This window comes from Delftia sp. WSY_22 (assembly GCF_043104185.1).
GTDB classification, from domain to species: domain Bacteria; phylum Pseudomonadota; class Gammaproteobacteria; order Burkholderiales; family Burkholderiaceae_C; genus Comamonas; species Comamonas tsuruhatensis.
Genome location: NZ_JBICKN010000006.1, coordinates 1 through 227,645, shown reverse-complemented (window position 1 = coordinate 227,645; position 227,645 = coordinate 1). Strand labels below are relative to the sequence as shown.

The 227,645-nt window shown below is 67.3% G+C and carries 190 protein-coding genes, 1 tRNA gene and 1 riboswitch (1 of these 192 running past the window's edge); of the genes, 110 read left to right on the top strand and 81 right to left on the bottom strand.

Annotated elements, in window-relative coordinates; translation table 11 throughout:
- The 3 genes from ACF8NF_RS01665 to ACF8NF_RS01655 all read left to right on the top strand — a co-directional run.
- Positions 1-1,181: the 3' portion of an efflux RND transporter periplasmic adaptor subunit gene (locus ACF8NF_RS01665; RefSeq protein WP_016447674.1), read on the top strand. Its footprint begins 103 nt before the window's first position; only the last 1,181 of its 1,284 coding nucleotides appear in the window; the start codon falls outside the window, past its left edge; its stop codon occupies positions 1,179-1,181.
- A gap of 86 nt (positions 1,182-1,267) precedes the next feature.
- A complete protein-coding gene (locus ACF8NF_RS01660; RefSeq protein WP_016447673.1) occupies positions 1,268-4,519 on the top strand; it encodes an efflux RND transporter permease subunit in 3,252 nt (1,083 codons plus the stop codon).
- Positions 4,520-4,547: 28 nt separating this feature from the next.
- Positions 4,548-6,029, top strand: coding sequence for an efflux transporter outer membrane subunit (locus ACF8NF_RS01655; RefSeq protein WP_392449968.1), 1,482 nt, complete (start codon positions 4,548-4,550; stop codon positions 6,027-6,029).
- 7 nt (positions 6,030-6,036) lie between these two features.
- On the opposite strand, the gene ACF8NF_RS01650 is transcribed toward ACF8NF_RS01655, so the two are convergent.
- On the bottom strand, positions 6,037-7,056 hold the full coding sequence (locus ACF8NF_RS01650; protein WP_392449967.1) for a LysR family transcriptional regulator: 1,020 nt from the start codon (positions 7,054-7,056) through the stop codon (positions 6,037-6,039).
- Positions 7,057-7,172: 116 nt separating this feature from the next.
- Here ACF8NF_RS01650 and ACF8NF_RS01645 point away from each other — a divergent pair, with 116 nt between their 5' ends.
- Together ACF8NF_RS01645 and ACF8NF_RS01640 are read left to right on the top strand one after the other, a co-directional pair.
- Entirely contained in the window at positions 7,173-8,396 is a 1,224-nt protein-coding gene (locus tag ACF8NF_RS01645; protein ID WP_392449966.1) for a M20 aminoacylase family protein, read from the top strand.
- Positions 8,397-8,448: 52 nt separating this feature from the next.
- Positions 8,449-9,453, top strand: coding sequence for a Bug family tripartite tricarboxylate transporter substrate binding protein (locus ACF8NF_RS01640; RefSeq protein ID WP_392449965.1), 1,005 nt, complete (start codon positions 8,449-8,451; stop codon positions 9,451-9,453).
- 16 nt (positions 9,454-9,469) lie between these two features.
- Here ACF8NF_RS01640 and mutL read toward each other — a convergent pair whose 3' ends face one another.
- Positions 9,470-11,515 (bottom strand): DNA mismatch repair endonuclease MutL, encoded by a 2,046-nt coding sequence (gene mutL / locus ACF8NF_RS01635; RefSeq protein WP_392449964.1) that lies wholly within the window; start codon positions 11,513-11,515, stop codon positions 9,470-9,472.
- Between the two features lie 172 nt (positions 11,516-11,687).
- Positions 11,688-11,978 (bottom strand): glycine zipper 2TM domain-containing protein, encoded by a 291-nt coding sequence (locus ACF8NF_RS01630; RefSeq protein WP_016451238.1) that lies wholly within the window; start codon positions 11,976-11,978, stop codon positions 11,688-11,690.
- Positions 11,979-12,251: 273 nt separating this feature from the next.
- On the opposite strand from ACF8NF_RS01630, the gene ACF8NF_RS01625 reads away from it, so the two are divergent.
- On the top strand, positions 12,252-12,902 hold the full coding sequence (locus ACF8NF_RS01625) for a DedA family protein (protein ID WP_016447666.1): 651 nt from the start codon (positions 12,252-12,254) through the stop codon (positions 12,900-12,902).
- An 85-nt stretch (positions 12,903-12,987) separates the two neighbouring features.
- On the opposite strand, the gene ACF8NF_RS01620 is transcribed toward ACF8NF_RS01625, so the two are convergent.
- The 3 genes from ACF8NF_RS01620 to tsaE form a co-directional block, all read right to left on the bottom strand.
- Positions 12,988-13,212, bottom strand: a complete 225-nt coding sequence (locus ACF8NF_RS01620; RefSeq protein WP_016447665.1) for a glycine zipper domain-containing protein — start codon at positions 13,210-13,212, stop codon at positions 12,988-12,990.
- 211 nt (positions 13,213-13,423) lie between these two features.
- Positions 13,424-14,920, bottom strand: coding sequence for an N-acetylmuramoyl-L-alanine amidase (locus ACF8NF_RS01615; RefSeq protein ID WP_016447664.1), 1,497 nt, complete (start codon positions 14,918-14,920; stop codon positions 13,424-13,426).
- Positions 14,917-15,444 (bottom strand): tRNA (adenosine(37)-N6)-threonylcarbamoyltransferase complex ATPase subunit type 1 TsaE, encoded by a 528-nt coding sequence (gene tsaE / locus ACF8NF_RS01610; protein WP_203400529.1) that lies wholly within the window; start codon positions 15,442-15,444, stop codon positions 14,917-14,919. The genes ACF8NF_RS01615 and tsaE overlap by 4 nt, the downstream gene beginning before the upstream one ends.
- Before the next feature lie 12 nt (positions 15,445-15,456).
- Between tsaE and queG the strand changes: the two genes are divergently transcribed.
- The 3 genes from queG (at position 15,457) to ACF8NF_RS01595 (ending at position 20,912) form a co-directional block, all read left to right on the top strand.
- Positions 15,457-16,512: a tRNA epoxyqueuosine(34) reductase QueG gene (queG, locus tag ACF8NF_RS01605; protein WP_203400530.1), complete on the top strand. Its 1,056-nt coding sequence runs from the start codon at positions 15,457-15,459 to the stop codon at positions 16,510-16,512.
- 114 nt (positions 16,513-16,626) lie between these two features.
- Positions 16,627-19,662 carry a diguanylate cyclase gene (locus tag ACF8NF_RS01600; protein WP_392449962.1) on the top strand — a complete coding sequence of 1,012 codons (3,036 nt, stop codon included), beginning with the start codon at positions 16,627-16,629 and terminating at the stop codon, positions 19,660-19,662.
- A 224-nt stretch (positions 19,663-19,886) separates the two neighbouring features.
- Positions 19,887-20,912, top strand: a complete 1,026-nt coding sequence (locus ACF8NF_RS01595) for a helix-turn-helix transcriptional regulator (protein WP_016451241.1) — start codon at positions 19,887-19,889, stop codon at positions 20,910-20,912.
- Here ACF8NF_RS01595 and speB read toward each other — a convergent pair.
- Entirely contained in the window at positions 20,909-21,979 is a 1,071-nt protein-coding gene (speB, locus tag ACF8NF_RS01590; protein WP_392449961.1) for an agmatinase, read from the bottom strand. The two genes, ACF8NF_RS01595 and speB, sit on opposite strands and share 4 nt — an antisense overlap.
- A gap of 14 nt (positions 21,980-21,993) precedes the next feature.
- Positions 21,994-23,382, bottom strand: coding sequence for a sodium:solute symporter (locus tag ACF8NF_RS01585; RefSeq protein ID WP_016447657.1), 1,389 nt, complete (start codon positions 23,380-23,382; stop codon positions 21,994-21,996).
- Between the two features lie 231 nt (positions 23,383-23,613).
- Here ACF8NF_RS01585 and ACF8NF_RS01580 point away from each other — a divergent pair, with 231 nt between their 5' ends.
- Complete coding sequence (locus tag ACF8NF_RS01580) at positions 23,614-24,507, top strand: LysR family transcriptional regulator (RefSeq protein ID WP_016447656.1); 894 nt, start codon at positions 23,614-23,616, stop codon at positions 24,505-24,507.
- Between the two features lie 21 nt (positions 24,508-24,528).
- Here ACF8NF_RS01580 and ACF8NF_RS01575 read toward each other — a convergent pair whose 3' ends face one another.
- Positions 24,529-25,437 carry an AEC family transporter gene (locus ACF8NF_RS01575; RefSeq protein ID WP_047219406.1) on the bottom strand — a complete coding sequence of 303 codons (909 nt, stop codon included), beginning with the start codon at positions 25,435-25,437 and terminating at the stop codon, positions 24,529-24,531.
- Positions 25,438-25,764: 327 nt separating this feature from the next.
- Between ACF8NF_RS01575 and ACF8NF_RS01570 the strand changes: the two genes are divergently transcribed.
- The 3 genes from ACF8NF_RS01570 (at position 25,765) to ACF8NF_RS01560 (ending at position 28,918) form a co-directional block, all read left to right on the top strand.
- Positions 25,765-26,727, top strand: a complete 963-nt coding sequence (locus ACF8NF_RS01570; RefSeq protein ID WP_016447654.1) for a tripartite tricarboxylate transporter substrate binding protein BugE — start codon at positions 25,765-25,767, stop codon at positions 26,725-26,727.
- Between the two features lie 77 nt (positions 26,728-26,804).
- Entirely contained in the window at positions 26,805-27,788 is a 984-nt protein-coding gene (xerD, locus tag ACF8NF_RS01565; protein WP_392449960.1) for a site-specific tyrosine recombinase XerD, read from the top strand.
- A gap of 131 nt (positions 27,789-27,919) precedes the next feature.
- Positions 27,920-28,918, top strand: a complete 999-nt coding sequence (locus ACF8NF_RS01560; RefSeq protein WP_016447652.1) for a tripartite tricarboxylate transporter substrate binding protein — start codon at positions 27,920-27,922, stop codon at positions 28,916-28,918.
- A gap of 96 nt (positions 28,919-29,014) precedes the next feature.
- Here ACF8NF_RS01560 and ACF8NF_RS01555 read toward each other — a convergent pair whose 3' ends face one another.
- From ACF8NF_RS01555 to ACF8NF_RS01545, 3 genes are all read right to left on the bottom strand, one after another.
- A complete protein-coding gene (locus ACF8NF_RS01555; RefSeq protein WP_016447651.1) occupies positions 29,015-30,304 on the bottom strand; it encodes an EAL and HDOD domain-containing protein in 1,290 nt (429 codons plus the stop codon).
- Positions 30,305-30,362: 58 nt separating this feature from the next.
- A complete protein-coding gene (locus tag ACF8NF_RS01550; protein WP_016451246.1) occupies positions 30,363-31,640 on the bottom strand; it encodes an EAL and HDOD domain-containing protein in 1,278 nt (425 codons plus the stop codon).
- Between the two features lie 188 nt (positions 31,641-31,828).
- Complete coding sequence (locus ACF8NF_RS01545) at positions 31,829-32,635, bottom strand: ferritin-like domain-containing protein (RefSeq protein ID WP_203400535.1); 807 nt, start codon at positions 32,633-32,635, stop codon at positions 31,829-31,831.
- Between the two features lie 54 nt (positions 32,636-32,689).
- On the opposite strand from ACF8NF_RS01545, the gene ACF8NF_RS01540 reads away from it, so the two are divergent.
- Complete coding sequence (locus ACF8NF_RS01540) at positions 32,690-33,214, top strand: gamma carbonic anhydrase family protein (RefSeq protein WP_016451248.1); 525 nt, start codon at positions 32,690-32,692, stop codon at positions 33,212-33,214.
- Positions 33,215-33,249: 35 nt separating this feature from the next.
- Positions 33,250-34,242, top strand: coding sequence for an Hsp33 family molecular chaperone HslO (locus ACF8NF_RS01535; RefSeq protein WP_017404370.1), 993 nt, complete (start codon positions 33,250-33,252; stop codon positions 34,240-34,242).
- Positions 34,243-34,254: 12 nt separating this feature from the next.
- On the opposite strand, the gene ACF8NF_RS01530 is transcribed toward ACF8NF_RS01535, so the two are convergent.
- The 6 genes from ACF8NF_RS01530 to ACF8NF_RS01505 all read right to left on the bottom strand — a co-directional run bounded on the left by ACF8NF_RS01530 (position 34,255) and on the right by ACF8NF_RS01505 (position 39,578).
- Positions 34,255-34,683: a hypothetical protein gene (locus tag ACF8NF_RS01530; RefSeq protein WP_017404371.1), complete on the bottom strand. Its 429-nt coding sequence runs from the start codon at positions 34,681-34,683 to the stop codon at positions 34,255-34,257.
- A 175-nt stretch (positions 34,684-34,858) separates the two neighbouring features.
- Positions 34,859-35,137 (bottom strand): cell division protein FtsB, encoded by a 279-nt coding sequence (ftsB, locus tag ACF8NF_RS01525; RefSeq protein WP_012206908.1) that lies wholly within the window; start codon positions 35,135-35,137, stop codon positions 34,859-34,861.
- A gap of 64 nt (positions 35,138-35,201) precedes the next feature.
- Positions 35,202-36,488, bottom strand: a complete 1,287-nt coding sequence (gene eno / locus ACF8NF_RS01520; protein ID WP_392449958.1) for a phosphopyruvate hydratase — start codon at positions 36,486-36,488, stop codon at positions 35,202-35,204.
- A 238-nt stretch (positions 36,489-36,726) separates the two neighbouring features.
- Entirely contained in the window at positions 36,727-37,017 is a 291-nt protein-coding gene (locus ACF8NF_RS01515; RefSeq protein ID WP_392449957.1) for a DUF1330 domain-containing protein, read from the bottom strand.
- Positions 37,018-37,020: 3 nt separating this feature from the next.
- Positions 37,021-37,878: a 3-deoxy-8-phosphooctulonate synthase gene (kdsA, locus tag ACF8NF_RS01510; protein WP_016447643.1), complete on the bottom strand. Its 858-nt coding sequence runs from the start codon at positions 37,876-37,878 to the stop codon at positions 37,021-37,023.
- A gap of 41 nt (positions 37,879-37,919) precedes the next feature.
- Positions 37,920-39,578: a CTP synthase gene (locus ACF8NF_RS01505; protein WP_016447642.1), complete on the bottom strand. Its 1,659-nt coding sequence runs from the start codon at positions 39,576-39,578 to the stop codon at positions 37,920-37,922.
- Between the two features lie 102 nt (positions 39,579-39,680).
- Between ACF8NF_RS01505 and coaBC the strand changes: the two genes are divergently transcribed.
- From coaBC to ACF8NF_RS01485, 4 genes are all read left to right on the top strand, one after another.
- On the top strand, positions 39,681-40,904 hold the full coding sequence (coaBC, locus tag ACF8NF_RS01500; RefSeq protein ID WP_026062130.1) for a bifunctional phosphopantothenoylcysteine decarboxylase/phosphopantothenate--cysteine ligase CoaBC: 1,224 nt from the start codon (positions 39,681-39,683) through the stop codon (positions 40,902-40,904).
- A gap of 17 nt (positions 40,905-40,921) precedes the next feature.
- Positions 40,922-41,443, top strand: coding sequence for a hypothetical protein (locus tag ACF8NF_RS01495; RefSeq protein WP_016451252.1), 522 nt, complete (start codon positions 40,922-40,924; stop codon positions 41,441-41,443).
- Between the two features lie 70 nt (positions 41,444-41,513).
- Positions 41,514-41,963 (top strand): dUTP diphosphatase, encoded by a 450-nt coding sequence (gene dut, locus ACF8NF_RS01490; protein WP_017404378.1) that lies wholly within the window; start codon positions 41,514-41,516, stop codon positions 41,961-41,963.
- Between the two features lie 63 nt (positions 41,964-42,026).
- Entirely contained in the window at positions 42,027-42,851 is an 825-nt protein-coding gene (locus ACF8NF_RS01485; protein ID WP_392449956.1) for a hypothetical protein, read from the top strand.
- 25 nt (positions 42,852-42,876) lie between these two features.
- Here ACF8NF_RS01485 and ACF8NF_RS01480 read toward each other — a convergent pair whose 3' ends face one another.
- Genes ACF8NF_RS01480 through ACF8NF_RS01470 form a run of 3 tightly spaced genes read right to left on the bottom strand, consistent with a single transcriptional unit; the run spans position 42,877 to position 45,305 of the window.
- Positions 42,877-44,325 (bottom strand): sensor histidine kinase, encoded by a 1,449-nt coding sequence (locus ACF8NF_RS01480; protein WP_392449955.1) that lies wholly within the window; start codon positions 44,323-44,325, stop codon positions 42,877-42,879.
- Positions 44,322-44,993 (bottom strand): response regulator transcription factor, encoded by a 672-nt coding sequence (locus ACF8NF_RS01475; RefSeq protein ID WP_016447636.1) that lies wholly within the window; start codon positions 44,991-44,993, stop codon positions 44,322-44,324. Before ACF8NF_RS01475 ends, ACF8NF_RS01480 begins: the two co-directional genes overlap by 4 nt.
- Before the next feature lie 6 nt (positions 44,994-44,999).
- Positions 45,000-45,305, bottom strand: coding sequence for a PepSY domain-containing protein (locus ACF8NF_RS01470; RefSeq protein WP_016447635.1), 306 nt, complete (start codon positions 45,303-45,305; stop codon positions 45,000-45,002).
- A 280-nt stretch (positions 45,306-45,585) separates the two neighbouring features.
- On the opposite strand from ACF8NF_RS01470, the gene ACF8NF_RS01465 reads away from it, so the two are divergent.
- Together ACF8NF_RS01465 and ACF8NF_RS01460 are read left to right on the top strand one after the other, a co-directional pair.
- Positions 45,586-45,966 carry a PepSY domain-containing protein gene (locus ACF8NF_RS01465; protein WP_047474847.1) on the top strand — a complete coding sequence of 127 codons (381 nt, stop codon included), beginning with the start codon at positions 45,586-45,588 and terminating at the stop codon, positions 45,964-45,966.
- A 145-nt stretch (positions 45,967-46,111) separates the two neighbouring features.
- Entirely contained in the window at positions 46,112-46,687 is a 576-nt protein-coding gene (locus ACF8NF_RS01460; protein WP_043789866.1) for a glycine zipper 2TM domain-containing protein, read from the top strand.
- 67 nt (positions 46,688-46,754) lie between these two features.
- Here ACF8NF_RS01460 and ACF8NF_RS01455 read toward each other — a convergent pair whose 3' ends face one another.
- Both ACF8NF_RS01455 and ACF8NF_RS01450 read right to left on the bottom strand, forming a co-directional pair.
- Positions 46,755-47,276 carry a peptidylprolyl isomerase gene (locus tag ACF8NF_RS01455; RefSeq protein ID WP_043789867.1) on the bottom strand — a complete coding sequence of 174 codons (522 nt, stop codon included), beginning with the start codon at positions 47,274-47,276 and terminating at the stop codon, positions 46,755-46,757.
- Between the two features lie 152 nt (positions 47,277-47,428).
- Positions 47,429-48,880, bottom strand: a complete 1,452-nt coding sequence (locus tag ACF8NF_RS01450) for an aldehyde dehydrogenase (RefSeq protein ID WP_392449954.1) — start codon at positions 48,878-48,880, stop codon at positions 47,429-47,431.
- Positions 48,881-49,140: 260 nt separating this feature from the next.
- On the opposite strand from ACF8NF_RS01450, the gene ACF8NF_RS01445 reads away from it, so the two are divergent.
- The 3 genes from ACF8NF_RS01445 to ACF8NF_RS01435 all read left to right on the top strand — a co-directional run bounded on the left by ACF8NF_RS01445 (position 49,141) and on the right by ACF8NF_RS01435 (position 52,010).
- Positions 49,141-50,100: a helix-turn-helix domain-containing protein gene (locus ACF8NF_RS01445; RefSeq protein ID WP_047326671.1), complete on the top strand. Its 960-nt coding sequence runs from the start codon at positions 49,141-49,143 to the stop codon at positions 50,098-50,100.
- A gap of 103 nt (positions 50,101-50,203) precedes the next feature.
- Positions 50,204-51,334 carry a cupin domain-containing protein gene (locus tag ACF8NF_RS01440; RefSeq protein ID WP_016447629.1) on the top strand — a complete coding sequence of 377 codons (1,131 nt, stop codon included), beginning with the start codon at positions 50,204-50,206 and terminating at the stop codon, positions 51,332-51,334.
- A 385-nt stretch (positions 51,335-51,719) separates the two neighbouring features.
- Positions 51,720-52,010: a hypothetical protein gene (locus tag ACF8NF_RS01435; RefSeq protein WP_074920994.1), complete on the top strand. Its 291-nt coding sequence runs from the start codon at positions 51,720-51,722 to the stop codon at positions 52,008-52,010.
- Between the two features lie 212 nt (positions 52,011-52,222).
- Here ACF8NF_RS01435 and bamC read toward each other — a convergent pair whose 3' ends face one another.
- From bamC to ACF8NF_RS01410, 5 genes are all read right to left on the bottom strand, one after another.
- On the bottom strand, positions 52,223-53,335 hold the full coding sequence (gene bamC / locus ACF8NF_RS01430) for an outer membrane protein assembly factor BamC (RefSeq protein ID WP_016447628.1): 1,113 nt from the start codon (positions 53,333-53,335) through the stop codon (positions 52,223-52,225).
- Between the two features lie 41 nt (positions 53,336-53,376).
- Positions 53,377-54,273: a 4-hydroxy-tetrahydrodipicolinate synthase gene (dapA, locus tag ACF8NF_RS01425; protein ID WP_016447627.1), complete on the bottom strand. Its 897-nt coding sequence runs from the start codon at positions 54,271-54,273 to the stop codon at positions 53,377-53,379.
- 75 nt (positions 54,274-54,348) lie between these two features.
- On the bottom strand, positions 54,349-54,918 hold the full coding sequence (locus ACF8NF_RS01420; RefSeq protein WP_392449953.1) for a class I SAM-dependent methyltransferase: 570 nt from the start codon (positions 54,916-54,918) through the stop codon (positions 54,349-54,351).
- 67 nt (positions 54,919-54,985) lie between these two features.
- Positions 54,986-55,135 carry a hypothetical protein gene (locus ACF8NF_RS01415; protein WP_016447625.1) on the bottom strand — a complete coding sequence of 50 codons (150 nt, stop codon included), beginning with the start codon at positions 55,133-55,135 and terminating at the stop codon, positions 54,986-54,988.
- Between the two features lies 1 nt (position 55,136).
- Positions 55,137-56,363, bottom strand: a complete 1,227-nt coding sequence (locus ACF8NF_RS01410) for an MFS transporter (protein ID WP_017404391.1) — start codon at positions 56,361-56,363, stop codon at positions 55,137-55,139.
- A 170-nt stretch (positions 56,364-56,533) separates the two neighbouring features.
- Here ACF8NF_RS01410 and ACF8NF_RS01405 point away from each other — a divergent pair, with 170 nt between their 5' ends.
- The 4 genes from ACF8NF_RS01405 (at position 56,534) to ACF8NF_RS01390 (ending at position 63,728) form a co-directional block, all read left to right on the top strand.
- Entirely contained in the window at positions 56,534-58,516 is a 1,983-nt protein-coding gene (locus ACF8NF_RS01405) for a DNA topoisomerase IV subunit B (RefSeq protein ID WP_016447623.1), read from the top strand.
- Positions 58,517-58,521: 5 nt separating this feature from the next.
- Positions 58,522-59,403 carry a lytic transglycosylase domain-containing protein gene (locus tag ACF8NF_RS01400; RefSeq protein ID WP_392449952.1) on the top strand — a complete coding sequence of 294 codons (882 nt, stop codon included), beginning with the start codon at positions 58,522-58,524 and terminating at the stop codon, positions 59,401-59,403.
- Between the two features lie 39 nt (positions 59,404-59,442).
- Positions 59,443-61,830 (top strand): DNA topoisomerase IV subunit A, encoded by a 2,388-nt coding sequence (gene parC / locus ACF8NF_RS01395; RefSeq protein ID WP_016451257.1) that lies wholly within the window; start codon positions 59,443-59,445, stop codon positions 61,828-61,830.
- 128 nt (positions 61,831-61,958) lie between these two features.
- Positions 61,959-63,728 carry a methyl-accepting chemotaxis protein gene (locus ACF8NF_RS01390; RefSeq protein ID WP_061287437.1) on the top strand — a complete coding sequence of 590 codons (1,770 nt, stop codon included), beginning with the start codon at positions 61,959-61,961 and terminating at the stop codon, positions 63,726-63,728.
- A 40-nt stretch (positions 63,729-63,768) separates the two neighbouring features.
- Here ACF8NF_RS01390 and ACF8NF_RS01385 read toward each other — a convergent pair whose 3' ends face one another.
- Positions 63,769-64,227 carry a RidA family protein gene (locus ACF8NF_RS01385; protein WP_012206880.1) on the bottom strand — a complete coding sequence of 153 codons (459 nt, stop codon included), beginning with the start codon at positions 64,225-64,227 and terminating at the stop codon, positions 63,769-63,771.
- A 174-nt stretch (positions 64,228-64,401) separates the two neighbouring features.
- On the opposite strand from ACF8NF_RS01385, the gene ACF8NF_RS01380 reads away from it, so the two are divergent.
- From ACF8NF_RS01380 to ACF8NF_RS01370, 3 genes are all read left to right on the top strand, one after another.
- Positions 64,402-66,930: a DNA internalization-related competence protein ComEC/Rec2 gene (locus ACF8NF_RS01380; RefSeq protein WP_160851783.1), complete on the top strand. Its 2,529-nt coding sequence runs from the start codon at positions 64,402-64,404 to the stop codon at positions 66,928-66,930.
- A gap of 143 nt (positions 66,931-67,073) precedes the next feature.
- Positions 67,074-68,543: a circularly permuted type 2 ATP-grasp protein gene (locus ACF8NF_RS01375; RefSeq protein WP_016447617.1), complete on the top strand. Its 1,470-nt coding sequence runs from the start codon at positions 67,074-67,076 to the stop codon at positions 68,541-68,543.
- Positions 68,544-69,512, top strand: coding sequence for an alpha-E domain-containing protein (locus ACF8NF_RS01370; RefSeq protein ID WP_016447616.1), 969 nt, complete (start codon positions 68,544-68,546; stop codon positions 69,510-69,512).
- 62 nt (positions 69,513-69,574) lie between these two features.
- Here the strand turns inward: ACF8NF_RS01370 and ACF8NF_RS01365 are convergent, their stop codons facing one another.
- Positions 69,575-70,117: an ureidoglycolate lyase gene (locus ACF8NF_RS01365; RefSeq protein WP_209801600.1), complete on the bottom strand. Its 543-nt coding sequence runs from the start codon at positions 70,115-70,117 to the stop codon at positions 69,575-69,577.
- Positions 70,118-70,333: 216 nt separating this feature from the next.
- On the opposite strand from ACF8NF_RS01365, the gene ACF8NF_RS01360 reads away from it, so the two are divergent.
- From ACF8NF_RS01360 to ACF8NF_RS01350, 3 genes are all read left to right on the top strand, one after another.
- Positions 70,334-71,668, top strand: a complete 1,335-nt coding sequence (locus ACF8NF_RS01360; RefSeq protein WP_160851786.1) for an MFS transporter — start codon at positions 70,334-70,336, stop codon at positions 71,666-71,668.
- 86 nt (positions 71,669-71,754) lie between these two features.
- The gene (locus ACF8NF_RS01355; RefSeq protein WP_016447613.1) at positions 71,755-72,480 is read left to right on the top strand and encodes a FadR/GntR family transcriptional regulator; all 726 of its coding nucleotides are present in this window, start codon (positions 71,755-71,757) and stop codon (positions 72,478-72,480) included.
- 97 nt (positions 72,481-72,577) lie between these two features.
- Positions 72,578-73,876, top strand: a complete 1,299-nt coding sequence (locus tag ACF8NF_RS01350) for a sensor histidine kinase (RefSeq protein WP_070080937.1) — start codon at positions 72,578-72,580, stop codon at positions 73,874-73,876.
- Between the two features lie 94 nt (positions 73,877-73,970).
- Here the strand turns inward: ACF8NF_RS01350 and bfr are convergent, their stop codons facing one another.
- Complete coding sequence (bfr, locus tag ACF8NF_RS01345) at positions 73,971-74,447, bottom strand: bacterioferritin (RefSeq protein ID WP_016447611.1); 477 nt, start codon at positions 74,445-74,447, stop codon at positions 73,971-73,973.
- Between the two features lie 368 nt (positions 74,448-74,815).
- On the opposite strand from bfr, the gene ahpC reads away from it, so the two are divergent.
- The 5 genes from ahpC (at position 74,816) to ACF8NF_RS01320 (ending at position 81,179) form a co-directional block, all read left to right on the top strand.
- Positions 74,816-75,379, top strand: coding sequence for an alkyl hydroperoxide reductase subunit C (gene ahpC / locus ACF8NF_RS01340; RefSeq protein WP_016447610.1), 564 nt, complete (start codon positions 74,816-74,818; stop codon positions 75,377-75,379).
- 103 nt (positions 75,380-75,482) lie between these two features.
- A complete protein-coding gene (ahpF, locus tag ACF8NF_RS01335) occupies positions 75,483-77,039 on the top strand; it encodes an alkyl hydroperoxide reductase subunit F (protein WP_160851788.1) in 1,557 nt (518 codons plus the stop codon).
- A 309-nt stretch (positions 77,040-77,348) separates the two neighbouring features.
- The gene (locus tag ACF8NF_RS01330; protein WP_392449951.1) at positions 77,349-79,637 is read left to right on the top strand and encodes a TonB-dependent hemoglobin/transferrin/lactoferrin family receptor; all 2,289 of its coding nucleotides are present in this window, start codon (positions 77,349-77,351) and stop codon (positions 79,635-79,637) included.
- Between the two features lie 70 nt (positions 79,638-79,707).
- Positions 79,708-80,061, top strand: coding sequence for a hypothetical protein (locus tag ACF8NF_RS01325; protein ID WP_016447606.1), 354 nt, complete (start codon positions 79,708-79,710; stop codon positions 80,059-80,061).
- A complete protein-coding gene (locus tag ACF8NF_RS01320) occupies positions 80,058-81,179 on the top strand; it encodes a hemin-degrading factor (RefSeq protein WP_392449950.1) in 1,122 nt (373 codons plus the stop codon). Before ACF8NF_RS01325 ends, ACF8NF_RS01320 begins: the two co-directional genes overlap by 4 nt.
- 36 nt (positions 81,180-81,215) lie before the next feature.
- Here the strand turns inward: ACF8NF_RS01320 and ACF8NF_RS01315 are convergent, their stop codons facing one another.
- The gene (locus ACF8NF_RS01315; protein WP_016447604.1) at positions 81,216-81,497 is read right to left on the bottom strand and encodes a DUF2798 domain-containing protein; all 282 of its coding nucleotides are present in this window, start codon (positions 81,495-81,497) and stop codon (positions 81,216-81,218) included.
- 144 nt (positions 81,498-81,641) lie between these two features.
- On the opposite strand from ACF8NF_RS01315, the gene ACF8NF_RS01310 reads away from it, so the two are divergent.
- Complete coding sequence (locus ACF8NF_RS01310) at positions 81,642-82,586, top strand: LysR family transcriptional regulator (RefSeq protein ID WP_043791855.1); 945 nt, start codon at positions 81,642-81,644, stop codon at positions 82,584-82,586.
- Positions 82,587-82,594: 8 nt separating this feature from the next.
- Here the strand turns inward: ACF8NF_RS01310 and ACF8NF_RS01305 are convergent, their stop codons facing one another.
- Complete coding sequence (locus tag ACF8NF_RS01305) at positions 82,595-83,416, bottom strand: pyruvate, water dikinase regulatory protein (protein ID WP_016447602.1); 822 nt, start codon at positions 83,414-83,416, stop codon at positions 82,595-82,597.
- 208 nt (positions 83,417-83,624) lie between these two features.
- Between ACF8NF_RS01305 and ppsA the strand changes: the two genes are divergently transcribed.
- From ppsA to ACF8NF_RS01285, 4 genes are all read left to right on the top strand, one after another.
- On the top strand, positions 83,625-86,015 hold the full coding sequence (gene ppsA / locus ACF8NF_RS01300) for a phosphoenolpyruvate synthase (protein WP_392449949.1): 2,391 nt from the start codon (positions 83,625-83,627) through the stop codon (positions 86,013-86,015).
- Between the two features lie 17 nt (positions 86,016-86,032).
- Complete coding sequence (locus ACF8NF_RS01295; RefSeq protein WP_047326682.1) at positions 86,033-86,395, top strand: DUF4212 domain-containing protein; 363 nt, start codon at positions 86,033-86,035, stop codon at positions 86,393-86,395.
- Positions 86,388-88,478, top strand: coding sequence for a VC_2705 family sodium/solute symporter (locus ACF8NF_RS01290; RefSeq protein WP_016447599.1), 2,091 nt, complete (start codon positions 86,388-86,390; stop codon positions 88,476-88,478). The genes ACF8NF_RS01295 and ACF8NF_RS01290 overlap by 8 nt, the downstream gene beginning before the upstream one ends.
- A 191-nt stretch (positions 88,479-88,669) precedes the next feature.
- Positions 88,670-89,185 carry a hypothetical protein gene (locus ACF8NF_RS01285; protein WP_016451268.1) on the top strand — a complete coding sequence of 172 codons (516 nt, stop codon included), beginning with the start codon at positions 88,670-88,672 and terminating at the stop codon, positions 89,183-89,185.
- Positions 89,186-89,318: 133 nt separating this feature from the next.
- On the opposite strand, the gene ACF8NF_RS01280 is transcribed toward ACF8NF_RS01285, so the two are convergent.
- The 3 genes from ACF8NF_RS01280 to ACF8NF_RS01270 all read right to left on the bottom strand — a co-directional run bounded on the left by ACF8NF_RS01280 (position 89,319) and on the right by ACF8NF_RS01270 (position 91,354).
- The gene (locus ACF8NF_RS01280; protein WP_012206859.1) at positions 89,319-89,672 is read right to left on the bottom strand and encodes an FKBP-type peptidyl-prolyl cis-trans isomerase; all 354 of its coding nucleotides are present in this window, start codon (positions 89,670-89,672) and stop codon (positions 89,319-89,321) included.
- 79 nt (positions 89,673-89,751) lie between these two features.
- Entirely contained in the window at positions 89,752-90,057 is a 306-nt protein-coding gene (locus ACF8NF_RS01275; protein WP_012206858.1) for a helix-turn-helix domain-containing protein, read from the bottom strand.
- Between the two features lie 220 nt (positions 90,058-90,277).
- Positions 90,278-91,354, bottom strand: a complete 1,077-nt coding sequence (locus tag ACF8NF_RS01270) for a Bug family tripartite tricarboxylate transporter substrate binding protein (protein ID WP_392449948.1) — start codon at positions 91,352-91,354, stop codon at positions 90,278-90,280.
- 372 nt (positions 91,355-91,726) lie between these two features.
- On the opposite strand from ACF8NF_RS01270, the gene ACF8NF_RS01265 reads away from it, so the two are divergent.
- The 6 genes from ACF8NF_RS01265 (at position 91,727) to ACF8NF_RS01240 (ending at position 98,883) form a co-directional block, all read left to right on the top strand.
- A complete protein-coding gene (locus tag ACF8NF_RS01265) occupies positions 91,727-92,365 on the top strand; it encodes a PepSY-associated TM helix domain-containing protein (protein ID WP_026062185.1) in 639 nt (212 codons plus the stop codon).
- Positions 92,366-92,385: 20 nt separating this feature from the next.
- Entirely contained in the window at positions 92,386-92,913 is a 528-nt protein-coding gene (locus ACF8NF_RS01260; RefSeq protein ID WP_016447595.1) for a DUF2271 domain-containing protein, read from the top strand.
- A 186-nt stretch (positions 92,914-93,099) separates the two neighbouring features.
- Positions 93,100-93,918 carry a DUF4198 domain-containing protein gene (locus tag ACF8NF_RS01255; protein ID WP_392449947.1) on the top strand — a complete coding sequence of 273 codons (819 nt, stop codon included), beginning with the start codon at positions 93,100-93,102 and terminating at the stop codon, positions 93,916-93,918.
- A 47-nt stretch (positions 93,919-93,965) separates the two neighbouring features.
- On the top strand, positions 93,966-95,042 hold the full coding sequence (locus tag ACF8NF_RS01250; protein ID WP_046985641.1) for an FAD:protein FMN transferase: 1,077 nt from the start codon (positions 93,966-93,968) through the stop codon (positions 95,040-95,042).
- A 45-nt stretch (positions 95,043-95,087) separates the two neighbouring features.
- Positions 95,088-96,473 (top strand): sulfite reductase subunit alpha, encoded by a 1,386-nt coding sequence (locus ACF8NF_RS01245; protein ID WP_392449946.1) that lies wholly within the window; start codon positions 95,088-95,090, stop codon positions 96,471-96,473.
- A 229-nt stretch (positions 96,474-96,702) separates the two neighbouring features.
- Entirely contained in the window at positions 96,703-98,883 is a 2,181-nt protein-coding gene (locus tag ACF8NF_RS01240; RefSeq protein ID WP_016451273.1) for a TonB-dependent receptor domain-containing protein, read from the top strand.
- On the opposite strand, the gene ACF8NF_RS01235 is transcribed toward ACF8NF_RS01240, so the two are convergent.
- The 3 genes from ACF8NF_RS01235 to gabT form a co-directional block, all read right to left on the bottom strand.
- Entirely contained in the window at positions 98,871-99,848 is a 978-nt protein-coding gene (locus ACF8NF_RS01235; protein WP_392449945.1) for a ketopantoate reductase family protein, read from the bottom strand. The two genes, ACF8NF_RS01240 and ACF8NF_RS01235, sit on opposite strands and share 13 nt — an antisense overlap.
- 105 nt (positions 99,849-99,953) lie before the next feature.
- Positions 99,954-101,411, bottom strand: a complete 1,458-nt coding sequence (locus ACF8NF_RS01230) for an NAD-dependent succinate-semialdehyde dehydrogenase (protein WP_392449944.1) — start codon at positions 101,409-101,411, stop codon at positions 99,954-99,956.
- 30 nt (positions 101,412-101,441) lie between these two features.
- The gene (gabT, locus tag ACF8NF_RS01225; RefSeq protein WP_392449943.1) at positions 101,442-102,770 is read right to left on the bottom strand and encodes a 4-aminobutyrate--2-oxoglutarate transaminase; all 1,329 of its coding nucleotides are present in this window, start codon (positions 102,768-102,770) and stop codon (positions 101,442-101,444) included.
- A gap of 165 nt (positions 102,771-102,935) precedes the next feature.
- Here gabT and ACF8NF_RS01220 point away from each other — a divergent pair, with 165 nt between their 5' ends.
- Both ACF8NF_RS01220 and ACF8NF_RS01215 read left to right on the top strand, forming a co-directional pair.
- Entirely contained in the window at positions 102,936-104,444 is a 1,509-nt protein-coding gene (locus ACF8NF_RS01220) for a PLP-dependent aminotransferase family protein (protein ID WP_016447587.1), read from the top strand.
- 78 nt (positions 104,445-104,522) lie between these two features.
- Positions 104,523-105,029, top strand: coding sequence for a GNAT family N-acetyltransferase (locus ACF8NF_RS01215; RefSeq protein ID WP_016447586.1), 507 nt, complete (start codon positions 104,523-104,525; stop codon positions 105,027-105,029).
- 112 nt (positions 105,030-105,141) lie between these two features.
- Here ACF8NF_RS01215 and ACF8NF_RS01210 read toward each other — a convergent pair whose 3' ends face one another.
- From ACF8NF_RS01210 to ACF8NF_RS01190, 5 genes are all read right to left on the bottom strand, one after another.
- Positions 105,142-105,621, bottom strand: coding sequence for a CYTH domain-containing protein (locus tag ACF8NF_RS01210; RefSeq protein WP_074920971.1), 480 nt, complete (start codon positions 105,619-105,621; stop codon positions 105,142-105,144).
- A 150-nt stretch (positions 105,622-105,771) separates the two neighbouring features.
- Complete coding sequence (gene rpoD, locus ACF8NF_RS01205; protein WP_016447584.1) at positions 105,772-108,207, bottom strand: RNA polymerase sigma factor RpoD; 2,436 nt, start codon at positions 108,205-108,207, stop codon at positions 105,772-105,774.
- A 260-nt stretch (positions 108,208-108,467) separates the two neighbouring features.
- Positions 108,468-110,504, bottom strand: a complete 2,037-nt coding sequence (dnaG, locus tag ACF8NF_RS01200) for a DNA primase (protein ID WP_016447583.1) — start codon at positions 110,502-110,504, stop codon at positions 108,468-108,470.
- A gap of 41 nt (positions 110,505-110,545) precedes the next feature.
- Positions 110,546-112,762: a sensor histidine kinase gene (locus ACF8NF_RS01195; RefSeq protein WP_392449942.1), complete on the bottom strand. Its 2,217-nt coding sequence runs from the start codon at positions 112,760-112,762 to the stop codon at positions 110,546-110,548.
- Entirely contained in the window at positions 112,759-113,484 is a 726-nt protein-coding gene (locus tag ACF8NF_RS01190; protein WP_016447581.1) for a response regulator transcription factor, read from the bottom strand. Before ACF8NF_RS01190 ends, ACF8NF_RS01195 begins: the two co-directional genes overlap by 4 nt.
- Positions 113,485-113,749: 265 nt before the next feature.
- On the opposite strand from ACF8NF_RS01190, the gene ACF8NF_RS01185 reads away from it, so the two are divergent.
- The 3 genes from ACF8NF_RS01185 to ACF8NF_RS01175 all read left to right on the top strand — a co-directional run bounded on the left by ACF8NF_RS01185 (position 113,750) and on the right by ACF8NF_RS01175 (position 118,682).
- Entirely contained in the window at positions 113,750-115,087 is a 1,338-nt protein-coding gene (locus tag ACF8NF_RS01185) for an SPFH domain-containing protein (RefSeq protein ID WP_016451278.1), read from the top strand.
- Positions 115,088-115,090: 3 nt separating this feature from the next.
- Positions 115,091-116,563, top strand: a complete 1,473-nt coding sequence (locus ACF8NF_RS01180) for a hypothetical protein (RefSeq protein WP_392449941.1) — start codon at positions 115,091-115,093, stop codon at positions 116,561-116,563.
- A 472-nt stretch (positions 116,564-117,035) separates the two neighbouring features.
- Positions 117,036-118,682: an acyl-CoA synthetase gene (locus ACF8NF_RS01175; protein WP_392449940.1), complete on the top strand. Its 1,647-nt coding sequence runs from the start codon at positions 117,036-117,038 to the stop codon at positions 118,680-118,682.
- 27 nt (positions 118,683-118,709) lie between these two features.
- Here the strand turns inward: ACF8NF_RS01175 and ACF8NF_RS01170 are convergent, their stop codons facing one another.
- The 3 genes from ACF8NF_RS01170 to ACF8NF_RS01160 are packed head-to-tail and all read right to left on the bottom strand — an operon-like array spanning position 118,710 to position 120,126.
- Entirely contained in the window at positions 118,710-119,045 is a 336-nt protein-coding gene (locus tag ACF8NF_RS01170) for an SMR family transporter (protein ID WP_012206837.1), read from the bottom strand.
- 2 nt (positions 119,046-119,047) lie between these two features.
- Positions 119,048-119,854 carry a type I methionyl aminopeptidase gene (gene map, locus ACF8NF_RS01165; RefSeq protein WP_016447577.1) on the bottom strand — a complete coding sequence of 269 codons (807 nt, stop codon included), beginning with the start codon at positions 119,852-119,854 and terminating at the stop codon, positions 119,048-119,050.
- The gene (locus ACF8NF_RS01160; protein ID WP_016447576.1) at positions 119,851-120,126 is read right to left on the bottom strand and encodes a ParD-like family protein; all 276 of its coding nucleotides are present in this window, start codon (positions 120,124-120,126) and stop codon (positions 119,851-119,853) included. Before ACF8NF_RS01160 ends, map begins: the two co-directional genes overlap by 4 nt.
- Before the next feature lie 397 nt (positions 120,127-120,523).
- On the opposite strand from ACF8NF_RS01160, the gene ACF8NF_RS01155 reads away from it, so the two are divergent.
- Positions 120,524-121,846 carry an NAD(P)/FAD-dependent oxidoreductase gene (locus tag ACF8NF_RS01155; RefSeq protein WP_392449938.1) on the top strand — a complete coding sequence of 441 codons (1,323 nt, stop codon included), beginning with the start codon at positions 120,524-120,526 and terminating at the stop codon, positions 121,844-121,846.
- A gap of 16 nt (positions 121,847-121,862) precedes the next feature.
- Here ACF8NF_RS01155 and ACF8NF_RS01150 read toward each other — a convergent pair whose 3' ends face one another.
- The 5 genes from ACF8NF_RS01150 to ACF8NF_RS01130 all read right to left on the bottom strand — a co-directional run bounded on the left by ACF8NF_RS01150 (position 121,863) and on the right by ACF8NF_RS01130 (position 129,199).
- Positions 121,863-123,476, bottom strand: a complete 1,614-nt coding sequence (locus tag ACF8NF_RS01150) for a phospholipase D family protein (protein WP_151020073.1) — start codon at positions 123,474-123,476, stop codon at positions 121,863-121,865.
- A 23-nt stretch (positions 123,477-123,499) separates the two neighbouring features.
- Entirely contained in the window at positions 123,500-124,729 is a 1,230-nt protein-coding gene (gene gltS / locus ACF8NF_RS01145; RefSeq protein WP_016447573.1) for a sodium/glutamate symporter, read from the bottom strand.
- A 137-nt stretch (positions 124,730-124,866) separates the two neighbouring features.
- A complete protein-coding gene (locus ACF8NF_RS01140; RefSeq protein WP_392449936.1) occupies positions 124,867-126,501 on the bottom strand; it encodes an alkaline phosphatase D family protein in 1,635 nt (544 codons plus the stop codon).
- A gap of 60 nt (positions 126,502-126,561) precedes the next feature.
- Complete coding sequence (locus tag ACF8NF_RS01135) at positions 126,562-128,160, bottom strand: GGDEF domain-containing protein (RefSeq protein ID WP_043790780.1); 1,599 nt, start codon at positions 128,158-128,160, stop codon at positions 126,562-126,564.
- Between the two features lie 58 nt (positions 128,161-128,218).
- Complete coding sequence (locus ACF8NF_RS01130; protein WP_016447570.1) at positions 128,219-129,199, bottom strand: NADPH:quinone oxidoreductase family protein; 981 nt, start codon at positions 129,197-129,199, stop codon at positions 128,219-128,221.
- Positions 129,200-129,316: 117 nt separating this feature from the next.
- Between ACF8NF_RS01130 and surE the strand changes: the two genes are divergently transcribed.
- From surE to ACF8NF_RS00970, 32 genes are all read left to right on the top strand, one after another.
- Positions 129,317-130,120, top strand: coding sequence for a 5'/3'-nucleotidase SurE (gene surE / locus ACF8NF_RS01125; RefSeq protein ID WP_016447569.1), 804 nt, complete (start codon positions 129,317-129,319; stop codon positions 130,118-130,120).
- The gene (locus ACF8NF_RS01120) at positions 130,117-130,905 is read left to right on the top strand and encodes a protein-L-isoaspartate(D-aspartate) O-methyltransferase (protein WP_016447568.1); all 789 of its coding nucleotides are present in this window, start codon (positions 130,117-130,119) and stop codon (positions 130,903-130,905) included. Before surE ends, ACF8NF_RS01120 begins: the two co-directional genes overlap by 4 nt.
- A 13-nt stretch (positions 130,906-130,918) precedes the next feature.
- A complete protein-coding gene (locus ACF8NF_RS01115; RefSeq protein ID WP_016447567.1) occupies positions 130,919-131,830 on the top strand; it encodes a peptidoglycan DD-metalloendopeptidase family protein in 912 nt (303 codons plus the stop codon).
- Positions 131,830-132,909, top strand: coding sequence for an RluA family pseudouridine synthase (locus tag ACF8NF_RS01110; RefSeq protein ID WP_392449935.1), 1,080 nt, complete (start codon positions 131,830-131,832; stop codon positions 132,907-132,909). Before ACF8NF_RS01115 ends, ACF8NF_RS01110 begins: the two co-directional genes overlap by 1 nt.
- 110 nt (positions 132,910-133,019) lie before the next feature.
- Positions 133,020-133,937: an SMC-Scp complex subunit ScpB gene (scpB, locus tag ACF8NF_RS01105; RefSeq protein ID WP_203400554.1), complete on the top strand. Its 918-nt coding sequence runs from the start codon at positions 133,020-133,022 to the stop codon at positions 133,935-133,937.
- A complete protein-coding gene (locus ACF8NF_RS01100) occupies positions 133,934-135,331 on the top strand; it encodes a pseudouridine synthase (protein ID WP_279494701.1) in 1,398 nt (465 codons plus the stop codon). Before scpB ends, ACF8NF_RS01100 begins: the two co-directional genes overlap by 4 nt.
- A 124-nt stretch (positions 135,332-135,455) precedes the next feature.
- Entirely contained in the window at positions 135,456-135,881 is a 426-nt protein-coding gene (gene ndk / locus ACF8NF_RS01095) for a nucleoside-diphosphate kinase (protein ID WP_016447563.1), read from the top strand.
- A gap of 92 nt (positions 135,882-135,973) precedes the next feature.
- The gene (gene rlmN, locus ACF8NF_RS01090; protein WP_017404144.1) at positions 135,974-137,098 is read left to right on the top strand and encodes a 23S rRNA (adenine(2503)-C(2))-methyltransferase RlmN; all 1,125 of its coding nucleotides are present in this window, start codon (positions 135,974-135,976) and stop codon (positions 137,096-137,098) included.
- Between the two features lie 28 nt (positions 137,099-137,126).
- Complete coding sequence (gene pilW, locus ACF8NF_RS01085) at positions 137,127-137,987, top strand: type IV pilus biogenesis/stability protein PilW (protein ID WP_174538864.1); 861 nt, start codon at positions 137,127-137,129, stop codon at positions 137,985-137,987.
- Positions 137,980-138,957: a RodZ domain-containing protein gene (locus ACF8NF_RS01080; RefSeq protein ID WP_017404145.1), complete on the top strand. Its 978-nt coding sequence runs from the start codon at positions 137,980-137,982 to the stop codon at positions 138,955-138,957. The genes pilW and ACF8NF_RS01080 overlap by 8 nt, the downstream gene beginning before the upstream one ends.
- Before the next feature lie 2 nt (positions 138,958-138,959).
- Complete coding sequence (gene ispG, locus ACF8NF_RS01075; RefSeq protein ID WP_034364209.1) at positions 138,960-140,243, top strand: flavodoxin-dependent (E)-4-hydroxy-3-methylbut-2-enyl-diphosphate synthase; 1,284 nt, start codon at positions 138,960-138,962, stop codon at positions 140,241-140,243.
- A 184-nt stretch (positions 140,244-140,427) separates the two neighbouring features.
- On the top strand, positions 140,428-141,687 hold the full coding sequence (gene hisS / locus ACF8NF_RS01070; RefSeq protein WP_277849941.1) for a histidine--tRNA ligase: 1,260 nt from the start codon (positions 140,428-140,430) through the stop codon (positions 141,685-141,687).
- Between the two features lie 70 nt (positions 141,688-141,757).
- Positions 141,758-142,441: a YfgM family protein gene (locus ACF8NF_RS01065; RefSeq protein ID WP_392449934.1), complete on the top strand. Its 684-nt coding sequence runs from the start codon at positions 141,758-141,760 to the stop codon at positions 142,439-142,441.
- Positions 142,442-142,461: 20 nt separating this feature from the next.
- On the top strand, positions 142,462-143,619 hold the full coding sequence (gene bamB / locus ACF8NF_RS01060) for an outer membrane protein assembly factor BamB (protein WP_016447556.1): 1,158 nt from the start codon (positions 142,462-142,464) through the stop codon (positions 143,617-143,619).
- Positions 143,620-143,634: 15 nt separating this feature from the next.
- Positions 143,635-144,981 (top strand): ribosome biogenesis GTPase Der, encoded by a 1,347-nt coding sequence (gene der, locus ACF8NF_RS01055; protein WP_016447555.1) that lies wholly within the window; start codon positions 143,635-143,637, stop codon positions 144,979-144,981.
- Positions 144,982-145,083: 102 nt separating this feature from the next.
- On the top strand, positions 145,084-145,335 hold the full coding sequence (gene hfq, locus ACF8NF_RS01050) for an RNA chaperone Hfq (protein ID WP_012206813.1): 252 nt from the start codon (positions 145,084-145,086) through the stop codon (positions 145,333-145,335).
- A 67-nt stretch (positions 145,336-145,402) separates the two neighbouring features.
- On the top strand, positions 145,403-146,617 hold the full coding sequence (gene hflX, locus ACF8NF_RS01045) for a GTPase HflX (protein ID WP_016447554.1): 1,215 nt from the start codon (positions 145,403-145,405) through the stop codon (positions 146,615-146,617).
- Between the two features lie 71 nt (positions 146,618-146,688).
- Positions 146,689-148,083 carry an FtsH protease activity modulator HflK gene (gene hflK, locus ACF8NF_RS01040; RefSeq protein ID WP_016447553.1) on the top strand — a complete coding sequence of 465 codons (1,395 nt, stop codon included), beginning with the start codon at positions 146,689-146,691 and terminating at the stop codon, positions 148,081-148,083.
- Between the two features lie 12 nt (positions 148,084-148,095).
- Positions 148,096-148,986 carry a protease modulator HflC gene (gene hflC, locus ACF8NF_RS01035; protein WP_016447552.1) on the top strand — a complete coding sequence of 297 codons (891 nt, stop codon included), beginning with the start codon at positions 148,096-148,098 and terminating at the stop codon, positions 148,984-148,986.
- Positions 148,987-149,187: 201 nt separating this feature from the next.
- Positions 149,188-150,336: an ATP phosphoribosyltransferase regulatory subunit gene (locus tag ACF8NF_RS01030; protein WP_016447551.1), complete on the top strand. Its 1,149-nt coding sequence runs from the start codon at positions 149,188-149,190 to the stop codon at positions 150,334-150,336.
- Positions 150,337-150,375: 39 nt separating this feature from the next.
- A complete protein-coding gene (locus tag ACF8NF_RS01025; protein WP_012206808.1) occupies positions 150,376-151,752 on the top strand; it encodes an adenylosuccinate synthase in 1,377 nt (458 codons plus the stop codon).
- Between the two features lie 43 nt (positions 151,753-151,795).
- A complete protein-coding gene (locus ACF8NF_RS01020) occupies positions 151,796-152,320 on the top strand; it encodes a phosphoribosyltransferase (RefSeq protein ID WP_012206807.1) in 525 nt (174 codons plus the stop codon).
- 152 nt (positions 152,321-152,472) lie between these two features.
- Complete coding sequence (locus ACF8NF_RS01015) at positions 152,473-153,735, top strand: YncE family protein (protein ID WP_392449933.1); 1,263 nt, start codon at positions 152,473-152,475, stop codon at positions 153,733-153,735.
- Positions 153,735-154,553, top strand: a complete 819-nt coding sequence (locus ACF8NF_RS01010; RefSeq protein ID WP_046984225.1) for a polysaccharide deacetylase family protein — start codon at positions 153,735-153,737, stop codon at positions 154,551-154,553. The genes ACF8NF_RS01015 and ACF8NF_RS01010 overlap by 1 nt, the downstream gene beginning before the upstream one ends.
- A 39-nt stretch (positions 154,554-154,592) precedes the next feature.
- Positions 154,593-155,573: a sterol desaturase family protein gene (locus tag ACF8NF_RS01005; protein ID WP_013801177.1), complete on the top strand. Its 981-nt coding sequence runs from the start codon at positions 154,593-154,595 to the stop codon at positions 155,571-155,573.
- A 15-nt stretch (positions 155,574-155,588) separates the two neighbouring features.
- Positions 155,589-156,488 (top strand): EI24 domain-containing protein, encoded by a 900-nt coding sequence (locus tag ACF8NF_RS01000; protein WP_016447546.1) that lies wholly within the window; start codon positions 155,589-155,591, stop codon positions 156,486-156,488.
- Entirely contained in the window at positions 156,485-157,303 is an 819-nt protein-coding gene (locus ACF8NF_RS00995) for a molybdopterin-binding protein (protein ID WP_016447545.1), read from the top strand. Before ACF8NF_RS01000 ends, ACF8NF_RS00995 begins: the two co-directional genes overlap by 4 nt.
- A 225-nt stretch (positions 157,304-157,528) precedes the next feature.
- Entirely contained in the window at positions 157,529-158,944 is a 1,416-nt protein-coding gene (gene glnA / locus ACF8NF_RS00990) for a type I glutamate--ammonia ligase (RefSeq protein ID WP_016447544.1), read from the top strand.
- Positions 158,945-159,124: 180 nt separating this feature from the next.
- Positions 159,125-159,628: a hypothetical protein gene (locus ACF8NF_RS00985; RefSeq protein ID WP_017404153.1), complete on the top strand. Its 504-nt coding sequence runs from the start codon at positions 159,125-159,127 to the stop codon at positions 159,626-159,628.
- A gap of 30 nt (positions 159,629-159,658) precedes the next feature.
- Positions 159,659-160,735 carry a nitrogen regulation protein NR(II) gene (glnL, locus tag ACF8NF_RS00980; protein WP_016447543.1) on the top strand — a complete coding sequence of 359 codons (1,077 nt, stop codon included), beginning with the start codon at positions 159,659-159,661 and terminating at the stop codon, positions 160,733-160,735.
- Between the two features lie 45 nt (positions 160,736-160,780).
- Positions 160,781-162,349, top strand: a complete 1,569-nt coding sequence (ntrC, locus tag ACF8NF_RS00975) for a nitrogen regulation protein NR(I) (RefSeq protein WP_392449932.1) — start codon at positions 160,781-160,783, stop codon at positions 162,347-162,349.
- Between the two features lie 143 nt (positions 162,350-162,492).
- Positions 162,493-163,305 (top strand): hypothetical protein, encoded by an 813-nt coding sequence (locus ACF8NF_RS00970; protein ID WP_227472451.1) that lies wholly within the window; start codon positions 162,493-162,495, stop codon positions 163,303-163,305.
- 15 nt (positions 163,306-163,320) lie between these two features.
- Here ACF8NF_RS00970 and xth read toward each other — a convergent pair whose 3' ends face one another.
- Positions 163,321-164,097: an exodeoxyribonuclease III gene (xth, locus tag ACF8NF_RS00965; RefSeq protein WP_016451300.1), complete on the bottom strand. Its 777-nt coding sequence runs from the start codon at positions 164,095-164,097 to the stop codon at positions 163,321-163,323.
- Positions 164,098-164,229: 132 nt separating this feature from the next.
- Between xth and ACF8NF_RS00960 the strand changes: the two genes are divergently transcribed.
- The 3 genes from ACF8NF_RS00960 (at position 164,230) to ACF8NF_RS00950 (ending at position 169,790) form a co-directional block, all read left to right on the top strand.
- Positions 164,230-167,076 carry a site-2 protease family protein gene (locus tag ACF8NF_RS00960; protein WP_392449931.1) on the top strand — a complete coding sequence of 949 codons (2,847 nt, stop codon included), beginning with the start codon at positions 164,230-164,232 and terminating at the stop codon, positions 167,074-167,076.
- A 256-nt stretch (positions 167,077-167,332) separates the two neighbouring features.
- A complete protein-coding gene (locus ACF8NF_RS00955) occupies positions 167,333-168,418 on the top strand; it encodes a fimbrial protein (protein ID WP_392449930.1) in 1,086 nt (361 codons plus the stop codon).
- Between the two features lie 100 nt (positions 168,419-168,518).
- On the top strand, positions 168,519-169,790 hold the full coding sequence (locus ACF8NF_RS00950) for an amidohydrolase family protein (RefSeq protein ID WP_034364142.1): 1,272 nt from the start codon (positions 168,519-168,521) through the stop codon (positions 169,788-169,790).
- A 13-nt stretch (positions 169,791-169,803) separates the two neighbouring features.
- Here the strand turns inward: ACF8NF_RS00950 and ACF8NF_RS00945 are convergent, their stop codons facing one another.
- Positions 169,804-170,523 (bottom strand): Crp/Fnr family transcriptional regulator, encoded by a 720-nt coding sequence (locus ACF8NF_RS00945; RefSeq protein ID WP_016451304.1) that lies wholly within the window; start codon positions 170,521-170,523, stop codon positions 169,804-169,806.
- 51 nt (positions 170,524-170,574) lie between these two features.
- Positions 170,575-171,486, bottom strand: coding sequence for a LysR family transcriptional regulator (locus ACF8NF_RS00940; RefSeq protein WP_026062122.1), 912 nt, complete (start codon positions 171,484-171,486; stop codon positions 170,575-170,577).
- A 151-nt stretch (positions 171,487-171,637) separates the two neighbouring features.
- Here ACF8NF_RS00940 and ACF8NF_RS00935 point away from each other — a divergent pair, with 151 nt between their 5' ends.
- Both ACF8NF_RS00935 and ACF8NF_RS00930 read left to right on the top strand, forming a co-directional pair.
- Positions 171,638-172,639 (top strand): Bug family tripartite tricarboxylate transporter substrate binding protein, encoded by a 1,002-nt coding sequence (locus ACF8NF_RS00935; protein WP_392449928.1) that lies wholly within the window; start codon positions 171,638-171,640, stop codon positions 172,637-172,639.
- A complete protein-coding gene (locus ACF8NF_RS00930; RefSeq protein WP_392449926.1) occupies positions 172,636-173,928 on the top strand; it encodes a hypothetical protein in 1,293 nt (430 codons plus the stop codon). Before ACF8NF_RS00935 ends, ACF8NF_RS00930 begins: the two co-directional genes overlap by 4 nt.
- Positions 173,929-173,975: 47 nt before the next feature.
- On the opposite strand, the gene ACF8NF_RS00925 is transcribed toward ACF8NF_RS00930, so the two are convergent.
- Genes ACF8NF_RS00925 through ACF8NF_RS00910 form a run of 4 tightly spaced genes read right to left on the bottom strand, consistent with a single transcriptional unit; the run spans position 173,976 to position 180,074 of the window.
- Positions 173,976-178,574: an IPTL-CTERM sorting domain-containing protein gene (locus tag ACF8NF_RS00925; RefSeq protein WP_392449924.1), complete on the bottom strand. Its 4,599-nt coding sequence runs from the start codon at positions 178,572-178,574 to the stop codon at positions 173,976-173,978.
- Positions 178,575-178,582: 8 nt separating this feature from the next.
- Positions 178,583-179,104 (bottom strand): tail fiber protein, encoded by a 522-nt coding sequence (locus ACF8NF_RS00920; protein ID WP_312841325.1) that lies wholly within the window; start codon positions 179,102-179,104, stop codon positions 178,583-178,585.
- A 5-nt stretch (positions 179,105-179,109) separates the two neighbouring features.
- Positions 179,110-179,601, bottom strand: a complete 492-nt coding sequence (locus ACF8NF_RS00915) for a phage tail protein (protein WP_016451310.1) — start codon at positions 179,599-179,601, stop codon at positions 179,110-179,112.
- A complete protein-coding gene (locus tag ACF8NF_RS00910) occupies positions 179,601-180,074 on the bottom strand; it encodes a phage tail protein (protein WP_016447529.1) in 474 nt (157 codons plus the stop codon). Before ACF8NF_RS00910 ends, ACF8NF_RS00915 begins: the two co-directional genes overlap by 1 nt.
- A 137-nt stretch (positions 180,075-180,211) precedes the next feature.
- Here ACF8NF_RS00910 and ACF8NF_RS00905 point away from each other — a divergent pair, with 137 nt between their 5' ends.
- A complete protein-coding gene (locus ACF8NF_RS00905) occupies positions 180,212-180,583 on the top strand; it encodes a DUF6916 family protein (RefSeq protein ID WP_392449923.1) in 372 nt (123 codons plus the stop codon).
- Here ACF8NF_RS00905 and ACF8NF_RS00900 read toward each other — a convergent pair.
- From ACF8NF_RS00900 to ACF8NF_RS00875, 6 genes are all read right to left on the bottom strand, one after another.
- Positions 180,570-181,094: a GNAT family N-acetyltransferase gene (locus tag ACF8NF_RS00900; protein ID WP_313280832.1), complete on the bottom strand. Its 525-nt coding sequence runs from the start codon at positions 181,092-181,094 to the stop codon at positions 180,570-180,572. The genes ACF8NF_RS00905 and ACF8NF_RS00900 overlap by 14 nt on opposite strands.
- Positions 181,084-181,443, bottom strand: a complete 360-nt coding sequence (locus tag ACF8NF_RS00895; RefSeq protein ID WP_151019250.1) for a DUF6916 family protein — start codon at positions 181,441-181,443, stop codon at positions 181,084-181,086. Before ACF8NF_RS00895 ends, ACF8NF_RS00900 begins: the two co-directional genes overlap by 11 nt.
- A gap of 94 nt (positions 181,444-181,537) precedes the next feature.
- Entirely contained in the window at positions 181,538-182,467 is a 930-nt protein-coding gene (locus tag ACF8NF_RS00890) for a dihydrodipicolinate synthase family protein (RefSeq protein WP_392449920.1), read from the bottom strand.
- Positions 182,468-182,478: 11 nt separating this feature from the next.
- Positions 182,479-183,651 carry an L-rhamnonate dehydratase gene (locus tag ACF8NF_RS00885; protein WP_126310665.1) on the bottom strand — a complete coding sequence of 391 codons (1,173 nt, stop codon included), beginning with the start codon at positions 183,649-183,651 and terminating at the stop codon, positions 182,479-182,481.
- A 28-nt stretch (positions 183,652-183,679) separates the two neighbouring features.
- A complete protein-coding gene (locus ACF8NF_RS00880) occupies positions 183,680-184,708 on the bottom strand; it encodes a 4-hydroxythreonine-4-phosphate dehydrogenase PdxA (RefSeq protein WP_017404353.1) in 1,029 nt (342 codons plus the stop codon).
- Between the two features lie 7 nt (positions 184,709-184,715).
- Positions 184,716-185,687 carry a Bug family tripartite tricarboxylate transporter substrate binding protein gene (locus ACF8NF_RS00875; RefSeq protein WP_392449918.1) on the bottom strand — a complete coding sequence of 324 codons (972 nt, stop codon included), beginning with the start codon at positions 185,685-185,687 and terminating at the stop codon, positions 184,716-184,718.
- Between the two features lie 114 nt (positions 185,688-185,801).
- Between ACF8NF_RS00875 and ACF8NF_RS00870 the strand changes: the two genes are divergently transcribed.
- Positions 185,802-186,758 carry a LysR family transcriptional regulator gene (locus ACF8NF_RS00870; protein ID WP_047473884.1) on the top strand — a complete coding sequence of 319 codons (957 nt, stop codon included), beginning with the start codon at positions 185,802-185,804 and terminating at the stop codon, positions 186,756-186,758.
- Here ACF8NF_RS00870 and ACF8NF_RS00865 read toward each other — a convergent pair.
- Positions 186,755-187,684, bottom strand: coding sequence for a LysR family transcriptional regulator (locus tag ACF8NF_RS00865; protein ID WP_016447520.1), 930 nt, complete (start codon positions 187,682-187,684; stop codon positions 186,755-186,757). The two genes, ACF8NF_RS00870 and ACF8NF_RS00865, sit on opposite strands and share 4 nt — an antisense overlap.
- Before the next feature lie 126 nt (positions 187,685-187,810).
- Between ACF8NF_RS00865 and ACF8NF_RS00860 the strand changes: the two genes are divergently transcribed.
- From ACF8NF_RS00860 to ACF8NF_RS00850, 3 genes are all read left to right on the top strand, one after another.
- Positions 187,811-188,593 carry a putative hydro-lyase gene (locus tag ACF8NF_RS00860; RefSeq protein WP_392449917.1) on the top strand — a complete coding sequence of 261 codons (783 nt, stop codon included), beginning with the start codon at positions 187,811-187,813 and terminating at the stop codon, positions 188,591-188,593.
- 245 nt (positions 188,594-188,838) lie between these two features.
- Positions 188,839-192,471 (top strand): hydantoinase B/oxoprolinase family protein, encoded by a 3,633-nt coding sequence (locus ACF8NF_RS00855; protein ID WP_392449915.1) that lies wholly within the window; start codon positions 188,839-188,841, stop codon positions 192,469-192,471.
- A gap of 124 nt (positions 192,472-192,595) precedes the next feature.
- Positions 192,596-193,885 carry an MFS transporter gene (locus tag ACF8NF_RS00850; protein WP_392449914.1) on the top strand — a complete coding sequence of 430 codons (1,290 nt, stop codon included), beginning with the start codon at positions 192,596-192,598 and terminating at the stop codon, positions 193,883-193,885.
- Positions 193,886-193,913: 28 nt separating this feature from the next.
- Here ACF8NF_RS00850 and ACF8NF_RS00845 read toward each other — a convergent pair whose 3' ends face one another.
- Positions 193,914-194,423 carry a DUF1993 family protein gene (locus tag ACF8NF_RS00845; RefSeq protein WP_016447516.1) on the bottom strand — a complete coding sequence of 170 codons (510 nt, stop codon included), beginning with the start codon at positions 194,421-194,423 and terminating at the stop codon, positions 193,914-193,916.
- A gap of 116 nt (positions 194,424-194,539) precedes the next feature.
- Between ACF8NF_RS00845 and hxpB the strand changes: the two genes are divergently transcribed.
- The 4 genes from hxpB (at position 194,540) to ACF8NF_RS00825 (ending at position 199,936) form a co-directional block, all read left to right on the top strand.
- Complete coding sequence (hxpB, locus tag ACF8NF_RS00840; protein ID WP_392449913.1) at positions 194,540-195,235, top strand: hexitol phosphatase HxpB; 696 nt, start codon at positions 194,540-194,542, stop codon at positions 195,233-195,235.
- 162 nt (positions 195,236-195,397) lie between these two features.
- Positions 195,398-196,018, top strand: coding sequence for an RNA polymerase sigma factor (locus tag ACF8NF_RS00835; protein WP_013801422.1), 621 nt, complete (start codon positions 195,398-195,400; stop codon positions 196,016-196,018).
- The gene (locus ACF8NF_RS00830) at positions 196,015-197,049 is read left to right on the top strand and encodes a FecR family protein (protein WP_392449912.1); all 1,035 of its coding nucleotides are present in this window, start codon (positions 196,015-196,017) and stop codon (positions 197,047-197,049) included. The genes ACF8NF_RS00835 and ACF8NF_RS00830 overlap by 4 nt, the downstream gene beginning before the upstream one ends.
- 271 nt (positions 197,050-197,320) lie before the next feature.
- Positions 197,321-199,936: a TonB-dependent siderophore receptor gene (locus ACF8NF_RS00825; RefSeq protein ID WP_392449911.1), complete on the top strand. Its 2,616-nt coding sequence runs from the start codon at positions 197,321-197,323 to the stop codon at positions 199,934-199,936.
- 195 nt (positions 199,937-200,131) lie between these two features.
- Here the strand turns inward: ACF8NF_RS00825 and ACF8NF_RS00820 are convergent, their stop codons facing one another.
- The 3 genes from ACF8NF_RS00820 to ACF8NF_RS00810 all read right to left on the bottom strand — a co-directional run bounded on the left by ACF8NF_RS00820 (position 200,132) and on the right by ACF8NF_RS00810 (position 202,656).
- Positions 200,132-201,214 carry a metallophosphoesterase gene (locus ACF8NF_RS00820; protein WP_016447512.1) on the bottom strand — a complete coding sequence of 361 codons (1,083 nt, stop codon included), beginning with the start codon at positions 201,212-201,214 and terminating at the stop codon, positions 200,132-200,134.
- A 95-nt stretch (positions 201,215-201,309) separates the two neighbouring features.
- Positions 201,310-201,810 carry a dihydrofolate reductase gene (locus ACF8NF_RS00815; protein ID WP_016447511.1) on the bottom strand — a complete coding sequence of 167 codons (501 nt, stop codon included), beginning with the start codon at positions 201,808-201,810 and terminating at the stop codon, positions 201,310-201,312.
- Positions 201,811-201,831: 21 nt separating this feature from the next.
- Entirely contained in the window at positions 201,832-202,656 is an 825-nt protein-coding gene (locus tag ACF8NF_RS00810; RefSeq protein ID WP_034400291.1) for a thymidylate synthase, read from the bottom strand.
- Positions 202,657-202,832: 176 nt separating this feature from the next.
- Here ACF8NF_RS00810 and ACF8NF_RS00805 point away from each other — a divergent pair, with 176 nt between their 5' ends.
- The gene (locus tag ACF8NF_RS00805) at positions 202,833-203,414 is read left to right on the top strand and encodes a hypothetical protein (protein WP_016447509.1); all 582 of its coding nucleotides are present in this window, start codon (positions 202,833-202,835) and stop codon (positions 203,412-203,414) included.
- 78 nt (positions 203,415-203,492) lie between these two features.
- On the opposite strand, the gene ACF8NF_RS00800 is transcribed toward ACF8NF_RS00805, so the two are convergent.
- On the bottom strand, positions 203,493-204,923 hold the full coding sequence (locus ACF8NF_RS00800; protein WP_017406726.1) for an FAD-binding oxidoreductase: 1,431 nt from the start codon (positions 204,921-204,923) through the stop codon (positions 203,493-203,495).
- A 44-nt stretch (positions 204,924-204,967) separates the two neighbouring features.
- Positions 204,968-205,366: a DUF2069 domain-containing protein gene (locus tag ACF8NF_RS00795; protein ID WP_016451330.1), complete on the bottom strand. Its 399-nt coding sequence runs from the start codon at positions 205,364-205,366 to the stop codon at positions 204,968-204,970.
- Between the two features lie 101 nt (positions 205,367-205,467).
- On the opposite strand from ACF8NF_RS00795, the gene ACF8NF_RS00790 reads away from it, so the two are divergent.
- Complete coding sequence (locus ACF8NF_RS00790; RefSeq protein WP_209801497.1) at positions 205,468-206,820, top strand: YihY family inner membrane protein; 1,353 nt, start codon at positions 205,468-205,470, stop codon at positions 206,818-206,820.
- Here the strand turns inward: ACF8NF_RS00790 and ACF8NF_RS00785 are convergent.
- On the bottom strand, positions 206,817-207,170 hold the full coding sequence (locus tag ACF8NF_RS00785; protein WP_392449909.1) for an Mpo1-like protein: 354 nt from the start codon (positions 207,168-207,170) through the stop codon (positions 206,817-206,819). The genes ACF8NF_RS00790 and ACF8NF_RS00785 overlap by 4 nt on opposite strands.
- Positions 207,171-207,386: 216 nt before the next feature.
- Here ACF8NF_RS00785 and ACF8NF_RS00780 point away from each other — a divergent pair, with 216 nt between their 5' ends.
- Positions 207,387-208,208 (top strand): alpha/beta fold hydrolase, encoded by an 822-nt coding sequence (locus tag ACF8NF_RS00780; RefSeq protein ID WP_016451331.1) that lies wholly within the window; start codon positions 207,387-207,389, stop codon positions 208,206-208,208.
- Positions 208,209-208,221: 13 nt separating this feature from the next.
- Here the strand turns inward: ACF8NF_RS00780 and ACF8NF_RS00775 are convergent, their stop codons facing one another.
- Complete coding sequence (locus ACF8NF_RS00775) at positions 208,222-210,654, bottom strand: acetamidase/formamidase family protein (protein WP_392449907.1); 2,433 nt, start codon at positions 210,652-210,654, stop codon at positions 208,222-208,224.
- Between the two features lie 160 nt (positions 210,655-210,814).
- On the opposite strand from ACF8NF_RS00775, the gene ACF8NF_RS00770 reads away from it, so the two are divergent.
- Positions 210,815-212,290: an acetamidase/formamidase family protein gene (locus ACF8NF_RS00770; protein ID WP_392449906.1), complete on the top strand. Its 1,476-nt coding sequence runs from the start codon at positions 210,815-210,817 to the stop codon at positions 212,288-212,290.
- 48 nt (positions 212,291-212,338) lie between these two features.
- Here ACF8NF_RS00770 and ACF8NF_RS00765 read toward each other — a convergent pair whose 3' ends face one another.
- Together ACF8NF_RS00765 and ACF8NF_RS00760 are read right to left on the bottom strand one after the other, a co-directional pair.
- Positions 212,339-213,148, bottom strand: coding sequence for an alpha/beta fold hydrolase (locus ACF8NF_RS00765; RefSeq protein WP_277848801.1), 810 nt, complete (start codon positions 213,146-213,148; stop codon positions 212,339-212,341).
- A 22-nt stretch (positions 213,149-213,170) separates the two neighbouring features.
- Positions 213,171-214,469 carry an O-acetylhomoserine aminocarboxypropyltransferase gene (locus tag ACF8NF_RS00760; RefSeq protein ID WP_017406117.1) on the bottom strand — a complete coding sequence of 433 codons (1,299 nt, stop codon included), beginning with the start codon at positions 214,467-214,469 and terminating at the stop codon, positions 213,171-213,173.
- 106 nt (positions 214,470-214,575) lie between these two features.
- On the opposite strand from ACF8NF_RS00760, the gene ACF8NF_RS00755 reads away from it, so the two are divergent.
- On the top strand, positions 214,576-215,028 hold the full coding sequence (locus ACF8NF_RS00755) for a CBS domain-containing protein (protein ID WP_012206758.1): 453 nt from the start codon (positions 214,576-214,578) through the stop codon (positions 215,026-215,028).
- A gap of 100 nt (positions 215,029-215,128) precedes the next feature.
- On the opposite strand, the gene ACF8NF_RS00750 is transcribed toward ACF8NF_RS00755, so the two are convergent.
- The gene (locus tag ACF8NF_RS00750) at positions 215,129-215,500 is read right to left on the bottom strand and encodes a helix-turn-helix domain-containing protein (protein WP_231574343.1); all 372 of its coding nucleotides are present in this window, start codon (positions 215,498-215,500) and stop codon (positions 215,129-215,131) included.
- 325 nt (positions 215,501-215,825) lie between these two features.
- Between ACF8NF_RS00750 and aroC the strand changes: the two genes are divergently transcribed.
- Positions 215,826-216,923: a chorismate synthase gene (gene aroC / locus ACF8NF_RS00745; protein WP_016447498.1), complete on the top strand. Its 1,098-nt coding sequence runs from the start codon at positions 215,826-215,828 to the stop codon at positions 216,921-216,923.
- Between the two features lie 66 nt (positions 216,924-216,989).
- Here aroC and nrdR read toward each other — a convergent pair whose 3' ends face one another.
- The 3 genes from nrdR to ACF8NF_RS00730 form a co-directional block, all read right to left on the bottom strand.
- Positions 216,990-217,445, bottom strand: coding sequence for a transcriptional regulator NrdR (gene nrdR, locus ACF8NF_RS00740; protein ID WP_012206755.1), 456 nt, complete (start codon positions 217,443-217,445; stop codon positions 216,990-216,992).
- Positions 217,446-217,467: 22 nt separating this feature from the next.
- Complete coding sequence (glyA, locus tag ACF8NF_RS00735; RefSeq protein ID WP_016447497.1) at positions 217,468-218,715, bottom strand: serine hydroxymethyltransferase; 1,248 nt, start codon at positions 218,713-218,715, stop codon at positions 217,468-217,470.
- A gap of 34 nt (positions 218,716-218,749) precedes the next feature.
- Positions 218,750-218,925: riboswitch (ZMP/ZTP riboswitch) on the bottom strand.
- Between the two features lie 136 nt (positions 218,926-219,061).
- Positions 219,062-219,982: a lytic transglycosylase domain-containing protein gene (locus tag ACF8NF_RS00730; RefSeq protein ID WP_016447496.1), complete on the bottom strand. Its 921-nt coding sequence runs from the start codon at positions 219,980-219,982 to the stop codon at positions 219,062-219,064.
- Positions 219,983-220,749: 767 nt separating this feature from the next.
- Between ACF8NF_RS00730 and ACF8NF_RS00725 the strand changes: the two genes are divergently transcribed.
- Both ACF8NF_RS00725 and ACF8NF_RS00720 read left to right on the top strand, forming a co-directional pair.
- Positions 220,750-224,562 (top strand): DUF748 domain-containing protein, encoded by a 3,813-nt coding sequence (locus ACF8NF_RS00725; RefSeq protein ID WP_392449905.1) that lies wholly within the window; start codon positions 220,750-220,752, stop codon positions 224,560-224,562.
- Positions 224,563-224,716: 154 nt separating this feature from the next.
- Positions 224,717-227,341 carry a DUF349 domain-containing protein gene (locus ACF8NF_RS00720; protein WP_392450187.1) on the top strand — a complete coding sequence of 875 codons (2,625 nt, stop codon included), beginning with the start codon at positions 224,717-224,719 and terminating at the stop codon, positions 227,339-227,341.
- Between the two features lie 153 nt (positions 227,342-227,494).
- On the opposite strand, the gene ACF8NF_RS00715 is transcribed toward ACF8NF_RS00720, so the two are convergent.
- Positions 227,495-227,579, bottom strand: a tRNA-Leu gene (locus tag ACF8NF_RS00715).
- Between the last annotated feature and the right edge of the window lie 66 nt (positions 227,580-227,645).

Here is a 227,645-nt window from a genome sequence, read left to right as displayed (position 1 = left end):
GCGCCGGCCTGTTCGGCCTGCACGGCTTCGATGCCAAGGCCGATGACGCGCCCGCCAGCGCCCAGCCCGCCGCCACGCCTGTGTCGGTGGCCACGGTCGCCGAAAGCGAGGTCACCGCCTGGGACGAGTTCTCGGGCCGCCTTGAAGCCGTGGAGCGCGTGGACATCCGCTCCCGCGTGGCTGGCGCCGTGCAGGCCGTGCACTTTCGCGAGGGCGCGCTGGTCAAGCAGGGCGATCTGCTGATCACCATCGACCCCGCACCGTATGCGGCCGAGGTCGAGCGTGCCGAAGCCCAGGTGGCCTCGGCCCAGGCACGCCAGTCCTATGCACGCAGCGAGCAGGAGCGCGCACGCCGCCTGTGGGACGAGCGGGCGATTGCCCAGCGCGAGCTGGACGAGCGCATCAACGCAGGCAGCGAGGCCGAGGCCAATCTGCGCGCGGCCCAGGCGTCCCTGCAATCGGCGCGGCTGAACCTGGGCTACACCCAGGTGCGCGCCCCCGTGTCGGGCCGCATCGGCAAGCGCGAGATCACCGTGGGCAACCTGGTGGCCGCAGGCCCGGGCGCGCCGGTGCTGACCACGCTGGTCTCGGTCAGCCCCATCTATGCGAGCTTCGATGCCGATGAGCAGGTCATCACGCGCGCGCTCAAGGAGCTGGGCGGCGGCGCGGGCAACCGCGCCAGGATCGACAGCATTCCCGTGCAGATGGGCACGGCCACGGCCGGCAGCACGCCCTTCGAGGGCCGGCTGCAGCTGATCGACAACCAGGTCGATGCCCGAAGCGGCACGGTGCGCGTGCGCGCCGCCTTCGACAACAAGGACGGCGCCCTCATGCCCGGCCAGTTCGCCCGCATCCGCATGGGCCAGGCGCGCGACAGCAGCATGCTGCTGGTCAGCGAGCGCGCCATCGGCACGGACCAGAGCAAGAAGTACGTGATGGTGGTGGGCGGCGACAACAAGGCCGTCTACCGCGAGGTGGTGCTGGGCGCCTCGGTCAACGGCCTGCGCAACGTGACCCAGGGCCTGCAGCCTGGCGAGCGCGTGGTGGTCAACGGCCTGCAGCACATCCGCCCCGGCGCCCTGGTCGCGCCCAAGGAGGTGTCCATGGATGCGCGGGCCGATGCCCGCCAGCCGGGCACCCGGCAGGCAGCCGAACAAGTGGCTGACGCAACCAAGTCCTGATCTAGCCGCACACCTTTCCTGCCTCTGAAATGCCGCCTGACCGCAGGCGGCATGGGCCGCGCTTTGCCGTGGCGGAGCCAAACACCATGAACCTATCCAAATTCTTCATTGACCGGCCGATCTTCGCGGGCGTGCTTTCGCTGCTGATGCTGATCGCCGGCCTGATCGCCATGGGCGGGCTGCCGATCTCGGAATACCCCGAGGTCGCGCCGCCATCCGTGGTGGTGCGCGCCCAGTACCCGGGCGCCAATCCCAAGGTGATCGCCGAGACCGTGGCCACGCCGCTGGAAGAGCAGATCAACGGCGTCGAAGGCATGCTCTACATGGGCAGCCAGGCCACCAGCGACGGCGTGATGACGCTGACCGTCACCTTCCGCCTGGGCACCGACCCCGACAAGGCGCAGCAGATGGTGCAAAACCGCGTCTCGCAGGCCGAGCCGCGCCTGCCGGAAGAGGTGCGCCGCCTGGGCATCACCACGGTCAAGAGCGCACCCGACCTGACCATGGTGGTGCACCTGGTCTCGCCCAACCAGCGCTATGACATCAACTACCTGCGCAACTACGCGGTGCTGAACGTGAAGGACCCGCTGGCGCGCATCGAGGGCGTGGGCCAGATCCAGATCTTCGGCGGCGGCGACTACGCCATGCGCGTGTGGCTGGACCCGCAGAAGGTGGCGCAGCGCGGCCTGTCGGCCAGCGATGTGGTGGCCGCCATCCGTGGCCAGAACGTGCAGGCTGCGGCCGGCGTGGTCGGCGCCTCGCCGGGGCTGCCGGGCGTGGACATGCAACTGTCCATCAACGCCCAGGGCCGCCTGCAAAGCGAGGAGGACTTCGGCGACATCATCGTCAAGAGCGGCGCCGACGGCGCCGTGACCCGCCTGCGCGACATCGGCCGCCTGGAGATGGGCGCGGCCGACTATTCGCTGCGCTCGCTGCTGAACAACGACCCGGCCGTGGGCATGGGCGTGTTCCAGGCGCCGGGCTCCAATGCGCTGGAGATCTCGGCCAACGTGCGCAAGACCATGGAGGCCCTGAACAAGAACATGCCCGAGGGCCTGGAGTACCGCATCGCCTACGACCCCACGCAGTTCGTGCGCGCCTCCATCGAATCGGTGGTGCACACGCTGCTGGAGGCCATCGTGCTCGTGGTGCTGGTGGTGATCCTGTTCCTGCAGACCTGGCGCGCCTCCATCATCCCGCTGCTGGCCGTGCCGGTGTCGGTGATCGGCACCTTCGCCGTGCTGCATCTGCTGGGCTTTTCCATCAACGCGCTGAGCCTGTTCGGCCTGGTGCTGGCCATCGGCATCGTGGTGGATGACGCCATCGTCGTGGTCGAGAACGTGGAGCGCAACATCGAGGCGGGCCTGACGCCGCGCAACGCCACCTACCGCGCCATGCGCGAAGTGTCCGGGCCCATCATCGCCATCGCCCTGGTGCTGGTGGCGGTGTTCGTGCCGCTGGCCTTCATCAGCGGCCTCACGGGCCAGTTCTACAAGCAGTTCGCGGTGACCATCGCCATCTCCACGGTGATCTCGGCCATCAACTCGCTGACGCTGTCGCCCGCGCTGGCGGCCCTGCTGCTGCGCGGCCACGATGCGCCCAAGGACGCGCTGACGCGCGGCATGGACCGGGCCTTCGGCTGGCTGTTCCGCGGCTTCAACCGCATGTTCCACCGGGGCTCCGAGGCCTACAGCGGCGGCGTGGGCCGCGTGATCTCGCGCAAGGCGTTGATGCTGGCCATCTACCTGGCGCTGATCGCCGTGACCTTCGGCCTGTTCAAGGCCGTGCCTTCGGGCTTCGTGCCCGCGCAGGACAAGCAGTACCTGATCGGCTTTGCCCAGTTGCCCGACGGTGCCACGCTGGACCGCACGGACGAGGTGATCCGCCGCATGGGCGAGATCATGAAGGACAACCCCAACGTGGAGGACACCATCGCCTTCCCGGGCCTGTCCATCAACGGCTTCACCAACAGCTCCAACTCGGGCATCGTCTTCGCCACGCTCAAGCCCTTTGACGAGCGCAAGCGCGCCGACCAGAGCGGCGGTGCCGTGGCCGGCCAGCTCAACCAGGCCTTCGCAGGCATCCAGGACGCCTTCATCGTCATGTTCCCGCCGCCACCCGTGGCGGGCCTGGGCACGACGGGCGGCTTCAAGCTGCAGCTGGAAGACCGCGCCTCCCTGGGCTATGACCAGATGGACGCGGCCGTGAAGGCCTTCATGGCCAAGGCTTACCAGACGCCCGAGCTGACCGGCATGTTCACCAGCTGGCAGGTCAACGTGCCCCAGCTGTATGCCGACATCGACCGCACCAAGGCGCGCCAGCTTGGCGTGCCGGTGACGGACATCTTCGACACCATGCAGATCTACCTGGGCAGCCTGTATGCGAACGACTTCAACAAGTTCGGCCGCACCTACAGCGTCCGCGTGCAGGCCGACGCGCCCTACCGCGCGCGTGCCGAGGACGTGGGCATGCTCAAGGTGCGCTCCAGCTCGGGCGAGATGATTCCGCTGTCGGCGCTGATGAAGGTGGATTCCAGCTTCGGTCCCGAGCGCGCCATGCGCTACAACGGCTACCTCACGGCCGACATCAACGGCGGTGCCGCACCCGGCTTCTCTTCGGGCCAGGCACAGGACGCCATCAAGCGCATCGCGGCCGAGACCCTGCCCAAGGGCATCGATTTCGAATGGACCGACCTGACCTACCAGGAGATCCTGGCCGGCAATTCGGCGGTGCTGGTGTTCCCGCTGGCCATCCTGCTGGTGTTCCTGGTGCTGGCCGCGCAGTACGAGAGCCTGACCCTGCCGATTGCCATCATCCTGATCGTTCCCATGGGCCTGCTGGCGGCCATGACCGGCGTCTGGCTGTCGGGCGGCGACAGCAATGTCTTCACGCAGATCGGGCTCATCGTGCTGGTGGGGCTGAGTGCGAAGAACGCCATCCTGATCGTGGAGTTCGCACGGGAGCTGGAGTTCGAGGGCCGCACGCCCATACAGGCCGCCATCGAGGCCAGCCGGCTGCGCCTGCGCCCCATCCTGATGACCTCGCTGGCCTTCGTCATGGGCGTGCTGCCCCTGGTGCTGTCCACGGGCGCCGGCTCGGAAATGCGCCGCGCCATGGGCGTGGCCGTGTTCTCGGGAATGATCGGGGTGACGGCCTTCGGCCTGTTCCTGACGCCCGTGTTCTACGTGCTGATGCGCCGCTTGGCAGGCAACCGGCCGCTCAAGCAGCATGGGCCCGAGATGGAGGAAGAGGCCCCTGCACAGGCACCCGCCCACGGCCATGCCTCGGGTGGCGGCGCGCTGCCCATGCCCTCTGCTGCGCGTGGCGAGCATGAATGAGCCCACACCACAAGAACAGGAACCGATCATGAAGATCCCATCGCTTTCGAAACTGTCCAGGCGTCTGCTGCCCCTGGTGGCGGCGCTGGCCCTGGCCGGCTGCGCCAGCGTGTCCCAGAGCCTGCCCGAGCTGCCGGCCGCCCCCGCCTTCAAGGAGCAGGGCGCCGCGCCGCAGGCGGGCTGGACCCAGGCCCTGCCCGCCGAAGCCCAGGCACGCGGCCAATGGTGGCTGGCCTTTGCCGACCCGGCGCTGGACGCGCTGGTGGACAAGGCCACGCTGGACAACCAGAGCATCCAGGCCGCGGCCGCACGCCTGGCCGAGGCCCGCGCCCTGGCGCGCAGCGCCAATGCCGAGCGCATGCCGCAACTGGGCCTGGGCGCAGGGGCCACGCGCGGCGCGGGGCTGGACAAGGCCTCGGGCACACGGCCTGCCACCCTGGTCAATGCGGGGCTGAACCTGTCGTACGAGGTCGATCTGTTCGGCCGCATTTCCCAGGCGGCCGACGCATCGCGGCTGGATGCAGAGGGCCGCGAGGCCCTGCTGCAAAGCACGCGGCTGGCCGTGCAGGCCGAGGTCGCGCAGACCTATCTGCAACTGCGCGCACTGGACGCCGAGCGCGCCCTGATGCGCGAGACCGTGGAGGCCTACCGCGACACGCTGCGCCTGTCGGAGCGAAGGCTGCAGGCCGGCGACATTGCCGAGCTGGACGTGGCGCGCATCCAGGCCGAGCTGTCGGCCACCGAATCGGACGCGCTGGCGCTGGACCGCCAGCGCGCCCAGGTCGAGCATGCGCTGGCCGTGCTGGTGGGCGACTCGGCCTCGCGCTTCGGCCTGGGCGAAGGCGCCTGGACCACGGCTCTGCCTTCTATTCCAGCCGGCGTGCCGGCCACGGTGCTGATGCGCCGGCCCGACATCTCGGCCGCGCAGCGCGCCGTGTTCGCCGCGCAGTCGCGCGTGGGCGTGGCGAAGACGGCATGGTTCCCCAGCATCTCGCTGACCGGCGCGGCCGGCCATGCCTCGCCCGAGGCCGGTGACCTGTTCAAGTGGTCCATGCGCTCCTGGGGCGTGGGCGCCCTGCTGTCGCTGCCGCTGTTCGACGGCGGCCGGCGCGAGGCCGGTGTGCAGGCCGCAGGCGCACAGCTCGATGCCGCGCTGGCCGCCTACCGCCAGCAGGCGCTGGTGGCCTTCCAGGAGGTGGAGGACCAGCTGTCTTCCATCCGCATCCTGCAGGAGCAGTCCACCGTGCAGGGCCAGGCCGTGGTGGCCGCCCAGCGCGCCACCAGCCTGTCGGACACGCGCTACCGCAACGGCTACGTCAGCCAGCTGGACCTGCTGGATGCCCGCCGCAGCGAACTGCGCAACCGCCGCCAGGCGCTGCAGGTGAAGTCTGCGCAGTACCAGGCCGCCGTGGGCCTGATCCGGGCGCTGGGCGGGGGCTGGGATGTGCCGGCTGACGTGCCGGTCGGCGAATCGGCGAACGTGCCGGTGGCCCGGGCCACGTTGCGCTGAGGCACCCTCAGGCCAGCACGTCAATGGAGCGGAACACGCGCTGCAGCACCGGGTCCGGGCTGTGGCGGCAGGCGTGGACCTGCTCCATGAGGTGGTGCACGAAGCGCTCGGCCACCCAGGGCAGGGGGCCGTGGCCGCGCTGGACCACGCCCACCGTGTGGGGCTCGAACTGCTCGCGCAGGGACAGCGGCACCAGGGTGCCCTGGGGCACGCCCGATTCGATCAGCGGCCAGGGGCACAACGAGAGCATGTCGCTGTGCGCGATCAGGTGCAGCAGCAGCGATGCCGAATGCACCAGGTGGATGTGGCCCACTGGCACGGGCAGGCCGTGGCGCAGGAACAGGCGCCGCACCAGGTCGTCTTCTTCAGGCGGCGTGTAGTTGAGCAGCCAGTCGCAGTCCATCAGCTCGGCCAGCGAGCGGGCGCCTGCCAGTGGATGGCCCGTGCGGGCCACGACGGTGGCGTCATAGCGGAACAGCGGCGTGCCATGCAGGTCGCCGCCCGAGGGGCCCGAAGGCACGCGGCCGATCAGCAGGTCCAGCGTGCCTTCGCGCAGGCGCGGATGGGCCACGGCCGACAGGCCCTCGAACAGCTCCAGTCGCACCTGGGGCAGTTCGGCGCGGAAGGCGCGCAGCACATGGGGCAGCAGGCTCTGGCCCACCCAGGGCGTCACGCCCACGGACAGGCGCGCCACGGCGCAGGTGTCGCGCAGGCGGGCCATTTCATCCTCGGCCTGGGCCATCTGCCCGGTGATCAGCTGGGCATGGCGCAGCAGCGTGCGCCCGGCCGGCGTGAGGACGATGCCGCTGCTTTGGCGCTCGAACAGCGCAAGGCGGTGGCCTTCCTCCAGCTCGCGCAGGGCCTGGGTGATGGCCGACTGGGTGATGCCCAGCGCGCGTGACGCGGCGCGCACGCTGCCGCAGCCGGCCACGGCGACGAGGTAGCGCATCTGGTGCAGCTTCATGGCGGGACCGGCATCGGGGTGGGGCTGGGAATGCATGAGCCGATCTTGCAGGTTTCGTGCCATGGCCGCCATCCCTGCCATTGCTGTGATCGGCGCATGCCGGGGGATGACAGGCAATGCCTGGCAGGGCAGGCGCTGGCGGTCTTCCGCCCGCTGCCCACGCTTCCTAGACTGCGGGCATGAACATTGACCCGCCCGTTTCCACCACGGCCGACGCCGCCGATCCGGTGCTTGCCGGCATTCGTGCCACGCAGGCCGAGATGGTGGCCCTGCGCCATCACCTGCATGCCCATCCCGAACTGGCCTTCGAGGAGTTCGCCACCAGCGACTTGGTGGCCGAGCGCCTGGCCTCCTGGGGCTATGAAGTGCACCGGGGCCTGGGAGGCACGGGCGTGGTCGGCACGCTGCGCTGCGGTTCGGGCACGCGCCGGCTGGGCCTGCGCGCCGACATGGATGCGCTGCCCATCCACGAGCAGACCGGCCTGCCCTACGCCAGCCGCCATGCGGGCCGCATGCATGCCTGCGGGCACGACGGCCATACCGCCATCCTGCTGGCCGCCGCGCGCGAGCTGGCCCAGGCACGCGGCTTCGACGGCACGCTGCACCTGATCTTCCAGCCGGCCGAGGAGGGCCTGGGCGGCGGCCGCAAGATGGTGGAGGACGGCCTGTTCGAGCGCTTCCCCTGCGATGCCATCTTTGCGCTGCACAACATGCCGGGCTTTGCCGAGGGGCAGTTCGGCTTTCGCGAGGGCTCGTTCATGGCCTCGTCGGACACGGTGATCATCACCGTGCGCGGCAAGGGCGGCCATGGCTCGGCCCCCCATCTGTCGGCCGACCCGGTGGTGGCGGCGGCCCACCTGGTGCTGGCGCTGCAGACCGTGGTCTCGCGCAATGTCGATCCGCGCGACATGGCCGTGGTCAGCGTGGGCGCCATCCATGGCGGCGATGCTCCCAACGTGATCCCTGGCGAGGTGGAGCTGCGCCTGTCCGTGCGCGCCTACCGGCCCGAGGTGCGTGCCCTGCTGCGTGAACGCATCACCGCGCTGGCCCATGCCCAGGCCGCCACGCTGGGGGCCGAGGCCGTGGTGGACTACCGCTGGCGCTATCCGGCCCTGGTCAACGATGCGGCCAGCACGGCCTTCGCCCGCGAGGTGGCGCGCGACTGGCTGGGCGAGCAGGCGCTGATCCCCGGCCTGCAGCCGCTGACGGGCAGCGAGGACTTCTCCTTCATGCTCGAACAATGCCCGGGCAGCTACCTGATCGTGGGCAACGGCGTGGGCGACACCCATGGCACGGGCGGCTGCATGGTCCACAACCCCGGCTACGACTTCAACGACCGCATCCTGCCGTTGGCCGCCACCTACTGGGTGAAGCTGGCCCGGCGCTTTCTGTCCGCCGCCTGAGGCGCCGCGCCCGCACCGGATTCCTTTCACGACTTCACCTGCGATTGCCACCATGCGCACTGCATTTCCTCTCTCCTCCGAGGCCCGCCAGGTCCTGAGCCGCCGCAGCCTCCTGGGCGCAGCCGCGCTGGGGCTGGTCCTGCCGGCCGCTGCTCAGGGCAGCTTCCCCTCCAAGCCCTTGAAGCTGGTCGTCGGATACCCGGCCGGTGGTTCGGTGGACCTGGCGGCGCGCGTGGTGGGGGATGGGCTGGCTGCGCGGCTGCGCGGCACGGTGGTGGTGGACAACGTGGGCGGAGCGGCGGGTGCCATTGCGGCCCAGCGCGTGGCCTCGGCACCGGCCGATGGCTACACGCTGCTGGTGGGGGCCAGCAACGAGCTGGTGGCCACGCGCATCGTCAACCCCGCGCAGCGCTATGACGGGCGCCGCGATTTCACGCCGCTGGGCCTGGTGGCCACCAGCCCGCTGATCCTGGCCTCACGCCCCGGCCTGGGCGTGAAGAGCATGGCCGACCTGCTGGAGCTGGCGCGCCGCCAGCCCGGCAAGCTCAGCTACGGCAGCTCGGGCGTGGGATCGACCCTGCATTTCGCGGGAGAGCTGCTCAACCAGCGCGCGGGCATCTCCATCGCCCATGTGCCCTACCGGGGCGTGGCGCCGCTGACCAGCGACCTGGCGGGCGGCAGCCTGGACCTGGCCGTGCTCTCGCCCACGGCGGCGCAACCGTTCCTGCAGAGCGGGCGCATCGTGCCGCTGGCGGTCACCAGCGCGCAGCGCCTGTCCGCCTTGCCCCAGGTTCCGGCCATGGCCGAGCTGGCGCCGCTGCGCGGCTATGAATTGGTGGGCTGGTTTGCGCTGATGGCGCCGCGCGCCCTGCCTGCGGACACGGCCCAGCGCATCACCGCTGCGCTGCAGGAGGCGCTGGCCGAGCCCGCCGTGCGCAAGCGCCTGGAAGATGCCGGCATGGTGCCGGCCACGGGCCGCGAGGACCTGGCGCGCCTGATCGCCGAGGAAGACCGCAAATACGAGCAACTCGCGGCCTTCGCAAAAATGCGCGACTGAGTGTTGCCGGGGCGGTTTACCGGCCGCGCAGGAACAGCGCGTCCAGCTCCTTCATGCTCATCTGCCGCCAGGTGGGGCGGCCGTGGTTGCATTGGTCGGAGCGTTCGGTGACTTCCATCTGGCGCAGCAGGGCGTTCATCTCGTCCAGCGTCAGGCGGCGGTTGGCGCGCACGGCGCCGTGGCAGGCCATGGTGGCCAGGATCTCATTGCGCGCGCGCTGCACCACGGTGCTGGCGTCGTGCTGGGCCAGCTCGGCCAGCACGCTGCGCGCCAGCTCCACGGCATCGCCCTGGGCCAGGGTGGCGGGCACGGCACGCACGGCCAGGGTCTTGGGAGAGAAGGGCGAGACTTCCATGCCCAGCGCCTGCAGCGTGTCGCCATGGGCCTCGGCCGTGGCCACTTCCTCGGGCGTGGCGGCGAAGGTGGCGGGAATCAGCAGCGGCTGGCTGGGGATCTGTTCTGCCGCATTGACGGCATTCTTGAGCTGCTCGTAGACGATGCGCTCGTGCGCCGCATGCATGTCCACCACGACCATGCCCTGGGCATTCTCGGCCAGGATGTAGACGCCGTGGATCTGGGCGACGGCGCGGCCCAGGGGCCAGACGGGCTCGTCGGACGCTGCCGGGGCCGCTGCGGATGATGTGCGGGGCGCAGAGAAATCCGCAGGAGCAGGCTCGGCAACGGCAACAGTCGGGGACTGGACGGCCGGCGCGTAAGCCGGGGGCGCGTAGCTGACGGGGGCCAGGGCAGCAGTGGGCACAGCGGGTACGGCGAGCACGGCTGGCTGCTCGGCGGCCAAGGCCTGGGCCGGACTTGCAACCGTTGCGGCTGCGGCCTCGCGCATGGGGGCCCACAGCCCCGCCATATTGCTGACCTTGTGGCCGCCTTGCTCATCGCCAAAGCTCATGCGGGCCTGGGGCCAGGCGGGCATGGATGCCTTGGGCGCCGTGGCCGGCGCTGCCGCAGCGGCGGGCGCAAGCTCGGGCGTGCGCGCGGCCTCTTCGGCAGCCGCAGCGGCTGCTGCGGCGGCACGCGGTGCGGCCAGCGCGTTCTCTATGGCGTGGCGCACGGCCTGGTGCACCTCGCGGCTGTCGCGAAAGCGTACTTCGATCTTGGTGGGGTGCACGTTCACGTCCACGCGCGCGGGGGCGATCTCCACATACAGCGCATACACGGGCTGCTTGTGGCCGTGCAGCACATCCTCGTAGGCGCTGCGCGAGGCGTGGGTCAGCACCTTGTCGCGCACGAAGCGGCCATTGACGTAGCAGAACTGGTGGTCGGGCCGGGAGCGCGCCGCATCGGGAATGCCCGCGCGGCCCGTGACATGGACGGCGCCCGACCAGTGCTCCACGGTCACGGAGTTCTGCACGAAGGCGTCGCCCAGCACATCGCCCAGGCGGCGCGCAAGGGCTTCGTCCGACATGCTGCCGGCGGCACGCCACTGCTCGACCAGCTTGCCTTCGTGCCAGATGGCAAAGCCCACGTCGGGCCGGGCCAGGGCATGGCGGCGCACGGACTCTATGCAGTGGGCCAGCTCCGTGGCATCGCTCTTGAGGAATTTGCGGCGGGCCGGCGTGGAGAAGAACAGCTCCTTGACCTCGACCGTCGTGCCCTGGTTGCGCGCGGCGGGGCGCAGCTCGCCGCTGCGCGCGTCGAGCAGATAGGCCGAGTCCTGGCCCGCAGGGCGCGAGAGAATGGACGCCTCCGACACCGAGCAGATGGCCGCCAGCGCCTCGCCGCGAAAGCCCATGGTGGCCACGGTCTCCAGATCGTGCAGATCGGTGATCTTGCTGGTGGCATGGCGGCGCAATGCCACGGGCAGCTCATCGCGCGGGATGCCGCCGCCGTCGTCCTCCACCGAGATCAGCCGCACGCCGCCGGCCAGCAGCCGCACGTTGATCTGGCGGGCACCGGCATCCAGGGCGTTGTCCACGAGTTCGCGCACCACCGAGGCAGGACGCTCGACGACTTCGCCGGCCGCGATCTGGCTGATCAGCTCGTCGGGCAGGTCGCGGATGGGGCGGCGGGGAAGGGTGTCGGGGGAGGGGGTGGATGCGTTCACAGGGCAATTCTAGGGGCTCGCATCCACCGCTTGGTGCCTGTGGGAATGGGGTCGGAGTGCCTTGGGCACGCGCAAAAAAAGGAGCCGCACAGGCGGCTCCAAGAGGCGTCCCCGGCCACAAAGGCCAGAGCCGGGGGCACTCTTTGATGAGAGCGGACGGGGCCGCGCGGCCTCAGCGGCGGCGGCCGGCGCGGTCGCTGTTGCTGCCCATCTGGTTGCCGACCAGCGCACCGGCGGCCGCGCCGCCCACGGTTCCCAGCGTGGTGCCGAACAGGGCACTGCCCAGCACGCCACCGGCCACGGCACCCACGCCCGTGCCCAGCTGCGCGTTGTTGGGACGGTGGGCGCAGCCGCCCAGGGCCAGTGCGCCGGCCACAAGGGCGGCGACGGCCAGGCTGCGGCCCATGGTGGTGCCCGACTTGCGTTCAGTCATGCGCTCGAAGGTGCGAAGGGTCTTGTTCATGGCTTGCTTCCTTTTGTCCTGATGATGGTGGTGAGGCCGGGCCGGCGGTGCCGACGGCATGCAAGGACTTTGCCTGCAAAAAGCTGACGCACTCGTGAGTTTTTCGTAGAGTTTTATCAAGTTGTGTAACAAAACAGGCGCGATTCCAAGCATTTGTAGTTCCATGCAAGCGCCGGTGTGCGCGGCGGTGCGATCGGCTCTGGCTCGGCTGTGGGGGCATGCCGGCGAAGTACAGTACGGGCCGGTGCGGCGCCCGCCGCGGAGGACCTTCTTTTGGAAATCATTCAGTTCCTGATCGACTTCATCCTGCACATAGACAAGCACCTGGAGGCCTTCGTCGTGGCCTATGGACCCTGGGTGTATGCGCTGCTGTTTCTCATCGTCTTCGTGGAGACGGGCGTGGTGGTCATGCCCTTTCTGCCCGGCGACTCGCTGCTGTTCATCGTCGGCGCGCTGTGCGGCGTGGGGCTGATGGACTATTCGATCGCCTGCACCGTGCTGCTGGTGGCGGCCGTGCTGGGCGACCAGTGCAACTACACCATAGGCCGCTACATAGGGCCCAAGGTGTTCCAGTGGGAGGATTCGCGCTGGTTCAACCGGCGTGCCTTCGACCAGGCCCATGCGTTCTACGAGCGCTACGGCGGCATCACCATCGTGCTGGCGCGCTTCATGCCGTTCATCCGCACCTTTGCCCCCTTCGTGGCCGGTGTGGCTGCCATGGACCGAGGCAAGTTCACGGCCTTCAACGTGGGCGGAGCCATTGTCTGGGTGTTCGGCATCAGCGCCGCCGGCTATTTCTTCGGCAACCTGCCCTGGGTGCGCGAGAACCTGGAGAAGATCATCTGGGGCCTGATCCTGGTGCCGGGCCTGATCGCCATCTTCGGCGCATGGCGCGCGGGCCGCGCGCCCAAGACGGCTTCCTGAGCCTTCAGCGCACAGCAAAAAGCCCCTTGCGCCGTGATGGCGCAAGGGGCTTTTACGTTCAGTGGCCGAACGGCGGCGGCAGGGGTCAGCGGCGGTCGTTGCGCTTGCCCACCTCGTTGCCGATGAGTGCGCCGGCGGCTGCGCCGCCCACGGTGCCCAGCGTGCTGCCGAACAGTGCGTCACCCACCACACCACCGGCCACGGCGCCGACGCCGGTACCGATCTGGGCGTTGCTGGGGTTGGTGGAACAGCCGGCAGAGAACAAGGCAATGGCGGCAGCGGCGGCAATGGAATAAAGGCGTGTCTTCATGTTCATCTCCTGTCGTGGCCTGCGTTGCTTCGGCGGATGGATGGTGGCGCAAGCATTGTGTGGAACATGTTGGCATGCTCTCATTCACGGCCTGCGGCCGTGGTAGGAGAGTTGCCCGAGCTGGGGCCGGGCGGTTTGGAAGCGTCCGGTCCTGCCTGTCCGACAGCGGCGGCGGACGGCATGCCGCCGTGCCTGTGGCAACCCTCGCGGCTCAGACGGAGCGGCTGCGGGCCAGCGGCGGGTTGTGCGCGAAGTAGTTGCGGATGCCGCGCATCAGCGCGTCGGCCAGCTGCACCTGGTAGGCGCTGCTGCGCAGCCGGGCTTCTTCCTCGGGGTTGCTGATGAAGGCGGTCTCCACCAGCACGCTGGGGATGTCGGGCGCCTTGAGCACGGCAAAGCCGGCCTGCTCCACGCGCGGCTTGTGCAGCTTGGCCATGTTGCCGATCTCGCCCAGCAGGGCGCCGCCGAGCTTGAGGCTGTCCTTGATCTGGGCCGTGGTGCTCATGTCCAGCAGCATGCGCTGCACGTGCTGGTCCTGCGAGCCCATGTTCAGCCCGCCCACGAGGTCGGACTGGTTTTCCTTGTTGGCCAGCCAGCGCGCGGCCGTGCTGGATGCGCCCTTGTCGCTGAGCGCAAAGACGCTGGCGCCACGCGCAGCTGGCGTGGTGAAGGCATCGGCATGGATGCTGATGAAAAGGTCGGCCTGAACGCGCCGGGCTTTCTCGACGCGGGTGGCCAGCGGCACGAAGAAGTCGGCGTCGCGCGTCATGAAGGCGCGCATGGGGCTGCCGCCGATGCGGGTGTTGTTGATGCGGTCGCGCAGCAGGTGGGCGATCTTGAGCACCACATCCTTCTCGCGCGTGCCGCTGGGGCCGGTGGCGCCGGGGTCCTCGCCGCCGTGGCCCGGGTCCAGCGCCACGATGATGATGCGGTCGGTCTGGCGCGAGGTGGCGATGTTGGGCGCGGCAATGGGGGCAGGCGCCGGAACGGGTGCAGGCGCTGGGGCAGGAGGACGCGGCGCAGCCGCGGGAGCCGGCGCCTGCGCGATCACGGCAGGCGGCGGCGCAGGCGTCTTGCCGCCCGGGCCGCCGCTGTGCTGGGCGATCAGGTCGCCCAGGGGGTCGGGGGCCGGCGCCGCGGCGCCTGGGGGGCGGGGCATTGCGGGTGCAGGAGGTGGTGGAGGTGCCGCCGCCACGGCGGTGTCGTCGCCGGAGGCATCACGCAGGCGCTCGCTGATCAGCGCCTCCAGCGGGTCCACGGCCTTGGCCGGGTACAGGTCGAACACCAGCCGGTGCTTGTAGGCCGCCACCGGCTGCAGGGTGAAGACCTGGGGCTTGGCGGGCTGCTTGAGATCGATCACCAGGCGCACCACGCTGGGCGAGTTCTGGCCCACGCGGATGGATGCGATGTTGGGGTCGTCGGAGCGCACCTTGGCGACCAGCTCGCGCAGCGCGGGATTGAGGTCGATGCCTTCGATGTCCACGGCCAGCCGAGGCGGCTGGTCCACGAAGAACTGCTTGGCAGCCAGCGGCCGGTCGGACTCGATGGTCACGCGCGTGTACTCTGGCGCAGGCCAGACGCGCACGGCCACGATGGTGGCGCCGTGCGCAATGTGCTGGCGGCCCAGCAGCAGCACGATGGAGCCCGCCTGCAGCAGGTTGCGGCGCGACAGGCCGGACGGATAGGAGAAGGATTGGGCGTCGCTCATGCCTTGAGTGCTTCGATCACGACGCGTCCGACGGGCGTGCCGGCGATCAGGCTCACCTGGCGCTGCGTCTCGTCGATTGCTTCGATATGAATAGCTATATCTGCCGCAGGCGTAAGCGCTGCGGCCTTTTCGGGCCATTCTGCCAGCTTGAGACCGGGGCTGGCGAAAATATCGCGAAATCCTGCATCCTCCCACTCGCGCGGATCGTCGAAGCGGTAGAAGTCGAAATGCCAGATGGACAGGCCCGGCGCCTCGTGCGGCTCCACCACGGCATAGGTGGGGCTTTTGATGCGGCCCTGCACGCCCAGTGCGCGCAGCCAGTGCCGCACCAGCGTGGTCTTGCCGGCGCCCAGGTCGCCGTGCAGCGTGACGTAGGCATTGCGCAGCGCCGGATGGTCCGCGAGCTGCTGCGCAAACCGCTGCGTGTCTTCCTCGCTGCCCCATATCCAGCGATGGCCCGCAGTTTCCGCATCCTGCGGCCGGGCGCTTTCTACAATCGAGGGAGTATGTTGTGCAGCAGTCAATTGGTTCCTTTGATGCAAGGCTGGGCCCGCGAACTGGGATTTTCCCAAATTGGCGTGGCTGGCGTGGATTTGTCGTCTGCGGAGCCGGGTTTGATGCAGTGGCTGGCCCAGGGGTTCCATGGCGAGATGGACTATATGCAGGCCCACGGACTGCGCCGCGCGCGGCCTGCCGAGCTGGTGCCGGGCACCGTGAGCGTGATCACGGCCCGCATGGACTACCTGCCGCGCGACACGCCCGCCGACGCGCCCGGCGCCTGGCAGGCCATGGAGTGGGAGAGGCTGCAGCGGCCCGCCGAGGGCATCGTCTCCGTCTATGCCCGGGGCCGCGACTACCACAAGGTGCTGCGCAACCGGCTGCAGAAGCTGGCAGAGCGCATCGCCCAGGAGGTCGGCCCCTTCGGCCACCGCGCCTTCACCGATTCCGCTCCCGTGCTGGAGGCCGAGCTGGCCCGGCGCAGCGGCCAGGGCTGGCGTGGCAAGCACACGCTGGTGCTCAACCGCGAGGCAGGCTCCATGTTCTTCCTGGGCGAGATCTATGTGGATCTGGCGCTGGAGCCCACGGCGCCGGTGACCGCGCACTGCGGCAGCTGCGCGGCCTGCATCACGGCCTGCCCCACGGGCGCCATCGTGGCGCCGCACCGGGTGGATGCGCGGCGCTGCATCTCCTACCTGACCATCGAGCATTCGGGCGCCATTCCCGAGGAGTTGCGGCCGCTGATGGCCAATCGCATCTATGGCTGCGACGACTGCCAGCTGGCCTGCCCCTGGAACAAGTTTGCCCAGCCCAGCCGCCTGCCTGATTTCGATGCGCGCGAGATTCTGGCTGGCGGGCAGCTGGTGCACTTCTTCGCCTGGGACGAGGCGACCTTCCTGCGCCTGACCGAAGGCAGCCCCATCCGGCGCATAGGCCATGCGCGCTGGCTGCGCAACGTGGCCGTGGCGCTGGGAAACGCCTGGCGTGAAACCGGCGATACGGCACTGCGCCAGGCGCTGGCCAGCCGCGCCGAACATCCCGACGCCATGGTGCGCGAGCATGTGGCCTGGGCACTGTCGCAAAGATCGGATTGAGCTGATAAGCCGGGGCGCTGGTGTGTGAAACAATTGTTGCGCTCAGTCTGAGGGCTCCCCGGCGGCCTGTTGCGGGCCACCGCCCCTGAGGGCGCGGGGTCTGTGTGACTCAACATGGTGTTCGATATGCGCGCAAAGCCTTTCCGTCTGCTGAACGCCGAACCTCTCACCCAGACCGCCGTGGCCGTCTGGGTAGGCCTGTGCTGCGTGCTGCTGGCCACGGTGGCGTACTGGACGGTGCTGGTGGACAGCCATCGCACGCAGCGAAACTTCACCGAAGCCCAGTCCTGGCTGCGCGTGGGGCAGATGTCGCATGCGGTTTCGGTGCAGGTGCAGACCCTGCTGTCTGGCCTGGACTACACCATGCGCGGCCTGGAGTCCGACTTTGCCGATGGCGAGGCCGACGTCTTTCAGCATGCCGTGCAGACCACCTTCGATGCCTATCCGGCCGGCACCTTCCTGCAGATCGCCGTGGCCGACGAGAGCGGGGACATCGTCTACTCCAATCTGCAGCAGGATGCGCAGACCCGGGCCGCCAAGGTCTCGATCCGCGACCGGGAGCATTTCCAGGTCCATGCCAACCGCGAGACCATGGGGATGTTCATCGGCCGGCCCGTGCAGGGGCGCGTCTCCCATAAATGGACCATACAGCTGAGCCGCGCGCTGTACCGCCAGGGGCGCTTCTCGGGCGTGCTGGTGCTGTCGCTGTCGCCCGACTACGTCTCGGGGTATTTCCAGTCCATCTTCGATGGCGCCAAGGACGTGATCTTGCTGCTGCGCACCGACGGTGTCTATCTGGCGCGCTCGCAGGGACAGGACGAGGTGATGGGGCGTTCGGTCTCCGATGTGCGAGTGTCACAGTTCGCGCCGGCCATGGAGCGCGGCACCTACGAGGCCGAGTCCTCGGTCGATGGCGTGCTGCGCATGTATGCCTGGAGCAGGGTGGAGGGCTATCCGCTGATCGTCAGCGCAGGGCTGGACAAGAAGGCCATCTTCGAATCGCTGGAGGAATCGCTGGAGCGCGGCCTGCTGCGCAATGGCATAGGCACGGCGGTGCTGCTGCTGGCCGTACTGCTGACGCTGTGGCTGGCGCGCCAGCGCCAGCTCAGCGAGCGCATGCGGCTGCAGGGCGAGCGGCGCTTCGCGCGGCTGGCGCAGGAGGTGCCCGGGGGGCTGTTCCAGTTCCGCATCGGCGCGGATGGCCAGTTCCAGTTTCCCTTCACCAGCCCGGGGTTCTTCGAGCTGCATGGCGCAAGGGCCGACGCCGTCCGGTTCGCCGACCATGAACTGCTCAAGCGCGTGCACCCCGAGGATCTGCCCGCCCTGGCGACCTCGGTGCAGGACAGCGTGGGGCGCAAGGATGTCTGGGAGCACAAATACCGCGTCTACGGGCCTGGAGGCGAGCTGCGCTGGCTGCACGGCCACGCCCGGCCGCAGCAGGAGGAAGACGGCTCGCTGCTGTGGCATGGCTATGTGCACGACGTCACGCAGGACCAGGCCATACAGGAATCCATACGCCACAGCGAGGAGCGCCTGCGCCTGACGGTGGGCGCCGTGCGTGACGGCCTGTGGGAGTGGGACTGCCGCAGCGGCCATGTGGAGTGGGATGCGCGCTGCTACCAGATGCTGGGCTTCGAGGCAGGCCAGTTCCCCATGAACTACGACGCCTTCTGCGCGATGGTCCATCCCTCGGACAGGGCGCGCGTGCTGGCGCGGCTGCAGCGCCATGCCGAGGCCGGTGCCGACTTCCGTGTGGAGATGCGGCTGCGCGGCTCGGCCGACAGCTGGCTGTGGGTGGAGTCGCGCGGCGAGATCACCCAGCGCGATGCCGACGGCAAGCCCGTGCGCATGCTGGGCACGCACACCGACATACAGCAGCGCGTGGAGCAGTCCCGCCTGATCAAGGCCTTGCTGGACCGGGGCAGCGCCCTCATCGTGATGGCCGGTCCCCAGCGCGAAATCCTCTATGCCAACGAGCGCGCGGCGCAGACCTTCCAGATCGAGACGGAGCGGCTGCCCGGTGGCGTGAACCTGCGCTCGCTGCATGTCAGCGACGAGAGTTTCGAACGCTTCGGCCAGCTGTACGGGCAGCTCAACGCACGCGGCACGGTGCGCACGGAATGGATCCTGCGCATGCCGTCGGGCTCGGACCACTGGTTCGACATGCAGGGCTCGCTGCTGGACCCCGACGAGGACGATGGCCGCGTCATCTGGACCATGATCGACACCGATGCGCGCCGGCGCGCCGAGACCGCGCTGGCCGAGACCCAGCACCGGCTGGAGGCCATCATCGACCGCTTTCCCGCAGGCATCCTGGTCACCGACGCGCAGGGCCGCCATGTGCTGGCGGCCAACCGCATGCTGGCCGCTGCCCTGCAACTGGACATGGCGCCTGCCGCCCTTGTGGGGCTGGGCATGCCGGCGCTGATCCAGCTGCTGCCGGCGTCGGTGGCGGACGTACTCAGCGCAGGGCCCGTGGCCGGCCGCTCCCTGCATGCGCTGCCCGATGGCCACTATGTGGAGATCGAGGGCATGCAGCTGCGCGACGGCGACCGCTCCATCGGCCATTGCTGGGTCTTCCACGATGCGACGGAGCGGCAGCAGCGCGAATCCCAGCTGGAAACGCTGGCGCTGACCGACGCGCTGACCGGCATTCCCAACCGCCGCGCCTTCCTGGAGCGGCTGGCGATGGAGCTGGACCATCTGCGCAGCGGCCTGGTCGCGCATTCCACGCTGATCATGCTGGACATAGACCACTTCAAGCAGGTGAACGACGGCTACGGCCACGCGGTGGGCGACATCGTGCTCAAGGAACTGCTGGCCTCGGTGGCGCAGGAGATGCGCAGGGAAGACATGGTGGGCCGGCTGGGCGGCGAGGAATTCGCTGTGCTGCTGTCCGACACCAATGCGGAGGTGGGCCTGCGGCGCGCCGAAAGCCTGCGCGAAGCCATTGCCGGGCAGGCCATCGATGCGGGCAAGGCCGGAGACCTGCACATCACCATCAGCCTGGGCGTGTACGAGTTGCAGCGCAGCGATGCATCGGCCCAGGGCTGCCTGGAGCGGGCCGATGCGGCGCTGTACTACTCCAAGCGCAATGGCCGCAACCAGTCCACGCTGTGGAGCGAGCGGCTGCCAGCCATCGCGCGGTGATCCGGGCCGCTTCGGCGCAACGGCCTAGGAATTCATCCCGGTCGACTGCCGATTTTCAGAATGGTCCAATGGCCTGATGGCGCCGGAATCCCGAAAATCCAGGGTTCATGCTGCCGCGTGGCCCTGTCGTCGGTCCGTCTGCCCGAGTCCCCGGGGCGCGATCGACTTCCCCGCACAGCCCCTCACAAAAACAGGCCGCGCGCTGCGCGCCGGGCGAGGAATGTATGACATACAACCGGTGGTCCACGATGCATGTCGCCCCCCTGGGGCGAGCGCAATTCTGGAGCGATGCCAGCCGTGAGGCGCAGATGCCGCACACGCCCCTGGTGGCGCGGCCCGAGCGCTTCGAGGCCGTGCTCACATCGCGTGGCGTGGGCGCGGTGGTGTTCAACCGCATCCAGATGGCGGCGGGCCACGGCATGCAGCGCCTGCAGGCGGGTTGCCAGCGCGCGAGCCCGGCCAGCCTGCTGTGCCTGCTCTACCTCAAGGGTCGCGCCCGGGTGTCTGCGCTCGATGGGCCGGGCGCGGTGGTTGCGGGCGGCGAGTCGCATGCGCAGCCCGGCCAACTGTTCCTGCTGGACGAGCGGTGCGGCTACCGCATCTGGCAGGACGAAGCCGTGGACCTGCTCGTGCTGGCCGTGCCGCTGGCGCTGATCGATTCGTGCGCAGGCATGGCTTCGCAACTGCTGGCACGCAGCCTGCCTGACTGCGCGTCGTTGCAGCTGCTCGTCCAGCAGATGCAACTGATCCATGCATGGCAGGCGCCCCTGCCCGAGGGCGAGTCCGCGCAGCTTTCCGATCTGGTCATCAACACCTTGAAGACCGTGCTGCAGGCCGGGGCCGAAATGGCTGCAGCCCGGCCTGACGCGCCCATGCACGTGCTGTTGTGCCGGGTGCGCCAATTGATCGCCCGCCAATATCCGGACCCGGCGCTGGGGCCGGAGCGCGTGGCATCGAGGCTGGGACTTTCCGTGCGCTCGCTGCAATCGCGGCTGTCGCGCGAAGGCACCAGCCTCAGCGCCGAACTCATGGACTATCGACTGGAGCGCGCCCATGCGCTGCTGCGCGCAGCGAAGCCGGGAACGCTGGGCGTCACGGAAATCTCGCAGCGCTGCGGCTTCAACTCGCTCGCGCATTTTTCCCGGCGCTTCAGGGCACGCTACGGCAGCACGCCGCTGGAGCTGCTGCGTGAGCCGGGGGCGGAGGGCATGGGGTCGTCCACTTGGCACGGGGACGGGGCGGGCACCTAGACAGGGCTTGCGGCGCCTCGGTCGGCGTGGCGTGCGCAGATCAGGCTGAGGATTTCGAACAGCATCTGCGCGCCCGCATGGGCGGTGTTGGTGGTGGCGTCGTAGGCGGGCGAGACCTCGACCACGTCACCGCCCACGATGTGGATGCCGGCCAGGCCGCGCACCATGGCCTGGGCTTCGCGCACCGTCAGGCCTCCCACCTCGGGCGTGCCCGTGCCGGGCGCAAAGGCCGGGTCCAGGCAGTCGACGTCGAAGGAGACGTAGACGGGCGCATCGCCCACCACCTCGCGTGCGCGGGCAATGACGCCGTCCACGCCCAGCGCGGGAAGGTCCTCTGCGTGGATCACCGTCATGCCCGACTCATAGGAGAACTCCCAGAGATATTCGGCCGCACCGCGTATGCCGATCTGTATGGTCCGCGTGGGGTCGAGCACGCCATCCAGCACGGCCTGGCGAAAGGGGCCGCCGTGGTGGAAGCGGCTGCCGTCGAAGGGGCCGCCAGTATCGCAGTGGGCATCGAAGTGGACCAGGGCCAGTGGCCGGTCGCGGCCCAGCGCGCGCAGTATGGGCAGGGTGATGGAGTGGTCTCCGCCCGCAGACAGCGGAATCACGCCGGCCGCATGGATCTTCGCGAAGGCCGACTCTATGTCGCGGTGCGACTGCTCCAGGCTGTAGCGGCTGGACAGCGGCACGTCGCCGATGTCCGCCACGCGCAGCTCGCGCGTGGGCGCGGATCTGAGTACATGGTTGTAGGGGCCCACGCGCTCTATCGCGCGCAGCGCCCTGGGCCCGAAGCGGCAGCCGCTGCGGTTGCTGATGCCCAGGTCCATGGGCACGCCGATCAGCGCGGCCTGCAGTTCGCCGAAGTCCGGGCGGCTCCAGTCCATGGGGTGCATGGGGGCATCCAGCAGCGTGGGAATGCCTGCGTAGGGTGTGCTGCGCGTGCCGCTGGCGTCGATGATGTGGGCGGCCACGGTGCGGAAATGCGGATCGTGGATGACGGACTCGTTGTCTCCGCCGAAGCGCGCACGCAGCGCCGCCAGCCTGTCTGCAGTAAAGAGGGTCATGGGTGTCCCTTGGTTCAGGATTGGATGCCCGACAGGGAGCGCTGCTGCGAGCGCTGCGCCAGGCTGATGAGGATGAAACTGGCCGTGCTCATGGCCAGGCTGGCGTAGATCGGCGTGTTGGCGGCCAATCCGTCGCGGACCATGAAGACCACTGCCGTGGCGCAGCCCAGCAGCATGCTGGCGATGGCGCCGGCCGTGGTGGCCCGGCGCCAGTAGATGGCGCCGATCAGCGGCACCAGCATGCCGCCCACGAGCAGGTTGTAGGCGGTGGTCAGGGCGTTGAGCACGTCGTCCACCACCAGGGCGATGCCGAGCACGGCAAGGCCCACCAGCAGCGTCAGCAGCCGGTGCCAGCGCACATCGGCCAGAGGCTTGCCTTGCCGCAGCAGGGGCACGAGGTCTTCGGCCAGCACGGTGGAGCCCGCCAGCATGGCCGCGCTGGCGGTGGACATCATGGCGGCCAGCGCGGCAGCGATCACCAGGCCGCGGACGCCGTCCGGCAGGCTGGCCTGCACGATGGCGGCAAAGGCGTTGTTGGGATTGTCCAGTTCCGGCAGCAGCACCCGCGCCGCCATGCCCACCAGGGCGCCGACCAGCCCGTAGACCACGCAGTACAGGCCGGCGAGGCTGCCCGCCACGGCGGCCACGCGTTCGCTGCGGGCCGTGAACACGCGCTGCCACACGTCCTGGCCGATCATGATTCCGAAGAAATAGATGACGAAGTAGGTGGCGATGGTGTCCCAGCCGATGTATGTGACATCGAAGCTGGACGCAGGCAGCCGTGCAACCAGCTGGTCCCAGCCGCCCACGCGGTACAGGCAGATGGGCAGCAGGATCAGCATCAGGCCCGCGGTCTTGATCACGAACTGCACGATGTCCGTCAGCGTCAGCGACCACATGCCGCCCACGGCCGAGTAGATGACCACGACGCCCCCGCCCACCAGGATGGAGATCCACAGAGGCAGGTCGAACAGCACCTGCATCACGGTGCCGATGGCGATCACCGACGTGGCCGCCAGCATCAGCGCATAGGCCAGCATCACCAGTGCGCTGGCCTGCTGGGTGCGGGCGCTGTAGCGCCGCTCCAGCACCTGGGTCACGGTGCAGATGCGCAGCCTGAGCAGGGGCTTGGCCAGGAACAGGTTCAGCACCAGCAGGCCCGCACCCAGAGCCGCGCACAGCCACAAGCCCGAGATGCCGTACACGTAGCCCAGGCGTACCGTGCCCACCGTGCTGGCCCCGCCGATCACCGTGGCAGCCATGGTGCCCATGTACAGGCCCGGCCCGAGGTTGCGGCCCGCCACGAGAAAATCCTCCTGCGTCTTCGCGCGGCGCATGCCGTACCAGCCCAGCAGCAGCATGGCTGCCGCGTAGATCACTACCACCGAGATATCAAGCACCATGGTCTCTCTCCCCTTTTGTTCCGACCCCGTGTGCAGGGTCCTTCTGAAACAGCGGTATTCACGCAAGTGAATGTCATGGACCGCCCCTCTTGTTCTGCGCTGGCAGCGTGCTTCGGTGAACCGAAGCGCGCCGCAACAGCCGTGAATGCTAGACAGCAGCCGGGCTTGCATCCATTTCAAGTTCCATCTACAAACATCGATGAACATCGATCTTTGCTGAGTGAAAACCCCATGCTCCATACCGTTTCAGATCTCGACCTGCGGCTGCTGCGCGTTTTTCTGGCCATCGTCGACGCGGGCGGTGTATCGGCTGCGCAGGCCATTCTTGGCGTGGGGCAGTCCACGCTCAGCAGCCAGCTGTCCACGCTGGAGACACGCCTGGGGTTCAGCCTGTGCGAGCGCGGGCGCGGCGGCTTTCGCCTGACGGCCAAGGGCCGGCGCTTCGTCGACCTGGCCCGCGCTGCGCTGCAGGGCCTGGAAGGATTCAGCGCGCAGGCGCGCAACATGCACAGGCAGCTGGTCGGCAGCCTGGCCATCGGCCTGATCGGCAATGCACCCACGGAATACAACGCGTTGATGGGGCGGGCCATACAGCGCTTTCGCCAGCGCGATGAGGCCGTGCGCCTGTCTGTGCTGGTGCGCGGGCCGCGCGAGCTGGAGGAAATGCTGCTGCGCGATGAGCTGCAGGTCGCCGTGGGCTATTTCCTGCACCGCGCCCCGGCGCTGGAATACACGCGGCTGTTCAGCGAAAGGCAGGTGGCCTATTGCAGCGCCAGCCATCCCTTTGCCGCGCGCGCGGGCCGCATCGGCGCGCAGGAGGCTGGCGAAGCCGACTGGACCTGGCGCACCTATCCACTGCCGCAGGCGCCGCTGACGGGGCGCCCGCGCCATGTCACCTCGGAGGCGGACAACATGGAGGCGGCCGCCATCCTCATCCTGTCAGGCGCCCACCTGGGCTACCTGCCCGAGCACTACGCGGCGCCCTATGTGGCTGCCGGCCTGCTGCATGCGCTGGACGAATCCCTCTTCAGCTATGACGTGGACATCACCATGGTGGCCAGGAAGCGCGCACGCCAGGACGACATCACGGCCGCCTTCACGGACGACATGCGTGCCGTGCTGTAGGGGCGCCGCGGCCCAGCGGCATCAGAACTGCAGCAGGCTCAGCGCAAACGGCAGGCTGAGCACGCCCAGCAGCGTGGACAGCGTGACCAGCCCCGCCACATACGAGCCGTTGTAGCCCATGCGTGCGGCCAGCACATAGCACGACGATGCGGTGGGCAGGGCCGAGAAGGCCATGAGGATCAGGGCCTGCGCACCGCTGAGGCCAAATGCCCGCACCATGGCATAGGCGATCAGCGGCTGCACCAGATGCCGCACGGCCAGCAGGCACACGGCCAGCAGCTTGCCGGCGGCCAGCGCGCCGAACTGCATGCCGGCGCCGGCCGACATCAGGCCCAGCGCGATGGAGGCTGCGCCTATGCGGGAGACTGACGGCTCGAGCAGTGCGGGCAGCTTCAGCCCCAGCGCGCTGAACACCAGGCCCGACAGCGTGCCCACGATCAGCGGATTGCGCACCAGTTGCCCCAGGAAGTGCTGGTTGCTGCCGCGCGCCATGGGCCAGACGGCCGCGATATTGCACAGCGGCACGCTCACGCCGATCAGCACCGAGATGAACAGCAGGCCCTCAGGCCCCGCCAGACGGCTGGCCAGCGCCAGGCCGATGAAGGAGTTGAAGCGAAACGCCACCTGCACGGCGCCGGCATGCTCGCGCACATCGATCCGGCCGCGCAGGCCCGGCCACCAGGGCAGGCTGTAGGCCAGGCCGATGCCGACCAGGGCCGCACACACGCCAGCGGCCAGCAAGTGGGAGGTGGCACCCCAGTCCACCGGGCTCTTGACGATGGAGTGGAACAGCAGCACCGGGAACAGCAGGTAGTACACCAGCGCCTCCACCGCCTGCCAGACCGTGCGATTGAGCTGTGTGAAGCGGCACAGCACGTAGCCAAGCACGATGAGCGAAAAATCGGGGAAGAGCAGCACGGCGTAGTTCACGGGGGCTGAGCATAAGCGCAACCCCGCAGTCGCCGCGTCTCCCGAGAAACCATGGCGCGAGGCTAGGGGTAAACACCGGGAAATCAGTGCTGCGACAAACTGTGACAACCGGGCCCCGGGCCTTAGCATCGCTGGGGTCCACACAGCCGATCCGAAAGCGCAGGTCCTGACGACCGTCAAGCGCGCAGCGGGCTCCAGGCCCCAACATGGCTGTTCCGTGGCAGCGTTTGCGAGCCTCCGTTTCGCAGACCATCCATCCGCAGGCACGGCCTTGCGGATGTCCATGAAAACCTCTTCGTCAACACGACCCCCAAAAGGAGATCCTGTATGAATCGTCGCAGCTGGATGGGACTGACCCTGGTCCTCGCAAGCACCGGAGCCCTGGCCCAGGCCTACCCCACCAAGCCGATCAAGCTGGTGGTGCCCTTCGCCCCCGGTGGCACGACCGACATCATCGCCCGCGTGATCGCCGAACCCCTGACCAAGGAACTGGGCCAGCCCGTGGTGGTGGACAACCGCGGCGGCGGCGGTGGCGTCATCGGCGCCATGGAAACCGCTCGCTCGCAGCCCGATGGCTACAGCCTGGGCATCGCCACGGTCTCGACCACGGCGACCAACCCCGCGATCAATCCCAAGATCTCGTACAACACGCTGACGGACTTCACGCCCATCATCAACGTGGCGGCCACGCCCAACGTGATCGCGGTGAACCCCAAGTTCCCCGCCAAGGACTACAAGAGCTTCGAGGCCGAACTCAAGAAGTCCCAGGGCAAGTACTCCTATGCATCCTCGGGCACGGGCGGCATCCAGCACATGCTGATGGAGCTGTACAAGAGCCTGACCAACACCTTCGTCACCCACATCCCCTACCGCGGCGCGGGCCCTGCGCTCAACGACGTGGTGGCGGGCCAGGTGCCCATGGTGCTGGACAACCTGCCCTCGGCCCTGCCCTTCATCAAGGACAACCGCCTGGTGCCCATCGTGGTGGCCGCGCCCCAGCGCCTGGCCGTGCTGCCCAATGTGCCCACCTTCAAGGAAGTGGGCCTGGAGCCGGTGAACCGCATGGCCTACTACGGCATCCTGGGCCCCAAGAACATGCCCAAGGATGTGGTGGACAAGATCAACGCCGCCGTGCGCAAGGTGCTGCAGGACCCGGCCGTGCGCAAGCGCATCGAGGACACGGGCTCCCTGGTCATCGGCAACTCGCCTGAAGAGTTCGCCAAGCAGATCAAGGAAGAGTACGAGACCTACAAGAAGGTGGTTGCCCAGCAAAAACTCACGCTGGAGTAAGCACCGCCCAGAGCGGTTGGATCAGAACCCGAGGCTTCTTGCGGACCTCGGGTTTTTTTCGTTGTAGGCTTGATGGGATGTCCCAAGTGCCTGCCGCTTCCATCGTGTCCCCCTCGGTTGCCGAAGCCGAACCTGCTGCCGATCCTGCATCCTGGCCCGCGCCGCTGCCGGCCAGCCTGGATGCGCTGGACCTGTTCATGGATGCGCTGCTGCTGGAAGACGGGCTGTCGCGCAATACGCTGGCGGCCTATCGCCGGGATCTGACGGCCTGGGGGCGGTGGCTGGCGCACCAGCGGCCGCCGCTGGCGCTGGATGCGGCGGGCGAGCTGGAGCTGCAGGGCTATTTTGCGGTGCGCGTGGAGCAGACCAAGGCCAGCTCGTCGAACCGGCGGTTGACGGTGCTGCGCCGCTACTACCACTGGGCGCTGCGCGAGCAGCGCATTGCGGCCGATCCCACGGTGCGCATGCTGGCGGCACGGCAGCCGCCGCGCGTCCCGCATACGCTGACGCAGGCTCAGGTGGAGGCGCTGCTCAAGGCGCCCGATGTCGATACGCCGCTGGGCCTGCGTGACCGCGCCATGCTGGAGCTGATGTACGCCAGCGGCCTGCGCGTGAGCGAGCTGGTGGATCTGCCGATGCATGGCATCGATCTGCGCTCGGGCGTGCTGCGCGTGACCGGCAAGGGGAAAAAGGAAAGACTGGTGCCTTTCGGCCAGGAGGCACATTGGTGGCTGGAGCGCTATCTGGCCACGGCGCGCGGCGCCATCCTGGGCGGGCAGCGCAGCGATGCGGTCTTCGTGACCCAGCGCGGGGCTGCGATGAGCCGCGTGATGTTCTGGGTCATCGTCAAGCGCTGCGCGCAGGTTGCGGGTGTCACGGCACCGCTGTCGCCGCACACGCTGCGCCATGCCTTCGCCACCCACCTGCTCAACCATGGCGCAGACCTGCGCGTGGTGCAGATGCTGCTGGGCCATGCCGATATCTCCACCACCACCATCTACACCCATGTGGCGCGCGAGCGGCTCAAGGCCCTGCACGCTTTGCACCATCCGCGTGGTTGATTGGATGTGGTCGGTTCGCCGGATTGCCTATTTCTGGCGTTGAAACCGTCGAAGTGGCAAAGCCCGCCTCGGGGATATGTGCTTTGCACAACAATCACCGCCGTGTTCGATGTGTTTCTGCGGAGTTCTCGATGACTGATTTCCTGCGCCGGCATGTGCTGGTGACTTCCATGCTGGCGGCGACGGTGGCTGCCGCGGCCCTGCCGATGTCTGCGTCGGCTGCCGATGCGGCATGGCCCAGCCGGCCCATCCGCGTGGTGGTTTCCTACCCGGCCGGCGGCGTCAGCGATGTGGTGGCCCGCGCCCTGGGCGAGAAGCTGGCCGCCCGCCTGGGCCAGCCCGTGGTGGTGGACAACAAGGCCGGCGCCGGCGGCGCCATCGGCCTGGACCTGGTGGCCAAGGCCGCACCCGATGGCTACACGCTGGGCTTTTCCTCCATCAGCCCGCTGACGCTGAGCCCGCACCTGGGCAAGCCCCTGTTCGATCCGCAGCGCGACCTGGTGCCCGTGACCAGCGTGATGTACTCGCCCGTGCTGCTGCTGGGCACGGCCCGCTCCACGGCGGCCGACTTCAATGCGCTGGTGGCCCAGGCCAAGGCGCAGCCCGGCGAAGTGCGCTGGGCCACGGCCGGCCTGGCCTCGCTGGGCCACATCATGCTCGAGCAGATCATGCATGCCTCGCAGGTCCGGATCACGCACATTCCCTACAAGGGCGGCGGGCAGCAGCTCAATGACGGCCTGAGCGCGCAGTTCGAAGTGCTGTCCACCAATGCCGGCCCGGCCGTTTTGCAGCACATCAAGGCGGGCAAGTTCAAGGCCCTGGCCGTGGGCGCACCCCAGCGCCTGGAGTCGCTGCCCGGCGTTCCCACGCTGGCCGAACTGGGCTACAAGAGCGCCAACATGACCTCGGTGTTCGGCATCTTCGCGCCCGCTGGAACGCCTGCGCCCGTGCTGCAAAAGCTCAATGCCGAGATCAACCAGGTGCTGGCCCAGCCGGACATGCGCGCCAAGCTGGAGGCCACCGACAACGTGGCCATGGGCGGCAAGGCCGAGGACTTTGCACGCCAGATCGAGGCCGAGTCCCAGTCCAACGCGCGCATCATTCGCGCAGCCGGCATCAAGCTCAATTGATGGAGCGCAGGGCGCCACCGGCGCCCATGCAAAAAGGGCTTGCAGCCGTCATGGCCGCAAGCCCTTTGTCTTTGGTGCCGGATGTGCGGGGCCCGCCTATGCCATGGGCTCGTCCGCCGTGAGATTGTCGGCCCAGGCCAGGGCCTGCAGATGCGCCCAGTTGACCTGGTGGTTGGACAGCTGCAGTGCATTGGCTGCGCGCGCAAAGCCTTCGTCATCGCCGCTTTCGCAGGCACGCGTCAACTCCAGGAAGGGCGCGAACACGCCCTTGTTGTGCACCAGCGCATCGATCACGGGCTGGGGCAGGGCGATGGACTCCAGCGCCTTTTCCATGGGCTGGCCCAGCATCACGTCCAGCAGCGAGAACACGCCGACCACGAAGGCGTTGTCGCACTCCTCGGGCGAGAGCAGCTCGGCCGTCAGCAACTCCATCAGGCGCCCGCGCACCACGGCGGTCTGGCCCACGGCCGGCGGCGTGCCGCCCGCGCGCGAAGTGGTCAAAAGCAGGGCCGCCCAGCGGAACAGCTTCTTGAGGCCCAGGATCATCACCGCGTGGCGGAACGAGGTGATCTCGCAGGACAGGCCGAAGCCCGAGGAGTTGATGAAGCGCAGCAGGTTGAAGGACAGCGTGGGATCCTTCTTGAGCAGGGCTTCGATCTCGTCCGTGCTGGCCTGCTGGCGCACCAGATTGATCAGCTGGATGATGGTGGCCTGCGTGGGGCGGATGGTGCGCGCCTGCACGAGTTGCGGCTGGGCGAACCAAAAGCCCTGGAACAGCCGCACGCCCAGGTCGCGCATGCGCTCGAACTGCTCGGAGGTCTCGACCTTTTCGGCCACGATCTGGGCGTTGGTATGGGCGCGCGCGAACTTCACCAGGGTCTCGGCATCGGCCAGTGCGAAGGTCTGCATGTCCAGCTTGATGAAGGCGGCCGCAGGCAGCCAGCTGGCATAGGCGCGGCGCAGCAGGTGCTGGTTGAAGGCCAGGCGGAAGCCGCGCTGGCGCAGGGCCTGGAAGGTGGGCAGGCGTTCCTCGATATCGGCAGCCGTGGCGTTCTCGCCCAGCGTGGGCACCTCCAGCACCACCTTGTCGGGGTGGATCAGTTCCAGGTGGCCGCCGGCCAGGCTGTCATGCGTGCAGTTGATGAAGACTGTCTTCTTGCCCACCAGCGCTTCGGCGCCCGCATACGACAGCGCGTTGAAGAGCAGGGCGGCATCGGAGGCCGCCGTGTGCGCATGCTGGGCCGTGGAGCGGTCGAAAAGCTCATAGCCGAAGACATCGCGCGCCTCGTTGACGATGGCCTGGCGCGCAATGACGGCCACCTGCCCGTCCTCCACCCCGGCTGGCAGGGGGGGCGGCGGAGCGGAGGAGTTGTCGTTGGTAGTCATTTGGAAGCTGAGAAAGATGGATGAGCGATGGCTTTCGATGGCGTTCTATAGCTTATAGCTATAGCGAGCTGTCTGCCAGTTGGTCGGTCCAGGCCAGGGCCTGCAGATGGGCCCAGTTGATCTGCTGGCTGCTCAGGCGCAGCGCGCCTGCGCTGCGGTGGAAGGCTGCATCGTCGCTGGCTTCGCAGGCCTGGGCCAGGATCAGCAGCTCGCCCAGCACGCCTTCGTGGCGCAGCACGGCGGCGGAGACGGCATCGGGCACGGGGATCAGGCTCATGGCCACGTCCTGCGGCAGGTCCAGCATGCTGCCCAGCAGCGAGAAGATGCCGACGACAAAGGCCTGGTCGGAGTCTTCCTCGCTCAGCGATTCCTGGGCCAGCAGCTCCATCAGCCGCCCTCGGATCACGGCGGTCTGGCCGATGGCCGGCGGCGGGCCGCCGTTGCGCGATGCGGTCAGCAGCATGGCCGCCCAGCGGAACAGCTTCTTGAGGCCCATGAGCATCACGGCCTGGCGGAACGAGGTGATCTCGCGCTGCACGCCGAAGCCCACGGAATTGATCAGGCGCATCAGGTTGAAGGCCAGGCCCGCATCCTTCTTGAGCACATCCTCGATGGCATCGGTGCTGGCCTGCTGGCGCACCAGATTCAGCAGCTGGACAATGCTTTGCTGCGAGGGCGACAGCAGCTTGGTGCGCACCACCGTGGGCCGCGCGAACCAGAAGCCCTGGAACAGCTGTATGCCCAGGCGGCCCACCTGCTCATGCTGCTGGGCGCTTTCCACCTTCTCGGCGATCAGCTCGGCGCGCGTGTGGCGGCCGGCAAAATTGACCAGCACGGCCAACTGGTCAGGGGCCAGCACGGACAGGTCGAACTTGATGTAGTCGGCCAGGGGCAGCCAGGCTGCATAGGCGGACTCCAGCACCGTGTGATTGAAGGCCAGGTTGAAACCGCGTGCGCGCAGATTGCTGAGGATGGGCAGGCGGGCCTGTACCTCCTGCTGGGCGGCCAGGCCCAGCGGCGGTATCTCCAGCACCACCTTGTCGGGGTTGAGCAGCTCCAGATGCCCGCCGGCCAGGCTTTCATGCGTGCAGTTGACGAACATCAGCTTGGTGCCAACCAGGTCTTCTTCGCCCGCATGCGACAGGGCCGTGAACACCAGGGACACATCCGAGGCCGCCGTATGGTCCGGGTAGGCGCGCGAACGGTTGAAAAGCTCATAGCCGATGATCTGCTGCACCCCGTTGACGATGGCCTGGCGCGCAATCATTCCCCGATCCGTGGACGCGGGGCTGGCCACAGGGGCATCGTTGAAGAGATGGACAGGCAATTCGGTCATGGAGTGTTCGGTCGAAGGGACACGGGAAGCAGCAGATCTGATTGTAGGAATGTTCTGAATAAATATGCCGACAGGCAGTGTCTGCTGGGACAAGTCCGATTGCGGAGTCGGACCCATCCTAGTTTGTAAACCATTGTGTGGCTTCACGAGCGGCCTGGGCCTGTCCGCACGGCGCAGGCAGGCTTTCTTCAGACCTGCTGCAACCAGGCCAGTTCAGTATCGGTGAAGCCTGCGGCGCGGCGTGCGCGTTCGTTGAAGGGCGGGCGCAGGCGCGGCGCCTCGTAGCGCAGGGTCAGCGCCTGGTAGTGGGCCTCGGGCTCCAGGCCTTCGCGCTCGCACAGCCAGCGGTACCAATGATTGCCTATGGCCACGTGTCCCACTTCCTCGCGCAGGATGATGTCGAGGATGTCCACCGCCGCCAGCGCATCGGGCGCACGCGTGTTGCGCAGCTTGTTCTGGATCTGGGGCGTGGCGTCCAGGCCGCGCGCCTCCAGCGTGCGCGGCACCAGGGCCATGCGGGCCACCACGTCATGGGCGGTCTTCTCGCACATGGTCCACAGGCCCTGGTGGGCCGGGAAATCGCCGTAGTCGTGGCACAGGTGCGCGCGGAGATGCTCGCGCAGCAGGCGAAAGTGCTTGGCCTCCTCGGCGGCCACCTGCAGCCAGTCCAGGTAGTACTGCTGCGGCATGCCGTCAAAGCGCCAGACGGCGTCCAGCGCCAGATTGATGGCGTTGAACTCGATGTGGGCTATGGCGTGGATCAGCACGGCCCGGCCTTCCGGCGTCGCCGGCGAACGCCTTGCAACGGCGGTGTGGTGGCGCAGCTCGGGCCGCAGCGGGCGGCCCGGCAGGTCCGGCGCGGGATCCGGCAGGGCCGGTGCCTGCGGTGCTATTGAATAAAGCGCCTGCCGCGCATACATGTCCAACGCGGCGGCGGCCTTTTCTTCGGGGTCCGTGAGGCACAAGACCTCAAGGGCGCGGTGACGTAACTCCATCCCTACAATTCTAGGTTTCCTGCCATCACCAATAATTGACGGAGACAAAGACCCATGGCGATCTATGAACTGGATGGAGTGGCCCCTGAAGTGGCGGCGTCGGCCTGGGTGGCCGACAGTGCCGAAGTGATGGGCAATGTGCAGCTGGCCGAAGACGCCAGCATCTGGTTCGGCGCCGTGCTGCGCGGCGACTGCGAGAGCATCACCATCGGTGAGGGCAGCAACATCCAGGACGCCAGCGTGCTGCATGCCGACCTGGGCAAGCCGCTGGTCGTGGGGCGCCACGTGACCGTGGGCCACCAGGTCATGCTGCATGGCTGCACCATTGGCGACGAGTCGCTGATAGGCATCGGTGCCGTGGTGCTCAACGGCGCGAAGATCGGCCGCAACTGCCTGGTCGGCGCAGGCGCCCTCATCACCGAAGGCAAGGAATTTCCCGATGGCTCGATGATCATCGGCAGCCCGGCCAAGGCCGTGCGCCAATTGACGCCCGAGCAGATCGAGGGCTTGCGCCGAAGCGCCCAACACTATGTCGACAATGCGCGCCGGTTCAAGACCGGGCTGCGCAAGCTGGGCTGAGCGAGGCCCGGCACTTTTTTACGGAATCCATCAGCGTGTCTGAACTGCATAAATTCATCTTCGAAGGCCTGCCCGTGCGCGGCTCCATCGTTCGCCTCACCGATGCCTGGCAGGAAATCCTGCAGCGCCGCGCGGGCAACGGCGAGACCGGCGCCTACCCCGCTGCCGTGAGCGAACTGCTGGGAGAAATGGCGGCTGCGGGCGTGCTCATGCAGTCCAATATCAAGTTCAACGGCGCCTTGGTCTTCCAGGTCATGGGCGATGGCCCGGTCAAGCTGGCTGTGGCCGAGGTGCAGTCCGATTTCGGCCTGCGCGCCACCGCCACCCTGATCGGCGACCCTCCCGAAGGCGCCACGCTGGAACAACTGCTCAATGTGCACGGCGGCGGCCGCTGCGCCATCACGCTGGACCCCAAGGGGCGCCAGCCGGGCCAGCAGCCCTACCAGGGCGTGGTGCCGCTGCAGGATGCGCAGGGCCGGCGCTTCACCAAGGTGTCCGACGCGCTGCAGCACTACATGCTGCAGTCGGAACAGCTGGACACCGTGCTGGTGCTGGCGGCCGACGACCAGGTGGCCGCCGGCCTGCTGATCCAGCGCATGCCGGTCAAGGGTGAGGCCAACCTGGCCGCTGCCACCGAAAGCGAGCAGTCGGGTCAGGATGCCATCGGGCTGAACGAGGACTACAACCGTATCGCCACGCTGGCCTCCAGCCTCACGCGCGACGAGCTGCTCACCCTGGATGTGGAGACCATACTGCGCCGCCTGTTCTGGGAAGAGAAGCTGATGCGCTTCGTGCCCCAGCAGGACGAGGAGCATCCGCGCTTTGCGTGCACCTGCAGCCGTGACCGTGTGGCGTCCATGCTGGTGTCGCTGGGCTCCGAAGAGGTGGAGAGCATCCTGGAGGAGCGCGGCAGCATCGAGGTGGGCTGTGACTTCTGCGGCAAGCAGTACGAATTCGATCCCATCGACGCAGCCCAGCTGTTCACCGAGGCCGGCAAGCAGCCGCCGACCTCGACGAACGTCCAGTAAATACGCCCGGCTTCAGTCTCGCCCGCTGCGCAGCGCGTCGAACAATCGCCGCTCGCAGTCCGGGTCGCTGCATTGCTCGCAGCCGTAGGGGCGAAGGCGCGCGCTGCCTTGCGCGGGGCTTGCGGGCAGCCAGGACCAGTCCATTTGCGGAGCCTTGAGCCTGAGCGACTCGGCCAGCTGTTGCCATTGCCGGGCGGTATTGCCGTAGAGCACCACGTAGTCGCGTGACTGGCTTTGCAATTGGTCGCGCCAATGCTGGAGCTGTGCGGCAGGGCCATCGCTCACCCCTTCGTGCTCGGTGACGGAGGCTCTCCAATCCAGTCCCAGCAGGTAGACGGCCCCATGTTCCGGCAGAGACTGCCCCGGCTCGGCCGCCAGGCATTGCCAGTCGGCAGGAGATGCTCCGTGGTGCCGCCAGGCCTGGCGCAGTGCATGGGCCATGGAAAGCGCGAGCGCGGGTGGCGATCCCAGAAGAATCACCGGGGGCGGGGGCAAGCGGTCTGTGTCCAAGTACCTGTCTCGGCTTGCGCGCAGGCCCGGGCAAGGGGCGCAGGCGCCTTGTTGCAAAAGCACAAGGCCGGCATGAAGCCGGCCTTGGTGCAGGAAATCCCAATCCTCAGCGCCGCACGATCTGCACGAAGATCTCGTTGGGCTTGACCATGCCCAGTTCGCTGCGGGCCTTTTCCTCGACCATGGCCAGGCCGTCCTTGAGGTCGTTGACCTCGGAGGCCAGGCGGTCATTCTCGGCTTTTTCCAGCGCGTTGGCCACGTTCTGGTCGTGGATCTGCTGCTGCAGTTCCTTGACGTAGGCCACGCTGCCATGGCCCAGCCACAGCTGCGCGTGCACGGCGGCGAGCAGGGCGAGCAGGACAAGGGGGACGACGCGGTTGACCATGGCAGCAGATGTTGCGGAAAGGAAAAAGGCTTGCAGGCCGGATGGCTTGCAAGCCTAACGCTTTTCAGCGCAGGTTGTAGAAAGCCTCGCGGCCGGGGTAGTGGGCGATGTCACCCAGGTCTTCCTCGATGCGCAGCAGCTGGTTGTACTTGGCGATGCGGTCCGAACGGCTCAGCGAGCCGGTCTTGATCTGGCCTGCGTTGGTGCCCACGGAGATGTCGGCAATCGTCGAATCCTCGGTTTCACCCGAGCGGTGCGAGATCACGGCCGTGTAGCCGGCGCGCTTGGCCATTTCGATGGCGGCGAAGGTTTCGGTCAGCGTGCCGATCTGGTTGATCTTGATCAGGATGGAGTTGGCGATCTTCTTGTCGATGCCTTCCCTCAGGATCTTGGTGTTGGTGACGAACAGGTCGTCGCCCACCAGCTGGACCTTGGCGGCCAGGCGGTCGGTCAGGATCTTCCAGCCATCCCAGTCGCCTTCGGCCATGCCGTCCTCGATGGAGATGATGGGGTACTTGTCGCACCAGCCGGCCAGCATGTCGGTCCACTGGGTGGCGGTCAGCGTCAGGTTGCCTTCACCGGCCAGCACGTACATGCCGTCCTTGTAGAACTCGCTGGCGGCGCAGTCCAGGCCCAGGGCGATCTGTTCGCCGGCCTTGTAGCCTGCGTTTTCGATGGCCTGCAGGATCAGCTGGATGGCGGCTTCGTGGTTTTCCACGGAAGGCGCAAAACCGCCTTCGTCGCCCACGGCCGTGCTCATGCCCTTGTCGTGGATGATCTTCTTGAGCGCGTGGAAGACTTCGGCGCCCCAGCGCACGGCTTCGCGGAACGAAGGCGCGCCCACGGGGATGATCATGAATTCCTGCAGGTCCAGGCTGTTGTTGGCGTGCGCGCCGCCGTTGATGACGTTCATCATCGGCACGGGCAGCTGCATGCCGCCCATGCCGCCCAGGTAGCGGTACAGCGGCAGGCCGGCCTCTTCGGCAGCGGCGCGGGCCACGGCCATGGAGACGGCCAGCATGGCGTTGGCGCCCAGGCGGCCCTTGTTGTCCGTGCCGTCCAGGTCGATCAGGGTCTTGTCCAGGAAGGCCTGCTCGGAGGCGTCCAGGCCCAGCACGGCTTCGGAGATCTCGGTGTTGATGTGCTCGACGGCCTTGAGCACGCCCTTGCCCAGGTAGCGGCTCTTGTCGCCGTCACGCAGCTCGATGGCTTCGCGCGAGCCGGTGGACGCGCCCGAAGGCACGGCCGCGCGGCCCATCACGCCCGATTCCAGCAGCACGTCGCACTCGACGGTGGGGTTGCCGCGGCTGTCCAGCACTTCGCGGCCTACGATGTCAACGATTGCACTCATGGCATTTCCTTTGCGGTTTTTGAAATCGGTGTGCAGGCGGGTTCCGGTGAGGTTGCGCCCTGGTGCTTGCCGGGCAAGCGGTATGGGTGGTCGGTGGCGTGGCAGGCTGCCGCGCCACCGTGCACGGCCATGCTCCGCGGCGCAGTATCTGCGATCGGGCGGCGGCCATTGTGCACAAATTGGGTGGATGGCTTTGTATGCGCTGCGCTCTTGACGGGCCGGGTATCGCTGGCCGCAGTCAGACGCCCTCGACGCAGACCATGCGCATGATGGCCGCGCCTTTGCGGGCTTCGCGGGCACGTAGGTATTCGGGCGTGTCGTAGAAAGCCTTGGCGGCCTCGAAGCTGGGGAACTTGAGGATCACGGTGCGGCCGGGATTCCAGTCGCCTTCGAGCACTTCGACCTTGCCGCCGCGCACGCAGACTTCGGCACCATGCGCGCGCATGGCCTCGGTGCTCCACTTGCGGTACTCCTCGTACTGCTCGGGCTTGGTGACGGTGACGGACGCAATGATGTAGCCGCTGGCCATGGGTCAGACTCCAAAATCGTTTTCGAGGAAGCCGTTCTTCTTGGTCACGTCGTCGAGCGCGACCAGGGTTTCGAGCAGGGCCTTCATGTGCTTGAGTGGCACGGCGTTGGGGCCGTCGCTGAGGGCGCAGGGAGGATTGGGATGGGTTTCCATGAACAGTCCGGCCACGCCCACGGCCACGGCCGCACGCGAGAGCACGGGCACCATCTCGCGCATGCCGCCGCTGCTGGTGCCGTTGCCGCCGGGCAGCTGCACGCTGTGCGTGGCATCGAAGACAACGGGCGCACCGGTCTCGCGCATGATGGACAGGCTGCGCATGTCCGAGACCAGATTGTTGTAGCCGAAACTGGCGCCGCGCTCGCAGGCCATGAAGCTGTCCTCGGGCAGGCCGGCCTCCTTGGCGGCGGCGCGGGCCTTGTCGATGACATTCTTCATGTCATGCGGGGCCAGGAACTGGCCCTTCTTGATGTTCACCGGCCGGCCCGACTGGGCCACGGCACGGATGAAGTCGGTCTGGCGGCACAGGAAGGCCGGCGTCTGCAGCACGTCCACGACCTGGGACACGGCCGGGATTTCGGACTCGGTGTGCACGTCGGTCAGGATGGGGACCTGCAGGTCCTTCTTCACCTTGGCGAGGATCTCCAGGCCCTTGTCCATGCCCGGGCCGCGAAAGCTGGCGCCCGAGCTGCGGTTGGCCTTGTCGTAGCTGCTCTTGAAGATGAAGTGGATGCCCAGGGCCGCCGTGATTTCCTTGAGCTGCCCCGCCACGTCCATCTGCAGCTGTTCGGACTCGACGACGCAGGGGCCTGCAATGAGAAAGAAGCGCCGGTCGAGGCCGACGTCGAAGCCGCAGAGTTTCATGGTGGGGATTCCTTGGGAAATGGTGGGCGGCGTTGCGGGGCTCAGGACTTGCGCGGTGCCTTCTGGCGCTCGATCGCAGCCTTCACGAAGGCATTGAACAGCGGGTGGCCACTCCACGGCGTGGACTTGAACTCGGGGTGGAACTGCACGCCGATGTACCAGGGGTGAACTTCCTTGGGAAGTTCGACGATCTCGGTCAGCTGCTCACGCTGGGTCAGCGCCGAGATCACCAGGCCCGCTTCGCGCAGCTGGTCCAGATACTGGACGTTGGCTTCGTAGCGATGGCGGTGGCGCTCGGTGACCACGTCACCGTAGATGCTGTGGGCCAGCGTGCCGGCCTGCACGTCGGAGGACTGCGCGCCCAGGCGCATGGTGCCGCCCAGGTCGGAGTTCTCGTCGCGGGTCTTGACCGTGCCGTCGGCATCCTTCCACTCGGTGATCAGTGCGATCACGGGGTTGGCGGACTTGGGGTCGAACTCGGTGGAGTTGGCGCCTTCGAGGCCGGCCACATGGCGGGCGTACTCGATGGTGGCCACCTGCATGCCCAGGCAGATGCCCAGGTAGGGCACCTTGTTTTCGCGGGCGTAGCGGGCCGTGGAGATCTTGCCTTCCACGCCGCGCGAGCCGAAGCCGCCGGGCACGAGGATGGCGTCGTACTGCGAGAGCTTGTCGCGCGCATTGGCGTCGCTGATGGTCTCGGAGTCCACATGGGTGATCTTCACGGCTACATGGCTTTGCATGCCGGCGTGCTTGAGTGCCTCGTTGACGGACTTGTAGGCGTCCGACAGCTCGACGTACTTGCCGACCATGGCGATCTTGACCTCGCCCTGCGGGTGCTCGGTCTCGTGGACCAGGTCATCCCAGCGCTTGAGGTTGGTGGGCGGCGTGTTCAGGCGCAGCTTGTCGCAGATCAGGCCGTCCAGGCCCTGCTCGTGCAGCATGCGGGGCACCTTGTAGATGGTGTCCACGTCCCACATGGAGATCACGCCCCATTCGGGAACGTTGGTGAACAGCGAGATCTTTTCCTTTTCCTCGTCCGGCACGCGGTGCTGGGCGCGGCACAGCAGGGCGTCGGGCTGGATTCCGATCTCGCGCAGCTTCTGCACGGTGTGCTGCGTAGGCTTGGTCTTGAGCTCGCCGGCCGTGGCGATCCAGGGCAGGTAGGTCAGGTGCACGAAGGCCGTGTTGTTGGGGCCCTGCTTGAGGGCCAGCTGGCGCACGGCTTCGAGGAAGGGCAGGGACTCGATGTCGCCCACCGTGCCGCCGACTTCGCAGATGGCCACGTCCACGGCATCCGGCGTGCCGATGCCGGCGCCGCGCTTGATGTACTCCTGGATTTCATTGGTCACGTGAGGGATCACCTGCACGGTCTTGCCCAGGTAGTCGCCGCGGCGCTCCTTCTCCAGAACGCTCTGGTAGATGCGGCCGGTGGTGAAGTTGTTGGACTGCTTCATGCGCGTTTCGATGAAACGCTCGTAGTGGCCCAGGTCCAGATCGGTCTCTGCGCCATCGTCGGTCACGAACACTTCACCGTGCTGGAAGGGCGACATGGTGCCCGGGTCCACGTTGATGTACGGGTCCAGCTTGATGAGAGTGACTTTGAGGCCGCGCGATTCGAGGATCGCAGCAAGGGAGGCTGAGGCGATTCCCTTGCCCAGGGAAGACACCACACCGCCTGTGACGAAGACAAATTTGGTCATGTCTTTTATTGGTGGTGGTAAAGCAGGATTATAGATGCGCCGCCGAATTCGCCGCGCCGCGCGGGGCTGCTCGGATGCTCCGGCTCTGCTAAATTGCGCGCCATGACTGAAGTGTTCGCAGGTAAACATCTGGTGCTCGGCCTCTCCGGAGGCGTGGCTTGTTACAAATCTGCCCAGCTGGTGCGCCTGCTGGTGCAGGCCGGGGCCACCGTGCAGGTGGTGATGACCGAGGCGGCAGAGCAGTTCATCACGCCGGTGACCATGCAGGCGCTGTCGGGCCGTCCGGTCTATGGTTCGCAGTGGGACGCGCGCGAGCCCAACAACATGCCCCACATCAACCTCAGCCGCGAGGCCGACGCGATGCTGATCGCGCCCTGCAGCGCCGACTTCATCGCGCGCCTGGTGCAGGGCCGCTCCGACGAGTTGCTGAGCCTGATGTGCCTGGCGCGCCCCATGGACCGCGTGCCCCTGCTGTTGGCGCCGGCCATGAACCGCGAGATGTGGGCACACCCGGCCACGCAGCGCAACCTGGCGCAGGTGGCCGCCGACGGCGCGCTGGTGCTGGGCGTGGGAACGGGCGACCAAGCCTGTGGCGAGGTGGGCGACGGCCGCATGCTGGAGCCCGAGGAAATCATGGAGGAGCTGGCTGCCTTCTTCACGCCCAAGCTGCTGCAGGGCCGGCAGGTGCTGGTCACGGCGGGCCCGACCTTCGAGGCCATCGACCCGGTGCGCGGCATTACCAACCATTCCAGCGGAAAGATGGGCTTTGCCATTGCGCGCGCCGCACGCGAGGCGGGCGCCCAGGTGACCCTGGTGGCCGGGCCCGTGCACCTGCGCACGCCGCGTGGCGTGCAGCGCATCGACGTGCAGTCGGCGCAGCAGATGTTCGATGCCGTGCAGCAGCAACTGCCCCAGGCTGGCGTGTTCATCGCCACGGCGGCCGTGGCCGACTGGCGCCCGGCCACGGCGTCAGACCAGAAGATCAAGAAGGACGGCTCGGGCCAGACCCCCACGCTGACCTTCGTCGAGAACCCCGACATCCTGGCGGCCGCCGCGCAGTCCGAGCCCGCACGCAGCGGCCGGCTGTACTGCGTAGGCTTCGCCGCCGAAAGCCATGACCTGCTGCAGCACGCCAGCGCCAAGCGCCTGCGCAAGCAGGTGCCGCTGCTGGTGGGCAATATCGGTCCCGCAACCTTTGGGCGGGATGACAATGCCCTGCTGCTGATCGACGAGTCCGGCACCCAGGAGCTGCCGCACGCCTCCAAGTCCCTGCTGGCGCGCCAGCTGGTGGCCGAGATCGCCCGGCGCCTGCCGCCCGCCCCTTGACACCACCGAAGGCCCGCATGTCACAGAACACCTACGAAGGTCCCCGCCACGGCGACTATGTGCGCTATGTGGATGAGCTGCTGCGCGCCAGCCCCCTGTACCGCTCTGCGGCCCATGGCTGGATGGCGCAGGGACGCAGCGATTTCACCGACGCGGTGGCCACGCCGGGCGCGCAGTCCCAGTCCGTGGTCGAGCGCGTGCGCGAGCAGGTGCAGGCTGCGGCCGAGAAAGCGCGCATCGCCGCGCAGCAGGCGTCGGTGCCTGCCCTGCCGGGGCGCCAGCCGTCTGCAGGCGACAGGAATGGTGGGAGGGCCGATCGCGGCCGGCAGGCGGCGCGGGCACAGCAAGCCCAGGCGTCCTCCGCCGCCAAGGCCGTCAAGAAGACGGTCTTCAAGATAGGTCCGGGCCAGTTGCTGGGTATCGTGATCGGCCTGATCCTGGCCGTGGTGATTCCGGGCGTCGGCCCCTTCATCTTGCTGCTCACCATCATCAATGCCATCGTCAAAGGCTTTCGCAGCGGGCTCAAGTCGTCCGGGTGACGGCGCGGGGCACAATGCGCGCTTTGCTTTTCAAGAGAGCCTGCCGTGAGGCGCTCCCCAGATTGTTTCCATGAACGTTGATATCAAGATCCTTGACGCGCGCCTGCGCGAGAACATGCCCGCCTACGCCACGCCGGGAAGCGCGGGCCTGGACCTGCGCGCCTGCATCGATGCACCGCTGACGCTGGAGCCCGGCCAATGGCAACTGGTGCCCACTGGCATGGCCATGTACCTCAAGGACCCCGGCTACGCGGCCATGATCCTGCCGCGCTCGGGCATGGGCCACAAGCACGGCATCGTGCTGGGCAACCTGGTCGGCCTGATCGACAGCGACTACCAGGGCCAGCTCATGGTCAGCGCCTGGAACCGCTCGGCCACGGCCTTCACGCTGCAGCCCATGGACCGCTTGGCCCAGCTGATCATCGTGCCCGTGGTGCAGCCCAGCTTCAATGTGGTCGAGGAGTTCGAGTCGGCCTCCGAGCGCGGTGCGGGCGGCTACGGCTCCACCGGCAAGCAATAAGGCTTTCCGCCAGACATCGCCCGCAGCTGCGCTGCCAGGGCATCGCTTCAGGGAGGAGTCCGCATGGCCAGGCCATCCCGGCGCACGCGCCATCGCCCATCCGCGTCGTGGACGCGCGTGGTGCTCACGCAGGAAGACCGCATGCGCCGCCGCCTGCAGCAGCGCCACTGGCTGCGACTGCATGCGGCGTTGACGGGCGGCCTCAGCCTGGCCGGCATGTCGCTGCTGAGCCTGGCCTTGCTGCATGCGGGCGTGCACAGCATGGCGCTGCGCTACGGCGTGGCCCTGGTCTGCGGCTATCTGCTGTATCTGCTGCTGGTACGCCTGTGGGCCGAGTGCATGCTGCGCCGCGACTGGGAGGTGTCCGATGTTCCCGATGTGACGCCCGGCGGCAGCGGTTCTTCACCGGCCCGCACGCCCGAGGCTGGCGGATTCGAGAGCGGGCAGGGCGGCTCTTATGGCGGCGGTGGCTCCAGCGGCAGCTGGGACGACGGCGGTGCCATGTCCGAAGCCGCTTCCTCGGCGTCGCAAGGCTTTGACGTGCCCGGCATCGATGGGCTGGACGAAGGCGCTGTCGTCTTGGTGCCGGTGCTGCTGGTGTTTGCGGCGCTGCTGGTCGCGGTCACGGGCGCCGGGTCGCTGCTGTGGCTGGTCTTTGGGGCCGACCTGTTCCTGGCCGTGGCGGTGGAGGTGGCCTTTGCGCTGCTGATGGCGCGCACGCTCTACGTGGTGGAGCGCGAAGGCTGGCTGCTGGCCGCGCTGCGCCTGAGCTGGAAGCCGGTGCTGGGCGCGCTGGTGGGCGCCGTGGCGCTGGGCGCTGCGGCCGACTGGCTGTTTCCCCAGGCAGACACCCTGGTGCAGGTGCTGCGAGCGCTGAGAGGGGGGTGAGCCGCTGTCCTGCGGCCTCCCGCGCTCATGCCTCTCGTCGCGCTCCGGGCAGGTGCAGCTGCATGCGCAGGCCGCCCAGCGGCGAGCGGCTGGCTGCAATGCTGCCGCCATAGGTCTGCACCAGGTCACGCACGATATCCAGGCCCAGCCCTGCGCCGGGCCTGCGCTCGTCCAGGCGCTCGCCGCGCTCGAAGATGCGGCCAAGGTCGGCGTCTTCGATGCCGGGGCCGTCATCGTCCACCGTCAGCAGCAAGGGGCCGCCGGCCTGATCTGGCTCCAGGCCCTGGACTTCCAGGCTCACGGCCTGGGCTGCCCATTTGCCGGCGTTGTCCAGCAGGTTGCCCAGGATTTCCATCAGGTCCTGGCCGTCGCCCAGAAAGTCCCAAGGCTGCGCATCCCTCTTCAGCGTGAAGCGGATGCCGCGTCCGGCATGCAGGCGCTCCATGGTCCGCACCAGCGAGGCCAGTGGCGGCTCCAAGGGCGTGCGCAAGCCGGTGGCTTGGCGCGCTGCGGCGCGGGCCCGGGCCAGATGGTGGTCCACCTGGCGGCTGGCGCTGGCCACCTGCTCGCGCACCAGTTCGGCCAGCGCTCCGCTTTCCTGCGCGGCGGCGTTGCCAAGAATCGACAGGGGCGTGTTCACGGCATGGGCCAGATTGCCGGCCTGCGTGCGCGCGCGCTGGACCATGTCGGCGTTCACATCCAGCACATGGTTGAACTCCTGCACCAGGGGGCGCAGTTCCTGCGGAAACCGGCCTTCAAGGCGCGGCGTGGCGCCCTTGCGCACGTCGGCCAGGCCTGTGCGCAGCAACTGCAGCGGCCGCAGCGCCAGGCGCAGCTGCAGCACCACGGCCAGAGCCAGCCCGGCCGCCAGCGTGCCCAGTGCGGCGATCAGCATGGTGGTGAAGCGCTGCATGGGCTCGGCCAGCAGGGCGCTGTCGGCCGCAACGATCAGGCGCAACGGCGGCGCGTCGGCTTCGGGCAATTGCAGGGGGCGTGCCACGGCCACGAGCGGGTGGCCCTGGCCATCGGGCAGCATGCCCGTGCTCAACGCCGTGTCTTCCCGGTGTTCGCCGGGATTGCCGGCATCGGCACGGAACTGGTGCCAGTCCAGCGTCTGGTCCCACAGCGAACGAGAGCGCAGCAGGCCGGCCTTCTCGGGCGGGCCCGCCCCATCGCTCACCTGGTCGATCTGCCAGTACAGGCCTGACAGCGGCTGCGCCAGGCGCGGATCGCCCACGGCCAGTCCTACCTCAATGCGCCCGCCGGGCAGGCTGTTGACGGCTGCGCTGAGCTGGTCGAGCTGCAGCACCAGCTGCGCCTGCAACTGCTGCGCGATGTGATCGCGGAACAGTCCGCGCAGTCCCCAGCCGGCCAGCAGCACGGCCGCCAGCACCCAGGCCAGCGTGCCGGCCAGCAGGCGCAGGCGCAGCGAATCACCGAGCCGGGATACCTGTCTTTCCTGTGGTGCGTTCATGCAGCGGGCGCGCCTTCCACCAGCCGGTAGCCCATTCCGCGCACGGTTTCTATGCTGCCGGCCGGCAGTTTCTTGCGCAGGCGGCCCACGAAGACCTCGATGGTGTTGGAGTCGCGGTCGCTGTCCTGCGGGTAGATGTGTTCGGACAGCTCGGTGCGCGATATCACCTGGCCCACGCGCTGCATCAGCAGGGCCAGCACCTTGAATTCATGGCTGGTCAGCGTGAGCGGCTGGCCCGCCACGCTCACACGCGCCTGGCGCGAGTCCAGCACGATGGGGCCGCATTGCCACTGGGCGCTGGCGTGCGGGCTGAGCCGGCGCAGCAGGGCGCGCAGGCGGGCCATCAGCTCTTCCATGTGGAAGGGCTTGGCCAGATAGTCGTCGGCACCGGCATCCATGCCGGCCACCTTCTCATGCCAGGCGCCGCGCGCCGTGAGGATCATCACCGGCATGACCCGCCCTTGTTCGCGCCAGGCGCGCAACACCGTCAGGCCATCGCGCACGGGCAGGCCCAGGTCCAGCACGGCGGCATCGAACTCCTCGACCTCGCCCAGGTACTGGGCCGTTGCGCCGTCGGCCGCCGTCTCCACCGTATGCCCGGCCTGCTGCAGCGCCTGCACGAGCTGGCTGCTCAGCGTGGGCTCGTCTTCCACCACGAGGATTCGCATCTGCGTCTAGTCCTTGCGCTTGAAGCTCAGCACCTTGCCATCGCGTGCATCGATCTTGAGCTTGGCCACGCGGCCGCCCGATTGCAGCAGCCGGATCTCGTAGATGAAGCGGCCGTCGTCATGCTCGAACTCGACCTTGATGACCTGGCCCTGGTAGTCGCGCTCGACCTGGTCGAGCACGGTGCGCAGCGGCAGCACGCGGCCTTGCTGCAGGGCCTGGCGAGCGAGTTCATGGTCGCTGTCGCCGGCATCCGAGGGCGTGGTCCAGGAGGCCAGTGCCGCCGCCATCAGCAGCAGCGAGGCCAGCAGCATCCAGGACCTGCGAGGAATGGAGAAGGATGGAGTGGGCATGGAAAACTTTATAGCCCAGCGTGGATGAACCTCGGATGAACGGCTGCTTCAGCTTGCGTTCATGGCCTGCATCGAACAATGGCTGCACGCCGTCGCAATCCACCGGAAACGAAGGCGCAGCAGCCGGCAGATGCGGCCTTTTCAGATGCATCGCCAGCCCAATCGCCGACCCAATCGCCGGCCCAGTCGCCGGCCCAGTCGCCGGCCCAGACGCCGACCTTCACATGCCAAGGAGAACCTCATGCCTTCCATCCGACAACTGATTTCCCGCGCTGCACGCCATGGCCTGACGGGCCTGGGCATTGTTCTGATCGCCACTGCCGGGCTGGTCGCCCAGGTGCAGGCCCAGGCCGCCGCCACGGGCGGTCCTTCGGTGACCGTGCAGGCCGGCGAAGCCGTGGCCACCACGGTGGCCTCCGTGCGCGGCGCCTTCCAGGGGCCGGGCCTGAGCATCCGCGAAGTCTTCGAGCGCATGGAAGGCCTGGGCTACCGCGACCTGCGCGAGATTGAGTGGGAAGACGGCCTCTACCAGGTCAAGGGCCAGACCGGCGATGGCCGTCCCGTGAAGCTCTATGTCGATGGCAACAACGGCAACGTGCTCAGCATTCGCGCACGCAATTGAGGCCGGGCCGGCGGGCTGATTTTTGTCAGCAAGTGTTCAGTCCGGTCGGCGCACATGCAGCCTGGGGCGTTGGAGTGGTATGCAGCAGCAGGCAAGGTCGGCGGCTGCCCTTGATCGATCCACGGACAGTACACAGGAGATTTCCATGCCCCCTTCCATTCATCGCTTGGGCGCCATCGGCACCAGCTGCATTGCAGCGCTGATGCTCAGCGCCTGCGCGGGCTATCCACAGCAGGGCGGATATCCGGGTGGCGGCTACCCTGCAGGTGGCTATCCCGCTGGCGGATATCCCGCCGGGGGCTACCCCAGCGGGGGCTATCCCGCCAGCGGCCAGCCCGGCACGGCCTACCCGGGCGGCGGTGGCTATGTGCAGCAGGGGCGCGTGACCAATGTGCAACTGGTTCAGATCCAGCAGCCCAGCGGCATCGGTGGCTCGGGCATAGGTGCCGGGGCAGTGGTGGGTGGCGTGGTCGGCGGGGTGCTGGGCCGTCAGGTGGGCAAGGGCAGCGGGCGCGACATCGCCACCATTGCGGGCGTGGTGGGCGGTGCCATGGCGGGCAATGCCATCGAGAAGAACACCGGCCCTGGCGACCTGCGCGATGTCTACCGTGTCACCGTGCAGTTGAACGACGGCAGCACGCGCGTGTTCGACTACCAGAGCAATCCGCAGCTGCGCGTAGGCGAGAGCGTGCGCGTGGACAACAACCAGCTGCTGCGCTGAGTACCAGGCTCGCTCCATGCAAAAGGGCTCCCCGAAGGGAGGCCTTTGCCATTTCAGCGCGGCAATTTCAGTGCAGCGTGTCGTTGCCCGGTGCCATGGGCTGGATGCGGAAGAAGCCGGTGCCGGCCGAGCCGCGGCCGATTTCCTCCTCGGTGGCTTCGCGCACGCCTTCGACCTTCAGGTGCAGGCGCAGCGCGATGCCGGCCAGCGGATGGTTGCCGTCCAGCACCACATGCTCGGGATAGATTTCGGTCACCGTGTAGAGCAGGTCGGGCGGCACGGCGCTGCAGCCCTTGGGCAGGGCGCTGGCCTCGAAGCTCATGCCTTCTTCCAGCTCTGCCGGGAACAGGGCGCGCGGCTCCAGGAAGATCAGGCTTTCGTTGTAGTCGCCGAAGGCTTCCTCGGGCTCCAGGTGCAGGTCCAGGACCTTGCCCTGGCCGTGGCCCTGCAGGGCCTCCTCGATGCGCTTGAGCAGGTCGTCGCCGCCGACCAGGAACTCCACGGGCTCATCGAGCACGTCCAGTTCCTCGCCCAGGGTGTCCTTGAGGGTCCAGGTCAGAGCGACCACGCATTGTTCTGTGATTTCCATGGTGTGCAGCTTGTGCGGCCCATGCCGCGGTGGGGAAAAAGAAAGACCGCCGCGCGCGCCCTTGTTTGACGAAGGCGTGCCGGCGGCCGCGTTGGCGCGATTTTCCCACGGCGGCCCGGCTGCTGCGCAGGCCGGGCGGCGAGTCCTGCCGATCAGAACGGATAGTGGCGGGGCGCGGTCTGCATGGTGATCCAGCGCGTCTCGGTGAAGGCGTCGATGCCTGCCTGGCCGCCGAAGTGGCCGTAGCCCGAGTTCTTCACGCCGCCAAAGGGCATCTGTGCCTCGTCATGCACGGTGGGGCCGTTGACGTGGCAGATGCCGGCCTCGATGCGCGCGGCCACGCGCCAGCCGCGTGCGGTGTCGCGGGTGTAGACGGACGAGGACAGGCCGAACTCGTTGTCGTTGGCCATGGCGATGGCCTGCTCCTCGCCGCGTACGCGCACGATGGCCTTGACGGGGGCGAAGGTTTCCTCGCGGAAGATGTCCATTTCGGGCGTGACGCCGTCGATCAGCGTGGCTGCCATGAGCGTGTTGGTGGCCTTGCCGCCGCACAGCAGTTTTGCGCCCTTGGCCAGCGCGTCGTCGATCAGGCGGTTGGCGCGCTCCACGGTGGCCATGTCCACCACCGAGCCCAGCACCACGGGACCCTTGCGCGGATCACCCAGCGGCAGCGAGGTGGCACGGGCCACCAGCTTGTCCAGGAAATCCCCGGCCACGGCCTCGTCCACGATGATGCGTTCGGTGGACATGCAGATCTGGCCCGAGTTGGCGAAGGCACCGAAGGTGCAGCCGGCCACGGCGGCGTCGATGTCTGCATCGTCCAGCACCACGAAGGGCGCTTTGCCGCCGAGCTCCAGAATGGCGGGCTTGAGGTACTTGGCGCAGGTCTGGCCGATGATGCGGCCCACGCGCGTGGAGCCTGTGAAGTTCACGCGGCGCACGGCCGGGTGGGCCACCATGGCCTCGACCACGGCACCGGCATCTTCGGGCGCATTGGTCACGAAGTTGACCACGCCGGGCGGCAGGCCGCCTTCCTGCAGGGCCTCGATGATCAGGCCGTGCGTGGCGGGGCACAGCTCCGAGCCCTTGAGCACCACGGTGTTGCCGCAGGCCAGCGGCGTGGCGATGGCGCGCACGGCCAGGATGACGGGTGCATTCCAGGGCGCAATGCCCAGCACCACGCCAGCGGGCTGGCGCACGGCCATGGCCAGGCTGCCGGGCACGTCCGAGGGAATGATCTGGCCATTGATCTGGGTGGTCAGCGATGCGGCCTCCAGGAACATGTTGGCGGCCAGGTGCACGTTGAAGCCGGCCCAGATGCCAGAGGCGCCCGTCTCGGCGGCCATGGCGGCGGCAAAGGCCTCGGTCTTGGCCTCCAGCGCCTGCGATGCCTTCATCAGCATCTGGCGGCGTTCGGTCGGGCCCAGCGCGGCCCAGGCGGGGAAGGCCTGTTGCGCGGCTTCGACGGCGCGCACGGCATCCTGCGGCGTCGCGGCCGGGGCGCGCGTGGCCACCGATCCGTCCAGCGGATTGCGGCGCTCGAAGGTGGCGCCGTTGCCGGCCTGTGCGGCCTGGCCTGCGATGAGCATGGTTTGTTCGATCATGACTGTCTCCTTGGTATGCGGTTGTGGCCTGGGCGTTGGCGCAGCCGGGCGTGCCGGTCATCGTAGAAGCAGGCGATGGCGCAGGCAGCCCGCTGGGCGCACAAAGCGCATGACGGATCGTGCACGGGCTCCGGGGTTTACCCTTGTCCTGGCTGTCCGCGGGGAAAGCCATGGGGCGCGACGGGCCTGCACTTTCCCATAATCACGTCCATGGCCGCACACAGATCCTTCACCCGTGCGGCGAGCAGGAGAGACCGCACATGACCGATGCCATGGTGTTGAGCACCGACGGACTGCCGCCCGGCGAGACGGCGTCGGCCTGGCATGCCTGGATGTCGAGCCTGTTTGCGGGCCTGGATACCGATCTCTATGGCGAACGCCTGTTCGAGGGCCATGTGCGCGTGGCCAATGCCGGCGATGTGGTCCTGACCCGGCTGGAGGCGGGCCGCCATCGCGTCATGCGCAGCATGCAGGGCCTGCGCGCCCATGAGTCCCCCTATCTGAAGATCGTCGCGCCCTGGGAGGGCGTGGCCAGCGTGCGCCAGCACAACCGCGAGGCCAGCGTGCGCAAGGGCAGCTGGGTCATCTATGACACGGCGCAGGAGTACGAGGTGGCCAATCCCGAATGGTCGGAGCACCTCATCGTGATGCTGCCGCGCCAGGCCATCGTGGAACGGGGCATCCGGCTGGAAGGGCTGATGGGGCGCAATGTGGGCGGCAGCTCGGGCATCGCCCGCATCGCGCTGGAGACCATGCGCAGCACCTACCAGGAGCTGCCCGGCATGGCACCGCACCTGGCGCGCCGCGCGGGCGAGCTGCTGGTGGACATGGTCCATCTTTCGCTGCAGGAGCTGGCCGGGCAGGGCACGGCAGGCACCCAGCAACTGGCGCTGCAGGACCGCATACGCGCCCATGTGGTGGCCCATCTGCGCGATCCGGGCCTGTCGGTGGAGTCCGTGGCCGCCGCGCTCAACTGCAGCAAGCGCCATTTGCACAACGCCTTTGCGGACAGCCAGACCAGCCTGGGCGCCTTCATACAGCACAGCCGGCTGGAGCTGTGCATGCGCGAGCTGCTGCTGCCCGAGCACGCGCAGCGCACCATCACCGAAGTCGCCATGGACTGCGGCTTTGGCAGCAGCGCGCATTTCAGCCGGGCCTTCAAGGCCTATACGGGCCTGGCGCCCTCGGATTTCAGGGCCATGCGCAAGGCTGCGGGCTGAGCGTCGTCCGGCCATTTCGGGCCGGCTTGCGCTGGCGCCAGGACAGGGCAATGGCCGCATAGGACAATGCCGCCCTGTCTTTCTGCTCATTTCGGACCATTCCATGGACACCAACACCCCGCTTGCCCTGCTGGGCGGGCTTACCGCTTCCCAATTCATGCGCCGCCACTGGCACAAGAAGCCCTTGCTGGTGCGCCAGGCAATCCCGGGCTTCAAGCCCCTGATTCCGCGCGCCAGGCTACTGGCCATGGCAGGCGAGGACGGGGTGGAATCGCGCCTGATCCAGCAGCACGACGGCGGCAGCTGGAAGCTCAGCCACGGCCCGCTGTCGCGCCGCAGCCTGCCTTCGCTGCAAAAGCCCGGCTGGACCGTGCTTGTGCAGGGCGTGGACCTGCACGACGACGGCGTGCACCAGTTGATGCAGCAGTTCCGCTTCGTGCCCGAGGCGCGGCTGGACGACCTGATGATCAGCTTTGCCACCGACCAGGGCGGCGTCGGCCCGCATTTCGACAGCTACGACGTCTTCCTGCTGCAGGCCCATGGCCGCCGGCGCTGGCGCATCGGCCGCCAGAAGGACCTGTCGCTGCAGCCCGATGTGCCGCTGAAGGTGCTCTCGCATTTCGAGCCGGAAGAGGAATTCGTGCTCGAGCCCGGCGACATGCTCTACCTGCCCCCGAAGTGGGCCCATGACGGCATCGCCGAGGGCGAATGCATGACCTACTCCATCGGCTTTCGCTCGCCCGCGCGCGACGAGCTGGCCCGCGAGCTGCTGCTGCGCATGTCCGACGAGCCCGATGAACCCGAAGTGCCGGTCGTCTACCGCGATCCCGACCAGCCGGCCGTCGAAGCCCCGGGCGAGATTCCCGCCAGCCTGCACGATTTCGCCCGCAAGTCGCTGGAACGCGCGCTGGCCGAGCCGCTGGCGCTGGAGCGCGCTCTGGGCGAGTACATGACCGAGCCCAAGGCCAATGTGTGGTTCGAGCATGGCGAGGAAAACGGCATGTTCGAGAGCGTGGTCCTGGACCGCCGCACCCGCATGATGTATGACGCCAGGCACATCTTCATCAACGGAGAAAGCTATCTGGCCGGTGGCCGCGATGCCACGCTGATGCGCAAGCTGGCCGACACGCGCGCGCTGTCGCGCACCGATCTGGCCAAGGCCAGCGACGATGCGCTGGAGTTGCTGTCCTCGTGGTTTGACGCAGGCTGGGTGCGTGGCGGCAAGCTGTCCTGAACCGGGTAGACGCTGCGCCACAGGCATGCTAAGTTCGGGCATTCACTGTTGACAGCGTGCTGCTGAACAAGGGCGGACTTCGTTAGATTTGTAAAGAATTGTCTTGAGTCCGTCAGTAAATTGACAGCCACCTGCTTTTGTTACACAGTGCATGTCAAGGCAGTCAATCCACTGCCCCATCCGGACTTTGCAAGAGGATTTGTGCGGAATTGTTCTGAGGCTGTCAGTTTCGGTCAGCTTCTGGAAAACCTCCCTATAATCTGACGCGAGTCGAATGAATGTTTTGACGCGGCTTGGCCGTAGCGCTCCGGTTGCCTGCATCCGGTGTCGCAATGGCGGGGCCCTCCTGTTTACTGTCTTCTTACCTACTCTCTAGGAAACTGTGATGAAGAACTCTCTGATCCTGGCTACCGTGATCGCTGCTGCAGCTCTGGCCGCTTGCGGCAAGAAGGAAGAGGCTCCGGCCCCCGCTCCCGCTCCTGCTGTTGAAGCTCCCGCACCGGCAGCTCCCGCTCCCGCAGAAGCCGCTCCTGCTGCTCCCGCCGCCGACGCAGCTGCTCCCGCAGCGCCCGCCGCTGACGCAGCTGCACCTGCCGCTCCCGCTGCTGACGCTGCTGCTGCAGACGCCGCCAAGGCTGCTGCCGACGCTGCCGCCAAGGAAGCCACCAAGCAGTAATCCGGCCTCGCCGATGGCACAGGCTTAGGCTTGTGCTGCGAAAAAACCGCATCCTTCGGGCTGCGGTTTTTTTTTCGTCCACCTGGGCCCGGTCATGCATATCCATGGTCTATGCACGAGGGCCCGGATGCAAAAAAGCCACCGGCAAGTGAATGCGCGGTGGCTGCAGGCGAGGGCGGCGGCTGCCGCCTCAATCCCGACGTGAGGATCGCCTACTTCATGTCGTCGGTGATGACGCGCACGATGCGCTGGGCATTGGCCGAGGTCTCTGGCTGGCCCTGGGTGTTGAGCACGGTGACGGTGGACTTGTCGCCCTCGCTGCGCACCTGGATCTGGTACTTGACCGGCGCGGCCGCGTCGGGCGAGCGGCTGAACAGCTTGCTGAAGAATCCCTTGGGCTCGACCTTGGCATCGGGCGCCACATAGCGCACGAAGTAGATGCCGCGGCTGCGGTCGCGGTCTTCCACGGTGAAGCCCGTGCGGTCCAGGGCCACGCCGACACGGCGCCATGCGCGGTCAAAGCCTTCGTCGATCTGCAGCACGGGCTGTCCGTTGGCGGATTCCATGCGCACGCTGCCGGTGGCGGCTGCCGTGGTGGTGTTGGCCTTGGCCACGGCGTCGGCCTGCTCCTGGCTCACGCCGAGCTTGACCATCAGGCGGCGCAGGAATTCGGTTTCCAGTTCCGGATCGGAGGGGCGCGGCTGCCAGATGGTCTGGTCCTTCTGGGCGCTGGTGTACACCTCCTGCATGCCGCGGTGCGTGATGTAGACCTCGGTGGAGCCGTCGGCCGAGCGCTCCAGGCGGGTGCGGAACCTGTCGCGCTCGCTGGTGGAGTACAGGCCGTCGAAGACCTTGCCCAGCGTCTTGCGGATCACGTCCTGCGGGATCTTGGCGCGGTTCTCGGCCCAATCGGTTTCGATGATGCCGAGCTGGCGGTCTTCGGTGGTGAAGATGAAGCCGTTTTCCAGCCAGAAGTCGCGCACGGGCTCCCACAGCTGGTCGGCCGGACGCTTGATCACCAGCCAGCGCTGCTCGCCATTGCGCTCGATGCGCACATCGCCCAGGGCGGCGGTGGCCGTTCGGCCCTCTGCCGGCTTTTGCGCCTTGGAGTTGGCTTCCATGGCGGCGGCGGAGACCACGCCGCCGGGCACGGCGTAGCGGGAGTCCGTGGACAGCTGTGTCAGGTCTGGCGGGACTTCCAGGGTGGGCGCCTGCTGCTTGCCGGCGCTCTTGTAGTCGATCTTGCTCTCTTGGAACGTGGTCGTGCAGGCTGTCAGGCCGATGGCCAGGCTCAGCAGGCTCAGACGTGCAATGGGCTGTTTCACGCGAATATCCTTGGTGCGTTCGGTCGGTGGGGCGGGGCGCCTCACAGCAGGCCAGCGGAGCTCAGGGCGGCTTCCACGGTGGCTTCCAGATTCTTGCTCAGGGGTGTCATCGGCAGGCGCATGGCCGGGCCGCAAAGGCCCAGGCGGGCTGCGGCCCACTTGACGGGAATGGGGTTGGCCTCGACGAAGAGGTTCTTGTGCACAGGCATCAGGCGCATCTGGATGTCCATGGCGGTGCGCACGTCGCCGGCCAGGGCCGCCTTGCACAGATCGCTCATCAGGCGCGGCGCCACGTTGGCCGTGACGCTGATGTTGCCGTGGCCGCCGCACAGCATCAGTGCCACAGCGGTCGGATCATCGCCGGAGTACACGCCGAAGCCTTCGGGCACTTCACGGATCAGCCACTGGGCGCGTTCGATGTTGCCCGTGGCTTCCTTGATGCCGATGATGGCGGGGATCTGCGCCAGGCGCAGCACGGTGTCGTGCTGCATGTCGGCCACCGAGCGGCCGGGCACGTTGTAGAGCACCACAGGCAGGTCGCCCACCGCTTCGGCAATGGCCTTGAAATGCTGGTACTGGCCTTCCTGCGTGGGCTTGTTGTAGTAGGGCACGACCTGCAGCTGGCTGTCGGCACCGACCTTCTTGGCGTAGCGGGCCAGCTCGATGGCCTCGTGCGTGCTGTTGGCGCCGCAGCCTGCCATCACGGGAACGCGGCCCGCAGCCTGCTCGACGGACACGCGGATGATTTCGCAGTGTTCCTCCACGTTGACGGTGGGGGATTCACCTGTCGTTCCCACCACGCCGATGCAGTCCGTGCCCTCGGCCACATGCCAGTCGATGAGTTTTCGCAGCGCCGGGTAGTCAACACTACCGTCCTCGTGCATGGGCGTGATGAGGGCAACGATGCTGCCAGTGAGAGCGACGGAGGAGGATGTCATGTCCGCAAGAAAAAACGGGAAAGGATCATTCTAACGAGTGTCGGAGGCAGGCCCAAGGCGGTCGCCTGTAGGGATTCAGGCGATTGCAGCCCCCGACGCCTTCTGATGCGCCAGCATGGCCACGGGTTCCCGGCCTGTTGCATCGGGGCGCAGTGCCGCGATGCGCTGGACTATGCGATCGGGCTCGCCCAGCTGGCCGTGCTCGTAGGCCACGATGTGCCAGCCCGCGCAGGCCTGCAGCAGCTCGCCGGGCGCCAGCAGGAAATCGGGCCGGGAAGGCTTGCCGAAGGCCTCGTTGCCCTGGGCAAAGGTTTCGTACAGCAGCACGCCGCCGGGTGCCACGCTGCCCAGCAGCGCCGGCCACAGCGGGCGCCACAGATAGTGGGTCACGACCACGGCGCCGAACTGCCTGCCGGGCAGGGGCCAGGGGCCGTTTTCAATGTCGGCGCACAGCAGCTCGCCCACGCCCTGCAGGCCGGCCAGGGCCTGGGCGTCGCGGTCCACGCCCGTCACTGCATGGCCGCGTGCATGGAACCAGCGCATGTGGCGGCCAGGGCCGCAGGCCACGTCGAGCACGGTGGCCTCGGGTGCCAGAAGATGCGCCCAGCGTTGGATCCAGGGCGAAGGCGGCGTGGCTGCGTGCATGTGAAATTTCGGAAATGAATTGAAAGCGGCCGCCATTGTGCCGCCAGGCCTTTGCCGCGCTTCAATTTCAGAAGCAGGCCCAGAGCTGGTCGGCCATGCCCAGCATGAACTCGGGCTGCAGATAGAGCATGAAGACCAGGCCCAGCACCAGCAGCACGGCGGCCCACAGCGCCAGCCTGCGCAGCAGCTGTGGGCGGGGCGTGGTGGCTGTCGTCATGTCAGGCCGCCGCCTGCGCCGCACGCGGCCTTGCCACCGGGGCTTCGCGTATCGGCAGGTTCAGCAGGCCGGCGGCCACGCCCAGGCCGATGGCCAGGTACCAGACCACCTGGTAGCTACCGGTGTGGTCATACAGATAGCCGCCCAGCCAGACACCCAGGAAGCTGCCGACCTGGTGGCTGAAGAACACCATTCCGCTCAACATGGACAGATGCTGCACGCCGAAGATCTGGGCCACGGTGGCATTGGTCAGCGGCACGGTGGACAGCCACAGCAGTCCCATGGCGGCCGAGAAGATGTAGACCGACCAGGGCGTCAGCGGCGCGAGCAGGAAGAGCACGATCACCACCGAGCGCGTGAAGTAGATGGTGGACAGCAGGTAGCGCTTGGGCAGGCGCTGGCCCAGGTTGCCGGCCACGTAGGTGCCGACGATGTTGAACAGCCCCACCAGCGCCAGCGAGATGCTGGCCACCTGCGGTGCCAGGCCGTAGTCCTTGAGGTAGCTGGGCATGTGCACGCCGATGAACATCACCTGGAAGCCGCAGACGAAGTAGCCAGCCGTCAGCAGCACGAAGCTGGGCGTGCGCAGCGCTTCGGCGACGGCCTGGCCCGCGCTCTGGTCGCGCACGGGTCGGGTATTGCCGGCCGTGAAGCCCGGCTCGCGCAGGCCGAAGGCCAGCGGAATGATCATCAGGGCGCACAGCGAAAGCAGCAGCAGGGCGTTGGACCAGCCGAAGTTCGAGATCAGGCTGCCTTCCACGGGCACCATGAAGAACTGGCCGAAGGAGCCCGCCGCCGCCGTCACGCCCATGGCCCAGCTGCGCCGCGCCACGGGAATCTGGCGGCCCAGCACGCCGTAGATCACGGCATAGGTGGTGCCGGCCTGGGCTGCGCCTATCACCACGCCGGCCGTCAGGGCGAACCAGGTTGTCGTGGGCGCCATGGCCATGCCGGCCAGGCCCAGCGCATACAGCAGCGCGCCCACCAGGAGCACGCGGAAGGCGCCGAAGCGGTCGGCCAGCATGCCGCCGAAGATGCCGAGCACGCCCCAGGACAGGTTCTGGATGGCAATGGCCAGCGCGAAGGACTCGCGCGTCCAGCCCATCTCCTGGGTGATGGGCTGCAGCCACAGGCCGAAGCCGTGCCGGATTCCCATGGACAGCGTCACGACTGCGCCCCCGCACAGCAGTATCTGCACCATGGACATGGGTTGGTTGTTTTTGTGCATGCGGCAAACTTTAGCGAAACTCCGGGTTTTGCGCTGCGACGCGTGGGTCGCCCATGCGCCAGCGCGGCACTTCGTAGCCCTTGGCGGCACTGGCCTTTTCGGGATAGTCAATGTCAATGACTGTGAATGTATCCAGCACTGAGCCGGGCCGCGCACTACAATCCGCCCCCATGGCAGTCAAACCATCTCCCACTTCCGCCAGCGAATACTCCGAAGGCTCGATACGCGTGCTCAAGGGCCTGGAGCCCGTCAAGCAGCGTCCCGGCATGTACACGCGCACCGACAACCCCCTGCATGTGCTGCAGGAGGTGATCGACAACGCGGCCGACGAGGCGCTGGCCGGCTTCGGCAAGAAAATCCGCTTCACCCTGCATTCCGACGGCTCCTACAGCGTCGAGGACGACGGCCGGGGCATCCCCTTCGGCATGCACCCCGAGGAAAAGGCGCCCGTGGTGGAGCTGGTCTTCACCCGCCTGCATGCGGGCGGCAAGTTCGACAAGGGCAAGGGCGGCGCCTACAGCTTCTCGGGCGGCCTGCATGGCGTGGGCGTCTCGGTCACGAATGCGCTGGCCACGCGCCTTGAGGCCTGCATCCACCGCGAGGGCAAGGTGGCCACCATCGCCTTCTCGGGCGGCGACGTGGTCGAACCCCTGCAGTCGCGGCCGCTGGCCGCGGGCGAGCGCAAGCAGGGCACGACCGTGCGCGTGTGGCCCGATGCCCGCTACTTCGAATCCTCCCAGCTGCCCATGGGCGAGCTGATGCATCTGCTGCGCAGCAAGGCCGTGCTCATGCCCGGCGTGTCGGTGACCCTGGTCAACGAGAAGACGCGCGACACCCAGACCTGGCAGTTCAAGGGCGGCCTGCGCGACTATCTGCAGCAAAGCCTGCATGGCGAGGCCGTCATCCCGCTGTTCGAAGGCGAGGGCTTTGCCGACCGCAACCACGACAGCTTTGCCGAAGGCGAGGGCGCCGCCTGGTGCGTGGCCTTCACCGAGGATGGCGCGCCGCTGCGCGAAAGCTATGTCAACCTGATCCCCACCACGGCCGGCGGCACGCACGACAGCGGCCTGCGCGACGGCCTGTTCCAGGCGGTCAAGGCCTTCATCGAGATGCATTCGCTGCTGCCCAAGGGCGTCAAGCTCATGCCTGACGACGTCTTCGCGCGCGCCAGCTACGTGCTCAATGCCAAGGTGCTGGACCCGCAGTTCCAGGGCCAGATCAAGGAGCGCCTGAACTCGCGCGATGCCGTGCGCCTGGTCAGCGGCTACGTTCGCCCTGCGCTGGAGCTGTGGCTCAACGAGCATGTGGAATGGGGCCGCAAGCTGGCCGAGATCGCCATCAAGGCCGCCCAGACCCGCCAGAAGGCGGGCCAGAAGGTCGAAAAGCGCAAGGGCTCGGGCGTGGCCGTGCTGCCCGGCAAGCTCACCGATTGCGAAAGCCGCGACCTGAGCCTGAACGAGGTCTTCCTGGTCGAGGGCGACTCGGCCGGCGGCAGCGCCAAGATGGGACGCGACAAGGAAACCCAGGCCGTGCTGCCCCTGCGCGGCAAGGTGCTCAACACCTGGGAAGTCGACCGTGACCGCCTGTTCGCCAACAACGAGATCCACGACATCTCGGTGGCCATCGGCGTGGACCCGCATGGCCCCCATGACACGCCCGACCTGTCCGGCCTGCGCTACGGCAAGATCTGCATTCTTTCAGATGCCGACGTGGACGGCTCGCACATCCAGGTGCTGCTGCTCACGCTGTTCTTCCGCCACTTCCCCAAGCTCATCGAGGCCGGCCACATCCATGTGGCGCTGCCGCCGCTGTTCCGCGTCGATGTGCCTGCGCGCGGCAAGAAGCCAGCAGCCAAGATGTACGCGCTGGACGAGGGCGAGCTGACCGCCATCCTCGACAAGTCCGCCAAGGATGGCGTGCCGCGCGAGAAATGCCAGATCAGCCGCTTCAAGGGCCTGGGCGAGATGAATGCCGAGCAGCTGTGGGAAACCACGCTCAACCCCGACACGCGCCGCCTGCTGCCCGTGCAGTTCATGAATCTGGACTTTGCGGCGGCCGAGCAGGTCGTCACCAAGCTGATGGGCAAGGGCGAGGCTGCGGCGCGCCGCGAGCTGATGGAGTTGCACGGCGACGCCATCGAAGTGGATATCTGATCCCCATGCCCCTGCGCCCGGCTGCCCCACAGCACCTTCCGCACTGCCCGCACCCTGCGCGCGCCGCTGCCGCGCGCGCGCTTGCAGCGCTGGGCGCGGCCCTGGCGCTGTGGGGGGTGGCGCAGCCCGCGCATGCCGATCTCTGGGCCTTCGTGGACGAGCGCGGCATCACGCACTTCGCCGCGCAGGCGCTGGACGAGCGCTACAAGCTCTACTTCCGCGGCTCGCTGTATGACAGCACCGAGCAGGGACTCAAGCCCCCGCTGGTGGAAGCCGAGGCCGCTGCCGACGATGACGGCGGCAGCGATGCCGGGCGTAGGCTGCAGGCGAGCACGCGGATGCAAAGCTTCTTCGACATCTCGCCGCGCTACAAGAGCGTGCGCGGCCACCTGCGCAAGGCGGCGGACCACACGGGGGTGGACTACGACCTGCTCAAAGCCGTGATTGCCGTCGAGTCGGGCTTTGACGCGCAGGCCATCTCGCCCAAGGGCGCAGTCGGCCTGATGCAGCTGATGCCCGCCACGGCCCAGCGCTTCGGCGTGGAGGCCAGCCGCCAGCGCAGCGTGCTGCAGCAACTGGCCGACCCGGCCGTCAACGTGCCGGCCGGCGCGCGCTACCTCAACCATCTGATGGGGCTGTTCCCCGGGCGGCTGGACCTGGTGCTGGCCGCCTACAACGCGGGCGAGGGTGCCGTGCGGCGTGCGGGGCAGGCCATTCCTCCCTATCAGGAAACCCGCAATTACGTGAAGGCCGTGCTCGGTATCTACGAGCAGCTGCAGGGCGGGCGCCAGCGTGCGGGCCAGGCAGCGCCTGCGGTGGCGGCACAGCCTGGCACAGCGCCCCGGATACGGATGACCTTGTCCACAGGGCTGCCATCGCCGCGATGAGCGGCCTTCACTGCATTTATTGAGATCACGAATTTCTTCATGAGCGATCAAAACACTCTGGATCTGGCCCAACAGGCGGCCGGCGATGCCCTGGACCTGGGCCAGTACGCACAGCGCGCCTACCTTGAATACGCACTGTCTGTCGTCAAGGGCCGGGCACTGCCCGATGTCACCGACGGCCTCAAGCCCGTGCAGCGGCGCATTCTGTACGCCATGGACCGCATGGGCCTGAGCTACAGCGGCCCCAACCACAACACGGCGGCCAAGCCCGTCAAAAGCGCGCGCGTGGTCGGCGATGTGCTGGGGCGCTTTCACCCGCACGGCGACCAGTCGGCCTACGACGCGCTAGTGCGCATGGCCCAGGACTTCAACCAGCGCTATCCGCTGGTCGATGGCCAGGGCAATTTCGGCAGCCGCGACGGTGACGGCGCAGCGGCCATGCGCTACACCGAGGCGCGCCTGTCCAAGATCACGGGCCTGCTGCTCGACGAGATCGACATGGGCACGGTGGACTTCGTGCCCAACTACGACGGCAGCACGCAGGAGCCGCAGCAGCTGCCCGCGCGCCTGCCGTTCGCCCTGCTCAACGGCGCCAGCGGCATTGCCGTGGGCCTGGCCACGGAAATCCCCAGCCACAACCTGCGCGAGGTGGCCGACGCCTGCGTGGCCCTGATCAAGCGGCCGCAGCTCAGCGACGAGGAACTGTTCCAGATCATCCCCGGCCCCGACTATCCGGGCGGCGGGCAGATCATCAGCAGCGCCTCCGACATCCAGGATGCCTACCGCACGGGGCGCGGCAGCCTCAAGCTGCGCGCGCGCTGGAAGATCGAGGAGCTGGCGCGCGGCCAGTGGCAGATGGTGGTGACCGAGCTGCCGCCCGGCGTCTCTGCGCAGAAGGTGCTCGAAGAGATCGAGGACATCACCAACCCCAAGGTCAAGACCGGCAAGAAGGCGCTGAGCCAGGAACAGACCCAGCTCAAGGCCAGCATGCTGGCGGTGCTCGATGGCGTGCGCGACGAGTCCAGCAAGGATGCGCCCGTGCGCCTGGTCTTCGAGCCCAAGACCGGCAAGGTGCCGCAGCAGGAGCTGGTCACGGCGCTGCTGGCGCACACCAGCCTGGAGTCGTCCAGCTCCATCAACCTGACCATGATCGGCCTGGATGGCCGGCCGGTGCAGAAAAGCCTGCGCCTGATGCTCGAGGAATGGATCGCCTTCCGCCAGACCACGGTCACGCGGCGCAGCCAGCACCGGCTGGCCAAGGTGCTGGACCGCATCCACATCCTCGAAGGCCGTCAGGCCGTGCTGCTGAACATCGACAAGGTCATCGCCATCATCCGGGCCAGCGACGAGCCCAGGCAGGCGCTGATCGATGCCTTTGCGCTGTCCGAGCGCCAGGCCGACGACATTCTGGAAATCCGCCTGCGCCAGCTGGCGCGGCTGGAGGCCATCAAGATCGAGCAGGAACTCAAGGAACTGCGCGTCGAGCAGGGCAAGCTCGAAGACATCCTGGGCAGTGATAGCGTCATGCGCCGCCTGATCTGCAAGGAGATCGAGGCCGACGCCAAGCAGTTCGCCGATGCGCGCCGCACGCTGATCCAGGAAGAAAAGAAGGTGGTCGCCGAAGTCAAGGTGGTCGATGAGCCCGTGACGGTCATCATCTCGGACAAGGGCTGGGTGCGCACGCGCCAGGGCCATGGCGTCGATGCGGGCACGCTCAGCTTCAAGGCCGGCGACAGCCTGCACGGCACCTTCGAGTGCCGCACGGTGGACCAGCTGCTGGCCTTCGGCAGCAATGGCCGGGTCTATTCGGTGCCGGTGTCGCAGCTGCCCGGCGGGCGCGGCGATGGCCAGCCCGTGACCACGCTCATCGAGCTGGAGGCCGGCACCCAGATCCTGTACTACTTCGCGGGAGCCGAAGGAACGGCGCTGCTGCTGTCGGGGTCGGGCGGCTACGGCTTCGTGGCCATGGTGGGCGACATGGTCTCGCGCCAGAAGGCGGGCAAGGCCTTCGTGACGCTGGCCGACGGCGAGACGCTGTGCGCCCCGTCCACGGCCTACGGCGTGCCCATGGGTGCACGCGCCGAGCCGCAGGAAGGCGAGCAGGGCGCGGGCCTGCTGCTGCCGGCCACGCATGTGATCTGCGCCTCCACGGGCGGCCGCATCCTCACCTTCGAGATCGCCAGCCTCAAGCACATGGCCAAGGGCGGTCGCGGGCTGATGCTGCTCGACCTGGAGGACAAGGACACCCTGGCGGGCGCTGCCGCCTACACGCGCAGCATCCGCATCGATGGCCTGGGCCGCGGCGGCAAGGAGCGCAGCGAGACGCTGGAGATCCGCAGTCTCAACAATGCCCGTGGCACGCGCGGCCGCAAGGGCAAGTCGGCCGACCTGGGCTTCAAGCCGCAAAGCGTGACGCGCGTGGAGTAAAGAGCGCATCTGCCCCTGCAATGCCTTCCGCGAAAGGGGTGGATCAGGGGTTTTCTCTGGGTTTTTCCGACCTCCGGGCCCTGCTGCAGGCCTCAACATGGAGTCTTCCAACATGAGGGAGACTGGATATGCTGCGACTTCGCATGGCACACAAGCTGTGGCTTGCCGTGGCCGCCATCGTGGTGGCGCTGGTGGGCGTGGTCGGCTTGTCGGGTTATCGCTCGGCCCAGGTCCAGGCCCGGTCCGAGGCCGTCACCCAGGAGATGCAGGCGCGGGTCCAGGCCGCCGTGCGCTGGATGGGGCTGACCGAAACCAATGCGGCCCGCACCCAGGCCCTGGTGGTCAGCAGTGATGCTGCCGTCGAGGCCGAGTTCAAGGACGTGATCAGCGCCACCTCGGCGCGGATCACCGAGGTGCAGAAATCACTGGAAGCCATGCCCCTGTCCGACGCAGACAAGGCGCAGATGGCCAGGATTGCGGCAGCCCGCAAGACCATGATCGAACTGCGTGCCCAGGCACGCCAGCTCAAGGCCGACGGCCGGCAGGAGCAGGCGTTGGCCCTGGTCAAGCAGTCCTACAACCCTGCCGTGGATGCCTATCTGCAGACGCTGCGCGACTTCGTGCAGATGCAGGAGCAGGTGGTGCGCAGCAGCCAGGAAGAGACGGCAGCCTCGCGCAGGCTCACCGTGGGTTTTGCCGCTGCGGCCGTGGGCGTGCTGCTGCTGTGCATCGTCATCGGCGCCCATTTCCTGATTGCCAGCATCCGCCGTCCCCTGGCCCAGGCCAGGGAACTGGCCGAACGCATTGCCGCAGGCGACCTGAGCGCAGCCGCGCAGGGACAGACACAGCGCGCTGACGAATTCGGCGACCTGCTGCGCTCGCTGCAGGCCATGAGCGAATCGCTGTCGGGCATGGTGCAGCAGGTGCGCCAGAGCACGGACAGCATTGCCATCGCCAGTGCCGAGATTGCCACCGGCAACCACGACCTGTCCGTGCGCACCGAGCAGACCTCCAGCAACCTGCAGGAGACCGCTGCCGCCATGGAGCAGTTCACCAGTACGCTGCAGCAAAGCGCCAGCAGTGCGCAGCAGGCCAGCAGCCTGGCGGCGGGCGCGTCACAGGTGGCCCAGCGCGGCGGTGAGGTCGTGGCCCGGGTGGTCGAGACCATGAAAGGCATCAACGACAGCAGCCGGCAGATTGCCGACATCGTCGGCGTCATCGACTCCATTGCCTTCCAGACCAATATCCTGGCGCTGAACGCCGCCGTGGAGGCGGCCCGCGCCGGCGAGCAGGGCCGGGGCTTTGCCGTGGTGGCCAGCGAGGTGCGCACGCTGGCCCAGCGCAGCGCGGCGGCTGCCAAGGAGATACGCCAGCTCATCGGCGCTTCGGTGGAGCGGGTGGAGGACGGCGCCCGCCTGGTGGGCGATGCCGGCACCACCATGGAGGGCATCGTGCAGTCCGTGCAGCGCGTGGCCGACACCATCGGCGAGATCACGGCGGCCTCTTCGGAGCAAAGCGCGGGCGTGGCCCAGGTCAATCAGGCCGTGGGACAGCTGGACCAGATGACGCAGCAGAACGCGGCCCTGGTCGAGCAAAGCGCGGCCGCGGCGCAAAGCCTGCGTGAGCAGGCCGAGCAGCTGTCGCGGACTGTGGCGGTGTTCAAGGTGGCGCACCTGGCGCCCTCGCCGACGACGCTCGCAAGGCAGGCTGCGCCGGCGGTGCGCACTGCGCACAGCGCGGCCGCAGCGCCAAGGCGGCCGGCAGCAGCCGTGGCGCCTGCGGCTGTCGGGCCGGTTGCCGCGCGGCCTGCCGCAGCAAGGGAGGCGGCGCCCAAGCTGGCCTCGGCGCCCCGGCCCGCCGCACCGGCAGCCGAGGATGGCCAATGGGAGAGTTTCTAGCCGCCTGCGAGCACGGCGGCGCCGTGCGGCAGCATGCCGATCAGGCCAGTTCGGCGATCAGCTCGATTTCTACGCAGGAGCCCAGCGGGATCTGGGCCACGCCGAAGGCGCTGCGCGCATGCGTGCCGGCATCGCCGAAGACCTGGCCCAGCAGCTCGCTGCAGCCATTGGCCACCAGGTGCTGCTCGGTGTAGTCGCCCGTGGAGTTGACCAGGCACATCAGCTTGACGATGCGGCGCACGCGGCCCAGGTCGCCGCCGGCGGCGTGCTGGAGCGTGCCCATCAGGTCGATGGCGATGGCGCGCGCGGCCTGCTGGCCGTCGGCAGTCTGCAGATCACGGCCCAGCTGGCCTGCCCAGACCTTGCCGTCCTTGCGTGCGATATGTCCGCTCAGGAACACCAGATTGCCCGTCTGCACATAGGGCACGTAGGCTGCCGCCGGGATGGCAGGCGACGGCAGTTCGATGTTCAGGGCCTTCAGTTGTTCGTAAACGCTCATCGTTGATTCCTTCGAGACAAGAAAAATCCGGCGCCAGTGCCGGGGTGGCGGACAGTGTGACACAGCCCCCGTGCACCCTGGCATGTCAGGGGCTGGGCATGCGCCAGTCTGATTCTTGTCCGAATCTGGGTCGGAGCACGGTGGCTTCGAGGCACCTGCTTCTAGCATGCCTGGATGCGCGCTGTGGTCCCTGCACCCACTCCTTCATCGTCTTCGTGGACGCCGTGGCTGCTCGGCTGCGTGGTCGGTGCCGCCTGGCAGGTCACGCAGCCCCAGCTGTGGCCGCTGTGGATGTATCTGCTGATGATGGGCCTGGCCTTGCTGGCCTTGCTGTATCTGTCAGGACAGGTCCGGCGGGCCCGGGCCGGCGGCCGCCGCGGCGCGGTCAGCGGCCTGTGGGTCGCCGCTTGCGCAGCCTCGCTGGTGGCCGGCCTGACAGGCTGGCGTGCCCAGGACTTTGCGGGCCACGCGCTGTCGCCGCAGCTGGAAGGGCGTGACCTGCGCATCGTCGGCGTCGTGGCATCGCTGTCCCAGAACATGGCCCAGGGCGTGCGCTGGCGCATGGCCGTGGAGCAGGCGCAGATCGCGGGCAGCGAAGAGGCCCTGGCGCCGTTTCCCGGGTTGATCGAGCTGTCCTGGTTCGCAGCCCGGGGCCGGGCGTCCAAGGGCGCCGCAGCGTCGCTGCCCGTCCTGCGCCCGGGCCAGCGCTGGGACCTGACCGTGCGGCTCAAGCGCCCGCATGGCGCGCGCAATCCCCACGGTTTCGACTATGAGCTGTGGCAGTGGGAGCAGGGCGTGCAGGCCACGGGCTATGTGCGCGAACAGCCAGCGGCGAGCCTGCTGGCCGACACCGGCGCCTACGCCCTGCAGCGCTGGCGCCAGCAGATGCGCGAGGCCATCGTGAACCGGGCAGCCGCACTCGCGCAAGCCATGCAGCGCGTAGGCATGGACCCCGCGCAGTCGCCGCGCATGCTGGGCGTGGTGGCCGCCCTGGCCATGGGCGATCAGCAGGCCATTGCGCGTGACGATTGGACGCTGTTCCGCCATACCGGCGTGGCCCATTTGATGAGTATTTCCGGACTGCATATCACCCTGTTCGCATGGCTGGCTGCGCTGGTCGTGGGGCGACTGTGGCGTTGCAGTGCCCGGGCCTGCCTGTGGTGCCCGGCGCCGCAGGCGGCCCTGCTGGCCGGCGTGCTGCTGGCGGGCGGCTATGCCCTGTTCAGCGGCTGGGGTCTGCCGGCGCAGCGCACGGTGTGCATGCTGGCAACGGTGGCCGCGTTGCGCGTCACAGGGCTGCGCTGGCCCTGGCCCGCAGTGTGGTGCCTGGCGCTGGCCGTGGTTGTCGTGCTCGATCCCTGGGCCCTGTGGCAGGCGGGCTTCTGGCTGAGTTTTGTCGCCGTGGGCGTGCTGCTGGCGACCGATGCACGCATGCAGGGCGCGGTGCGGCCGTCGCTGCCCGCCCGTGCCCTGGCGTTGTGGGGTGAGCAGTGGCGCATCACTCTGGCGCTGGCGCCGCTGGGGCTGATGCTGTTTGGCCAGCTGTCGCTGTCGGGGCTGCTGGCCAATCTGGCCGCGATTCCCTGGGTGACTTTCGTGGTCACGCCACTGGCCTTGCTGGGGGCCTTGTGGCCCCCGTTCTGGACGGGCGCGGCGCTGGCGCTGGCGCCGCTGCTGGAACTGCTGCAGTGGCTGGACCGGTGGGGCTGGGCCGTGTTGCAGCTGCCGCAGCCGCCGCTGTGGGCGGGGCTGGCTGCGCTGGGTGCAGGCCTGGCGCTGGTGGCTCCGGTGCCGGCCGGATGGCGTTGCTGGGGCCTGGCCATGTGCCTGCCGGCCCTGTGGTGGCCGCCGGCCGCACCGGCACATGGCGAGTTCGATTTGATGGCCGTGGACATAGGCCAGGGCAATGCCGTGCTGCTGCGCACGGCCCGGCACGCCCTGCTGTATGACACGGGTCCGCAGTACGGCATGGATAGCAATGCCGGCGAACGGGTGCTGGTGCCGCTGCTGCAGGCCCTGGGGCTGCGCCTGGATGCGCTGTGGCTCAGCCACCGCGACGGCGACCATACGGGCGGTGCCTTGGCCGTGCATGCCGCGCAGCCGCAGGCCGAGGTCTGGGGATCGGACTCCGTGATCCTGGACCCCGCTCTGGCCGGCCTGGGCGCCGTGCGCCGCTGCGAGGCCGGCCAGCAGTGGGAGTGGGATGGCGTGCAGATGCAGGTGCTGCATCCACCCGCGGGCGAACCGCTGCCGGCCGCGCAGGCCCTGGCCCACGCCAATGCGGGCAGCTGCGTGCTGCTGCTGCGTTCGGCATCCGGGGTGCAGGCCTTGCTGGCCGGCGATATCGAGGCTGCACAGGAAAGGGCGCTGGCGCAGGCCGGCGCCCTCACGCCCGTGCAGTGGCTGCTGGTGCCGCACCACGGCAGCCGCACCTCATCGAGCACTGCTCTGGTGCAGGCCCTGGCACCGCGCTGGGCCATGGTTCAGGCGGGATACCGCAGCCGTTATGGACACCCGGTCCCCGAGGTGGTGCGGCGCTATGAGGCCAACGGCTCCAGCGTGGTGCAGTCGGCCCGCTGCGGCGCAGCGCATTGGCGCTCTGCCGATCCCGCACAGCTGGTCTGCGAGCGGGAGCGGGCGCGCCGTTACTGGGACATGCATGTCACGCACGTCAGGCACATCACGCAGAGGCAGGGCGGATAGGACGGGCGCCGATGGCCGCGCAGCCGGCATATGCTGGATACCGCTTGTCCGGATTGAGGTTACCTATCGCTACACTGGTGCGATACGAGGGCTGGCCCGCAGCTTGCTTTACCTCGTACACATGCAGCGACAGGAGGTGACGAATGCATCCATTTGACGAGATGTACACGATGACGCCGTTCGACGGCAGCGATGTGCGCCTGCACTACAAGGACTATGCGCAATGGCTTGCGCGCCAGTCCGAACAGACGCTGCGAGCGCGCAGCGCCGAGGCCGAGATCATCTTCCGGCGCGTAGGCATCACGTTCGCCGTCTACGGCGACAAGGATGAAAGTGGCGCCGGCACCGAGCGCCTCATTCCCTTCGACCTGATTCCGCGCGTCATCCCGTCCCATGAATGGGAGCGCATGCAGGCAGGCCTGGTGCAGCGCGTGACGGCGCTCAACCGCTTTCTGCACGACGTCTACCACGACCAGGAAATCCTGCGCGCGGGCCTGCTGCCGCGCGAGCTGGTGCTGAACAACAGCCAGTACCGCCCCGAGATGCGGGGCCTTGCCGTGCAGGGCGGCATCTACGCCCACATCGCCGGCATCGACATCGTGCGTGCCGCCAATGCCCAGGGCGAGGGCGTGTACTACGTGCTGGAGGACAACCTGCGCGTGCCTTCGGGCGTGTCTTACATGCTGGAGAACCGCCGCATGATGATGCGGCTGTTCCCCGACCTGTTCTCGCGTCATCCCGTGGAGCCCGTGGCCCACTATCCCGACATGCTGCTGGAGACGCTGCGCGCCAGCGCTCCGGCCGGCACGCCCGAGCCCACGGTGGTGGTGCTCACGCCCGGCATGTACAACAGCGCCTACTTCGAGCACGCCTTCCTGGCCCAGCAGATGGGCGTGGAGCTGGTCGAGGGCCAGGACCTGGTGGTGGACAAGGACGTGGTCTACATGCGCACCACGCGCGGCCTGCAGCGCGTGGACGTGATCTACCGGCGCGTGGACGATGATTTTCTGGACCCCGAAGTCTTCCGTCCCACCTCCACGCTGGGCTGCCCCGGCCTCATGCGCGCCTACCGCGCGGGCAACGTCAGCATCTGCAATGCGGCGGGCACGGGGGTGGCCGACGACAAATCGGTCTATCCCTATGTGCCGGAGATGATCCGCTTCTACCTGGGCGAGGAACCCATTCTGCAGAACGTGCCGACCTGGCTGTGCCGCAAGCCCGACGACCTGCGCTACGTGCTCGACCACCTGGATGAGCTGGTGGTCAAGGAAGTCCATGGCGCCGGTGGCTACGGCATGCTGATCGGGCCTGCCGCCTCGCGCGGCGAGATAGAGGATTTCCGCCGCGCGCTCATCGCCAATCCCGGCGGCTACATCGCGCAGCCCACGCTGGCGCTGTCCACCTGCCCCACCCTGGTGGAGCAGGGCATCGCGCCAAGGCATATCGACCTGCGTCCCTTCGTGCTCAGCGGCAATCAGGTACGCATGGTGGCCGGCGGCCTCACGCGCGTGGCGCTCAAGGAAGGCTCGCTGGTGGTCAATTCATCACAGGGCGGCGGCACCAAGGACACCTGGGTGCTCGGGGCCGGTGAGTCAAACGAGGGAGGACATTGAATGCTCAGCCGTACTGCCGATCATCTGTACTGGATGTCCCGCTACACGGAGCGTGCGGAGAACACTGCCCGCATGCTCAACGTCTCCTATGACACTTCCATGCTGCCCCAGGCGCCTCAGGCGGCGCGCAAGGCCTGGCAGGGCGTGCTGTCCATCAGCGAGCTGATCCCCGCCTATGCCTCCCGCCACGGCGAGGTGCAGCGAGAGGCCGTGCTGCACTTCATGGTGCGCGACGAGAGCAACTCCTCGTCCATCGCCTCCTGCCTGCGCGCTGCGCGGGAGAATGCGCGTGCCGTGCGCGGCGCGCTGACCACCGAGGCCTGGGAGACCCAGAACCAGACCTGGCTGGAACTCAAGCGCCTGCTGGCCGAGGGGGACTGGGAGCGCGATCCGGGCCAGTTCTTCGAATGGGTCAAGCACCGCTCGCACCTGTCGCGCGGCGTGACACTGGGCACCATGCTGCAGGACGAGGCCTTCCACTTCCTGCGCCTGGGCACCTTCATCGAGCGCGCCGACAACACGGCGCGCCTGCTGGACGTGAAATTCCACGCCATCGAGCGCGACTACCATGGCAGCGCGCGCAACGGAGCGTCGGGCAAAGGGGCCACGCCCTTCGACTTCTACCACTGGAGCGCGCTGCTGCGCAGCGTCTCGGCCTTCGAGGTCTACCGCAAGGTCTACCGCGACGTGATCACGCCCGAGCGCGTGGCCGAGCTGCTGATGCTGCGCAGCGACATGCCGCGCTCGCTGCTGGCCAGCATGCTGGAAGTGGTGGCCAACCTGGAAAGCGTGGCCAACGACCAGTCGCGCGAGACCCAGCGCAAGGCGGGCCGCCTGCTGGCTGACCTGCGCTATGCGCGCATCGACGAAATCCTGGCCACGGGCCTGCACGCCTATCTCACGCAGTTCCTGGATCGCGTGCACGACCTGGGTCAGGGCATCAGCCGCGACTTCCTGGTGCCTGCCTGAGCCGCCGTCGCCCAATGAACAAAGCCGCCCTCGGGCGGCTTTGTTCATTGGGGCAGGGCCATTCAGTCCTGCGCGCTGTCCAGCTCCAGCACAACGCCTTCGGCATCGCCGATGGGCACCACGTCGCAGTTGTCGCCAGGGCCTCCCCGGTCCACCACGATGAAGCGCGCGGGCGCGTTCAGGGCAATCAGCGAGTGGTGCCAGACGCCGCGGCGGTAGTTCACGCCCTGGCGTCCGTTGGTGATGAAGGCGCGCAGGTCGCCGGGCGCCACCTGCTCTCCCAGGGGCGCAACCACCACGATGAAGGGCTGGGCGTCCAGCGGCATGAAGGCCTGGCTGCCCAGGGGATGGCGCTCCATGCTCGTCAGCTGCAGGGGCAGCGCATAGGGGTGGGCGTGGAACAGGTTGATCAGCGCGTGGCCCTCGCTGCCGCCCGTGTCCACGCGGGCCAGGGCATGGTAGCGCTCGGTCATGCCGTCGTTGATCAGCAGCGGCGTGTGGCCTGCACTGTCGATGACCTCGCCAAACTCGGCAAAGGCTTCGGCGGTCAGCGGTTGGGCGTGCAGGCGAAGGCGGGCGGGGCGGGTCTCTGACAAGGTATTCACGAAGTACTGCCTCTTGTTTTCATACTGGTATTACCAGTTTGCTGTTGCCTGGGGATTTTGTCAAACCTGAGTGACGCCAGCCGATGTCCTGTGCATCATTTGCGGTGGTTCGGGTAAATGCGAGTGTGCATTGGCCGGCGGGAAAGGCAACATTCGCTCCGTATTTTCAGACCGGTCATACCAGTTGATCACAACCCTTCAACCAAGGACTTCCTGATGTCATCACTTCCCGCATCCGCCGAGGCCGCCGGCGCGGCCCCGGCGCTGTCCAGCGAAACGCCGGCCGAGGCAGCCGTCTACCGCAAGGTGGCCTGGCGCCTGCTGCCCTTCATCATGGCCTGCTACGTGGCGGCCTATCTGGACCGGGTGAACGTGGGCTTTGCCAAGCTGCACATGCTGGCCGACCTGCAGTTCAGCGAGGCCATGTACGGCCTGGGCGCGGGGCTGTTCTTCATCGGCTATTTCTTCTTCGAGGTGCCCAGCAACATGCTGATGCACCGCATAGGAGCCAAGGCCACCATCTCGCGGATCATGATCATGTGGAGCCTGATCTCGGCGGCCATGATGTTCGTGACCACGCCCACGCAGTTCTACGTGCTGCGCTTCCTGCTGGGCGCGGCCGAGGCCGGTTTCTACCCCGGCATGATCCTGTACATGACCTACTGGTTTCCCTCGTACCGGCGCGCCCGCATGGTGGCGCTGTTCATGTGCGCGATCCCGGTCTCGGGCATCCTGGGCGGACCGCTGTCGGGCGGCATCATGGACCTGATGCAGGGCGTGGCGGGGCTGCGCGGCTGGCAATGGCTGTTCCTGATCGAGGCCATTCCCTCGCTGATCCTGGGCCTGGCCGTGCTCTGGTACCTGGACAACAGCATCCGCGCAGCGCGCTGGCTGACCGAGGCGGAAAAGACCCTGCTGGAGCGCAACATCGCTCGCGAGAACGCCAGCAAGAGCGACAGCCACGTCACGCTGCGCGCACTGTTTTCCGACCCGCGCATCATCAAGATGGCCATGATCTGCTTTTGCACCGTCATGGGCCAGTACGGGCTCACGTTCTGGCTGCCCAGCCTGATCCGCCAGTCGGGCGTGGAGGGTGCCTTCCAGATCGGCCTGCTGACGGCCGTGCCGTTTTCGGTGGCCGTGGTGTCCATGAACCTGGTCAGCCGCAGCTCGGACCGCATGCGCGAGCGCCGCTGGCACCTGATCGTTCCGTTCTGCGTGGGCGCGGCGGGCCTGATGCTGTCGGCCACCTTCAGCGGCAACGTCTACGTGTCGCTGGCCGCCCTGGCGCTGGCCGCGGGCGGCAGCCTGGCAACCTCGCCACTGTTCTGGAGCCTGCCCACGGCCATCCTGTCCAGCGCAGGCGCTGCGGCCGGCATTGCGCTGATCAACTCCTTCGCCAACCTGGCCGGCTTCATCAGCCCCTACATGATCGGCCTCATCAAGGATGCGACGCAGAGCACCAATGCGGCCATGTTCGTGCTGGCCGGCGTGCTGCTGTTCGGGGCCTTCCTGACCTATACCGTGCCCGCCAAACTGGTCAACAAGTAGCGCCGGACAGGGCGCGTGAACCGGCGGGCGAGGCGCGCAGTCGCTAATATCGGCGCACCGCCCCCGGGCCAGAGATCCGCCAACGCATGGAACCCAGCACCGCCATCAGCACACCCGCCGGCAACCCTGCCAGCACCGCCGTTGCCGGCAATGCCGCCCGCGTGATCCGCGAGTGGATCGAGGGCGGCGTGTATCCGGTGGGCTCGCTCCTGCCTTCGCAGCGCGACCTGTCGGAGCAGTTGGGCATCAGCCGCACCTCGCTGCGCGAGGCGCTGTCCACGCTGCAGGGGCTGGGCCTGGTCGTGGCCCGGCCTGGCAAGGGCATGTACGTGACCGAGGCGCCCGAGGCTGCGGCCGCAGACGCCTGGCGCTTTGCCGACTCGCATGCGCTCACCGATGTCTATCAGCTGCGCTACGCGCTGGAGGGCTTTGTGGCGCGCCTGGCGGCCCTGGTGGTGCAGCCTGAGGATGTGCAGGCCCTGCAGGCCAATCTGCAGGCCATGCAGCAGAGCATAGAGCGGGCCGATTTCGTGCAGGCCACGCGACTGGATTTCGAGTTCCACCTGCAGATCGCCACCATCTCGGGCAACCATGCCATCGCCGACGTGCTGCGCGGCAGCGGCGAGGTCATGCAGGAAAGCCAGCGCCTGCCGTTCTACAAGCGGGGCGCACGGCATGCGACCACCGAGGAGCATGCGGCCATCATCGATGCCCTGTCCCGCGGCCATCCCGAACTGGCCCAGCAGGCCATGGCCACCCACATCGTGCAGGCGGCCCAGCGCGCGGGCGTGCACTTTCCCACCGGCCTGTAGGCACGCCAGCCCGTGCCTGATCGGCCGGGTTTTTGGCCTTACCATCATCGGCGCAGCGCATTTTTTCCCTATCTACAGACCGCCCGGATGCCGATCCATGACAAGCCAAGGAAATGAACTCTGCATACTGGCAGACGCCCTAGAGGCGCAGCGCGAAGGACTCTTGCAGACATGGCGCAAGGCCGTCAGGCGGGACCCGGCGCTGACCGCTGGTGAGGCGCTTCCCCGAACCCAGCTGAACGATCACATCCCGGCCGTGCTGGCCGCGTTCGAGCAGCAACTGCGGACCCTGGGCGGTGCACCGGCAGACACCGCCGAGCCGCCGGGCGATGGCGAGCAGGCCGCCGCCCACGGCCTGCACCGCTGGCAGCAGGGCTATGACCTGCATGAAGTCGTGCGCGAGCTGGGGCTGCTCAACGAAGTCATGGTGGCGCAGCTGGAGGACTATGCCCAGGGGCGCCCTGATGCGCACGTCGCCATGCCCGTTGCGCGCAAGGCCTGGGCCGCCACCTATACCCGCGACGTTCAGGACAGCAGCACCCAGTATTTCCGCCTGCAGCAGCAGGAGGCCGAGGGCCATGTCCGGGACCTGGAAGCGGCGCTGCATGACCTGAGCGCGCTGGACCTGCAGCGCTCGCAACTGTGGGAGCAGGTTGCGCATGACCTGCGCAGCAACGTCGGCGTGGTGGCCAATGTGACGCATGGCCTGGGCATGCAGCATGCGCCGGCGCAGTCGCGCGAGAAACTCCTGCGCATGCTGGACCGCAACGTCCAGTCGCTGCGACATCTGCTGGATGACGTGACGGAGCTGGCCAAGCTGCACGCCGGGCGCGAGCATCGCCAGCTGACCTCCTTTGACGCAGCCCAGGTGATCACCCATCTGTGCGAGGGACTGCAGGCCCTGGCCAACGAGCGCGGCCTGTACCTGCACCTGCAGGGGCCGGGGACGATGCCGGTGGAGGGGGATGCCTTGAAACTGCGCCGCATCGCGCAGAACCTGGTGCTCAACGCGCTCAAGTACACCCAGGAGGGCGGCGTCACGGTGAAGTGGGCCCTTGGTGATGGGGAGGACCAGCGCCGCTGGATGCTCTCCATCGGGGATACGGGCCCCGGCATGGAGCCGGCGGCGCCCCTGGTTGCCGCCCTCAAGCACGCCACGGACCTGGACCCTTCGGGCCATCTGACGTCGGCGGCCTCCGCAGAGGTCCGCGCCGGAGGCGAGCCACGGCCCGGCGTCGCGGCGGCCCGCTACCGCAGCGGCGCAGGCGAGGGGATAGGCCTGTCCATCGTCAAGCGGCTGGCGGAATTGCTGGACGCCACGATCGAGGTGCAGTCGGCCGCGCAGACCGGCACGACCTTTCTTCTGTTGTTTCCGCTGCGATATGCCGACGAGTGACCGATAGCCGGGCCAGGAGATGAAAAAACGGGCACACAGGCCCGTCGTTTCGCGTGCGGGGCGCGGCCTGTGCCGCCGCCCCTGAGTCCGGTGCTCAGGACTCTTCGTCCATCTGCGACTGCAGATAGTTCTGGATGCCGACCTTGTCGATCAGGTCCAGCTGGGTTTCGAGGTAGTCGATGTGCTCCTCGGTATCGTCCAGGATCTTTTGCAGCAGGTCGCGCGAGACGTAGTCGCGCACGCTTTCGCAGTGGGCGATGCCGTCCTTGATGGTCTGCTGCGCGGTTTTCTCGCTGCTCAGGTCGCAAGCCAGGGCTTCGGGCACGTCCTCGCCGACTTGCAGCTTGCCCAGGTCCTGCAGGTTGGGCAGGCCGTCGAGCACGAAGATGCGGTCCATGAGCCAGTCGGCGTGCTTCATCTCGCCGATGGACTCCTTGTATTCCTTCTTGGCCAGCTTGTCGAAGCCCCAGTGCTTGTACATGCGGTAGTGCAGGAAGTACTGGTTGATGGCCGTCAGCTCGTTCTTGAGCTGGGCTTGCAGCCAGGTGATGACTTGTGCGTCGCCTTGCATGGGGAACTCCTTTGTTGTACGTGGGGGACCGCGCCGATCGCCGGCCGCTACAGGGGTGGATTGTCTAGGGTTTCTGCGTCAGATCAAGCAAACCCCTGTTATCACGCATTGGCTGCTTATGAGGCGCGTTCTCGTTTGCGGGCCGGCATGCTGACGCGGCTGCGGGGTTGCTGCATTGCCTTGTCATATTTCGGCCCAAAATAGCCTCTTCAGGCCGGTGGCGGGCTGGTCAAGCCCGCAGGCCTGGAGACAAGGATGTTTACATAGTTTTTGGCAATCGGATGAATTCAATCAATTCATTGGATCAATCGATGGCCTGGGCCTAGACTTCGTCCTGTGTTCACTCACCAACCACAAAGGAAACAGCAATGTCCGTGATCAACACCCAAATCAAGCCCTTCAAGACGCAGGCCTTCAAGAATGGCAAGTTCATCGAAGTGACCGAAAAGGACGTCCTGGGCAAGTGGGCCGTGTTCTTCTTCTACCCCGCTGACTTCACCTTCGTGTGCCCCACCGAGCTGGGCGACGTGGCCGACCACTACGACGAACTGCAAAAGCTGGGCGTGGAAGTGTTCTCCGTGTCCACCGACACCCACTTCGTGCACAAGGCATGGCACGACGCGTCGGACACCATCCGCAAGATCAAGTACACGATGCTGGGCGATCCCACCTGGGAAATCAGCAACAACTTCGAAGTCCTGCGTCCCGGCCAGGGCCTGGCTGACCGCGGCACCTTCATCGTCGACCCCGATGGCGTGATCCAGGCCGTGGAAATCACCGCCGAAGGCATCGGCCGCAACGCCGTCGACCTGCTGCGCAAGGTCAAGGCTGCCCAGTATGTCCGCAACCACCCCGGTGAAGTCTGCCCCGCCAAGTGGGAAGAAGGCGACAAGACCCTGGCTCCTTCGCTCGACCTGGTCGGCAAGATCTAAGCGGTACACCGCTTCCTGTTCACAGTTGAACTGTTGAAGACGCCCGGGTGCCTGGCGCCCGGGCTTTTTTTTCCGAAAATTCGTATTTCCCTAGGAGTCCGACATGCTTGACAACAACCTGAAAGCCCAATTGCAGGCCTACCTGGAGCGCCTGCAGCGTCCGGTGGAGCTGGTGGCTTCGCTGGATGACAGCCAGGGTGCGCGCGAGCTGAAGGAACTGCTGCTGGAAATCCGCGAGCTGAGCGACAAGATCACCGTCGTCGAGCACAACGACGCCGAGGTGCGCAAGCCCTCGTTCCTGATCACCAATCCCGGCGTGGACAGCGGCGTGCGTTTCGCAGGCGTCCCCCTGGGCCATGAATTCACCTCGCTGGTGCTGGCCCTGCTGCAGGTCGGCGGCCATCCGTCCAAGGAATCGGCCGAGTTGCTGGAGCAGGTGCGCAACATCGACGTGCCGCTGCACTTCGAGACCTACTACTCGCTGTCCTGCCACAACTGCCCGGACGTGGTGCAGGCGCTGAACCTGATGTCCGTGCTCAATCCCAAGATCAGCCACACCGCCATCGACGGCGGGCTGTTCCAGAAGGAAGTCGAGCAGCGCGAAGTCATGGGCGTGCCCACGGTCTTCGTCAATGGCGAGCGCTTCGGCCAGGGCCGCATGGAGCTGGCCGAGATCGTCGCCAAGGTCGATACCGGCGCCGCTTCGCGTGAAGCGGCCAAGATTTCCGCCAAGGATGCCTTCGACGTGCTGATCGTCGGCGGCGGCCCGGCCGGCGCGGCCGCTGCCATCTATGCGGCACGCAAGGGCATCCGCACCGGCATCGCCGCCGAGCGCTTCGGTGGCCAGGTGCTGGACACCGTGGACATCGAGAACTTCATCTCGGTCTCCAAGACCGAAGGCCCGCAACTGGCCGCCGCCATGGAGCGCCATGTGCGCGACTACGAGGTGGACATCATGAACCTGCAGACGGCCTCCAAACTGATTCCGGCTGCCACGGAAGGCGGGCTGATCGAGGTGCAGACTGCCTCGGGCGCCAGCCTCAAGGCCAAGACCGTCATCCTCTCGACCGGCGCGCGCTGGCGCAACATGAACGTGCCGGGCGAGGACAAGTACCGCACCAAGGGCGTGACCTACTGCCCGCACTGCGACGGACCGCTGTTCAAGGGCAAGAATGTGGCCGTCATCGGCGGCGGCAACTCGGGCGTGGAAGCGGCCATCGACCTGGCCGGCATCGTGCGCAGCGTGACGCTGCTGGAGTTCGCCAGCGAGCTCAAGGCCGATGCCGTGCTGCAAAAGAAGCTCAAGAGCCTGCCCAATGTGACCGTCATCCTCAACGCCCAGACCACCGAGGTCAACGGCGACGGCAAGAAGGTCACCGGCCTGACCTACAAGGACCGCACGACGGAAGAGGTCAAGACCGTGGCGCTGGAAGGCATCTTCGTGCAGATCGGCCTGCTGCCCAACACCGACTGGCTCAAGGGCACGGTGGAGCTGACCCGCTTCGGCGAGATCGTGATCGATGCCAAGGGCCACACCAGCGTGCCCGGCGTGTTCGCCGCAGGCGACTGCACCAACGTGCCGTACAAGCAGATCATCATCGCTGCCGGTGCCGGCTCCACGGCTGCGCTGTCGGCCTTCGACCACCTGATCCGCCACTGAGCTGAACAGGCGTGAGAAAGGGCCCGGATGCCTCGGCATCCGGGCCTTTTTTCATTCCGGCGCTGTCAGGCGCGTGCCTTGCCGGCGCAGGTGGCACACAGATGGCTGTCCAGCAGCCCGGTGTGCCAGCAGGGATTGCTCCAGGGCCTATGCGCCAGATCAAATCAATGAATGAGAACTATTCGCATATAATTTTTCTTCATCCAGCCAGCACATGACGCGCCAACGGCTGGCGGGCCAACCGCCAGCCGCTGCAACCAGAAGCCAGCTCTCGCACATCCATGTTGATCAGAGAGAGAGGGCTTCGCAATGGCTTACGACTTCGCAATGCAATCATGCGCCCGGCGGGCGCGCCATCCCCTGGCCGCCGCCTGCGCGGTGCTGTGCGCCTCCGCTGCCCTGGCCCAGGGGCCGGGGCAGGCCGCCGCAGACGCGGCAAATGCCGCAAACGCCGGAGATGCCGACACGCAATTGCTGGCGCAGGCCGCGTCCGGGGCACGGACCCGTGCCCCGGCCCTCAAGGAGATGGTGATCAGCGCCTCGCGCGAGGTGCAGGACCCTGACACCCTGCCCATGAGCATCGACGTGATCGACGCCGGCCGCATGGAGCGCGAACAGGCCAGCGACATCCGCGAGATGGTCAACCTGCTGCCCAATGTCGATGTGCCGCGCGCCCCGGCGCGCTTCTCGCTGGCGACCTCGTCGGCCGGGCGTGACCAGAACAGCGGCTTCAACATCCGTGGCCTGGATGGCAACCGTGTGCTCATGCTGGTCGATGGCGTGCGCCTGCCGCGCAGCTACAGCTTCAGCGCCAACAGCTTCGGCCGCGACTACCTGGACCTGGGCCTGGTGCAGCGCGTGGAAATCCTGCGCGGCTCCACGCCCGCGCTGTATGGATCGGACGGCATGGGCGGCCTGGTCAACTTCGTGACCGTGCAGCCAGACGATCTGCTGGGCAGGGACAAGCGCATCGCCGGCCGCGTGGCTGCCGGCTATGACGGCTCGGACAACGGCCGCAAGCTGGGCGCCACCGTGGCGGGCCGAGTCAGCCCCGAATGGGCCTGGCTGCTGTCGGCGGGCCTGGGCCGCTCCCGTGCGCTGGAGAACATGGGCACGAACAACGTGACGGGCGCGGCGCGCACCACGCCCAATCCCGAGAAAGACCGCAGCGAATCGCTGATGGGCCGCCTGGTCTTCACGCCCAGCGCCGTGCAAAAGCATGTCTTCACCTTCGAGAACGTGGACAAGCGCGCCGACTACGCCCTGCTGTCCGCGCGCTCGGCCACCGTGGCCAATTCCGACTCGCGCACCGACATGAAGCGCTGGCGGGCCAGCTGGCAGGGCCAGTGGCAGCAGCTGGGCACGGCGCTGGCCGACGAACTGCAGCTGATGGCCAGCTACCAGAAGTCCGACGCGCGCGAATTCGTCACCGAGACGCGCATCGGCCTGCCGTACCGCGAGCGCGACGTGACCTATGACGAGGACGCGATCCAGCTGCACGCCCAGGCCAGCCGCCTGCTGCGCTGGAGTTCCTCGGCCAGCGGCAAGTTCACGTACGGGCTGGACTACCTCCGCAACAAGGTGGTCAACGTGCAAAACGGCATCACGCCGCCCGTGGGCGAGAGCTTCCCGCTCAAGCGCTTCCCCGACACCACCGAAAGCGCCACCGCCCTGTTCGCCCAGGCCGAACTGCACAACGGCCCCTGGAGCGTGACCCCGGGCCTGCGCGCAGAGCACTACAGCATCAAGCCCCGGCAGAACGGCTTTGTGCCCACCGTGGTCAGCAACTCGGACTCCGCGCTCTCTCCCAAGCTGGGCGTGATGCTGCAGGCCAGCCCGGTCTGGTCCGTTTATGGCAACTATGCGGCAGGTTTCCGGGCCCCCAATGCCGGCCAGATCAACGCCTTCTTCGAGAACCCGGTGGCGTTCTACCGCAACATTCCGAATCCCGACCTGCGGCCCGAAAAGAGCCAGACCTTCGAGCTGGGCCTGCGCGGGCGCATGGACAGGCTGCGCCTGGACGCCGCCGTGTTCACGGGACGCTACAAGGACTTCATCGTCGACCAGCAACTGGTTGCGGGCCAGCCCGGCAACGCGGCCAACCCCGCCATCTACCAGTCCATCAACGTGGGCCGCGCCCGCATCAGCGGCTTCGAACTCAAGGCCGACTACGACTGGGGCCGCTGGGCCGGCGGCGACTGGCAGACGCGCCTGGCCTACGGCTACACCGACGGCAAGGACACGCAGTCCGACAAGCCGCTGGACACCATCTCGCCCCAGCAACTGGTGCTGGGCGTGCGCTACGAGCGCTCTGTCGTGGGCGTGCAGTTCAACGTCTCGCACTGGAGCGGCAAGAAGGCCGGCGACGTGTCCAACGGCAGCACGGCCTGGCTCAGCCCCTCGGCCACGGTGCTGGACCTGAGCGCGCAATGGCGCATCCGTCCCGACCTGCGCCTGAACGCCGGCATCTACAACCTGACCGACAGGAAGTACTGGCGCTGGTCCGATGTGCGCGGCCTGCTGGCCACCACGGCGATTGCCGACGCCTACAGCCAGCCGGGGCGCCATGCGCGCGTCTCGCTGATCAAGGATTTCTGAAGCCCGGCGCCTGAAGGCCAGGCGCCGCGACCCGTGTCCCAACGATGTTTTGCAACGCAAGGAGAGCCCCATGCACCGTACCGAGAGTGAAAGCCTTGCCCGTGACGAGGAATACCTGCTGGCCGAAGGCGAGGCCCAACTGGCCGCCACGCTGGCGCTGATGACCGGCTTCGGCCACGGTTGCTGCGAGGCCCACCGACCCGCCATTGCCGGCAAGGTGGCCGATCAACTGCAGGGCCTGTCCGGCGACAGCAGCTTTTCGCCGGACATGCGGGCCTTGCTGCAACGTCTGCAGCGGCGCTGGCAGGCGGTCTCCGAGGCCAGCGCCGCGCAGCGCGCACCCCGGGCCGAGGCGGCGGCCGAGACCCGCCATCCCTCCGTTGCCCACGCGCTCTGGCATGCCCCTTTGGAGACCCTGCAATGATCACCACCGCCGCCGCAGCCTGCGATGACCTGCTGATTCCCGTCAATGCGCCCGACGTGCGCCAGCGCTTTGCCCAGGCACGCCAGAGCGGCCTGCGAGCCAAGGAGGCCGCCGAATCCATGGGCCTGCCCGAAGGCGCCGCCATCGGCGCCCACGCGGGCCTGCATGACGGCGGCCTGCAGGTCGTGCCGCTGCGCGCGCAGTGGCTGCAGGTGCTGCGCGCGCTGCAGGACTGCGGCACCGTGATGGCGCTCACGCGCAATGAGTCCACGGTGCATGAGAAGACGGGCGTGTACCAGAAGCTCTCGGCCAGCGGCGGCGTGGGATTGGCGCTGGGCCGCGAGATCGACCTGCGCCTGTTCTTTGCCCAATGGCATGCCGGCTATGCCGTGACCGAGCAGCCCGCCCAGGCTGGAAGGCCGGCCACGCACAGCCTGCAGTTCTTCAATGCCCACGGCCGCGCCGTGCACAAGGTCCATGCGCGCGAGTCCACCGACATGGCAGCGTGGGATGCGCTGGTACGGCGCTTTGCCGAGCCCAGCGCGGGCTACCTGTTTCGCCATGCCCGGCCCAGAGCGCTGCCGCAGTCCGACAAGGTCATCGACGTGCACGGCCTGAGCGCCGCCTGGGATGCCCTTCAGGACACGCATGAATTCTTCGACCTGCTGCGCCGGTTCGGCGTGGAGCGCCAGCAAGCCTTCCGCCTGGTCCCCGGCCGTTGCGCGCGGCTGGCACCCGAGTCCGTGGCCCAGTTGCTGGGCGATGCGGCGGTGGACGGGCTGCCCATCATGGTCTTCGTGGACAGCGGCGGCTGCATCCAGATCCATACCGGCCCCGTGCACAACATCCAGCCCATGGGCACGCCCGGCGGCGCGCAATGGATCAATGTGCTGGACCCAGGCTTCAACCTACATCTGCGCTGCGACATGATCGCCAGCGTCTGGGCCGTGCAAAAGCCCACGGCCGATGGCGTGGTCACCTCGGTCGAGGCCTTCGACGCGCAGGGCGATCTGATGGCCATGTTCTTTGGTGAGCGCAAACCGGGCCTGGCCGAACTGCCGGGATGGCGCGAGCTGGTGGCGGGCTTGCCGCGCTTGGCAGTGCAGACACTGGCCTGAGCGGCCCAGGCCCTGGAAAGAGCCGGCCGGGCCGCCTCAGAGATGCACGGTGGCGGCCACCAGCCTGCCCACCAGCGGACGCACCACCATCACGCAGACAAAGGCCACGGGCATGGCCAGCACATAGGTCTGCATCACGCGCCGCAGGTAGTCGGCGCCCAGGCCGCTGTTGGCGCCGACGATGGCGCAGCACATCAGAAACGCCATGATGGCCGACATGTAGAAGGCAAAGACGATGGGCGCGAAGCGGCGGTGCAGCTTGCGGCTGCGCGGTGCCGCAGGGGTTGCGGGAGCGATGGAGGCAGAGGTATCGGGCATGAAGGCGTATCCGGTCAGGCCGCTTGTCGATTCGGCGCGGCAAGTGCGCAACTGTAGGCAAGGCCCGGGCCGTCGTGTAGAGGGCTGCAGCTTGGTGCACTCGTAAGATATATTGATGAATTGATTTTTCATCCATAGGTTTTTGTGCCTAATCTGCGCTCCATCGAGACCTTCGTCAAAGCCCTGGAAGGCGGCTCCATCGCCTCGGCCGCGCGCCAGCTGGGTATTTCTCCTGCAGCGGCCAGCCAGAACATCGCCCGGCTGGAGCGCGAACTGGGCACGCGCCTGATCACGCGCACCACGCGCTCCATGGCGTTGACCGAAGCCGGCGAGCGCTATCTGGCACGTGTGGGCCCCGTGCTGCAGGAACTGGAAAAAGCGCAGTCCGACCTGTCGCAGCTGCATGGCGAACTGCAGGGCCGGCTGCGCATCGCCTGCATGGCCGCCTTTGGCCGCCATGTGCTGGCGCCGCTGCTGCCGGCCTTTGCCGCGCGGCATCCCCGGCTGGAGCTGGAGTTGCTGGTGGTGGACCGGCAGGTGGATGTGCTCAAGGAAGACGTGGACATCAGCGTGCGCTACCGCGATGTGCTAGAGCCCGGCATGGCCGTGCGCCAGCTGGCGGCCGTGCCGCGCGTGCTGTGCGCCTCGCCGGCCTACCTGCAGGCCCACGGCAGGCCGCAGACCGCGCAGGACCTGCTCGACCATGCCTGCCTGCTGTACCGGCGCGAGGCCGATGGCCGCTTCATGCGCTGGCCGTTTTCACGCGACGGCAAGCGCGTGGACCCGCAGCTGCGCGTGACCGCCATCGCCAGCGATGTCGATGCACTCACCGAAATGGCCGTGGCCGGTGGCGGCATCGTCTGGATCGGCAGCTTCATCGCCCACCGGTACATGCGCGAAGGGCTGCTGCAGCCGCTGGCCCTGGGCCCGGCGCGCAAGGGGCAACTGCACTTCGATGACACCACGCTGGATTTCTTCGCATGCTTTCGCGACCGCCAGTACGTGCCGACCAAGGTGCGTGCCCTGGTGGACTACCTGGTCGAGACGCTGCCGCAGCAGCCCATGCTGCGCTGGAACGCCTCGGCCTGAGACCGGGTTCAGTGCCCCAGGTGCTGGGGCAGGACTTCCTGCAGGATCGTGGTGGCGATTTCCTCGATGGACTTGGTGGTGCTGGACAGCCACTGGATGCCGCTGCGGCGCATCATGGACTCGGCCTCGGCCACCTCGTAGCGGCAGTTGGCAAGGCTGGCGTACTTGGAGTCGGGCCGGCGCTCGTTGCGGATGCTGGACAGGCGCTGGGGGTCGATGGTCAGGCCGAACAGCTTCTTGCGGTAGGGCACCAGGGCGGGCGGCAGCTGCTTGCGCTCGAAATCCTCGGGAATCAGCGGGTAGTTGGCCACCTTGAGACCGAACTGCATGGCCAGGTACAGGCTGGTGGGCGTCTTGCCGCTGCGCGAGACGCCCACCAGGATCACGTCGGCGCCCGTCAGGTCCTGGTGGGTCTGGCCGTCGTCATGGGCCAGCGTGTAGTTGATGGCCTCCATGCGCTCCAGGTATTCCTTGCTTTCGCTGATGTCGGCGAAGCGGCCCACGCGGTGCAGCGACTTCTGGCCCAGCTCCAGCTCCAGCGGCCGCACGAAGGTGCCGAACATGTCGAATACCTTGCCCTTGCATTGGCTCTCGATCAGGTCGAGCATGTCCTGGTTGACCAGGGTAGTGAAGACGATGGGCTTGTGGCTTTCCGACTCGGCCACATGGTTGATCTGCCGCACGGCCTGGTGGACCTTGTCCATGGTGTCCACGAAGGGGATGCGGACCAGGCGCGACTTGGTGTCGAACTGGGCCATGATGGCCGTGCCAAAGGTCTCGGCTGTAATGCCAGTGCCATCGGAGATGACGAAGATGGTGTGGGTGTGCATGGTGGTCGGGCTCTGGACAGGGGGCTGCCGTCGGTTCACGGCAAACGCCTACAATGGCGCCCATTATTCCCAATTTCCCATCCATGCTCGCTGCCGGCCTCCAACCAGAACAGCAAAGCCTCGCGCACGCCTGCGTGGGTGGATCGACCGTGCCCGGCTTTGGCAGCCGGGGCGGCGCACTACGGTTTTCAACTTCTGGAGCTTTCCCATGTCTCAACTGTTCGAGGCCACCGCCCTCGTCGTTCCGTTTGAACAACTGAGGATGACCGATGTCGAGTCCGTAGGCGGCAAGAACGCCTCGCTCGGCGAAATGATCTCGCAGCTGCCGCAGGGCGTGCGCGTGCCCACGGGCTTTGCCACCACGGCCCATGCCTTCCGCCAGTTCCTGGCCCACGACGGCCTGGCCGACAAGATCAGTGCCAAGCTGGCCGCCCTCGACGTGGAGGATGTCCGCGCCCTGGCCCAGGTCGGTGCCGAGATCCGTGCCCTGGTCGAGAACCAGCCCTTCCCGGCCGATCTGGAGCAGGCCATCCGCGAGGAATTCGTGCGCCTGCAGGGCGGCAACGAGGCAGCCTCGTTCGCCGTGCGCTCCTCGGCCACGGCCGAAGACCTGCCCGACGCCTCGTTCGCCGGCCAGCAGGAAACCTTCCTGAACGTGGTGGGCATCGAGTCGGTGCTGCACAAGATGAAGGAGGTGTTCGCCTCCCTGTACAACGACCGCGCCATCTCCTACCGCGTGCACAAGGGCTTTGCCCATGACGTGGTGGCCCTGTCGGCCGGCGTGCAGCGCATGGTGCGCTCCGACCTGGGCGCGGCCGGCGTGATGTTCACCATCGACACCGAATCGGGCTTCGAGGACGTGGTCTTCATCACCTCCAGCTACGGCCTGGGCGAGACCGTGGTGCAGGGCGCCGTCAATCCTGACGAGTTCTATGTGCACAAGCCCATGCTCAAGGCCGGCAAGAAGGCCCTGATCCGCCGCAACCTGGGCTCCAAGCTGATCCAGATGGTCTTTGCCTCGCCCGAGGAAAAGGCCGTCAGCGGCAAGCTTGTCAAGACCACCGACGTGGCCCATGAGCTGCGCAACCGCTACTCGCTGTCCGACGAGGACGTGCAGCAGCTGGCGCACTACGCCCTGGTCATCGAGCAGCACTATGGCCGCCCCATGGACATCGAGTGGGGCAAGGACGGCACGGACGGCCAGCTCTACATCCTGCAGGCCCGCCCCGAGACCGTGAAGAGCCAGGCCAAGGGCCAGGCCGAGCAGCGCTACGCCCTCAAGGGCACGGGCAATGTGCTGGCCGAAGGCCGCGCCATCGGCCAGAAGATCGGCACGGGCCCGGTGCGCCTGGTCAATGACATCGCCAACATGGACCAGGTCCAGCCCGGCGACGTGCTGGTGACCGACATGACCGATCCCAACTGGGAGCCGGTGATGAAGCGCGCCTCGGCCATCGTCACCAACCGTGGCGGCCGTACCTGCCACGCGGCCATCATTGCGCGCGAACTGGGCATTCCGGCCGTGGTCGGCTGCGGCAACGCCACCGATCTGCTCAAGGACGGCACCCTGGTCACCGTCAGCTGCGCCGAAGGCGATACCGGCAAGATCTATGACGGCCTGATCGAGACCGAGGTCACCGAGGTGCAGCGCGGCGAGATGCCCGCCATCAAGACCAAGATCATGATGAACGTGGGCAACCCCCAGCTGGCCTTCGACTTCGCCCAGCTGCCCAACGAGGGCGTGGGCCTGGCCCGCCTGGAGTTCATCATCAACAACAACATCGGCGTGCACCCCAAGGCCATCCTGGACTATCCCGCCGTGGATGCCGACCTCAAGAAGGCCGTGGAGTCCGTGGCCCGTGGCCATGCCTCGCCGCGCGCCTTCTACGTGGACAAGGTCGCCGAAGGCGTGGCGACGATTGCCGCCGCCTTCTGGCCCAAGCCCGTGATCGTGCGCATGTCGGACTTCAAGTCCAACGAGTACCGCAAGCTCATCGGCGGCAGCCGCTACGAGCCCGAGGAAGAGAATCCCATGCTGGGCTTCCGTGGCGCGGCGCGCTACATCTCCGAGGACTTCGGCGAGGCCTTCCGCATGGAGTGCGAGGCACTGCGCCGCGTGCGCGAGGACATGGGCCTGACCAACGTGCAGATCATGATTCCCTTCGTGCGCACGCTCAAGCAGGCCGAGCGCGTCACCCAGTTGCTGGCGGCCAACGGCCTCAAGCGCGGCGACAACGAACTCAAGCTCATCATGATGTGCGAGGTGCCCTCCAACGCCATCCTGGCGGACGAGTTCCTCGAGTTCTTCGACGGCTTCTCCATCGGCTCCAACGACCTGACCCAGCTCACGCTGGGCCTGGACCGCGACTCCGGCCTGGAGCTGCTGGCCGCCGACTTCGACGAGCGCGACCCCGCCGTGCGCAAGATGCTGTCGCGCGCCATCAAGGCCTGCCTGGACCAGGGCAAGTACGTGGGCATCTGCGGCCAGGGCCCGTCCGACCACCCTGACTTCGCCCAATGGCTGGCTGACGAAGGCATTGCCTCCATCTCGCTGAATCCCGACAGCGTGGTCGCCACCTGGCAGCGCCTGGCGCAGTAAGGGCTGGCAGCGTCGCCATGCATACGCCGGACGCGCACTTGCATGACGACGCAGTCGGGGGACCGTCCGAAGGCGAGACCTTCGCCCCCGACCTGCACGACATCCACCATCTGTGGCTCAAGGCCGTGCTGCTCGCGGTCTGGGTCGCCGTCTCCTTCGGTGCCTGCTACTACGCACGCGACCTGCAGGCGCTGGTCCCCGACTGGCCGCTGGCCTACTGGTTCGCGGCCCAGGGGGCAGTCCTGATGTTCCTGGCCATCGTCATCGTCTATTGTCTGTCCATGGACCATTTCGAGCGCCGCGAGGCCCGGGCCGTTGCCCCGTCTGAACCCGCCGCCCCGCAACCGTCCGCCCCGCCGTCGCCTCCCGGCCATGGCTGAGCGCTCGCTGCTGACGGCCGCCTCCCGCTGGCGGCTGCACCGCATCGTGGCCCTGTACACGCTGGGCGTGCTCGGCTTTCTGGCCCTCATGTTCTGGGCCGAGCAGCAAGGCCTGTCGCGCCACTGGATAGGCCCCATCTTCCTGTTCTTCACCGTCATGGTCTACGCGGCCATCGGCGTGTACCTGCGCACCAGCGATCCCGAGGAGTACTACGTCGCGGGCCGGCGCATCCCGCCCTTCTACAACGGCATGGCGGCAGCGGCGGACTGGGTCAGCGCGGCGTCCTTCATCAGCCTGTCGGGGGCGCTGTACCTGCAGGGCTTTGCCGGCGTGCCGGGGCAGGCCGGCGGACTGGCCTACCTGCTGGGCTGGACGGGCGGCTTTTGCCTGGTCGCCATGCTGATCGCGCCGCATCTGCGGGCGATGAAGCTCTACACCATTCCCGACTTCTTCCAGCAGCGCTACGGCGGGCGCTGGCCGCGCGTGATCGCGGCGCTGGCTGCCGTGACCTGCTCGTTCACCTACGTGGTGGCCCAGATCTACGGCGTGGGGCTCATTGCCTCGCGGCTGACGGGCGTGCAGTTCGAGATCGGCATCATGCTGGGCCTGGGCGGCGTGCTGCTGTGCTCCTTCCTGGGCGGCATGCGTGCCATCACCTGGACCCAGGTCGCGCAGTACGTGGTCATCCTGCTGGCCTTTCTGATCCCCGTGTCCTGGCTGGCCTACCGGCAGATGGGCAATCCCGTGGCGCCGCTGGCCTATACGGCCCAGCTCGGCCAGATCGCGGAGATGGAGCAGCGCCTGCTGGACTCGCCGGCCGAACAGGAAGTGGTCGCCGCCTACCGCCTGCGCGCCGAGGTGCTGGAGGACAAGCTCAAGGACGTGCCGCGCGTGCTGGCCGCCGAGCGCCAGCAGCTGTCCGAGCGCATACGCGATCTGCGCACGCGCAGCGGCGACATTGGCGCCATCATGGCGGCCAGCCGCGAACTGGCTGCCATGCCGCGCGACGAAGCGACTGCGCGCGCCCTGTGGACACGCCAGCTGCAGGAGATGCGCGAGCGCGAGAAGCCGCTGGGCGGCATTCCGCTGCACAGCCTGCCCTTTGCCGGCAACCCCGATGGATCGGCCGAGGAGCGTCAGGTCTACGAGGACAGCCGGCGCAACTTCCTGGCGCTGATGTTCTGTCTCATGGCCGGCACGGCAGGCCTGCCGCATTTGCTCACGCGCTACTACACGGCGCCCTCGGTGTCGGGGGCGCGGGCCTCGGTGGGCTGGACGCTGTTCTTCATCGGCGTGCTGTACATGAGCGCGCCGGCCCTGGCCGTGCTGGTCAAGTTCGAGGTCATGAACAACCTGGTGGGCATACGCTTCGACGAATTGCCCACCTGGATGGCGCAGTGGGCCCGGGTCGATGCCTCGCTGCTGGCCGTGGAAGACGTCAATGGCGACGGTGTCCTGCAGTTCGGCGAGATCCGCATGGGCGCCGACCTCATCATGCTGGCCACGCCCGAGCTGGGTGGCATGCCCTACGTGGTCTCGGGCCTGGTCGCGGCGGGCGGCCTGGCCGCCGCGCTGTCCACGGCCGATGGCCTGCTGCTGACCATCAGCAATGCGCTGGTGCGCGACTTGTACTTTCGCGCGCGGCGGCGCCGCGCCTCGCCCGAGCAGCGCGTGATCCTGTCCAAGTTCGCGCTGCTGGTGGTGGCGCTGTCGGCCGCCTTCGTGGCCTCGCGCCGTTCCTCGGACATCCTTCCCATGGTCACGGCCTCGTTCTCGCTGGCGGCATCGGCCTTTGTTCCGGCCATGGTGCTGGGCATCTTCTGGCGCGGCACCACGCGTCGCGGGGCGGTGGCCGGCATGCTGGCCGGCCTGGGCATCACCGTCTACTACATGGTCTCGCACGTGCCCGCGCTGCAGCCCGTGTTGCCCGAGGCGCTGCATGCCCGCCTGTGGTGGGGCATACAGCCGATTTCCTCGGGTGTCTTCGGCGTGCCGGCGGGCCTGCTGGTGACCTGGCTGGTCAGCTGCCTGGACCCGCGCCGGCGCGCTGCGGCGCGCTCCGTGCCAGGGCGCGTGGCCTGAAGCGGCATGGGCTCCATGGGCCGACGACATTGCCAACGAAATTGCCAATTTTTGTCTTGATGGCAGATCTGGATCAGTCCCGGCCCAACTGAAGCCCGCGCGTGCTGGAAAACCCGCTTTTGGGAGCCGGAGGCTCATGACACGCTGCGAGCCGTGTCCGATCCGATCCCCTGCAGAAAATTGCGTCCGCCATGCATCTTGTGAAAACGTCCGCCGGCCAACAGGCATTCAAGGAACGCCATGCCGATCTCTCTCCCCGGCTGCGCTCGGCCTTTTTGCTGTTTGACGGCCAACGCAGCGTGGCGCAGGTGCTGCAGGCCGTTGCCGGCATGGGCGTGACCCAGGACGAAATCCTGGCGCTGGTGGAGCGCGAATGGCTGGCGCCCCGCGATGCAGCCGAACCCCGGCTGGGCGTGGTGGCCGTTGCGGCGCCTGCCGTCACTGCTGCCGCCGCATCGCCGGCCCAGCCTGCCGGCGATGCGTCTGCGCCATCCGAGCCTTCGCTGGCCGTGCGCTACCGCAACGCCTATCCGCTGGCGGTGGCCATCACGGCCAATATGGGGCTCAAGGGATTCCGGCTCAACCTGGCCGTCGAGGCGGCCATGGGCTACGACCAGCTCGTGGCGCTGGCCCCGCGCCTGCGCGAGGCTGCCAGTCCCGCCAGCTATGTGCCGCTGCACGAGGCGCTGTTCGGCAAAGCCCCCTGAGCGAGAAGCCGCCCCCACGCTGTCCTTGCCGCGCAAGGTCCGATGCTCCTGGGGGCTCTTGGGACGGTCCGCAAATGAAAAAAAGGCAAGGCGCCTTCGCGCCTTGCCCTTGCGTGGGCCAGCGGGTGCAGGCTCAGACGGCCAGCAGCTCCACATCGAACTTCAGCGTGGCGTTGGGCGGGATCACGCCGCCAGCGCCGCGTGCGCCGTAGCCCAGTTCGGCCGGGATGATCAGGGTGCGCTGGCCGCCCACCTTCATGCCTTGCACGCCTTCGTCCCAGCCCTTGATCACCATGCCGCCGCCCAGGGGGAAGACGAAGGGATCGTTGCGGTCCTTGCTGGAGTCGAACTTCGCGCCTTGCACGCCGTTGTTGTAGAGCCAGCCCGTGTAGTGCACGGTCACGCTGCGGCCGCGCTGGGCCTCGGCGCCGTCACCCACGACGGTGTCTTCATACTGCAGGCCGGATGCGGTGGTGGTGAAAGCCATGGTGGTATTCCTTGAGAGAGAAACGGTGGGGGAAAAAGACTGTCCGGCGGCAAGAGGGCGAAGGGCCTGGCCGCAAGAATCACTTCTTGGCGCGCGCGGCCACCCAGCGGTTGGCGAATGCCTGCACATCGGACAGGCGCTTGAGCAGGTCCTGGCCGGCCAGCGTCACGGTATAGCCGTCGGAGCCATGCTCCAGCAGCCCGCATTCGCGCAGTTCCTTGATGCGGGTGTTCAGCGTGTTGGGCGTGATGCCGCCCACGCTGTCTTGCAGCAGTCGAAAGGTCTGAGGATGGCCGTCACGCAAAGCCCACAGCACGCGCAACGCGTAGCGGCATTCGAGTTTCTCGAACAGCTGGTTGATGGCGGCGTTTTCCTTGGAGCTCATGACGCTTCTCCTTGCGCAATGGTGTGTGTGAGCCGGCGGGGGCATCCGGGTGGGACGCGCGCCGAGCCAAGTCCCGGGGAACTATAGCTCTGGATCCATTCTGCTACAAGTTTGGTAGCTCAAAACCCACAGCGGCAATGCGCTTCGCTAGAGGAATACGCGAATCTCCGAACCAGTGTTGCAGGCCCGCCACGCAACCTGCCCGCTGGACTTCGGTTTCTCAGCTCTTGAGTTTGAGCAGATAGGTCATGACGCTGGCCGTGGTGTGCTCCAGCTCCAGAAAGCCGCTGAAATCGCGGCCTGCCTGCCACGAAGGCTCCCAGCGGTTCTGCCGCAGGGCGCGCTGCCAGCTTTCGTGCTGGGTCGCCAGCTCCACGGCGCCCAGCAGGGCCTGGGCGCGTGCGGCGCTGACCTGCTTGCCCGTGAAGACGGCGCGCCAGTTGGCCATGTCGGCATCCAGTCCCTGTTCGCGGAACGAGGGCAGGCCGAACAGGCTGCGGCGCGAAGACACGCCAATGGCGCGCAGCCTGCCGCTGGCCAGGGCTTCGCTGAACTCGCTGTAGCCGGACACGCCCATGCGCGCATCGCCCTTGAGCAAGGCCTCCACCACCTGGGCGCCGCCCGGAAAGGGCTTGTAGACCAGTTGCTCGGGCGCCGCCTTGGCGGCGCGCGTGAGCAGGCCGGCAAACATATGGTCCACGCCGCCGGCCGAGCCACCCGCAAACGACTGGTGGGCCAGATCGCTGCGCAGCGCGGCGACCAGGTCCTTGGCATTGCGGATGGGGGAGTCGGCAGGCACGGCCACTACCAGATAGTCGCTGGTCAGGCGGGCAATCGGCTGCACGTGCGACATGTTCACGGCCGGCTTTTGCAGCGCCACGGCGCCGACCATGACCATGCCGCCGATCAGCAGCGCATCGGGGTCCTGGCCATGGCGTTCGACAAACTGTGCCAGGCCGATGGTGCCGCCCTTGCCGCCCAGGTTTTCATACTCCACGCGATCTGCCGCGCCGCATGCCACCAGGGCCGCGCCCAGTGCGCGGCCGGTCTGGTCCCAGCCGCCCCCGGCATTGGCCGGAATGACGATGCGCAGGCTGGCGGCCACGCGCTGGCCCCCGGCGGCAGCGCGCGGCGCGTGGGCCGCAGGCGTTGCAGCGGGCGGCGCGGCATGGGCCAGCGGGGAGCACAGCATGGCCAGGGCTGCGCCCTGTGCCAGCAGCTGGCGGCGGTTCTGGCGCGTGCCGTCACCGGAGGGGGCGGCGTTGGCAGTGGTTTGCGAAAAGCTCGGAAGGCGCATGCAGTCTCCAATCGGGTTCGCGCGCCATTGTGGGCGCAAATGAATCAGAAAAGCAGATTATGTAAGCATGTGCGTCAGCTAGTTGACATAACGCAGGCTGTCTGGCGGCATGGGTGCCAGATGCTTCAGGCGAGGGCCCACCGACGGTGCATCGCTGTCCCGGGATGCGTGGGGGCATGCGCGCTCCGGGGGCAAGGAGCGGAGATGGAGCGCCGTGACACAGATGTCGATTAAGCCGGTAAAGCTTGTGTAAATGCGATCAATTCTTATTCGTGGGCGGTAGAATCCCCCGGCCTTTTTCTTTCCTGTGCTCCCCGTGGCCGCCGCCGTGATGGTTGTGGCCGCGTGGTGCTGCCGCCTGCCTCTGTTGCGATGACATCCCCCAAACCGGACCCTCGGCGCCGTTCCTACTGGCTCAAGACACTGCACGAGTGGCATTGGGTCAGCTCTGCGCTGTGCCTGATCGGCATGCTGCTGTTCGCCGTCACGGGGTTCACGCTCAATCATGCGGGGCAGATCGAGTCCAAGCCGCGCATCGTGCGCGGCGAGGCGGCATTGCCGGACGCGCTGCGCGTGCAGCTGGTCCGGCAGCAGGCCAGCCAGTCGCGCGACCGTGCTCCCGTGCCTGCGCCATTTGCGGACTGGGTGCGCGGCCAGTGGGGGCTTGAAGCCGAGGGCCGCGAAGCCGAATGGACGGCCGACGAGCTGTATGTGTCCCTGCCTCGCCCCGGTGGCGATGCCTGGGTGCGCGTGGGACTGGCCGATGGCGAGGCCGAATACGAGCGCACCGACCGGGGTTGGATCGCCTATCTGAACGACCTGCACAAGGGCCGCAACACGGGCGCTGCCTGGAGCTGGTTCATCGATATCTTTGCCGCAGCCTGCCTGGTGTTCACCGTCACCGGGCTGTTCATCCTGAAGATGCACGCGGGCAACCGTCCCTTCACCTGGCCCATGGTCGGCATGGGGCTGGTGATTCCCATGCTGCTGGCCCTCCTGTTGATCCACTGAGAACCGAAAGAGCCTTGCCTATGAATCCGCACTTCTCTCTGCGCTACACCATGGCGCTTGGCGCCTGCCTGGGCGCGGCCCCGGCCTTTGCCGCCGGCCTGAACGTGGGCGTGGAGGTCCCGCGCCTGGATGTCGCCGAGTACCACCGCCCCTATGTGGCCGTGTGGATCGAGCGCGCCGACGCCTCGGTGGCCGCCACGCTGTCGGTCTGGTACGACGTGAAGATGCGCAATGCCGAAGGCACGAAGTGGCTCAAGGACATGCGCCAGTGGTGGCGCCGCACGGGCCGCGACCTGACGCTGCCCATCGATGGCGTGACCAGCCCCACGCGTCCCGTGGGCAAGCACCAGCTGAGCTTCACCGAAGGCGCCAACCCCTTCGCCAAGCTGCCGCCCGGCGAGTACAAGCTCGTGGTCGAGGCCGCGCGCGAAGTCGGCGGCCGCGAAGTGGTCACCGTGCCCTTCAAGTGGCCTGCCGCCAAGGCCGAGCAACTGAGCGCCAAGGGCAGCAGCGAGCTGGGCGAGATCAGCGTCGAGCTCAAGCCTTGAAATTGAAACCCCCTGAGGCCTTGCGCGTCTTCCCCCTCACGAGGCGGGTGACGCCATTGCTGCGGGGCGGCGCGGCCGGCCAGGCCCTTGCCCGGCATCCCTGAACTGGGCCCTGCATGCGGGCGGGCCACGCATCTTGCGGGGCACCCACGTGCCAGCCCCATCCACGAACCAAGGAGAATCTTCATGAAGTCCAAGACCCGCTTTGCCATCCGTCTGGCGGCCAGCCTCGCCATTGCCTGCGGCGCCTTCCAGGCCGCCCAGGCCCACAACCTGTGGCTGCTGCCCTCGACCACGGTGCTGTCCAAGGCCGAATGGATCACGGTGGATGCCGCCGTCTCCAACGACCTGTTCTTCTTCAACCACGTGCCGCTGGGCCTGGACAACCTCGTTGTCTCGGCGCCGGACGGCTCGGCCGTCGCGCCGCAGAATGCCCATCGCGGCAAGCTGCGTAGCGTGTTCGATCTGGACCTGCAGCAAAGCGGCACCTACCGCCTGGCCATCGTCAACGACGGCCTGTTTGCCTCCTGGAAGGACAAGGCCACGGGCCAGAACCGCCGCTGGCGCGGCTCGCCCGAGAAGTTCGCCGCCGATGTGCCCGCCGACGCGCAGGACCTGAAGGTGACCCAGTCCTTGGGCCGCATCGAGACCTTCGTGACCGTGGGCAAGCCCAGCGCCGTCAAGCCTTCGGGCAAGGGGCTGGAGCTGGTGCCCGTGACCCATCCCAACGACCTGGTCAAGGGCGAGAAGGCCACCTTCGCCTTCCATGTGGACGGCAAGCCCGCCGCCAACCTGGAAGTCGTGCTGGTGCCCGGCGCCACGCGCTACCGCGACAACAAGGGCGAGATCAAGGCCACGACCGACGCCAAGGGCGAGTTCAGCGTGACCTGGCCCACCGCCGGCATGTACTGGGTGGATGCCGACGCCCAGGACAACAAGACCTCGCTGCCCCAGGCCAAGGAGCGCCGCCTGTCCTATGTGGGCACGTTCGAGGTGCTGCCCTGAGCCTTGCGTCCCCACCCGGGGCCCCGCCCGCGCCTGCGCCTGCGCCCGTGCGCGTGAGCTTCGCGCCCGCCCTGTTGCAGGGCAGCGCAGGCCGGGGCCTTGCCGCGCCTGTGCCCACAGGCGCAGCGTCCTTTGCCGTCTCCGGCTACGCGCCGCAGGCCGTGCGGCGGGCAGACCCCGCCGCGCTGCAAACGCTCACCGGCGAGGCCATGGGCACGACCTGGAGCGTGCGCCTGCACAACCCGGATTTCCGCCCGCTCGATGAGGCGCGCCAGGCCATAGAGGCTGCGCTGGCCCTGGTCGTGCGCCAGATGAGCAACTGGGAAGCCGGCTCCGACATCTCGCGCTTCAACCGCGCCGAGCCCGGCAGCTGGCATGCACTGCCGCCCGAATTCTTCACCGTGCTGACCTGTGCACTCGATTGGGCACAGGCCAGCGGCGGCGCCTGGGACCCCACCGTGGGGCCGCTGGTTGATCTGTGGGGCTTCGGCCCGCGTGCGGAAAAGGCGCAGGGCGCCGGCATCCCCGATGCCGATGCACTGCGGCGGGTGCGCGAGCGCGTGGGCTACCAGCGCATCGTGCTGGACCTGAAGGGCCGGCGCGCGCTGCAGCCCGGCGCCGTGCATGTGGACTTCAGCGGCATTGCCAAAGGCTATTCGGTGGACCTGGTCACCGAGCACCTGCAGGCGCTGGGCCATACCGATTTCCTCGTCGAGGTGGGCGGCGAGCTGCGGGCCTGCGGTCAGCGCCCTGGCAACCAGCCCTGGCGCGTGGCCGTGGCCAGCATGGCGGACCAGTCCACGCCGCTGGCGCTGCCGTTGCGCGACATGGCCATCGCCACCTCGGGCGACCACTGGCATGCCTTCGAGCAGGGCGGGCGCCGCTACTCCCACACCATCGATCCGCGCAGCGGCGAGCCCGTGGCGCACGGCCTGACCAGCGTCACCGTGCTGCATGCCGAATGCATGCAGGCCGACGCCCTGGCCACCGTGCTCACCGTGCTGGGGCCGCGTGCGGGCCTGGACTTTGCCGAGCAGCACGGCGTGGCCGCACTGCTGTGCGAGCGCACGGCGCAGGGCCCTGCCATGGCGATGACCACGGCGTTTGCCGCGCTGGCGCCGTGAGCGCCCCTAACCTTTTCTGCGCCGTGTAGATTTTCCGGTCACGCCATGTCCCTGTCCGAATCCTGGCTGCGCATACTCGCAGCCGCTGTCCTGGTACTGCTGTATGTGGCCATGTGCGCCGCCATCTGGTGGCGCGAGCGCCGCCGGCGCGCGCGGGCGCAGCACGAAGCCGCGGCGCTGGCCTCGGCGCGCGAGGGCGCGCTCCCCCTGCTTGTGGCCTATGCCAGCCAGACGGGCCAGGCAGAGGAGCTGGCACGCGAGACTGCGCGGCTGCTGCATACGGCCGGTGAGAGCGTGCATCTGTGCGCCCTCGATGGCGTTGATGTGAAGCTGCTGGCGCAGACCCAAAGGGCGCTGTTCATCGCCAGCACCTATGGCGAGGGCGATCCGCCCGACAACGCAGCCCTGTTCCTGGCGCACTCCATGGCGCAGGCGCAGGACCTGTCCCATCTGCAGTACGGCCTGCTGGCGCTGGGCGACCGGCAGTACGCGCAGTTCTGCGGCTTTGGCCGCGCGCTGGACAGCTGGCTGCGCGCCGCAGGCGCCAGCCCCTGGTTCGAGCGCATCGAAATGGACAACGGCGCGCCCCAGGCGCTGACTGCCTGGCAGCACCAGCTGACCCAGATCAGCAGCCTGGGCGACATGCCTGCGTGGGAGCAGCCGGTCTTCAGCGAATGGACGCTGGCCGCGCGCCGGCACATGAACCCGGGCAGCGCAGGCGAGCCGGTGTTCCACATCGAGCTGCAGCCTCCTGCAACGGAGGCCGCGCTGTGGGAGTCCGGCGACCTGGCGCAGGTCTGCATTCCTGCGGACCCGCGGCATCCGCGCGAGTACTCCATCGCCTCCATCGCCCAGGACGGCTGCGTGCACCTGCTGGTGCGTCAGGCGCGGCGCGAGGACGGCTCGCCGGGCCTGGCCTCGGGCTGGCTCACGCAGGGCGCGCCCCTGGGGGCAGCCATCACCCTGAGGCTGCGTGCGCACCGCAATTTCCGGCTGGAAGACAACCTGCAGCGCCCGCTGGTGCTGATCGGCAACGGCACGGGTCTGGCCGGCCTGCGCAGCCACCTGCGTGCGCGTGCCGCAGCAGGCCTGGGGCCCAACTGGCTGCTGTTCGGCGAGCGCAATGCCGCGCATGACCGGCTCTATGGCGACGAGCTTCAGGCCTGGTGCGAGGGCGGCGTGCTGCAGCGCCTGGACCTGGCTTTCTCGCGCGATCGCAGCGAAGGCGCGCCGCGTGCCTATGTGCAGGACCTGCTGGCGCAGTCCGGCGATGTGCTGCGCCAATGGGTGGCGCAGGGCGCAGCCATCTACGTGTGCGGCAGCCTGCAGGGTATGGCCCAGGGCGTGGACCAGGCGCTGCACGCCGTGCTGGGTGAGGCGCAAATGGACCAGCTGGTGCGCAGCGGCCGCTACCGGCGTGATGTGTATTGAGGTGGTGCGAGCAGCTTGCGCCAGCGCAAGCATTGGTGCGGTCAGCGCTTTCTGCTCCTAGGAACGTAGCATCCGTGCGACAGATAAATCCTATTGTGATCATGAGAATGGAAATGATTCTCAATGTTCATATAATTTCGTTACATATCCCCATCCCATCGCATAACCAAAGATTTCAAAGCGAGTTGCACGGGCCTCACAGCCCGTTTTCCGTTTCTGGAGTGTTTGCATGTCGTATCGCGATCTGCGCGGCGTTCTTCCGTCGCGTCCTTCCCCTCTGGCCCTCCTGGTGGCCGCCATCTGTGCTTCGGGTGCCGCATCGGCACAGACCCCATCGCAAAGCAATGCGGCTGCCGCCACCGAGTTGCGCGAAGTCGTGGTCTCTGCCTCGGGCTTCGAGCAGGACATCAAGGAGGCGCCGGCCTCCATCACCGTCATCCCGCGCGAGGAACTGGCCAAGGGCCGCTTCGGCAGCCTGACCGACGCGCTGGAGAGCGTGGAAGGCATCGACGTAGGCGCCCCCGCGGGCAAGACCGGCGGCCTGAACATCAGCATCCGCGGCATGCCCAGCGACTACACGCTGGTGCTGATCGACGGGCGTCGCCAGAATTCGGCCGGCAATGTCACGCCCAACGGCTTTGGCGAGACGCAGACCAGCTTCATGCCGCCCATCGGCGCCATCGAGCGCATCGAGGTCATCCGCGGCCCCATGTCCACGCTCTACGGCTCCGACGCCATGGGCGGCGTGATCAACATCATCACGCGCAAGGTCGGCAAGACCTGGACGGGCAGCGTCAGCGCCGACTACACGCTGCAGCAAGAGTCGGAGTTCGGTGATATCAAGTCCGGCAAGTTCTACCTGAGCGGCCCCATCAAGGAGGACCTGCTGGGCCTGTCGATCCGCGGCAGCACCCAGCGCCGGGCCGCTTCGGACATCACCTATGCGGGCGCCAACGGCCAGCCAGCCGTTCCCATCATGGGCGGCAACCCCGTCAAGTCCGAGATCAACAACCTGGGCCTGCGCCTGGCGCTCACGCCCAACAGGTACCACGACATCACGCTGGACCTGGACTCGGGCCGCCAGACCTATGACAACTCGCAGGGCCAGTTGGGCACGCTGGGCACGGGAGGCTACAGCCCCGAGCAGAAATACAACCGTGACCAGCTCACGCTGGCCCATACCGGTCGCTACGGCTTCGGAACCTGGGACACCAGCTTCATGGTCAACCGGACCGAGACCATCGGCCGGACCATTCCCCGGGGAACCCCGGGCGCGACGCCAGGTGCCGCGCGCACGCTGGAGGTGGAAAGCAAGGTGCTGGACAGCAAGCTGGTCCTGCCCTGGGGTGCCCACCTGACCACGCTGGGCGGCCAGTGGTGGGATGCCGAGATGAAGGACGGCGTGGCGCCGAACAAGTTCGCCTTCACGCAGAAGGCCCTGTTTGCCGAGGACGAATGGAGCCTTACCGACGCCTTCAAGCTCACCATGGGCGCGCGCTATGACCGCCACAGCCTCTTCGGCGGCAAGCTCAGCCCGCGTATCTACGGCGTGTGGAATGCCGCGCCGCAGTGGACCGTGAAGGGCGGCGTCAGCAACGGCTACAAGACGCCGCGCGTGGAGCAGCTGGCGCCCGGCATCAACGGCTTCGGCCAGCAGGGCCGCCTGCCGCTGGTGGGCAGCCCCAACCTCAAGCCCGAAACCAGCCGCACCACCGAACTGGGCGTCTATTTCGACAGCCCCACGGGCTTTGCGGGCAGCGCCACGGTGTTCAACAACGAGTTCAAGGACAAGATCACCAGCGGCCCGGGCCTGATCAACTGCGACTTTGCGGCAGCGCCCAACCGCCCCGGCTGCGTGAGCTTCGGCGACTGGCCGCTGGTGGATGCCTTCGGCCAGTCCATCAACGTGGACGAGGCCGTCACGCGCGGCCTGGAGCTGAGTGCGCGCATGCCGCTGGCGCGCGGCTGGAACGCCAGCGCCAACTACACCTTCACCAAGAGCGAGCAAAAGAGCGGCCCCAACCGTGGCAACCCGCTGAGCGACACACCCAGGCACGCGCTCAACGCCCGCCTGAACTGGGAGCCGGGTGCCCAGTGGAACCTGTGGCTGCGCGCCGAATACCGCAGCGAGCGCTACCGTGACCCCGGCACCAGCGCCAGCTCCCAGGCCGCCAAGGCCGCGCTGGGCAACTACAAGGCCTATACCCAGTTCCACCTGGGCGGCAGCTACCGCGTGAGCAAGCAGTTCACCATCAACGCGGCCATCTACAACCTGTTCAACAAGGATTTCGTGGACTACCAGCCCTACAACGTACCGGGCCAGGTCCAGGGCACCGTGATCTTTGGCAACCGCTACGCGAACAACCAGGAAGGCCGCCGCCTATGGGTGTCTGCCAACTACGAGTTCTGAGGCGGGTTCAGGGGCGCCTGGCTGGCCTGCACGCGTGAAGGGGCCAGCCTGACCAGCACCTGCAGCGTGCGGTTCAGCGGCACGGGCACGCCCAGGGCCTCGCCGCGCCGCACCACGTAGCCGTTGAGGTGATCGATTTCGCTGGGCTTGCCCAGCGCCAGGTCCTGGGCGGTGGACGAAAACTGGCCCGGCATGGTGGCCGGCAGGCCGCGCACGGCAGCGGGCACGTCGCCGGGCAGCGCCACGCCGTCGGCCCTGGCCACGGCCAGGCATTCGGCCACCACGTCGTCCACCACGTCCGTCACGCCGGGCGACTGCACCAGCGGGCCGTAGGGCAGCTGGCACAGCGCCGACAGCGCGTTGTAGGCGCAGTTGATCACCAGCTTGGCCCACAGCGCGCCGCGCACGTCGGGCGATACCTGCACGGCAATGCCTGCCTTGCCAAACTGCAGGGCCACCTGTTCACTGAGTGCAGACGGCGCAATGACCAGCTCGCCGCGGCCGAAATGGCGCACATGACCGGGGCCGGCCATGGCCGTGGCCACGTAGACCACGGCGGCCGCCACGGCCACGGACGGGCCCAGCACGGCGCGCACGCGCTCGTCGTTGTCCACGCCGTTTTGCATGGTCAGCACCAGGGTGCCCGGCGCCAGGTGCGGCTGCATCTCGCGGGCCGCTTCCTCGGTGGCCGTGGACTTGACGCAGAACATCACCACATCGGCCTCGCGCACGGCGCTGGCCTCGGTCGATGCCTGCATGGGCACCTGGATGTCCAGCGCCGCCGTCTCCAGCCGCAGGCCATGCTGCTGCACGGCCTGCACATGGGCGGGGCGGCCGATCAGCGTGACCTGGTGGCCGGCGCGCGCCAGCAGTGCGCCGAAATAGCAGCCCACGGCGCCTGCGCCCATGACGGCGATGCGCAGCGGTTCGGAAGGAGAGGGGAGGCGGGCGGAAGAAGCGTCCATGGTGCAGATCGGATGGGCCTTTGATGGCGCCCAGTCTAGCCAGGCTGCCGTCGAAGGCCCATGCCGTCTTCCCTGCCGGGTGCCATTGCGGACGTCAGGCAACCCTCATGCCGTCTGCAGGCACAGGTACTTGGTCTCCAGGTATTCCTCGATGCCGTGGCGCGAGCCCTCGCGGCCCAGGCCGGACTGCTTGACGCCGCCGAAGGGCGCGACCTCGTTGGAGATCAGGCCGGTGTTGATGCCCACCATGCCGTACTCCAGCGCGCGCGACACGCGCCAGATGCGGCGGTTGTCGTTGGTGAACAGATAGGCGGCCAGGCCGTAGATGGTGTCGTTGGCGCGGCGCACCACTTCGTCCTCGTCATGGAAGCGGAACAGCGGCGCCAGCGGGCCGAAGGTCTCTTCCTCGCAGACTTGCATGCTGTCGTTCACATCGGCCAGCAGCGTGGGCTCGAAGAACAGCTGGCCCGGCACCGGGCGCCTGCCGCCCGCCAGCAGGCGCGCGCCCTTGGACAGCGCATCGGCCACATGGCTTTCCACCTTCTGCACGGCCGCCTCGTTGATCAGCGGGCCATGGGTCACGCCGGGCTCCAGCCCATTGCCGACCTTGAAGCCCGCCATGGCACGGGCCAGGCGGCGGGCCAGTTCGTCGTGGATGCCGTCCTGCACATAGATGCGGTTGGCGCACACGCAGGTCTGGCCGGCGTTGCGGAACTTGGAGGCCACGATGCCGGCCACGGCCTGGTCGATGTCGGCATCGTCAAACACGATCAACGGTGCATTGCCGCCCAGCTCCAGCGACAGCTTCTTGACCGTGTCGCTGCACTGGCGCATCAGCAGCCGCCCGGTGGCCGTGGAGCCCGTGAAGCTGAGCTTGCGCACCACGGGGCTTTGCGTCAGCGCCTGGCCGATGTCCTGCGGATGGCCGGTCAGCACCTGGAAGACGCCGGCGGGAATGCCGGCCTCCTCGGCCAGCACGGCCAGGGCCAGGGCCGTGAAGGGCGTGCTTTCGGCCGGCTTGACCAGCATGGTGCAGCCGGCGGCCAGCGCCGGGCCGGCCTTGCGCGTGATCATGGCGGCCGGGAAATTCCAGGGCGTGATGGCGGCGCACACGCCAATGGGCTCGCGCAGCGTGAGCAGCTGCTGGCCTGCGTTGGGCGACTGCAGCAGCTCGCCGTCCACGCGCTTGCCTTCCTCGGCAAACCATTCGATGAAGGAGGCCGCATAGGCGATCTCGCCGCGCGCCTCGGCCAGGGGCTTGCCCTGCTCCAGCGTCATCAGCCGCGCCAGATCGTCCTGGTGCGCCAGCATCAGGTCGAACCAGCGGCGCAGGATACCGGCGCGCTGCTTGCCCGTCAGCGCGGCCCAGGCGGGCAGGGCGCGCTGCGCGGCGGCAATGGCGGCCTCGGCCTCGCCGGCCTGCAGGGCGGGTACCTGGCCCAGGCGTTCGCGGGTGGCGGGATTGAAGACATCGATGGCGGGGCCGGAGCCCACGGGGTGCCAGCCCTGGGCAAGCAGGCAGGCCTGGCGGAACAGATCGGGGCGTTGCAGTGAAAGACTCATGGTGCAGCAGGGTGTGGCTGGGATGGGGATTCAGGCGGCGACTGGCTGGGACGCGCTCTGTGTGATGGCGCTGTCGATGATGTCCAGGGCCCTGGCGAACAGCGGCTGTGGAATCGTCAGCGGATAGAGAAAGCGGATGGCGTTGCCGTACAGACCGCAGGTCAGCAGCAGCAGGCCTTGCTGCTGCGCACGCTGGACGATGGCGGCCACGCGCTGCGCGTCGGGCTCGCCGCTGCCGGGAATGTGGAATTCCACGGCCAGCATCGAGCCCAGGCCGCGCACTTCGGCGATGCCGGCATCCTGCGCCTGCAGGGCTTGCAGGCGCGCGCGCAGCTGGTTGCCCAGTGCGTGGGCGCGCTCGCACAGCCGTTCTTCATCGATCACGTCGAGCACGGCATGGGCAGAGGCCACGGCCAGCGGGTTGGCGGCATAGGTGCCGCCCAGCCCGCCGGGATGGGGGGCGTCCATGATGGCCGCGCGGCCGACCACGCCCGAGATCGGCAGACCGCCGCCCAGGCTCTTGGCCATGGTGATCAGGTCGGGCCGCACGCTGTAGTGCTCCATGGCAAACAGCTTGCCCGTGCGTGCAAAGCCGGTCTGCACCTCGTCGGCGATCAGCAGCATGCCGTGCTGGTTGCACAGCTGGCGCAGGCCCGTGAACAGCGCGGCAGGCACGGGGTTGAAGCCGCCTTCGCCCTGTACGGGCTCCACGATGATGGCTGCCACGCGCTGCGGGTCCACCGAGGTCTTGAGCAGCATGGCAATGGCGTCCAGCGACTGCTGCACGCTGATGCCCTGCACATCGCTGGGGAAGGGCGCGTGGAAGACTTCGCCCGGCATGGGGCCGAAGCCCTGCTTGTAGGGCGCCACCTTGCCCGTCAGCGCCATGCCCAGCTGGGTGCGGCCGTGGAAGGCGCCCTGGAAGGCGATCACGGCCGAGCGGCCCGTGGCATGGCGGGCGATCTTGACGGCGTTTTCCACCGCCTCGGCGCCCGTGGTGAAGAAGGCGGTCTTGGCCGGGCCGTCGATGGGCGCCAGTGCATTGATGCGCTCAGCCAGTGCAATGGCGCTTTCATAGGGAACGATCTGGAAGGCCGTGTGCGTGAAGCACTCCAGCTGGCGCTGCACGGCCTGCACCACGCGCGGATGGCGGTGGCCCGTGTTGAGCACGGCAATGCCGGCCGCGAAGTCGATGTACTGGCGGCCCTCGGCATCGGTCAGCAAGGCGTTGTCGGCCTGCACGGCATGGAAGCCGCACATCACGCCCACGCCGCGCGGCATGGCGGCGGTGCGCCGGCTCTGGAGTTGCTGGTTGACGGACGAGGCTCTGGTGGTGTCGTTGGTGGCGGCGCTGGACATGGGAAGGTCTCCGTTGAGGTGGCTGCAATGCTTACGGTTATAGTGGCGATTGGTTCCATGAATGGAGCCATCTTTTGAAAAGATGATGGTGCCAATCGAGTTCGCCACCATCGCTTCCACAAGGCAGGCAACGCAGGCAACGCAGGCAACGCAGGCAAGGCAGACATGGCAAAACCCTCCGTGTGCGCGGACCTCATCCTCCAGATGGACTGGCGCGGGCTGGGCGGGGACCGCGTCCGCCTGAACCGGGCCCTGTACCTGGCGCTGCGCCAGGCCGTGGACAGCGGGGCCCTGTTGCCGGGCAGCCGCCTGCCGGCCTCGCGCGACCTGGCCCGCGAGCTGGATGTGTCGCGCAACACCGTCAACCATGCCTATGAGCAGCTGCAGGTGGAGGGCTATGTGCGCAGCCAGGTCGGGCGTGGCACGCAGGTGGTCGACACCCTGCCTGCGGCCATGCTGCTGAGCGGCGGACGTGCACCCGCCCGCCGCGCTGCCGCCGCAGCGCCTGCGCCTGGCGGCGGCCTGTCCGTGCAGGCACAGGCCTTGCTGAAAACCGCCCAGGCTTCGGAGCAGCAATGGGGCGCCTTCATGCCTGGCGTGCCCGACGTGACGCAGTTCCCGCGCGCCGCCTACGCGCGCATCCACAACCGCCTGCTGCGACACGCCGGGCCGCAGCTGCTCACCTATGGCACGCGCGGCGGCGTGGAGGCGCTCAAGCAGGCGCTGGCCGAGCACCTGCGCGTGGCGCGCTCGGTGAACTGCGCAGCCGACCAGGTGCTGATCACAGAAGGCGTGCACCAGGCCATCGACCTGGTGGTGCGCAGCCTTGCCGACCCTGGCGACTGCGTCTGGATGGAGGAGCCGGGCTACTGGGGCATCGCCAACGTGTTGCGCATGCAGCACGGGCTGAGCCTGCACAGCGTGCCAGTGGACGAGGAGGGCATGCATCTGCCGGACGGCCTGCCCGTGCCGCGGCTGATCTTCGTCACTCCCTCGCACCAGTACCCGCTGGGCGCCGTCATGAGCATGGCGCGGCGCCGCGCGCTGATCGCCTACGCGCGCCGGGTGGGGGCCTGGATCGTCGAGGACGACTACGACAGCGAATTCCGGTTCTCCGGCAGCCCTGTGCCCAGCATGCAGGGCATGGAGGAGGACGCGCCCGTCATCTACATAGGCACCTTCAGCAAGACCCTCTACCCGGGACTGCGCATGGGCTACATGGTGCTGCCCCCGACCCTGGCCGAGCCGCTGCGCCGCATCCATTCCGAGCTGTACCGAGAGGGTCACCAGCTGCCGCAGCAGGTCATCGCCGAACTGATCGTGGAAGGCCACTACGCCGCCCACATCCGCAAGATGCGCCTGCTCTACGGCAAGCGCCGCCGCATGCTGATGGCCTTGATCGAGCGCTATCTGGGCGCCGACCACCTGCCCTGGGTGGACAGCGGCGCGGGGCTGCATTTCGTGATGCAGCTGCCCGGGCAGGACGATGATGTCGTGCTCGCCGAGGACCTCCGGCAGGCCGGCATCTTCGTCAAGCCGCTGTCGCGCTACTACGCGGGTCCGCACCGGCGGCGTGGCCTGCTGCTGGGGTACGCCTGCGTTTCCGAGGAAGAGATAGGCGCAGCCTTCTTCCGCATGCTGGCAGTGCTCGGAGCCCGGCATGGCCGGCGCTGAGGCCCGGGCCGGACCATCCGGCCGGGCGCCGCCTTGGCTCCCGACGCCAACCCTTTTTTGTCTGCCTAAGGACGCACCATGATCTCCATCCGCCCCGTTGAACCCCATGAATGGCCGCAGTACCGGGATATCCGCCTGCGTGCCCTGCGCGATGCACCCGACGCCTTCGGCAGCACCTGGGAGTCGGAGGCCGCAAGGGTTGACGCGGACTGGGCTGCGCGGCTGCAGGCCGCCGTTGCCGGCGGCAGGGACAGGGTGCTCTTCGCCGTCAACGGCGGCCAGGCCTGCGGCCTGCTCTGGTGCAAGCTGTGTGCCCCCGAGCCCGGCGTGGCCGATCTCTTCCAGATGTGGGTCGATCCCGCCGTGCGTGGCCGGGGTGCGGGCCAGGCCCTGCTGGCCCAGGCCGTCGCCTGGGCCTGGCACAAGGGCATGCAGCGTGTGCGGCTGGGTGTGACCGATGCCGACTCTCCCGCCATGCGCCTGTACCTGGCGAACGGCTTCCGGCCTGTGGGCGGGCTGCAGCCGCTGCGCGAGGGCTGCGAACTGCGCGTGCAGACGATGGCCCTGGACCGGGCCGGCGGCTGAGCCGCTGCACAGCGCAGGAAGTTCCGGCAGTCAGTCCCTGCGGCCTCTGTCGCCCCCTGGTGGCCCCCTGTAGCCCCCCGTAGCCCCGGGGCGTCCACAAGGCCGTCCTGCATCAGCCCGGCAGCACGGCCGGTGAAGGCACCTGCCGGGTCTTGGCCAGTTGCGCGTTGCTGTAGCGAAGATCAGCGGTGACCTCCGCTCCCAGCCAGGCGGGCGAGGGCGGCTGGATATCCTCGCTGGCCAGTTCGATCTCGGCCGTGACCAGCCCGGCCAGCGGGCCTTCGAATACATCGACCTCGAAGTCGAAGCCGTCCACCGTCACGATGTAGCGCACCTTTTCGAGTGCGCCATGCGCGCAGTGCTGGGCCAGCAGCGTCTCGGCGTCGGCCAGCGGAATCCGGTATTCGAATTCGGCGCGGCTCATGCCGCGTGCCGGCCCCTTGAGCGTGAGAAATCCGGCGTCCCCGGCGATGCGCACCCGCACCCACATGCCGTTGTCGGCGATGTATCCCTGCGCCATGCGCACGCCGGTCAGGCCGGTCACGACGCCGGGGTCGGCCACAAGGTACTTGCGTTCGATTTCGATAGCCATGCTGATGCCCTTGCAGACAAAGGCGGCAGTCTATCGCGCCACCGTCGCCCTGCCCGGCAGATGGCCGGCCACAAACAAAAAGCCCCGCAGGGGAGTGCGGGGCTTTCCAGGGGGGCGGTTGCCGGCCCGGGGGGCGGCATCCACAGCGCCTTAAAGCGAGTCGATGAAGCTGCGCAGCTTGTCCGAGCGGCTCGGGTGCTTGAGCTTGCGCAGGGCCTTGGCCTCGATCTGGCGGATGCGTTCGCGCGTGACGTCGAACTGCTTGCCCACTTCTTCCAGCGTGTGGTCAGTGGACATTTCGATGCCGAAGCGCATGCGCAGCACCTTGGCTTCGCGCGGGGTGAGGCCGTCGAGGATGTCCTTGACCACGTCGCGCAGGCCGGCCTGCATGGCGGCGTCCACGGGAGCGGTGTTGTTGGTGTCCTCGATGAAGTCGCCCAGGTGCGAATCGTCGTCGTCGCCGATCGGCGTTTCCATGGAGATCGGCTCCTTGGCGATCTTCATGATCTTGCGGATCTTGTCTTCCGGGATCTCCATCTTGGCCGCCAGGATGGACGCATCGGGCTCGAAGCCGAACTCCTGCAGATGCTGGCGCGAGATGCGGTTCATCTTGTTGATGGTCTCGATCATGTGCACCGGGATGCGGATGGTGCGCGCCTGGTCGGCGATCGAGCGCGTGATGGCCTGGCGGATCCACCACGTGGCATAGGTCGAGAACTTGTAGCCGCGACGGTATTCGAACTTGTCCACGGCCTTCATCAGGCCGATGTTGCCTTCCTGGATCAGGTCCAGGAACTGCAGGCCGCGGTTCGTGTACTTCTTGGCGATGGAGATCACCAGGCGCAGGTTGGCCTCGATCATCTCCTTCTTGGCGTCACGGCTGGCGCGCTCGCCGTCGTTCATGCGCTTGTTGATGCGCTTGAGCTCGTCCAGCGGCACGACCACGCGCGATTGCAGGTCGATCAGGTTCTGCTGCAGTTCCTGCACGGGCGGGACATTGCGCTCCAGCACGCTGCTCCAGGGCTTGCCCGCCGCGACCTGCTCCACCACCCACTGCAGGTTCAGCAGGTTGGGCGGGAACTGGGCGATGAAGGTTTCCTGCGGCATGCCGCACTTGTCCACGATGATCTTGCGCAGCTCGCGTTCCTTCTTGCGCACGTCATCGACCTGGGCACGCACGAGGTCGCACAGCTTCTCGATGGTCTTGGCTGTGAAGCGGATGGTCATCAGCTCTTCGGTCAGGGCCTTCTGCACCTTGATGTACGTGGGCGTGCCGTAGCCTTCCTTGTCGTACACCTTGTGCATCTTGTCGAAGTTCTCGCGCATGGCGTCGAAGCGGCGCAGCGCCTCGTTCTTGAGTTCTTCGAGCTTCTTGGTCAGTGCCTTGGAGCCGCCCTTGCCGTCGTCGTCGTCCTCTTCGTCGTATTCGTCGAAGTCTTCTTCGGCCACGTAGTCGTCGTTCTCATTGGCGTTGACGAAACCGTCGACGATGGTGGAGATGACGACCTTGCCTTCGCGGATTTCCTCGGACATGGCCAGGATTTCTGCGATGGTGGCGGGCGAGGCCGAGATGGCCTCCATCATGTCCATCAGGCCGCCTTCGATGCGCTTGGCGATTTCGATCTCGCCTTCGCGCGTCAGCAGCTCCACCGTGCCCATTTCGCGCATGTACATGCGCACGGGGTCGGTGGTGCGGCCGAATTCGGAGTCCACCGTGGACAGGGCGGCTTCGGCCTCTTCCTCGGCTTCCTCTTCGGTGGTGGCGGATTGGCCCGTGTTGTTCAGCAGCAGGGTTTCCGCGTCGGGGGTCTGCTCGTAGACGGCCACGCCCATGTCGTTGAGCATGGAGATCACGACTTCCAGCGTCTCGGCATCGACCAGCTTGTCGGGCAGGTGGTCGTTGATTTCGCTGTGCGTCAGGTAGCCGCGCGTCTTGCCCAGCTTGATCAGCGCCTTCAGGCGCTGGCGGCGGGTGGACATTTCCTCTTCGGTCAGGACGGTTTCGTCCAGGCCGAATTCCTTCATCAAGGCCCGTTCCTTGGCCTTGCTGATCTTCATGCGCAGGGGCTTGACCTTTTCAGCCGGGGCCGAGGAGGCCTCGACCTCGACTTCCACTTCGGTCTCGACTTCGCCTTCCACTTCGCCATCGATGTCGCCATCGATGTCCGACAGGTCGGCGTCGTCCATGTCGTCGCCCGCTTCCTTGGCCTTGGGCTTGCGGCCGCGCTTGGCGGGAGTCTTGGCTGCAGCGGTGGAGGTGGCGGCCTTGGCCGGCGCCTTCTTGGCGGCAGCAGGCTTCTTTTCTGTCTGGGCGGGGGCGTCGTCGCCTTCGGCTGCCTTCTTGCGGCCACGCTTGGGCGTCGCGGCGGCGAGCAGTTCGTCGGCCATGGCTTTGAGTTCGGCTTGGGACTTGGTTACCACGTCGGTATCTTTCTTTGCTTTGGCCGCAGATGCGGCGCTCTTCGGTCCTGCAGCGGCTTTGCCGGCACCGGCCTTGACGGCCGGGGCTGAAGAGGTTGTCGAAGTCTTGGGCTTCGCTGGAGCTTCGGGGGCCTGCTTGGACTTCACGGACTTTGAAACGGGCATGAGCACCTCACGGTCGGGAGCGAACACACACAAAGGGAAACTCAAACAAGCGCCGCCTAAGCGCGCGCGGACGGACTAGGCCCGCCAGGGAAGCGTACATATTCCAGGCAAGATGTCTGGGCGATCATTTGGTGTGCAGTCCTTGCGGGAAATTGGGCCGTGCAGTTGCTGCAATCACGTGAGTTCGTCACGGGGCCCGGTCCGGAGGTGCTGCTGTCGCTCTTGCCGATAGCCCCCAATTATATCTGCTTACCTCGATTTCAAGAGGAAGTGCGCATCTGGTTTTCCAGGGCCTGCTGTCGGGCAAAGAGATCGCGATAGCGCTGGGCGGCGCTGGGGTCCCGTGCCATGTCGCGCAAGGCTTCGTCGATCTGGGCCTTGATGTGGACGATGACCATGCGATTGAGGACATCACGCAACTCACGGCGCAGCTCGGGCAGTTCGCCCTCGGGATGCGCGTGGGGGCCGCTCATGAGCCTGTCTGCCAGCGTTTCGTGAGGCAGGCCGCGCAGTTGTTCGCGCAGCACGGCAAAGGGCCGGGCCCCGGATTCCTGGAACTGTGCCTCCATCCAGCGGAACATGGCGCCATGTTCGCCTGAGCAGTGCGCCAGTGCCTCGAAGTCCTCGTGGGTGAGTTCTTCCATGAATTCCATGTGCGCCATGAGCAGGCGTGCCGCCTGGTCGGTGCGTGTGGCTGGCGCGCCACGCGGGCCCATGGGGGGCGGGTTGAAGTCGGCCCGGCCATTCTTGTCCCAGGGTTTGCGCGGCCAGGGCTTTTTGCCGCCGCGCCCGGGCTCGCCGCTGCGCCAGCCGCCCGCGCCGCTTCCATGGCCGCCACGCTCGTGCCAGCCCGAAGGCGCGCCGTATTCGACAGGCTGGCCCCAGTCGGGCGCGGCCGGTGCATGGCCGGCCTGCTGGCCCGGATGGGAAGCACCGCCGGCCATGGAGCCCCGCGCCGGGCCGCTGCGAGCGGCTTCCTGCGACCACAGGTCGGAGAGGTCGCGCGCATCGAGCTGCACGAGTTCGGCGATCTCGCCCAGCAGCTGGCGCTTGAGCGCGCCGTCAGGCAGGGCCGTCCACAGGGGGCGGGCATTGCTGGCCATGTGGGCACGGCCTTCGGCCTGGCCCAGGTCGCAGCCTTCGCTGGCCGCCTCGATGAGAAAGCGGCTCAGCGGCAGCGCGTCGCCCACGTAGCGGGCAAAGGCTTCGCTGCCGTATTCGCGGATGAAGCTGTCCGGGTCGTGTTCGGCGGGCAGGAAGAGGAATTTGACGCTGCGCGTGTCGCTGGCATAGGGCAGGGCCGCATCGAGCGCCTTGCGCGCGGCGCGCCGGCCCGCCCCGTCGCCGTCGAAGCTGAAAACGACGGCGTCAGTAAATCGAAACAGTTTGTGAATGTGATCGGGCGTGCAGGCCGTGCCCAGCGTGGCGACGGCGTTGGCAAAGCCCAGCTGGGCCAGGGCCACCACGTCCATATAGCCTTCGGTGACCAGCGCATAGCCCATGTCGCGCAGGGCGGTGCGGGCCTCGAACAGGCCGTAGAGTTCGCGCCCCTTGTGAAACACCGGGGTTTCGGGCGAATTCAGGTATTTGGGCTTCTCGTCGCCGAAGACGCGGCCGCCGAAGCCTATGCACTCGCCCTTGACGTTGCGGATGGGAAACATCAGCCGGTCGCGGAAGCGGTCGTAGCGCTTGCCGTCGTCCTCGCCGACGATGACCAGGCCCGATTCTTCGAGCTGCGGATCGTCGTAATGCGCAAACACGCTGGCCAGGTTGCGCCAGCCGGCGGGCGCATAGCCCAGGCCGAAGCGCCTGGCGGTTTCGCCCGAGACACCGCGGCGCTTGAGGTATTCGATGGCCTGGGGGGAGGCCTTCAGGTGCTTGCGGAAAGATTCGCCGGCCTTTTCCAGCACGTCGGTGAGGGTGGCCTGTTTCTGCTTCTGGGCGGCCTGGCGCTCGCGCTCGGCCGGGCTGATGTCGTCCTGCGGCACCTGCAGGCCGACCTGGCCGGCAAGATCCTGCACGGCCTCAACGAAGCCCATGCCGGCATGGTCCATCAGAAAACCGATGGCGTTGCCGTTCTTGCCGCAGCCGAAGCAGTGATAGAACTGCTTGCTGGGGCTGACGGTGAAGGAAGGCGACTTCTCGCTGTGGAAAGGGCACAGGCCCATGAAGTTGGCGCCGCCCTTCCTGAGCTGTACGTAACGGCCCACGATGTCGACCACGTCGACGCGCGCGAGCAACTCCTGGATGAACGATTGGGGAATGGACACCCGCGTATTGTGCCTTCGCGGGGCCATCCGGCCGTGCCCCGGGGGCACTGGCCGGCAGCGCCCGGCCCTCAGCCCAGGCGCTGGAAGGTCAGCGTGAAGGCCACGCCATCGCGCGTGTTGTGGGCCCTGATCGTGCCGCCCATCTTGGCCATGTAGGTCCTGGCCACGAACAGGCCCTGTCCCCGGTGCTCGGCGCCGCTGGCGGCAGAAGGCTCCTGGGACGCGGACACCCCCAGCTCGAAGATGCGCTCCAGCAGGTCCTCCGCAATGGTGGCGCCCTGGTTGTGCAGCGTGGCGCTGGCGGTGGACTCGGAGGCCGACAGCGACAGCGTGATGGCCGTGCCGGCCGGCCGGTAGCTGTCGGCATTGCGCAGGATGTGGGTGACCACGTCCTCCAGGGCAAATTCGTCGGCGCGCACGATCACGGCGCCGGCGGCTCCCGCGCTCCCGCTCTTGTTCCCGCCTTCGTAGACCACATCGGCAATGCCCGCATAGTGCGCGTTGGCCGCCACGTGGCTGAGGAAGGCGTCCAGGTCCAGCCGGCCCTCCGGCACGGTGGCGGCCTGCAGCGCCTCGGCCGGCGATGCCGTGCCGTAGAGCACATGCACGGCCTGCTGCATGCGCTGCACATAGCGGTGGCCGGGGTCGTCGGGGCCGTACAGCACCATCAGCGATTGCAGGGGCGACATGATCTCGTGGCCCACGGCATGCCACATGTCGCGTTCCTGCTGGGCGCGCAGCTGCTCGCGCTGCAGGTCGTCCTTCACGCGCTGCAGCAGGTCGGCCAGTCCGCCGGCCAGAATGCCCAGCTCGTCGGAACCACGAAGGTCCGACACTTCGAGATCGCCCAGGCGTGGCCCGACATGGCCGTCCTGCACGTTGTAGGAGACGGCGGCGGCGCGCCGGGTGAGGGCGGTCACGCGGCGGATCAGCCCCAGCTCGACGATCAGCCAGGCCAGCGCAATGGCGGCCAGCATGGCGCCCAGGTACCAGGACAGGCGCGTGGCCACGGCGGCCAGGCCCTGCTCCACATCGCGCGGGTGGCCGGTGAAGCTGACGGTGTAGTTGCCCGTGGGCGTGTCCAGAATGTCCTGGCCCGTGGGCACGGCCGGGGTCATGGTGGCGGCGGAGACGCCGGCCGCATGCAGCGGCAGCCAGCTGATCAGGCGCAGCAGCCAGGGCGCCGACGGCGCGGCCTGCACATCCACGCCCTTGAGGGTAATGGTGCTGGCCTCGTCGGCACCCACCTTGCGGATCTGCACGCGCTCGCCGGGCAGCAGGCTGCGCGAGATGTCGTTGAGCGAGGCGGCCAGCTGCGCCCCCGGCGCATTGCTGTCGAACAGGGGCGCGGCCGCCTCGCCCGGGGCCAGCATTTCCACGCGCACACGCATGCTGCCCAGGTCTTCGGGCGGCCAGACGGGGCGCACGTCCCTGCGGAACAAGGCCTCGCGGAACAGCTCGACCGGCAGGCGGATGGAGTAGTGCGTGCGGCGCAGGCAATCGGCTGCAGGGGGTGTCTTGTCATTGCCCGCATGGCCCTGCACGCCAGGCGGCAGGTCGCGGCAATGGCCGTTCTGCCAGAGCCAGCCACGGAAATCGCGCACGGGCCGCGCGCGGGCGTCAAGCTGGGGCGTGCCGTTGTCCACAAAGCCGGTGAGCCGGCCGTGCTCGCCGTTGCCGGCCCTGCTGCCCTGCTGCGGCATGGCCTCATAGGGGGCGATCCAGCGGTAGGTGCTGCCGCGCATGTCCAGCGTGATGCGGGCGCGGTGCGCCTGGGCGGGCTCGCGCGAGCCGCGTTCGCGCGGTGTCAGCTCGCCTGCGAAGAAGCTGCCCACCAGATAGATGAAGCCGCCTGCGTAGGGATTGTTGCCGATGGCCGCGCACAGCGAGGCGCCATCGGGATACTGCACCGAGCAGCCAGCCATCTCCACGGCCTGCTGGGACTTTTGCGGATCGTCGAAGTCGATGGCGGCGTAGGGCAGCAGCAGCGGCGCCAGCGGTGTCACGCCCTGGCCCAGGTGTCCGGCATTGAGCAGGGCCAAGCGTCCCGAAGGATGGCGCAGCCGCGCCATGACCTCGGCCTGGCTGCGCACAAAGCCGTGCTGGTAGGCCTGCCAGGCGCGTTCCTTCTCGTCCTTGAGCACCACCACGCTCAGCGCCACCGTGGCCACGGCCAGCAGCACGAACACGCCGCGCAGCAGGATGCGCTGGCGGAAGGCGGCCAGGCCCAGGCGCGGAACTTCCAGCCGGGGCAGCTCCAGTTTGGGGTTGAGCAGGCGCTTCATGCGCGGGCGGCGGCGCCGGCCTGGCCCACCCAGCGAAAGCCGCGCATGGGCACGTTCTCTATGCCTTCGAAGCCCGGGTCCACCTCGCGCAGGGCCTCGCGGATGGTGCTGACGTGCTTGCGCACGTTGTCGCGGTTGCGGCCGCTTTTGACCACCTCGAACAGCTCGTCGTAGGACACCACTTCGCCGCTGCGCTGGTGCAGCGTGGCCAGGATGCGCTGGGCCGTCAGCGGCAGGTTGATGCGCTCGCCGCGCCAGGTGGGCGTGCGCTGCCACAGCGGGTCCAGCACCAGGGCGTCGCCTGCAGGCGCTGCGGCTGCCTGCGCGGCCACGGGCGCCGCACGCTGCGTGGTGCGCAGGATGTCCAGGAAGGTCTCGATGAAGTCGGCCTCCTCGAAGGTGGTCTTTTGCAGGTAGTCCCAGGCGTCCAGCGCTTTCATGATGCTGCGGTAGATGGCGGCCGGCATGGCCGACACCACCAGCACCGGCGTGCCCTGGCCCAGCTTGTTGATGGCGTTGATCAGGGCCACGCCGGCATGGCGCTCGCGGCCCAGCTCGATGTCCAGCACCACGGCGTCGTAGTGCTCGCGGGCCAGGGCGGCCTCGGCCTCGTCGCGCGTGAACCACTGGTCGATCACGATGCCGCTGCGCGCACTGCGTATCCATCCCGCCAACTGGTTGCTGGTGGGCAGGTCGTCTTCGATCACGGCGATACGGGTCATGGGGCTGTGCAGGGGTGGGGTCGGGGAGGCCGCCGTGGCGGTGTTCGCGGGATTATCTCGGCCCTGCGCCGGCCCGGGTGTGAGTTTTTCTTCCGGGGCCGGAGCGTTTGCGCCGCCGGTGTGAGCGCTTTGGTCCGTGCGCTGCGTTGTTGCTTCCGGGGTGGATCCGAACAATCGGTCCTCAATGAGCCACCCCTGTTTCCGGTGCCTCAGAAACAGCCAACAACAGCCAACAACAGCCATCACAGCCGAGAGAGAGAACACCATGAAAGCCACCTGGAACCGCATCATGCAGGCCCTGACAGGCCGCAAGTCCGCCCGCCTGGACGGAGCCGGCACCGCCGATTTCTCCGAGCCTGCAGCCGACGCCGGCACGCTGCCGGGCAACGCGCCCCGCCGCCAGCCCGTGGACTGGGCAGTCCTGTTGCCCACGGCACGTACCGTGCGCTGGCTGGCCATCGGCGCCGTGGTGGTGGCAGCCGGCCTGGTGGTGGTGCGCAACCCGCCCGTGCAGCACCTGGAGCAGGGCACGCTGGGCGTGCGCCTGAACCAGTTCACGGGCTCCGTCAGCCTGTGGCGCGATGGCAGCGTGTGGGTGGTGCCGGGCCTGCACACGGTGCGCGTGTTCTCCCTGCGCGACCAGAGCTACCGTCCGGAGGCCATGCGCCAGGCCAATGGCAGCGCACCCCTGCAGTCGGTCGAGGGCCTGTCCCTGGGTCTGGACCTGAACGTGCGCTATGCGCTTGATCCCGCATCGCCCGCCGTCAAGGCCGGCAACCTGCCTCTGGACATAGGCGGCGACATCGTGGAGCCCGCCGTGCAGGGCCTGGTCTACAAGGTGTTCGCACGCTACACCGTGCGCGAGATTTTCTCGACCAAGCGTGCCGAGATCGCCCAGATCATGGAAACCGAACTGCGCACGCGCCTGGCGGCCGACGGCGTCACGCTGCGCAGCATCCAGATCGGCAAGGTGGACCTGCCCGCCGAGTACCGCCGCGGCATGGACAGCCTGCTGGCCGAGGAGCTGGCCTCCGAGAAGATGCGCTACACGCTGGAGCTCAAGGACAAGCGCGTCAAGGAAACCGAGCTGGACGCCAATGCCGACAAGGTGCGCCGCGAAGTGGCCGCCGAAGCCGCCGCACGCGAGCAGGTGATTGCGGCGCGTGCCCAGGAAGAGGCCATGAAGCATGTGCTGCCCTTCAAGCAGCGCCAGATCGAGCAGCGCCAGCTGGAGGCCGAGGCCGAGCGCGTGGCCCGCGTGAAAGCCGCCGAGGGCAGCGCCCAGGCCCGCCGCATCGAGGCCAACGGCGAAGCCGATGCACGCCAGAAGCTGGCCGAGGCCGAGGCCTTCCGCATGGACCGCCTGGGCAAGGTCAACGCCGAGCAGATGGCGCGCGAAGGCACCCTGGTCACGCGCTACCCGCTGCTCATCCAGAAGACGCTGGCCGACAAGCTCTCGGACAAGATCCAGGTCATCATCGCGCCCCCGCCGACCAATGGCGACTTCATCGGCGCGGCCCTGCTGGGCGGCAGCCGCAATGCACAGGCCGGCGCAGCCTCCGTGGCGGCCGAAGATGCCAACGCAGCCGTTCAGGAGCAATAAGCCATGCTGACCGTATCGACCTTGGCCGCCGCAGCGCTGGCCACCGGCATGGGCAGCGCCATCGTGGTGCAGGACCAGGCCAGCCTGCGCGCCGCGCCGCGCGATGGCGCCCAGCAGCAGGCCAGCCTGTGGCAGGGCGAGGTGCTGGAGATCAGGGGCGAACGCCTGGACTACCTCCAGGTCTGGGACCACAAGCGCGAGCGCGGCGGCTTCATCCGCGCCAGCGATGTGCGCCGTGTGGCCCTGACAGAGGCCGATGCCCCCGCGCTGCTGGCCGTGCTGCGCTTCGTGCAGGACACGCCCGGTGCCGAGGCGCTGGGCATCGGCCTGGCGGCTGCCTACCTGCAGGCCGCGCCCGCCAGGACCCTGGCTGGCGCCGAAGGCGCGCAGGCCTTCGACGCACTGGGCGGCTTTGCCGACCGGCTGGCGCGGCGCGCCTCCGCCGCTGCGCCCGGCAAGACCTCGGGCGCCACGCTGTCGGCCCACCTGGATGTGGCCAGCGGCTACGGCCTGCGCTTTGCGACCCATGAGGTCGAAGGCCGCATGCAGGTCTGCTACGAAGGGGAATTCTTCCGCCGCGTGCTGGCCATGCCGGCCGCCGACGCGCCGCAGCGCGCCCGCGCCGCCCTGGCGCTGACACGGCCCGAATGCGTGGACCCCGATCTGCCGGCCCATGAGCGCGCCCGCCTGTACGCCTGGCAGGCCGATGTGCTGGAGCGCGTGGATGTGACCGGCCTGCCGCCCTACCTGCGCGGCCGCGTGCAGATGCGCCGCGCCAGCGTGTGGGGCGCGCTGGCCTTTCAGCAGGCGCGCAAAGGCATGGCCGACCCTGCCGTGGCTGCATCGGCCGCCCGGGCGCTGGCCGAGTTCACGGGCGTCGGCAAGTCCGAGCTGCCTGATGAAGACCAGAGCGCCTACAACGACGCGGCCATGCGGGTGAGCGCCGTGCGCTGGGCGCTGGCGCCTGTTGCTGCTGCGGCTCCTGCTGCCGGAGCCCGCCCGACGCTGCTGACCGAGCCCGGTGCTCCCGGCGAAACCTGCGTGCTGCTGGTGGACGCCCAGCACGGCGCCAAGGCCCCTTTGCTGCGCCGCTGCACCTATGGCGTGGTGTGGGCCGCATCGGCCAGCACCAACCGCGAGGGCACGGCCGTGGCCCTGGCCGTGCAGCCGCTGGAAGGCTGGCGCGAACTGTGGGTGCTGCGCAAGACCGAAGGCGGCTGGCTGGCCGATGTGCTTCCCCCCGCCGCCACCGCGCCGGAGACCGGCGTGGCCGAATGGGCGGGCTGGGTGCCTGGCGGCCAGCTGATGCTGGTGGCGCGCGAGGCCCGTGGCCAGGGCCGCTACCGCAAGAGCTTCGAAGTGGTGCGGCTGGACGGCCTGGCCACCGAGCGCGTGACCGGCGATGTGTCTGCCCTGCCGCTGTTCCAGCGCTGGCAGGACCCGGCCTGGAAGCGCCAGTCCCTGAGCCTGCGCTGAAGCAAAAAAAAAGCCTGCACCGGTGGGGTGCAGGCTCGTCTCCAACAATGCCTGGAGCGTTGCCAGGCGACTCCTCTAGGAACTCCTTATTCGCCTTCCAGCGGTGCTGGCCGGCGAATACAAGCGGCGATTCTACGAGTGAAGCCGAGGCCGTGCGGCCGAGTCATCTGATAAATGATGTCTTATAGAGGACTGTGGTTGTGCAGTCGCCTTGGGGACAGGCTGGGGCGCGTCTGCAGGCAGGTCAAGTGATTGTTTTGCATGAGTATTTTCAATTTCCATGAAATTCTGAAAGTTGTGATGCCCTGCAAAGACCATGCATGCCGCTTTGGTTATCCGGGCCTGTGCGGTGGCGCGCCCGGTGGTCGCGCATCAAGCTTGTGTAAGCCTGTCTTGCTATATCTTCAGGTTTCGCCAGTCTGCAATGGCAGACCTGCATCACACCAAGAACCCCAGCGAACCGGAGACCACGATGACCCACATTTACGACCAGCACCTGGACCGCAACAGCGCCAACCATGCGCCGCTCAGCCCCTTGGGCTTCATCGCCCGCACGGCCGAGGTCTATCCCGAGCGGCTGGCCGTGGTCCACGGCACGCTGCGCCGCAACTGGGGCGAGACCTATGCGCGCTGCCGCCAACTGGCCAGCAGCCTGCACAAGGCGGGCGTGGGCAAGAACGACACCGTGGCCGTGATGCTGCCCAATACGCCGCCCATGGTGGAGGCGCATTTCGGCGTGCCCATGGCGGGGGCCGTGCTCAATGCGCTGAACACGCGGCTGGATGCGGAAACCATTGCCTTCATGCTGGACCACGGCGAGGCCAAGGTGCTGATCGTGGACCCGGAGTTCACGAGCGTGGTGGCCAAGGCGCTGAAGCTGCGCCAGCGCAGCGCGCCGCTGCTGGTGATCCAGGTCGAGGACGCGCTGTACGGCCCGGCCGCCGAGCAGGTGGGCAGCCTGGACTACGACGATTTCGTGGCCGGCGGCGATGCCGGTTTCGACTGGCAGCTGCCCGCCGACGAGTGGGACGCCATTGCGCTGAACTACACCAGCGGCACCACGGGCAATCCCAAGGGCGTGGTCTACCACCACCGGGGGGCGGCCATCAATGCCATCAGCAATGTGCTGGAGTGGGACATGCCCAAGCACGCCGTCTACCTGTGGACCCTGCCCATGTTCCATTGCAACGGCTGGTGCTTTCCGTGGACGGTGGCGGCACGCGCCGGCGTCAACGTCTGCCTGCGCCGGGTGGAGGCCCAGGCCATCTTCGACGCCATCCGCAACCACGGCGTCACGCATTACTGCGGCGCGCCCATCGTGCACGGCCTGCTGGTCAACGCGCCGGCCGCCATGAAGGAGGGCGTGCCCGCCGGAGTCAAGGCCATGGTGGCGGGCGCGGCGCCGCCGGCGTCGATGATCGAGGGCATGGAGCAGCTGGGCTTCGACATCACCCATGTCTACGGCCTGACCGAGGTCTACGGCCCGGCCACGGTCTGCGCCAAGCATGCAGCCTGGGATGGGCTGGACATCGGCGAACGCGCGCGCCTCAATTCCCGCCAGGGCGTGCGCTACCACCTGCAGCGCTCGGCCAGCGTGCTCGATCCGGAGACCATGGAACCCGTGCCCCATGACGGCCAGACCATGGGCGAGATCATGTTCCAGGGCAACATCGCCATGAAGGGCTACTTGAAGAACCCGCAGGCCACGGACGAGGCCTTCCGCGGCGGCTGGTTCCACACGGGCGACCTGGCCGTGCAGCATCCGGACGGCTATATACAGATCAAGGACCGCAGCAAGGACATCATCATCTCGGGCGGGGAGAACATCTCGTCCATCGAGGTCGAGGACGTGCTCTACCGCCACCCGGCCGTGCTGGCCGCCGCCGTGGTGGCCAAGCCCGATCCCAAGTGGGGCGAGACGCCCTGCGCCTTCATCGAGCTGAAGGCCGGCGCGCAGACCACGGCCGAAGACATCGTGGCCCACTGCAAGAAGCACCTGGCCGGCTACAAGGTGCCGCGTGCCGTGGTCTTTGGCGAGTTGCCCAAGACCAGCACGGGCAAGATCCAGAAGTTCGAGCTGCGCCGCCAGGCCGGGTCGGTCCAGGCCATCACGGGCTGAGGGCCAGGCCGCAGCGCGGGCAGCGGCTCAGTGTCCGGCCGTCTTGGAAAACAGCTGGATGACCAGCACGCCCGCCACGATCAGGCCCATGCCCGCCAGCGCGGGCAGGTCCAGCGTCTGGCCCTGCCAGAGCCATCCGACCAGGGAGATCAGCACGATGCCCGCGCCCGACCAGATCGCATAGGCCACGCCCGTGGGCACCGTGCGCAGCGTCAGCGACAGGAAGTAGAAGGCCAGCGCGTAGCCCAGGACCGTGACCACGCTGGGCCACAGCCGCGTGAAGCCTTCGGACTGCTTGAGGCAGGAGGTGGCCGCCACCTCAGCGACGATGGCCAGGCCCAGGTATAGGTAGTTGGACGCCATGCTCAGATGGCCGCGTAGTTGCCCGTGCCCTCGGGCCAGCGCGTGAGCACGTCGAAGCCCGTGTCGGTCACCACCACCATGTGCTCCCACTGGGCGGACAGCGACTTGTCGTTGGTGATCACCGTCCAGCCGTCGGCCAGTTCGCGCGTGGCCGCCTTGCCGGCGTTGAGCATGGGCTCGATGGTGAAGATCATGCCGGCCTCCAGCACCATGCCCTGGCCGGGCTGGCCGTAGTGCAGCACCTGGGGGTCGTCGTGGTAGACCTTGCCGATGCCGTGGCCGCAGTACTCGCGCACCACGCTGAAGCGCTCGCGCTGGGCCACGGTCTGGATGGCATGGCCGATGTCGCCCAGCGTGGCGCCGGGGCGCACGGCGCGGATACCGGCCAGCAGGGCCTCGTAGGTGGTCTCCACCAGGCGGCGCGCCTGGTTGGAGGGCTGGCCCACGTAGTACATGCGGCTGGTGTCGCCGATCCAGCCCTCGGGCGTGGTCACGGCCACATCGACATTGAGGATGTCGCCCTCGCGCAGGATCTGACGGGCGTCGGGGATGCCGTGGCAGACCACGTGGTTGGGCGAGGTGCAGACCGTCTTCGGAAAGCCGTGGTAGCCCACGTTGGTGGGCACGCAGCGCAGTTCGTCGACGATGAAGTCATGGCAGAGCCTGTCCAGGTGCTCGGTGCTGACGCCCGGCTGCACGTGGGGCACCAGCATCTGCAGGACGCGGGCGGCCAGGCCACCGGCCTTGCGTGATTGCCCGATATCGAGGGCATCGTGCAGCGGGACGCTGCGCAGCTTGGCGCCCCTCATTGCAGGCCTTCCGACAGGCGCACGGGGCGCGGGCGGCGTGCTGCCGTATCGGCGGGAGCCGGCGCCGCTTCGGGCTCGCCCAGCTTCAGCGTGGCCGCGGCCTCTTGCAGCAGCAGGGCGCAGATGCCTGCGTAGTCGAGATGGGGATGGTGTTCGGCCAGCTGGCCGACACGCAGCCAATGCTCGGCCTGGGCGTTGATGGATCGACCCAGGGCCGCGCTGGACAGGCGGATCTGGTCGTGCAATTGGTCGGATATTTTGACGATTCCCATGGGGTGGCGATCATACGGGGAATATACGTTTCGTATATTGACAATCGCAAATCGCGGGCTCTGCGGCGGGACATTCGTGCAGGTCTTCAGATGCAGGCCGCCATGTCGTCGGCAAGACTGCGCGAAGTACGGTGTGAATGCTCTTGTGTTGATAGCGTAATGATCAGGTCCGGCTGGCCATCCGGCAAGGATGATGTTTTTCCTGCAGCGCGGTCCTGCACAAGACTGGGCCTTGCGCGATCGGCGGTCTTCTATCAGATATCTGTTGCAGATCTGGGGCTTACCCCTAGCAAGTCGCCTGCTACCCAAACTGACAAGAATCAAGACTGTCTGGAAGCGAATGTCCTGCAAGCCGGCGCATGGTGCGGCCGGCCGGGCCTTCCGGCAGGGAGCAGCAATGGGCAAGGAACAAGAAGCGGGTTCGGCAACGGGATCGGGCGGGGCGCGCATCGTCGTCGTGGGCGGTGGCGTGGCGGGGCTGGAGATTGCCACGGCGCTGGGCAAGGGGCGCACGGGGGCCATCGGCTCCGTGACCCTGGTGGACAGCGATTCGGCCCATGTCTGGAAGCCCATGCTGCACACCATTGCCGCCGGCACGCGCGACCTGGCCCAGCAGCAGACCACCTACCTGGCCCAGGCCAGCGACGCCAGCTTTGCCTACCAGCCCGGCGAAATGTGCGGCCTGGACCGCGAGGCCCGCGAGGTGCTGCTGGCCCCCATCGAGGCGCCCGATGGCCGCGAGATCGTGCCGGGCCGGCGCATTGCCTACGACAGGCTGGTGATCGCCGTGGGCAGCGGCGCCAATGATTTCGGCACGCCGGGCGTGGACGAGCACTGCTTCATGATCGACTCGCGCCGCAAGGCCGATGCCTTCAACAGCGAGATCCGCCTGCGCATGGTGCGCTGCATGACCAGCGGCGAGCAGCTGCGCGTGGCCATCGTGGGCGGCGGCGCCACGGGCGTGGAGCTGGCGGCCGAGCTGGTGCAGCTGGCCGAGAGCGCCCGCGCCTACGGCGCGCTGGGCGAGGCCGCGCGCTTCGGCATCGTGCTGATCGAGGCCGGGCCGCGCCTGCTGCCCGGTTTTCCTGAAGAGATTTCCGAAGCCACGCGCCTGCGTCTGCAGGCCCTGGGCGTTTCGGTGATCGTCAACGGCCGCGTGCAGTCGGCCAGCGAAGAGGGGTTCGTTCTGGCCAGCGGCGAGTTCGTCCCCGCAGGCCTGCGCGTCTGGGCAGCGGGCGTGAAGGCCCCGGCCTTCCTGGCGCAGCTGGGACTGGAGACCACGCAAGGCAACCAGCTCAAGGTCAACGGCCAGTTGCAGACCAGCGACCCCCATGTCTACGCCGTGGGGGACTGCGCCAGCTTCACCCTGCCCGGGGCCAGCGTGCCGCTGCCGCCCACCGCCCAGGTGGCGCACCAGCAGGCCCGCTATCTGGTGGAGACGCTGCCGCGCCTGCTGAAGGAGCCGGGTTTCCGTCCCGAAGGCTTTGCCTACCGCGACTTTGGCGCCCTGGTGTCATTGGCTCATTACGACGCCTATGGATCGCTGGGCAAATTCGGCGTGTTCAACGGCGGCGTGATCCGCGGGCGCATGGCCATGCTGAGCCACATCATGCTGTACCGCTCGCACCAGGCCCGCATCTACGGCTTTTGGCGCGGCGGGCTGCTGTGGCTGATCGATTTGATGAATTCGCGCCTGCGCCCGTCGATCCGGCTGGACTGAGCGGCAGGGCCCGGCATCAAAGCAGCCCCTCGATGGGCAGCCAGCCCAGCACGCGCAGCATCAGGCGCTTGAATGCACTGCTGCCGGGCTCGGTGGTGGTGGTGAGCGGCGCAGGCGGCGTGCCGCTTTCCGTGGTCCAGCTCAGGCGGCCCTGTGCATCGATCTGCACGTGGTAGGCGGCGGACGGCAGGCTCTGGTCGAGCATGCGGCTCATCTGCGAAGCCATCTCGGGGCTGTCGATCAGCAGGCCCATCTCGGTGTTGAGGTGGGCCGAGCGCGGGTCGAAGTTGAACGAGCCCACGAAGATGCGCTCGCCATCGACCGCAAAGGTTTTGGCATGCAGGCTGGAGCCCGAGCTGCCTGGGCGGCTGCCGGAACCCACCCCCGCTTTCCCTGCCGATGCTGCTGCGGGCGAACGCGGGCCCGGGCTGGGTTCGTCGTCCTGCGTGCCGATCTGGCGGCGCAGCTCGTACAGCTGCACGCCTTCCTCGATCAGCGGGCGCCGGTAGCGGGCATAGCCGGCATGGACCACGGCCACGTCGGTCGCCTCCAGGCTGTTGGTGAGCACGCGCACAGCAATGCCCTGGCGGCGCAGGCCGGCCAGGGCGCGCACGCCGGCCTCGGTGGGCACGAAGTAGGGCGAGACCAGGTCCAGCTGGCGCTGCGGCTGGCCGATGGCCGGGGTCAGCTGGGTGATCAGCAGGCCCTCCTTGGGCACCTGGCCCAGCACCTTGGCCGGGTCGTCGCTGACCAGGGTGGCGCGGGCCCATTGCAGTGGCAGGCGGCCGGCCAGCAGCTCGCGCGTGAACGGGCTTTGCGCCACGGCGCGCACATAGGCCTGGGCTTCGGGGCGCTGCACTTCGGTGGCCAGGGCCTCGTAGGCGCGCGCCACCGCATAGTCGGGCAGCGGCGGCAGCAGGCTGGCCGCGGGATAGGCCGACGCGCTGGCCCAGTACTGGTCGAAAGCATGTGAAATGTCGGCCACCACCGGCCCCATGGCCACCACGTCCAGGTCGGCGAACAGCACGCCGTCGGTGGCCGCGAAGTACTCGTCGCCTATGTTGCGGCCGCCCACGATGCTGGCCTGGCTGTCGGCCGTGAAGCTCTTGTTGTGCATGCGCCGCTGGGTGCGCGAGAAATCCGTGACATAGCCCAGCGCCTTGGGCGTGCGCTGGGCAAAGGGGTTGAACAGCCGCACCTCGATCTGCGGATGCTGGTCCAGGGCGCCGAGCTGGGTGTCCAGTCCTGCCGTGCCGCCGTCGTCCAGCAGCAGGCGAACGCGCACGCCCCGGTCGGCGGCGCGGCGCAGTTCGTCGAGCAGCAGGTGGCCCGTGGTGTCGCCGCGCCAGATGTAGTACTGCACATCCAGCGTGCGCTGCGCCACGCGGGCCAGCAGGGCGCGCGCGGCGTAGGCATTGCGTGCGTCGGACAGCGCGTGGATTGCGGTGAGCCCCGGATGCTGGTCCAGCAGCGGTGCCAGCGCCTGGCCCAGCAGCGTGGCCTGGGCGGCCTCGGGCGGCAGTGCCGTGGATTCGCTGCGGCCGGCCAGGGGCGGCAGGCTGCAGCCTGCCAGCAGCAGGGTCAGGACGAGCGCCTGGGTGGCGGCAAGGGCACGGCGCAGCAGGGGCATGGTGCGTTCGGTGTTCGTAGTGGTCAGTGCAGCCAGCGTATGAACAGCTGGATCACGGTGGCATTGACGATGTCGACGAAGAAGGCGCCCACCATAGGGACGATGAGAAAGGCCTTGTGCGATGGGCCGTACTGGTTGGTGATGGCCTGCATATTGGCCACGGCCGTGGGCGTGGCACCCATGCCGAAACCGCAGTGGCCGGCGGCCAGCACGGCTGCATCGTAGTTGCTGCCCATGATGCGGAAGGTCACCAGCGCGGCATACAGGCCCATGACCAGCGTCTGGGCCGCCAGTATCACCATCAGCGGCGCCGCCAGCCCCGCCAGCTCCCACAGCTTGAGCGACAGCAGGGCCATGGCCAGGTAGATGGACAGCGAGGCATTGCCGAAGACGTCGATGGCCCGGTCGAATACCTGGAAGTGAAAGACATAGTCCAGCGTGTTGCGGATCAGGACGCCACCGGCCAGCGCCCAGACGAAGGTGGGCAGGGAGAACAGGGTGCCGGCGGTGAACTGCGTCATGAACTCGGCAAAGCCCAGGCAGCCCGCGAACAGGGCCAGTGTTTCTATGGCCGCGCTGGTGGTGATCAGGCGCGTCTGCTCGGGGTTCTCGAAGCCGCCGTGGCTTGCGCTTTCGCCCAGCGGGGGCTGTTTTTCGGGGGCGGCTGCGGGGTCATGCACGGCAAGCCTGCGGCGCGTGATCAGGGCCTTGGCCAGCGGGCCGCCGATCAGGCCGCCGATCACCAGTCCGAAGGTGGCACAGGCAATGCCCAGGGTGACCGCGCCCTGGATGCCGTATTCGCGCTCGAAAACCTGGCCCCAGGCACCTGCCGTGCCATGGCCGCCCGTCAGGGTGACGGAGCCTGCGATCAGCCCGAACAGCGGATCGAGCCCGAGCATCTTGGCCAGGCTCACGCCGACCAGATCCTGCAGGCTGATGAAGACGGCGACCACGGCCAGGAACAGCAGCAGCGAACGGCCGCCTTCGCGCAGCTTGGCGAAATTGGCGCTCAGCCCGATGGACGAGAAAAACACCAGCATGAAGGCCATCTGCAGCTCGCTGCTGAAGCTGAAGGTGCAGCCCAGGGTCTGGTTGAGCACGAACAGGGCGACGGCCACGACCAGGCCGCCGGCCACGGGCTCGGGGATGTTGAATTCGCGCAGCAGGCGCAGGTGCCGTACCAGCCATTTGCCCAGCAAAAGGACGAGGGCGGCGAAGATCAGGGTGTAGTAGGCGCTGAAAGTCAGGTGCATTGCTTCCGTTTTCCGGTGGGCGGGGCAAGGCAGCGCACCATACGATAGGCGGCATGCCGGGGGGCGATGTCAGGATAGCCACTGATTGCCAGGCCTGCTGAAAGTGCCCTTTGGTCGTGCCCTGCGTCAGTGCCCTGTCAGCTGGCTACGGGGCCGGGCCGCCTGTCCTCGACGGTGAAGCGGGCCAGCGTGTAGATGCGGCTGTCGGCTCGCATCGGGTTGGCCACGGCGCGCAGCTCGCTGGTCCAGCGCTCGGGCGTGATGTCGGCCAGCCCGTAGCCGCGTTCCTCGCAGCGTGCGTACAGCACCTGCGGGTTGTGGTCGACGATGGCATCGACCTTGGCCTGGGTGGTGCCGCTGCGCGAGGTGATGGAGGTGCTGCAGAACTCGCTGGCCACGACGGGATTGCGCCGCTCGGGCGCGGCCTCGGGGTCTGCGTGCACGGCACAGACATAGTTCTGGTGCAGGTCGCCGCCCAGCAGCACGCTGTTGCGCGGCGTGGGCTGGGCGCCCGGCGTGAGGTGGCGCACCAGGCGCTGGCGCGCGGCAGGGTAGCCGTCCCAGCTGTCCGTGGCCTGCGATCCCGAGGGCGGCCGGTGCGTGGACACCAGGGTGGGTTGGGCCAGGATGCTCCAGCGCGGTCCCTCGCTTGCGTGCTGGCGGGCATCTTCGGCCAGCTGGCGGTACAGCCACTGCTCCTGCGTCCAGCCCAGGAAGCTGCGCGCCGTATCCGACAGGGCTGCGCATTGCGCAGGGCGCACGCTGCCCTTGTCTGCCGCTCCCTCGGCGCGGCAGGCCTGGGCGCTGCGGTACTGGCGGCCGTCCAGAAAATGCAGCCGGGCCAGCCGGCCCCACTGCAGGCTGCGGTACAGCTGCAGCCCGCCGCCGCCATGCTGGGCGCCCGCGCCGGTCAGTGCGCTGGCGCGCAGCGGCATGTTCTCGTAGAAGGCCTGCCAGGCAGCCATGCGCCGGGCCAGGAAGCGCCCGGCATCGCCCTGGCCCTGGTCGCCGGCGTAGTTGTTCTCCACCTCATGGTCGTCCCAGCCCACGGACCAGTTGCACATGGCGTGCGCTGCCTGCAGCAGCGGGTCGCTCTTGTGCAGGGCGTAGCGGTCCCGGTAGTCCTGCAGGCTTTGCGCGGCCCGCAGGTTGTGGGTGCGGGCCAGGCCCAGCGTCATGGCGGGCGTGGCGTACTCGTAGATGTAGTCGCCCAGGAAGAGCACCAGGTCCGGCGCGTCCTGCACCACCTGGCGCCAGGCTGCGTAGTAGCCGTGCTCCCAGCGCTGGCAGGAGGCATAGGCCAGGCGCAGCCGCTGGGGCAGGCTGCCGGGCGCGGGCGCCGTGCGGCAGCGGCCCGTGCTGCTCACGGCCTGACCCAGCATGAAGCGGTAGTGGTACCAGCGGTCAGGCGCCAGCCCTCCCACCTGCACATGCACGCCGTGGCCCCATTCGGGCTGGGCCATGGCCTCGCCGCTGCGCACGATCTGGCGGAACAGCGGGTCGTGCGCCAGCTCCCAGCGGATCCTGAGCGCAGGCATGGCCGTGGTGTCGGTCTCGCCCAGCTGTGCAAGCGGCGGCGTGAGCCGCGTCCACAGCAGCACGTTGTCGGGTTCGGGGTCGCCGCTGGCCACGCCCAGCGTGAAGGGGTTGTGCGCAGGCCGCTCGCCCAGGCGGGCCCAGGCAGGCAACTGGCCCAGCGCCGTGGCCAGGCCCGCTGCGACCAGAAACTGGCGCCGCGGTGCAGGGACGGGGGCGCTGAAGGGCAGGGGCATGGCGGTTCGGGGGCAGGTGGCGCAAGAAAGCGGGGAGATACGGAGCGTGGCCTCGGTGGATCAAAGGCCGGCGCCTGCATTTCCAACTGGCTGCCATTGTGCGCCTGATGCCGTGGCAATGCTGTGCTTGCCGCGCTCCTTGGCCTGCAGCATGGCGGTATCCGCGCGGCGCAGCACGTCCATGCCGTTTTCGTGGCTTTGCAGCTGGGCCACGCCCGCACTGAAGCTCAATGGCCGGGGGGCCGGCTGGCCTGGCGTCTGCGAAGAGGCTGGCAAAGGCGTCTGCTCCAGCAACTGCAGCAGGCGCTGCAGCGCCTGGGCGCCCGCAGTCTCCGGTGTCTGGGGCAGCAGCAGCACGAAGGCCTGGCCCTCGTATCGGCCCACCACGTCCTCGGGACGCAGTCCCTGGCGTGCCAGCTGGGCCACATGGATGAGGGCGGCATCGCCCATGGCATGCCCCAGCTCGGCATTGAGGGCCTGCATGCCGTCCATGTCGAGCAGGGCAACGCTCAGCGGCTGGCCATGGCGCTGGGCGCGCGCCACCTCGCGGTCCAGCGCCTCGCTCACACCCAGGCGGTTGAGCTGGCCGGTCAGCGGATCGTGGCGTGCACGGCGCGCGGCCTCGTCCAGTTCCTGCTGCAGGGCCTCTATGCGCGCCTCGCAGGCATCGACATGGCTGCGCAGCGATTGCAGCTCTTCCTGGGCCACGCGGCTGCCGGCGGCCATGGTGCGGGTGGCCTCCAGCACCTGTTGCAGCAGCGGGGCGGCATCCTCCAGGCGCTGGATGCCGTCCAGCTGACGCGCGGCTTCCTCCATGCGGGCGCCCAGTGTTTCGTTGCTGCTCGTGATCTTTGCCAGATGCTGGACGAAGCCGCCCAGCATGTCCTTGAGCGCCTGCTGCGCGGCGGCCATGCCGTCCTGCAGCTGCATGCGCCGGTGGATCACGGTCTGCAGCTCGCGCCGCGCATCCACCAGGGGCGCGGGTGACAGCGGCGGCGTGATGGCCTGCTCGATGGCCGTGAGCTGCGGCACCAGCCAGCTGCCGTGCGTGGGGTCCTGGGCCAGATGCTGGATCAGGGTCTGCAGCAGCTCCTGCACCAGCTGCAGGACCTGGAGCTGGTCGGCAATGGAGAACGACAGCTGGTAGTGCTGGTCATGCAGGCGCCGCGCCAGGGCCTTGGCGTCCACGGGCGGTGCCTGCAGCTGTTCCATGAGCTGCTGATGCAGTTGCCGGGTCTTGGCTTCCTGGGTATTCAGCAGCGCAAAGAAGGCCTCGAAGCGCCGCGCCAGCTGCTGCGTCAGATCCTCGGGCAAAGCCTGCAGGGGCGGCGGCACGGGCAATTCCACGGGCCTGGCCTCATGGGTTGGCGGCTGCAGGGCCGCGTTGGCATAGGCGGTGATGACCTGCTGCAGGCCCTGCCAGTCGCTGCGTTCTATGGCGGCGCCCAACTGGTCGCGCAGGCGCTTCTGTCCGGGCGTCTGCGCAGGCAAAAGCGCATGGACGTGGCGCAGCGGCCCCTGGGGAAAGCTGGCGGGGCCGGGTTCGCCGGCTGCCTGCTCATAGAGGCGGGTGTAGTTTTCCGGGGTGGGCGGCAGGCGGTTCAGCGCCAGTTGCCGCAGGGTTTCGCGTGCCAGTTCGGAAGCGGAGCGCTCGGCCATGGGTGGGCAGTTGTTTCAGAATGCAATGCCCTCCAGTGTGGCATGGCCGGCGCCCGGTTCACTGCTCGTTGACCATGACCAGCTTGCCCTGGACCTGGCGCGATCCCATGCGTGCGTAGGCCGCGTGCAGCTCGGCCATGGGCATGGTGCGGTCGATCACGGGCTTGATCTTTCCCTGGCCGTACCACTGGGCCAGCTCCTGCATCATGGCCGCGTTGGCCTTGGGCTCGCGCCGGGAGAACTCGCCCCAGAAGACGCCCACCAGCGATGCGCCCTTGAGCAGCGGCAGGTTCAGCGGCAGGGCCGGGATGGGGCCTGCGGCAAAGCCCACGATCAGATAGCGGCCGCGCCAGGCGATGGAGCGGAAGGCAGGCTCGGCGAAGTCGCCGCCCACGGGGTCGTAGACCACGTCGGGGCCCTTGCCGTCGGTGGCCTCCTTGATGGCCGCGCGCAGGTCGCCCTGGCTGTAGTTGATGGTGGCATCGGCGCCCTGTGCCTTGCACAGCGCGCACTTTTCGTCGGTGGAGGCTGCCGCGATCACGCGTGCGCCTGCCGCCTTGGCGATCTGGATGGCGGCCGTGCCCACGCCGCCTGCCGCGCCCAGCACCAGCACGGTCTCGCCCTCGCGCAGCTGGCCACGGTCGATCAGCGCATGGTGCGAGGTGGCATAGGTCATGATGAAGGCCGCTGCATCGACGAAGCTGAATCCATCGGGCAGCGGCATGCACAGCGCGGCCGGTGCCAGCGTATGGGTGCCAAAGCCCCCGGTGCCCGACAGGCAGGCCACGCGCTGGCCCACGCTGAGGTGGCTCACGCCTTCGCCCACGGCCTGGACCACGCCCGCGTATTCCGAACCCGGCACGAACGGCAGCTCAGGCTTCATCTGGTACTTGTTCTGCACGATCAGCAGATCGGGAAAGTTCAGGCTGGCCGCCTTCACTTCGAGCAGTACCTGTCCAGGGCCCGGTGCGGGTGTGGGCAGCTGCGTCCACTGCAGTTGATCGACGCCCGTGGGCGTTGTGCAAAGCCAAGCGTGCATGGTGGTTGTCTCCTGTGATTGAATGCCTGGCCGATGATAGGAGTGTGGCGGGAATGCCTCCTGTCCCTCGGGCGACGAGACGCCCGCCTACAATCGCCCGCAATCCCTGCTGTATCCATGAAGATTCTCATTTGTAACGACGACGGCTACCAGGCGCCCGGCATCCAGGCCTTGTACGAGGCGCTGCGCACGGTGGCAGACGTCGAGGTGGTGGCGCCGGAGCACAACAACAGTGCCAAGTCCAACGCCCTGACGCTGAATGCACCGCTGTACGTGCACCAGGCCCACAACGGTTTCCGCTATGTCAACGGCACGCCGGCAGACTGCGTGCACATCGCCCTGACCGGCCTGCTGGGCTACCGGCCCGACCTGGTGGTCTCCGGCATCAACAACGGCGCCAACATGGGCGACGACACTATCTACTCGGGCACCGTCGGCGCGGCCATGGAGGGCTTTCTTTTCGGCATTCCCGCCATTGCCTTCTCCCAGGTGGACAAGGGCTGGTCCGAGATCGAGGCTGCCGCCGCCGCCGCGCGCCAGCTGGTCATGGACATGCAGTCGCAGGAACTGATCGGCCTGTCGCCCTGGCTGCTCAACGTGAACATTCCCAACATGCCGCTGTCCGCGCTCAAGCCGCTCAAGCTGTGCCGGCTGGGCCGCCGCCATGCGGCCGAGCGCGTCATCACCCAGGAGAGCCCGCGCGGCGAAATGATGTATTGGATAGGCAGCGCAGGCGCGGCCATGGATGACTCGGAGGGCACGGACTTCCACGCCACGTCCCACGGCCACATGTCTGTCACGCCGCTGAAGGTGGACCTGACCGACCATGACAACCTGGGCTACTGGGCGCAGACGGCGGCCAGGCTGGCATCGGCCAGTCAGGCCGTGCTGCCTGCCCAGGGCGGGGCGGTGCAACCGTGAGCGAGCGCCGTCCCGGAGTTCCCTCGTGGGTGGCGCGCTCGGTGCAGAACCCTGCGCCGGCCTCGCGCGCGGTGCCCGCGCGCTCCGCGCTGGCCACCGCCGCCGCCCGTGCCCCGCAACAGCCCTCGGGCATCGGCATGGATTCGGCCGCCGTGCGCGCGCGCATGGTGCAACGGCTGGCCGCCACCGGCATCCAGTCGCCGGCCGTGCTCGCTGCCATGGGAGCGGTGGAGCGCCACCGCTTCGTGGACAGCGCCCTGGTCAACCAGGCCTATGAGGACACCAGCCTGCCCATCGGTCTGGGCCAGACGATCTCCAAGCCCAGCGTGGTCGCCCGCATGACCGAGCTGCTGCTGGGTTCGGAGGCCGCGAAGTCGGGCCTGGGCCGCGTGCTGGAGATCGGCACCGGCTGCGGCTACCAGGCGGCCGTGCTGGCGCGCGTGGCACGCGAGGTCTATTCGATCGAGCGCCTGCGCGGCCTGCACGAGAAAGCGCGCAGCAACCTGCGGCCCTGGCGCCTGACCAATGTCCATCTGATCTTTGGAGACGGCATGGAAGGCTATGGCAGCGGCGCGCCGTACGCGGGCATCATCTCGGCCGCCGGCGGCGAGAGCATGCCCTCGGCCTGGTGCGACCAGCTGGCCGTGGGCGGGCGGCTTGTCGCGCCCATGGTGGTTACGGGGGGTAAGCAGGCACTGCTGGTGATTGACAAGAGTTCACACGGGTTTACGCAATCGATTTTGGAGGCCGTGAACTTTGTCCCCCTAAAATCGGGCATCGCCTAGAAGGGAATAACTTATGTTGGTATCGCGAAGTCTTGGGGCTTGGGGAACGGTGGTGCTGGCCGGCATGGTTCTGGCAGGCTGCACATCCCAAGTGAACAGGGCTCCCGTGGAGGACCGCGGAACATCCACCTCCACTTCCACCTCTTCCTCGCCATCGGCGGCCGTCAAGCCGCTGCCCGGCGTCGAGAACGCCGGCAAGCCCGGCTACTACACCATCAAGCCGGGTGACACGCTGATCCGCATCGGCCTGGAGACCGGCCAGAGCTGGAAGGACATCGCGCGCTGGAACAATCTGGAGAACCCCAACCTGATCGAAGTCGGTCAGGTGGTTCGCGTCGTGCCGCCGACCAGCTCGTCCATGGCAAGTTCGGACAGCGGCAGCACACGTTCTTCGTCGTCGTCCTCGTCCTCCTCTTCCACGCCCAGCGGCTCGCCGGTGGTGGCAACGCCGTTGCCGCCCGTGGCATCCTCGGCATCGTCTGGCAGCTCCACCGCAACGCCTGCACCCGCGCCGACCCCGGCACCGGCTCCTGCACCCGCAGCCGGCAAGGGCGCCGACGATGTGGACTTCATCTGGCCTGCCTCGGGCAGCCTGATTGCCGGCTTCGACGAGGCGCGCAACAAGGGCTATGACATCGCAGGCAAGGCCGGCGACCCCGTGATGGCCGCTGCCGATGGCCGCGTGGTCTATGCCGGCGCCGGCCTGCGTGGCTATGGCAACCTGATCATCCTCAAGCACAACAACACCTACCTCACGGCCTACGCGCACAACCAGACGCTGTTGGTCAAGGAGGACCAGACCGTGCGCAAGGGCCAGAAGATTGCCGAGATGGGCAGCACCGACGCCGACCGCGTGAAGCTGCACTTCGAGGTGCGTCGCCAGGGCAAGCCTGTCGATCCTTCGCGCTACCTGCCTTCGCGCTGATGAGCCGCAGCACCAGGCAAACCGGACAAGCCCCTGCCCCGCAGGGGCTTGTTTCTTCTGCGCCCGGCGAACCGCTGCCGGAATCGGTCGAGGACCAGGACGAGGCCGACGCCGAAGGTGGCGAGGTCGAGGCCGCCGCCGAGCTGCGCGAAATCACCGTGCCGCCCGCCCAGCACGGCCTGCGCGCCGACAAGGTGCTGGCCGAATGCGTGGCCGAGTTCTCGCGCAGCTATCTGCAGCAGCTGCTTGCGCAGGGCGCGGTCACCCTCAACGGGCGTGTGCTGGGCAAGCCTTCCGCCAAGGTCGCGGCGGGCGACCGCATGGTGCTGGAGATGCGGCCCACGCAGCAGAGCATGGCCTTCCAGCCCGAGGACATGGCGCTGGACGTGGTGCATGAGGACGAGCACCTGCTGGTCGTCAACAAGCCGGCTGGCCTGGTCGTGCACCCGGCGCCCGGCAACTGGACGGGAACCCTGCTCAACGGCCTGCTGGGGCGCGACCCCAAGGCGCGCGAGGTGCCGCGCGCCGGCATCGTCCACCGCCTGGACAAGGACACCAGCGGCCTCATGGTCGTGGCGCGCAGCCGCGCCGCCATGGATGCGCTGGTGGCCATGATCGCCGCACGCGATGTCAGCCGGCAGTACCTGGCGCTGGCCCACAAGGCCTGGGGCCCGCGCAAGCACCGCGAGGTCGATGCGCCCATCGGCCGCGATCCGCGCAACCGCCTGCGCATGGCCGTGGTCGACCTGGCCCAGCATGCGGGCAAGACCGCGCGCACCGACATCGACCTGCTGGCCGGCAACGACGAAGTCAGCCTGGTGCGCTGCACGCTGCATACGGGCCGCACCCACCAGATCCGCGTGCACATGGCCTCTCTGGGTCATCCGCTGGTGGCCGATGCCGTCTACGGCGGCAAGGACGCTGGCGGCATGACGCGCCAGGCCCTGCACGCCTTCCGGCTGGCCTTCACCCATCCCATGACGGGCCAGGCCCTGGTGCTGCATGCGCCGCTGCCCGCCGACATGGCGCAGGCGCTGGAAAATTGGGGGCTGAGCTACAATCCCGCCGAAAGCCTCTGACCATCTCTCGCATGGCATCTGTGGAGCGCTTGCTTCCTCTTCTTTGATTCGGCGCACCCTGGCTGCCACCCCTGGTGGCACGCGCGCCTTTGTTCCCGAGACGCTGAGCCATGAATACGGTAGATGCCAAGCGGGTCCTGGAAACTGCATTGATCTGCGCGCCGCAGCCTGTCACGCTGCGTGAGCTGCGCTCGCTGTTCGATGACGTGCTGGGCTCCGACACGCTGAAGGACCTGCTGCTGGACCTGCAGAAGGACTGGGCGCAAAAGGGCGTGGAGCTGGTGCAGGTGGCGTCCGGGTGGCGCTTCCAGAGCCGGCCCGAGATGCGGGTGTACCTGGACCGGCTGCATCCCGAAAAGCCGCCACGCTACACCCGTGCGACCCTGGAGACGCTGGCCATCATCGCCTACCGTCAGCCGGTGACGCGCGGTGATATCGAGGACATACGCGGTGTGACGGTCAACAGCCTGCTGATCAAGCAACTGGAAGACCGGGGCTGGATCGAGGTGATTGGCCACCGGGAAACCGTGGGCCGGCCCTCTTTGTTTGCCACCACGCGCCAGTTTCTGGACGACCTGGGCCTGCAGTCGCTGGACCAGTTGCCCATGCTTGAGGAGCCCGAATCCCAGCAAAGCCTGTTCAAGGCGCTGGAGGAGTCGGGCGAGCCTGAGGTGCAAGAGAGTGCGCCAGCCGGTGACGCCCCGCCGACCGAAGGCTGGGGTCCCGACGAAGTGCCGCCGGTCATCGGCGAGCAGGACGTGGGCGAGGAATTGCTGGATCAGGTGCCGTTGCAGGCCGATGAGACGGAGCTGCCGGAGCTGGTCGAGGACGGTGAGGACGACGCCCTTGCCGCTCTCTTGCCAGAGGCGCCCTCGGGCGAGGCTGAGACACCGGATGGGACAGATGCCGCGAGCGCCGCAGAAGCTGCGCAGACCGCAGACACAGCGGAAAAAGCGGACACCGCGGATACGACAGACACAACGGATACGGACGGCGCTGCACTGCAGGCCGAAGAAGGAAAGCCATGACGGGTAGTGATATCTCCAAGGACCAGGACGCCCAGCCGGCGTCCGACGAGGCTGGCGCACAGCGCAAGGCCCGCCCCGCGCGCTCGCGCGCTCCCAAGGCCGAGTCCCGGCCTGGCGCCAGGCCTGCGCGCAAGCCGCGCCCGGCCGCCGAGGCGGTGCCTGCCGAAGACACCGTGCAGGAGCTGGTGACGGCTGATGCATCAGAGTCAAGCGACTCAGGGTCTGCCGAAGGCTACGGTTTTGCGGACGTCATCTCGGGCGAGCTCGACGCCGCCGAAGAGCGCGACGATGCCGCGCCTGCCAAGCGCGTGCTGCTGCCCCAGGTCGATTCGCCCAAGCTGCACAAGGTGCTGGCCCAGGCCGGGCTGGGATCGCGCCTTGAAATGGAGCAGCTCATTCTTGAAGGCCGCATCTCGGTCAACAACGAGCCTGCCCACGTGGGCCAGCGCATCCAGTTCGGCGACCAGATCAAGGTCAACGGCCAGCCCATCCGCTTTCGCATCGATCCGCCGCCGGCGCGTGTCATCGCCTATCACAAGCCCGTGGGCGAAGTCGTCACGCACGACGATCCCCAGAACCGCCCCACGGTGTTCCGCAAGCTGCCGCGCCTGCAGCATGGCAAATGGCAGTCCGTTGGCCGCCTGGACCTGAACACCGAAGGCCTGCTGCTGTTCACCAGCTCGGGCGAGCTGGCCAACTCCCTGATGCACCCGCGCTTCGGCCTGGAGCGCGAGTACGCGGCCCGCGTGCTGGGCGCGCTCAGCAAGGAAGAAAAGCAGCGCCTGACCGATGGCGTGCAGCTGGAAGACGGCGTGGCCGCCTTCGGCTCCATCGAGGATGGCGGCGGCGAAGGTGCCAACTGCTGGTACCGCGTGACCATTTCCGAAGGCCGCAACCGCGAAGTGCGCCGCATGTTCGAGGCGGTGGGCCATGCCGTGAGCCGGCTGATCCGCATCCGCTATGGCGCCATGGTGCTTCCGCGCGGCCTCAAGCGCGGCGCCTGGGTGGAGCTGGACCAGGCCGACATCCAGTCCCTGGCCTCCGCGGCAGGCATGCAGGCGCGTGCGCCTGCTGCACCCAAGCCTCCGGCCGGAGGCCGCCGTGGTGGCCCGGCCGACCGCAACACCGTCCGCCGCGAAGGCGGCGGCCGCTATTTCGACGGCAATCGCCCGGCACCCAATGCCATGCTGGACGGCCCGCGTGCCAAGCCCGCTCCCAAGGGGGGCAAGGCGGAGGGCGGCCAGGGCAGAGGGCAGGGCGGTGCAGGCGGGCGTGGCAAGACAGGCGGCAGCCAGCAGCCCGATCCGATGCGTACATCGGTGGGCTACATCGGCTCCGACAGCCTGTCGCGTGCACGCCAGAACGCCAAGCGCAAGCCGGGAGGGCGCCGCTGAAATACGGCGGTCAGCCTCCCCTTTGGCAGCACCATGTCATCAAGGACTTTGATGGCACAGCTAGAATCAACGGTTTTGTCCAATTGACAAAAATCCATAGTAACCCTGATTAGGAACCATTCAAATGGCCATCGAACGCACTCTTTCCATCATCAAGCCCGACGCCGTTGCCAAGAACGTGATCGGCCAGATCTACGCTCGCTTCGAGGCCGCCGGCCTGAAGGTCATCGCCGCCAAGATGGTGCACCTGTCGCGCGGCGAAGCCGAGCAGTTCTACGGCGTCCACAAGGAGCGTCCCTTCTTCAAGGACCTGGTGGACTTCATGATCTCCGGCCCCGTGATGATCCAGGCCCTGGAAGGCGAGAACGCCATCCTGAAGAACCGTGAACTGATGGGCGCCACCGACCCCAAGAAGGCTGAGAAGGGCACGATCCGCGCCGACTTCGCCGACAGCATCGACGCCAACGCCGTGCACGGCTCTGACGCCGCTGAAACTGCAGCCGTGGAAGTGGCATTCTTCTTCCCCGGCATGAACGTCTACTCGCGCTGATCCCCGCGTCTTCCGCGGCCGTCATGGTCTGTCCGGTGCAGGCCATGCCTGCCGCGGAAGAGCCGAGAGCGGCGTGGCACCGGCCTGCCGACATGAATACCAATTTGCTAGATTTTGATCTCGACGGACTGGCCGCTTATTGCGAACAGCTCGGCGAGAAGCGTTTCCGCGCAACGCAGCTGTTTCGCTGGATCCACCAGCGAGGCGCCAGCGATTTCGACCAGATGAGCGATCTGGCCAAGTCCCTGCGCGAAAAGCTCAAGGCGCGTGCCCACATCACGGCCCTGCCGGTTCTGACCGAGCATGTGTCTGCCGACGGAACGGTCAAGTGGCTGTTCGACGTGGGGGGCGGCAATGCCGTCGAATCCGTTTTCATTCCCGAAGATGACCGGGGCACGCTGTGCGTGTCGTCCCAGGCCGGCTGTGCCGTGGGCTGCCGCTTCTGCTCCACGGGTCACCAGGGCTTCAGCCGCAACCTCAGCACGGGCGAGATCCTGGCCCAGCTCTGGTATGCCGAGCATGCGCTGCGCAAGCGCCTGGGCACGGGTGGCGAGCGCGTCATCTCCAACGTGGTGATGATGGGCATGGGCGAGCCGCTGCAGAACTACACGGCCCTGGTGCCGGCGCTGCGCGTGATGCTGGATGACCATGGCTACGGCCTCTCGCGCCGCCGCGTGACCGTGTCCACCTCGGGCGTGGTCCCGATGATCGACAGGCTGTCGCAGGACTGCGCCGTGGCCATGGCCGTGTCGCTGCATGCGCCCAACGACGAGCTGCGCGACCCGCTGGTGCCGCTGAACCGCAAGTACCCCATCCACGAGCTGCTCGATGCCTGCGAGCGCTACCTGGAGTTCGCGCCGCGCGATTTCATCACGTTCGAATATTGCATGCTCGATGGCGTCAATGATCAGCCTGAGCATGCGCGCCAACTGATAGAGTTGGTCCGCGCACGTGGCGACGGCCGCAGCTGGTGCAAGTTCAACCTGATTCCGTTCAACCCCTTCCCGGCCTCGGGCCTGCTGCGTTCACCTGCAGCGCGGGTGACGGAGTTCGCCAGCCTGTTGAGCAATGCCGGCATTGTGACCACGGTGCGCAAGACACGTGGCGACGACATCGACGCAGCCTGCGGACAGCTGGCTGGCGATGTCAAGGACCGCACGCGCGCTGCCGAGCGCATGGCAAAGCAGCGCACCATTGTTCTCAAGCAGATGCCTTGAGAGGACCTACGGAACAAAGGGACAGTTCATGAAGTCAGTGGCTCGGCGGCTGCGATCGGGGGGTATCGGTGGATGCATGCGCTGGGCAGTGCCGGTGCTGGTCCTTGCCTTGGCCGGTTGCGCCGGCAAGCAACCTTTGGTGCCTTCGGCGAATTCAGGCTCCGGCAATGCTTCGTCCGTCTCCAATGCCTCGATGGCCTCGGCCGCCGAGGTCGATCCCCGTCGCCGCGCGGCCATTCGCCTGGAGCTGGCGGCTTCCTACTTCCAGGCCGGCCGCATCGATGTGGCCCTGGAAGAGGTAAACCAGGCGCTGGCCTCCGACCCCGGTTCCGCCGATGGCTATGGACTGCTGGCCCTGATCTACATGCGCAACCAGGACTGGGACCAGGCCGATGCCAGCCTGCGCAAGGCCATGTCGCTGCGCCCCCAGGACGGTGACCTGCAGCACAACTACGGATGGCTGCTGTGCCAGCGCAAGCAGTATGTGCAGGCCCAGGAATGGCTGGACAAGGCACTGGCCCAGCCCGGCTACCTGGAGCGTCCCAAGACATGGATGGCCAAGGGGCTGTGCCTGCAGCAGGCCGGTCTGCTGGTCGAGGCCCAGCAGGCGCTGCTCAAGGGCTATGAACTCGATGCCGCCAACCCGGTGATAGCCTATCACCTGAGCAATGTGATGCTGCAGGGGGGCGACGCCAAGAGGGCGCAGTTCTATATCCGCCGCCTCAACAGCAGCCCCCAGTCCAACGCGGAAAGCCTGTGGCTGGGCATCAAGATAGAGAGGGCGCTGCAGCAATCTGCAGCGATGCGGCAGCTGGCCGACCAGCTGCACCAGCGCTTCCCGGAGTCCCGCCAATGGCTGGCCTACGAGCGTGGAGCATTCAATGAGTGAGGTGTTGGCGGTGCATGACGAAGCAGGTACGCAAGGCGAGAACGCCAAAACTTCCATGACGGCGGGCACGCTGCTGCGCCAGGCGCGCGAGGCGGCAGGCCTGTCGCTGGCCGGACTGGCGGCGGCGCTCAAGGTGCCGGCCCCCAAGCTGGAGGCCCTGGAGGCGGATGACTATGCCGCCTTCCAGGACCATGTCTTCATGCGGGCCCTGGCACAAAGCGTCTGCCGCACGCTGCGCGTGGACTCGGCCTCGGTGCTGGCCCTGCTGCCGCGCACCCAGCTCAAGAGCCTGGCCGATGATCGCGGCAGCATCAATGCCACGTTCAAGGAGCGCTCCTTCAAGGCCACCGGAACACCGCTGGGCCGCGAAAACGGTTCGCGCAAGGTCGCCATCATCGTGCTGCTGCTGCTGGCGGCCGCCGCCGCCGTGTACTTCCTGCCCAAGCACGAAGGCGATGCCGAGGAGCCGCAGGCCGGCTCTTCCGACGCCGCTGCCCTGGTGTCGCCGGCCGCAACCGTGTCCGAGCCCGTGGCTGCCCAGGAGCCTGTGGCGCCCGCAGTGACAGCGCCAGCCTCCGAAGGGGCGGCGCCTGCAGCACCTGCACCTGCAGCGCCTGCAACAACGCCAGCCGTCCAGGCGCCTGCAGCAGCGGCTCCCGCAGCCGGCGTGCCTGGCGATGTGCCCGCCGATGCCGCAGCGGCGACTCCTGCAACCCAGGCCGCGCAAACGCCTGGTGGCGTGCTGGTCATGAAGGCCAGCGCACAATCGTGGGTGCAGGTCAAGGATGCCAACGGCCGCGTGGTGCTGCAAAAGACGCTGGCGGCAGGTGAGTCGGTTGGCGCTGAAGGTGCGCTGCCGCTGTCTGTCATCGTCGGCAATGCCAGCGGCACCGAAGTGCGCGTCCGTGGTGAGCTGCTGGAAGTGGCCAAGACCACCCGTGACAACGTGGCCCGCTTTGAGGTGAAGTGACCGTGCAAGATTTCCTATCCACGCAGCAGCCGATAGCGATTGCCTCGCCGCTGCCGCGCAAGTCCCGCCAGGCCCGCGTGGTCTGGCGCAACAATGTCGTCACCGTGGGCGGCGATGCGCCTGTGCGCGTGCAGTCCATGACCAACACCGACACGGTGGACGCGGTCGAGACGGCCATACAGGTGCGCCAGCTGGCCCAGGCCGGCTCGGAGATGGTGCGCATCACCGTCAACACGCCCGAGGCAGCCGCTGCCGTGCCCTACATCCGCGAGCAGCTCGACCGCATGGGCGAGTACGTGCCTCTGGTGGGCGACTTCCACTACAACGGCCACCGCCTGCTCACCGAATACCCGGCCTGCGCTGAGGCGCTGTCCAAGTACCGCATCAACCCCGGCAACGTCGGCAAGGGCGAGAAAAAGGACAAGCAGTTCGGCCAGATGATCGAGGCGGCAGCCCGCTATGACAAGGCCGTGCGCATCGGTGTCAACTGGGGTTCGCTGGACCAGGAGCTGATGGCGCGCCTTATGGACGAGAACTCGCGCCGAGCCCAGCCCTGGGATACGCGCCAGGTCATGTTCGAGGCGCTGATCTCCTCGGCCGTCGATTCCGCGCGCCTGGCCGAGTCCATGGGGCTGAACGGCGACAACATCATCCTGTCGTGCAAGGTCAGCGGCGTGCAGGACCTGATCTCGGTCTACCGGGCCCTTGCGCAGCGCTGCGACTATGCGCTGCACCTGGGCCTGACCGAGGCCGGCATGGGCACCAAGGGCACGGTGGCCTCGGCCGCCGCGCTGTCCGTGCTGCTGCAGGAAGGCATTGGCGACACCATCCGCGTCTCGCTCACGCCCCAGCCCGGCGAGGCGCGCACGCAGGAAGTGGTGGTTGCCTCCGAAATCCTGCAGGCCCTGGGCCTGCGCGTTTTCGTGCCCAGCGTCACGGCCTGCCCTGGCTGCGGCCGCACCACCAGCACCACCTTCCAGGAGCTGGCCAAGCGCATCGACGACTACCTGCGCGGCCAGATGCCGCTGTGGCGCATGAAGTACCCCGGCGTCGAGGCCATGAAGGTGGCCGTGATGGGCTGCATCGTCAACGGCCCTGGCGAGAGCAAGCACGCCAATATCGGCATCAGCCTGCCCGGGACGGGCGAGGCGCCCGCTGCCCCCGTCTACATTGACGGCGAGAAGGCGTTGACGCTGCGCGGCGAGCGCATTGCCGAGGAATTCCAGACCCTGGTCGAAGACTATGTGGCGCGCACCTATGGCGCCACCGCTGCCGCACCCGCCTGAGCGGCTGCGCCAGGCATTGCAGTTATTGCAAAATAGATAGCACACCACGCTTTGTTTCATGGGGTCTCACGCGGGATGCGCGTGGGAGCATGGAGCGCAAAAGGCGGGGTCCGCTCCTGTTTCCGAGCATTCATCGAACGAGAACAACGTGGCCAAACCCGAAAAACTCTCCGCCGTCAAAGGCATGAACGACATTCTTCCCGCCGAGTCCGCTCGCTGGGAATGGCTGGAGGCGCAGGTGCGCGAGCTGATGGCGCGCTTTGCCTACCGCAACGTGCGCACGCCCATCGTCGAGCACACGCAACTGTTCGTGCGCGGCATCGGCGAGGTGACGGACATCGTCGAAAAGGAGATGTACTCCTTCGAGGACAAGCTCAATGGCGAGCGCCTGACGCTGCGCCCAGAAGGCACGGCGAGCCTGGTGCGCGCCACCATCGAAAACAACCTGCTGTACGACGGCGGCAAGCGCATGTGGTACATGGGTCCCATGTTCCGCCACGAGCGCCCGCAGCGCGGCCGCTACCGCCAGTTCCACCAGATCGGAGCCGAGGCCCTGGGCTTTGCCGGCCCCGATGTCGATGCCGAGCTCATTTTGCTGGCCGTCTCCCTGTGGAAGCAGCTGGGCCTGACGCAGTGGCGCCTGGAAATCAACAGCCTGGGCCAGCCCGAGGAGCGCCAGGCCCACCGCCAGGCCCTGATCGCCTACCTGGAGCAGCACCAGGACGTGATGGACGAGGAGGCCAGGCGCCGCATGTACAGCAACCCGCTGCGCGTGCTGGACACCAAGAATCCCGCCATGCAGGCCATGGTCAACGGCGCGCCGCGCCTGCTGGACTTCCTGGGCGAGGGCTCGCTGGCCCACTTCGACGGACTCAAGGCCATCCTGGACGCCAATGGCGTGCCCTGGACCGTGAATCCGCGCCTGGTGCGCGGCCTGGACTACTACAACCTCACGGTGTTCGAGTTCATCACCGACATGCTGGGTGCGCAGGGCACCATCTGCGCCGGCGGCCGCTACGACTACCTGATCGAACAGGTGGGCGGCAAGAGCGCGCCGGCCGTGGGCTGGGCGCTGGGCGTGGAGCGCGTGCTGGAGCTCGTCAAGGAGCTGGGCGCCGACATCCCCGCGCCCATGCTGCATGCCTACGCCATCGTTCCCGACGTGTCGGCCATGCCCGTGGCCCTGCGCACCCTGCAGCAGCTGCGCGAGGCCGGCGTGCGCGTGCAGATGCATGCGGCCAGCGCCGAAGGCCTGGGCAGCATGAAGTCGCAGTTCAAGAAGGCCGATGCCAGTGGCGCGCATTTCGCATTGATCTTCGGCTCCGACGAGCTGCAGCAGGGCCTGGTCACCGTCAAGTCGCTGCGCGACGGCACGGGCCAGCAGGTGCAGCAAGCCCTGGCCGATGCGGCCCAATGGGCTGCCACCCTACAATCGGCGGTTTGACCGTCATCCGCAGCTTTCCAGGCCACCGCTCCAGCGGCGTCCTCCATACACAAGGCGACACAGGCGATTCATGGCAAACCATTTCGATCTCGAAGAACAAGAGCAGATAGAGCAGCTCAAGCATTTCTGGAATACCTGGGGCACGTTGATCACGGGTGTGCTCGTGGTCATCTTTGTCGGCTTTGCCGGCTGGAATGGCTACCAGTACTGGGAAAAGCGCCAGGCCACCCAGGCTGCCGCTCTGGCGCATGCCGTCGATGTGGCGCTGTCAGGCAAGGATGCGGCGCGCGCCGGCCAGGCCTTTGCCGATCTCAAGGACAAGTACGCCGGCACCACGCAGGCAGCCCAGGCCGGCCTGCTGCTGGCCAAGGCTGCAGTGGACGAAGGCAGGCTCGATGATGCCAAGGCAGCCCTGACCTGGGTGGCCGACAAGGGCGACGAAGGCTACAAGGCCCTGGCCAAGCTGCGCCTGAGCGCCGTGCTGGAGCAGCAAAAGCAGTACGACGAAGCCCTGAAGGCGCTGGATGGCAGCATGCCCGAATCCTTCGCCGGCATCGTGGCCGACCGCCGCGGTGACATTCTTGCGGCCCAGGGCAAGACGGCCGAGGCCATCAACGCCTACCAGCGCGCCCATGCGCTCCTGGACAAGGGCGTGGACTACGGACGCCTGATCGAATTCAAGCTCAACGCCCTGGGCGCCACGCCCACCGTGCTGGCACAGGCCAAGACTTCGACCTCGGAGAAGCAACCTTGAAAACTTCGGCAGATCAACTGATGGCAATCTCGCGCCCGCGTGGCGTTGCGCGCTGGATGGCTCTGGGCCTGCTGGCCGGTGCCCTGGGCGGCTGCTCCACGGTCTCCTCGTGGTTCAGCAGCGACACCAAGCCCAAGCCCAAGGAACTGGGGGCCAACCCCGGCCTGCTGGCAGTGCACCAGGCCTGGACGGCCAAGCTGGGCGCCGAAGTGCCGCTGGCCACCGACATCCATGTGCAGGGTGACACGCTGCTGATCGCGGCCAAGGACGGCAGCGTCACGGCCCTCGATGCGCGCAATGGCAGCCAGCTGTCGCGCTTCACCGTTGGCGAGCCGCTGACTGCCGGCGTGGGTGGCGACGCCCAGCGCCAGGCCGTGCTCACGCGCAGCAACCAGGTCATCGTCTACTCGCAAGGCAAGCAGCTGTGGAAGCAGCCGCTGCCCGCAGCCGCCTACACGCCGCCGCTGGTGGCGGGAGGCCGCGTCTTCGTGCTGGCGGCCGACCGCTCGCTGGCCGCATTCGATGCCGCCAATGGCCGCAAGCTGTGGACCGCGCAGCGCCCTGGCGAACCGCTGGTGCTGCGCCAGCCCGGCGTTCTGATCGCCGTGGGCAACACCCTGGTGGCCGGCCTGTCGGGCCGCATGGTGGGCATCGATCCCGACACGGGTGCCGTGCGCTGGGAGGCCCCGCTGGCCAGCCCGCGCGGCACCAATGACGTGGAGCGCCTGGTGGACCTCGTCGGCCGCGTCAGCCGTGTCGGCGACAGCGTCTGCGCGCGCGCCTTCCAGGCTGCCGTGGGCTGTGTGGATACGCAAAATGCATCGGTGCGCTGGACCCAGCCGTCCAAGGGTGCCGACGGCATCGACGGCGATGGCGAAACCGTGTTCGGCGCCGAAAGCAATGGCACCGTCCAGGCCTGGCGCCGCGGCGACGGCTCGCGCGTGTGGTCCATCGACCAGTTGCAGCACCGCCGCCTGACGGCGCCGTTGATGCTGGGCCGTTCGGTGGTGTTTGGTGATGACTATGGTGTGGTGCACCTGCTGTCCAAGACGGACGGACAGGCGCTGGCACGATTGAAGACGGACGACTCCGGTGTGGCCTCGCCCCCGGTATCGGCTGCCAATACGCTGGTGGTGGTAAGCCGCAGCGGAACTGTGTACGGCTTCCGGCCGGATTGATAGGTATTTTCGGGAATGAAGCCAGTTATTGCCCTGGTAGGGCGACCCAATGTGGGCAAATCGACGCTGTTCAATCGGCTGACCAAGTCGAGGGATGCAATCGTCGCGGATTTCGCGGGCCTCACGCGTGACCGCCACTATGGACAGGGCCGCCAGGGCAAGCACGAATACATCGTGATCGACACCGGCGGCTTCGAGCCTGATGCATCCAGCGGCATCTTCAAGGAGATGGCGCGCCAGACGCAGCAGGCCGTGGCCGAGGCAGACGTCGTGGTCTTCGTCGTCGATGCGCGCCTGGGCATGTCTGCCCAGGACCATGACATCGCCAAGTACCTGCGCCGCCTGGGCAAGCCCTGCGTGCTCGTGGCCAACAAGGCCGAGGGCATGAAGGAAGGCGTGCAGCTGACCGAGTTCTACGAACTGGGCCTGGGCGAAGTGCTGCCGGTTTCCGCCGCGCACGGACAGGGTGTGCGCGGCCTGGTCGACCTGGCCCTGGGCCAGCTCAACCTGCCCGAACCCGAGGAAGACGACCCCTTCGACGATGTGGCCCAGAAGCCCATCCGCCTCACCGTGGCCGGCCGCCCCAACGTCGGCAAGTCCACGCTGATCAACACCTGGCTGGGCGAGGAGCGACTGGTCGCCTTCGACATGCCGGGCACCACGCGCGATGCCATCTCCGTGCCCTTCGAGCGCGCCGGCCAGAAGTTCGAACTCATCGACACGGCAGGCCTGCGCCGCAAGGGGCGGGTGTTCGAGGCCATCGAGAAGTTCTCCGTCGTCAAGACGCTGCAGGCCATCGAGAGCGCCAACGTCGTGCTGCTGCTCATCGATGCCACGCAGGGCGTGACCGACCAGGATGCGCACATTGCCGGCTACGTGCTGGAAAGCGGCCGCGCCGTGGTGCTGGCCGTGAACAAATGGGATGCGGTGGACGACTACCAGCGCCAGATGCTGGAGCGCTCGATCGAGACGCGCCTGTCCTTCCTGAAGTTCGCTCCCATGCACTTCATCTCGGCCGAAAAGCGCCAGGGCCTGGGTCCGCTGTGGAACTCCATCATCCAGGCGCACAAGGCAGCCACCTGCAAGATGCCCACGCCGGTGCTCACGCGCCTGCTGATGGAAGCCGTGCAGTTCCAGACGCCCAAGAAGACAGGCATCTACCGACCCAAGATGCGTTACGCGCACCAGGGCGGCATGAACCCGCCGGTTATCGTCATACACGGCAATTCGCTCGAGCATGTGACGGAGGCCTACAAGCGCTTCCTCGAAGGGCGGTTCCGCAAGGAATTCAATTTGGTCGGCACGCCGTTGCGGATCGAGTTGAAAACCTCTCATAATCCTTTCGCCGACAAGGACAAATAACAAGCCACGGAATTTGGGGAAAACCCTTGTGCAGACAGGGGGCCCAAAACACTGTGGTAAGGTGTCGGTTTACAACAACACTCTTCGAACACGGAGAATATCGTGAGCAACAAAGGCCAACTCCTCCAAGACCCGTTCCTGAACGCGCTGCGCCGCGAACATGTGCCGGTGTCCATCTACCTCGTCAACGGCATCAAGCTGCAAGGCCAGATCGAATCCTTCGACCAGTACGTGGTTCTGCTTCGCAACACCGTCACCCAGATGGTTTACAAGCACGCCATCTCCACCATTGTTCCCGGCCGCGCCGTGAACTTCTCCACGGCCGAAGCTGCCGGCAGCGACGCCAGCGCTTGAGCTCGCTGCGCCCTGATGCCTCCCCGCACAGCCGGGGAGCTTCCTCACCCTTCGGGAGAGGTTTTTCTTGAGTTCTGAATCTTTTGACCGGTCCACGCCAACGCCAGTGCTGCTGGTGGGCGTGGATTTCGGCTTTCCCCATTTCGATGGCGAGTTGGAAGAGCTGGGCCTGCTGGCCGGCACGGCCGGCCTGCGTCCCGTTGCACGCCTGACCTGCAAGCGCAAGGTGCCCGATGCGGCGCTGTTCGTGGGCAGCGGCAAGGCCGACGAAATCCGCATGCTCGCCCAGATGCACGGTGCCCAGGAAGTGCTGTTCGACCAGGCCCTGAGCCCGGCCCAGCAGCGCAATCTGGAGCGCCATCTGCAGATGCCGGTCAACGACCGCACCCTGTTGATCCTGGAGATCTTCGCCCAGCGCGCCCGCAGCCATGAAGGCAAGCTGCAGGTGGAGCTGGCGCGCCTGCAATACGTGGCCACGCGCCTCGTGCGCCGCTGGACCCACCTGGAGCGCCAGATGGGCGGCATCGGCGGGCGCGGCGGCCCTGGCGAAAAGCAGATCGAGCTGGATCGCCGCATGATCGACGAATCGATCAAGCGCACCAAGGAACGGCTGCTGAAGGTCAAGAAGCAACGCGCCACGCAGCGCCGCCGGCGCGAGCGCCATGGCATCTTCAATATCTCTCTGGTTGGCTACACCAACGCCGGCAAGTCCACGCTGTTCAATGCGCTGGTGAAGGCGCGGGCCTATGCGGCCGACCAGTTGTTCGCCACGCTGGACACGACCACGCGCCAGCTGTATTTGAACGAGGCCCGGCAATCGGTGTCCCTGTCGGACACCGTGGGCTTCATCCGCGACCTGCCGCACGGCCTGGTCGATGCATTCCAGGCCACGTTGCAGGAGGCGATCGATGCCGATCTTCTGCTGCATGTGGTTGACGCCTCCAATCCGAATTTCCCGGAACAAATCCAACAAGTCCAGAAAGTTCTGAAGGAAATCGGTGCCCAGGAGGTGCCTCTGGTACTGGTTTTCAACAAGCTCGATGCCGTCGATGAAGAGCGGCTTCCAGCGCAGTTGCAGGACCAGTACGAGCTTGACGGACTACCTGTTTCACGGGTGTTTGTCAGCGCCCGCTCCGGTGAGGGGCTGCCGCAGCTGCGGCAGCTGCTGGCCGACCACGCACTGCGCGCAGAAGCGGAATACGCCGAAGCGCATGGTGGTGAAGAGCGGGGCGAAGGGGAGGTGGATGGCGCGATGCCCCCTGGGCAGGACGCCGAATACTAGGGGCTAGCGCCCTGATTGGGCAAAATGCCGATTGGGTCCCTGTCTTTACCGAAGAAACCGAGACTTCTCGCATGAATCTTTCACAACGCGCCCATCGCTGGGCGATGCTGCCGCAGCGCCTTCGCGGGATGTTCAACCTGAATGATCCGCGCTGGGGACGTGGCGACGACAAGAACGACGATGCCTCGCGCCCCGATGCCGACCGTCCCGCTGCGCCGCCGCCTGCGGAACCCGCACGCGACAACCGCGACAGCCGTGACAACCGTCCCTCCTCGGGTGGGGGTGGCCAACCGCCGGATCTGGACGAGCTGTGGCGTGACCTCAACCGCAAGCTTTCGGGCCTGTTCGGCGGCAAGCCGGGCGGTGGCCGCGGGCAGCCGCCCGTGCGCAATGGCGGTGGCAGCCAGCCGCCGGACATGCGCAGTGCCGGCATGGGCGTGGGCCTGATTGCCGGCATTGCCTTCATCATCTGGATGGGCACGGGCATCTTCATCGTCCAGGAAGGCCAGCAGGCCGTCATCACCCAGTTCGGCAAGTACAAGAGCACGGTGGGTGCCGGCATCAACTGGCGCCTGCCGTACCCGATCCAGCGCCATGAACTGGTGTTCGTGACGCAGATCCGCTCGGCTGACGTGGGGCGCGACACCATCATCAAGAGCACGGGCCTGCGCGAGTCGGCCATGCTCACCGAGGACGAGAACATCGTCGAGATCAAGTTCGCCGTCCAGTACCGTCTGAGCGACGCGCGTGCCTGGCTGTTCGAGAGCAAGAACCCGTCCGAGGCCGTGGTCCAGGCCGCCGAGACCGCCGTGCGCGAAGTCGTCGGCAAGATGAAGATGGACACGGCGCTGGCCGAGGAGCGAGACCAGATCGCGCCGCGCGTGCGCGACCTGATGCAGACCATCCTGGACCGCTACAAGGTGGGCGTGGAAGTCGTGGGCATCAACCTGCAGCAAGGCGGCGTGCGTCCGCCCGAGCAGGTGCAGGCCGCCTTCGACGACGTGCTGCGTGCCGGCCAGGAGCGCGAGCGCGCCAAGAACGAGGCCCAGGCCTATGCCAACGACGTGGTGCCCCGCGCAGCCGGCTCGGCGGCACGTCTGCTGGAAGAGGCCAATGGCTACAAGGCCCGCATCGTGGCCCAGGCCCAGGGTGATGCGCAGCGCTTCAGCTCGGTGTTCACCGAGTACCAGAAGGCGCCCCAGGTCACGCGCGACCGCATGTATCTGGAAACCATGCAGCAGATCTACGGCAACGTGACCAAGGTGCTGGTGGAATCGCGCCAGGGCTCCAACCTGCTGTACCTGCCGCTGGACAAGATCATGCAAGGCGTGAGCGGCAATGTGCCGGCAGCCGATGGCTCGGCTGCCCCCAGCACCCAGGCGCCTGCGCCTGCCGCCATTCCCGGCCTTTCGAACGATGCGCGCAGCCGCGACAGCAGTCGCAGCCGTGACCGCGAAGCACGCTGAGGAGCAGCCCAAGTGAACCGAGTTGGATTTTTCATCACCAGCATTCTTCTGGCGCTGGCGCTGCTCAGCTCCATGCTGTTCGTCGTCGATCAGCGCCAGTTCGGCGTGGTCTATGCCCTGGGTCAGATCAAGGAAGTGATCACCGAGCCGGGCCTGAACATCAAGATGCCGCCGCCGTTCCAGAACGTGCGCTACATCGACAAGCGCCTGCTCACACTGGACAGCACCGACACCGAGCCCATGCTCACTGCCGAAAAGCAGCGCGTGGTCATCGACTGGTACGTGCGCTGGCGCATCTCCGATCCGTCGGAGTACATCCGCAACGTGGGCCTGGATGAGTCGGCCGGTGCCATGCAGCTCAACCGCGTGGTGCGCAACGCCTTCCAGGAGGAAATCAACCGCCGCACCGTGCGCGAGCTTCTGTCCAGCAAGCGCGACGCGCTGATGAACGACGTCAAGCGCGAAGTGCTGGAGACCGTGCGCGGCGCCAAGCCCTGGGGCGTGGACGTGGTCGATGTGCGCATCACGCGCGTGGACTATGCCGAGACCATCACGGAATCGGTCTATCGCCGCATGGAGGCCGAACGCAAGCGCGTGGCCAACGAGCTGCGCTCCACGGGCGCCGCCGAAGGCGAGAAGATCCGTGCCGAGGCCGATCGCCAGCGTGAGATCACCATCGCCAACGCCTACCGCGATGCCCAGAAGCTCAAGGGCGAGGGCGACGCGGAAGCCGCCCGCACCTATGCCGACGCCTTTGGCAAGGACCCGCAGTTCGCGCAGTTCTACCGCAGCCTGGAGGCCTACAAGTCCAGCTTTGCCAAGAAGAGCGACGTGCTTGTGCTCGATCCTTCGCAGACCGACTTCTTCAAGGCCTACCGCAACGGCGGCAGCTCTGGAAAGTAAGAACGCCTGAGCGGCAACGCCGCCCGGCCCATGCACGGCGCCCCTGTTGGGGCGCCGTTTTTTCTTGCGCTGCCGCTGGCGCCCGCACACCGAATTGATTCGGAATACCGAACGCTCCTCGCGGGCCTTGGGACACCCCCAATTTGGGCTGGCCCGCAACAGCCGGTAGAATCACGTTTTTAACAGCCTCCCCCTTTTTCCATGTCTGCTTGGGTCCTGCCGGATCACATCGCCGATGTCTTGCCTTCCGAGGCCCGGCACATCGAAGAATTGCGTCGAGGCCTGCTCGATACCGCACGTGGCTATGGCTATGAACTGGTCATGCCGCCCATGCTGGAGTACCTCGAATCCCTGCTCACCGGCACAGGGGAGGCGCTGGACCTGCAGACCTGCAAGCTCATCGACCAGCTGACGGGCCGCACCATGGGCCTGCGTGCCGATACCACGCAGCAGGTGGCTCGCATCGACGCCCATCTGCTCAACCGCAAGGGCCTCACGCGCCTGTGCTACTGCGGCCCCGTCGTCCATGCCCGCCCTGACCGCCCCCGCGCCACGCGTGAGCCGCTGCAGTTCGGTGCCGAAATCTACGGCCACCAGGGCATGGAAGCCGACCTGGAGGCACTGCACCTGGCGCTGGACTGCCTGCGCAGCGCAGGCGTCACCGACATCAACGTCGATCTGGCCGATGTGCGCATCGTGCGCAGCCTGCTGGCTGGCGTGATGGTGGACATGCAGGTGCTGCGCGGCGTGCATGCCGCGCTGGCCGCCAAGGATGCGAGCGAACTCGAGCGCCTCACCCGGGACTTCCCCGTCGCCTCGCGCGAAGGCCTGATGGCCTTGCTGCAGCTGTACGGCGGCATCGAGGTGCTGGACCGCGCCGAGAAGCTGCTGGCGCGCACGGCAGGCGTGCAGCCTCTGCTGGACCAGCTGCGCTGGCTTGCCCAGCGCCTGGAAGGCGTGAACGTGAGCTTTGATCTGGCCGATCTGCGCGGCTATGCCTACTACAGCGGCACGCGCTTCGCCATCTATGTTCCGGGTGCCAGCGACGCGCTGGTGCGCGGCGGCCGTTATGACGAGGTGGGCGCGGTCTTTGGCCGCAACCGGCCCGCCGCCGGCTTCAGCCTGGACATCAAGCAGCTCGTGGCCGTCGTGCCCGAGCGCCCGCTCAAGGCTGCCATCCGTGCGCCCTGGGGCGACGATCCCCAGGTGGCAGCCGCCATCGCGGCATTGCGCCGGCAGGGCGAGACCGTGGTCTGCGTGCTGCCAGGCCATGAAAGCGAAGTGGACGAGTTCCACTGCGACCGTGAGCTCGTGCAGGTTGCCGGGCAGTGGGCCGTGCAAGCCATCTGACGCATTTGTCAATTTCTTCGGATTTCATCGGATTTGAATATGAAAGCTACCAAAGGTCGCAACGTGGTCGTGGTCGGCACCCAGTGGGGTGACGAAGGCAAGGGCAAGCTGGTGGACTGGCTGACCGAAAGCGCCCAGGGCGTGGTCCGCTTCCAGGGTGGCCACAATGCGGGCCACACGCTGGTCATCAATGGTGTGAAGACCGCGCTGCACCTGATTCCCAGCGGCATCATGCGCCCCGGCGTGAAGTGCTATATCGGCAACGGCGTGGTGCTGTCGGCCGCCAAGCTGTTCGAGGAAATCGAAGGCCTGGAGAAGGCCGGCGTGCAAGTGCGCGACCGCCTGCGCGTGTCCGAAGCCTGCCCGCTGATCCTGCCCTTCCACTCGGCGCTGGACGTGGCGCGTGAAGCGGCGCGCGAGCAGGGCGGCACCGAGAAGATCGGCACCACCGGCCGTGGCATCGGCCCCGCCTACGAAGACAAGATTGCCCGCCGCGCACTGCGCGTGCAGGACCTCAAGTACCCCGAGCGCTTTGCCACCAAGCTGCGCGAACTGCTGGCCCTGCACAACCACATCCTGGTCAACGTGCTGGGCTCGAAGAACTTCACCTTCGGTGACGCGCTCAAGCCGTACATCAAGGATGGCGAAGTGCAATTCGACGCGGTGTACGAAGAGGCCATGCGCCATGCGGAGCTGCTCAAGCCCATGATGGCCGATGTCTCCCGCGAGCTGAACGCCGCGCACGCCGAAGGCGCCAACCTGCTGTTCGAAGGCGCGCAGGGCACGCTGCTGGACGTGGACCACGGCACCTATCCCTATGTCACCTCGTCCAACTGCGTCGCCGGCAATGCGGCTGCAGGCTCGGGCGTGGGCCCCGGCATGCTGCACTACATCCTGGGCATCACCAAGGCCTACTGCACCCGCGTGGGCGGCGGTCCTTTCCCCACCGAACTGGATTGGGAAAAGGAAGGCACGCCAGGCTGGCACATGAGCACCGTGGGCGCCGAAAAGGGCGTGACCACCGGCCGCTCGCGCCGCTGCGGCTGGTTCGACGCCGCGCTGCTCAAGCGCAGCGCCCAGGTCAACGGCCTGTCGGGCCTGTGCATCACCAAGCTCGACGTGCTCGACGGCCTGCAGGAACTGCTGCTGTGCGTGGGCTATGAGCTGGACGGCGAAAAGATCGACCTGCTGCCCATGGGCGCCGACGAGATCGCCCGCTGCAAGCCCATCTATGAATCCATCCCCGGCTGGACCGATTCCACCGTGGGCGTGACCGACTACGACAAGCTGCCGGCCAATGCCCGCCGCTATCTGGAGCGCATCGAGGAAGTGACGGGCGTGCCCATCGCCATGGTTTCGACCAGCCCCGACCGGGATCACACCATCCTGATGCAAAACCCCTACGCCGCCCAGTGAACTGCTGGCGTTTGAACCCCAAGATTGAACCAGGAGCCATTCCATGCTGACGGAAGACGGTCAACACCTGTATGTGAGCTACGACGAATACCACGGACTGATCGAAAAGCTCGCGATCAAAGTGCACCAGTCCGGCTGGGAATTCGACACCATTCTCTGCCTGGCCCGTGGCGGCCTGCGCCCCGGTGACATGCTCAGCCGCATCTTCGACAAGCCGCTGGCCATCATGTCCACCAGCTCCTACCGCGCCGAGGCCGGCACGGTGCAGGGCCATCTGGACATCGCGCGCTTCATCACCACGCCCAAGGGCGAGATTGCCGGCCGCGTGCTGCTGGTCGATGACCTGGCCGATTCGGGCCACACGCTGAATGCCGTGATCGCCATGCTCAAGACCAACTATCCGCCGATCACCGAGCTGCGCAGCGCCGTGATCTGGACCAAGGGCCTGTCCGCGTTCACGCCTGACTACTCGGTGGACTACCTGCCGACCAACCCCTGGATCCACCAGCCTTTCGAGCACTACGACACGCTGCGTCCCGAAAAGCTCATGGAAAAGTGGAAGATCTGAGAGCCGTTGCGCTTTCAAGGTCCTTGCCTGCAAAGGGAGCCAACCGGCTCCCTTTGTCGTTGTGGCCTGCGTTTTCATGCGTTGTCGTCATGCCTTGATGCAAGTCATGGGTTGGCGCGCTTGTCGCGATATCTCGGGCCAACGTCGCGTAAATGTCGGTTTTTTGCACAGCTTCAAAAGCCGATGCCCTAGAGCGTCCGAGGGCTGAATGGCGCGGCTACACTGCGCAGATTCTCAGAAGGTGGTGCTTTGTGAAACGTCTTTCCGTCGGGCGCTTGGGCGCGGCTGTGGCTTTGGTTGTGGGCGGCGGTGCGCTGGCCTGGCTGGCCGTGGCGTCCCTGCCCGGATCCAAATCGGCCCGTGCGGCCTCAGCCACGCCTGCAGCCGTCCAGGCGCAGGCTGCATCGGCTCAGGCCGCTGCCGTTCCAGCCGCGCCTTCCGTGCCTGCGGCCTCTGCTGCCCCGGTAGCGCCAGTTGCGCGTGTCACGCCGCCGCCGCAGACCCAGGGCCCCACGCCCATCTTCGTGCTCAACTCGCTCGATGCCAACATCAGCATCGTGGACCCGGTCACCTGGCAGGAGACGGCCCGCATTCCCACGGGCAAGGAGCCGCACCACCTCTACCTCACGCCTGACGAGAAATCGCTGGTCGTGGCCAATGCGCTGGGCGATACCCTGACCCTGGTCGATCCGCGCACGGGCGAGGTGCAGCGCGTGATCCGCGACATCATCGACCCCTATCACCTGCGCTTCAGCCCGGACATGAAGTGGTTCGTCACGGCGGCCAACCGCCTCAACCACATCGACATCTACCGCTGGGATGGCCAGAACCCGCAGTTGGTCAAGCGCGTGCCCACGGGCAAGACGCCCAGCCATCTCTGGATCGATGCCAGGAGCACGACCATCTATTCCACCATGCAGGACAGCGATGCCCTGGTGGCCATCGACATCGCCACGCAGACCATCAAGGCCCGCGTGCCCACCGGCCCCATGCCGGCCGATCTCTATGGCAGCCCGGACGGCACCAAGCTGTTCATCGGCCTGACCGGCAGCGATGGCGTGGAAGTGTTCGACATCACCGGCCCCGAGCCGCGCAGCGTGGCCCGCATCAAGACAGCCGCTGGCGCCCACGCCATGCGTGCCGCCGGCGATGGCCGCCACCTGTATGTGAGCAACCGCGTGGCCAACACCATCAGCAAGATCGACATGCAGACCAACCAGGTCGTGGCCAGCTACCCGGCCCCGGGAGGCCCGGACTGCATGGACGTTTCCGCCGACGGCCGCTACCTGCTGGTCAGCTCGCGCTGGGCGCGCAAGCTGTCGGTGATCGACACCGTCGAAAAGAAGGTGGTCCAGCAGGTCAAGGTCGGCAAGTCGCCCCACGGTGTCTGGACACTGGCCCACGCGCAGCGCTGATGGACCGCAGACTCTTTGCGCAATCGCTGGCTGGCGCCGCCGCCTTCAGCCTGCTGCGCCCCGCGATGGCCGCAGGGCAGGGCACGGGCTGCGCCAAGACCGTGTACCTGACGTTCGACACGGGCCACATGGGCATTGCCGACCTGGTGGCCGAGGTGCTCAAGCGCCATGGCGTGCCAGTGACCTTCTTTGCCGCCAACGAGCGCACGCAGCAAGGCGACGGCAGCCTGGGCGAGACCTGGGCGCCCTGGTGGCGCGCACGCGCCGCCGAAGGCCATGAGTTCGCCTCGCACACCTACGACCACATGTACTGGCGCGGTGATCTGCGTGCCTCGAAGAACGGTCCGGTCACGGGCTTTCGCGTGCGCCCCTCGGCCGGGCCACGCGCCAACGAGAGCTTCACGGTCGATGCGGCAGGCTATTGCGACGAGATCCGCAGGGCTGCACAGCGGCTGCAGCAGATCACCGGGCGCAAGCCCCTGCCGCTGTTCCGTGCGCCCGGCGGCAAGACCTCGCCCGCGCTGCTGGACGCCGCGCGGCAGGGCGGCTACATGCATGTGGGCTGGTCCAGCGCAGGCTTTCTGGGCGACGAGCTGCCCAGCGACCGCTACCCGAATGCGCAGCTGCTGGCCCAGGCGCTCAAGAACATCCGCAGCGGCGACATCCTGCTGGCCCATCTGGGCATCTGGTCACGCAAGGACCCCTGGGCACCGGCCGTGCTGGAACCTTTGATCACAGGCCTGCTCAAGCAGGGGTTCTGCTTCCGCACGCTGCGGGAGCACCCCGACTATCGGGATTGGATAGCAAAATTCGCATGACGTCCGCGCGCGCAGCGCGGCGGGCGATGGGAGCGTGGTGTGGACTGGTGGATTCAGTGGTTCGGTAATGCGCAGCAGCGCCTGTTCGAGGGCGTTGTCCAGCCTGTGCTCTTTTGGCTGGGACAGGCCAGCCTGCTGGAGGATGCCTACGACGCCACAGGCTGGCTGCTGGTGGGCCTGCTGCAGATCTTCATCATGGTGGCCGTGATCGCGCCGCTGCAGTACTGGCGGCCCGTCGAGCCCGTTACCGACCGGCGCGCCATCCATGTGGACATCATCTATACCGTGGTGCACCGGCTGGGCCTGTTCAGGCTGGCGCTGTTCTTCACGCTGGACCCGCTGTGGGACGAGCTCATGGGCCGCCTGCATGTCTGGGGCCTGCCGAGCTTTCACCTGGACGGTGTCTGGCCCGGCGTGACCGATCTGGCCTGGGTCAGCCTGATCATCTACCTGCTGGCCTTCGACTTCCTCGACTACTGGATACACCGGGGCCAGCACAGCATCGGCTGGTGGTGGAAGCTGCATGCGCTGCACCACTCGCAACGCCAGATGACGGTCTGGAGCGACAACCGCAATCACCTGCTCGACGATGTGATCCGCGACACCATCATCGTGCTCGTGGCCCAGCTCATCGGCGTGGCTCCAGGCCAGTTCGTGGCCATCGTGGCCTTCACCCAGCTCAGCGAGAGCTTCCAGCATGCCAACCTGCGCGTCTGGTTCGGCACCATCGGCGAGCGGCTGTGGATCAGCCCGCGCTTTCACCGCCGCCACCACGCCATCGGCATTGGCCACGAGCCCATGGCGCCCGTGCGCAACAAGAAGGCGCATGGCAACAACTTCGGCGTGCTCCTGCCCTGGTGGGACATGCTGTTCGGCACCGCCAATTTCGAGCTGCGCTTCGATCCCACCGGCGTGCGCGACCAGGTCCAGCCCAATGCCCAGGGCCAGCTGCGCGACTACGGCCAGGGCTTTTGGGCCCAGCAATGGCGTGGGTTCCTAAGGTTGATGGGTCGCGCTTGAGGCTGGGCTCGGGGTATGCTTGCCGGCATGGGCTTGCTACTCGATTCCTTCTGGCGTGCGACGGCGTATTGCCTGCATAAGCGGGTGATTGCATGGTCGCTGTTTCCCCTGCTCTTCATGGCCATCACGGCCTGGCTGCTGGGTTACTTCTTCTGGGCCGATGCCGTGGTCTGGACGGAAGGAGTCCTGCAGGGCGTGGGCTGGCTGCACACGGTCTGGTCCTGGATGGGCGTGCAATCGCTGCCCGAGCTGGTGGCGCCGGTGCTGGTCGTTCTCTCGGTCACGCCGGTGCTGGTCGTGGTCTCGCTGCTGCTGGTGGCGCTGTTCATGACGCCGGCCCTGGTCGAGCTGGTGGCGCAACGGCGCTTTCCGGCACTCGAGCGCAGGCAGGGTGCCACCCTGATCGGCAGCCTGCTGTGGTCGGCCGGCTCCTCGCTGATCGCCCTGATCGCGTTGCTGGTATCGGTTCCATTGTGGTTCGTGCCTCCCCTGGTGGTGGTGATCCCCCCGCTGATCTGGGGCTGGCTGACCTACCGCGTCATGGCCTTCGACGCGCTGTCTGCCCACGCCAGCAAGCCAGAACGCCGCAGCCTGTTCCTGCGCCACCGCCTGGCGCTGATGCTCATGGGCGTGGTCTGTGGCTACCTGGGGGCGGCTCCGGCCATTGTCTGGGCCTCGGGCGTGGTCTTCGTTGCAGCCTTCTGGATACTGATTCCGGTGGCCATCTGGATCTATGCGCTGATCTTCGCCTTCTCCTCGCTGTGGTTTGCCCATTTCTGCCTGGCGGCGCTGCAGCGCATGCGCGAGGAGGAGCCGGCGCTGCCCGAAGCACCCATCATTCCCTACGCTCCCGACGCGCCGCAAGGCTCCGGCACAGCCCCTGTTCCCCCCACCCCGCAAGAAAAGACCACATGACCCTTCAAGTTGGCGCACTCATCATCGGAGACGAAATCCTGTCGGGCAAGCGTGCCGACAAGCACCTTCCCAAGCTGATAGAGCTGCTGGGCGCGCGTGGCCTGTCCCTGGCCCATGCCGAGTACGTGGGTGACGATAGGGCACGCATCACCGACGCCCTGCGCCGCGCCTTCGCATCGCAGGCCGTGGTCTTCAGCTTTGGCGGGATAGGCGCCACGCCCGACGACCACACGCGCCAATGCGCGGCCGAGGCCCTGGGCGTGCCGCTGGCCCTGCACCCGGAAGCCGTGGCCCTGATCCGCGAACGCATGCGCGATGTGGCCACCGAGGAAGGCAAGCCCTACGAGCCCCAGCGGGCCGACAACCTGCACCGGCTGCAGATGGGCAACTTCCCCGAAGGCGCGCGCATCATCCCCAACGTCTACAACAAGATCCCGGGCTTTTCCTGTTCGGGCGCCAGCGGCACGGTGCACTTCGTGCCCGGCTTCCCGGTCATGGCCTGGCCCATGGTCGAGTGGGTGCTGGAGCAGCGCTATGCCAAGCATTTCCACAGCACGGTGCAGCGGGAGCATTCGGTCATCGTCTACGGCGGCATGGAAGCCACGCTGACGCCGCTGATGGTGGCCATAGAGCGCGACCACCCGGGCGTCAAGGTGTTCAGCCTGCCCAGCGTGGATGATTCCAAGCACGGCCGGCACATAGAACTTGGTGTCAAGGGCGAAGCTGGTGCCGTCACCAAGGCCTGGCCCACGCTGCTGGAAGGTTTGCACTCATTTGGTGCAAGTCTTGGCCCTGAATTGGTGCGCAATATCTGATTTGCGGCCCTTCATCCAAATCTGCACCGATTTGGTGAGTGGTCACTCGGGCCGGGCCAGGCTGCAATGTCATCCACAACGCCCACGCAAGGCGGCAGAATCACGGGGCTGGCGCGCCAAGCAGGTGCCAGTCTGCGGGCATGCACTCAATGGATGCAGCCTGGCACGCAAACTGCTTAAGAGTATTTATCTTTTTTGATCAGCCAGATTGGCAGGAGAGATCTGATGGCAAAGACCGTTGCAGACGTGTTGAACATGGTGAAGGAGAACGAGGTCAAATTCGTGGACCTTCGTTTTACGGACACCCGTGGCAAGGAGCAGCACGTCACGGTGCCGGTGTCGCACTTCGACGAAGACAAGTTCACCTCGGGCCACGCCTTCGACGGCTCGTCGGTGGCAGGCTGGAAGGGCATTGAAGCATCGGACATGCAACTGATGCCCGATCCCGCCACCGCGAACATCGACCCCTTCTTTGAAGAGACCACGCTGTTCCTGCAGTGCGATGTGATCGAACCCGGCGATGGCAAGGCCTACGACCGCGATCCCCGCTCGGTGGCCAAGCGTGCCGAAGCCTATCTGAAGGCCTCGGGCCTGGGCGATACCGCCTACTTCGGTCCCGAACCTGAATTCTTCATCTTCGACGGCGTGCGCTGGAACACCGAACCCGGCAGCACCTTCTACGAAATCGAAGAGTACGAAGCCCCCTGGAATTCCGGCGCCAAGTTCGAGTCCGGCAACCGTGGCCACCGTCCGCGCAACAAGGGCGGCTACTTCCCCGTGCCGCCCGTGGACAGCACCCAGGACCTGCGCGCCGAGATGGTGCTGCTGCTCGAGCAGCTGGGCATTCCCGTCGAAGTGTTCCACCACGAAGTGGCTGGCGCCGGCCAGAACGAGATCGGCACCAAGTTCTCGACCCTGGTGGAGCGCGCCGACTGGACACAGGTCATGAAGTACGTGATCTGGAACGTGGCCAACACCTACGGCAAGACCGCCACCTTCATGCCCAAGCCCTATCCGGGCGACAACGGCTCCGGCATGCACGTGCACCAGTCCGTCTGGAAGGATGGCAAGAACCTGTTCGCAGGTGACGGCTATGCCGGCCTGTCCGACTTCGCGCTGTACTACATCGGCGGCATCATCAAGCACGCCCGTGCCCTGAACGCCATCACCAACCCCGGCACCAACAGCTACAAGCGCCTGGTGCCCGGCTTCGAGGCTCCGGTCAAGCTGGCCTACTCGGCCAAGAACCGCTCGGCATCGATCCGCATCCCCTACGTGGCCAACCCCAAGGGCCGCCGCGTCGAGGCACGCTTCCCCGATCCGCTGATGAACCCCTACCTGGGCTTCTCGGCCCTGCTGATGGCAGGTCTGGACGGCGTGGAAAACAAGATCCATCCCGGCGAAGCCGCGACCAAGGATCTGTACCACCTGCCCCCGGAAGAGGACAAGCTGGTGCCCACGGTCTGCCACAGCCTGGACCAGGCCCTGGAAGCACTGGACGCAGACCGTTCGTTCCTGACCAAGGGCGGCGTGTTCTCGGACAGCATGCTCGATGCCTACATCGAGCTGAAGATGGGCGAAGTGACCCGTTACCGTCAGGCCGTGCACCCGGTCGAGTACGACATGTACTTCTCGCTGTAAGGCGGGTCGGCAAAAAGGCGGCGCAAGCCGCCTTTTTTGCTTTCGGCCAGGACCTGGGTATGCTGGGCGCGGAACCAAAAGGGGTTGTCCCGCTCAAGAAATGACGTCCAGCCCGGAAGATGGAGCGATACTTGCCCGGACAAGCCGGGCCCTTCCGATCTGGCTACCCGAGGGAATGGAATGAAGAAACTGTTTGTGTCGCTGCTGCTGCCGCTGCTGTCGGCAGGAGCCTGGTCCCAGGACGTGATCTACCGCTGCGGCAACGAGTACACCAACAACGTCAGCCAGGCCAAGGCCAAGGACTGCAAGCCGGTGGACGGCGGGCATGTGACGGTGATCCATGGCGGCAGCAAGCCGGCGGCCTCGGGCGGCGGCCAGGCGCCGCGCACCTCCGCCGCTCCTGCGGCAGGATCGCCCGCTCCGGCCAAGGTCAACAGCAGCGCCCAGAAGGCCCGCGACTCCGATGCGCGGACCATCCTCGAAAGCGAGCTGGCCCGCGCCCAGGAGAAGCTGACACAGCTGCGTCAGGAGTACAACGATGGCAATCCCCAGCGCACCGCATTGGAGTTGCGCAATCCCCAGGGCTATCTGGAACGTGTCGAGCAGCTCAAGAGCAGCATCTCGCGGCAGGAAGGCGATGTCGCCGGCATCCGCCGCGAACTGGATCGACTTCCCAAGAACTGACGGGCCCGAGCGGCCCATGCGAGCCCGGCCATGATCCAGGACGACCGGCCGGCGCCCCCGGCCTCCTATCAGGCGCTTGATCTGCTGTGCACGCTGATGACCGTGCTCGACGAGCAAGGCGCCGTGCTTTTCGCCAACGCGGCCCTTGAGAACGCACTGGGCCTGTCGCGCCGCATGCTCGAAGGCAGCGAGCTGGCTGCCTGCTTCACCGAGCCGGCCTTGCTGGACAAGGCCTTGCGCGGCGCCCAGGACAACGACTTCGCCGCCCTGCGCTTCGAGGCCAGCCTGCACCGCGTGGGGGGCGATGCGCTTCCTGTGCACGTCACGGTTTCCCTGGCCGAGCGGCCCGGCCATGTGCTGGTGGAGTTCTGGCCGCTGGAGCAGCAGGCACGCCAGGACCGCGAGGAGCGTTTGCGCGAGCAGGCCCAGGCGCACAAGGAGCTGATCCGCAACCTGGCCCACGAGATCAAGAACCCGCTGGGCGGCATCCGTGGCGCGGCCCAGTTGCTGCAGATGGATCTGGACGCGCCCGAGCTGCGCGAGTACACCGAAGTCATCATCCACGAGGCCGACCGTCTGCAGGCGCTGGTCGACCGGCTGCTGGCGCCGCACCGCCATCCGCACGAGGTCGGTGACGTCAACATCCACGAAGTCTGCGAGCGCGTGCGTTCGCTGGTGCTCGTCGAGCATCCTGCAGGGCTGACCATTACGCGCGACTACGACATCTCCATTCCCGAGTTCCGGGGCGACAGCGCACAGCTGATCCAGGCCGTGCTCAACATCGTCCAGAACGCGGCGCAGGCCTTGCACGAACGCATCGCGGCCGGCGATGCCGAGATCATTTTGAGAACCCGTGTGGCGCGCCAGGTAACTTTTGGTCGCCAACGCTACCGGTTGGCATTGGAATTGCATGTGATCGACAACGGGCCAGGCGTTCCCGATGCCATCAAGGAGCGGATCTTCTATCCGCTGGTATCGGGAAGGGATGGCGGTTCGGGACTGGGGCTGACGCTGGCGCAGACCTTCGTGCAGCGCCACCAGGGGCTGATCGAATGTGAAAGCCAGCCGGGCCGCACGGATTTCCGCATCCTCATTCCCCTGCCTTGAGGCCCACGGAAGTCAACACTGCAACAAGGGAAGGAAGCACCACCAATGAAACCGATCTGGATCGTGGATGATGACCCTTCCATCCGCTTCGTGCTGGAAAAGGCACTGGGCCGGGAAGGCTGGGCAACGCGCAGCTTCGTTCAGGCGCGCGACGTGCTCACGGCACTGTCCGATGTCGATGCCAGCGACCCGGCGCGCCAGCCACCACAGGTGCTGGTCAGCGATATCCGCATGCCCGGCGGCTCCGGCCTGGAACTGCTCGAGCAGATCCGCGCCCAGCAGCCCGGCCTGCCCGTCATCATCATGACCGCGTACTCCGACCTGGACAGTGCCGTCTCGGCCTTCCAGCGCGGAGCCTTCGAGTACCTGCCCAAACCCTTCGACCTGCCCAAGGCGGTGGAGCTCATCCGCCGCGCCGTCGAGGAAAGCCTGCGCGAGGACGTGGCCGAGGCACAGGCCCCGCTGCAGGCCGAGATGCTGGGCCAGGCGCCTGCCATGCAGGACGTCTTTCGCGCCATCGGCCGGCTCAGCCAGAGCCAGGTCACGGTGCTGGTCACGGGCGAGTCGGGCTCGGGCAAGGAACTGGTGGCGCGCGCGCTGCACAAGCACTCGCCCGTGGCGGGCGGCCCCTTCGTGGCCATCAACACCGCCGCCATCCCCAAGGACCTGCTGGAGTCCGAGCTGTTCGGCCACGAGCGCGGCGCCTTCACGGGCGCACAGACCCAGCGGCGCGGCCGCTTCGAGCAGGCCGAGGGCGGCACGCTCTTTCTCGATGAAATCGGCGACATGCCTTTCGACCTGCAGACGCGCCTGCTGCGTGTGCTGTCGGACGGGCATTTCTACCGCGTGGGCGGCCACCAGGCCGTCAAGGCACATGTGCGCGTCATCGCCGCCACCCACCAGGACCTGGAGCAGCGCGTGCGCAACGGCGCCTTCCGCGAGGATCTGTTCCACCGCCTCAACGTCATCCGCCTGCGCCTGCCCGCGCTGCGCGAGCGCAACGAAGACGTGCCCATGCTGGCACGCCACTTCCTGCAGCAAAGCGCGCGGCAGCTGGGCGTGGAGCCCAAGCGCATGGGGGTCGATGCCATGCAGCGGCTGCAGTCGTTCGCCTTTCCCGGCAACGTGCGCCAGCTGGAGAACATCTGCCACTGGCTGACCGTCATGGCGCCAGCCCAGGTCATCTCGGTCAAGGACCTGCCTCCCGAGGTGCTGGGCGAGGCCGCGCCACCCGTGGGCGGCGGCAATGCCGGCGTGCCCGCACCGGTGGTGCTGTCGCATGCGCCGGCCGTGGCGGAAGAGGGAGTGGGCCGCATCGCCATGCCAGCCCCGTCGCTGGCCCAGCCGCATGACGGGGGACTGGCCACGTCCGACCTGGACTGGGTGCATCTGCTGGGGCAGCAGGCGCGCCAGCTGCTGGAGCACACCCATGCCCAGGGGCATGGCGAGGTCTGGGACCAGCTGTCCCGCCGCTTCGAGGCGCAGCTGATCCGCTCGGCCCTGGCCGTCACCCACGGCCGCCGGGTCGAGGCCGCCCAGCGCCTGGGCATAGGCCGCAACACCATCACCCGCAAGTTGCAGGAGCTGGGCATGGACGAGGACGCCTTCGAGTAAGGCAAGCCGGCGGGCGGCTGGGCCCTTGCCTTGGCAAGGGTCCGACTCCTACAGGCCGGCGCCCGGGGTGCTGACGGGCCGTGCCGCCCGGGCTGGGGACAATGGAGTCCTCTTCGCTGGAACGGCCTACGTCCCGACCTATCGTGCCCACAGTCCTCTCCAACCTCTGGCAAAAGGCCAAACCCGCCCGCCCGGGCGTGATGTACCCATCGACACCGCGCAAGCTCGGCGAGCCGGTCGATGCGTACTGGCATGACCGCTATTTCCTGGAGCCGTACTTCGTGCCGGGGCGCGGCTACGACCAATACCGGCCCGCCTATGCACTGGGCTGGAAGGCTTCCCTGTCGCCGGAACACGCGCAGCAGGATTTCGAGTCCGCAGAAGCCCGGCTGGAAGAACGCTGGGAGCAGGAACGGGGTGGCAGCCTGCTGCACTGGAACCAGGTGCGTGAGGCCGTGGAGGCCTCCTGGCTGCAGGCGCGCCGGCGCACGCCCGCACAGCCTGCGGCTTCCACGCTGGAACTGCAGACCACGGCGCTGCTCAATGCCGTGCTGGCCCTGGGTCGCCAGGCCCATGTCCGGTTGGGCGAATGCATGGATCCCATGCCCCAGGGACTGATAGGCCAGGTACTGGCGCGCCACTTCAATGCCAGCCAGGTCCTGGTCGATGACCTGGAACGCGCCATCGACGCCAACGGCGGCGTGGTGCTGCCCGTGCGCGACAGCCGTGCCGCACTGCGTCGCAACGCCTTCTGGGACGGGCTGCTGGGCAGGGAAGAGGGCGCGGACTACGTGCTGGACCAGGCCGAGTCCTGCCAGCAGCAATGGCTGAGCGCCTATGAGGCCGCCGAGCAGGCACGCCTGCCCAGGGCGCTCAGCGAGATTCTTCACCGCCAGTCCCTGATGCTGCGCGGCCATATCGAGGCCATCCACTGGCTGCGCCGCTACATGCTGTAGCGCAAGTCCGAAAACCTAGCCCAATGTCACGACGACCGGCGCATGGTCGCTGGGCTGCGGATTCTTGCGCGGCGCGCGGTCCACGATGCAGGCGGTGACGCTGGGACGCAAGGCCTCGCTGACCAGGATATGGTCAATGCGCAGGCCCCGGTTCTTCTGGAAACCCAGCATCCGGTAGTCCCACCACGAATAGCTTTTCTCGGGCTGGTCGAACATGCGGAATGCATCGGTCAGGCCCAGCTGCAGCAGCGCCTGGAAATGCGTGCGCTCTTCCACCGTGTGGTGGATCGTGTCCTTCAGGCCGATGGGATCGTAGGAGTCGCGGTCCTCGGGCGCCACGTTGAAGTCGCCCACCAGCACCAGGCGCGGATGGGCTGCCATCTCGCTTTTCACCCAGTCCTGCAGCGCCTGCAGCCAGCGCATCTTGTAGGCGAACTTGTCGGTGCCCGGCGCCTGCCCATTTACGAAGTAGCCGTTGATCAGGCGCACCGGGCCGCCTTCGGCATCGAGGGTGGCGGCAATGATGCGGGCCTGCTCGTCATCCAGGCCCGGGATATTGCGCACCACGTCGTGCACCGGCGTGCGCGTCAGCCAGGCCACGCCGTTGTAGGTCTTCTGTCCATGGCTGACCGCGTGGTAGCCGGCCTCCTGCAGCGCCTGCAGCGGAAACTTGTCGTCGGTGAGCTTGAGCTCCTGCAGCGCCAGCGCATCGACAGGATTGGCCTGCAGCCAGGCCAGCACCTGCGGCAGGCGCACGGACAGGGAATTGACGTTCCAGGTGGCGATTTTCATTTGAAGAATGGTCCTTTGATTTGATTGTCGCATCACGGGTGGCAAGGCTACGATCCCGATGCTGATCTGCCTGGAGGAGCTTTTGGGAGGGCACATCAGAACCGTCACACTCCATCGACAAGACTATTCAAGATGATGAACTGGCTCTCACAAGCCGCGCCCTGGCTGGCGCTGCTGGGCGCGATTCCCTTGCTGTATGCGCTCTCGCTGCTGCTGGCCACTTTGAACTGCATGCGCCTGCGCCTGCGTGCTGCGCCCATGGCCGTGGTGGAGCGCCAGGCACTGGAGCCCGACTCACGGGCGGTGCTGGATGCCATGCGGCCGGAGTTGCAAGCCTTGGGCTTCACCTGGTGTGCCAGCCTGCAGGGCACGCATCCGCAGGCCATGGATCCCGACCTTCCTCTGGAGGTGGACTTGTTCGTCCATGCCGACGGGCGGGCCTGGGCGATGGTCCAGGCCGAACAGGCGGGAAGCGCCAGGCATGGCCGCACCGTGGGCTCCGTGACCTGGCTCACATTCTTTGCCGACGGGCGCAATTGGATGGGCTTCAATGGCCTGCCTCAGACAAGCCTGCCTGCGCCGCCCGGCTGGACCTACCTGGACGATGCCCAGCCCGATACCGCATCGGCCTGGGCCGCCTACGCCGAGCGCCTGTCCGGCGACCGGGCTCCCGTGGTCCAGGGCCTTGACCAGGCGGTACAGCGCCTGGATGAGTGGGGCCGGAGCCAAGTCCCTGCACTGGTGGCCCAGGGCCGTGCGCTGCCTGCCGGGCCCGGGTTCTGGCGGCTCAGCTGGCGCGAGTCGCTGCGGCTGGCCTGGCGCGCCTTGCGCCAGGTGCGCAAGGAAGACAGGGCGGGGCCCGCCAGCCCATCTGCCGACGCATGCCTTCATGGGCCGCAGGTCCGGCAAGTGTCCGAGGCGCTGCGCTTTCGCTACCAGAAAGCCGTGCAGCGCGGGCTGGGCATGGCGCACAACCGCCACCGCAGTTTCTGGATCACGGCGGCGCTGTTCCTGGCAGCAGGCGCCGTGCTGTTTTCATGGGACATGGCGTGGATGCTTCTGGTGGTGATCGCCGTGCATGAAGGAGGGCATTGGCTGGCCATGCGCTGGGCGGGCTACCAGCGGCAATCCGTCTTCTTCATTCCTGGCCTGGGCGGCATGGCCACCGGAGAAAAGGCGGATGCCACGCCGCTGCAAAAAGTGGGCGTCTATCTGGCCGGTCCCATGCCTGGGCTGTTGCTGGCTGTGGGAGCGCTGGCTGCCGTAGGCTGGGGCCTGCTCCCGCAGCCACCCGCCTGGACCATGCAATTGCTGCTGCTGACCCTGGTCGTCAACGCATTCAACCTGTTGCCCCTCACGCCTTTGGATGGCGGCCGCGTGGTGGAGAGCCTGCTGTTCGCTCGCCTGCCCGCAATGCGGCTGGTGTTTGCACTGGCGGGCATGGCCGCGCTGGGTGGGCTGGCCTGGTTCAGCCGGGACCCCTTGATCTCCATCCTCACCGGCGTGCTGCTGATGGGGCTGCCGTGGCAATGGCGTGTGATGCAACTGGAGCGGGCCGTGCATCGCACCCTGCACACGCTTCCTCAACAGGAGGCATGCCAGGCCCCGGTCAGTGAGGCCGATGCCGTACACCGCGCATTCGGCGTGCTGCAGCAACCCGCTTTTGCGCGCTGGCCCTTTGTCCGGCGCGCGGCCGCTGCAGGCGCACTGCTGCCCTCCTTGCAATCGCGTGCGCCCGGTTGGGCCGAAGGCGCAGCGGGCCTGGCAATCTACCTGGCCTGCCTGCTGCTGCCGGTGGCCATGGTCATGGGCATTCATCAAGCTGCGCCGCAGGGGCGGCAGGTTCTTGCTGCGCTGTGGGATGTGGAGCTGTCTGCCCGCCGTGATTACGTACCGGAGCAGCACCTGGCCGCGATCGAGGCCCGCCTGGCCCAGGCCGACCAACTGCCCCCGTCTGCCCAAGAGCAACGGGTGGAGATCTACCTGGAAGCCGCCGGGGAACTGCAACTCATGGACGACCATCCTCTGGCCGAGGCGCGCGCCAAAGCACTTTACCAATCGGCCTGGGCGATGACGCAGTCCCGGGCACAGAGTGATCTGCAGCGTGCCCTTGCATTGAAAGGCATGGCCGACACGGCGGATACCGCCGAGCAGGCAGCGAATTTGCGCCAGCGACTGGTGGCCGACCTGCAGGACGTGCCAGGCCCTGCACGCCGGGTGCTGGCCAGCGTGCAGGAAGTTCTTGCGTTCTGGGGACCGCCTGATCAGACCGTGGCGCAAAGGCTTGATCGGATGGTGCAAGCCGTGGAGATCCGCCGCGCCGACGCCGATGCGCCGGACGATTTCCTGCTGCTGCACGCGCGCATCAAGCTCGCCCGGTTGCTGGATGCCAGCGGCCACCCCGAAGCGGCGCAAGCCCAGTTGCAGGCCAATGTGATCGCGCTCCAGGCCGCGCTTCAGGCAGCGCCGCAAGCTGCACATGCCGTGACTGCGGATTCGGCTCAGCGCCGTGAATGGAAAATCTTCTCATTGATGCAGGCCGAAACCCTGCATGCCCGGTTCATGGCCGAGCACGGCCAGACTGGCGCTGCCGTGGCACTGGCCCGCCAAAGCGTGGAGCGCACCCCGCCGAAGAAGGCCGGCCACTACGCCTCCCAGGACAGCTGGATCGCCTGGCTCTGGATTGCCATAGGCATGGGTGATGCCGCTGAAGTGCGCCAGGCCCTGGCGCAACAGCTGCCTGCACCCCGTGCATATGCCGAAATCGGAATCGCCCAGGCCCGGCTGGCCGCCGCGCAACTGCTGAACGACGATGCCCTGCGCCTGCAGGCACTGGCCGCGCTGCAACCGCTGTCCCAGGCGCACCACGTTGCGCTTTGCAGGCGCCCGCGCGTGGCGCGCGACCTTCATAGCGACTGGCAAAACCTGGAGCGCAGGCTCCAGCACGAGTCTGCGCAGGCCGCAGGACTGTGCCCCTGATAGGTATCGTCGGGGAGGGCGCGCGCATGCCGGCAGCGCAGGGCCAGCTATCCGCATGCCCTGATGAAACCCTACCGAAAGAGAGAGCGCCGGGCCCTGCCCGCAGCATACGCAAATGCTTGATCTACTCGTCATTCACGCCACGCTGCCCGATGGCCGCCAGGACATGTCCATCGCCTGCCTCGCCACGACCTTCATGGCACCGGGCAGACCTTGAATCAGATTGATCTGATTTCATCTCGGATGAAAGGTGCCTATGATTGAAAATTTACCAAGGAAATGCGGCCTTGGAATTTTTTATTATCCGGAGGTATTCAGAATGCATATATTCATAGGTGCTTTTTGCAGAATAAACAAGGCTGTCATGATACTTATTTTTGCAATGATGGCCACCTCCGCATGGTCCCAATGCGAAATTAAAGATACAAGTGATGGGGCAGGCTATTACAAGTATGTGTTCAGTAATTTCAATCCCCCAGAATTCAATCCCACTGTGGCCAAGAACACGGTGATTTACTCAAAAGCCGCTGTGGCGGTACTGAGTAATGGGGTTGGCAAGAGATTGATGAATTGTAAGCAACGGGTCATGGGCTATAGCGTAGGTAAATCTACACCAGTCAATAATATATACCCGACGACAGTCGAGGGTATTGGAATGAGGGTTTCGACTATACATGGTGCTGCGCCTGTAAGTACTTCGGAGCATTCCGATCACCCCGGATCTTTTGCATATCAATTTTCCGATGTCAAAGTTGAGTTGATCAAGACCGCAGATGGCGATATCACTGCAGGTGGCGTGCTGGACAGCGATTTCCTGTACGAACGCGCGACTGATGCATCTGGCCAGATTCTCGCTCAATACAGCTTTTCCTCGCCCGTCGTCCTCCGGCCCAGGGTGCCCACTTGTACCCCACAGGCGCCGGAGCCCGTGCGCATGGCCCAGACTGTCGCTCAAAAACTCACCTCAATCGGCTCAACCGGTGCTCCCCGCTCCTTCCTCATCTCGTTGTTGTGCAAGGGCGGCATTCCAGGTTCGTTGACCAACGCCTATGTCACCCTGACGGATGTGGCAAATCCTGGAAATATCGGGAATGCTCTGACCCTGTCGAAAACCTCGGTGGCAAAAGGTGTGGGTGTGCAGATCCGCAAGGATGACCAGATACTGGGCTTTGGCCCGGACTCCAATGCCGCCGGCAACAGGAATCAATGGTTTGCAGGGTCTGTTGCCTACGGGCAGGAGCGGTTGGATATCCCGCTGACGGCGCGCTATGTCAAGACCGGAGAGAACGTGACCATAGGCAGTGCCAATGCGGCGGCGACCTTCACCATCAGCTACCAGTAGTTCCCCCTGATCCCTTGCGCTTTCGGTCTGACCGCTGCCAGGCCATTCAGCGTGGTCAGGCAAGTCTGCGGGTGCGCGGCCATGCCCGCAGAATACGCAGATGCTTGATCTACTCGTCATTCACGCCACGCTGCCCGACGGCCGCCAGGACATGTCCATCGCCGTGCAGGGCGGGCGCATCGTCGAGGTCGCGGCGGGCCTTTCAGCGCCTGCCCACCAGGTGGTCGATGCACAGCACCAGCTGGTGTCGCCTCCCTTCGTCGATCCGCATTTCCACATGGATGCCACGCTGAGCCACGGCCTGCCGCGCGTCAACCGCAGCGGCACGCTGCTGGAGGGCATAGCGCTGTGGGGCGAGCTCAAGCCGCTGCTCACGGCCGAGGCGCTGATCTCGCGCGCGCTGGAGTATTGCGACTGGGCGGCGGCCAAGGGGCTGCAGGCCATCCGCAGCCATGTGGATACCAGCGATGCCCGCCTGCTGGCCGTCGATGCGTTGCTGGAGGTCAAGCGCCAGGTGGCTCCCTATATCGACCTGCAGCTGGTGGCGTTTCCGCAGGACGGCGTGCTGCGCTCGCCCGGCGGCGTCGCCAACCTGCGGCGGGCGCTGGACAAAGGCGTGGACGTGGTGGGTGGCATTCCCCACTTCGAGCGCACCATGGCCGAGGGTGCCGACAGCGTCAGGCTGCTGTGCGAGCTGGCGGCCGAGCGCGGCCTGCTGGTGGACATGCACTGCGACGAGTCCGACGACCCGCTGTCGCGCCACATCGAAACCCTGGCCTTCGAGGCGCAGCGCCTGGGCCTGCAGGGCCGCGTCACGGGCTCGCACTGCACCTCCATGCACAGCATGGACAACTACTACGTGAGCAAGCTGCTGCCGCTGATCGCCGAAAGCGGCGTGGCCGTGATTGCCAATCCGCTGATCAACATCACGCTGCAGGGCCGCCAGGACAGCTATCCCAAGCGCCGCGGCATGACGCGCGTGCCCGAGCTGCTGGCCGCAGGCGTCAACGTGGCCTTCGGCCATGACTGCGTGATGGACCCGTGGTACGGCATGGGCTCGGGCGACATGCTGGAGGTCGCCCACATGGGCCTGCATGTGGCGCAGATGACCGGCCAGGACGGCATGCGCGACTGCTTCGACGCCGTGACCACGCGCGCGGCGCGTGTGATGCACCTTGACTGCTATGGCATCGAGGCCGGCTGCGATGCCAGCTTCGTGCTGCTGCAGGCGCGCGATGCGGCCGAGGCGATACGGCTGCGCGCCACGCGCCTGAAGGTGTTCCGCAAGGGCCGGTTGCTGGCCGAGGCGCCTGCTGCAACGGCTGCGCTGCATCTGCCGGGCCGCCCGGCAAGAATCGACTGGCGGCGCTGAACCGGCGCCGGCCTCAGGCGCCGGCCAGGCTGGCCTCGCGCACGATGGTCTGCAGGGCCACCAGGTCCCTGACCACCAGGCCCTGGGCTTCCACGCGAATGCAGGCGTCGCGCTCCATGCGCTTGAGCTCCTGGTTCACGCGCTGGCGCGAGGCGCCCAGCAACTGGGCCAGCTCCTCCTGCACCAGTTGCAGGCCTATGCGCAGCTCGCGCGGGTCGTCCAGCACCTGTGTGCCGTAGCTGCGCGACAGGTGCAGCAGCTGCTTGGCCAGGCGTGCGCGCAGGGGCAGGGTGTTGAGGTCTTCCACCAGCCCGTAGGTCTGGCGTATGCGGTGGGCCTGCAGGCGCAGCAGGGCGTCGTAGAACTCCACATGCGTGGCCAGGATGGCGTGAAAGCTCTCCTTGTCCACGCACAGCAGCGTGGTGTCGCCATGGGCATAGGCATCGCGCGTGCGCGGCTCATCCAGGAAGGTGGACATGGCGCCGAACCAGGCACCCGGCTCCACATAGGCCAGCGTGGTCTGCCGACCCGACAGGCTGGTCGAGCTCATGCGCACGGCGCCCTGCGCACAGGCATACCACCTGTGCGGCACATCGCCGCGTGCATAGATCAGTGCCCCGTCCTTGAGCCGCCGGACCGTGGTCTGGCGCAGGATGTCATGGCGCAGCGAGGGCGAAAGGCTGCAGAACCACTGGCCGGAATTGATGGCCTCGCGCTCGGCGGGGGTGAGCATGGGCTCGTGGGTACTCGTTTGCAAACCGCTTGTCTCCAATCGGCCGCAATTTTAGGGCGTGCGGGCCTGCGGATAGGCGTGCAATTGCTCGCGCAGCAACTGCACGAAGCAGTCGGCCCTTTCGGTGGGCGCGTATTGGGGCGGCAGGGCCAGCACCACCTCCACCGCGCAGGCTGGAAGCAGTGGCAGCACACGCAGGTCGCGCGCGAACACCGAGGCCACGTAGGGGTTGACCACGCCCAGCCCCAGCCCTTGGGCGGCCAGGGTGCAGATGGTGGAGGAGTAGGTGGTCTCCATGGTGGAGCCGGCTTCTATTCCGTGTTCCTGCATGGTGCTGCGCAGTTGCAGGTAGATGTCGTCATCGGCGTTGAGGGTCAGCAGCAGCTGGCCCTGCAGGTCACGCACATGCAGCCGCGTGCGCGTGGCCAGCGCATGGTCCGGGTGCATGACGCAGACGGCGCGGCTGCGGTGCAGCACGGTGGCGTCCAGCTCGGGCGTGCTCAGCGCCATGGTGCTGACCACCAGGTCGAAGTGGCCATGCAGCAGGCCCTCGCGCAAGGGCGTGGAGCCCAGGGTCTGCAGGCTGATGTGGGTGCCCGGGTAGCGCTGCGCGAAGCTGCGCACCACGGCCGGGATCACGCTCAGGCCCAGGGCCGGCGTGCAGCCTATGCGCAGCGTGCCGGCGCCGGACTGGCGCAGTGCGGCCAGGTCGCGCTCTATGCGCTCGCGCCCCAGGAAATGCTGCTGCACGGTGGCGAACAGTTCCACGGCCTCGGCCGTGGGGCGCAGCCGGCCCTTGTGCATGTCGAACAGCTTGAGCCCTGCGGCCGCCTGCATCTGGGCCAGCAGCCGGCTGACCGAAGGCTGCGTGGTGTGCAGCAGCCGCGCGGCGGCCGTGGTGGTGCCGGTCTGCATGACGGCACGGAAGGCCTCGATCTCTCGGGAGCTCAGGGGTCTGGACATGGCGATTCGTTCCTGCTCGGGGTGGCTGGCAATGTATATCTTTTCTGTATAGAGGCCACGGAAAAATGCATTTTTCCAAAGATGCCCCGCTTTCTACACTGGCCTCATTGCATCGTTTGCCCAGGCGCGGCAGCGCCATCGAAAGGATTCCATGATCAAGACAAGCGCAGGCCGCAAAGCCGCCATGCTCGCTGTGGCCATCTCCGCCTCGTTGGCTGGCACGGCACCAGTCGCCGCCATCGCGCAGGATGGCTTTCCCCAGCCGGGGCGCCAGCTGCGCATCATCGTGCCGTTCACTGCAGGCGGCAGCTCCGACGTGCAGGCACGCATGCTGGCCGACCGCCTGAGCCGGCTCTGGGGCCAGCCGGTAGTGGTGGAAAACAAACCCGGCGCGGGCGGTCATCTGGGAGGCCGATATGTGGCCGATCAGCCGGCCGACGGCTACACGCTGATGGTGGGCTCCATCGGCCTGCATGCCGCCTATGGCGTATACAGCAAGCTGGCCTATGACCCCGCAAGGGATCTGCGCGTGGTGACCGTGCTGGCCGAGATGCCGCATGTGGTGGTGGCCACGCCCAGCCTTGCTGCCAGCAACCTGGCCGAGCTGACGGCGCTGGCCAAAAAGGCGCCTGGCACGGTCAACTTCGGCTCGGCCGGCGTGGGCTCGTCCGTGCACATGATGGGCGAGCTGTACAAGCTGCAGGCGGGCGCGCCCATCGTGCACGTGCCTTATCGCGGCAGCTCGGCCGCGATCAACGACCTGCTGGGCGGCCAGATCCAGCTCATGTTCGAGAACCCGCCCACGGTGCTGTCGCACATACGCGGCGGCAAGCTCAAGGCGTTGGCCGTCACGGGCAGCCAGCGACTGCCGGCCCTGCCGGATGTGCCCACGGCGGCCGAGTCCGGGCTCAAGGACTATGTGGCCACCTCCTGGACCACGGTGGCAGTCTCCTCCAAGGTGCCCGAGGCCATCGTCAAAAAGCTCAATGACGACATCCGAAAGGTCGTGGCCACACCCGAGTTCCGCAAGGGCCTGCAAGAGCAGGGCATGAGCGCCGTCGCCAACAGCCTGCCTGAGGCGCAATCCTTCGTTGCCCGCGAAAAGCAGCGCTGGGACCGCGTGATCGCCGAAGGCCACATCTCCGCCCAATGAAACGCTCCATGACTTCGAACACCCCCGCATCCTTCGTCCCCTGCCGCCGCCTGGGCGATGGCCGCCAGCACCACTTCTTCGGCTACTACAACAAGTCCAGCTGGGACCGCAGCAATCGCCTGGTGCTGGCGCAGCAAACGCCGTGGATGGACCAGTACCTCACGCCCCAGGCGCGGGCGTCCATCGGCTACTTCGATACCGAAAACGGCGACCGCTTCCACGCCGTGGGCGAGACAGGCGCCTGGAACTGGCAGATGGGCAGTCAGCTGCAGTGGCTGGACGGGCTGGCGGGCCGCCAGCTGATCTACAACGACAGGACGGCAGATTCCGGGGGGCGCTATCCGGGGTTCGGCTCCGTGGTCATCGATGTGGACAGCGGCGAGCGGCGCACCCTGCCCATGCCTGTGTATGTGGTGGCGCCCAGCAGTGCCTGGGCGCTGTGCGTGGACTACCGGCGCCTTTACATCACGCACGAAACCATTGGCTACAGCGAAGAGGGTGGTCCCTTCGCCTTGCCCCTGGCGCCCGAGGACGACGGCATCTGGCGCATGGAGGTCGCGACGGGCGAGGCAAGGCTGCTGGCCAGCTATGCGCGCCTCAAGGCATTTCATCACCGCACATCGATGGACAAGGCCATCCACTGGGTCAGCCATATCGAGGTCAACCCGTCTTCCTCGCGCATTCTTTTCCTGCACCGCTGGACCGAACGCGTCAAGGACGAAACCTGCTTTCTGCACCGCCTCATCACCATGGCGCCCGACGGCTCCGACATGCGCCTGCTCGAATGCTCGGACCATCCGCTGCCCCAGCTGGCCGACGACTTCGACCCGATGGCCGTGGGCACGTTCGACTACGAAAAGTCCGAATACCAGATCTCGCATCCGCTATGGCAGGACGACAGCCACATCATTGTGTGGGGCCCGCATGCCGGGGAGATCCACTATCACCTCTATGACGATGTGGAGGGCGGTGACGTGCAGGTGGTGGGCGCAGGCGTGCTGGTGGAGAACGGCCACATGAGCTTCTCGCCCGTGGACACGCGCTGGCTGCTCAGCGACACCTATCCCGACGACCGAACGCATGAGCGCTTCCTGTTCCTGTACGACATGCACACGGGCGAGCGCCACGACCTGGGCTGCTTCTACGCCTCTCCCGATCTCAGCAAGGAAAACCGCTGCGACCTGCACCCGCGCTGGAGCCGTGACGGGCGCCAGGTCTGCATCGACTCCGTGCACGAGCACCAGCGGCAGATGTATGTGCTGGATGTGTCGGGGATCGTGCAGGCTTGACTCGGGTAGTCGGGGGCGCGTGAGCAGCCCCGGCTACCGTGTAGGACTCAGCGCGGCTTGCGCATTCGCGTGCGGCGTCCGGCCAGGGCTGCGACGCCCAGCATCAGCGCTGCCAGCGTCCACTGGCCCCATTGCGAAAGCGTGGGAATGGTCGCAGGGCTGCCGCCGGCAGCGGCGGCCAGCACGGCCACGCCACCCGGGTCACTGATGAAGGCGTTCACATCCAGGTCGTCATCGCCGTTCCTGCCGTCCTCAATCGTCAGCGTCACGCTGTTGTCGCTGGCGTTGAACTGCGCGCCGGTGAAGTGATACCAGTGCGGCGTTGCGTTGTCGGACGTGGGGCCGTACTTCCAGTACTGTGCATTGCGGGGCAGATTGTTCGGGAACGTGAGCTTGATGCTCACCGTGGATCCCGGCGCACCGTTGTGGACAGCGAAATCGAACAGGCCCAGCGGGAACTGAAGATTGGCAGGCGGTGCGTCGGCAGGTGACCTGATGTGCCCCTGCAGCGGGATGAAGCCCGCAGTCTGCGCCGGGCCTGTTCCCATGGGTGTGAAGACCCATGGGCTTCCCGCAGCAATCTCTGCTGAGACTGTCGTTCCGCCCACGGTACCGGTGATGGTGCTCAGAGAGTGGGGGGGCAGGGTGATCGTGAAGGTCTGGTTCACGGGCGTTGCCGCGGCGTACTCGGCATCGCCGGCCTGGCTGGCCTGCAGCGTGCAATCTCCCGTGCGCATCAGCCGCAGCGAGGTGCCGGTGACCACACAGGTCTGAGGAGTGAGGCTGCTGAAGCTGATCGGCAGGTTGGAGTTGGTTGCGGCGGCGTTTGCCAGCGACAGGGCCTGGGGGCTCAGATAACGCAGGGACGAGAAATCGAAGGTGATGTTCTGGATTGCCTTGCCGACTGCAATCTGTACCGAGCCGGTGGCCTGTGCATGGTTGGCATCGGCCGCCTTGGTCGCCGTCACCGTGCAGCTGCCTACGGCCGTGCCGGTGACGGTGTTGCCGAACAGCGCGCAGTTGCCAGCGCCTGCCGTCAGCGCCAGCGTGAGTGCACCGCTGCCGCTGCCGCCAGTGACGGTGACCGTGCTGGAGTCGCCTTTGGGAATGCTGGCGGGTGATGCCACCACGGACAGGGCCACCTGGCTTGCCTGTGACACCGTCACCGAAGTGCTGGCCGTGGCCTCTTCATGGTCGGCATCCGCTGCCTTGGTGGCCGTGACCGTACAGGTTCCGACACCCAGGCCGGTGAGCGTGGAGCCCGCGATGCTGCAGGGGCCCGCGACGCTCAAGCCGATGGCGCCGGTGCCCGAGCCGCCCGTGGTGCTCAGTTGCGAAATGCCGCCAAAGCTGATGGCTGCAGGACTGGCCTGCACCGACAGTGCTGTCTGTCCAGCCTTGGCCACGATGACGGTGGTGCTGGCGCTGATGGCCTGGTGGTTGATGTCGCCAGCCTTGGTGGCCGTGATGGTGCAACTGCCGGCGCCAATGGCACTCAACTGGTTGCCCGTCACCGCGCAGAACTGGGCACCACCCGTCACGGCGTAGGTGACGGCGCCGCTGCCCGAACCCCCAGTGGTCGCCAGGGTTGCCGTGGCGCCGAAGGTCAGGGTCGAAGGCGTGGACTGCACGCTCAGGGTGACCTGGGCTGCAGGGGTCACGGTCACCACGGTGGTGGCCAGCGTGTCCTGGTAGTTGGCATCGCCCAGCTTGGTGGCGGTCACTGTGCAGGAGCCCGTGCCTTCCGCAGTGAGCGTGTTGCCGTTGACGGAGCAAAAGGCGGCTCCATCCGTGATGGAAAAGCCCACGGCGCCGGACCCTGCGCCGCCACTGGTTGACAGCGCGGCCGTGCTGAAGGCCGCCAGCGTGCTGGGTGTTGCCATCGCCGTCAGCGCAGGCTGCTGGGCCTTGATCACCGAGATGTCCACGGTGGTCGTGGCGGCCAGGTAGCTGGCGTCTCCCGCCTTGGTCGCCGTCACGGTGCAATCGCCCACAGCCGTGGCTGTGACCGTGTTGCCTGTCAGGGTGCAATAGGCCGCGCCTGCAGTTACGGCGTAGCTGATGGCGCCTGCGCCAGAGCCGCCGTTGGCGCTCAGCGTGGTGGTGCCGGCATAGGGCAGGGTCTGCAGTGCTGCACTTGCCGTCAGTGCAGCCTGCGGGCTCTTGTCATTGGTCAGCGAGAACGAGGTGCTGGCCGCCCCTGCCTGCGCCGTCACGGTATAGCTGCCGGCGAACAGGTTGGCCGTGGCACTCAGCGATGCGATGCCCTGGTCGTTGGTCGTGACCGAGGTTCTTGTGGCAAAGGTAGTGGATGGCCCCGATGCGGCAGGCGCATTGAAGTCCACCATGATGCCGGCAAGCGGCTGGTCGTCGATGTCGGTGACCTTGACCGACAACGGCGTGGCAAAAGGCTGCTGGATGCGGGTGGACTGTTGAGAGCCAGTGAGCACCGCCATGGCCGCAGGTGGGCCGAAAGGATCGATGCGAAATACCAGACCATTCGAAAGGCTCTCGTTTGCGCTGAGGGCGCTGTTCGCAGGGTTGGTCAGGCCGTTGGTGCCCGATGTGGTGGTGGCGCCGCCCACGGAAAGAAGGGTCCTGCCCTGCACATTGGTTGCGGCCAGGCTGCGCATGGCCTCGTTTTCCGAGGTGCCCAGGAACCCTGCATAGTTCCAGTTGTTCGGATCGCTGGTTGCGATGCTGACCAGGAAGCCGTCCTGCTTGCCTCCTGGCGTGGTGGACAGGCCGCTTTGTGCCTTGACGGGAAAGCCTGCGCCATTGCTGGTGCTGCCCGTGGCGAACCACTGCACGCCGTCGCCGGCCAGCCCTTCCACGCTGTCGTAGCCATTGCCACCCAGGTAGGTGGCGTCCAGCACCTGGTCTCCTGATGCATTCAGACGCAGCACAAAGCCGTCCATGCCGGTGCTGCGCGCGGTCTGCGGCCCTAGGCCCTTGCGCAGTCCGCCGTTGTCGGCAGGAAAGTTGTCTGACCCGGTCTCCCCGCCCACGAGCAGTGAGCCGTCATACATCAGGTTCAGTGCCAGTGCACGGTCCGCACCGGCCCCCGAGCCTGTCAGCAGCGTGAAGTAGTCGAAGGCGCTGCCGTCGGCCCGGATCTTGGCGACGAAGCCGTCTGATCCATCGATGGCGCGCGAATTGATTTGTGTCCTGAGGCCCGTGGCGCCCGGCATCCCCGAGACAGAGTCGGTAGCGCCTGCCACATAGGCCGCGCCGGTGCCGTCCACGGCAATGGCATATCCGATGTCGGCGCCGCCGTCGCCGCCGATGTATCCGGCGTACTCCAGCCCGCTGCCTGAAGCGTCGATGCGGGCCACGAAGGCATCCCGCATTTCTGACTGCGCAGGGCCAAAGCCGTGGTTGAGCTGCGGCCCGTTCACGGCAGGAAAGCCTTTGCCTTCCGTGAATCCGGTCACATAGACCCGGCCAAGGGTGTCCAGAGCCAGGGCATTGGCCTGATCGTCACCCGTTCCACCAATCAGGCCCGAATACAGAATGCCGGCACCGTCTGGTGCCAGGCGCATGACGAAGGCATCCCTATCCGTCGTGCTCTTGCTGCGCCGAAAGCGTTGGTTGGCATCTGTGCCAAGCAGGGGGAAGCCGGTGGATTCCGTGCTGCCCGCCAGGTGGATGCGGTTTTGTATGTCCACGGCCAGGCCGTTGCAGGCGTCGTCTCCCGATCCGCCCACATAAGTGACGCTCAAGGGGACACCCTTGGGATCGAATCTGACGACGAAGGCATCCTCGCCACCTTTGCTGCTGCCCGCGTTGGGCAGGTCGGACGATTGCGTCACGCCGCAAGCGTAGGTGTTGCCGTCGCTGTCTCGCGCCACGGCGTTGACCTGGTCGGCCGAGTTGCCTCCGACCAGGCCCGAGTAGCCGGTCCAGGCCGGATCGATGACCAGCGGCAGGCCTTTGTCATGGCTGCCCAGCTCAAAGCCCACGCGCCAGGTGGTGGCGTCCACCTGCTCCAGCCGATAGCGGGCGGGCACGTCCACGCGGCCATTGCCCCGGGGTTGGTAGACCAGCGGTGCATCGTCGGTGAAAAGGTCGTTGCCTATGCTCCACTGCAGCGCTCCCGTGGGCAGGATGCGTGCATCCGTCGCACCTTCCACGCGCAGCCAGACCAGCGAGGCATCGGCGCCAGGCGCCAGCTCAAACTGGTACTTGAGGCCACCGGGCTCACCCTGGAAGACGGCATCGATGCCGGGCCAGACACTGCGGTAGCCCAGCGCACCGAAGCTGCGCAGGCCTGTGCGCCATTGCGCGGCTTCGCCGACCAGCCAGTGGTACAGCGTGGGCGAAGGCTGCATGCCCTGCGGCGCCGACATGGTCCCGTTCTCGAAGCTGTAGCGCAGGCGCGAATCCGGGCGCAGGCTCAGGCTCCGGGCCACGCCGGATGCGGCCACCGACCGGCCTTGCACGCTGGTGGCCCGGCCGGGCAGGTCGATGCTCATGCCTTGCGCGTCGAAACTGATGCGCTTGCCTGAGGCCATGGCGCGAAAGCCGGCCCCGGGCATTTCTATGAAGCGGTTGTCCCTGCCAGAGAACTCGCGTTGCACCAGGGGATCGGCCTGAGCCCCCGTGGTCAAGGTCAACAGGGTCAAGGCCGCAATGGAACTGCGCATAGGTGTACTCAGCTCCGTGCGGGGAAGATGCCCTGCAAGGCGATGATGAAGTTCATGACCAGGTAGGGTGGAAGATTGTTGTGTGGCTGGCTGTCGCCCGCAGCTTGAGGGGGAGCCATGGTGACCGCAGAGGTGTTGGAGGCTGGCGCGATGTACGGGCGCGTCGGTGCGGTGCCCAGGACGGCGCCTGCCGGGCTGGCTACAGCGGGATCCGCAGGCGTGCCCGCTCGGGCCAGATGGCTGTGGACGGGAATTTCCGATGCCTGCAGCTTCACGGTTTCAACACCGCCGGATTCGCCCAGATCGCGCAGTGACAGTCCAGGTCCTTGGCCCGGGTGCATGGGCATGCGGCCCTGCAAGTCGGGAAGCGCGAAGTTGGACTTGCCATTTCCACCGTATGTCGTTCCCAGCAGGGAAAACAGCGCCGTGTTCTGAGAAAGCGGTATGAGCTGACCATCGCAAAAGGCCCAGCCCTTGGGTGCGAAGTTGAATCCGCCAATGCGGATTTCGGCGACGAAGGGATCGGACATGGTCTTCAGGTCGGAGAAGGAAAGAGGCCTTGCATGGCCATGCAAAAGCTCAGTGCCAGATAGGGCGGCATATTGAGGTGTGGCTGGCCGCCGCCCACATTGGCCAGCAGGGCTGGCATGGTCGTATCACCGCTTTGCGCATAGTGGCCGCGCGCCGCTGCAGGCAGGTTGCCGTTGCCCGATGTCGCCTGGCCCGTAGTGCCGGAAGCGGCCATGGCGTGGCTATGCTGCGGTATCTCTGACAGGGTCAGGGTGTGGGTTTGCTCGCCTGCTCTCTCTCCCTGCGTATGGCCGGCTCCCATGTGCATGGGCATGCGGCCGCGCAGGTCGGGCAGTGCAAAGTTGGTCTGCCCGTCGCCACCGTAGGTGGTGCCCAGCAGCGAGAACAGTGCCTGGTTCTGGTTGATGGGCAGCAACTGCCCATTGCAAAGAGCCCAGCCTTTGGGGGCGAAGTTAAAGGAGAAGACGCGAACCTCTCCGAGAAAGGGGGTAGACATCAGGTGGGGGAGGGATAGATGCCGAACAGCGAGATGATGAAGTTCACGCAAAGGAAGGGCGGCATATTGGTATGCGGCTGCGACCCTCCTACCGAACTCACCATCGATGCAGCCATGGGCGTGGCGGGGACGCCGTTCACAAAGGCCTTGTGATCCCTGTGCTTGGCAAACACTGCGTCGGCGGGCGAGGCCAGAAAGCCTGTGCCCGAGGACGCGGGAACGCCGTGCGTGTGGGCTGGAATCTGATTGACGGTCAGCGTGACGTCTTCGACTCCAGCGGCCTGAGCCAGCGGGAATCCGTTGCCTGCGTGCAGGGGGATGCGGCCACGCATGTCTGGCAGGGCGAAGGTGCTTTGGCCATCACCGCCGTATGTCGTGCCGATCAGAGTGAAAAGGGTTTCGTATTCCGAGATGGGCATTTGCTGCCCTTCGCAGAACATCCAGCCTGCCGGCGCGAAGTTGCCGGCAAACATGCGGATTTCCCCAACAAAGGGTTGAGCCATGACAGGGTGGGGTTAGTAAACGTTAATAATTGCAAAATAGTTTAGTATGGCAACCTGTTTCGCAGCAAAAATATTTTGCTTCTGTTGCTTGGGCAGGAAGGGCCACGATGAAGACAGGACGCCGTGCTTTCATGCAGGTTGCAGGGGCCTTTCCCGCTGCAGCGGCCGTTTCCGGGATTCCAGTGATCGCCTGTGCGGCTGGCATGGAGTTGCGCCGCAGCCACTTTCAGCCGCTGCTGGGCCATAGCTTCTCGGTAGCAGGAGAAGTTTCCGAGTTACGTTTGGTTTCGTTGGCAGCGCTGCCGCACACACTGCACGGCGACCGCTCTTTCAGCGCACTGTTCGAGTTGTCCTGCCCTGGCGCGTTGCTGCAGGACACCTGGGAAATCTCTCATCCGGCTCTGGGAAGCCACGCCGTCTTCCTGAGCCCCAGCGACGCGCGAGGCGGTCTGCTGGAAGCCGTGTTCAACCGCGGCTGAGCGCCGCGGTCCTGCGCATGCGCAGGTAGATGCCTTCCTGGTCCTGCTCGACAAAGCCCAGGCGCTTATACAGGCGCCGGGCTGGATTGTTGGCTTCCACGAACAGCTGCATGTCGCGCCCTTCTTGATCTGCCCAGCCGGCCAGCCATTGCATGAGGGCCGTGCCCAGTCCCTGGCCTTGAACAGCGGCGTCGAGCGAGATGTCCATCACTCCCAGCGGCCCGGGTGCGAGATTGAGGTAGAGCCGGCCTATAGGCAGACCTGCCCTCTCGATCACGAAAAACGCGCCGTGTGCGTAGTGCTTGCGGTAGTGCTGGTCCTGCAAAGCGAACTGCGAATCGCAGAAGGCATGCTTTTCGGCTTCGCTCCAGGGCACGGGCGCCAGTTCGGCAGCGCGTACCTGGCGGTACAGGGCGCGGAGAAAAGCGTAGTCGGCTTCTTCGACCAGGCGCAGCCGCACATCCTCCAGATACAGCGGCGGCAGCTCGGGCACGAACGGATCAGACGGCATGGGAAAAGCAGGCCTCGTAATCGACATGGCCTGCCGACTGCGCAATGGGCGTGATGAAGATGGCGTAGTCACCGAGCTGCGCATGGCGCACGCGGTAAGTGCGCTGCGGCAGCTGCGGCTGGCGCGGACCGCGAAACACCAGGGAGAACTGCAGCATGCCGGGCGTGTCGGCCGATGTCTGCGTTGCGCTGAGCACTTGCATGTCGATGCCGATGGTGTGCTCGCCTTCGCGCATGAAGAAGCTCATGGTCTGCTGGGCCAGGGACTGGGCGTCGTTCCAGGACAGGACTCTGGCATACAGCGCGTCGTCCAGTTCGACGTTGGACGGGGACAAAGAGGTTGCGGACATGGGCGGCAGTCTGATCGGTGGGGCTGGCAGGCACAGAGCGGCAGCATAGCCCATGCACAGGCGGCGGTTTCCTTCTGCTGAGACCTCAACTGCCTCAACCCCCCCAGCGCAGCACCAGCGGATCGAGCCGCCGCGCAATGTCCAGCAGCTGGCGGCGCACCTCGGGGTGCATGGGCGGCCAGGGCGCGCGCGGCGCGTCGCAGGCGATCACGCCGCCGGCCTTCATCAGCGCCTTGGCGGCCAGGAAGCCGGCCTGGCGGTTTTCGTGGTTGATCAGGGGCAGCCAGCGCTGGTAGAGGGCGAATGCGGTGTCGGGGTCGCCGTTTCTGTGCGCTTCGATGATGGGGCGTATGCCGTCGGCAAAGCCGCCGCCCGTCATGGAGCCCGTGGCGCCGGCCTGCAGGTCGGCCAGCAGGGTGATGGCTTCCTCGCCATCCCATGGGCCTTCGATGGCCTCGCCGCCCAGGGCGATGAGTTCGCGCAGCTTGCCGGCGGCGCCTGCGGTTTCCATCTTGAAGTAGCAGACCTGCTCGATCTCGCGGGCCATGCGCGCGAGGAAGGCGGGGGACAGCGGCGTGTCTGCGGCGGGCGCGTCCTGCACCATGATGGGAATGGCGATGGCATCGGACACGGCCTGGAAGAAGCCCTGGATCTGGGGCTCGCCGAAGCGGAAGGTGGCGCCGTGGTAGGGCGGCATGACCATCACCATGGCCGCACCCATGTCCTGCGCGCGGCGGCTTCGCTCGGCGCACACGCGCGATGAGGTGTGCGTGGTGGTGACGATCACGGGCACGCGGCCCGCCACATGCTCCAGCGCCGTGCGCGTGAGGGTCTCGCGCTCGTCATCGGCCAGCAGGAACTGCTCGGAGAAGTTGGCCAGGATGCACAGGCCGTCCACGCCCGAGTCGATCATGAAGTCCAGGCAGCGCTTCTGGCTGGCCAGGTCCAGCGTGCCGTCCTCGTGGAAGGTGGTGGGTACCACGGGGAAGATGCCGCTGTAGCGCGGCCGAGAAATTCCGGGCATGGCGTGCTCCCTCATTCGACGATGCGGAACTGGTCCAGGTACTCGGTCTTGAGCGTGAGGCCCAGGCCCGGCACATCGTCCCTGAGCTGCAGGAAGCCGTTCTCGGCCACGGGCTCGCCGTCGAAGATGTACCAGAACAGCTCGTTGCCCACTTCCACGTCGAAGATGGGGAAGTACTCGGCCATGGGCGAGGCCAGCGTGCTCATGGTCAGGTGGTAGTTGTGCATCTGGCCCGCATGCGGGATGACGGGCACGCTGAACGCCTCGCACAGCGCATTGATCTTGTGCGCGGCCGTGATGCCGCCCACGCGGTTGGTGTCGTACTGCACGACGCTGACGGCCTTCTTGTCCAGCAGCTGCTTGAAGCCGTAGAGGCTGAACTCGTGCTCGCCGCCCGAGATCGGAATGCTGGTGAGCCGGTTGAGTTCGGCGTAGCCGTCGATGTCGTCGGCGATCACGGGCTCCTCCAGCCAGCGCGGCTCGAACTTCTCCAGCTTGGGCAGCATGCGCCTGGCGTACTCCAGGTTCCAGCCCATGTAGCACTCCAGCATCAGGTCGCAGTCGTAGCCTATGACTTCGCGCACGGCCTCGACCGAGCGCAGGTTCTCGCGCACGCCTTCCTGCAGATGGGCCGGGCCGTAGCCGAAGCGCATCTTGAAGGCCTTGAAGCCCTGGTCCAGGAATTTTTGCGCCTCTTGCTGCATGGCCTTGAGGTCGGTGCGGTAGAGCTTGCTGTAGTAGCAGGGAATCCTTTCCTTGGTGCGCCCGCCCAGCAGCTTGAACACAGGCTTGTTCACGCTCTTGCCCAGGATGTCCCAGATGGCCAGGTCCACGGCCGAGATGGCGGCCATGGTCACGCCCTTGCGGCCCCAGGCGTGCGTGGCGCGGTACATGCGCTGCCACAGGTATTCGTAGTCCCACGGGTCGTGGCCGATGACCAGGGGCGCCAGGTACTCGTCGATGATGGCCTTGGCGATGCGCGGCGCCAGCGCCACGTTGCCCAGGCCGACGATGCCGTCATCGGTCTCGATCTCCACCACCGTCCAGGAATGGAAGCGGAAGGTGGACATGGTCTCCTGCGGCGCATAGAGCAGGTCCATGGCGTTGGAGCAGAAGTTGCCCTGGGGCGGCACGGTCTTGCCTTGCCATTCGTAGACGCGGGCGCGGACGGATTTGATTTTCATGATGGTGAGGGCGGGGGAGTGAAGTCAGTCAGGACAGGCGCGCGGCGCCCATGCGGCAGGCGATCAGGAAGGCCTGCCAGGTGGCCTCCACGCTGGCCCGGCCCTGGCCCGCGATGTCATAGGCCGTGCCGTGGGCCGGCGTGGTGATGGGGATCGGCAGGCCGCCCTGCACGGTCACGCCGCGCGAGAAGCCCAGCAGCTTGATGGCGATCTGGCCCTGGTCGTGGTACATGGTCACGATGGCCTGGTACTCGCCGGCCTGGGCCTTCAGGAAGATGGTGTCGGCCGGGAAGGGGCCGTGGAACGGGTCGGGCGTGGGCCAGTCGCGGGCCTGCAGCGCGCGCACGGCCGGCGCGATGATGTCGATCTCCTCGCGCCCGCAGGTGCCGCCGTCGCCGTTGTGCGGGTTGAAGCCCGCAATCGCCACCTTGGGGGCCGCCATGCCGCTGGCCAACAGCGCGCGGTAGATCAGCTCGGCCGCCTGGGCGATGCGCTCCTGGCTCAGATAGCCGGCCACGTCCCTGAGCGGCACATGGGACGAAATGCGCGAGGTCCACAGATCGCCCAGCGTGTTGAATTCGCAGAAATAGCCGCTCACACCCAGGTACTCGGCAAAGTGGTGCAGCTCGTCCTCATGGCGCAGGCCGCCCAGCTTCATGGCCTGCTTGTTGAGCGGCGCAAAGCAGATGGCGTCGATCTGGCCGGCCTGGGCCGCGTCCATGCACCGGTCCAGCACCTGCAGCACCGAGCGCCCGCCTGCGGCTTCGGCACGACCCTGGTGCACGGCATCGGGGGCCACCGTGTCCAGGGCCAGGAAGGCGGGCAGGGCGGTATCGGTGCGGCCCCGTGCAAGGGCCATGCTGGCGATGGGCGCGGTGGCCACCTGCAGGCCCGCGATGCGCTGGCCCTGCTGCCACAGCCAGGGGTCGCCGGCCAGCACGATGTTGGCCTTTTGCATGGCCTCGGGCCGCGCCAGCAGGCGTGCGATCAGTTCGGCGCCTATGCCGGCGGGATCGCCCAGGGTCAGGGCGACGACGGGAAGTTCGGATGCGGGCATGTGCGGCTCAGTCGATCTTGATGTGGTTCTTGCGGATGATTTCGCCAAAGCGCTGGTACTCGGCGTTGTGCAAGGCAATGAACTCCGCCTGGCCCATGGGCTGCAGCTCGGCGCCCACGGCCTCCAGGCGCGTGCGCGTCTCGGGCATGGCCAGCACCTTGTTGACCTCGTCGTGCACCCGGGCCTGCACGGCGCGGGGTGTGGCCGCTGGCATGTAGATGCCGTACCAGGCGCCTATCTCCACGCCGGGCAGGCCGGCCTCGGCCAGCGTCGGCACCTGGGGCAGCTGGGCGTTGCGGCGCGGCGACGTCACGCCCAGCGGGCGCAGCTTGCCGGCCTTGATCTGGCCGATCACCGAAGACATGGTGTCGAAGCTCATCTGCACCTGGCCGCTGACCAGGTCCACCAGGGCGGCGGCGCTGCCCTTGTAGGGCACGTGGGTCAGTTCAATGCCGGCCGCGTCCTTGAACATCTCGGCCGCGATGTGCTGGGTGCTGCCCGTGCCGCTGCTGGCGAAGTTGATCCTGCCGGGCTCCTTGCGGGCCAGGGCGACCAGTTCCTGCACCGAGTTCGCGGGCAGGCTGTTTCCCACCACCAGCACATTGGGAACTGCGCCCACATAGGCCACGGGCACCAGGTCGCGGTTGCTGTCGTAGCCCAGCTTGAGCAGGTGCGGGGCAATGGCATGGGCCGTGACCACGCCCATCACCATGGTGTGCCCGTCCGTGGACTTGGCCGTCATGTCCACGGCCAGGGTGTTGGAGACGCCGGGGCGGTTTTCCACGATCACCGGCTGGCGCAGCAGCGGCGCGAGCCGGTCGGCCACGGCGCGTGCCATGGCATCCGTGCCGCCGCCCGGGGCCGAGCCCACCAGCATGCGCACGGGCCGCGCGGGCCAGTCGGGCGGGGTTGGCGGGGTTTGAGCGGTGGCGAGCGAGGGCAGCAGGGCGGCTGCGGCCAGCAGGATGCGGCGTTGCATGTCTTGTCTCCGGTGCTTTTGTTGTGGGCCCATGCTAGGCAGGCAATTGATTGCCGTAAACTGAAAATTGCTGATGAATGGATAACTCCAGGCAATCAATTCAAAGGGACTTCCATGGGCTCCATCGACCGCAGGGACAGCACGCCGCAACTGCTCAACCGCCTGCGCATGCGGCAGGTGGCGCTGATGCTGGCCATAGAGGAGCAGGGCACGCTGCGCGGCGCTGCAGCCCGGCTGGGCCTGAGCCAGCCGGCGGCCACCAAGATGCTGCATGAGCTGGAAGGCGCGCTGGGCCTGCCGCTGTTCGAGCGCGTGGGCCGCGGCCTGCAACTGAACGCCGCCGGCGAGCGCGTGACGGGCTACTTCCGCCACCTGCGCGGCGGCATGGAGGCGCTGAACCGCGAGCTGCAGGAACTGCGCGAAGGCAGCGCGGGGCGGCTGGCCGTGGGCAGCATCATGGCGGCGTCGCCGGGCCGCCTCACGCAGGCGCTGCTGGCGCTCAAGCGCCAGTGGCCGCTGTTGTCCATCGAGGTGGCCGTGGACACCAGCGACCGGCTGCTGGCGCAGTTGCAGGACGGGGTGCTGGAGGTGGTGGTGGGCCGTCCGGCCGGGCCGTCCGACGCGGATCACCGGTTTTGCTCGCTCGATGATGAGGCCCTGTCCATCATCGCGGGCTGCGGCCATCCGCTGGCGCGTGCCCGCAGCGTGAGCTTTGCGCAGCTGCAGGCCCATGGCTGGGTGCTGCAGCCGCCGGGCAGTCCCATGCGCGCGCTGATCGACCAGGAGTTCCAGGCCCACGGCCTGCCGCTGCCGCGCGGCCTGATCGAGACGGGCTCCATCCTCACCACCATGAACCTGGTGCGCAACTCCGATCTGGTGGCCGTGATACCGCAGGCCGTGGCCCGCGACCATGCCGAGCACGGCATGGTCCGCATCCTGCCCTACCGCATGCGCCGCAACCTGCAGTCCTACGGCAGCCTGGTGCGCCGCGACCGGCCGCTGAGCCAGGCGGCCGCCAGCTTTCTGGCGCTGTTGCACGGGCAGGAGCCGCCGCCGGCATCCGCGCCCTAGCCGATGTACCGCACCAGATGCGGGCTGACCCGCTTGCAGTAGCTCTTGCAGACGCGGCGCAGCACTTGGGCGGTGTCGGTGACGCCGGGCGGCGGGCTCTTGGGGTACCAGGTGGTGATGCGAAAGGAGGGTGGCGTGGGCAGATCCAGCTCCACCAGCTCCCCGCTTGCCAGCTGCGGCGCCACCAGCATGCCGTGCATGATGGCGACGCCCAGGCCCTCGCGCACCAGCGAGACCAGGGCCGCCAGCGAGGGCGATCCCGAGATGCGCAGATCGCTGGAGACCATGCCGCTTTGCACGGCCAGCTGCTGTGCCATGGCCACGGCCTGCTCGTAGGGGCCGGTGCCGCGCATCTGTGTCAGCAATTGCTTGCCCAGCGCCTTGTGCAGACCATCCTTCCTGGGTACCAGGCCCCGCCTGGCAATCCAGTGCACGGGCACTTCCAGCAGGTTCTCGACCACGGCGAACTGGGGGTCCACGCCGCTGCCGGTGCGCACGATCAGGTCCAGGTCGCGCCGCATCATCTGCTCCGACAGGTGGGTGCTCAGATCGACGGTCAGGTCCAGCTCGATGTGCGGCAGGCTGGCGCCCATCGCCTTGACGAATTCGGGCAGGAAGGTGTGTACCGCCGTCTCCAGCACGCCGACCCGCAGGCGGCAGCCGATGGCGTCGTCGGACCTGGCGGCACGCTCCAGGGTGCGTGCGGCTTCGATGACGGCCTCCGCATGCCGCAGCAAGCGGGCGCCGGCGTCGGTGATCTGCAGCGTCTTGCGGTCCCAGTGGAACAGGGTCACGCCCAGGTCCGATTCCAGCCCGCGTATGCGCATGGAGACGGCGCCGGGGCTGGCATGCACCAGTTCGGCCACGCGGCGCACGCTGCCGATGCGTGCCAGCAGCACAAAGGTTTCCAGAAAGCGGATGTTCATGGGTGTCTGCGCGGGCTGCAGTGGCTGTTCAGTTTTTCTGGGAGAGGCTGCGCACAATTCCTGAGTGGACCGGTGGCCTGCTGCTTTTTACATTGGGAGGCATCTCCACTCAATAGAGGCTCACCCATGACGCACTGGACCCATCCGACCGAGTTCCGACAGGAGGTGCGCGCCGGCCGCTTTCGCGGGCAGACGGCAGGGCAGTGCCCCGGCTACACCCAGGGCAACCTGGCGATATTGCCGCGCGAGTGCAGCGAGGAGTTCCTGCGCTTTGCTCGCCTCAACCCCAAGTCCTGCCCGCTGATCGGCGTGACCGAGCCCGGCAGCAGCCGCGTGCCCGAGCTCGGCGATATCGATCTGAAGACCGACCTGCCCTCGTACTGGGTGTTTCGCGATGGTCACAGGGCCGAGCAGGTGAATGACCTCACGAACTTGTGGCGCGACGACCTGGTGGGCTTCGTCATCGGCTGCTCCTATTCCTTCGAGGATGCGCTGCGCGAGGCGGGCGTGCCCGTGCGCCACATCGATGAAGGCCGGGGCGCGCCCATGTTCATCTCCAGTATTCCCAACGGCCGGGCCGGCCGCTTCGGCGGCAGCATGGTGGTCAGCATGCGGCCCATGACGGCGGCCCACGCCATCCGCGCCATCCAGGTCACTTCGCGCTTTCCCAGCGTGCATGGGGCGCCCGTGCACCTGGGCGATCCCGCGCAGATAGGCATTGCCGACATCGACAGGCCGGACTTCGGCGAGCCCATGGCGCTCAGGCCGGGAGAGATTCCCGTGTTCTGGGCCTGCGGCGTGACGCCCCAGCAGGCCATCCGCTCGGCGGCCCTGCCATTCGCCATCACGCACGAGCCGGGCCACATGCTGGTGACGGAGTTGCGCAACAGCCATCTGGCCGCGTTCTGACGGCCTGCCTGCCTGCCTGGCTGCTTGGCTTGCGGCCCGCTTCGGCGGGCCTTTTTCTTTGCGTCGCTGGCCGGCAAGGGGCCGCTCCTGTTCATTTTTCGTGAACAGAGGGGGCGAAAACTTCTCGATGGACGCGGTCCAGGGGCACTTTTAGATTGGACGCCAGTGGTGGGCACCGGCGGAGGGCCGTGCTCCAGGCCACGGTTTTCCTGACTTCAACTTCGAGACAAACGGGTTCCGACACCATGCAAGAACGCTCCACTCCCCATGACAGGCGCTGGCAATTCTGGATAGACCGTGGCGGTACGTTCACCGATGTGGTGGGCAAGCGGCCCGATGGCAGCCTGGTCACGCACAAGCTGCTGTCGGAGAACCCCGAGCAGTACCGGGACGCGGCCGTGGCCGGCATCCGCCACCTGCTGGGCCTCAAGCCCGGCGAGCCGGTCACGCCGGACCTTGTGGAGTGCGTGAAGATGGGCACCACGGTGGCCACCAATGCGCTGCTGGAGCGCAAGGGCGAGCCCACGCTGCTGGTGACCACGCGGGGCTTTCGCGATGCGCTGCGCATCGCCTACCAGAACCGTCCGCGCCTGTTCGACCGCCATATCCAGTTGCCCGAACTGCTCTACAGCGAGGTGGTCGAGGCCGTGGAACGTGTGGATGCCCATGGGAAGGTGCTGCGCGAGCTGGACGGGCTGCACCTGCACACGGCGTTGGCCGCAGCCCATGCGCGCGGCCTGCGCAGCGTGGCCATCGTCTTCATGCATGGCTACCGCCATACGCGGCATGAGCAGATGGCGGCGCGCATTGCGCGGCAGTTGGGTTTCACGCAGGTCAGCACTTCGCACGAGACCAGTCCGCTGATGAAGTTCGTGAGCCGGGGCGATACCACGGTGGTCGATGCCTACCTGTCTCCCATCCTGCGCCGCTATATGCAGCAGGTGGCTGCAGAGATGCCGGGAGTGCGGCTGTTCTTCATGCAGTCTTGCGGAGGGCTGTCCGACGCGGGCAGTTTTCAGGGCAAGGACGCCATCCTGAGCGGGCCGGCCGGAGGCATCGTGGGCATGGCGCGCACGGCGGGCCTGGCCGGGCACGACAGGGTCATCGGTTTCGACATGGGTGGCACATCCACCGACGTCAGCCACTATGCAGGCGCCTTCGAGCGCGAGTTCGAGACCCAGGTGGCCGGCGTGCGCATGCGCGCGCCGATGATGAGCATCCACACCGTGGCCGCCGGCGGCGGCTCGGTGCTGGCCTATGACGGCTCGCGCTTTCGCGTGGGACCCGAGAGCGCGGGTGCCCATCCCGGCCCGGCGAGCTATCGCCGCGGCGGCCCCCTGGCCGTGACCGATGCGAACGTGATGGTCGGCAAGGTCCAGCCGCGCTACTTTCCCAGCGTGTTCGGGCCTGCCGCCAACGAGCGACTGGACGGCGAGGCCGTGCGTGTCCGCTTCGAGGAACTGGCGCGGCAGACGGGGCGCACTCCCGAGGACGTGGCCGAGGGCTTCATCCGCATCGCCGTGCAGCAGATGGCCAACGCCATCAAGAAGATCAGCGTGGCGCGCGGCTATGACGTCACGCGCTATACGCTGCAGTGCTTCGGCGGCGCGGGCGGCCAGCATGCCTGCCTGGTGGCCGATGCGCTGGGCATGTCCCGCGTGTTCGTGCATCCGCTGGCCGGCGTGCTCAGCGCCTATGGCATGGGCCTGGCGGACCAGACCGTGATCCGCGAGCAGGCCATGGAGCTGGCGCTGACTGCCGAGGCCCTGCCGCTGATCGCCGAATGCCTGGATGCGCTGGGCACGGGCGCGCAGGCGGAGCTGGAGCGCCGGCAGGTCGGCGCAGGCCCTGTGCAGGTGCGGCACAACGTGCATGTGCGCTACGAGGGCTCCGATTCCGCCTTGGTCGTGCCCTTTGGCTCCCTGCCGGGCATTCAGTCGGCTTTCGAGTCGGCCTACCGCCAGCGTTTCGCCTTTCTGATGGCGGGCAAGGGGCTGGTGGTGGAAGCCGTGTCGGTCGAAGCCGTGATTGCGGGCGATGCGCCCGGCGAGCCGCTGCAGCCGGAGCATCCGCCGCGCGAGCATCCGCGCCGCGAAACCGTGCGCATGTACTCCGGCGGCGCCTGGCATGGCGCGGCCCTGGTGGTGCGCGAGGACCTGCGGCCCGGCGACGTCATTGCCGGCCCGGCCATCATCGCCGAGCGCAACGCCACCACCGTGATCGAGCCTGGCTGGTCGGCCAGGCTCACCGGGCTGGATCACCTGGTGCTGGACCGGGTGGTGCCGCGCAAGGTCGAGTACGCGGCCGGCACGACGGTGGACCCTGTGCTGCTGGAGGTCTTCAACAACCTGTTCATGAACATCGCCGAGCAGATGGGCCTGCAGCTGCAGAACACCGCCTATTCGGTGAACATCAAGGAGCGGCTGGATTTCAGCTGCGCGCTGTTCGATGCCCGGGGCCATCTCATCGCCAACGCGCCGCACATGCCCGTCCATCTGGGCTCCATGGGCGAAAGCATCCAGACGGTGATCCGCAGGAACGCCGGGCGCATGGCCCAGGGCGATGTCTATGTGCTCAACGACCCCTACCAGGGTGGCACCCATCTGCCGGACATCACCGTCATCACGCCGGTCCATATCGCCGGCGAGGCATCTCCGACCTTCTACGTCGGCAGCCGGGGCCACCATGCCGATGTGGGTGGCATCACGCCGGGCTCCATGCCGCCGTTTTCCACGCGCATCGAGGAAGAGGGCGTGCAGATCGACAACTTCAAGCTGGTCGATCGCGGCGTGCTGCGCGCCCAGGAGATGGTCGAGCTGCTGCAAAGCGGCGAGTACCCGAGCCGCAACCCGCAGCAGAACCTGGCCGACCTGAAGGCCCAGATCGCGGCCAATGAAAAAGGCGTGCAGGAGCTGCACAAGATGGTGGCGCAGTTCGGCCTGCCCGTGGTGCAGGCCTACATGGGCCATGTGCAGGACAACGCCGAGGAGTCGGTGCGCCGCGTCATCACGCGGCTCAGGGACGGGCAGTTCACGCTGGAACTGGACAATGGCGCGCAGATCCGCGTGGCCGTCACCGTCGATACGGCCGAGCGCAGTGCCGTCATCGATTTCTCGGGCACCAGCGTCCAGCAGACCAACAACTTCAATGCGCCGCGCGCCGTGTGCATGGCGGCCGTGCTCTATGTGTTCCGCACGCTGCTGGACGACGACATCCCGCTCAACGCGGGCTGCCTCAAGCCTTTGAAAGTCATCATCCCCCAAGGCTGCATGCTCAACCCCAACCCGCCCGCTTCGGTGGTCGCGGGCAATGTGGAGACCTCCACCTGCATCACCAACGCGCTGTTCGGCGCGCTGGGCGTGATGGCGGGCAGCCAGCCCACCATGAACAACTTCACCTTCGGCAATGCGCACCACCAGTACTACGAAACCATTGCCGGCGGCAGCGGCGCAGGCGCGGTGCTGGACGCCGAGGGCCGGGTGGAGCGCGGCTTCAACGGCACCAGCGTCGTCCAGACGCACATGACCAATTCGCGCCTGACCGATCCGGAGGTGCTGGAGTTCCGCTTCCCCGTGATGCTGGACAGCTATGAGATCCGCGACGGCTCGGGCGGCGGCGGGCGCTGGCACGGCGGCAACGGCGGCGTGCGGCGCGTGCGCTTCCTGGAGCCCATGACGGCCAGCATCCTGTCCAACGGGCGCCTGAATCCGGCCTTCGGCATGGCAGGTGGCCAGCCGGGGCAGCCGGGCATCAACCGTGTGCTGCGTGCCGATGGCCAGGTCGAGGAACTGGACCACATCGGCGCCGTGCACATGCAGCCGGGCGACATCTTCGAAGTCTGCACGCCGGGGGGCGGCGGCTACGGAACGGCGGCCTGACACGCCGCCAGCAGGGGGCATGGCGCGGGCGGGGGAGGGCCGCCCGGCCAGGCCCGGATCACAACCGATGGAGTGCCATTGAATGCAAGACGCTTCGCGCAGCCGAAGTGCAAGGAGACAACAAATGACAAGCCTTGACAACGCAAGGACCCTGGCCGCAGAGCAGCCCCGGGGCCACTGGCTGGGCCAGCTCGAGCCCAAGGAAAAGCGGGCGCTGACGGCCTCGTTCGGCGGCTATGCCGTGGACGCCTTCGACTACTACACGCTGCCCCTGGTCACCCCGATCCTGCTGTCGCTGTGGGGCATGAGCAAGACCGAGGTCGGCCTGATCGGCACCTCGACGCTGGTGGCCTCGGCCATCGGCGGCTGGATGGCCGGCATCCTGGCGGACCGCTACGGGCGCGTGCGCGTGCTGCAGTGGACCATCCTCGTATTCGCTCTTTTCACCTTCGCCTGCGGCCTGGCGCAGACACCGGGCCAACTGCTGCTGGCCCGCACGCTGCAGGGCCTGGGCTTTGGCGGCGAGTGGGCCGTGGGCTCGGTGCTGATCGCCGAGACCATACGGCCGGCCGTCAGGGGCAAGGCGGTGGGCCTGGTGCAAAGCAGCTGGTCCATAGGCTGGGGTGCGGCCGTGCTGGTGTCCATGGCGCTGTTCTCGTTTCTGCCGCCCGAGATGTCATGGCGGGCCATGTTCCTGCTGGGCCTGCTGCCGGCCCTGCTGATCCTGTACATACGCCGCACCGTCAAGGACCCCGAGGTCTACCTGAAGACCCGCGCCGCCGTGGGCCGGGGCGAGCGCAGCGGGCACTTCCTGGACATCTTCAAGGGCGGCATGCTCAAGACCACGGTGCTGGCCAGCCTGATGTTCACGGGCATGCAGGGCGGCTACTACGCCATTGCCGTGTGGTTGCCCACCTTCCTGAAGAACGAGCGCCACCTGACGGTGCTGGGCTCGGGCGGCTACCAGTTCATGTTCATCTTCGGCGCCTTTGCAGGCTACCTGTGCGGTGCCTACGCCTCCGACCGGCTGGGCCGGCGCCTGGCCTTCACGCTGTTCGCCATCGGCGCCGGCAGCCTGGCCTATGCCTATACGCTGCTGCCCATCACCGATGCCTGGATGCTGGTGCTGGGCTTTCCGCTGGGCTTTTTCATGTCGGGCATCTTCAGCGGCGCCGGAGCCTTCCTGGCCGAGCTGTTCCCCAACGAACTGCGAGGCTCTGGCCAGGGCTTTTGCTACAACTTCGGCCGCGGCATCGGGGCCACCTTTCCTGCGCTGGTGGGCGTGTTCAGCGACCGGCTGGGCCTGTCGCTGGGCACGGCCATCGGCATCTGCGCCACGGCCGGCTACCTGATGGTGGTGTTGTTCGCCATGTGCCTGCCGGAGACGCGGGGCCGGGATCTGGCCGCGCAGTGAAGCGCTGGCCAGACCGGCCACGGCACGCTCAGTAGCTGCCCATGTAGTCGCGCTTGCCGACCTCGACACCGTTGTGGCGCAGCAGGGCATAGGCGGTGGTCACATGGAAGAAGAACTGCGGCAGGCCGTAGTGCAGCAGGTAGGCGCTGGCGGTCAGCTTCTTTTCCTTGGGCGTGCCGGGGCGCAGCACGATCTCGCGGGACTCGCTTTGCGCGAACTGCTCGGGCGCGAACGAGCCCACATGGTCCAGCGCCTTGGTGATCAGCGCCTGCAGGTCGGCAAAGCTGGTCTGCGTGTCGGGCCACGAAGGCACCTCGGCGCCGGCCAGGCGCGAGGCGATGCCCTTGGCGAAGTCCGCAGCAATCTGCACCTGGCGCACCAGCGGGAACATGTCGGGGAACAGGCGGGCCTGCAGCAGGGCGTCGGGATCGATGTTCTTCTGCGCGGCGTGTTCCTCGGCCTTTTTGAGCACGTCGGACAGGGCCTTCAGCATCTGCTGCAGGACGGGAATGGAGGCGGTGTACAGGGGGCTGGTCATTGCGGGCTCGCTAAGGATTGTGAAGGGCTGGCAATCGCATGCATCTGCATCCATCGCCAGCCGGCACAGGCTAACAGCAACTGCTTTCACTTGCCGCCTGCGCTAGCATGCGCGCCATGCAAATCCCTGAAGCCGCTCCCTCGTTCGCATGCCTTGGCCAGGCCGGATTCGGCGCCGCCATCTTCGACATGGACGGCCTGCTCATAGACTCCGAGCCCTTCTGGAAGCGTGCCGAGCGCGAGTCCTTTGCCGAGGTCGGCATCGACATCACGGCCGAGATGTCCCGCGTGACGGCGCCCATGACCACGGCGCAGGTTGCCGCGCACTGGTATGCCCACCGGCCCTGGCAGGGGCCCAGCCAGCGCGAGCTGGAGAGCCGCGTGGTCGCGCGCGTGGCGGCCCTGGTCAGCGCGCATGGACAGGCCCTGCCCGGCGTGCGCGAAACACTGGGCGCCTGCCGCGCCCTGGGCTGGCGCGTGGCGCTGGCTTCGAACTCTCCTTTGTCTTTGTGCCACCACACCCTGGATGCGCTGGGCCTGCGGCCGGCGTTCGACGCCATCGTCTCGGCCGAGCAGGTGGTGCGCGGCAAGCCCGAGCCCGACATCTACCACTTCGCGGCGCAACGCCTGGGCGTGCCGGCCGGGCGCTGCCTGGTGTTCGAGGACTCGGTCTCGGGAACACATGCGGCGCGGCAGGCCGGCATGACCGTCATCGCCGTGCCGTCCGAGGACCAGTGCTTCGACGGGGCGCAGCCTGCGCCGAACTGGGTGGTGCCCACGCTGGTGGCGCTGCATGGGGCAGCGGGCCGGTAAGGCATCCGCAGCACCCGCATCGCATGGCGCGTGCCGGCCGCAAGGGTGTTGATGAGAACCATTCTCAGTACAATCGCCGCCCGTGCCGTTCTTCTTCGTCCTGTCCGTTTCCCATGCTGGCGTGCCTGCCTGCGTCCTGACCGCTGTGCCGGGAGCCTGCCCGTGAGCGCGCGCGTGCCTGGCGCGGACGATGATGCCGCCCCCTCCCTGCTGGCCCGCGTGTATGCACGCTGGCACCAGCCTCTGCGCCGCCTGCTGGGCCGGCAGATGCGCAACCGCGAGGATGCCGAGGATGCGGTGCAGGAGGTCTTCGTGCGCTATGCGGCCTCGGGCAAGGCCCTGCCGCCCGAGGAGCAGGAGCCCTATCTGCGCGTGATCGCCCGCCATGTATCGCACGATGCCTGGCGCCGCTCGGCGGGCGCGCCGGGGCGCGAATCGGTCTCGCTGGATGAACACATGGAACTGGCGCAGCAATTGCCGGCCGGCGAAGGCTCGGACCCCCTGCAGGCGGCGCACCACCGCGAGCGCCTGGGCCGGCTGGAGCAGGCCATGGCCGAGCTGCCCGAGCGCCGCCGCGAGGCCTTCGTGCTGCACAGCATCGACGGGCTCACGCAGACCGAGGTGGCGCAGCGCATGGGCATTTCGCGCCGCATGGTGCACAACCATGTGACGCTGGCCATGGCCTATTGCGAGCTGCGCGTGCAGTACGGCAGCGCCGAAGACATGCGCCTGATGCAGGGCCTGCTGGCGCAGGCCGCGACGGACGGGGAGGGCCGGGAATGACGCTGACCCCGCAACGCCTGCAACTGCACGCCCGCGCTGCCGACTACTTCGCCCGCCGCCGCGAAGCCGACTGGACCGGCGCCGACGAGCGCGAACTCGACGCCTGGCTGGCCGCCGACCCGCAGCACCGCAGCATCTTCGAGAGCCTGGGGCGCACGGTGCTGGACCTGCAGCAGTTGCGCAGGCCGGCGCTGGCCTGCGACGCGGCTGCTGCGCCGCAAGCCAGGGCGAGCGGGCCGCGTGCGCAGACACAGGCCCACTTGCCCGCGCCGGCGCGTCAGCGCACACGCCGCGGCCTGATGCCGGCGTTGCTGTCGGTGGCTCTGGTCACGACGCTGGCCCTGGGCGGCGGCTGGTATGCCTGGGACAACCACGCAAGCCATGTGATCGAGATGGCCACCGGCCCCGGCGAGGTGCGCGAGGCTGAACTGCCCGATGGCACGCGGGTCACGCTGAATTTTTCCTCCAGGCTGCAGGTGCGCTACTACCCGCGCCGCCGCGAGACGGTGCTGGACCAGGGCGAGGCCTTCTTCCAGGTCGCCGCCGACCGCTCGCGGCCCTTCACCGTGGACTGCGGCGCCAGCCAGATCCGCGTGGTGGGCACGGCCTTCAATGTGCGCGCCGGGCCGCCAGCGCTGGTGGTCAAGGTGCTGGAGGGCAAGGTGGAGCTGCGCCCCGATCGCCATGCGGCGGACGACCGGCGCCTGCTGCTGGGCGCGGGCGCAGGCATGTCCGTCGATGCCCGCGACGGCACACGGCAGCCGCTGGCCGCGGGCGCGGACACCGTGGGCGACTGGCGCAGCGGCCAGCTGGTGTTCCAGCAGGCGCCGCTGACCCAGGTGGCAGCCGATCTGGCCCGCTACCTGGGCCAGCCCGTACGGGTGGATGGCGATGCGCGGCTGGCCGCGCTGTCCGTGTCCGGCGTGGCGCTGACCGGCAAGCCCGAGGTGTTTCTGCGCTCGCTGCCGCACTTGTTGCCGGTGCGTGTGCAGGCCGAAGCGCAGGGCGGCTGGCGAATCTCGGCGCATTGAGTGCCTTGTCTATTTGTAAATTAATGTAAACAACCCGCTTTCTCGGTTCGTCCACGTTCCCACTTTGGCGCGGCAGCGGGTTTTACCTTCATGGAGGCCGGGTTTTCTCGCGCCTCCATGGTTGCCAGCCAGGCCGCTGCCCAGTGCACAGCTCAGCCAACAACCGCGACGGCCGCGCACGCGCGTGGCGGGTGGACGCTCAACTGTCTGCCTGCCACCCACCGCGCACACCGCGACAGCGGGCAATGGACACAGTGCAGCAGGAGCAGGGATGCAAGCAGGAAAAGAACACGGCAGCGCCGCCATGGGCGCTGGCATTTGGGGAGGAGAGTTTCAGCGCAGGGGCAGGCCATGGCGGCGGGCAAGGATGCCGTCGCTGGTGGCCGCAGCCCTGGTCGCGCTGGCGCAGCCGGCGGTGCAGGCGCAGCAGCCATCGTCCGTGCAGGCGGGGCAGGCGGGCCAGGCAGGGGAGCTGGCCTTCAGCATCGCGCCCCAGCCGCTGGCCGGCGCGCTGCGCCAGTTCACGCAGCAGGCCCAGCACCAGGTGCTGTTCGATCCGCAGATCGTTGCAGGCCGCACTTCGCCGGCCTTGCAGGGCCGCTTCACGCCGCGCCAGGCGCTGGACCGGCTGCTGGCCGGCACCGGCGTGACCGTGATCGACGCCGTACCGGGCGCCTACACGCTGAAGGCACCGGCCAGGGAGCCGTCGCCGGCAGCCGATGCTGCGCTGGGCACGGTGCTGGTCACGGCCCAGGCACACGCTGGCGATACCACGGAGGGTTCGGGCTCCTATGCGGCCTCGCGCGTGTCGCTGGGCAAGGGGCAGAGCGTGCGCGAGACGCCGCAGTCCATCTCCGTGGTCACACGCCAGCGCATCGAGGACCAGGGCCTGGTCTCCGTGGGCGACGTGATGCAGCAGACCACGGGCGTGACGGTGGACTACGCGGGCTCGGGCGGCCTGGGCGGCACGGCCAACAGCTTCTACGCGCGGGGCTTCCAGATCAGCAATGTCCAGATCAACGGAGCGGCGGTGGACGCCTTCAGCCAGGGCACCTTCGACCCCAACATGGCCATGTACGACAGCGTGCAGGTGATCCGCGGCGCGGACGGCCTGTACAGCGGCAATGGCGAGCCCGGCGGCTCCATCAACCTGGTGAGAAAGCGCCCCACGGCACAGCCGCAGGTGCTGGCCTCGGCCTCGGTGGGCAGCTGGAACCAGCGCCGTGCAGAACTTGATGTGGCGGGCCCCCTGGCTGCCGATGGCCGGGTGCGCGGCCGCGCCGTGCTGGCGCACAGCGACCGCGAGTTCTTCTATGACTACGCCGATGCGCGCAACACCTTGCTCTACGGCATCGTGGAAGCCGATCTCACGCCTGCGACCAAGCTGACCCTGGGCGGCAGCTACGACAAGTCGGCCAGCCTGCCTTGGCGCGGTGGCCTGCCGCGCGCGGCCAATGGCGACGATCTGCACCTGCCGCGCCATACGGCACTCATGGCGGGCTGGGGCCATTACGACAGGACCAACAAGGAGCTGTTTGCCCAGCTGGAACAGAAGCTGGAGGGCGACTGGCGCGTCCGCGCCCATGCCAACTATGTCAAGGTGGACAGCGACAGCCGGTTGGCCGACGTCACCGGCGCGGTCGATCCGACGACGGGCCTGGGAGCCACGCTCAACGGCTTCTCCAACGACTTCTATTCCACCAAGAAGGCGCTGGATGCCAACGTCAGCGGAACGTTCTCCCTGCTGGGGCGCAGGCACCGGCTGCTGCTGGGCGCGGACTGGGCCAAGATCCGTGACACGCAGGACACCTTTCTGTCCGAGGTGGACATGCCGGGGGGCATCAACGTGTTCGGCTTCGACCCGGGCGCCATTCCCCTGCCCAGCTTCGTCTGGAAGACGCGCAGCTTCGCGGGCTATGGCGCCACGCAGAAGGGCCTGTACGGCCGGCTCAACCTGAGCCTGACGGACCGCCTGACCGCCATCGTCGGCGCGCGCCGCGCCAGCTACGACACGCAGACGCCCTGGCTGCGCTTCGACCGGGCCGGCAATCTCACCAGCCGCATCGTGTCGTCCTATGGCGAGAGCGGCATCTTCACGCCCTACGGTGGCCTGGTCTACGACATCGACGACCGCTGGACGGCCTACGGCAGCGTCGCCGAGATCCACAAGTCCCAGGCCGACAAGCTGGGTGGGCCCTTGCCCGGCACGCCGCTGGACCCCATCAAGGGCCGCAATTTCGAGCTGGGCGCCAAGGGCGAGTTCAACGAGGGCCGGCTGATGGCCTCCATGGCCCTGTACCGCATAGAGCGCAATGGCGAGGCCGTGGCCGATCCCTCCTACCCCAACACCGACATCGGCGACGCGGGCCTGAACTGCTGCTGGCTGAGCAAGGGCAAGGTGGTCAGCCAGGGCGTGGAAGGCGAGATCTCGGGCGAGCTGGCGCGTGGCTGGCAGCTGTTTGCCGGCTACACCTTCAACCGCAACCACAACAAGACGCCGGGCATCGAAGGCATCTACCACTCCGTCACGCCCAAGCATCTGTTCAAGCTGTGGAGCACCTACCGCCTGCCCGGCGAGCTGTCGCAATGGACGATTGGCGGTGGCGCCAATATCCAGAGCGCGCATTTCGTGAGCGGCTCGGCCAATGCCTTCAATCCTGACACGGGCAAGTTCGACGGCGCGGCCGTGCCCTTCAAGTTCAGCCAGGGCGGCTATGCCGTGTGGAATGCCAGCGTGCAGTACCGCATCAACCGCAACTGGCAGGCCGTGCTCAACCTGAACAACCTGTTCGACAAGGTCTACTACCGCACGGTGGGCACCAGCGGCGGCAACAACTGGTATGGCGAGCCTCGCAATGTGATGCTGACGCTGCGCGGAACGTTCTGAGGCACCCCTGAGCGGCTGCGCCGCTTCCCCCTCTCTTCGGAGGGGGCGGACACCCTCTGGGCGTGGCGCCCAACGCCAGCAACCTGCTGGACAGGCGCTGCTACGTGCCTTCGTTCAACACGGTGTCGGGCAACAACTGCTACGGCGCACCGCGCTCGCTGCTGCTGACGCTAAGCGCCGCGTATCTGGCGCGTGCTATGCGGCAGCGGCCGCCGCAACGCCGAACTCCTCGCTGTCCGCCTGGGCACCGTCGTCGAACACCAGGCGGCGCTCGGGCCAGCGCATGGCGGCAAGCTTGAAGCGCTGCTGCGGGTCCTCGCCCGCCAGGCGGGCATTCCAGCGGCCGCCGACCGAGTAGTCCACGCAGAACACATTGCCGCGCCGGCCGTGCCAGGACAGCGGGCCCGTCTGGCCGAACAGGTTCTCGGCCTGGGCACCATGGAAGGACGGGCCGCCGCGATTCAGGCGCCGCCAGTAGTGGCCCACGACCACGGCCTGGGCATCCTCGTATTCGTTCCACCAGGCCACGCGCTCGACGAAGCGCCACTTGCCGCCCGCGTAGAAGGGGTTGCGGCATTCGCGCTCCACGCCCGAGGTCAGCACCTTCAGCGGATTGACCATGGCCTTGGCCAGCTCGCTTTCGCTGTGCGCGGGCAGGAAGGGCGGCAGCCAGTTGCGGTCTTCCAGGTCGTGCGGCCATTGCCGGCGCTCGGCGCGCATGCGTTCGGCCACCTTGTTGACCTGGGCCTGCTGGGCGGCCACGGCCTCGAAGTGGTCATAGGCGCTGCGCGCGCTGCCTGGCGGCAGCTCGCGCGCCATGGCGATCTGCTGCGGGCGCCAGGCCGCGTGGACCACGCGCAGGTCCTCGCGCTCCATGGCGATGGGCAGCCGCTCCAGCAAGGCCAGGGTGTCGGGGATATCGCACAGCGGCATGCGTGCGAACGGGGCGTACTTGGGTGTGTCGGAGGCCACGCGGCTGTCGAAGAACCAGCCGGAGCCGTCCTTGGCATCCTCGCGCAGCAGGTTGATTTCGTGGTTGCCGAGCACGGCCAGCGCATGGCCCGACTCCAGCATGGGCACCACGCGGGCCAGCACGCCCGGGCTGTCGGGACCCCGGTCGCAGAAGTCGCCCACGAAGACCAGGCGCCTGCCCTGGGGGTGGCGGCCCAGCGCGTCGTAGCCCAGGTGCCCCAGCAGATGCTCCAGCGCTTCGGCTTCGCCATGGATGTCGCCGACGATGTCGAGCGGACCGGGGGGCAGGGGCTGGACGAGGCTCATGGCGGAAAGATGCAAAAGACGGCGCAGGCTTGGAAAACCGACATTATTTGCACAGACCCGCCGTGCCCGCCAGCCCCGTTTGCGACAGGACCGTGTCAGCGCCGTTGCAGGCGCACAAAGCTGTAGGGCAGGCCGTTGGCTGCCACATGGCGGCTGCGCGAGACTTCCTGCCACTCGGGGCCCGGCGTGGGCGCGAAGGCGTCGCCTTCGTAGTCGCGTTCGATTTCAGTCACCTCGATGCTGTCGGCCAGCGGCAGGGCCTGGGCGTAGATCTGGGCACCGCCCATGACCCACACGTCGGCGGATGCCTGGCGGCCCAGCGCCAGGGCCTGCTCCAGGCTGGTGGCATGCAGCACGCCGGGGGCGGCCGGCTCGGGCGCCCAGTCCGCCTGGCGCGTGACCACGATGTTGGTGCGCCCGGGCAGCGGCCTGAAGCGGGCCGGCAGCGAGTCCCAGGTCTTGCGGCCCATGACCACGGCCGAGCCCTGGGTCAATTGCTTGAAGTGCGCCAGGTCCTCGGGCAGGTGCCAGGGCATGGCATTGTCCTTGCCGATGACGCCGTTGGCGGCGCGTGCGTAGATGAGATGGATGGCCATCGGGCGGGTCTTTCTGCTGCCTCAGACGGCCACGGGGGCCTTGATGGGCTCGTGGTGCTGGTAGCCGACGACCTCGAAGTCCTCGTACTCGTAGCCGAAGATGGAGTCGGGCCGGCGCTTGATCTGCAGCGTCGGGTAGGCGAAGGGCTGGCGCGCCAGCTGGGTCTCGACCTGGGTGAAGTGGTTGTTGTAGATGTGGCAGTCGCCACCGGTCCAGACGAAGTCGCCCACCTCCAGGTCGCATTGCTGGGCCAGCATGTGGGTCAGCAGCGCGTAGCTGGCGATGTTGAAGGGAACGCCCAGGAAGATGTCCGCGCTGCGCTGGTACAGCTGGCAGCTGAGCTTGCCGTCGGCCACGTAGAACTGGAAGAAGGCGTGGCAGGGCATGAGCGCCATCTGCGGCAGGTCGGCCACGTTCCAGGCGCTGACGATGATGCGGCGGCTGTCCGGGTTGCTCTTGAGCTGCTTGACCACTTCGGCGATCTGGTCGATGTGGCCGCCGTCCGGCGTCGGCCAGTTGCGCCATTGCACGCCATAGACCGGGCCCAGGTCGCCGTCCTCGCGGGCCCATTCGTCCCAGATGGTGCAGCCGCGCTCCTGCAGCCAGCGCACATTGCTGTCGCCGCGCAGGAACCACAGCAGTTCCAGGATGATGGACTTGAGGTGCACCTTCTTGGTGGTGACCAGCGGAAAGCCTTCGGACAGGTCGAAGCGCATCTGGTGGCCGAACACGCTGCGCGTGCCCGTGCCGGTACGGTCGGTCTTGGACACGCCGTGCTCGTACACATGGCGCATGAAATCTTCGTACTGGGAGCGGGCTGGGCGGGGCGCAGGAGTCGTGTTCATCTTCCGGATTATCCCTTGATGAATACGGCGCCTTGTCCGACGGTATCCATGCCCCTTGAAACAAGGTCTGGCGCCCCGGGTGAGAAAATGCCCGCAGACTGGTGCCGGTGCATTGCCCAGGCTTTCGCACCGGCGTCACCGCTTTTTTCGCATCCGCTTTGACAAGGAGCTTGCGCATGTCTTCCATGCTCTCCCCCTGGCAGGCCGCCGTTGCATTGGGTGTCGCCATGCTGGCGCTGACAGCCTGCGATCCGCGTTCTCCCTCCGTCCCGACTCCCAAGGCCGCGCAGTCCGTCGCACTCGATGTGGCTGCACCAGCCCCGGAATTGGTGCTGGCGTTTCCCGCGCGCACGCGCATGCCCTCCACCGCCAAGGCGGGGGAGCCCGGCCTGGACAGCCTGGCCGAGTACGTGGGCAAGTATCCCTACGACGGCACCAACTACCTGGAGCAGGGCGTGCTGGCCGACCGGCTCAAGGCGCTGCTGGGCACCAGCTACCCGACCCTGCTGAGCAATATGCGTACCGTGGGCCCGCTGACCAAGGAAGGAGATGTCTGGAGCATCGTCGGCCTGCGCCCGCACCAGGGCGGCGAGGAAATGGGCGCCATCGTGATCGATCCCGCCCGCAATGCCCTGCGCGTGTGGCTGCTCACCGGCGGCAAACAGTCCGACTTCTCCGATGCGGCCGGCGCCGACATCGCCTGGCCCGAACAGGTCAACAAGACGATGGCCAATATCGAGGCCAAACCGGTTTCCTGACAAGGCAGGCACGTGCCGCTCCTGGCTCAGGACGGCGCGTGCAAACCCGGCGCTGCCCCAGAAGGGGCGGCGTTGCGCTCAGGAGGCTTGCCTTGGCAGGATGCAGCCCGGGTTCATCAGTCCCTGCGGGTCCAGCGCCTGCTTGATGGCGCGCATCATGCCCAGCGCCACGGGGGACTGGTACTTCTGCAGCTTGTCCACCTTGAGCGCACCCACGCCGTGCTCGGCCGAGAACGAGCCGCCGAATTCGGCCACGGCTTCATAGACGAGGTGGTTGACCAGGTGCTCTCGCTCGTTGAGGAAGGCCTTGGCGTCACCGCCCTCGGGCGCCTGCACGTTGTAGTGCAGGTTGCCGTCGCCCAGGTGGCCGAAGTTGACCAGGCGCACGCCAGGGATCTCGCGCTGCAGCACGGCATCGGTGTGCTCGACGAAGGCGGGGATGCGCGATGCGGCGATGGAGATGTCGTGCTTGATGTTCAGGCCTTCCTCGGCCTGGGCCAGCGGAATGCTTTCGCGGATGTGCCACAGCTCATGGGCCTGCGACAGGCTTTCGGCCACCACGGCGTCGAGCACGCAGCCGTCCTCGAAGGCCAGCTCCAGCAGCGCCTCGAAACGCTCGCGCGCATGCTGCTCGGACTCGCTGTCCGAATTCTCGACCAGCACGTAGTAGGGCGGCGCGCCGATCAGCCCGGCAAAGGGCACGCGCAGCTGGGGCATGTGCTTGATCACCAGCGACAGAGCGAACTGGCCCATGACCTCGAAGCCCGTCAGGCCCGCGCCCAGGTACTGGTGCGCCATGCCCAGCAGGCGCACGGCCGCTTCCATGGAGGGCACGGCGGCGAAGGCCGTGAGCTGGGCCGCAGGCTGGGGGAACAGCTTCATGGTGGCGGCGGTGATGATGCCCAGCGTGCCTTCGCTGCCGATGAACAGGTCGCGCAGGTCGTAGCCGGTGTTGTCCTTGCGCAGGCCCTTGAGGCCGTCCCAGATCTCGCCCTGCGGGGTGACCACTTCCAGGCCCAGGCACAGCTCGCGCGTGTTGCCGTAGCGCACCACCTGGGTGCCGCCCGCATTCGTTCCCAGGTTGCCACCAATGGTGCAGCTGCCTTCGGCGGCCAGCGACAGCGGGAACAGCAGGCCCTCTTTCTCGGCAAGCTCCTGCAGGCTTTGCAGGATGCAGCCGGCCTCGACGGTGAAGCTCAGGTTGTCGCGGTCGATGTTGCGCACGGCATTCATGCGCGTGAGGCTGAGCACGACCTGCGTGCCGCTGTCGTCCGGCGTGGAGCCCACCGACAGGCCGGTGTTTCCGCCCTGCGGGATGATGCTGGTGCCTGCGGCCGCGCATTCGCGCACCACGGCGGCCACCTCGGCCGTGCTGGCCGGGCGTACCACGGCCAGGGACTTGCCGCGCACGCGGCGGCGCCAATCCTGTTCGTAGGCCACAAGGTCGCCCTCAGTGAGGACATGGGCTTCGCCGACGATCTGGCGCAGGCGTTCAAGCAGTGCAGTCATGTTGCAACTTCTTTCAAAGACGTGAAGGCATGAAAACGGGGGGCTCAGCCGCCGGCCGCCTGGGCCGCGCGGCGCGCGCTGCGCTGGCGCCAGCGCACATGCAGGGCGCAGGCGGTGAACAGCATCAGGCACAGGAAAACTTCGAGCAGCGCCAGCCAGCGCCCGGGCGCGGGGTCGCTCCAGGCGCGCACCACGCCCTCGGTGAAATAGATCCACACCAGCAGGCTGACCCAGCGGTAGGTATACATGCGGTGCTTGAGCAGGCCGATCAGCGGAATCGCCAGCGGCAGGGCCTTGAGCACAAGCCAGGAGCCCCCGGGCCGCATGGGCGCCAGCCACAGTTCCCAGGCCAGGCTCAGCACGATCAGGCCCATGAGGCTGGAGACCGCCAGCCAGCGGGTGGCGGCGACATCGGCGCCGGGGCGAGAAATGGAATCAGTCATCGGGGTGGCATCATATCGGCCATGGTCTTGACCTTTGAACATGTGATTGCTTGGATGGCCGCGCCCGCTGCAGACATGCGCCTTGCGGCGGAGATGTGGCGATGAGCGGCGGCCCCGAAAAGGAGCCCGTCGATGGCCTGGAGGATGGCTCCCTGGCGCTTCCCGTTCCTGCCCGGGAGCGCAGCCTGTCCCTGGCCGAGCCGCCCGAGCCTGCGGTGCCGAGATCGTGGCGCGAACGCTGGCGCTGCTTTCCATGGCGCAATACCGCACACACGCTGCGCGAACGCTTTCGCGAGGACCGGCTGGGCGTGACCGCCAGCAGCCTGACCTTCACCACGGTGCTGGCCCTGGTGCCTTTCTTCACGGTGGCGCTGGCGCTGTTCACGGCGTTTCCCATCTTCTCCCGCGTGCAGATCGTGCTGGAGCGCTGGCTGATCGACAGCCTGATCCCCGAGACCATCGCGCGCCAGGTGCTGGGCTATCTGACGCAGTTCGCCTCCAAGGCCAGCCAGCTGGGCATGGCGGGGTTTTCCATTCTGGTGATCACGGCGGTGGCGCTGATCCTCACCATTGACCGCACGCTCAACAACATCTGGCGCGTGCGCCAGTTGCGGCCGCTGGGCCAGCGCGTGCTGATCTACTGGGCGGCGATCACGCTGGGCCCCCTGGTGCTGGGCCTGAGCCTGGTGCTGTCGTCCTATGTGATGTCGGCCTCGCGCGGGCTGGTTAATGCGCTGCCCGAAGGCTTGCGCTTCATCTTCGATTCCATCGAGTTCCTGGCGCTGGCCGCTGGCATGGCGGGCCTGTACCACTACGTGCCCAACACGGCGGTGCGCTGGCGCCATGCCTGGGTGGGCGGCCTGTTCGTGGCCACCTGCATGGAGCTGGCGAAGAAGGCGCTGGGCCTGTACCTGGCCTCGGTGCCTACCTATTCGGTCATCTACGGCACCTTCGCCACGCTGCCCATCCTGCTGATCTGGATCTACATGGCCTGGGTCATCGTGCTGCTGGGCGCCGTGGTCACGGCCTACCTGCCCATCGTGATGGCGGGCGTGCAGCGCATGCCGGGCCAGCAGGGCTGGCAGTTCGAGATGGCCGTGGAGATCCTGCAGTACCTCGCACAGGAGCGCGAGTCGCCCGCCAAGGGCTTGTACGCCAGCGATCTGGCGCGGCGCCTGCGTGTGGACTGGCAGCAGATCGATCCGGTGCTGCAGGCGCTGTCGGTGCTGGACTGGGTGGGCACGGTGCAGGCCCCCGGCACTGTGGCGGCCAGCGAAGGCCCCGAGCCCCGCTACATGCTGCTGGTGGAGCCCCATCGCACGCCGCTGCAGCCGCTGGTGCAGCGTCTGCTGCTGGCGCCGTCGCCGGCCGTGCAGCCGCTGTGGGATCGCACGGGGCTGGCAGGCATGACGCTGGCCGATCTGCTGGAGCAAAGGCCGCAGGCTCCGGTCTAGAGCGGGATGCGGCCCGTCAGGGTGTCGCGCCACATCACCCAGTCGCCGCGAAAGCTGTAGAGCGGGCGCTTGAAGCTGGCGGGCCGGTTCTTCTCGAAGCCGAAATGCCCTATCCAGGCAAAGCCGTAGCCAAACAGCAGGCCGCCCAGCAGGAACCAGAAATTGCCGGTCAGGAACAGCGCGAACAGGCACAGCAGCGCCAGCGTGGAGCCCACGAAGTGCAGGCGCCGGCAGGTGCGGTTGCTGTGCTCCTGCAGGTAGAACGGATAGAACTCGGCAAAGCTCTTGAACTGGCGCGGGTCCACGGCAGCCTGTGCGGCGCCGGGCAGGGGAGCGGAAGCGTGTGACATGGCAGGCCTTCGCGAGCATGGGGTAGGGTCAACTTATACGCTGCTGCCTTGCCGCTCACCATCGGAGGAACCCGCGCGCCCAGGTTCGCAAAAGCTGCCCCGAGAGAGACAAAAGCTGCCGCATTCCGCCCTGCGCGTCGCCACGGTGTCGCCCTCTGGCGGCATGCGGGCGCATGATGTCTGCCGGGCCGGCGCTGACCGGCATGGAGTTTTTCGATGCCTTCCTCCTGCATGACCGACATCCCCGCATCCCTGAGCGAAACCCGCATTTCCACGCCCCAGGGCAGCATCTACGTCAGGCGCTGGCAGGCGCCGGCGGCCGGCGAAGAGTCCCTGGCCCGCGCGCCCATCGTGCTGCTGCACGACTCGCTGGGTTCGGTGGCGCTGTGGCGTGATTTCCCGCAGCAACTGGCCGAGGCCACGCGCCGCGATGTGCTGGCCTACGACCGGCTGGGCTTTGGCCAGTCCGACCCCTATCCGGGCACGCTGGGGCCGGGCTTTGTGGCCCGGGAGGCAGAGACCGTGTTTCCGGCAGTGCACCAGGGGCTGGGCCTTGGGGATTTCATCGTGCTGGGCCACAGCGTGGGCGGCGGCATGGCCGCCATGGTGGCGGCCCGATACGGCGCGCAGTGCAAGGCGGTGGTCACGGAGTCCGCCCAGGCCTTCGTGGAAGATCGCACCTTGCAGGGCATTCGTGCGGCCCAACAGGATTTCGCCCGGCCCGGCCAGCTGGCGCGCCTGGAGAAATACCACGGCGACAAGGCCGCCTGGGTGCTGTCTGCCTGGGTCGATACCTGGCTGTCGCAGCCGTTTGCCGACTACCGGCTGGACGAGGCGCTGGAGCGCGTGCGCTGCCCGGTGCTGGCCATCCACGGCGAGCATGACGAGTTCGGCTCCCTGGTCCACCCCGAGCGTATCCGCGACCGGGCGCGCGGCCCTGTGGAGGTGGAGATCGTGGCCGGTGGCGGCCACGTCCCCCACCGCGAACAGCCCGAGCGCATCGCCCAGCGCATCGCCCGCTTCCTGGCACGGGTCTGATCCCGGGTGGGCTTCATGGGCCGGCCTGGGCGGACGCCGAGAGCTCCGGCGGAAACAGCTTCTTCTTGATCACGGCGTGCACGCCCCAGTTGCCGTCCACCACCTGCGTCACGGCGAAGTCCACGGCCACGGAGATCAGTGATACGGCCTCGTCCTCGTCCAGCCCGTGGGCCAGCATCAGATAGCGCCTTGCCTTGTGGAAGGCGTCACGCATGGCGCCTTCCAGCGATGACTTGCGATAGACCTGGGACTGCGCCTGGCTGCCCAGTTCGGCCAGGTGGTCGGTGAAGCTGAAGCCCTGTATCACCCACTCGGAGCCGGTCTCCAGGAAAGGGTGGTCCAGCTCTGCAAGGAAGCGGTTGTCCAGCGCGGCGCGCTTGTGCACCCGCAGCTCGAAGCTGCCGGTCAGCGAGCATTCGATGGCCGTGCCGCACAGTTCCGAGTCGCCTTGGGATGCATGCGGGTCTCCCACCGAAAACAGCGCGCCTGGCACCGATACGGGCAGGAAGAGCGTCGCGCCCTTGCCGGCGCGCCAGTTATCCAGGTTGCCGCCGAAGTAGCTCGGCGGTATGGAGTCGATCAGGCCGGCCTCTCGCGGTGCCACGGCCAGCATGCCGAAATGCGGACGCAGCGGCACGCGTGCCTTGTCCAGCACACCAAAGCGCCGGGTGATGCTGGCGGGGTCCACGGGCACGCCCGGGTAGTCGATGGTCGGATGGACCACGCCGAAGGGGTCGGTCTGCGGCGTCCAGCGGTAGTTGTAGACGGCGCGGGCCGTGGGCTCCTCGGGCAGTGCGTGGTCGATTTCGTAGATGGTGACCACTTCGCGCTGGCGGGGCTCCGTGATCTGGTCGCGGTAGTGAAAGCCCCACCAGGCGGCGGCGTTGCTGCCGAAGACACGGCCGTGGTGGGCGGGGCTGCAGCTGGGGCGTGGCTGCACGTCGAGGATGCGTATCTCCAGCAGGTCGCCAGGTTCGGCCTCATGCACATAGACGGGGCCGGTGCAGATGTGCACGCCGAAGCCCTCGCCTGCGCCGCGGCCGTAGATCGAGGCATCCATCGGGCCCGCGCCGCGCCGGTCCACGGCCTTCTGGGCTGCGGTCCAGTGAAACACGCTTTCGGCGCCCGGATCGCCTTCGATCATGCGTTCCCAGTCGTCCGAGGCATGCTGGGTCAGCGTTTCCATGGTCACCACGTCACCCGAGCGCACCGAAAGCACGGGCTTGAGTGAACGGCTCAGGTAGCCCCAGTGCACGGTCTTGTCGGAGACCGGAAGGTAGTAGTGCTGGGGCGACGCACCGCCATTGTCTGCGTGCGCCGAGCGCTTGGGCACAAGGGCCAGCGCCTGGGCGTAGCGTGCATGGTCGCGCAGCAGGGCCTGGAACGGGCTGTGTGCCAGGCGCGCTGCGGCCGGTTCTGCACCCTGCGCAGCGCTCTCGGCGGGCGAGGGGCGTCCGCGCTGGCCGGGCGGCGCATCCTGCACGCGCGCCGGACTGGCGCGATAGGCCTTGGGAGACAGCCCATAGCGGGCCGCGAAGGCACGGCTGAAGTTGGCGGCATCGCCAAAGCCCCAGCGAAAGCACAGCTCGGCGATGGAGAAATGCTGCAGCGAGCGGTTGCTCAGATCCATGCGGCAGCGCTCCAGCCGGCGTTCGCGCAGGTAGGTGCTGAAGCTGGTGGCCGCTCCCTTGAACAGCTTTTGCAGATAGCGCGTGGACAGCCCCTCGGCTTCGGCGATGGCATCGATGGACAGCTCGGCATCGCCCAGCCGGGTTTCGATGGCGCGGCAGATGCGGCGCAGATGGCCAAGCTGCACGGCGCTGGGCGGCTCGGTCGCCTCGGCCTGCTCCTGGTCGGGATTGCCGGCGCGCGGTGTCAGGCAGGTGACCAGCATGTCGGTGAGCGTGGCCTCCACCGACAGCAGATCGTCCTGTGCCAGTGTGTCGATCTGCTCTGCCAGTGAGGCCGCCATTGCCATGCACATGGCCCCCACACCGCCTGTCCCGCCGATGTGCCTGGCCTCGGGCGGGCACGAGCGCAGCAGGCGCAGCAGAAAGCTCGAAGACTCCAGCCGCGCAAGCAGCAGGCGGCCGTCGCCGGGCAACTGCAGCTGCCATTCCCGGTCTGACTCCAGCAGCAGTGCGGAGCCGGCCTTGAGCGGGAACGCGGCGTCCTCGACCACCGCATCGGCGCTGCCTTGCAGCAAGGCGCACAGCAGCAGGCCCGGGCCGCGCAGCCGCTTGGCCACGGCCCGCAGCGTCAGCGGCGAGGTGGCCAGCGTAATGAATACCGATCCCAGTGGCGAGCTGCGCAGCGCCAGGTGGGTGGCCGGTGGCGTGGGCGCTTCGCCATGGATGTCTGCCCTGGACAGCGCCTCATTGAGCGCAGCCTGCCGCAAGGCATCGGGAAATGCGTGGGTGGAAAAGCGTCTTGGATCGTCGTGCATCAGGGGCGAACTATGAACTGCCGCGTACTGCCTGTCCAAGCCCGGCGCACCGGATGGCAGCCGCGACAAGTTTTTGTGCGCGCAGGAACAACCGGCCTGGACATGCTCGCCTGGACACTGGCGCTGCCGGCACCGATCCACAACAGCAGGAGTATTTTCGATGACCATCCCCCACCAAGAACATATCTGCGGCCCGGGCTGCCAGCACGGTGCTTCGCCAGCCGATGAGACGCTGATCCGCGAGGAATTCCAGGTTGCACGCCGTTCCTTCCTGCGCGACGCCATGGTGGTCGGTGGCGGCGCGGTCTCGGCCGGCGCCATCAGCGGTGCGATGGCACCGTCCCGGGCCTTTGCCCAGGGTGCGCCTGGCGCCCGGGCCAGCCAGGGCATGGCCAGCCACTACTACATTCCCGCCTCTGCCAGTACCGTGCTCTGGGGCTACTTCAGCAGATCGGCCAAGCCGGTGGTCGAAGTCGAATCGGGCGACTACGTGACCATGGAGACGCTGACCCACCATGCCAATGACGATGCCGAACGCATGGTCCGGGGCGACCCTGGCGCCGAGAGCGTGTTCCACTGGGACAGCCAGCGCAAGAACGTCGATCGCCGGGGCGCAGGCCCCATGGATGCCAAGAACGGCGCAGGCGGAGGCCAGGGCGTGCACATCTGCACGGGGCCGGTACGCATCAAGGGCGCCCAGCCCGGCGATGTGCTGGAAGTACGCATCATTGATGTGGTGCCGCGCCCCTCGGGCAACCCGCAGTTCAAGGGCCGGACCTTCGGCAGCAATGCGGCGGCGAACTGGGGCTTTCACTATGGCGACACGCTCACCGAGCCCCGGAAGCGCGAGGTGGTCACCATCTACGAGGTGGATGCGACCGGCGAGCGCAACTGGGCCCGCGCCGTCTACAACTACCGCTGGACGCCGCAGACCGACCCCTTCGGCGTGGTCCACCCGACCATCGACTATCCGGGCGTGCCCGTGGACCACCGCACGATCAGCAAGAACGAAAACGTGCTGCGCAATATCCGCGTTCCCGTGCGCCCGCATTTCGGCACCATCGGCGTGGCGCCGGCCGAGGCGGAGATGGCCAGCTCCATTCCGCCCAACCACACGGGCGGCAACATCGACAACTGGCGCATCGGCAAGGGGGCGACCATGTATTTCCCCGTGGCCGTGCCAGGGGCCAACTTCACCGTGGGCGATCCGCATGCCTCGCAGGGGGACTCCGAGCTGTGCGGCACGGCCATCGAGTGCTCGCTGACCGGCACCTTCCAGTTGATCCTGCACAAGAAGGCGGACCTGCCTGGAACGCCGCTGGCCGAGCTGGCCTATCCGCTGCTCGAAACCCAGGACGAATGGCTGCTGCACGGCTTCAGCTACGCCAACTACCTGGCGGAGCTGGGGCCGGATGCGCAAAACCAGATCTTCAAGAAGTCTTCCGTGGACCTGGCGCTGCGCGACGCCTATCACAAGATGCGCCACTTCCTCATGACCACCCAGGGGCTGGGAGAGGACGAGGCCATCTCGCTGATGTCGATCGCCGTGGACTTCGGCATCACCCAGGTGGTGGATGGCAACTGGGGCGTGCACGCGCTCGTGAAAAAGAGCATCTTCCCCGCGCGCGGGGCGTGAGTGCGTGAGTGAGTGCGTGCCTGCCCTGCGGGCCGGACCCGGCCGGTCTCAGCGCGCCAGGAAATCCCGGATGGCGAACAGCGTCTGGTCGGGCGCCTCGGTCATCTGGTTGTGGCCGCTGGGCAGGTGCACGATGCTGACCTGGCGCTGCGCGCCCCGGGCCGCCTCGATCAGGCCCTTGGCGGCCTTGGGCGGCGTCATCTGGTCCTGCTCGCCCAGGGCGAACAGGACCGGGCATTGCAGCGCCGCCATGGCCGCCTCGCCGCCCGCGTAGCTGTCGCAGGCCTTGAAGCCGGCGTGCAGCAGGTTGGTGCGGTCATTGCTGGCCAGCACGCGCCGGCCCAGCGCCATGCCGGCGCCGAACACCCAGCTGCCTGCGCCGCTGGGTGGCGCCAGCGTGGCGCGCGAGAACACATTCACCATGTGGATGGCCTGCTCGGGCGTGCTGAGCGCGGAGTCCAGCAAAGCAGGCGAGACCTTCATCGGGTAGGCCGTGCCCACCAGCACCAGGTGGCTGACGCGCGCGCCCAGCCGCGCAGCCGCTTCCATGGCGATCAGGCTGCCCCAGCTGTGGCCTACCAGCGCGGCCTTCTCGATGCCTGCCGCATCCATGAGCTGGCCGATGAAATCCGCCGCCGCCTCCACGCTGGCCGGCGCATCGCCTGCGCTGCGGCAGTGGCCCGGCAGGTCTATGGCCAGCACGTTCCAGCCGTGGTTGGCCAGGTAACGGCTTTGCAGTGCCCAGACGCTGTGGTCGCACAGCACGCCGTGGATGAGGATGGCCGTCGGCTGTGCGGGATTGAAGGCCTTGCCGCCGGTATAGGCGTAGATGGCGTGGCCGTGAACATCGATCTTCATTGTTGGTGTCTCCCTTGCCGATTCACGCGGCCTTCTCGGCCGCCTTGAGGGCGCGCTTGAGGTCGTCGATCAGGTCGTCTGCGTCTTCCAGCCCGATGGACAGGCGGATCGTGCCCTGGCCGATGCCGGCCTGGGCCAGCGCCTCGTCGCTCATGCGGAAGTGCGTGGTGCTGGCAGGGTGGATGACCAGGCTGCGGCAGTCGCCCACGTTGGCCAGGTGGCTGAAGACCTTGAGCGTCTCGATGAACTTGCGGCCCTGGTTGCGGTTGCCCTTGATGTCGAAGCTGAACACCGAGCCTGCGCCGCGCGGCAGCAGCTTCTTGGCGAGCTGGTGCGAGGGATGGGTATCGAGCAGCGGGTGGCCCACGCGGCCCACCAGCGGATGGCTGGCCAGGAATTGCACCACCTTCTCGGTGTTGCGGATATGGCGCTCCATGCGCAGCGGCAGCGTCTCTATGCCCTGCAGGATCAGCCAGGCCGTGTGCGGGCTCATGCAGGCGCCGAAGTCGCGCAGGCCTTCGCGGCGTGCGCGCAGAAGGAAGGCGCCAGTGCTGCTTTCCTCGCTGAACACCATGTTGTGGAAGCCGTCGTAGGGCTCGGTCAGCTCCGGGAAGCGTCCCGACTTTTCCCAGTCGAAGCTGCCGCCATCCACCACGATGCCCCCGACCACGGTGCCGTGGCCCGACAGGAACTTGGTGGCCGAGTGGTAGACGATGTCCGCGCCATGCTCCAGCGGCTTCATCAGCCAGGGCGAGGTCAGCGTGGAGTCCACCAGCAGCGGCACGCCGGCTTCATGGGCTATGGCGCTGATGGTGGGAATGTCGAGCACGTCCAGGCCCGGGTTGCCCACCGTCTCGCCGAAGAACAGCTTGGTGTTGGGGCGCACCGCGGCGCGCCAGCCGTCGATGTCGCCGGGCTTGACGAAGGTGGTTTCTATGCCGAAGCGCGCCAGCGTGTAGTGCAGCAGGTTCTGCGAGCCGCCGTACAGCGCCGTGCTGGCCACGATGTGGCTGCCCGCGCCCATGAGCGTGGCCACCGACAGGTGCAGCGCCGCCTGGCCGCTGGCCACGGCGATGGCGCCCACGCCGCCTTCCAGGGCCGAGACACGCTGCTCCAGCACGGCATTCGTGGGATTGGAGATGCGGCTGTAGACGTGCCCTGGGCGCTCCAGGTTGAACAGCGAGGCCGCATGGTCGCTGGACTCGAACACGAACGAGGTCGTGAGGTGGATGGGCGTCGCGCGCGCACCGGTGGCGGGGTCGGGCTGTGCGCCCGCGTGCAGCGCCAGAGTGTCAAAGCCGGGATCCGAGTAGCCGGGCATTCCTGTCTCCATGGTTGTCAAGGCAAGCGGGCATTGTGGGCTATATTTCCCGGCAGACATGGGCTTGCCGCAACCACGGCGACACAGACAATCTTGGAGATACGGCATGAAAGTAAGTGACATCCTGCGCGTCAAGGGCAACACCCTCTACACGGTGTCGCCGGACGAAAGCCTGGCCAGCGCGGTGCAGGTGATGTCCGAGCGCGATATAGGCTCCCTCGTGGTCATGGAGCACGGCGACGTGGTCGGCATGCTGACCTTCCGCGAAGTGATCCAGGGCTTTGTCAAGCACGGCGGCGTGGGCGAGACGCTGGTGCGCTCGGCCATGGACGACGCTCCCATGACCTGCACCATGGAAACCGACATGGACGAGGTGCGCCGCATGATGCTGGACCGCCATGCGCGCTACATGCCGGTGATGGACAAGCGCATGCTGATGGGCGTGATCAGCCTGTACGACGTGGCCAAGGCCGTGGTGGACAGCCAGAACTTCGAGAACCGCATGCTCAAGGCCTATATCCGCGACTGGCCCGAAGGCGAGCGCCAGGGCGCGGACTGATCATCCGGTCGCGGCAAGACCGTCCCTGCCCATGCGGCAAGGCCTGCGACCGCAGAACGCGGCGCAGGCCTTGGCTTTTTACGGGCGGGCGCAAGCCCGCTCAATGCACGCTGCTGCGCCGGGGCTTGAGCAAGGCGCTGGGCGGCACGGCATAGGCCTGCCTGAAGACGCGGCTGAAGTGCGAGAAGCTGGTGAAGCCGCAGGCCATCGCCACATCGGTCACGCGCCGCGCATTGTCGGCCTGCAGCAGCAGGTGGGCCTGGGCCAGGCGCTCGTTCCAGAGCCAGCGGCTGGGAGTCAGTCCCTCGGTGGCGAACAGGCGCGCCAGGCTGCGCAGCGACATGCCCAGGCCCTGGGCCACCTGCAGGGGCTTGAGCTCGGGGTCATCCAGCCGGGCCCGCATGTACTGCTTGGCCTGGGCAAGCCGGTTGCGGGTTCTGAAATCATCGGGCCTGGCTGAGACCAGCAGCATGGTCATCAGGGTGGGGTGAAGATTCTGGTCACCGGCATCCTGTTGAAGGATGGGTGAAGGCGGTGGAGTGCTGCTCGCAGGATCGCTGCGATCCTGGCGTTGCGTTGAGCCGGAAGAGGTCTGCATTTCACGAATCTCCCGCAAGTTGCGGCTGGTGCCTGAGGGATGGTCCGCAGGCGGTTGAAGAACAATGTTCTGTAATTCTAGCTATCAATATTTGTAATTTGATAGTTTTATTGTTTCTTTGCAGGAGATGGCAGCCTGCGCAATGCACCGCTGCAGCGGGAGCGGCGCCTGGGGGCGACCCGGGCATAATCATCGGCCTATGAGCGGCAACACCTTCGGAACCCTATTCACTGTCACCAACTTCGGCGAATCGCATGGCCCGGCCATCGGCTGCGTCATCGACGGTTGCCCGCCTGGCATGGCACTTAGCGAGGCGGACATCCAGCACGACCTGGACCGCCGCCGCCCCGGCACCAGCAAGTTCGTGACGCAGCGCAACGAGCCGGACGCGGTGGAAATCCTCTCGGGTGTCTACGAAGGCCGTACCACGGGCACGCCGATCGCTTTGCTGATCCGCAATACCGACCAGCGCAGCAAGGACTACTCCAACATTGCGCAAAGCTTTCGTCCCGGCCATGCCGACTACGCCTACTTCCAGAAGTACGGCATCCGTGATCCGCGCGGCGGCGGCCGCTCCTCCGCACGGCTGACGGCGCCCACGGTGGCGGCCGGCGCCGTGGCCAAGAAGTGGCTCAAGGAAAAATTCGGCACCGAGTTCCGCGCCTGCATGACCCAGGTGGGCGAGCTGTCGCTGCCCTTCGAGAGCTGGGAGCATGTGCGCAACAATCCCTTCTTTGCGCCGGTGGCCGATGTGTCCCGCTACGAGGAATACATGGATGCGCTGCGCAAGTCGGGCGACTCCTGCGGCGCCGCGCTGCGCGTGCAGGCCAGTGGCATGCCGGTGGGCCTGGGCCAGCCGCTGTATGACCGCCTCGATGCCGACGTCGCCTACGCCATGATGGGCCTGAACGCCGTCAAGGCCGTGGAGATCGGCGCGGGCTTCGACAGCGTGGTCCAGCGCGGCACCACGCACGGCGACTCGCTGAGCCCCGAAGGCTTTCGCAGCAACAACGCCGGTGGCATCGTGGGCGGCATCAGCACGGGCCAGGATCTGGAGGTGCGCATCGCCATCAAGCCCACCAGCTCCATCATCACGCCGCGCGAGTCCATCGACACCCAGGGCCAGAGCACCGAAGTCATCACCAAGGGTCGCCATGACCCCTGCGTGGGCATCCGCGCCGCGCCCATCGCCGAAGCGTTGCTGGCCCTGGTGGTGATGGACCACGCCCTGCGCCACCGCGCCCAGTGCGGCGACGTCGATTCAGGCCTGGCGCCGATTCCTGCCGCGGCGCCCTGAAAGCGCTGCCAGGACGCCAAAGAGAAAGCCGCCCAAGGGCGGCTTTCTTGTGTCCTGCCGGCCTGATCAGCCGGGATTGCGGACTTCATCCATGACGTTCTTGAAGTCGTCCACGTCCTCGAAGCTGCGGTAGACGCTGGCGTAGCGGATGTAGCCGACCTTGTCGAGCAGCTTGAGCTCGCGCATCACCATCTCGCCCAGGCGGCTGGAGAGCACTTCGCGCTCGCCCAGGTTGCGCAGCCGTTCCTCGATGCGCTCGATGGCGGCATCGATCTGCTCCGTGCTCACGGGACGCTTGCGCAGCGCAATCTTGAACGAACCCAGCAGCTTGGCGCGCTCGTACTCGATGCGCCGCCCGTCCTTCTTGACGATGGCGGGGAAGCTGACCTCGGGCCGCTCATAGGTGGTGAAGCGCTTGTCGCAGCCGCCGCATTGGCGGCGGCGGCGGATGAAGCCCCCATCCTCGGCCTCACGGGTCTCCACGACCTGGGTGTCCGGGTGGCTGCAGAACGGGCACTTCATGGCAGGCCTCTATGCGCTCAAATCAGGCGCCGTAGACCGGGAAGCGGGCCGTCAGCTCGGCCACCTGGGCGCGCACGCGGGCCAGGTTGGCTTCGTCGCTGGGGTTCTCCAGCACGTCGGCCAGCAGGTTGGCCGTCAGGCGGGCTTCCTCTTCCTTGAAGCCGCGCGTGGTCATGGCGGGCGTGCCCACGCGGATGCCGCTGGTGACCATCGGCTTTTCGGGGTCGTTGGGGATGGAGTTCTTGTTGATCGTCATGTGGGCGGCACCCAGTGCGGCTTCGGCCGCCTTGCCGGTGATGCCCTTGGCGCGCAGGTCCACCAGCATGACGTGGCTTTCCGTGCGGCCGGAGACGATGCGCAGGCCGCGGGCCGTCAGCGTTTCGGCGACGACCTTGGCATTCTTCACGACCTGCTCCTGGTAGGCCTTGAACTCGGGAGACAGTGCTTCCTTGAAGGCCACGGCCTTGCCGGCGATGACGTGCATCAGCGGGCCGCCTTGCAGGCCGGGGAAGATGGCGCTGTTGATGGCCTTCTCATGCTCGGCCTTCATCAGGATCACGCCGCCGCGCGGGCCGCGCAGGCTCTTGTGCGTGGTGGTGGTGACCACGTCGGCGTGGGGCACGGGGTTGGGGTACACGCCCGCGGCGATCAGGCCGGCGTAGTGGGCCATGTCCACCCAGAAGATGGCGCCGACTTCCTTTGCGATCTTGGCGAAGCGCTCGAAGTCGATGGCCAGGGCGTAGGCCGATGCGCCGGCCACGATGATGCGGGGCTTGTGCTCGCGCGCCAGCGCTTCCATCTTGTCGTAGTCGATGGCTTCTTCGGCGTTCAGGCCGTAGGAGACCACGTTGAACCACTTGCCCGACATGTTCAGCGGCATGCCGTGCGTCAGGTGGCCGCCTTCGGCCAGGCTCATGCCCATGATGGTGTCGCCGGGCTTGGCAAAGGCCATCAGCACGGCCTGGTTGGCCTGGGAGCCGGAGTTGGGCTGAACGTTGGCTGCCTCGGCGCCGAACAGCTTCTTGACGCGGTCGATGGCAAGCTGCTCGACCACATCGACGTTCTCGCAGCCGCCGTAGTAGCGCTTGCCCGGGTAGCCTTCGGCGTACTTGTTGGTGAGCTGGGAGCCCTGGGCTTCCATCACGGCGGGCGAGCAGTAGTTCTCGCTGGCGATCAGCTCGATATGTTCTTGTTGACGCAGGTTCTCGGCCTGGATGGCGGCAAAGACTTCGGCGTCGACTTTCTCGACGGTATTGGTGCGTTGAAACATGGCAGTCCTGTGAACTTGAAATTCCCTTGAGGCCAAGGGCTGCCCAGGCGAACGGCGGAACACTCCAGATCCCGCGTGCGCATGGAGGCTGGGCGGTACGCTCCCCGGTGGTTCACAGAAGGTGGTTCTTTTCAGGCCTTCTGCTGGTTTCCACGTCAGCGGCAGCGGTGCGTGAAGCGGCTGCGCCTATCGCCAGTTGCGTACCCCGCTAGTGTAGCTGAGCTGATGGAGCCGAAGACAGGCGAGGGGCGTTGGCAAAGCCGCCTGCCTGGCAGATCAGCGGGTGCAGGCAGGCATGAAAAAAGCTGGCCTTAGCCAGCTTCGTGCGCCATGTCGGTGGTTCCGGTTACAGCGCCGGCTCCTGTGTCTGCAGGGCCACCTGTTCGGTGCGCGCGGACATGCTGCTCGAGCTGACCGGCACTGCCGGGGTGCCAGCGGACGCTGCCGAGGCCGCAGGTCCGGCTGCCTCGGCCGTGGATGTGGCCGGCTTGGTGGCTGCGATCTGGACGGCCTGCTTGGGCTGCTCGATCTTGGCGGTCATCAGCGGCACGGCACGCAGGCCGGCGGCCATGCGCAGGCGCTGGTGCTCGGCCAGCACCTTGGCGGCATAGCCGCCGTCGGTGGGCAGGTTGGCCGCGCCCACGTAGTAGCGCAGGCCACCTTCGATGGAGCCGGCGCGCTCAATGCACTCCTTGAGCACGCGCACGCCCACGCGCAGATTGCTGACGGGGTCGAACGCGGCGTTCTGGCCGCCGAAGTTCTCGTACTTGTCGGTATGCACCGTGGTCATCACCTGCATCAGGCCCTGCGCGCCGACAGCACTTTGCGCGAACGGATTGAAGCTGGACTCGATGGCCATGATGGCCAGGATCAGCGTCGGGTCCAGGCGGTTGACCTTGCCCAGGTCGTAGGCCTCGCTGACCAGTGCCGCGATGGGCTCGGGCGCCACGCGGTACTTCTTGCTGAGCCAGAAGGCCACGGCCGCCTGATCCTTGGGCAGGTTCTTCGGGTTGGTCGCCGTCGCGCGGTCGCTGGCCGCGAGTTCGACGGGCGCACCCAGCTCGGCCATCTGGCGAGCGGTCAGCCAGGAGCGCAGCTGGCTCTCTCCGGCATCGCGCAGGTCGGGACGGGCGAACAAGGTAATGGCCAGGAAGGCCACAGCCAGGCCCAGAAGGGCGAAGCTGTTGTGGATGATGGCAAGAAAACCGTTGGCCACATCGATGGCGAACGTTCGCGCGGCGGCGAAAAATTTTCCTGACGCTGGCATAGCTTTTTCCTTTCTAGGGGCACCAACCCGAAACGGCCTTCGCCGAAGCGAAGGCCGGTGAGGCTGACACCCTGGATTGGGTGCTGCGGATCCGGGAGGCTGGCGCTTGGTGCACCGTTGCGTTGTAGGCCTGCGGGATCTGCTCAGTCGTGAGGCAGCAGAAACAAAAAACGCTCTATTCGAGCGCTGGCGGATTCTAGGAGCTCACCAAATACACGGTCAACACTATGAATTGCGTTTGTTAGATCGATGAATAATAACAAACCATGGATGCAAACACAGTTTCTGAGTGTTTGAGAGCAGGTTGCGTGCTACCGATGTGGGGCGCTTGCGGCGGTTGTACAGGGCTTCATGAAATTGCAATGAAATGCAAAAGCACTGGCAGGCCTGGCCTGCGTCCTTCTATATTGGAGGCGACTGCTCCTGCAGTCGTCTCGCCAAGGTGGAAGACGGGTAAAAGTGGTGTTCGATGGTTCGGGCACAGTCGTTCAAGTCTTCTTCCGCGGCCTTCCTGGAAGCAATCTCTTGCTTCCGAGCAGCAAGGACCATCCTCTCCTTGACTGCGGAAAACGGCCAGGACTTGTGCCTGCCGTAAAGCCCGGAAGCCGGTTCAAGGCTTCCGGGCTTTGTCGTTCCAGGGTGACTGCAACGTCAAGAAATGTGCGGTGATGCGGGTTGAGGTCTTGCTGCCAGCCCAATTTCTGATGCAATGCAGCCACCGCTGCGTCCTCTGTCCAGGATGGCGCCGTACTAGTTATTAGAGCCCCATGCAATTTCTCTTCAAGCACCGCTGGCTGCGCAGGCTGGCCATCGCCTTTGCAGCGTTTCTTTTGCTGTGGCTGCTGCTGTGGGCGCTGGTGCCCGTTGTCGCCAAAAGCCAGCTGGAAAAGCAGGCATCGGCCAAGCTGGGTCGCCAGGTCCATGTGGGGGCAGTGGAGTTCCGGCCCTGGTCGCTGGAGCTGACCCTGCGTGATCTGCGCATTGCCAAAAGCCAGCCGGCGGGCGCAGGGCAGGCAGAACCCGCGCCGTCGTCGCCACAGCTGCAGGTCGACCGCATCTATGTGAATGCCAGTATCCAGTCCCTCTTCAGGCTGGCGCCTGTCCTGGATGCCATCGAGGTCGATGCGCCGGTGCTGCGCCTCACGCAGCAGAGCCTGGGGCACTTCGATGTGGATGATGTGCTGGCCCGGCTGGCCGAGCCCAGCGATACGCCGCCGGCCAAGCCCTTGGGCTTTGCGCTGTACAACATTGCGCTGCGCGACGGCCGCGTGCAATTGCAGGACGATGTCCAGCAGCGTGAGCACATGCTGGATCAGCTGCAGCTGAAGCTGCCGTTCATCAGCAATCTGGAGTCCAAGCGCGAGATCAAGGTGCTGCCGCACCTGTCCTTCGCGCTCAATGGCAGCCGCTTTGAATCCAGTGCCCAGAGCACGCCTTTCACCGACCAGCGCCAGACGGCCGTCGATCTGAGCTGGCAGGGTGTGGACCTGACGCCTTACCTGGGCTATGTGCCCGCCAATGCCCCCGTCAAGCCGCGCTCCGGCGTGCTGGATACCAATCTGCACATCTCCTTTGAGCAGGCCGAGCAGGCCGTGGTGCGGATCACCGGCGAGGTCAGCCTGTCCGGTGCCGAGTTGCTTGACCGCGATGAGGCGCCCCTGCTGCGTTTCGAGCGCCTGGCGGCCGTGCTCAAGAACGTGCAGCCCCTGCAGTCGGTGGTGGAGCTGGAGTCCGTGCAGTGGAGCGCTCCAGAGATTTTCGCGGCCCGTGATGCGCAAGGCCGCATCAACTGGATGGCGATGGGCAGTCGCTCTGCCTCCGATTCCAGGCCGGCAGTGGAAAAGCCTGCCTCCGATGCGCCCCAGCCCTGGAGGGTGAGCCTGGACAGGCTGGCCATTTCCGATGCCACGGTGCATTGGCGCGATGCGTCGCCCGGCGCAGGCCAGTCGGGTGCGGCGCTGCAGGCGCGCCAGCTGTCATTGGAAGTGCGCGATGTCCGCTGGCCGCTGGAGCAGCCTTTGCAATTTGATGCCGGCATGCAGGTGCAGTCTGCAGCGGCAGGAGAGGGTGCAAAACCCGCCGAACTGAGGCTGAGCGGCGCCATGACCGACAGGCAGGGGCAACTGGCCGTCTCCGCGCGCCAGTTGCCTCTGCAACTAGCGGCGCCGTATCTGTCTGCCCATCTCAAGCCGGAGCTGACCGGCCTGCTGAGCACCGACGCCGGCCTGGGCTGGAGCGGCTCCGCCATGGTGGTGCAGGTGGCCGAGCTGGGCGTGGAGCAGTTGAGCCTCAAGGACAAGGCCGCGCCGGTCGACATCGCGCGCCTGCAGCTGGAGCAGGCACAGGTCAATCTGGCCAGCCAGCAGGTTTCCGTGGGGCGCCTGGCGCTGCAAAAGCCGCAGCTGGGCGTGTCGCGCGACGCCCAGGGCCGGTGGATGTATGAGCAATGGCTGCCACCCGCATCCTCGGCACCTGCGACGCCGGACCCCGCCAAGGACAAGCCCAGGCCCTGGGGTCTGAGGCTGCAGGCCGTGGAAGTGGACGGTGGCGCCGTTGCGCTGCGTGACGAAGCGCCCGTGCGCAACGCCGATTCGGCGCGCACCGTGTCCCTGGATCTGAGTTCACTGCGCCTGCGCTTGGGCGCCATCGAGCCGCTGGCGGCCAAGTCCGCCCCCACGCCGCTGGAGCTGTCCGCCCAGGTCGGCTCGGGCCGGCGTGTCCAGGCAGGATCGCTGAGCCTGCGCGGCGATCTGGGACTGGCGCCACTGTCGCTTCAGGGCAGGCTGCAGGCGCGCAGCCTGCCGCTGCACGCGCTGGAGCCCTACTTTGCCGACATGCTCAATGTGGAGCTGGTGCGCGCCGATGGCAATTTCCTGGGTCAGCTGCGCTTTGCCAGCCAGCCTGCCGGCCCCGAGCTGATGGTGCAGGGCGATGTCGAACTGGTGGATCTGCGCATGCGCTCCGCGCTGGCCTCGCCCGTGCAAGCCGGGGGTGAGGCTGCGGTGCAGGGCGTACCCAGCACGGCCGCAGGCGCCGTGGCAGCCGTGCTCAGCGAATCCACGGCCGACCGGGCCAAGGCTCGATCGGCTGCCTTGGGCCTGGGCCTGCGCGATGAACTCGTCGCCTGGAAAACCTTGGCCGTGCGTGGCCTGGACCTGCAGATGCAGCCCGCCCAGCCACTGCGCCTGAGCGTGCGCGAGACGGCGCTCAGCGACTTCTTTGCACGCGTGATCGTGCAGCGCAATGGCCGCATCAATCTGCAGGACATCGTCAAGTCGGCCCAGTCTCAGCAGTCCCTGGAGCAAAACACCGCGCCGGCTGCGGATGGCGCGGCGGCTCCTGCCGAGCCCGTCCCGCCGAAGGCCGCTTCCGGGCCTGCACCGGTCATCAAGATCGGCCCCATCGTGCTGACGGGCGGCAAGGTGCAGTTCTCCGACTACTTCATCCAGCCCAACTACTCGGCTGACCTCAGCGAGCTGGCCGGCCGCCTGAGCGCCTTCTCGTCCGAACAGCCGGCCGGGGAGCAGGGGCCGCAACTGGCGGATGTGGAGCTGCGCGGCCGCGCCCAGGGCACGGCTTCGCTGGAGATCACCGGCCAGGTCAATCCGCTGGCCAAGCCGCTGGCCCTGGACATACGCGCCCAGATGCGCGATCTGGAGCTGCCGCCGCTGTCGCCGTACTCCATCAAGTACGCGGGCCATGGCATCGAGCGCGGCAAGCTCAGCATGGATGTCAGCTACAAGATCGAGCCCGATGGCCAGCTCACGGCGCGCAACAAGCTGGTGCTGCACCAGCTCACCTTCGGCGAAGCCGTCGAAGGTGCGCCGGCCTCGCTGCCCGTGCGCCTGGCCGTGGCATTGCTGGCCGACCGCAACGGCGTCATCGACCTGGACCTGCCGGTCAGCGGCTCGCTCAACGACCCGCAATTCAGGTTGGCGCCAGTCATCTTCAAGATCATCGGCAACCTGATCATGAAGGCCGTCACCTCGCCGTTCTCGCTGCTGTCGGGCGCATTTGGCGGCAGCGGCGAGTCGGGCGTGGTGGCCTTTGCGCCGGGCCGATCCCAGATCGATGCCAAGGCCCGCGAAAGCCTGGACAAGGTGGTCGCCTCCCTCAAGGAGCGCCCGGCCCTCAGGCTCACCGTGATCGGCGAGGCGCGCGAGGCCCAGGACAAGGAGGCCTGGAAGCAGGCCGAACTCGATCGCCTGTTGCTGGCCCAGAAGCGCCGCCAGGTGCTGCGCGAGGGCAAATCGGCAGAATCGGTGACCGAGTTGTCTGCTGCCGAAGTGCCGGCTTTGACCAAGGCGCTTTACAGCCGTGCCGACTTTGCCAAGCCGCGCAATGTCATCGGCATGGCCAAGGACTTGCCCACCGACCAGATGCGCAGCCTGCTGCTGGAGCAGATCACCGTGCCCGACGATGCCATGCGCGAGCTGGCGCTGGCGCGCGGCGTGGCCGTTCGCGACTATCTGGCGCAGCAGCAGTTGCCGCTCGAGCGCCTGTTTCTCGGGGCCCCGAAACTGGATTCCGACGACCAGGAATGGAGCCCGCGCGCCCAGCTCAGCCTGTCCGCACAGTAGCCCGGTTTTGGCTCCGCTTCAAATAACGGCGAGAATATGGTTTTCCCGGCCCGGCTAGCATGCCTGCATGCAGCCCGGCCGGCCGCGTCTGGCGGCCCGCGGCAGCCAGGCATTCAACGATTGATTCATGTCTTCTCTTTCCCCCCGCAGCACCATGTCCGATGCACCTGAAGTGAGCCCTGCTTCTGCCAAGAATCCTGAACAACACCCCTTGGATGTGCTCACGGGCGGTGCCTTCTCCGCCGAAACCTCGGGTGATCGCGCCTCGCGCATCCGCGACTGGCTGGCAACCCAGCCTTCGGTCGAGCAATTGCAGGACGTCCTCAAGGAGCTGAGCGCGCGCGACAAGAGCGCGGCCCGCGCCGTGCGTGAGCGTCTGGATGAAATCCGCCGCACCAAGGACCAGGAAAAGATCGCAGTGGAATGGGCTGAAAAGGCCCAGGCACTGCTGGTCGCATCGCCCTTCAATGCCGCCGACGCCATCGCCTGGCAGCGCGACGCCGCCAAGGCAGGCGCCCCGCTGTCGCGTGAGCCGCTGTCGCAGTACAAGGCCCAACTGGCCGAGCGCGTCAAGGCCATCGAGGAACTGCAGCATCGCGTGCAGGTCCAGCGCGAAGTGGCTGTCTTGCTGGCCCAGCGCATCGAAGTCCTGTCCACCAAGCCATGGCGCGACGCCCAGGCTGTGCTCGACAACCTGCGCGCCGACGTGGCCCGCTGGCAGGAGCAGGCCGGCGAGCTCACCGGCGATGCCAACTGGGCCAGCGTGGATGGACGCTTCCCGCCCCAGCTGGAAGCCGCCAGCGCACAGCTGATCCTTGTCTGGGATGCCTTCCAGTCTGCCCTTGCGCTGACCGAGGTAGCCGCAGCGGACGAAGCAGCCCCGCTGCCCACCGTGCCCGTGTGGGCCGATGAACTGCGTGTGGCGCGTGGCCTGCCTCCCGAGGCAGCGGCCGCCGAGCCGTCCAAGCCAGCGCCTGCCGGCCGCAGCGCAGCGCAGCCCAAGGCCAAGACGTCGCCTGAGCAGGTGGCTGCCGCCAGCGCTGCCCTGACCCAGGCGCTGGAACAGCTCCAGGCCGAGACGGCTGCTGGCGAAAGCAAGGCTGGCTCCGCTGCCGTGCAAGCCGTGCGTGCCGCCATCAAGGCCCATGGTCGTCTGGTGGACGACGCACTGGTCACCAAGGTGCACGAGGCCCTCTTGGCAGCAGGCGAAGCCGAAGGCTGGCCGCGCCAGAACGCAGACAAGCTGCGTGAGGAGCTGGTTGCCAAGGCGGAAGCTCTGCTGAACCGTCCTGAAGGCCAGGCGCTGGGCGGTCGCAAGATCCAGGAATCCCTGCGCAGCCTGCGTGAGCAGTGGAAGCTGGCCGACCAGGGCAGCGCGGCCAACCACGCTCTCTGGAAGAAGTTTGACGAAGCCTGCAACGCGGCCCACAAGGTGGTCGAGTCCTGGCACGACAAGCTGCGCACGGAAACCACCCAGTCCAAGGCACAGCGCCTGGCGCTGATCGAAGAGATCAAGGCCTGGGCAGCGCAGCAGGCCGCCAGCGAAGATCTCAAGGGTGCGGCCCGCGCATTGCGCCAGTTCGCTGAACGCTGGCGCGAGAGCGGTCATATCGGTGAAAAACTGTTTGCCGAGCTGCAGCCCCAGTTCAAGCAGGCCATGGCCCTGGCCGAGGCTCCGCTGCATGCTGCGCAAAAGGCCAGCCTGCAGCGCCGCCACGCCATGATCGACGAGGCCACGGCGCTGGGCGCCGCACCCAGCCTGCGCATCGATGCCGTCAAGGCACTGCAGCAGCGCTGGCAGGCCGAGGCGCAGGCCGTGCCGCTGGATCGCAAGCACGAGCAAAAGCTGTGGGACGCCTTCCGCAAGCCCCTGGACGAGGCTTTCAACCGCAAGGGCAGCGAGCGTGGTTCCCGGGCCGCAGCCGTGCAGCTCAGCGACCATGACCGCCGCGTACTGGAGGCTTCGCAGGCCGTGGAAGCTGCCAACACATCGGGTGACGTGCAGCAAATCCGCGCTGCGGTGGAGGCTCTGGAGCAGGCGCTGCGCGGCCGTGCCGATGCCTCCGTCAACGCTGCCCAGCCGGAACAGGCGCCAGTGGCTGCGGCCGGCTCGGAAGAATCGCAAGCGAAGCCGGCGCCGGTGCGCCCCGTGGTTGCCGTGCGCGGGGATGATCGTCCCGGCATGAAGAAGGAAGAGGGTGGTGCGCGCGCTGCCCGTCCTGGCGACCGCCGCGACGGTGGCCGTGGCCGCGATGGAAGGGACGGACGCGACAACCGTGACAATGGCCGCTTTGGCCGCGAACCGCGTGAAGAGCGCGGTCCGCGCCTGGCCGATCCGGCCTTCCGTGCCCAGCGTGAAGCCATGGAGCATGCGCAGGACGCTCTGCGCAAGCTCGCGGCCCAGGCCCATGGCGAAGCGCTGACCCAGCTGATGGCAGCCTGGGAATCGCGTGACGCTACGCAGATTCCGGCGGCCCAGCAGCTCGGCGGTCGCGTGTCTGCGCAAGTGCGCAGCGCCTGGTCGCAGGCACTGGCCCAGGCGCCCAAGGGTGATGCGGGTGAAGCCCTGCTGCGCCTTGAAATGGCTGCCGACGTGCCCACGCCTGCAGAGCATCTGAGCGCCCGCCGTGCCCTGCAGCTGCAACTGCTGACGCGCCGCAACGATCCGGCCCCGCAGGAAACCTGGGGCAGCGATGCCGCGCGGGTGCTGGCATCGGCACGCGATGACGCCACCGCACGCCGCCTGCAGAACGTGCTCAAGCAACTGCTGCGCAAGTGACGGGGTGGGGTTGAGACCCTCATCGTCAAGAAAGGGAGCCGTCGGCTCCCTTTTTTTTTGACCCTGCCGATACCTGATGGTGCTTGGGATGGAGGCATCCGTGTACGCACCCAAGCAAAAAGGCCGTTGCATGTGCAACGGCCTTTTCATGTTTGGTGCCCAGGAGAGGACTCGAACCTCCACGGAGTTACCCGCTAGTACCTGAAACTAGTGCGTCTACCAATTCCGCCACCTGGGCATTTCAGAGTACGCAAATTATATAGCGCGAAAGCGACGTGCCGGGCCGGCTTGCAAAGATTTTCGT

Excerpts from the sequence above, each read along its gene's own strand:
- kdsA (WP_016447643.1), bottom strand. The coding sequence starts at position 37,878 with ATGAAACTCTGCGGCTTCGACGTCGGCCTCGACCGGCGCTTCTTTCTC.
- ACF8NF_RS01460 (WP_043789866.1), top strand. The coding sequence starts at position 46,112 with ATGCCCCCTTCCATTCATCGCTTGGGCGCCATCGGCACCAGCTGCATT.
- ACF8NF_RS01115 (WP_016447567.1), top strand. The coding sequence starts at position 130,919 with ATGTTGGTATCGCGAAGTCTTGGGGCTTGGGGAACGGTGGTGCTGGCC.
- ACF8NF_RS01440 (WP_016447629.1), top strand. The coding sequence starts at position 50,204 with ATGGACACCAACACCCCGCTTGCCCTGCTGGGCGGGCTTACCGCTTCC.
- ACF8NF_RS01495 (WP_016451252.1), top strand. The coding sequence starts at position 40,922 with ATGTCACAGAACACCTACGAAGGTCCCCGCCACGGCGACTATGTGCGC.
- bamB (WP_016447556.1), top strand. The coding sequence starts at position 142,462 with ATGGCAATCTCGCGCCCGCGTGGCGTTGCGCGCTGGATGGCTCTGGGC.
- ACF8NF_RS01470 (WP_016447635.1), bottom strand. The coding sequence starts at position 45,305 with ATGCTGCTGGCCTCGCTGCTGCTGATGGCGGCGGCACTGGCCTCCTGG.
- ACF8NF_RS00920 (WP_312841325.1), bottom strand. The coding sequence starts at position 179,104 with ATGTCCGATCCCTTCGTCGCCGAAATCCGCATTGGCGGATTCAACTTC.
- ACF8NF_RS01020 (WP_012206807.1), top strand. The coding sequence starts at position 151,796 with ATGCTGACGGAAGACGGTCAACACCTGTATGTGAGCTACGACGAATAC.
- ACF8NF_RS01570 (WP_016447654.1), top strand. The coding sequence starts at position 25,765 with ATGAATCGTCGCAGCTGGATGGGACTGACCCTGGTCCTCGCAAGCACC.
- ACF8NF_RS00845 (WP_016447516.1), bottom strand. The coding sequence starts at position 194,423 with ATGACCAGCCCCCTGTACACCGCCTCCATTCCCGTCCTGCAGCAGATG.
- ntrC (WP_392449932.1), top strand. The coding sequence starts at position 160,781 with ATGAAACCGATCTGGATCGTGGATGATGACCCTTCCATCCGCTTCGTG.
- ACF8NF_RS01445 (WP_047326671.1), top strand. The coding sequence starts at position 49,141 with ATGACCGATGCCATGGTGTTGAGCACCGACGGACTGCCGCCCGGCGAG.
- ACF8NF_RS01465 (WP_047474847.1), top strand. The coding sequence starts at position 45,586 with ATGCCTTCCATCCGACAACTGATTTCCCGCGCTGCACGCCATGGCCTG.
- ACF8NF_RS01620 (WP_016447665.1), bottom strand. The coding sequence starts at position 13,212 with ATGAAGACACGCCTTTATTCCATTGCCGCCGCTGCCGCCATTGCCTTG.
- ACF8NF_RS00790 (WP_209801497.1), top strand. The coding sequence starts at position 205,468 with ATGAGCGGCGGCCCCGAAAAGGAGCCCGTCGATGGCCTGGAGGATGGC.
- ACF8NF_RS01270 (WP_392449948.1), bottom strand. The coding sequence starts at position 91,354 with ATGCGCCTTCCGAGCTTTTCGCAAACCACTGCCAACGCCGCCCCCTCC.
- gltS (WP_016447573.1), bottom strand. The coding sequence starts at position 124,729 with ATGCACCTGACTTTCAGCGCCTACTACACCCTGATCTTCGCCGCCCTC.
- ACF8NF_RS00825 (WP_392449911.1), top strand. The coding sequence starts at position 197,321 with ATGCAAGCAGGAAAAGAACACGGCAGCGCCGCCATGGGCGCTGGCATT.
- dnaG (WP_016447583.1), bottom strand. The coding sequence starts at position 110,504 with ATGGCCCCGCGAAGGCACAATACGCGGGTGTCCATTCCCCAATCGTTC.
- glnL (WP_016447543.1), top strand. The coding sequence starts at position 159,659 with ATGATCCAGGACGACCGGCCGGCGCCCCCGGCCTCCTATCAGGCGCTT.
- ACF8NF_RS00925 (WP_392449924.1), bottom strand. The coding sequence starts at position 178,574 with ATGCGCAGTTCCATTGCGGCCTTGACCCTGTTGACCTTGACCACGGGG.
- ACF8NF_RS01330 (WP_392449951.1), top strand. The coding sequence starts at position 77,349 with ATGGCTTACGACTTCGCAATGCAATCATGCGCCCGGCGGGCGCGCCAT.
- ACF8NF_RS01660 (WP_016447673.1), top strand. The coding sequence starts at position 1,268 with ATGAACCTATCCAAATTCTTCATTGACCGGCCGATCTTCGCGGGCGTG.
- ACF8NF_RS00880 (WP_017404353.1), bottom strand. The coding sequence starts at position 184,708 with ATGCCCGCATCCGAACTTCCCGTCGTCGCCCTGACCCTGGGCGATCCC.
- ACF8NF_RS00725 (WP_392449905.1), top strand. The coding sequence starts at position 220,750 with ATGCAATTTCTCTTCAAGCACCGCTGGCTGCGCAGGCTGGCCATCGCC.
- ACF8NF_RS00895 (WP_151019250.1), bottom strand. The coding sequence starts at position 181,443 with ATGTCCGCAACCTCTTTGTCCCCGTCCAACGTCGAACTGGACGACGCG.
- ACF8NF_RS00890 (WP_392449920.1), bottom strand. The coding sequence starts at position 182,467 with ATGCCCGGAATTTCTCGGCCGCGCTACAGCGGCATCTTCCCCGTGGTA.
- ACF8NF_RS00985 (WP_017404153.1), top strand. The coding sequence starts at position 159,125 with ATGAAGAAACTGTTTGTGTCGCTGCTGCTGCCGCTGCTGTCGGCAGGA.
- gabT (WP_392449943.1), bottom strand. The coding sequence starts at position 102,770 with ATGTCCAGCGCCGCCACCAACGACACCACCAGAGCCTCGTCCGTCAAC.
- ACF8NF_RS00865 (WP_016447520.1), bottom strand. The coding sequence starts at position 187,684 with ATGAACATCCGCTTTCTGGAAACCTTTGTGCTGCTGGCACGCATCGGC.
- ACF8NF_RS01180 (WP_392449941.1), top strand. The coding sequence starts at position 115,091 with ATGCTGACCGTATCGACCTTGGCCGCCGCAGCGCTGGCCACCGGCATG.
- ACF8NF_RS00935 (WP_392449928.1), top strand. The coding sequence starts at position 171,638 with ATGATCAAGACAAGCGCAGGCCGCAAAGCCGCCATGCTCGCTGTGGCC.
- ACF8NF_RS00815 (WP_016447511.1), bottom strand. The coding sequence starts at position 201,810 with ATGGCCATCCATCTCATCTACGCACGCGCCGCCAACGGCGTCATCGGC.
- ACF8NF_RS00765 (WP_277848801.1), bottom strand. The coding sequence starts at position 213,148 with ATGAAGATCGATGTTCACGGCCACGCCATCTACGCCTATACCGGCGGC.
- ACF8NF_RS00870 (WP_047473884.1), top strand. The coding sequence starts at position 185,802 with ATGGGCTCCATCGACCGCAGGGACAGCACGCCGCAACTGCTCAACCGC.
- ACF8NF_RS01350 (WP_070080937.1), top strand. The coding sequence starts at position 72,578 with ATGACAAGCCAAGGAAATGAACTCTGCATACTGGCAGACGCCCTAGAG.
- ACF8NF_RS01155 (WP_392449938.1), top strand. The coding sequence starts at position 120,524 with ATGGGCAAGGAACAAGAAGCGGGTTCGGCAACGGGATCGGGCGGGGCG.
- dapA (WP_016447627.1), bottom strand. The coding sequence starts at position 54,273 with ATGACATCCTCCTCCGTCGCTCTCACTGGCAGCATCGTTGCCCTCATC.
- ACF8NF_RS00730 (WP_016447496.1), bottom strand. The coding sequence starts at position 219,982 with ATGCCAGCGTCAGGAAAATTTTTCGCCGCCGCGCGAACGTTCGCCATC.
- ACF8NF_RS01480 (WP_392449955.1), bottom strand. The coding sequence starts at position 44,325 with ATGAACGCACCACAGGAAAGACAGGTATCCCGGCTCGGTGATTCGCTG.
- ACF8NF_RS01580 (WP_016447656.1), top strand. The coding sequence starts at position 23,614 with ATGCTCCATACCGTTTCAGATCTCGACCTGCGGCTGCTGCGCGTTTTT.
- queG (WP_203400530.1), top strand. The coding sequence starts at position 15,457 with ATGCAAGGCTGGGCCCGCGAACTGGGATTTTCCCAAATTGGCGTGGCT.
- coaBC (WP_026062130.1), top strand. The coding sequence starts at position 39,681 with ATGACTGAAGTGTTCGCAGGTAAACATCTGGTGCTCGGCCTCTCCGGA.
- ACF8NF_RS01560 (WP_016447652.1), top strand. The coding sequence starts at position 27,920 with ATGACTGATTTCCTGCGCCGGCATGTGCTGGTGACTTCCATGCTGGCG.
- ACF8NF_RS01210 (WP_074920971.1), bottom strand. The coding sequence starts at position 105,621 with ATGGCTATCGAAATCGAACGCAAGTACCTTGTGGCCGACCCCGGCGTC.
- ACF8NF_RS01230 (WP_392449944.1), bottom strand. The coding sequence starts at position 101,411 with ATGAGTCTTTCACTGCAACGCCCCGATCTGTTCCGCCAGGCCTGCCTG.
- ACF8NF_RS01410 (WP_017404391.1), bottom strand. The coding sequence starts at position 56,363 with ATGCACAAAAACAACCAACCCATGTCCATGGTGCAGATACTGCTGTGC.
- ppsA (WP_392449949.1), top strand. The coding sequence starts at position 83,625 with ATGTCTCAACTGTTCGAGGCCACCGCCCTCGTCGTTCCGTTTGAACAA.
- ACF8NF_RS01515 (WP_392449957.1), bottom strand. The coding sequence starts at position 37,017 with ATGGCCAGCGGCTACATCATTGCGTCCGTCACCGTCACCAAGCCCGAG.
- ACF8NF_RS01375 (WP_016447617.1), top strand. The coding sequence starts at position 67,074 with ATGCATCCATTTGACGAGATGTACACGATGACGCCGTTCGACGGCAGC.
- ACF8NF_RS01110 (WP_392449935.1), top strand. The coding sequence starts at position 131,830 with ATGAGCCGCAGCACCAGGCAAACCGGACAAGCCCCTGCCCCGCAGGGG.
- ACF8NF_RS01615 (WP_016447664.1), bottom strand. The coding sequence starts at position 14,920 with ATGAGCGACGCCCAATCCTTCTCCTATCCGTCCGGCCTGTCGCGCCGC.
- parC (WP_016451257.1), top strand. The coding sequence starts at position 59,443 with ATGAGCGATCAAAACACTCTGGATCTGGCCCAACAGGCGGCCGGCGAT.
- ACF8NF_RS00940 (WP_026062122.1), bottom strand. The coding sequence starts at position 171,486 with ATGTCCAGACCCCTGAGCTCCCGAGAGATCGAGGCCTTCCGTGCCGTC.
- ACF8NF_RS01655 (WP_392449968.1), top strand. The coding sequence starts at position 4,548 with ATGAAGATCCCATCGCTTTCGAAACTGTCCAGGCGTCTGCTGCCCCTG.
- ACF8NF_RS00850 (WP_392449914.1), top strand. The coding sequence starts at position 192,596 with ATGACAAGCCTTGACAACGCAAGGACCCTGGCCGCAGAGCAGCCCCGG.
- ACF8NF_RS01275 (WP_012206858.1), bottom strand. The coding sequence starts at position 90,057 with ATGAGCTCCAAGGAAAACGCCGCCATCAACCAGCTGTTCGAGAAACTC.
- ACF8NF_RS01380 (WP_160851783.1), top strand. The coding sequence starts at position 64,402 with ATGCGCGCTGTGGTCCCTGCACCCACTCCTTCATCGTCTTCGTGGACG.
- ACF8NF_RS01010 (WP_046984225.1), top strand. The coding sequence starts at position 153,735 with ATGGACCGCAGACTCTTTGCGCAATCGCTGGCTGGCGCCGCCGCCTTC.
- ACF8NF_RS00900 (WP_313280832.1), bottom strand. The coding sequence starts at position 181,094 with ATGCCGTCTGATCCGTTCGTGCCCGAGCTGCCGCCGCTGTATCTGGAG.
- ACF8NF_RS00805 (WP_016447509.1), top strand. The coding sequence starts at position 202,833 with ATGTCTTCCATGCTCTCCCCCTGGCAGGCCGCCGTTGCATTGGGTGTC.
- ACF8NF_RS01215 (WP_016447586.1), top strand. The coding sequence starts at position 104,523 with ATGATCTCCATCCGCCCCGTTGAACCCCATGAATGGCCGCAGTACCGG.
- ACF8NF_RS01160 (WP_016447576.1), bottom strand. The coding sequence starts at position 120,126 with ATGGGAATCGTCAAAATATCCGACCAATTGCACGACCAGATCCGCCTG.
- map (WP_016447577.1), bottom strand. The coding sequence starts at position 119,854 with ATGAGGGGCGCCAAGCTGCGCAGCGTCCCGCTGCACGATGCCCTCGAT.
- ACF8NF_RS00860 (WP_392449917.1), top strand. The coding sequence starts at position 187,811 with ATGACGCACTGGACCCATCCGACCGAGTTCCGACAGGAGGTGCGCGCC.
- ACF8NF_RS00905 (WP_392449923.1), top strand. The coding sequence starts at position 180,212 with ATGAAGACAGGACGCCGTGCTTTCATGCAGGTTGCAGGGGCCTTTCCC.
- xerD (WP_392449960.1), top strand. The coding sequence starts at position 26,805 with ATGTCCCAAGTGCCTGCCGCTTCCATCGTGTCCCCCTCGGTTGCCGAA.
- ACF8NF_RS01015 (WP_392449933.1), top strand. The coding sequence starts at position 152,473 with ATGTCGGTTTTTTGCACAGCTTCAAAAGCCGATGCCCTAGAGCGTCCG.
- rpoD (WP_016447584.1), bottom strand. The coding sequence starts at position 108,207 with ATGCCCGTTTCAAAGTCCGTGAAGTCCAAGCAGGCCCCCGAAGCTCCA.
- ACF8NF_RS00915 (WP_016451310.1), bottom strand. The coding sequence starts at position 179,601 with ATGTCTACCCCCTTTCTCGGAGAGGTTCGCGTCTTCTCCTTTAACTTC.
- ACF8NF_RS01420 (WP_392449953.1), bottom strand. The coding sequence starts at position 54,918 with ATGCACGCAGCCACGCCGCCTTCGCCCTGGATCCAACGCTGGGCGCAT.
- glyA (WP_016447497.1), bottom strand. The coding sequence starts at position 218,715 with ATGTTTCAACGCACCAATACCGTCGAGAAAGTCGACGCCGAAGTCTTT.
- ACF8NF_RS00780 (WP_016451331.1), top strand. The coding sequence starts at position 207,387 with ATGCCTTCCTCCTGCATGACCGACATCCCCGCATCCCTGAGCGAAACC.
- ACF8NF_RS01320 (WP_392449950.1), top strand. The coding sequence starts at position 80,058 with ATGATCACCACCGCCGCCGCAGCCTGCGATGACCTGCTGATTCCCGTC.
- ACF8NF_RS01585 (WP_016447657.1), bottom strand. The coding sequence starts at position 23,382 with ATGGTGCTTGATATCTCGGTGGTAGTGATCTACGCGGCAGCCATGCTG.
- surE (WP_016447569.1), top strand. The coding sequence starts at position 129,317 with ATGAAGATTCTCATTTGTAACGACGACGGCTACCAGGCGCCCGGCATC.
- ACF8NF_RS01315 (WP_016447604.1), bottom strand. The coding sequence starts at position 81,497 with ATGCCCGATACCTCTGCCTCCATCGCTCCCGCAACCCCTGCGGCACCG.
- hflK (WP_016447553.1), top strand. The coding sequence starts at position 146,689 with ATGAATCTTTCACAACGCGCCCATCGCTGGGCGATGCTGCCGCAGCGC.
- ACF8NF_RS01245 (WP_392449946.1), top strand. The coding sequence starts at position 95,088 with ATGTCCCTGTCCGAATCCTGGCTGCGCATACTCGCAGCCGCTGTCCTG.
- ACF8NF_RS01370 (WP_016447616.1), top strand. The coding sequence starts at position 68,544 with ATGCTCAGCCGTACTGCCGATCATCTGTACTGGATGTCCCGCTACACG.
- ndk (WP_016447563.1), top strand. The coding sequence starts at position 135,456 with ATGGCCATCGAACGCACTCTTTCCATCATCAAGCCCGACGCCGTTGCC.
- ACF8NF_RS01280 (WP_012206859.1), bottom strand. The coding sequence starts at position 89,672 with ATGGCTTTCACCACCACCGCATCCGGCCTGCAGTATGAAGACACCGTC.
- ACF8NF_RS00810 (WP_034400291.1), bottom strand. The coding sequence starts at position 202,656 with ATGAACACGACTCCTGCGCCCCGCCCAGCCCGCTCCCAGTACGAAGAT.
- ACF8NF_RS01630 (WP_016451238.1), bottom strand. The coding sequence starts at position 11,978 with ATGAACAAGACCCTTCGCACCTTCGAGCGCATGACTGAACGCAAGTCG.
- ahpC (WP_016447610.1), top strand. The coding sequence starts at position 74,816 with ATGTCCGTGATCAACACCCAAATCAAGCCCTTCAAGACGCAGGCCTTC.
- ACF8NF_RS01325 (WP_016447606.1), top strand. The coding sequence starts at position 79,708 with ATGCACCGTACCGAGAGTGAAAGCCTTGCCCGTGACGAGGAATACCTG.
- ACF8NF_RS01650 (WP_392449967.1), bottom strand. The coding sequence starts at position 7,056 with ATGGCACGAAACCTGCAAGATCGGCTCATGCATTCCCAGCCCCACCCC.
- ACF8NF_RS00720 (WP_392450187.1), top strand. The coding sequence starts at position 224,717 with ATGTCCGATGCACCTGAAGTGAGCCCTGCTTCTGCCAAGAATCCTGAA.
- ACF8NF_RS01235 (WP_392449945.1), bottom strand. The coding sequence starts at position 99,848 with ATGGACGCTTCTTCCGCCCGCCTCCCCTCTCCTTCCGAACCGCTGCGC.
- ACF8NF_RS01475 (WP_016447636.1), bottom strand. The coding sequence starts at position 44,993 with ATGCGAATCCTCGTGGTGGAAGACGAGCCCACGCTGAGCAGCCAGCTC.
- ACF8NF_RS01455 (WP_043789867.1), bottom strand. The coding sequence starts at position 47,276 with ATGGAAATCACAGAACAATGCGTGGTCGCTCTGACCTGGACCCTCAAG.
- ACF8NF_RS01355 (WP_016447613.1), top strand. The coding sequence starts at position 71,755 with ATGGAACCCAGCACCGCCATCAGCACACCCGCCGGCAACCCTGCCAGC.
- ACF8NF_RS01645 (WP_392449966.1), top strand. The coding sequence starts at position 7,173 with ATGAACATTGACCCGCCCGTTTCCACCACGGCCGACGCCGCCGATCCG.
- ACF8NF_RS01435 (WP_074920994.1), top strand. The coding sequence starts at position 51,720 with ATGAAGAACTCTCTGATCCTGGCTACCGTGATCGCTGCTGCAGCTCTG.
- bfr (WP_016447611.1), bottom strand. The coding sequence starts at position 74,447 with ATGCAAGGCGACGCACAAGTCATCACCTGGCTGCAAGCCCAGCTCAAG.
- ACF8NF_RS01170 (WP_012206837.1), bottom strand. The coding sequence starts at position 119,045 with ATGGCGTCCAACTACCTATACCTGGGCCTGGCCATCGTCGCTGAGGTG.
- ACF8NF_RS00910 (WP_016447529.1), bottom strand. The coding sequence starts at position 180,074 with ATGTTTGCCGGCAACTTCGCGCCGGCAGGCTGGATGTTCTGCGAAGGG.
- glnA (WP_016447544.1), top strand. The coding sequence starts at position 157,529 with ATGGCAAAGACCGTTGCAGACGTGTTGAACATGGTGAAGGAGAACGAG.
- ACF8NF_RS01450 (WP_392449954.1), bottom strand. The coding sequence starts at position 48,880 with ATGATCGAACAAACCATGCTCATCGCAGGCCAGGCCGCACAGGCCGGC.
- eno (WP_392449958.1), bottom strand. The coding sequence starts at position 36,488 with ATGAGTGCAATCGTTGACATCGTAGGCCGCGAAGTGCTGGACAGCCGC.
- ACF8NF_RS01295 (WP_047326682.1), top strand. The coding sequence starts at position 86,033 with ATGCATACGCCGGACGCGCACTTGCATGACGACGCAGTCGGGGGACCG.
- ACF8NF_RS01385 (WP_012206880.1), bottom strand. The coding sequence starts at position 64,227 with ATGAGCGTTTACGAACAACTGAAGGCCCTGAACATCGAACTGCCGTCG.
- ACF8NF_RS01185 (WP_016451278.1), top strand. The coding sequence starts at position 113,750 with ATGAAAGCCACCTGGAACCGCATCATGCAGGCCCTGACAGGCCGCAAG.
- ACF8NF_RS01550 (WP_016451246.1), bottom strand. The coding sequence starts at position 31,640 with ATGACCGAATTGCCTGTCCATCTCTTCAACGATGCCCCTGTGGCCAGC.
- ACF8NF_RS00800 (WP_017406726.1), bottom strand. The coding sequence starts at position 204,923 with ATGACTGCACTGCTTGAACGCCTGCGCCAGATCGTCGGCGAAGCCCAT.
- ACF8NF_RS01025 (WP_012206808.1), top strand. The coding sequence starts at position 150,376 with ATGAAAGCTACCAAAGGTCGCAACGTGGTCGTGGTCGGCACCCAGTGG.
- ACF8NF_RS01080 (WP_017404145.1), top strand. The coding sequence starts at position 137,980 with ATGAGTGAGGTGTTGGCGGTGCATGACGAAGCAGGTACGCAAGGCGAG.
- speB (WP_392449961.1), bottom strand. The coding sequence starts at position 21,979 with ATGACCCTCTTTACTGCAGACAGGCTGGCGGCGCTGCGTGCGCGCTTC.
- ACF8NF_RS00820 (WP_016447512.1), bottom strand. The coding sequence starts at position 201,214 with ATGAGCCTCGTCCAGCCCCTGCCCCCCGGTCCGCTCGACATCGTCGGC.
- scpB (WP_203400554.1), top strand. The coding sequence starts at position 133,020 with ATGAATACGGTAGATGCCAAGCGGGTCCTGGAAACTGCATTGATCTGC.
- ftsB (WP_012206908.1), bottom strand. The coding sequence starts at position 35,137 with ATGGTCAACCGCGTCGTCCCCCTTGTCCTGCTCGCCCTGCTCGCCGCC.
- ACF8NF_RS01135 (WP_043790780.1), bottom strand. The coding sequence starts at position 128,160 with ATGGCCGAGCGCTCCGCTTCCGAACTGGCACGCGAAACCCTGCGGCAA.
- ACF8NF_RS00750 (WP_231574343.1), bottom strand. The coding sequence starts at position 215,500 with ATGCTGCTGGTCTCAGCCAGGCCCGATGATTTCAGAACCCGCAACCGG.
- rlmN (WP_017404144.1), top strand. The coding sequence starts at position 135,974 with ATGAATACCAATTTGCTAGATTTTGATCTCGACGGACTGGCCGCTTAT.
- dut (WP_017404378.1), top strand. The coding sequence starts at position 41,514 with ATGAACGTTGATATCAAGATCCTTGACGCGCGCCTGCGCGAGAACATG.
- ACF8NF_RS01485 (WP_392449956.1), top strand. The coding sequence starts at position 42,027 with ATGGCCAGGCCATCCCGGCGCACGCGCCATCGCCCATCCGCGTCGTGG.
- ACF8NF_RS01390 (WP_061287437.1), top strand. The coding sequence starts at position 61,959 with ATGCTGCGACTTCGCATGGCACACAAGCTGTGGCTTGCCGTGGCCGCC.
- pilW (WP_174538864.1), top strand. The coding sequence starts at position 137,127 with ATGAAGTCAGTGGCTCGGCGGCTGCGATCGGGGGGTATCGGTGGATGC.
- ACF8NF_RS01190 (WP_016447581.1), bottom strand. The coding sequence starts at position 113,484 with ATGACCCGTATCGCCGTGATCGAAGACGACCTGCCCACCAGCAACCAG.
- ACF8NF_RS00930 (WP_392449926.1), top strand. The coding sequence starts at position 172,636 with ATGAAACGCTCCATGACTTCGAACACCCCCGCATCCTTCGTCCCCTGC.
- hxpB (WP_392449913.1), top strand. The coding sequence starts at position 194,540 with ATGCAAATCCCTGAAGCCGCTCCCTCGTTCGCATGCCTTGGCCAGGCC.
- ACF8NF_RS01130 (WP_016447570.1), bottom strand. The coding sequence starts at position 129,199 with ATGCACGCTTGGCTTTGCACAACGCCCACGGGCGTCGATCAACTGCAG.
- ACF8NF_RS01285 (WP_016451268.1), top strand. The coding sequence starts at position 88,670 with ATGCATCTTGTGAAAACGTCCGCCGGCCAACAGGCATTCAAGGAACGC.
- ACF8NF_RS00885 (WP_126310665.1), bottom strand. The coding sequence starts at position 183,651 with ATGAAAATCAAATCCGTCCGCGCCCGCGTCTACGAATGGCAAGGCAAG.
- ACF8NF_RS00760 (WP_017406117.1), bottom strand. The coding sequence starts at position 214,469 with ATGCCCGGCTACTCGGATCCCGGCTTTGACACTCTGGCGCTGCACGCG.
- ACF8NF_RS00770 (WP_392449906.1), top strand. The coding sequence starts at position 210,815 with ATGACCATCCCCCACCAAGAACATATCTGCGGCCCGGGCTGCCAGCAC.
- nrdR (WP_012206755.1), bottom strand. The coding sequence starts at position 217,445 with ATGAAGTGCCCGTTCTGCAGCCACCCGGACACCCAGGTCGTGGAGACC.
- ACF8NF_RS01640 (WP_392449965.1), top strand. The coding sequence starts at position 8,449 with ATGCGCACTGCATTTCCTCTCTCCTCCGAGGCCCGCCAGGTCCTGAGC.
- ACF8NF_RS00995 (WP_016447545.1), top strand. The coding sequence starts at position 156,485 with ATGACCCTTCAAGTTGGCGCACTCATCATCGGAGACGAAATCCTGTCG.
- ACF8NF_RS01415 (WP_016447625.1), bottom strand. The coding sequence starts at position 55,135 with ATGACGACAGCCACCACGCCCCGCCCACAGCTGCTGCGCAGGCTGGCG.
- xth (WP_016451300.1), bottom strand. The coding sequence starts at position 164,097 with ATGAAAATCGCCACCTGGAACGTCAATTCCCTGTCCGTGCGCCTGCCG.
- ACF8NF_RS01100 (WP_279494701.1), top strand. The coding sequence starts at position 133,934 with ATGACGGGTAGTGATATCTCCAAGGACCAGGACGCCCAGCCGGCGTCC.
- ACF8NF_RS00785 (WP_392449909.1), bottom strand. The coding sequence starts at position 207,170 with ATGTCACACGCTTCCGCTCCCCTGCCCGGCGCCGCACAGGCTGCCGTG.
- ACF8NF_RS00950 (WP_034364142.1), top strand. The coding sequence starts at position 168,519 with ATGCTTGATCTACTCGTCATTCACGCCACGCTGCCCGACGGCCGCCAG.
- ACF8NF_RS01255 (WP_392449947.1), top strand. The coding sequence starts at position 93,100 with ATGAAGTCCAAGACCCGCTTTGCCATCCGTCTGGCGGCCAGCCTCGCC.
- ACF8NF_RS01555 (WP_016447651.1), bottom strand. The coding sequence starts at position 30,304 with ATGACTACCAACGACAACTCCTCCGCTCCGCCGCCCCCCCTGCCAGCC.
- ACF8NF_RS01140 (WP_392449936.1), bottom strand. The coding sequence starts at position 126,501 with ATGCCCCTGCCCTTCAGCGCCCCCGTCCCTGCACCGCGGCGCCAGTTT.
- ACF8NF_RS01505 (WP_016447642.1), bottom strand. The coding sequence starts at position 39,578 with ATGACCAAATTTGTCTTCGTCACAGGCGGTGTGGTGTCTTCCCTGGGC.
- ACF8NF_RS01545 (WP_203400535.1), bottom strand. The coding sequence starts at position 32,635 with ATGGAGTTACGTCACCGCGCCCTTGAGGTCTTGTGCCTCACGGACCCC.
- ACF8NF_RS00955 (WP_392449930.1), top strand. The coding sequence starts at position 167,333 with ATGATTGAAAATTTACCAAGGAAATGCGGCCTTGGAATTTTTTATTAT.
- ACF8NF_RS01150 (WP_151020073.1), bottom strand. The coding sequence starts at position 123,476 with ATGCCCCTGCTGCGCCGTGCCCTTGCCGCCACCCAGGCGCTCGTCCTG.
- ahpF (WP_160851788.1), top strand. The coding sequence starts at position 75,483 with ATGCTTGACAACAACCTGAAAGCCCAATTGCAGGCCTACCTGGAGCGC.
- ACF8NF_RS01065 (WP_392449934.1), top strand. The coding sequence starts at position 141,758 with ATGGCAAACCATTTCGATCTCGAAGAACAAGAGCAGATAGAGCAGCTC.
- ACF8NF_RS01405 (WP_016447623.1), top strand. The coding sequence starts at position 56,534 with ATGGCAGTCAAACCATCTCCCACTTCCGCCAGCGAATACTCCGAAGGC.
- ACF8NF_RS01195 (WP_392449942.1), bottom strand. The coding sequence starts at position 112,762 with ATGAAGCGCCTGCTCAACCCCAAACTGGAGCTGCCCCGGCTGGAAGTT.
- ACF8NF_RS01000 (WP_016447546.1), top strand. The coding sequence starts at position 155,589 with ATGCTTGCCGGCATGGGCTTGCTACTCGATTCCTTCTGGCGTGCGACG.
- aroC (WP_016447498.1), top strand. The coding sequence starts at position 215,826 with ATGAGCGGCAACACCTTCGGAACCCTATTCACTGTCACCAACTTCGGC.
- ACF8NF_RS00875 (WP_392449918.1), bottom strand. The coding sequence starts at position 185,687 with ATGCAACGCCGCATCCTGCTGGCCGCAGCCGCCCTGCTGCCCTCGCTC.
- ACF8NF_RS01530 (WP_017404371.1), bottom strand. The coding sequence starts at position 34,683 with ATGGCCCATGCACTGCGCCAGGCCTGGCGGCACCACGGAGCATCTCCT.
- der (WP_016447555.1), top strand. The coding sequence starts at position 143,635 with ATGAAGCCAGTTATTGCCCTGGTAGGGCGACCCAATGTGGGCAAATCG.
- ACF8NF_RS00795 (WP_016451330.1), bottom strand. The coding sequence starts at position 205,366 with ATGACTGATTCCATTTCTCGCCCCGGCGCCGATGTCGCCGCCACCCGC.
- ACF8NF_RS01265 (WP_026062185.1), top strand. The coding sequence starts at position 91,727 with ATGACATCCCCCAAACCGGACCCTCGGCGCCGTTCCTACTGGCTCAAG.
- ACF8NF_RS01220 (WP_016447587.1), top strand. The coding sequence starts at position 102,936 with ATGGCAAAACCCTCCGTGTGCGCGGACCTCATCCTCCAGATGGACTGG.
- ACF8NF_RS00830 (WP_392449912.1), top strand. The coding sequence starts at position 196,015 with ATGACGCTGACCCCGCAACGCCTGCAACTGCACGCCCGCGCTGCCGAC.
- ACF8NF_RS01540 (WP_016451248.1), top strand. The coding sequence starts at position 32,690 with ATGGCGATCTATGAACTGGATGGAGTGGCCCCTGAAGTGGCGGCGTCG.
- ACF8NF_RS01260 (WP_016447595.1), top strand. The coding sequence starts at position 92,386 with ATGAATCCGCACTTCTCTCTGCGCTACACCATGGCGCTTGGCGCCTGC.
- ACF8NF_RS00960 (WP_392449931.1), top strand. The coding sequence starts at position 164,230 with ATGATGAACTGGCTCTCACAAGCCGCGCCCTGGCTGGCGCTGCTGGGC.
- ACF8NF_RS01030 (WP_016447551.1), top strand. The coding sequence starts at position 149,188 with ATGTCTGCTTGGGTCCTGCCGGATCACATCGCCGATGTCTTGCCTTCC.
- ACF8NF_RS01360 (WP_160851786.1), top strand. The coding sequence starts at position 70,334 with ATGTCATCACTTCCCGCATCCGCCGAGGCCGCCGGCGCGGCCCCGGCG.
- ACF8NF_RS01400 (WP_392449952.1), top strand. The coding sequence starts at position 58,522 with ATGCCCCTGCGCCCGGCTGCCCCACAGCACCTTCCGCACTGCCCGCAC.
- ACF8NF_RS01240 (WP_016451273.1), top strand. The coding sequence starts at position 96,703 with ATGTCGTATCGCGATCTGCGCGGCGTTCTTCCGTCGCGTCCTTCCCCT.
- ACF8NF_RS01305 (WP_016447602.1), bottom strand. The coding sequence starts at position 83,416 with ATGCACACCCACACCATCTTCGTCATCTCCGATGGCACTGGCATTACA.
- ACF8NF_RS00755 (WP_012206758.1), top strand. The coding sequence starts at position 214,576 with ATGAAAGTAAGTGACATCCTGCGCGTCAAGGGCAACACCCTCTACACG.
- ACF8NF_RS00775 (WP_392449907.1), bottom strand. The coding sequence starts at position 210,654 with ATGCACGACGATCCAAGACGCTTTTCCACCCACGCATTTCCCGATGCC.
- ACF8NF_RS01290 (WP_016447599.1), top strand. The coding sequence starts at position 86,388 with ATGGCTGAGCGCTCGCTGCTGACGGCCGCCTCCCGCTGGCGGCTGCAC.
- ACF8NF_RS00945 (WP_016451304.1), bottom strand. The coding sequence starts at position 170,523 with ATGCTCACCCCCGCCGAGCGCGAGGCCATCAATTCCGGCCAGTGGTTC.
- ACF8NF_RS01175 (WP_392449940.1), top strand. The coding sequence starts at position 117,036 with ATGACCCACATTTACGACCAGCACCTGGACCGCAACAGCGCCAACCAT.
- ACF8NF_RS01595 (WP_016451241.1), top strand. The coding sequence starts at position 19,887 with ATGACATACAACCGGTGGTCCACGATGCATGTCGCCCCCCTGGGGCGA.
- hisS (WP_277849941.1), top strand. The coding sequence starts at position 140,428 with ATGAACGACATTCTTCCCGCCGAGTCCGCTCGCTGGGAATGGCTGGAG.
- ACF8NF_RS01600 (WP_392449962.1), top strand. The coding sequence starts at position 16,627 with ATGGTGTTCGATATGCGCGCAAAGCCTTTCCGTCTGCTGAACGCCGAA.
- ACF8NF_RS00855 (WP_392449915.1), top strand. The coding sequence starts at position 188,839 with ATGCAAGAACGCTCCACTCCCCATGACAGGCGCTGGCAATTCTGGATA.